At 50.9% G+C, this 226,172-nt stretch carries 228 protein-coding genes, 4 tRNA genes and 10 pseudogenes (2 of these 242 only partly in view); 142 read left to right on the plus strand and 100 right to left on the minus strand.

The window, feature by feature from the left end:
• The 3 genes from pepN to zapC all read left to right on the plus strand — a co-directional run.
• Nucleotides 1-1,028: the end of an aminopeptidase N gene (gene pepN / locus ACFK9X_RS09530; RefSeq protein WP_023241234.1), read on the plus strand. 1,585 nt of this gene lie to the left of the window's left edge; the window shows 1,028 of its 2,613 coding nt (coding positions 1,586-2,613); its start codon lies off the left edge, out of view; its stop codon occupies nucleotides 1,026-1,028.
• Between the two features lie 207 nt (nucleotides 1,029-1,235).
• Nucleotides 1,236-2,246, plus strand: a complete 1,011-nt coding sequence (pyrD, locus tag ACFK9X_RS09535) for a quinone-dependent dihydroorotate dehydrogenase (protein ID WP_000291723.1) — start codon at nucleotides 1,236-1,238, stop codon at nucleotides 2,244-2,246.
• 165 nt (nucleotides 2,247-2,411) lie between these two features.
• Complete coding sequence (zapC, locus tag ACFK9X_RS09540) at nucleotides 2,412-2,954, plus strand: cell division protein ZapC (protein ID WP_151116260.1); 543 nt, start codon at nucleotides 2,412-2,414, stop codon at nucleotides 2,952-2,954.
• On the opposite strand, the gene ACFK9X_RS09545 is transcribed toward zapC, so the two are convergent.
• Nucleotides 2,951-4,060 carry a YcbX family protein gene (locus ACFK9X_RS09545; RefSeq protein ID WP_151116262.1) on the minus strand — a complete coding sequence of 370 codons (1,110 nt, stop codon included), beginning with the start codon at nucleotides 4,058-4,060 and terminating at the stop codon, nucleotides 2,951-2,953. The two genes, zapC and ACFK9X_RS09545, sit on opposite strands and share 4 nt — an antisense overlap.
• Before the next feature lie 98 nt (nucleotides 4,061-4,158).
• On the opposite strand from ACFK9X_RS09545, the gene rlmKL reads away from it, so the two are divergent.
• The 6 genes from rlmKL (at nucleotide 4,159) to rmf (ending at nucleotide 12,083) form a co-directional block, all read left to right on the plus strand.
• On the plus strand, nucleotides 4,159-6,267 hold the full coding sequence (rlmKL, locus tag ACFK9X_RS09550) for a bifunctional 23S rRNA (guanine(2069)-N(7))-methyltransferase RlmK/23S rRNA (guanine(2445)-N(2))-methyltransferase RlmL (RefSeq protein ID WP_001086481.1): 2,109 nt from the start codon (nucleotides 4,159-4,161) through the stop codon (nucleotides 6,265-6,267).
• Nucleotides 6,268-6,279: 12 nt separating this feature from the next.
• Complete coding sequence (locus tag ACFK9X_RS09555; protein ID WP_023241543.1) at nucleotides 6,280-8,187, plus strand: ABC transporter ATP-binding protein; 1,908 nt, start codon at nucleotides 6,280-6,282, stop codon at nucleotides 8,185-8,187.
• 14 nt (nucleotides 8,188-8,201) lie between these two features.
• Nucleotides 8,202-9,455: a membrane integrity-associated transporter subunit PqiA gene (gene pqiA / locus ACFK9X_RS09560; protein ID WP_000333152.1), complete on the plus strand. Its 1,254-nt coding sequence runs from the start codon at nucleotides 8,202-8,204 to the stop codon at nucleotides 9,453-9,455.
• 4 nt (nucleotides 9,456-9,459) lie between these two features.
• Nucleotides 9,460-11,100: an intermembrane transport protein PqiB gene (gene pqiB / locus ACFK9X_RS09565; protein WP_151116264.1), complete on the plus strand. Its 1,641-nt coding sequence runs from the start codon at nucleotides 9,460-9,462 to the stop codon at nucleotides 11,098-11,100.
• Complete coding sequence (gene pqiC / locus ACFK9X_RS09570; protein ID WP_000759136.1) at nucleotides 11,097-11,660, plus strand: membrane integrity-associated transporter subunit PqiC; 564 nt, start codon at nucleotides 11,097-11,099, stop codon at nucleotides 11,658-11,660. The genes pqiB and pqiC overlap by 4 nt, the downstream gene beginning before the upstream one ends.
• Before the next feature lie 255 nt (nucleotides 11,661-11,915).
• A complete protein-coding gene (gene rmf / locus ACFK9X_RS09575; protein ID WP_001537784.1) occupies nucleotides 11,916-12,083 on the plus strand; it encodes a ribosome modulation factor in 168 nt (55 codons plus the stop codon).
• Between the two features lie 99 nt (nucleotides 12,084-12,182).
• On the opposite strand, the gene fabA is transcribed toward rmf, so the two are convergent.
• On the minus strand, nucleotides 12,183-12,701 hold the full coding sequence (gene fabA, locus ACFK9X_RS09580) for a bifunctional 3-hydroxydecanoyl-ACP dehydratase/trans-2-decenoyl-ACP isomerase (protein ID WP_151116266.1): 519 nt from the start codon (nucleotides 12,699-12,701) through the stop codon (nucleotides 12,183-12,185).
• Between the two features lie 68 nt (nucleotides 12,702-12,769).
• A complete protein-coding gene (locus ACFK9X_RS09585; protein WP_000156448.1) occupies nucleotides 12,770-14,530 on the minus strand; it encodes a Lon protease family protein in 1,761 nt (586 codons plus the stop codon).
• A 185-nt stretch (nucleotides 14,531-14,715) separates the two neighbouring features.
• Here ACFK9X_RS09585 and matP point away from each other — a divergent pair, with 185 nt between their 5' ends.
• Entirely contained in the window at nucleotides 14,716-15,168 is a 453-nt protein-coding gene (gene matP / locus ACFK9X_RS09590) for a macrodomain Ter protein MatP (RefSeq protein WP_000877172.1), read from the plus strand.
• A gap of 71 nt (nucleotides 15,169-15,239) precedes the next feature.
• Here the strand turns inward: matP and ompA are convergent, their stop codons facing one another.
• A complete protein-coding gene (gene ompA / locus ACFK9X_RS09595; protein ID WP_001670727.1) occupies nucleotides 15,240-16,292 on the minus strand; it encodes a porin OmpA in 1,053 nt (350 codons plus the stop codon).
• Between the two features lie 357 nt (nucleotides 16,293-16,649).
• Complete coding sequence (gene sulA, locus ACFK9X_RS09600; protein ID WP_017465793.1) at nucleotides 16,650-17,159, minus strand: SOS-induced cell division inhibitor SulA; 510 nt, start codon at nucleotides 17,157-17,159, stop codon at nucleotides 16,650-16,652.
• Nucleotides 17,160-17,375: 216 nt separating this feature from the next.
• Between sulA and ACFK9X_RS09605 the strand changes: the two genes are divergently transcribed.
• Nucleotides 17,376-17,981 carry a TfoX/Sxy family DNA transformation protein gene (locus tag ACFK9X_RS09605; RefSeq protein WP_151116268.1) on the plus strand — a complete coding sequence of 202 codons (606 nt, stop codon included), beginning with the start codon at nucleotides 17,376-17,378 and terminating at the stop codon, nucleotides 17,979-17,981.
• Here ACFK9X_RS09605 and yccS read toward each other — a convergent pair.
• Both yccS and ACFK9X_RS09615 read right to left on the minus strand, forming a co-directional pair.
• Complete coding sequence (gene yccS, locus ACFK9X_RS09610) at nucleotides 17,968-20,121, minus strand: YccS family putative transporter (protein ID WP_079959530.1); 2,154 nt, start codon at nucleotides 20,119-20,121, stop codon at nucleotides 17,968-17,970. The genes ACFK9X_RS09605 and yccS overlap by 14 nt on opposite strands.
• An 18-nt stretch (nucleotides 20,122-20,139) precedes the next feature.
• Nucleotides 20,140-20,586: a YccF domain-containing protein gene (locus tag ACFK9X_RS09615; RefSeq protein WP_001261222.1), complete on the minus strand. Its 447-nt coding sequence runs from the start codon at nucleotides 20,584-20,586 to the stop codon at nucleotides 20,140-20,142.
• Nucleotides 20,587-20,709: 123 nt separating this feature from the next.
• Here ACFK9X_RS09615 and helD point away from each other — a divergent pair, with 123 nt between their 5' ends.
• Nucleotides 20,710-22,764: a DNA helicase IV gene (gene helD, locus ACFK9X_RS09620; RefSeq protein WP_151116270.1), complete on the plus strand. Its 2,055-nt coding sequence runs from the start codon at nucleotides 20,710-20,712 to the stop codon at nucleotides 22,762-22,764.
• 35 nt (nucleotides 22,765-22,799) lie between these two features.
• Here the strand turns inward: helD and mgsA are convergent, their stop codons facing one another.
• Entirely contained in the window at nucleotides 22,800-23,258 is a 459-nt protein-coding gene (gene mgsA / locus ACFK9X_RS09625) for a methylglyoxal synthase (protein WP_000424187.1), read from the minus strand.
• 94 nt (nucleotides 23,259-23,352) lie between these two features.
• A complete protein-coding gene (locus ACFK9X_RS09630) occupies nucleotides 23,353-24,015 on the minus strand; it encodes a DUF2057 family protein (protein ID WP_000847732.1) in 663 nt (220 codons plus the stop codon).
• A 173-nt stretch (nucleotides 24,016-24,188) separates the two neighbouring features.
• Here ACFK9X_RS09630 and ACFK9X_RS09635 point away from each other — a divergent pair, with 173 nt between their 5' ends.
• Complete coding sequence (locus ACFK9X_RS09635) at nucleotides 24,189-24,602, plus strand: CoA-binding protein (RefSeq protein WP_001537782.1); 414 nt, start codon at nucleotides 24,189-24,191, stop codon at nucleotides 24,600-24,602.
• Between the two features lie 44 nt (nucleotides 24,603-24,646).
• Here the strand turns inward: ACFK9X_RS09635 and hspQ are convergent, their stop codons facing one another.
• Entirely contained in the window at nucleotides 24,647-24,964 is a 318-nt protein-coding gene (gene hspQ / locus ACFK9X_RS09640) for a heat shock protein HspQ (protein ID WP_000561983.1), read from the minus strand.
• 57 nt (nucleotides 24,965-25,021) lie between these two features.
• Nucleotides 25,022-26,233, minus strand: coding sequence for a 23S rRNA (cytosine(1962)-C(5))-methyltransferase RlmI (rlmI, locus tag ACFK9X_RS09645; protein WP_151116272.1), 1,212 nt, complete (start codon nucleotides 26,231-26,233; stop codon nucleotides 25,022-25,024).
• A gap of 214 nt (nucleotides 26,234-26,447) precedes the next feature.
• On the opposite strand from rlmI, the gene ACFK9X_RS09650 reads away from it, so the two are divergent.
• From ACFK9X_RS09650 to yccX, 3 genes are read left to right on the plus strand one after another with little or no spacing between them, the layout of a single operon-like run.
• Entirely contained in the window at nucleotides 26,448-26,996 is a 549-nt protein-coding gene (locus tag ACFK9X_RS09650) for a YbhB/YbcL family Raf kinase inhibitor-like protein (protein WP_000859416.1), read from the plus strand.
• Between the two features lie 25 nt (nucleotides 26,997-27,021).
• Nucleotides 27,022-27,801 (plus strand): helix-turn-helix transcriptional regulator, encoded by a 780-nt coding sequence (locus ACFK9X_RS09655; protein WP_151116274.1) that lies wholly within the window; start codon nucleotides 27,022-27,024, stop codon nucleotides 27,799-27,801.
• A 48-nt stretch (nucleotides 27,802-27,849) separates the two neighbouring features.
• Entirely contained in the window at nucleotides 27,850-28,131 is a 282-nt protein-coding gene (gene yccX / locus ACFK9X_RS09660; RefSeq protein ID WP_000072884.1) for an acylphosphatase, read from the plus strand.
• Here the strand turns inward: yccX and tusE are convergent.
• Both tusE and yccA read right to left on the minus strand, forming a co-directional pair.
• The gene (gene tusE, locus ACFK9X_RS09665) at nucleotides 28,128-28,457 is read right to left on the minus strand and encodes a sulfurtransferase TusE (protein WP_000904446.1); all 330 of its coding nucleotides are present in this window, start codon (nucleotides 28,455-28,457) and stop codon (nucleotides 28,128-28,130) included. The two genes, yccX and tusE, sit on opposite strands and share 4 nt — an antisense overlap.
• Before the next feature lie 86 nt (nucleotides 28,458-28,543).
• Nucleotides 28,544-29,203, minus strand: a complete 660-nt coding sequence (yccA, locus tag ACFK9X_RS09670) for an FtsH protease modulator YccA (protein ID WP_000374046.1) — start codon at nucleotides 29,201-29,203, stop codon at nucleotides 28,544-28,546.
• Nucleotides 29,204-29,597: 394 nt separating this feature from the next.
• On the opposite strand from yccA, the gene ACFK9X_RS09675 reads away from it, so the two are divergent.
• Nucleotides 29,598-29,685, plus strand: a tRNA-Ser gene (locus ACFK9X_RS09675).
• 138 nt (nucleotides 29,686-29,823) lie between these two features.
• Here the strand turns inward: ACFK9X_RS09675 and pipA are convergent.
• Nucleotides 29,824-30,504 (minus strand): type III secretion system effector protease PipA, encoded by a 681-nt coding sequence (gene pipA, locus ACFK9X_RS09680; RefSeq protein ID WP_024152562.1) that lies wholly within the window; start codon nucleotides 30,502-30,504, stop codon nucleotides 29,824-29,826.
• 221 nt (nucleotides 30,505-30,725) lie between these two features.
• Nucleotides 30,726-31,600, minus strand: a pseudogene (gene pipB / locus ACFK9X_RS09685) (SPI-2 type III secretion system effector PipB).
• A gap of 217 nt (nucleotides 31,601-31,817) precedes the next feature.
• Here pipB and ACFK9X_RS09690 point away from each other — a divergent pair.
• On the plus strand, nucleotides 31,818-32,138 hold the full coding sequence (locus ACFK9X_RS09690) for a hypothetical protein (protein WP_151117923.1): 321 nt from the start codon (nucleotides 31,818-31,820) through the stop codon (nucleotides 32,136-32,138).
• Between the two features lie 9 nt (nucleotides 32,139-32,147).
• Here ACFK9X_RS09690 and sigE read toward each other — a convergent pair whose 3' ends face one another.
• Together sigE and sopB are read right to left on the minus strand one after the other, a co-directional pair.
• Nucleotides 32,148-32,489 (minus strand): type III secretion system chaperone SigE, encoded by a 342-nt coding sequence (sigE, locus tag ACFK9X_RS09695; RefSeq protein ID WP_000444720.1) that lies wholly within the window; start codon nucleotides 32,487-32,489, stop codon nucleotides 32,148-32,150.
• A 16-nt stretch (nucleotides 32,490-32,505) separates the two neighbouring features.
• Nucleotides 32,506-34,191 carry an SPI-1 type III secretion system effector inositol phosphate phosphatase SopB gene (gene sopB / locus ACFK9X_RS09700; RefSeq protein ID WP_151117926.1) on the minus strand — a complete coding sequence of 562 codons (1,686 nt, stop codon included), beginning with the start codon at nucleotides 34,189-34,191 and terminating at the stop codon, nucleotides 32,506-32,508.
• Nucleotides 34,192-34,522: 331 nt separating this feature from the next.
• Here sopB and ACFK9X_RS09705 point away from each other — a divergent pair, with 331 nt between their 5' ends.
• Nucleotides 34,523-34,693: a YlcI/YnfO family protein gene (locus ACFK9X_RS09705; protein ID WP_001111006.1), complete on the plus strand. Its 171-nt coding sequence runs from the start codon at nucleotides 34,523-34,525 to the stop codon at nucleotides 34,691-34,693.
• Here the strand turns inward: ACFK9X_RS09705 and ACFK9X_RS09710 are convergent, their stop codons facing one another.
• The 4 genes from ACFK9X_RS09710 to hprR all read right to left on the minus strand — a co-directional run bounded on the left by ACFK9X_RS09710 (nucleotide 34,694) and on the right by hprR (nucleotide 38,592).
• Nucleotides 34,694-34,804, minus strand: a complete 111-nt coding sequence (locus ACFK9X_RS09710) for a hypothetical protein (RefSeq protein ID WP_000174813.1) — start codon at nucleotides 34,802-34,804, stop codon at nucleotides 34,694-34,696. It abuts the gene before it with no gap.
• A 108-nt stretch (nucleotides 34,805-34,912) separates the two neighbouring features.
• A complete protein-coding gene (locus ACFK9X_RS09715) occupies nucleotides 34,913-36,382 on the minus strand; it encodes a C69 family dipeptidase (RefSeq protein ID WP_151116276.1) in 1,470 nt (489 codons plus the stop codon).
• A gap of 172 nt (nucleotides 36,383-36,554) precedes the next feature.
• Nucleotides 36,555-37,919 carry a heavy metal sensor histidine kinase gene (locus tag ACFK9X_RS09720; RefSeq protein ID WP_151116277.1) on the minus strand — a complete coding sequence of 455 codons (1,365 nt, stop codon included), beginning with the start codon at nucleotides 37,917-37,919 and terminating at the stop codon, nucleotides 36,555-36,557.
• Nucleotides 37,912-38,592: a response regulator transcription factor HprR gene (gene hprR / locus ACFK9X_RS09725; RefSeq protein ID WP_000698207.1), complete on the minus strand. Its 681-nt coding sequence runs from the start codon at nucleotides 38,590-38,592 to the stop codon at nucleotides 37,912-37,914. Before hprR ends, ACFK9X_RS09720 begins: the two co-directional genes overlap by 8 nt.
• Before the next feature lie 135 nt (nucleotides 38,593-38,727).
• Between hprR and hiuH the strand changes: the two genes are divergently transcribed.
• Complete coding sequence (hiuH, locus tag ACFK9X_RS09730) at nucleotides 38,728-39,138, plus strand: hydroxyisourate hydrolase (protein ID WP_151116279.1); 411 nt, start codon at nucleotides 38,728-38,730, stop codon at nucleotides 39,136-39,138.
• Between the two features lie 332 nt (nucleotides 39,139-39,470).
• On the opposite strand, the gene ACFK9X_RS09735 is transcribed toward hiuH, so the two are convergent.
• The 3 genes from ACFK9X_RS09735 to hpaR form a co-directional block, all read right to left on the minus strand.
• On the minus strand, nucleotides 39,471-39,983 hold the full coding sequence (locus ACFK9X_RS09735) for a 4-hydroxyphenylacetate 3-monooxygenase reductase subunit (protein WP_151116281.1): 513 nt from the start codon (nucleotides 39,981-39,983) through the stop codon (nucleotides 39,471-39,473).
• A gap of 17 nt (nucleotides 39,984-40,000) precedes the next feature.
• Entirely contained in the window at nucleotides 40,001-41,563 is a 1,563-nt protein-coding gene (gene hpaB / locus ACFK9X_RS09740) for a 4-hydroxyphenylacetate 3-monooxygenase, oxygenase component (RefSeq protein WP_151116283.1), read from the minus strand.
• A gap of 217 nt (nucleotides 41,564-41,780) precedes the next feature.
• The gene (gene hpaR / locus ACFK9X_RS09745; RefSeq protein WP_000543922.1) at nucleotides 41,781-42,221 is read right to left on the minus strand and encodes a homoprotocatechuate degradation operon regulator HpaR; all 441 of its coding nucleotides are present in this window, start codon (nucleotides 42,219-42,221) and stop codon (nucleotides 41,781-41,783) included.
• Nucleotides 42,222-42,496: 275 nt separating this feature from the next.
• Between hpaR and hpaG the strand changes: the two genes are divergently transcribed.
• The 9 genes from hpaG (at nucleotide 42,497) to ACFK9X_RS09790 (ending at nucleotide 51,549) form a co-directional block, all read left to right on the plus strand.
• A complete protein-coding gene (hpaG, locus tag ACFK9X_RS09750; protein ID WP_000679210.1) occupies nucleotides 42,497-43,786 on the plus strand; it encodes a 4-hydroxyphenylacetate degradation bifunctional isomerase/decarboxylase in 1,290 nt (429 codons plus the stop codon).
• Nucleotides 43,783-45,249 (plus strand): 5-carboxymethyl-2-hydroxymuconate semialdehyde dehydrogenase, encoded by a 1,467-nt coding sequence (gene hpaE, locus ACFK9X_RS09755; RefSeq protein ID WP_151116285.1) that lies wholly within the window; start codon nucleotides 43,783-43,785, stop codon nucleotides 45,247-45,249. Before hpaG ends, hpaE begins: the two co-directional genes overlap by 4 nt.
• A gap of 1 nt (nucleotide 45,250) precedes the next feature.
• Nucleotides 45,251-46,102, plus strand: coding sequence for a 3,4-dihydroxyphenylacetate 2,3-dioxygenase (gene hpaD / locus ACFK9X_RS09760; protein WP_000516978.1), 852 nt, complete (start codon nucleotides 45,251-45,253; stop codon nucleotides 46,100-46,102).
• A 9-nt stretch (nucleotides 46,103-46,111) separates the two neighbouring features.
• Nucleotides 46,112-46,492, plus strand: a complete 381-nt coding sequence (locus tag ACFK9X_RS09765; RefSeq protein ID WP_001119857.1) for a 5-carboxymethyl-2-hydroxymuconate Delta-isomerase — start codon at nucleotides 46,112-46,114, stop codon at nucleotides 46,490-46,492.
• 143 nt (nucleotides 46,493-46,635) lie between these two features.
• Entirely contained in the window at nucleotides 46,636-47,439 is an 804-nt protein-coding gene (gene hpaH / locus ACFK9X_RS09770; protein WP_000884795.1) for a 2-oxo-hept-4-ene-1,7-dioate hydratase, read from the plus strand.
• Between the two features lie 10 nt (nucleotides 47,440-47,449).
• Nucleotides 47,450-48,241 carry a 4-hydroxy-2-oxoheptanedioate aldolase gene (hpaI, locus tag ACFK9X_RS09775; protein ID WP_151116287.1) on the plus strand — a complete coding sequence of 264 codons (792 nt, stop codon included), beginning with the start codon at nucleotides 47,450-47,452 and terminating at the stop codon, nucleotides 48,239-48,241.
• A 73-nt stretch (nucleotides 48,242-48,314) separates the two neighbouring features.
• Nucleotides 48,315-49,691, plus strand: coding sequence for a 4-hydroxyphenylacetate permease (gene hpaX / locus ACFK9X_RS09780; protein ID WP_151116289.1), 1,377 nt, complete (start codon nucleotides 48,315-48,317; stop codon nucleotides 49,689-49,691).
• Between the two features lie 9 nt (nucleotides 49,692-49,700).
• The gene (gene hpaA, locus ACFK9X_RS09785) at nucleotides 49,701-50,597 is read left to right on the plus strand and encodes a 4-hydroxyphenylacetate catabolism regulatory protein HpaA (protein WP_000336602.1); all 897 of its coding nucleotides are present in this window, start codon (nucleotides 49,701-49,703) and stop codon (nucleotides 50,595-50,597) included.
• 13 nt (nucleotides 50,598-50,610) lie between these two features.
• Nucleotides 50,611-51,549 (plus strand): MBL fold metallo-hydrolase, encoded by a 939-nt coding sequence (locus tag ACFK9X_RS09790; RefSeq protein ID WP_023209874.1) that lies wholly within the window; start codon nucleotides 50,611-50,613, stop codon nucleotides 51,547-51,549.
• A gap of 407 nt (nucleotides 51,550-51,956) precedes the next feature.
• On the opposite strand, the gene ACFK9X_RS09795 is transcribed toward ACFK9X_RS09790, so the two are convergent.
• The 3 genes from ACFK9X_RS09795 to cbpA form a co-directional block, all read right to left on the minus strand.
• Nucleotides 51,957-52,319, minus strand: coding sequence for an anti-adapter protein IraM (locus ACFK9X_RS09795; RefSeq protein WP_001537781.1), 363 nt, complete (start codon nucleotides 52,317-52,319; stop codon nucleotides 51,957-51,959).
• A gap of 653 nt (nucleotides 52,320-52,972) precedes the next feature.
• Complete coding sequence (cbpM, locus tag ACFK9X_RS09800; protein ID WP_001284251.1) at nucleotides 52,973-53,278, minus strand: chaperone modulator CbpM; 306 nt, start codon at nucleotides 53,276-53,278, stop codon at nucleotides 52,973-52,975.
• A complete protein-coding gene (gene cbpA, locus ACFK9X_RS09805) occupies nucleotides 53,278-54,198 on the minus strand; it encodes a curved DNA-binding protein (RefSeq protein ID WP_000420603.1) in 921 nt (306 codons plus the stop codon). Before cbpA ends, cbpM begins: the two co-directional genes overlap by 1 nt.
• A gap of 235 nt (nucleotides 54,199-54,433) precedes the next feature.
• On the opposite strand from cbpA, the gene ACFK9X_RS09810 reads away from it, so the two are divergent.
• The 5 genes from ACFK9X_RS09810 to agp all read left to right on the plus strand — a co-directional run bounded on the left by ACFK9X_RS09810 (nucleotide 54,434) and on the right by agp (nucleotide 59,221).
• The gene (locus ACFK9X_RS09810; protein WP_001118902.1) at nucleotides 54,434-54,796 is read left to right on the plus strand and encodes a copper resistance protein; all 363 of its coding nucleotides are present in this window, start codon (nucleotides 54,434-54,436) and stop codon (nucleotides 54,794-54,796) included.
• 48 nt (nucleotides 54,797-54,844) lie between these two features.
• A complete protein-coding gene (locus ACFK9X_RS09815; protein ID WP_151116291.1) occupies nucleotides 54,845-56,731 on the plus strand; it encodes a protein-disulfide reductase DsbD in 1,887 nt (628 codons plus the stop codon).
• On the plus strand, nucleotides 56,728-57,351 hold the full coding sequence (locus tag ACFK9X_RS09820; RefSeq protein ID WP_151116294.1) for a DsbA family protein: 624 nt from the start codon (nucleotides 56,728-56,730) through the stop codon (nucleotides 57,349-57,351). Before ACFK9X_RS09815 ends, ACFK9X_RS09820 begins: the two co-directional genes overlap by 4 nt.
• A complete protein-coding gene (locus ACFK9X_RS09825; protein ID WP_000907528.1) occupies nucleotides 57,341-57,847 on the plus strand; it encodes a protein disulfide oxidoreductase in 507 nt (168 codons plus the stop codon). The genes ACFK9X_RS09820 and ACFK9X_RS09825 overlap by 11 nt, the downstream gene beginning before the upstream one ends.
• Nucleotides 57,848-57,979: 132 nt before the next feature.
• A complete protein-coding gene (agp, locus tag ACFK9X_RS09830; RefSeq protein WP_080193320.1) occupies nucleotides 57,980-59,221 on the plus strand; it encodes a bifunctional glucose-1-phosphatase/inositol phosphatase in 1,242 nt (413 codons plus the stop codon).
• Between the two features lie 33 nt (nucleotides 59,222-59,254).
• On the opposite strand, the gene ACFK9X_RS09835 is transcribed toward agp, so the two are convergent.
• On the minus strand, nucleotides 59,255-59,482 hold the full coding sequence (locus ACFK9X_RS09835; protein WP_001143125.1) for a YccJ family protein: 228 nt from the start codon (nucleotides 59,480-59,482) through the stop codon (nucleotides 59,255-59,257).
• 20 nt (nucleotides 59,483-59,502) lie between these two features.
• The gene (gene wrbA / locus ACFK9X_RS09840; protein WP_001062898.1) at nucleotides 59,503-60,099 is read right to left on the minus strand and encodes an NAD(P)H:quinone oxidoreductase; all 597 of its coding nucleotides are present in this window, start codon (nucleotides 60,097-60,099) and stop codon (nucleotides 59,503-59,505) included.
• A gap of 384 nt (nucleotides 60,100-60,483) precedes the next feature.
• Between wrbA and ACFK9X_RS09845 the strand changes: the two genes are divergently transcribed.
• Both ACFK9X_RS09845 and rutR read left to right on the plus strand, forming a co-directional pair.
• The gene (locus ACFK9X_RS09845) at nucleotides 60,484-60,651 is read left to right on the plus strand and encodes a general stress protein (RefSeq protein ID WP_001273663.1); all 168 of its coding nucleotides are present in this window, start codon (nucleotides 60,484-60,486) and stop codon (nucleotides 60,649-60,651) included.
• Nucleotides 60,652-60,787: 136 nt separating this feature from the next.
• Nucleotides 60,788-61,423 (plus strand): HTH-type transcriptional regulator RutR, encoded by a 636-nt coding sequence (rutR, locus tag ACFK9X_RS09850; protein WP_151116295.1) that lies wholly within the window; start codon nucleotides 60,788-60,790, stop codon nucleotides 61,421-61,423.
• On the opposite strand, the gene ACFK9X_RS09855 is transcribed toward rutR, so the two are convergent.
• Nucleotides 61,420-61,815: a lysozyme inhibitor LprI family protein gene (locus tag ACFK9X_RS09855; RefSeq protein ID WP_023253944.1), complete on the minus strand. Its 396-nt coding sequence runs from the start codon at nucleotides 61,813-61,815 to the stop codon at nucleotides 61,420-61,422. The two genes, rutR and ACFK9X_RS09855, sit on opposite strands and share 4 nt — an antisense overlap.
• Nucleotides 61,816-61,873: 58 nt before the next feature.
• A complete protein-coding gene (gene putA / locus ACFK9X_RS09860; RefSeq protein ID WP_151116297.1) occupies nucleotides 61,874-65,836 on the minus strand; it encodes a trifunctional transcriptional regulator/proline dehydrogenase/L-glutamate gamma-semialdehyde dehydrogenase in 3,963 nt (1,320 codons plus the stop codon).
• A 421-nt stretch (nucleotides 65,837-66,257) separates the two neighbouring features.
• Here putA and putP point away from each other — a divergent pair, with 421 nt between their 5' ends.
• A complete protein-coding gene (gene putP, locus ACFK9X_RS09865) occupies nucleotides 66,258-67,766 on the plus strand; it encodes a sodium/proline symporter PutP (RefSeq protein WP_151116299.1) in 1,509 nt (502 codons plus the stop codon).
• Nucleotides 67,767-68,658: 892 nt separating this feature from the next.
• Nucleotides 68,659-69,447 (plus strand): phosphate starvation-inducible protein PhoH, encoded by a 789-nt coding sequence (gene phoH / locus ACFK9X_RS09870; protein ID WP_191964520.1) that lies wholly within the window; start codon nucleotides 68,659-68,661, stop codon nucleotides 69,445-69,447.
• Between the two features lie 105 nt (nucleotides 69,448-69,552).
• Here phoH and ACFK9X_RS09875 read toward each other — a convergent pair whose 3' ends face one another.
• The 3 genes from ACFK9X_RS09875 to ACFK9X_RS09885 all read right to left on the minus strand — a co-directional run bounded on the left by ACFK9X_RS09875 (nucleotide 69,553) and on the right by ACFK9X_RS09885 (nucleotide 73,233).
• A complete protein-coding gene (locus ACFK9X_RS09875; RefSeq protein WP_000433673.1) occupies nucleotides 69,553-70,434 on the minus strand; it encodes a MurR/RpiR family transcriptional regulator in 882 nt (293 codons plus the stop codon).
• A 285-nt stretch (nucleotides 70,435-70,719) separates the two neighbouring features.
• Nucleotides 70,720-72,216, minus strand: coding sequence for a sodium:solute symporter (locus ACFK9X_RS09880; protein ID WP_151116302.1), 1,497 nt, complete (start codon nucleotides 72,214-72,216; stop codon nucleotides 70,720-70,722).
• A 336-nt stretch (nucleotides 72,217-72,552) separates the two neighbouring features.
• Nucleotides 72,553-73,233, minus strand: a complete 681-nt coding sequence (locus tag ACFK9X_RS09885; RefSeq protein WP_151116303.1) for an N-acetylmannosamine-6-phosphate 2-epimerase — start codon at nucleotides 73,231-73,233, stop codon at nucleotides 72,553-72,555.
• 505 nt (nucleotides 73,234-73,738) lie between these two features.
• On the opposite strand from ACFK9X_RS09885, the gene ACFK9X_RS09890 reads away from it, so the two are divergent.
• The 4 genes from ACFK9X_RS09890 (at nucleotide 73,739) to ACFK9X_RS09905 (ending at nucleotide 78,311) form a co-directional block, all read left to right on the plus strand.
• Nucleotides 73,739-74,893, plus strand: coding sequence for an N-acetylneuraminate epimerase (locus ACFK9X_RS09890; RefSeq protein WP_000525759.1), 1,155 nt, complete (start codon nucleotides 73,739-73,741; stop codon nucleotides 74,891-74,893).
• 45 nt (nucleotides 74,894-74,938) lie between these two features.
• Nucleotides 74,939-75,631, plus strand: a complete 693-nt coding sequence (locus tag ACFK9X_RS09895) for an oligogalacturonate-specific porin KdgM family protein (protein WP_151116304.1) — start codon at nucleotides 74,939-74,941, stop codon at nucleotides 75,629-75,631.
• Between the two features lie 282 nt (nucleotides 75,632-75,913).
• Nucleotides 75,914-77,194 (plus strand): MFS transporter, encoded by a 1,281-nt coding sequence (locus ACFK9X_RS09900; RefSeq protein ID WP_151116305.1) that lies wholly within the window; start codon nucleotides 75,914-75,916, stop codon nucleotides 77,192-77,194.
• 10 nt (nucleotides 77,195-77,204) lie between these two features.
• A complete protein-coding gene (locus ACFK9X_RS09905) occupies nucleotides 77,205-78,311 on the plus strand; it encodes a Gfo/Idh/MocA family protein (protein WP_000988589.1) in 1,107 nt (368 codons plus the stop codon).
• Nucleotides 78,312-78,531: 220 nt separating this feature from the next.
• On the opposite strand, the gene tnpA (ACFK9X_RS09910) is transcribed toward ACFK9X_RS09905, so the two are convergent.
• Both tnpA (ACFK9X_RS09910) and ACFK9X_RS09915 read right to left on the minus strand, forming a co-directional pair.
• Entirely contained in the window at nucleotides 78,532-78,990 is a 459-nt protein-coding gene (gene tnpA / locus ACFK9X_RS09910) for an IS200/IS605-like element IS200F family transposase (RefSeq protein WP_000502121.1), read from the minus strand.
• Nucleotides 78,991-79,173: 183 nt separating this feature from the next.
• Nucleotides 79,174-79,261 (minus strand) — tRNA-Ser (locus ACFK9X_RS09915).
• Nucleotides 79,262-79,496: 235 nt separating this feature from the next.
• Here ACFK9X_RS09915 and ghrA point away from each other — a divergent pair.
• From ghrA to ACFK9X_RS09935, 4 genes are all read left to right on the plus strand, one after another.
• Nucleotides 79,497-80,435 (plus strand): glyoxylate/hydroxypyruvate reductase GhrA, encoded by a 939-nt coding sequence (gene ghrA, locus ACFK9X_RS09920; protein ID WP_000402552.1) that lies wholly within the window; start codon nucleotides 79,497-79,499, stop codon nucleotides 80,433-80,435.
• Nucleotides 80,436-80,519: 84 nt separating this feature from the next.
• Nucleotides 80,520-81,257: a phosphatase gene (locus ACFK9X_RS09925; RefSeq protein WP_064013155.1), complete on the plus strand. Its 738-nt coding sequence runs from the start codon at nucleotides 80,520-80,522 to the stop codon at nucleotides 81,255-81,257.
• A 23-nt stretch (nucleotides 81,258-81,280) separates the two neighbouring features.
• Entirely contained in the window at nucleotides 81,281-81,835 is a 555-nt protein-coding gene (locus ACFK9X_RS09930; protein ID WP_001001883.1) for a molecular chaperone, read from the plus strand.
• A 100-nt stretch (nucleotides 81,836-81,935) separates the two neighbouring features.
• A complete protein-coding gene (locus ACFK9X_RS09935) occupies nucleotides 81,936-82,418 on the plus strand; it encodes a DUF1097 domain-containing protein (protein WP_001546652.1) in 483 nt (160 codons plus the stop codon).
• Between the two features lie 38 nt (nucleotides 82,419-82,456).
• On the opposite strand, the gene csgG is transcribed toward ACFK9X_RS09935, so the two are convergent.
• The 4 genes from csgG to csgD are packed head-to-tail and all read right to left on the minus strand — an operon-like array spanning nucleotide 82,457 to nucleotide 84,810.
• Complete coding sequence (gene csgG, locus ACFK9X_RS09940) at nucleotides 82,457-83,290, minus strand: curli production assembly/transport protein CsgG (protein WP_001137620.1); 834 nt, start codon at nucleotides 83,288-83,290, stop codon at nucleotides 82,457-82,459.
• A gap of 26 nt (nucleotides 83,291-83,316) precedes the next feature.
• On the minus strand, nucleotides 83,317-83,733 hold the full coding sequence (gene csgF, locus ACFK9X_RS09945) for a curli production assembly/transport protein CsgF (RefSeq protein ID WP_001264073.1): 417 nt from the start codon (nucleotides 83,731-83,733) through the stop codon (nucleotides 83,317-83,319).
• A 26-nt stretch (nucleotides 83,734-83,759) separates the two neighbouring features.
• A complete protein-coding gene (gene csgE, locus ACFK9X_RS09950; RefSeq protein ID WP_000833307.1) occupies nucleotides 83,760-84,155 on the minus strand; it encodes a curli production assembly/transport protein CsgE in 396 nt (131 codons plus the stop codon).
• A gap of 4 nt (nucleotides 84,156-84,159) precedes the next feature.
• Nucleotides 84,160-84,810 (minus strand): biofilm master transcriptional regulator CsgD, encoded by a 651-nt coding sequence (csgD, locus tag ACFK9X_RS09955; protein ID WP_000481520.1) that lies wholly within the window; start codon nucleotides 84,808-84,810, stop codon nucleotides 84,160-84,162.
• Nucleotides 84,811-85,565: 755 nt separating this feature from the next.
• Here csgD and csgB point away from each other — a divergent pair.
• The 6 genes from csgB (at nucleotide 85,566) to ACFK9X_RS09985 (ending at nucleotide 89,405) form a co-directional block, all read left to right on the plus strand.
• Nucleotides 85,566-86,021 carry a curli minor subunit CsgB gene (csgB, locus tag ACFK9X_RS09960; RefSeq protein WP_000791655.1) on the plus strand — a complete coding sequence of 152 codons (456 nt, stop codon included), beginning with the start codon at nucleotides 85,566-85,568 and terminating at the stop codon, nucleotides 86,019-86,021.
• 41 nt (nucleotides 86,022-86,062) lie between these two features.
• On the plus strand, nucleotides 86,063-86,518 hold the full coding sequence (csgA, locus tag ACFK9X_RS09965) for a curli major subunit CsgA (RefSeq protein WP_000771416.1): 456 nt from the start codon (nucleotides 86,063-86,065) through the stop codon (nucleotides 86,516-86,518).
• A gap of 61 nt (nucleotides 86,519-86,579) precedes the next feature.
• Nucleotides 86,580-86,906 carry a curli assembly chaperone CsgC gene (gene csgC / locus ACFK9X_RS09970; RefSeq protein ID WP_000557256.1) on the plus strand — a complete coding sequence of 109 codons (327 nt, stop codon included), beginning with the start codon at nucleotides 86,580-86,582 and terminating at the stop codon, nucleotides 86,904-86,906.
• Nucleotides 86,907-87,036: 130 nt separating this feature from the next.
• The gene (locus tag ACFK9X_RS09975; RefSeq protein WP_000111254.1) at nucleotides 87,037-87,357 is read left to right on the plus strand and encodes a type 1 fimbrial protein; all 321 of its coding nucleotides are present in this window, start codon (nucleotides 87,037-87,039) and stop codon (nucleotides 87,355-87,357) included.
• Between the two features lie 88 nt (nucleotides 87,358-87,445).
• Complete coding sequence (gene ymdB / locus ACFK9X_RS09980) at nucleotides 87,446-87,982, plus strand: O-acetyl-ADP-ribose deacetylase (RefSeq protein WP_151116306.1); 537 nt, start codon at nucleotides 87,446-87,448, stop codon at nucleotides 87,980-87,982.
• On the plus strand, nucleotides 87,918-89,405 hold the full coding sequence (locus ACFK9X_RS09985; RefSeq protein WP_151116307.1) for a phospholipase D family protein: 1,488 nt from the start codon (nucleotides 87,918-87,920) through the stop codon (nucleotides 89,403-89,405). Before ymdB ends, ACFK9X_RS09985 begins: the two co-directional genes overlap by 65 nt.
• 16 nt (nucleotides 89,406-89,421) lie before the next feature.
• Here the strand turns inward: ACFK9X_RS09985 and mdoC are convergent, their stop codons facing one another.
• The gene (gene mdoC, locus ACFK9X_RS09990; RefSeq protein ID WP_000100055.1) at nucleotides 89,422-90,576 is read right to left on the minus strand and encodes a glucans biosynthesis protein MdoC; all 1,155 of its coding nucleotides are present in this window, start codon (nucleotides 90,574-90,576) and stop codon (nucleotides 89,422-89,424) included.
• 271 nt (nucleotides 90,577-90,847) lie between these two features.
• Here mdoC and mdoG point away from each other — a divergent pair, with 271 nt between their 5' ends.
• The 3 genes from mdoG to ACFK9X_RS10005 all read left to right on the plus strand — a co-directional run bounded on the left by mdoG (nucleotide 90,848) and on the right by ACFK9X_RS10005 (nucleotide 95,220).
• Entirely contained in the window at nucleotides 90,848-92,383 is a 1,536-nt protein-coding gene (mdoG, locus tag ACFK9X_RS09995) for a glucans biosynthesis protein MdoG (protein WP_151117928.1), read from the plus strand.
• Nucleotides 92,376-94,919, plus strand: a complete 2,544-nt coding sequence (mdoH, locus tag ACFK9X_RS10000) for a glucans biosynthesis glucosyltransferase MdoH (protein ID WP_151116308.1) — start codon at nucleotides 92,376-92,378, stop codon at nucleotides 94,917-94,919. Before mdoG ends, mdoH begins: the two co-directional genes overlap by 8 nt.
• Nucleotides 94,920-94,992: 73 nt before the next feature.
• Nucleotides 94,993-95,220 carry a YceK/YidQ family lipoprotein gene (locus ACFK9X_RS10005; protein WP_001217832.1) on the plus strand — a complete coding sequence of 76 codons (228 nt, stop codon included), beginning with the start codon at nucleotides 94,993-94,995 and terminating at the stop codon, nucleotides 95,218-95,220.
• Here ACFK9X_RS10005 and ACFK9X_RS10010 read toward each other — a convergent pair whose 3' ends face one another.
• From ACFK9X_RS10010 to ACFK9X_RS10020, 3 genes and pseudogenes are all read right to left on the minus strand, one after another.
• Nucleotides 95,221-95,595, minus strand: coding sequence for a MysB family protein (locus tag ACFK9X_RS10010; protein ID WP_000180050.1), 375 nt, complete (start codon nucleotides 95,593-95,595; stop codon nucleotides 95,221-95,223).
• Between the two features lie 81 nt (nucleotides 95,596-95,676).
• Nucleotides 95,677-96,891, minus strand: a pseudogene (gene mdtG, locus ACFK9X_RS10015) (multidrug efflux MFS transporter MdtG).
• A 154-nt stretch (nucleotides 96,892-97,045) separates the two neighbouring features.
• Nucleotides 97,046-97,966: a Kdo(2)-lipid IV(A) acyltransferase gene (locus tag ACFK9X_RS10020; RefSeq protein WP_000163973.1), complete on the minus strand. Its 921-nt coding sequence runs from the start codon at nucleotides 97,964-97,966 to the stop codon at nucleotides 97,046-97,048.
• Between the two features lie 219 nt (nucleotides 97,967-98,185).
• Here ACFK9X_RS10020 and ACFK9X_RS10025 point away from each other — a divergent pair, with 219 nt between their 5' ends.
• Nucleotides 98,186-99,238, plus strand: a complete 1,053-nt coding sequence (locus ACFK9X_RS10025) for a rhodanese-related sulfurtransferase (RefSeq protein WP_001144637.1) — start codon at nucleotides 98,186-98,188, stop codon at nucleotides 99,236-99,238.
• A 51-nt stretch (nucleotides 99,239-99,289) separates the two neighbouring features.
• Here the strand turns inward: ACFK9X_RS10025 and ACFK9X_RS10030 are convergent, their stop codons facing one another.
• From ACFK9X_RS10030 to mdtH, 10 genes are all read right to left on the minus strand, one after another.
• The gene (locus tag ACFK9X_RS10030; RefSeq protein ID WP_000739886.1) at nucleotides 99,290-99,865 is read right to left on the minus strand and encodes a YceI family protein; all 576 of its coding nucleotides are present in this window, start codon (nucleotides 99,863-99,865) and stop codon (nucleotides 99,290-99,292) included.
• On the minus strand, nucleotides 99,862-100,434 hold the full coding sequence (locus tag ACFK9X_RS10035) for a cytochrome b (protein WP_001159796.1): 573 nt from the start codon (nucleotides 100,432-100,434) through the stop codon (nucleotides 99,862-99,864). The genes ACFK9X_RS10030 and ACFK9X_RS10035 overlap by 4 nt, the downstream gene beginning before the upstream one ends.
• A gap of 262 nt (nucleotides 100,435-100,696) precedes the next feature.
• The gene (locus ACFK9X_RS10040) at nucleotides 100,697-100,810 is read right to left on the minus strand and encodes a YceO family protein (RefSeq protein WP_001253282.1); all 114 of its coding nucleotides are present in this window, start codon (nucleotides 100,808-100,810) and stop codon (nucleotides 100,697-100,699) included.
• Between the two features lie 40 nt (nucleotides 100,811-100,850).
• On the minus strand, nucleotides 100,851-101,969 hold the full coding sequence (solA, locus tag ACFK9X_RS10045; RefSeq protein ID WP_151116309.1) for an N-methyl-L-tryptophan oxidase: 1,119 nt from the start codon (nucleotides 101,967-101,969) through the stop codon (nucleotides 100,851-100,853).
• 112 nt (nucleotides 101,970-102,081) lie between these two features.
• Nucleotides 102,082-102,336 carry a biofilm formation regulator BssS gene (bssS, locus tag ACFK9X_RS10050; protein ID WP_000414441.1) on the minus strand — a complete coding sequence of 85 codons (255 nt, stop codon included), beginning with the start codon at nucleotides 102,334-102,336 and terminating at the stop codon, nucleotides 102,082-102,084.
• 289 nt (nucleotides 102,337-102,625) lie between these two features.
• Nucleotides 102,626-102,871, minus strand: coding sequence for a DNA damage-inducible protein I (dinI, locus tag ACFK9X_RS10055; protein WP_001217763.1), 246 nt, complete (start codon nucleotides 102,869-102,871; stop codon nucleotides 102,626-102,628).
• A 73-nt stretch (nucleotides 102,872-102,944) separates the two neighbouring features.
• The gene (gene pyrC / locus ACFK9X_RS10060) at nucleotides 102,945-103,991 is read right to left on the minus strand and encodes a dihydroorotase (protein ID WP_000126580.1); all 1,047 of its coding nucleotides are present in this window, start codon (nucleotides 103,989-103,991) and stop codon (nucleotides 102,945-102,947) included.
• A gap of 103 nt (nucleotides 103,992-104,094) precedes the next feature.
• Nucleotides 104,095-104,655, minus strand: a complete 561-nt coding sequence (locus tag ACFK9X_RS10065) for a lipoprotein (RefSeq protein ID WP_151116310.1) — start codon at nucleotides 104,653-104,655, stop codon at nucleotides 104,095-104,097.
• 124 nt (nucleotides 104,656-104,779) lie between these two features.
• On the minus strand, nucleotides 104,780-105,427 hold the full coding sequence (gene grxB / locus ACFK9X_RS10070; protein WP_000780893.1) for a glutaredoxin 2: 648 nt from the start codon (nucleotides 105,425-105,427) through the stop codon (nucleotides 104,780-104,782).
• Between the two features lie 63 nt (nucleotides 105,428-105,490).
• The gene (gene mdtH, locus ACFK9X_RS10075; protein ID WP_000092174.1) at nucleotides 105,491-106,699 is read right to left on the minus strand and encodes a multidrug efflux MFS transporter MdtH; all 1,209 of its coding nucleotides are present in this window, start codon (nucleotides 106,697-106,699) and stop codon (nucleotides 105,491-105,493) included.
• Nucleotides 106,700-106,935: 236 nt separating this feature from the next.
• Here mdtH and rimJ point away from each other — a divergent pair, with 236 nt between their 5' ends.
• From rimJ to murJ, 4 genes are all read left to right on the plus strand, one after another.
• Nucleotides 106,936-107,520, plus strand: a complete 585-nt coding sequence (rimJ, locus tag ACFK9X_RS10080; protein WP_000468204.1) for a ribosomal protein S5-alanine N-acetyltransferase — start codon at nucleotides 106,936-106,938, stop codon at nucleotides 107,518-107,520.
• A 35-nt stretch (nucleotides 107,521-107,555) separates the two neighbouring features.
• Nucleotides 107,556-108,203 (plus strand): YceH family protein, encoded by a 648-nt coding sequence (locus tag ACFK9X_RS10085; protein WP_000873047.1) that lies wholly within the window; start codon nucleotides 107,556-107,558, stop codon nucleotides 108,201-108,203.
• A gap of 1 nt (nucleotide 108,204) precedes the next feature.
• Nucleotides 108,205-109,128, plus strand: coding sequence for a Gfo/Idh/MocA family protein (locus ACFK9X_RS10090; protein WP_151116312.1), 924 nt, complete (start codon nucleotides 108,205-108,207; stop codon nucleotides 109,126-109,128).
• A gap of 303 nt (nucleotides 109,129-109,431) precedes the next feature.
• Nucleotides 109,432-110,967: a murein biosynthesis integral membrane protein MurJ gene (gene murJ / locus ACFK9X_RS10095; protein ID WP_001537775.1), complete on the plus strand. Its 1,536-nt coding sequence runs from the start codon at nucleotides 109,432-109,434 to the stop codon at nucleotides 110,965-110,967.
• A gap of 81 nt (nucleotides 110,968-111,048) precedes the next feature.
• On the opposite strand, the gene flgN is transcribed toward murJ, so the two are convergent.
• From flgN to flgA, 3 genes are all read right to left on the minus strand, one after another.
• Nucleotides 111,049-111,471 (minus strand): flagella biosynthesis chaperone FlgN, encoded by a 423-nt coding sequence (flgN, locus tag ACFK9X_RS10100; protein ID WP_000197547.1) that lies wholly within the window; start codon nucleotides 111,469-111,471, stop codon nucleotides 111,049-111,051.
• Between the two features lie 4 nt (nucleotides 111,472-111,475).
• A complete protein-coding gene (gene flgM / locus ACFK9X_RS10105; RefSeq protein WP_000020893.1) occupies nucleotides 111,476-111,769 on the minus strand; it encodes a flagellar biosynthesis anti-sigma factor FlgM in 294 nt (97 codons plus the stop codon).
• A gap of 91 nt (nucleotides 111,770-111,860) precedes the next feature.
• Entirely contained in the window at nucleotides 111,861-112,520 is a 660-nt protein-coding gene (gene flgA / locus ACFK9X_RS10110; protein WP_001194086.1) for a flagellar basal body P-ring formation chaperone FlgA, read from the minus strand.
• Between the two features lie 156 nt (nucleotides 112,521-112,676).
• On the opposite strand from flgA, the gene flgB reads away from it, so the two are divergent.
• The 11 genes from flgB (at nucleotide 112,677) to flgL (ending at nucleotide 122,527) form a co-directional block, all read left to right on the plus strand.
• The gene (gene flgB / locus ACFK9X_RS10115) at nucleotides 112,677-113,093 is read left to right on the plus strand and encodes a flagellar basal body rod protein FlgB (protein ID WP_151116314.1); all 417 of its coding nucleotides are present in this window, start codon (nucleotides 112,677-112,679) and stop codon (nucleotides 113,091-113,093) included.
• A gap of 3 nt (nucleotides 113,094-113,096) precedes the next feature.
• The gene (flgC, locus tag ACFK9X_RS10120) at nucleotides 113,097-113,501 is read left to right on the plus strand and encodes a flagellar basal body rod protein FlgC (protein ID WP_001196448.1); all 405 of its coding nucleotides are present in this window, start codon (nucleotides 113,097-113,099) and stop codon (nucleotides 113,499-113,501) included.
• Between the two features lie 11 nt (nucleotides 113,502-113,512).
• On the plus strand, nucleotides 113,513-114,211 hold the full coding sequence (gene flgD / locus ACFK9X_RS10125) for a flagellar hook assembly protein FlgD (protein ID WP_151116316.1): 699 nt from the start codon (nucleotides 113,513-113,515) through the stop codon (nucleotides 114,209-114,211).
• 26 nt (nucleotides 114,212-114,237) lie between these two features.
• The gene (gene flgE / locus ACFK9X_RS10130) at nucleotides 114,238-115,449 is read left to right on the plus strand and encodes a flagellar hook protein FlgE (RefSeq protein ID WP_000010567.1); all 1,212 of its coding nucleotides are present in this window, start codon (nucleotides 114,238-114,240) and stop codon (nucleotides 115,447-115,449) included.
• 20 nt (nucleotides 115,450-115,469) lie between these two features.
• A complete protein-coding gene (locus tag ACFK9X_RS10135; RefSeq protein WP_000349278.1) occupies nucleotides 115,470-116,225 on the plus strand; it encodes a flagellar basal body rod protein FlgF in 756 nt (251 codons plus the stop codon).
• Between the two features lie 13 nt (nucleotides 116,226-116,238).
• Complete coding sequence (flgG, locus tag ACFK9X_RS10140) at nucleotides 116,239-117,021, plus strand: flagellar basal-body rod protein FlgG (protein WP_000625851.1); 783 nt, start codon at nucleotides 116,239-116,241, stop codon at nucleotides 117,019-117,021.
• A 54-nt stretch (nucleotides 117,022-117,075) separates the two neighbouring features.
• Nucleotides 117,076-117,774 carry a flagellar basal body L-ring protein FlgH gene (gene flgH / locus ACFK9X_RS10145; protein ID WP_001174897.1) on the plus strand — a complete coding sequence of 233 codons (699 nt, stop codon included), beginning with the start codon at nucleotides 117,076-117,078 and terminating at the stop codon, nucleotides 117,772-117,774.
• A gap of 11 nt (nucleotides 117,775-117,785) precedes the next feature.
• Nucleotides 117,786-118,883, plus strand: coding sequence for a flagellar basal body P-ring protein FlgI (locus tag ACFK9X_RS10150; protein ID WP_151116318.1), 1,098 nt, complete (start codon nucleotides 117,786-117,788; stop codon nucleotides 118,881-118,883).
• Nucleotides 118,883-119,833 carry a flagellar assembly peptidoglycan hydrolase FlgJ gene (gene flgJ / locus ACFK9X_RS10155; RefSeq protein WP_000578685.1) on the plus strand — a complete coding sequence of 317 codons (951 nt, stop codon included), beginning with the start codon at nucleotides 118,883-118,885 and terminating at the stop codon, nucleotides 119,831-119,833. Before ACFK9X_RS10150 ends, flgJ begins: the two co-directional genes overlap by 1 nt.
• A 64-nt stretch (nucleotides 119,834-119,897) precedes the next feature.
• Nucleotides 119,898-121,559 (plus strand): flagellar hook-associated protein FlgK, encoded by a 1,662-nt coding sequence (gene flgK / locus ACFK9X_RS10160; RefSeq protein ID WP_000096425.1) that lies wholly within the window; start codon nucleotides 119,898-119,900, stop codon nucleotides 121,557-121,559.
• Between the two features lie 14 nt (nucleotides 121,560-121,573).
• The gene (gene flgL, locus ACFK9X_RS10165) at nucleotides 121,574-122,527 is read left to right on the plus strand and encodes a flagellar hook-associated protein FlgL (RefSeq protein ID WP_001223032.1); all 954 of its coding nucleotides are present in this window, start codon (nucleotides 121,574-121,576) and stop codon (nucleotides 122,525-122,527) included.
• 256 nt (nucleotides 122,528-122,783) lie between these two features.
• On the opposite strand, the gene rne is transcribed toward flgL, so the two are convergent.
• Nucleotides 122,784-125,987 (minus strand): ribonuclease E, encoded by a 3,204-nt coding sequence (rne, locus tag ACFK9X_RS10170; RefSeq protein ID WP_151116320.1) that lies wholly within the window; start codon nucleotides 125,985-125,987, stop codon nucleotides 122,784-122,786.
• 573 nt (nucleotides 125,988-126,560) lie between these two features.
• Between rne and rluC the strand changes: the two genes are divergently transcribed.
• The 3 genes from rluC to ACFK9X_RS10185 all read left to right on the plus strand — a co-directional run bounded on the left by rluC (nucleotide 126,561) and on the right by ACFK9X_RS10185 (nucleotide 128,846).
• Nucleotides 126,561-127,520: a 23S rRNA pseudouridine(955/2504/2580) synthase RluC gene (rluC, locus tag ACFK9X_RS10175; protein WP_151116322.1), complete on the plus strand. Its 960-nt coding sequence runs from the start codon at nucleotides 126,561-126,563 to the stop codon at nucleotides 127,518-127,520.
• A gap of 155 nt (nucleotides 127,521-127,675) precedes the next feature.
• Complete coding sequence (locus ACFK9X_RS10180) at nucleotides 127,676-128,419, plus strand: DUF3053 domain-containing protein (protein WP_151117930.1); 744 nt, start codon at nucleotides 127,676-127,678, stop codon at nucleotides 128,417-128,419.
• 202 nt (nucleotides 128,420-128,621) lie between these two features.
• Entirely contained in the window at nucleotides 128,622-128,846 is a 225-nt protein-coding gene (locus tag ACFK9X_RS10185) for a hypothetical protein (protein ID WP_000528428.1), read from the plus strand.
• Nucleotides 128,847-128,917: 71 nt separating this feature from the next.
• Here ACFK9X_RS10185 and ACFK9X_RS10190 read toward each other — a convergent pair whose 3' ends face one another.
• A complete protein-coding gene (locus tag ACFK9X_RS10190) occupies nucleotides 128,918-129,502 on the minus strand; it encodes a nucleoside triphosphate pyrophosphatase (RefSeq protein ID WP_001137607.1) in 585 nt (194 codons plus the stop codon).
• 197 nt (nucleotides 129,503-129,699) lie between these two features.
• Between ACFK9X_RS10190 and yceD the strand changes: the two genes are divergently transcribed.
• The 14 genes from yceD to ptsG all read left to right on the plus strand — a co-directional run bounded on the left by yceD (nucleotide 129,700) and on the right by ptsG (nucleotide 142,229).
• Nucleotides 129,700-130,221: a 23S rRNA accumulation protein YceD gene (gene yceD / locus ACFK9X_RS10195; protein ID WP_001174492.1), complete on the plus strand. Its 522-nt coding sequence runs from the start codon at nucleotides 129,700-129,702 to the stop codon at nucleotides 130,219-130,221.
• A 51-nt stretch (nucleotides 130,222-130,272) separates the two neighbouring features.
• Nucleotides 130,273-130,446 carry a 50S ribosomal protein L32 gene (gene rpmF, locus ACFK9X_RS10200; protein WP_000290727.1) on the plus strand — a complete coding sequence of 58 codons (174 nt, stop codon included), beginning with the start codon at nucleotides 130,273-130,275 and terminating at the stop codon, nucleotides 130,444-130,446.
• Nucleotides 130,447-130,579: 133 nt separating this feature from the next.
• The gene (gene plsX, locus ACFK9X_RS10205) at nucleotides 130,580-131,659 is read left to right on the plus strand and encodes a phosphate acyltransferase PlsX (RefSeq protein ID WP_001518286.1); all 1,080 of its coding nucleotides are present in this window, start codon (nucleotides 130,580-130,582) and stop codon (nucleotides 131,657-131,659) included.
• Nucleotides 131,660-131,738: 79 nt separating this feature from the next.
• Nucleotides 131,739-132,692 (plus strand): beta-ketoacyl-ACP synthase III, encoded by a 954-nt coding sequence (fabH, locus tag ACFK9X_RS10210; protein WP_000288148.1) that lies wholly within the window; start codon nucleotides 131,739-131,741, stop codon nucleotides 132,690-132,692.
• A gap of 15 nt (nucleotides 132,693-132,707) precedes the next feature.
• Nucleotides 132,708-133,637, plus strand: coding sequence for an ACP S-malonyltransferase (gene fabD / locus ACFK9X_RS10215; RefSeq protein WP_151116324.1), 930 nt, complete (start codon nucleotides 132,708-132,710; stop codon nucleotides 133,635-133,637).
• Between the two features lie 12 nt (nucleotides 133,638-133,649).
• Complete coding sequence (gene fabG, locus ACFK9X_RS10220) at nucleotides 133,650-134,384, plus strand: 3-oxoacyl-ACP reductase FabG (protein ID WP_000007236.1); 735 nt, start codon at nucleotides 133,650-133,652, stop codon at nucleotides 134,382-134,384.
• A gap of 155 nt (nucleotides 134,385-134,539) precedes the next feature.
• Nucleotides 134,540-134,776, plus strand: a complete 237-nt coding sequence (gene acpP, locus ACFK9X_RS10225) for an acyl carrier protein (RefSeq protein WP_000103754.1) — start codon at nucleotides 134,540-134,542, stop codon at nucleotides 134,774-134,776.
• Nucleotides 134,777-134,861: 85 nt separating this feature from the next.
• Nucleotides 134,862-136,103 carry a beta-ketoacyl-ACP synthase II gene (gene fabF, locus ACFK9X_RS10230; RefSeq protein WP_151116326.1) on the plus strand — a complete coding sequence of 414 codons (1,242 nt, stop codon included), beginning with the start codon at nucleotides 134,862-134,864 and terminating at the stop codon, nucleotides 136,101-136,103.
• A 123-nt stretch (nucleotides 136,104-136,226) separates the two neighbouring features.
• A complete protein-coding gene (pabC, locus tag ACFK9X_RS10235) occupies nucleotides 136,227-137,036 on the plus strand; it encodes an aminodeoxychorismate lyase (RefSeq protein ID WP_000478653.1) in 810 nt (269 codons plus the stop codon).
• A gap of 2 nt (nucleotides 137,037-137,038) precedes the next feature.
• Nucleotides 137,039-138,061: a cell division protein YceG gene (gene yceG / locus ACFK9X_RS10240; RefSeq protein WP_151116328.1), complete on the plus strand. Its 1,023-nt coding sequence runs from the start codon at nucleotides 137,039-137,041 to the stop codon at nucleotides 138,059-138,061.
• On the plus strand, nucleotides 138,051-138,692 hold the full coding sequence (tmk, locus tag ACFK9X_RS10245; RefSeq protein ID WP_000535396.1) for a dTMP kinase: 642 nt from the start codon (nucleotides 138,051-138,053) through the stop codon (nucleotides 138,690-138,692). Before yceG ends, tmk begins: the two co-directional genes overlap by 11 nt.
• Entirely contained in the window at nucleotides 138,689-139,693 is a 1,005-nt protein-coding gene (holB, locus tag ACFK9X_RS10250) for a DNA polymerase III subunit delta' (protein WP_151116330.1), read from the plus strand. Before tmk ends, holB begins: the two co-directional genes overlap by 4 nt.
• A gap of 10 nt (nucleotides 139,694-139,703) precedes the next feature.
• Complete coding sequence (locus ACFK9X_RS10255; protein ID WP_000480274.1) at nucleotides 139,704-140,501, plus strand: metal-dependent hydrolase; 798 nt, start codon at nucleotides 139,704-139,706, stop codon at nucleotides 140,499-140,501.
• 294 nt (nucleotides 140,502-140,795) lie between these two features.
• Nucleotides 140,796-142,229 (plus strand): PTS glucose transporter subunit IIBC, encoded by a 1,434-nt coding sequence (gene ptsG, locus ACFK9X_RS10260; protein WP_000475705.1) that lies wholly within the window; start codon nucleotides 140,796-140,798, stop codon nucleotides 142,227-142,229.
• A gap of 84 nt (nucleotides 142,230-142,313) precedes the next feature.
• On the opposite strand, the gene fhuE is transcribed toward ptsG, so the two are convergent.
• Entirely contained in the window at nucleotides 142,314-144,488 is a 2,175-nt protein-coding gene (gene fhuE / locus ACFK9X_RS10265; RefSeq protein WP_151116332.1) for a ferric-rhodotorulic acid/ferric-coprogen receptor FhuE, read from the minus strand.
• Between the two features lie 341 nt (nucleotides 144,489-144,829).
• Here fhuE and hinT point away from each other — a divergent pair, with 341 nt between their 5' ends.
• The 8 genes from hinT to ACFK9X_RS10305 all read left to right on the plus strand — a co-directional run bounded on the left by hinT (nucleotide 144,830) and on the right by ACFK9X_RS10305 (nucleotide 150,902).
• Nucleotides 144,830-145,189, plus strand: a complete 360-nt coding sequence (gene hinT, locus ACFK9X_RS10270) for a purine nucleoside phosphoramidase (RefSeq protein ID WP_001532068.1) — start codon at nucleotides 144,830-144,832, stop codon at nucleotides 145,187-145,189.
• Between the two features lie 2 nt (nucleotides 145,190-145,191).
• A complete protein-coding gene (locus ACFK9X_RS10275) occupies nucleotides 145,192-145,566 on the plus strand; it encodes a YcfL family protein (protein WP_000589563.1) in 375 nt (124 codons plus the stop codon).
• 13 nt (nucleotides 145,567-145,579) lie between these two features.
• Nucleotides 145,580-146,218, plus strand: a complete 639-nt coding sequence (gene lpoB, locus ACFK9X_RS10280; protein ID WP_000164359.1) for a penicillin-binding protein activator LpoB — start codon at nucleotides 145,580-145,582, stop codon at nucleotides 146,216-146,218.
• Nucleotides 146,199-147,023 (plus strand): thiamine kinase, encoded by an 825-nt coding sequence (thiK, locus tag ACFK9X_RS10285; RefSeq protein WP_151116334.1) that lies wholly within the window; start codon nucleotides 146,199-146,201, stop codon nucleotides 147,021-147,023. Before lpoB ends, thiK begins: the two co-directional genes overlap by 20 nt.
• A gap of 10 nt (nucleotides 147,024-147,033) precedes the next feature.
• The gene (nagZ, locus tag ACFK9X_RS10290) at nucleotides 147,034-148,059 is read left to right on the plus strand and encodes a beta-N-acetylhexosaminidase (protein WP_151116336.1); all 1,026 of its coding nucleotides are present in this window, start codon (nucleotides 147,034-147,036) and stop codon (nucleotides 148,057-148,059) included.
• Nucleotides 148,060-148,083: 24 nt separating this feature from the next.
• Nucleotides 148,084-148,626: an alpha/beta hydrolase YcfP gene (ycfP, locus tag ACFK9X_RS10295; protein WP_000587943.1), complete on the plus strand. Its 543-nt coding sequence runs from the start codon at nucleotides 148,084-148,086 to the stop codon at nucleotides 148,624-148,626.
• 253 nt (nucleotides 148,627-148,879) lie between these two features.
• Nucleotides 148,880-150,184 (plus strand): NADH-quinone dehydrogenase, encoded by a 1,305-nt coding sequence (gene ndh / locus ACFK9X_RS10300; protein WP_000211053.1) that lies wholly within the window; start codon nucleotides 148,880-148,882, stop codon nucleotides 150,182-150,184.
• A gap of 178 nt (nucleotides 150,185-150,362) precedes the next feature.
• Nucleotides 150,363-150,902: a glycine zipper 2TM domain-containing protein gene (locus tag ACFK9X_RS10305; protein ID WP_001043449.1), complete on the plus strand. Its 540-nt coding sequence runs from the start codon at nucleotides 150,363-150,365 to the stop codon at nucleotides 150,900-150,902.
• Between the two features lie 74 nt (nucleotides 150,903-150,976).
• Here ACFK9X_RS10305 and comR read toward each other — a convergent pair whose 3' ends face one another.
• A complete protein-coding gene (comR, locus tag ACFK9X_RS10310; protein WP_000205983.1) occupies nucleotides 150,977-151,612 on the minus strand; it encodes a TetR family copper-responsive transcriptional repressor ComR in 636 nt (211 codons plus the stop codon).
• 241 nt (nucleotides 151,613-151,853) lie between these two features.
• On the opposite strand from comR, the gene bhsA reads away from it, so the two are divergent.
• On the plus strand, nucleotides 151,854-152,111 hold the full coding sequence (bhsA, locus tag ACFK9X_RS10315) for a multiple stress resistance protein BhsA (RefSeq protein ID WP_151116338.1): 258 nt from the start codon (nucleotides 151,854-151,856) through the stop codon (nucleotides 152,109-152,111).
• Between the two features lie 96 nt (nucleotides 152,112-152,207).
• Here the strand turns inward: bhsA and ACFK9X_RS10320 are convergent, their stop codons facing one another.
• Together ACFK9X_RS10320 and mfd are read right to left on the minus strand one after the other, a co-directional pair.
• Nucleotides 152,208-153,173, minus strand: a complete 966-nt coding sequence (locus ACFK9X_RS10320; protein ID WP_151116340.1) for a L,D-transpeptidase family protein — start codon at nucleotides 153,171-153,173, stop codon at nucleotides 152,208-152,210.
• A gap of 147 nt (nucleotides 153,174-153,320) precedes the next feature.
• On the minus strand, nucleotides 153,321-156,767 hold the full coding sequence (gene mfd, locus ACFK9X_RS10325; protein WP_151116342.1) for a transcription-repair coupling factor: 3,447 nt from the start codon (nucleotides 156,765-156,767) through the stop codon (nucleotides 153,321-153,323).
• Nucleotides 156,768-157,104: 337 nt separating this feature from the next.
• On the opposite strand from mfd, the gene lolC reads away from it, so the two are divergent.
• From lolC to cobB, 5 genes are read left to right on the plus strand one after another with little or no spacing between them, the layout of a single operon-like run.
• On the plus strand, nucleotides 157,105-158,304 hold the full coding sequence (lolC, locus tag ACFK9X_RS10330) for a lipoprotein-releasing ABC transporter permease subunit LolC (protein WP_191964521.1): 1,200 nt from the start codon (nucleotides 157,105-157,107) through the stop codon (nucleotides 158,302-158,304).
• Nucleotides 158,297-158,998 (plus strand): lipoprotein-releasing ABC transporter ATP-binding protein LolD, encoded by a 702-nt coding sequence (gene lolD, locus ACFK9X_RS10335; RefSeq protein WP_001033714.1) that lies wholly within the window; start codon nucleotides 158,297-158,299, stop codon nucleotides 158,996-158,998. The genes lolC and lolD overlap by 8 nt, the downstream gene beginning before the upstream one ends.
• Nucleotides 158,998-160,242 carry a lipoprotein-releasing ABC transporter permease subunit LolE gene (gene lolE / locus ACFK9X_RS10340; RefSeq protein ID WP_000168092.1) on the plus strand — a complete coding sequence of 415 codons (1,245 nt, stop codon included), beginning with the start codon at nucleotides 158,998-159,000 and terminating at the stop codon, nucleotides 160,240-160,242. The genes lolD and lolE overlap by 1 nt, the downstream gene beginning before the upstream one ends.
• 28 nt (nucleotides 160,243-160,270) lie before the next feature.
• Complete coding sequence (gene nagK, locus ACFK9X_RS10345; protein WP_151116346.1) at nucleotides 160,271-161,182, plus strand: N-acetylglucosamine kinase; 912 nt, start codon at nucleotides 160,271-160,273, stop codon at nucleotides 161,180-161,182.
• 18 nt (nucleotides 161,183-161,200) lie between these two features.
• Nucleotides 161,201-162,022: a Sir2 family NAD+-dependent deacetylase gene (gene cobB / locus ACFK9X_RS10350; RefSeq protein WP_001191856.1), complete on the plus strand. Its 822-nt coding sequence runs from the start codon at nucleotides 161,201-161,203 to the stop codon at nucleotides 162,020-162,022.
• Between the two features lie 81 nt (nucleotides 162,023-162,103).
• On the opposite strand, the gene potD is transcribed toward cobB, so the two are convergent.
• The 5 genes from potD to potA form a co-directional block, all read right to left on the minus strand.
• Nucleotides 162,104-163,150 (minus strand): spermidine/putrescine ABC transporter substrate-binding protein PotD, encoded by a 1,047-nt coding sequence (gene potD, locus ACFK9X_RS10355; protein ID WP_000759329.1) that lies wholly within the window; start codon nucleotides 163,148-163,150, stop codon nucleotides 162,104-162,106.
• A gap of 24 nt (nucleotides 163,151-163,174) precedes the next feature.
• Nucleotides 163,175-163,954, minus strand: coding sequence for a spermidine/putrescine ABC transporter permease PotC (gene potC / locus ACFK9X_RS10360; RefSeq protein WP_000580299.1), 780 nt, complete (start codon nucleotides 163,952-163,954; stop codon nucleotides 163,175-163,177).
• 315 nt (nucleotides 163,955-164,269) lie between these two features.
• Complete coding sequence (sifA, locus tag ACFK9X_RS10365; protein WP_151116348.1) at nucleotides 164,270-165,280, minus strand: SPI-2 type III secretion system effector SifA; 1,011 nt, start codon at nucleotides 165,278-165,280, stop codon at nucleotides 164,270-164,272.
• A 328-nt stretch (nucleotides 165,281-165,608) separates the two neighbouring features.
• Nucleotides 165,609-166,472: a spermidine/putrescine ABC transporter permease PotB gene (gene potB, locus ACFK9X_RS10370; protein WP_151116350.1), complete on the minus strand. Its 864-nt coding sequence runs from the start codon at nucleotides 166,470-166,472 to the stop codon at nucleotides 165,609-165,611.
• Nucleotides 166,456-167,592, minus strand: a complete 1,137-nt coding sequence (potA, locus tag ACFK9X_RS10375) for a spermidine/putrescine ABC transporter ATP-binding protein PotA (protein WP_151116352.1) — start codon at nucleotides 167,590-167,592, stop codon at nucleotides 166,456-166,458. Before potA ends, potB begins: the two co-directional genes overlap by 17 nt.
• Before the next feature lie 250 nt (nucleotides 167,593-167,842).
• Between potA and pepT the strand changes: the two genes are divergently transcribed.
• Nucleotides 167,843-169,072, plus strand: coding sequence for a peptidase T (gene pepT, locus ACFK9X_RS10380; protein ID WP_151116354.1), 1,230 nt, complete (start codon nucleotides 167,843-167,845; stop codon nucleotides 169,070-169,072).
• 3 nt (nucleotides 169,073-169,075) lie between these two features.
• Nucleotides 169,076-170,410: pseudogene (locus ACFK9X_RS10385) on the plus strand (hypothetical protein).
• Nucleotides 170,411-170,449: 39 nt separating this feature from the next.
• Here the strand turns inward: ACFK9X_RS10385 and roxA are convergent.
• The 9 genes from roxA to rluE all read right to left on the minus strand — a co-directional run bounded on the left by roxA (nucleotide 170,450) and on the right by rluE (nucleotide 178,639).
• On the minus strand, nucleotides 170,450-171,571 hold the full coding sequence (gene roxA / locus ACFK9X_RS10390) for a [50S ribosomal protein L16]-arginine 3-hydroxylase (RefSeq protein ID WP_079928059.1): 1,122 nt from the start codon (nucleotides 171,569-171,571) through the stop codon (nucleotides 170,450-170,452).
• Between the two features lie 80 nt (nucleotides 171,572-171,651).
• On the minus strand, nucleotides 171,652-173,115 hold the full coding sequence (gene phoQ / locus ACFK9X_RS10395; RefSeq protein ID WP_001031687.1) for a two-component system sensor histidine kinase PhoQ: 1,464 nt from the start codon (nucleotides 173,113-173,115) through the stop codon (nucleotides 171,652-171,654).
• Nucleotides 173,115-173,786: a two-component system response regulator PhoP gene (gene phoP / locus ACFK9X_RS10400; RefSeq protein WP_001537766.1), complete on the minus strand. Its 672-nt coding sequence runs from the start codon at nucleotides 173,784-173,786 to the stop codon at nucleotides 173,115-173,117. The genes phoQ and phoP overlap by 1 nt, the downstream gene beginning before the upstream one ends.
• Nucleotides 173,787-173,912: 126 nt before the next feature.
• Nucleotides 173,913-175,283, minus strand: coding sequence for an adenylosuccinate lyase (gene purB, locus ACFK9X_RS10405; protein ID WP_000423763.1), 1,371 nt, complete (start codon nucleotides 175,281-175,283; stop codon nucleotides 173,913-173,915).
• A 3-nt stretch (nucleotides 175,284-175,286) separates the two neighbouring features.
• Nucleotides 175,287-175,928, minus strand: a complete 642-nt coding sequence (gene hflD / locus ACFK9X_RS10410) for a high frequency lysogenization protein HflD (protein WP_151116356.1) — start codon at nucleotides 175,926-175,928, stop codon at nucleotides 175,287-175,289.
• A gap of 86 nt (nucleotides 175,929-176,014) precedes the next feature.
• Complete coding sequence (gene mnmA, locus ACFK9X_RS10415) at nucleotides 176,015-177,121, minus strand: tRNA 2-thiouridine(34) synthase MnmA (protein ID WP_151116358.1); 1,107 nt, start codon at nucleotides 177,119-177,121, stop codon at nucleotides 176,015-176,017.
• A 53-nt stretch (nucleotides 177,122-177,174) separates the two neighbouring features.
• Nucleotides 177,175-177,636, minus strand: coding sequence for an NUDIX hydrolase (locus ACFK9X_RS10420; protein ID WP_000476064.1), 462 nt, complete (start codon nucleotides 177,634-177,636; stop codon nucleotides 177,175-177,177).
• Between the two features lie 11 nt (nucleotides 177,637-177,647).
• A complete protein-coding gene (locus ACFK9X_RS10425; protein ID WP_000825956.1) occupies nucleotides 177,648-177,977 on the minus strand; it encodes a lysozyme inhibitor LprI family protein in 330 nt (109 codons plus the stop codon).
• A complete protein-coding gene (rluE, locus tag ACFK9X_RS10430; protein ID WP_065313824.1) occupies nucleotides 177,974-178,639 on the minus strand; it encodes a 23S rRNA pseudouridine(2457) synthase RluE in 666 nt (221 codons plus the stop codon). The genes ACFK9X_RS10425 and rluE overlap by 4 nt, the downstream gene beginning before the upstream one ends.
• A 171-nt stretch (nucleotides 178,640-178,810) precedes the next feature.
• Between rluE and icd the strand changes: the two genes are divergently transcribed.
• The 3 genes from icd to sopF all read left to right on the plus strand — a co-directional run bounded on the left by icd (nucleotide 178,811) and on the right by sopF (nucleotide 182,357).
• A complete protein-coding gene (gene icd / locus ACFK9X_RS10435) occupies nucleotides 178,811-180,061 on the plus strand; it encodes an NADP-dependent isocitrate dehydrogenase (protein ID WP_000444509.1) in 1,251 nt (416 codons plus the stop codon).
• Between the two features lie 195 nt (nucleotides 180,062-180,256).
• Nucleotides 180,257-180,715, plus strand: a complete 459-nt coding sequence (gene tnpA, locus ACFK9X_RS10440) for an IS200/IS605-like element IS200F family transposase (RefSeq protein ID WP_080243505.1) — start codon at nucleotides 180,257-180,259, stop codon at nucleotides 180,713-180,715.
• Between the two features lie 517 nt (nucleotides 180,716-181,232).
• On the plus strand, nucleotides 181,233-182,357 hold the full coding sequence (gene sopF, locus ACFK9X_RS10445; RefSeq protein ID WP_000917269.1) for a type III secretion system effector SopF: 1,125 nt from the start codon (nucleotides 181,233-181,235) through the stop codon (nucleotides 182,355-182,357).
• 456 nt (nucleotides 182,358-182,813) lie between these two features.
• On the opposite strand, the gene ACFK9X_RS10450 is transcribed toward sopF, so the two are convergent.
• From ACFK9X_RS10450 to pagD, 6 genes are all read right to left on the minus strand, one after another.
• Nucleotides 182,814-183,020 (minus strand): hypothetical protein, encoded by a 207-nt coding sequence (locus ACFK9X_RS10450; RefSeq protein WP_000787625.1) that lies wholly within the window; start codon nucleotides 183,018-183,020, stop codon nucleotides 182,814-182,816.
• Nucleotides 183,021-183,341: 321 nt separating this feature from the next.
• The gene (locus ACFK9X_RS10455; RefSeq protein ID WP_151116360.1) at nucleotides 183,342-184,130 is read right to left on the minus strand and encodes a lipoprotein EnvF; all 789 of its coding nucleotides are present in this window, start codon (nucleotides 184,128-184,130) and stop codon (nucleotides 183,342-183,344) included.
• 489 nt (nucleotides 184,131-184,619) lie between these two features.
• Nucleotides 184,620-184,859, minus strand: a complete 240-nt coding sequence (gene msgA, locus ACFK9X_RS10460) for a virulence protein MsgA (protein WP_000497451.1) — start codon at nucleotides 184,857-184,859, stop codon at nucleotides 184,620-184,622.
• Nucleotides 184,860-185,049: 190 nt separating this feature from the next.
• A complete protein-coding gene (locus ACFK9X_RS10465) occupies nucleotides 185,050-185,571 on the minus strand; it encodes a ricin-type beta-trefoil lectin domain protein (RefSeq protein ID WP_151116362.1) in 522 nt (173 codons plus the stop codon).
• 413 nt (nucleotides 185,572-185,984) lie between these two features.
• A complete protein-coding gene (cspF, locus tag ACFK9X_RS10470) occupies nucleotides 185,985-186,197 on the minus strand; it encodes a cold shock-like protein CspF (protein WP_001537306.1) in 213 nt (70 codons plus the stop codon).
• A 131-nt stretch (nucleotides 186,198-186,328) separates the two neighbouring features.
• Entirely contained in the window at nucleotides 186,329-186,592 is a 264-nt protein-coding gene (pagD, locus tag ACFK9X_RS10475; protein WP_001535993.1) for a virulence protein PagD, read from the minus strand.
• Nucleotides 186,593-187,402: 810 nt separating this feature from the next.
• Here pagD and pagC point away from each other — a divergent pair.
• Nucleotides 187,403-187,960 carry a virulence membrane protein PagC gene (gene pagC / locus ACFK9X_RS10480; protein WP_000789471.1) on the plus strand — a complete coding sequence of 186 codons (558 nt, stop codon included), beginning with the start codon at nucleotides 187,403-187,405 and terminating at the stop codon, nucleotides 187,958-187,960.
• A gap of 390 nt (nucleotides 187,961-188,350) precedes the next feature.
• Nucleotides 188,351-188,427 (plus strand) — tRNA-Arg (locus ACFK9X_RS10485).
• Nucleotides 188,428-189,181: 754 nt separating this feature from the next.
• Here the strand turns inward: ACFK9X_RS10485 and ACFK9X_RS10490 are convergent.
• Nucleotides 189,182-189,526, minus strand: coding sequence for a c-type lysozyme inhibitor (locus tag ACFK9X_RS10490; RefSeq protein ID WP_000977725.1), 345 nt, complete (start codon nucleotides 189,524-189,526; stop codon nucleotides 189,182-189,184).
• Nucleotides 189,527-189,903: 377 nt separating this feature from the next.
• Here ACFK9X_RS10490 and ACFK9X_RS10495 point away from each other — a divergent pair, with 377 nt between their 5' ends.
• From ACFK9X_RS10495 to ACFK9X_RS10510, 4 genes are all read left to right on the plus strand, one after another.
• Entirely contained in the window at nucleotides 189,904-190,029 is a 126-nt protein-coding gene (locus ACFK9X_RS10495) for a lipoprotein (protein WP_000758947.1), read from the plus strand.
• 199 nt (nucleotides 190,030-190,228) lie between these two features.
• On the plus strand, nucleotides 190,229-190,501 hold the full coding sequence (locus ACFK9X_RS10500) for a hypothetical protein (protein ID WP_000927827.1): 273 nt from the start codon (nucleotides 190,229-190,231) through the stop codon (nucleotides 190,499-190,501).
• 152 nt (nucleotides 190,502-190,653) lie between these two features.
• Entirely contained in the window at nucleotides 190,654-191,121 is a 468-nt protein-coding gene (locus tag ACFK9X_RS10505; protein WP_001218120.1) for an Hsp20 family protein, read from the plus strand.
• A gap of 338 nt (nucleotides 191,122-191,459) precedes the next feature.
• Nucleotides 191,460-192,503 carry an exo-alpha-sialidase gene (locus ACFK9X_RS10510; protein ID WP_151116365.1) on the plus strand — a complete coding sequence of 348 codons (1,044 nt, stop codon included), beginning with the start codon at nucleotides 191,460-191,462 and terminating at the stop codon, nucleotides 192,501-192,503.
• An 82-nt stretch (nucleotides 192,504-192,585) separates the two neighbouring features.
• Here the strand turns inward: ACFK9X_RS10510 and ACFK9X_RS10515 are convergent.
• A pseudogene (locus ACFK9X_RS10515) lies at nucleotides 192,586-193,116 on the minus strand (cytochrome b).
• Nucleotides 193,117-193,264: 148 nt separating this feature from the next.
• Nucleotides 193,265-193,579, minus strand: a complete 315-nt coding sequence (locus ACFK9X_RS10520; RefSeq protein WP_151116367.1) for a TRL-like family protein — start codon at nucleotides 193,577-193,579, stop codon at nucleotides 193,265-193,267.
• A gap of 681 nt (nucleotides 193,580-194,260) precedes the next feature.
• On the opposite strand from ACFK9X_RS10520, the gene ACFK9X_RS10525 reads away from it, so the two are divergent.
• The 5 genes from ACFK9X_RS10525 to ACFK9X_RS10545 are packed head-to-tail and all read left to right on the plus strand — an operon-like array spanning nucleotide 194,261 to nucleotide 199,046.
• Nucleotides 194,261-195,895: an ABC transporter substrate-binding protein gene (locus ACFK9X_RS10525; protein ID WP_151117934.1), complete on the plus strand. Its 1,635-nt coding sequence runs from the start codon at nucleotides 194,261-194,263 to the stop codon at nucleotides 195,893-195,895.
• Complete coding sequence (locus tag ACFK9X_RS10530) at nucleotides 195,895-196,869, plus strand: ABC transporter permease (RefSeq protein WP_151117932.1); 975 nt, start codon at nucleotides 195,895-195,897, stop codon at nucleotides 196,867-196,869. The genes ACFK9X_RS10525 and ACFK9X_RS10530 overlap by 1 nt, the downstream gene beginning before the upstream one ends.
• The gene (locus tag ACFK9X_RS10535; protein ID WP_000966637.1) at nucleotides 196,859-197,671 is read left to right on the plus strand and encodes an ABC transporter permease; all 813 of its coding nucleotides are present in this window, start codon (nucleotides 196,859-196,861) and stop codon (nucleotides 197,669-197,671) included. Before ACFK9X_RS10530 ends, ACFK9X_RS10535 begins: the two co-directional genes overlap by 11 nt.
• Nucleotides 197,665-198,462: an ATP-binding cassette domain-containing protein gene (locus ACFK9X_RS10540; RefSeq protein ID WP_023232963.1), complete on the plus strand. Its 798-nt coding sequence runs from the start codon at nucleotides 197,665-197,667 to the stop codon at nucleotides 198,460-198,462. Before ACFK9X_RS10535 ends, ACFK9X_RS10540 begins: the two co-directional genes overlap by 7 nt.
• A complete protein-coding gene (locus ACFK9X_RS10545; RefSeq protein ID WP_000947460.1) occupies nucleotides 198,456-199,046 on the plus strand; it encodes an ATP-binding cassette domain-containing protein in 591 nt (196 codons plus the stop codon). The genes ACFK9X_RS10540 and ACFK9X_RS10545 overlap by 7 nt, the downstream gene beginning before the upstream one ends.
• An 81-nt stretch (nucleotides 199,047-199,127) precedes the next feature.
• On the opposite strand, the gene ACFK9X_RS10550 is transcribed toward ACFK9X_RS10545, so the two are convergent.
• Nucleotides 199,128-200,261, minus strand: coding sequence for a mechanosensitive ion channel family protein (locus ACFK9X_RS10550; RefSeq protein WP_000456065.1), 1,134 nt, complete (start codon nucleotides 200,259-200,261; stop codon nucleotides 199,128-199,130).
• 193 nt (nucleotides 200,262-200,454) lie between these two features.
• Between ACFK9X_RS10550 and ACFK9X_RS10555 the strand changes: the two genes are divergently transcribed.
• The 6 genes from ACFK9X_RS10555 to ACFK9X_RS10580 all read left to right on the plus strand — a co-directional run bounded on the left by ACFK9X_RS10555 (nucleotide 200,455) and on the right by ACFK9X_RS10580 (nucleotide 204,177).
• Nucleotides 200,455-200,781, plus strand: a complete 327-nt coding sequence (locus ACFK9X_RS10555) for a four-helix bundle copper-binding protein (protein ID WP_001183699.1) — start codon at nucleotides 200,455-200,457, stop codon at nucleotides 200,779-200,781.
• Nucleotides 200,782-200,789: 8 nt separating this feature from the next.
• Nucleotides 200,790-200,866: transfer RNA gene (locus ACFK9X_RS10560), tRNA-Arg, on the plus strand.
• Between the two features lie 111 nt (nucleotides 200,867-200,977).
• The gene (gene zinT, locus ACFK9X_RS10565) at nucleotides 200,978-201,625 is read left to right on the plus strand and encodes a metal-binding protein ZinT (RefSeq protein ID WP_001537483.1); all 648 of its coding nucleotides are present in this window, start codon (nucleotides 200,978-200,980) and stop codon (nucleotides 201,623-201,625) included.
• Between the two features lie 108 nt (nucleotides 201,626-201,733).
• Nucleotides 201,734-202,522 (plus strand): cryptic aminoglycoside nucleotidyltransferase ANT(3'')/ANT(9), encoded by a 789-nt coding sequence (gene aadA, locus ACFK9X_RS10570; RefSeq protein ID WP_151116369.1) that lies wholly within the window; start codon nucleotides 201,734-201,736, stop codon nucleotides 202,520-202,522.
• A 144-nt stretch (nucleotides 202,523-202,666) separates the two neighbouring features.
• The gene (locus tag ACFK9X_RS10575) at nucleotides 202,667-203,260 is read left to right on the plus strand and encodes a helix-turn-helix transcriptional regulator (protein WP_151117936.1); all 594 of its coding nucleotides are present in this window, start codon (nucleotides 202,667-202,669) and stop codon (nucleotides 203,258-203,260) included.
• Between the two features lie 68 nt (nucleotides 203,261-203,328).
• Nucleotides 203,329-204,177 (plus strand): MerR family transcriptional regulator, encoded by an 849-nt coding sequence (locus tag ACFK9X_RS10580; RefSeq protein ID WP_000190263.1) that lies wholly within the window; start codon nucleotides 203,329-203,331, stop codon nucleotides 204,175-204,177.
• A 254-nt stretch (nucleotides 204,178-204,431) separates the two neighbouring features.
• On the opposite strand, the gene ACFK9X_RS10585 is transcribed toward ACFK9X_RS10580, so the two are convergent.
• Together ACFK9X_RS10585 and ACFK9X_RS10590 are read right to left on the minus strand one after the other, a co-directional pair.
• Nucleotides 204,432-204,680, minus strand: coding sequence for a biofilm/acid-resistance regulator YmgB/AriR (locus ACFK9X_RS10585; protein WP_000208086.1), 249 nt, complete (start codon nucleotides 204,678-204,680; stop codon nucleotides 204,432-204,434).
• A 78-nt stretch (nucleotides 204,681-204,758) separates the two neighbouring features.
• Nucleotides 204,759-204,883: pseudogene (locus ACFK9X_RS10590) on the minus strand (hypothetical protein); the annotation flags it as partial.
• Between the two features lie 111 nt (nucleotides 204,884-204,994).
• Here ACFK9X_RS10590 and ACFK9X_RS10595 point away from each other — a divergent pair.
• From ACFK9X_RS10595 to ACFK9X_RS10620, 6 genes are all read left to right on the plus strand, one after another.
• Nucleotides 204,995-205,540 carry a chorismate mutase gene (locus ACFK9X_RS10595; protein ID WP_023260149.1) on the plus strand — a complete coding sequence of 182 codons (546 nt, stop codon included), beginning with the start codon at nucleotides 204,995-204,997 and terminating at the stop codon, nucleotides 205,538-205,540.
• A 197-nt stretch (nucleotides 205,541-205,737) separates the two neighbouring features.
• The gene (gene leuE / locus ACFK9X_RS10600) at nucleotides 205,738-206,376 is read left to right on the plus strand and encodes a leucine efflux protein LeuE (protein ID WP_151116371.1); all 639 of its coding nucleotides are present in this window, start codon (nucleotides 205,738-205,740) and stop codon (nucleotides 206,374-206,376) included.
• 172 nt (nucleotides 206,377-206,548) lie between these two features.
• Nucleotides 206,549-206,911 (plus strand): DUF1971 domain-containing protein YeaR, encoded by a 363-nt coding sequence (gene yeaR, locus ACFK9X_RS10605; RefSeq protein WP_001248993.1) that lies wholly within the window; start codon nucleotides 206,549-206,551, stop codon nucleotides 206,909-206,911.
• Nucleotides 206,912-206,913: 2 nt separating this feature from the next.
• On the plus strand, nucleotides 206,914-207,096 hold the full coding sequence (locus ACFK9X_RS10610; protein ID WP_000513733.1) for a DUF1869 domain-containing protein: 183 nt from the start codon (nucleotides 206,914-206,916) through the stop codon (nucleotides 207,094-207,096).
• A 229-nt stretch (nucleotides 207,097-207,325) separates the two neighbouring features.
• Nucleotides 207,326-207,967: a membrane protein gene (locus tag ACFK9X_RS10615; protein ID WP_020438048.1), complete on the plus strand. Its 642-nt coding sequence runs from the start codon at nucleotides 207,326-207,328 to the stop codon at nucleotides 207,965-207,967.
• Between the two features lie 313 nt (nucleotides 207,968-208,280).
• Complete coding sequence (locus tag ACFK9X_RS10620; RefSeq protein WP_151116373.1) at nucleotides 208,281-208,529, plus strand: GlsB/YeaQ/YmgE family stress response membrane protein; 249 nt, start codon at nucleotides 208,281-208,283, stop codon at nucleotides 208,527-208,529.
• Between the two features lie 138 nt (nucleotides 208,530-208,667).
• Here the strand turns inward: ACFK9X_RS10620 and ACFK9X_RS10625 are convergent, their stop codons facing one another.
• Nucleotides 208,668-208,766 (minus strand): YoaK family small membrane protein, encoded by a 99-nt coding sequence (locus tag ACFK9X_RS10625; RefSeq protein ID WP_001589065.1) that lies wholly within the window; start codon nucleotides 208,764-208,766, stop codon nucleotides 208,668-208,670.
• 195 nt (nucleotides 208,767-208,961) lie between these two features.
• Between ACFK9X_RS10625 and ACFK9X_RS10630 the strand changes: the two genes are divergently transcribed.
• Entirely contained in the window at nucleotides 208,962-209,213 is a 252-nt protein-coding gene (locus tag ACFK9X_RS10630; protein WP_000673491.1) for a DUF333 domain-containing protein, read from the plus strand.
• A 68-nt stretch (nucleotides 209,214-209,281) separates the two neighbouring features.
• Complete coding sequence (locus ACFK9X_RS10635; protein ID WP_000487129.1) at nucleotides 209,282-209,593, plus strand: hypothetical protein; 312 nt, start codon at nucleotides 209,282-209,284, stop codon at nucleotides 209,591-209,593.
• On the opposite strand, the gene ACFK9X_RS10640 is transcribed toward ACFK9X_RS10635, so the two are convergent.
• The gene (locus ACFK9X_RS10640) at nucleotides 209,579-209,926 is read right to left on the minus strand and encodes a DUF488 domain-containing protein (protein WP_001222530.1); all 348 of its coding nucleotides are present in this window, start codon (nucleotides 209,924-209,926) and stop codon (nucleotides 209,579-209,581) included. The two genes, ACFK9X_RS10635 and ACFK9X_RS10640, sit on opposite strands and share 15 nt — an antisense overlap.
• Before the next feature lie 118 nt (nucleotides 209,927-210,044).
• A pseudogene (locus ACFK9X_RS10645) lies at nucleotides 210,045-211,229 on the minus strand (CynX/NimT family MFS transporter).
• A gap of 100 nt (nucleotides 211,230-211,329) precedes the next feature.
• Here ACFK9X_RS10645 and ACFK9X_RS10650 point away from each other — a divergent pair.
• On the plus strand, nucleotides 211,330-212,124 hold the full coding sequence (locus tag ACFK9X_RS10650; RefSeq protein WP_151116375.1) for a helix-turn-helix transcriptional regulator: 795 nt from the start codon (nucleotides 211,330-211,332) through the stop codon (nucleotides 212,122-212,124).
• Here the strand turns inward: ACFK9X_RS10650 and ACFK9X_RS10655 are convergent.
• Nucleotides 212,104-212,550 (minus strand): DUF441 domain-containing protein, encoded by a 447-nt coding sequence (locus ACFK9X_RS10655; RefSeq protein WP_151116377.1) that lies wholly within the window; start codon nucleotides 212,548-212,550, stop codon nucleotides 212,104-212,106. The genes ACFK9X_RS10650 and ACFK9X_RS10655 overlap by 21 nt on opposite strands.
• 205 nt (nucleotides 212,551-212,755) lie before the next feature.
• On the opposite strand from ACFK9X_RS10655, the gene yoaI reads away from it, so the two are divergent.
• A complete protein-coding gene (gene yoaI, locus ACFK9X_RS10660; protein WP_000272238.1) occupies nucleotides 212,756-212,857 on the plus strand; it encodes a small membrane protein YoaI in 102 nt (33 codons plus the stop codon).
• Here yoaI and ACFK9X_RS10665 read toward each other — a convergent pair.
• Complete coding sequence (locus ACFK9X_RS10665) at nucleotides 212,854-213,372, minus strand: YbaK/prolyl-tRNA synthetase associated domain-containing protein (RefSeq protein ID WP_010989016.1); 519 nt, start codon at nucleotides 213,370-213,372, stop codon at nucleotides 212,854-212,856. The two genes, yoaI and ACFK9X_RS10665, sit on opposite strands and share 4 nt — an antisense overlap.
• Nucleotides 213,373-213,421: 49 nt before the next feature.
• A pseudogene (gene dgcJ, locus ACFK9X_RS10670) lies at nucleotides 213,422-214,915 on the minus strand (diguanylate cyclase DgcJ).
• A 290-nt stretch (nucleotides 214,916-215,205) separates the two neighbouring features.
• On the opposite strand from dgcJ, the gene ACFK9X_RS10675 reads away from it, so the two are divergent.
• A complete protein-coding gene (locus tag ACFK9X_RS10675; RefSeq protein ID WP_001805136.1) occupies nucleotides 215,206-215,403 on the plus strand; it encodes a hypothetical protein in 198 nt (65 codons plus the stop codon).
• A 149-nt stretch (nucleotides 215,404-215,552) separates the two neighbouring features.
• Here the strand turns inward: ACFK9X_RS10675 and ACFK9X_RS10680 are convergent, their stop codons facing one another.
• Both ACFK9X_RS10680 and yeaG read right to left on the minus strand, forming a co-directional pair.
• Entirely contained in the window at nucleotides 215,553-216,839 is a 1,287-nt protein-coding gene (locus ACFK9X_RS10680) for a YeaH/YhbH family protein (RefSeq protein WP_151116379.1), read from the minus strand.
• 122 nt (nucleotides 216,840-216,961) lie between these two features.
• The gene (yeaG, locus tag ACFK9X_RS10685; RefSeq protein ID WP_151116381.1) at nucleotides 216,962-218,896 is read right to left on the minus strand and encodes a protein kinase YeaG; all 1,935 of its coding nucleotides are present in this window, start codon (nucleotides 218,894-218,896) and stop codon (nucleotides 216,962-216,964) included.
• Nucleotides 218,897-219,321: 425 nt separating this feature from the next.
• Here yeaG and ACFK9X_RS10690 point away from each other — a divergent pair.
• The 3 genes and pseudogenes from ACFK9X_RS10690 to ACFK9X_RS10700 form a co-directional block, all read left to right on the plus strand.
• A pseudogene (locus ACFK9X_RS10690) lies at nucleotides 219,322-219,387 on the plus strand (hypothetical protein); the annotation flags it as partial.
• Nucleotides 219,381-219,611: pseudogene (locus ACFK9X_RS10695) on the plus strand (anaerobic sulfatase maturase); the annotation flags it as partial. The pseudogenes ACFK9X_RS10690 and ACFK9X_RS10695, both read left to right, overlap by 7 nt.
• A gap of 96 nt (nucleotides 219,612-219,707) precedes the next feature.
• On the plus strand, nucleotides 219,708-220,565 hold the full coding sequence (locus tag ACFK9X_RS10700) for an aldo/keto reductase (protein ID WP_151116383.1): 858 nt from the start codon (nucleotides 219,708-219,710) through the stop codon (nucleotides 220,563-220,565).
• A gap of 98 nt (nucleotides 220,566-220,663) precedes the next feature.
• On the opposite strand, the gene ACFK9X_RS10705 is transcribed toward ACFK9X_RS10700, so the two are convergent.
• Together ACFK9X_RS10705 and gapA are read right to left on the minus strand one after the other, a co-directional pair.
• Entirely contained in the window at nucleotides 220,664-221,548 is an 885-nt protein-coding gene (locus ACFK9X_RS10705) for a D-hexose-6-phosphate mutarotase (RefSeq protein WP_000608652.1), read from the minus strand.
• A 334-nt stretch (nucleotides 221,549-221,882) separates the two neighbouring features.
• Entirely contained in the window at nucleotides 221,883-222,878 is a 996-nt protein-coding gene (gapA, locus tag ACFK9X_RS10710; protein WP_151116385.1) for a glyceraldehyde-3-phosphate dehydrogenase, read from the minus strand.
• A gap of 341 nt (nucleotides 222,879-223,219) precedes the next feature.
• Between gapA and msrB the strand changes: the two genes are divergently transcribed.
• Together msrB and ACFK9X_RS10720 are read left to right on the plus strand one after the other, a co-directional pair.
• A complete protein-coding gene (gene msrB / locus ACFK9X_RS10715; protein ID WP_001519539.1) occupies nucleotides 223,220-223,633 on the plus strand; it encodes a peptide-methionine (R)-S-oxide reductase MsrB in 414 nt (137 codons plus the stop codon).
• 41 nt (nucleotides 223,634-223,674) lie between these two features.
• On the plus strand, nucleotides 223,675-223,953 hold the full coding sequence (locus ACFK9X_RS10720; RefSeq protein ID WP_001046864.1) for a YeaC family protein: 279 nt from the start codon (nucleotides 223,675-223,677) through the stop codon (nucleotides 223,951-223,953).
• Between the two features lie 175 nt (nucleotides 223,954-224,128).
• Here the strand turns inward: ACFK9X_RS10720 and ACFK9X_RS10725 are convergent.
• Nucleotides 224,129-224,550, minus strand: a pseudogene (locus ACFK9X_RS10725) (glycosyl hydrolase family 18 protein); the annotation flags it as partial.
• A gap of 295 nt (nucleotides 224,551-224,845) precedes the next feature.
• Here ACFK9X_RS10725 and ACFK9X_RS10730 point away from each other — a divergent pair.
• Both ACFK9X_RS10730 and ACFK9X_RS10735 read left to right on the plus strand, forming a co-directional pair.
• The gene (locus tag ACFK9X_RS10730) at nucleotides 224,846-225,922 is read left to right on the plus strand and encodes a zinc-binding dehydrogenase (protein WP_151116387.1); all 1,077 of its coding nucleotides are present in this window, start codon (nucleotides 224,846-224,848) and stop codon (nucleotides 225,920-225,922) included.
• A gap of 26 nt (nucleotides 225,923-225,948) precedes the next feature.
• A protein-coding gene (locus ACFK9X_RS10735) for an MFS transporter (protein WP_000435326.1) crosses the window boundary here: on the plus strand, nucleotides 225,949-226,172 show its 5' portion. Its footprint extends 1,156 nt past the window's final position; only the first 224 of its 1,380 coding nucleotides appear in the window; its start codon is at nucleotides 225,949-225,951; its stop codon lies off the right edge, out of view.

Below are 226,172 nucleotides of genomic sequence, written 5' to 3' on the forward strand. Positions count from 1 at the left end.
TTCCGGCCTTGCTGTGCGAGTTTTCAGCGCCGGTGAAACTGGAATATAAATGGAGCGATCAGCAGTTGACGTTCCTGATGCGCCATGCGCGCAATGATTTCTCCCGTTGGGATGCGGCGCAAAGTCTGCTGGCCACATACATTAAACTGAATGTGGCGCGTCATCAGCAGGGGCAACCGCTATCGCTTCCGGTGCATGTCGCTGATGCGTTCCGCGCAGTACTGTTGGATGAGAAAATCGATCCGGCGTTGGCCGCAGAAATTTTAACGCTGCCTTCGGCCAATGAAATTGCGGAGCTGTTTGAGGTCATTGACCCGATCGCCATTGCGCAAGTTCGTGAAGCGCTAACGCGTACGCTGGCGGCAGAACTGGCGGATGAGTTCTTAGCTATCTATAACGCCAATCATCTGGATGAGTATCGTGTTGATCACGGCGATATCGGTAAGCGCACGCTGCGCAATGCTTGCCTGCGCTTCCTGGCGTTTGGCGAGACGGAGCTGGCTAATACGCTGGTCAGCAAACAGTATCGCGACGCCAATAATATGACCGATGCGCTGGCGGCCCTGTCTGCTGCGGTGGCGGCGCAGTTGCCGTGCCGCGATACGCTGATGCAGGAGTATGACGATAAGTGGCATCAGGACGGCCTGGTGATGGATAAATGGTTTATCCTGCAATCCACAAGCCCGGCGGAAAATGTACTGGAAACCGTACGCGGCCTGCTCAAACACCGTTCTTTCAGTATGAGCAACCCGAACCGCATCCGTTCATTAATTGGCGCGTTTGCTGGCAGCAACCCGGCGGCGTTCCATGCGCAAGACGGTAGCGGATACCAGTTCCTGGTCGAGATGCTGACCGATCTGAATAGCCGTAACCCGCAGGTAGCATCTCGCCTCATTGAACCGCTGATTCGTCTGAAACGTTATGATGATAAGCGTCAGGAGAAAATGCGCGCGGCGCTGGAGCAGTTAAAAGGACTGGAGAATCTTTCCGGCGATCTGTACGAGAAGATAACTAAAGCGTTAGCCTGACAGTATCCGTTATAAAGAGGTAAGACATGCCCGGTAAGCGTTAGCGCTGCCGGGTATTTTTTTGCCGGACGATGACGCTCGTTGGCGAAACGTGAAGTGAGAATGAAGGAAAACGATTGCTATTTATTGCCGTAGGTCAATTCCCTTTTGCTTTGTTATCGCCCATAATACGCCCCCGGTTTGCACACCGGGAATCCAGGAGAGTTCATGTACTATCCCTTCGTTCGTAAAGCCCTTTTCCAGCTCGATCCAGAGCGCGCTCATGAATTTACATTTCAACAATTACGCCGCATTACAGGTACGCCGCTGGAAGCGCTGGTACGCCAGAAAGTACCGACAAAGCCGGTTACCTGCATGGGACTTACCTTTAAAAATCCACTGGGGCTGGCTGCCGGTCTGGATAAAGACGGGGAGTGCATCGACGCGTTAGGCGCGATGGGGTTTGGCTCCCTGGAAATCGGCACCGTGACGCCGCGCCCACAGCCGGGTAACGATAAGCCGCGTCTTTTTCGTCTGGTGGATGCTGAAGGTCTGATCAATCGGATGGGCTTTAATAATCTGGGCGTCGATAACCTGGTCGAGAATGTTAAAAAAGCCCATTTTGATGGTATTCTGGGAATTAACATCGGTAAAAATAAAGATACGCCTGTCGAAAATGGCAAAGATGACTACCTGATTTGTATGGAAAAAGTCTATGCTTATGCGGGTTATATCGCCATTAATATTTCTTCGCCGAATACGCCAGGGCTACGTACGCTCCAGTATGGCGATGCGCTGGACGATCTGTTAACTGCCATTAAAAATAAGCAAAACGATCTTCAGGCGATCCACCATAAATATGTGCCGGTGGCAGTAAAGATCGCGCCGGATCTTTGTGAAGAGGAATTGATCCAGGTTGCCGATAGCCTGCTTCGTCATAATATTGATGGGGTGATTGCGACAAATACCACCCTCGATCGTTCTCTGGTACAAGGAATGAAAAATTGCCAGCAAACGGGGGGATTAAGTGGCCGGCCATTACAATTAAAAAGCACAGAAATTATTCGCCGTTTATCCCAGGAGTTAAAAGGACAATTGCCTATTATCGGCGTCGGCGGCATTGACTCAGTTATCGCCGCGCGCGAGAAGATAGCGGCAGGAGCTACGCTGGTACAAATTTATTCCGGCTTTATTTTTAAAGGCCCGCCATTGATTAAAGAAATCGTAACGCACATCTAAACTTTACCCTTTATCAGACAACCAGGGCTTTATTTCCGGCGCTGGTTGTTTTATATTTCTCCACTGTTGCTTATTTAGACATTTTAGGCTTTTATTATTGGGGTAATAAACGAAGCGGCAAAAGGACAATGCTGTTACGAGTTGCTTAAAAGCGGGAGAGAGGTAATGCGAATTAAACCTGACGATAACTGGCGCTGGTATTATGATGAAGAACACGATCGTATGATGCTCGATCTCGCCAATGGTATGCTTTTTCGCTCGCGCTTCTCTCGTAAAATGCTTACGCCGGACGCGTTTTGCCCGACCGGTTTTTGTGTGGATGACGCTGCGCTCTATTTTTCCTTTGAAGAAAAATGCCGGGATTTCGAATTAACCAAAGAGCAACGCGCGGAGCTGGTGTTGAATGCGCTGGTGGCGATTCTCTATCTCAAACCGCAGATGCCAAAAAGCTGGCATTTTGTAGCGCATGGCGAAATGTGGACCCCAGGAACGGGTGATGCCGCAAGCGTCTGGTTAAGCGATACGGCGGAACAGGTTAATTTGCTGGTCGTTGAGCCGGGAGAAAATGCCGCGCTGTGTCTGCTGGCACAGCCAGGCGTGGTGATAGCAGGCCGAACCATGCAGCTTGGCGATGCGATTAAAATTATGAACGACAGGCTGAAACCGCAGGTTCACTGTCACAGTTTCAGCCTTGAACAAGCGGTTTAATTTTCCAGTCGTAACGCGGTCTTAGGCACGCAGCTACAGCTCAGAATCGTACCATCGTCACCCATAGCCGATTTTTTCAGCGGACTTACTTCGCCTTCCAGCAAACGTATCCGGCAGCAACCACAGATACCAGCCCGGCAAGAATACGGAATACGAATTCTCTGATTCTCCAACTGTTCCAGTAGTACCTGTTGATTATTCCCGCAGAAGGTTTGCCCCTGCCAGTCGATGGTTACACTCGCGTCCGGGTGTTTCTCTGGCGTAACGCTGTCGTCGACCGTTGTGGCGCCATAAGCTTTTGCCGGCGCTGTCGCCAGAATCTCCACTTCATCGCCGACGCGAACGACGCCGCTATTGCGGGCAATCAAATTCTGACCGAAATCCACATCGCCATTGTCCTGGGCGGTACGAAAAGCTTGCAGTGTCGCCAGCGGTTCGCCGGAAGGATGTTTTTGCCCCTTTTCAGGGCTGACGGTCGTAAAAATACAGCGGCTACAGGGCTTCACGACGTCAAAAATCACATCGCCAATGCGAAGCACTTTCCAGCTATCTTCCTCCCAGGCCGCTACGCCGGAAACCACTAAGTTTGGGCGAAATTGTTCCATTTGTACGCCTGCCGGACAACGCTGTTGCAGATCGCGCAGCGAGGCTTCGTTGGTCAATAAATACGGGTAGCCATCGGCAAATCCCAGCGGCACCGCGTTATGTCGTTTGACCCGGCGTGTCAACTGCGGCCCAACCCAGCGCAACTGGACATCGCGGGAGAAAAAGCCGCTCAACCATTGATTAATCGCCGTCGGGGCGATGCGAGCGGTAAAATGGTTTCCCCAGACCTCGGTCGGCGCATCCTGCGGGGTGAAATCCGTAAAGCGAACCAGCGCGCTACTGCCGTCTGGCGCGGTCAAATGGAGGCCGTCGTGTAAGGGAGAAGGGGTAAAACGTACCATTTGTGGAAACTGGCGGGCGGTAATAAATGTGCCGTCAGGCTCGGTCACCATGAAGATGCGATCAAAAGCCAGGCCGCTGATATCTGCCAGCGCATGAGTCAGGCCAATGCCGCGCATGGATTTGACCGGATGAATAAAGAGCCGTGATAACGTCGCCACCGTACAGTCCCTCAAATGAAAATAAGCCTTCAACTTTATGACATGGGCGTGAGATTAGCTATAATGCGCAACAATTTTCTTAGCGTAAAAGTGACAATATGAATTCTCTGTTTGCCAGTACGGCCCGCGGGCTGGAAGAGCTGTTAAAAACTGAACTGGAAAAACTGGGCGCCGTAGGGTGTCAGGTTGTTCAGGGTGGGGTCCATTTTCAGGGCGACACGCGGCTTATTTACCAGAGCCTGATGTGGAGCCGCCTGGCCTCGCGTATTATCCTGCCGATGGGTGAGTGCAAGGTCTACAGCGATCTCGATCTTTACCTCGGCGTTCAGGCGATAAACTGGACAGAGATTTTTAATCCTGGCGCGACGTTTGCGGTGCATTTCAGCGGCCTGAACGACACCATCCGTAATAGTCAGTATGGCGCGATGAAAGTTAAAGACGCGATTGTCGATGCGTTTACGCGGAAAAATCTTCCGCGTCCAAATGTGGACCGCGAATCGCCGGACCTCCGTATTAACGTCTGGCTGAATAAAGAAACTGCCAGCATTGCGCTGGATCTCAGTGGTGATGGCCTGCACCTGCGCGGTTATCGCGATCGCACCGGGCTGGCGCCAATTAAAGAGACGCTGGCGGCAGCGATTGTTATGCGTTCCGGCTGGCAGCCAGGTACGCCGCTGCTCGACCCTATGTGTGGTTCGGGGACACTGTTGATTGAGGCCGCGATGTGGGCGACCGATCGCGCGCCGGGCCTGCACCGTGGTCACTGGGGATTTAGCGGCTGGGCGCAGCATGACGAGGCTATCTGGCAGGAAGTGAAAGCCGAAGCGCAGACCCGGGCGCGTAAGGGGCTGGCGGAGTATTCCTCTCATTTCTACGGTTCCGACAGCGATGCGCGCGTCATTGAGCGGGCGCGCAGCAACGCCCGTCGCGCCGGTATCGGGGAGCTTATCACCTTTGAAGTGAAAGATGTGGCGCAACTGAGTAATCCATTGCCGAAAGGCCCGTATGGTACGGTGATCAGTAACCCGCCTTACGGCGAACGTCTGGACAGCGAACCGGCGCTGATTGCGTTGCACAGCCTGTTGGGTCGTACCATGAAAAATCAGTTTGGCGGCTGGAACCTGTCGCTGTTCAGCGCTTCGCCCGATTTGCTGGGCAGCCTGCAATTACGTGCCGACAAACAGTTTAAAGCCAAGAATGGCCCGCTGGACTGCGTGCAGAAAAACTATCATATTGCGGAAACCACGGCGGACAGTAAGCCGGCGACGGTGGCGGAAGATTACGCTAATCGCCTGCGTAAAAATCTTAAAAAGCTGGAGAAATGGGCTCGCCAGGAAGGGATTGAATGCTATCGCTTGTATGATGCCGACCTGCCGGAATATAACGTGGCGGTAGACCGTTACGGCGACTGGGCGGTGATTCAGGAATATGCGCCGCCGAAAACGGTGGATGCGCAAAAAGCGCGGCAGCGCCTGTTCGATATTATTGCGGCAACCTTGTCAGTGCTCGGTATTCCGCCGAATAAACTGGTGTTAAAAACCCGTGAACGGCAAAAAGGAAAAAACCAGTATCAGAAAATGAGCGAGAAGGGCGAGTTCCTTGAGGTCAGCGAATATAATGCGCGCTTATGGGTAAATCTGACGGATTATCTCGACACCGGTCTGTTCCTCGATCACCGTATTGCCCGCAGAATGCTGGGAGAAATGAGCAAAGGCAAAGATTTCCTGAATCTCTTTTCTTATACCGGCAGCGCCAGCGTACATGCGGGTCTGGGCGGCGCGCGCAGCACCACAACGGTGGATATGTCCCGCACCTATCTGGAGTGGGCCGAACGTAATTTGCGTCTGAACGGACTGAGCGGCCGCGCGCATCGCCTGATTCAGGCCGACTGCCTGGGCTGGCTGCGCGAGGCGAATGAACAGTTCGATTTGATCTTTATCGATCCGCCGACGTTCTCTAACTCAAAACGTATGGAAGAGTCGTTTGATGTTCAGCGCGATCATGTCGCGTTAATGAAAGATTTAAAACGTCTGCTGCGTAAAGGCGGCACCATCATGTTCTCAAATAATAAGCGCGGATTCCGTATGGATCTGGAAGGGCTGGCGGAACTGGGGCTTACCGCACAAGAAATTACGCAAAAAACGCTCTCCCCGGATTTTGCCCGTAACCGTCAGATTCATAACTGCTGGCTGATCCGCGCCGCCTGAAAGGAAAAGTAAATGTCATTAATCAGTATGCATGGCGCATGGCTGTCGTTCAGCGACGCGCCGCTTCTCGATAACGCAGAGTTGCATATCGAAGATAACGAACGCGTCTGTCTGGTGGGGCGTAACGGCGCCGGGAAATCCACCTTGATGAAGATCCTCAACCGCGAACAGGGTCTGGACGATGGGCGTATTATTTATGAGCAGGATCTGATCGTCGCGCGTCTGCAACAGGACCCGCCCCGTAATATTGCGGGCAGCGTCTATGACTTTGTCGCCGAAGGTATCGAAGAACAAGCGGAATACCTCAAGCGCTATCATGAGATTTCCCGTCTGGTGATGACCGATCCCAGCGAGAAAAACCTCAATGAAATGGCGCGCGTACAGGAACAGCTCGATCATCATAATCTGTGGCAGCTGGAAAACCGTATTAATGAAGTGCTGGCGCAGCTTGGACTCGATCCTAACGCCGCGCTGTCGTCGCTCTCCGGCGGCTGGCTGCGTAAAGCCGCGCTGGGTCGGGCGCTGGTCAGCAATCCGCGCGTATTGTTACTGGATGAACCGACTAACCATCTGGATATCGAAACTATCGACTGGTTGGAAGGGTTTCTGAAAACCTTTAACGGAACGATTATTTTTATCTCTCACGATCGTTCGTTTATTCGCAATATGGCGACCCGCATTGTCGATCTCGATCGTGGCAAACTGGTCACCTATCCGGGAAATTACGATCAATACCTGCTGGAGAAAGAAGAAGCGCTGCGCGTAGAAGAGTTACAAAACGCGGAATTTGATCGCAAACTGGCGCAGGAAGAAGTCTGGATTCGCCAGGGGATCAAGGCGCGCCGCACCCGTAATGAAGGGCGCGTGCGGGCGTTAAAAGCGATGCGTCGTGAACGCAGCGAGCGCCGGGAAGTGATGGGCACGGCGAAGATGCAGGTCGAAGAGGCGACGCGCTCCGGTAAAATCGTTTTTGAGATGGAAAACGTCGATTACCAGGTAGAAGGAAAACAACTGGTAAAAGATTTCTCCGCTCAGGTACAGCGCGGTGACAAGATTGCGTTAATTGGCCCGAACGGCTGCGGTAAAACCACGCTACTGAAACTGATGCTGGGACAGCTTCAGGCTGACAGCGGGCGCATCCACGTAGGAACGAAGCTGGAAGTCGCCTACTTCGATCAGCATCGCGCCGAACTGGACCCGGAAAAAACCGTGATGGATAACCTGGCGGAAGGCAAGCAGGAGGTGATGGTAAACGGTAAGCCGCGCCATGTACTGGGCTATTTGCAGGACTTCCTGTTTCACCCCAAACGGGCGATGACGCCCGTCCGCGCGCTTTCCGGCGGCGAACGTAACCGTCTGCTGCTGGCGCGACTGTTCCTCAAGCCGAGCAATCTTTTAATTCTCGATGAACCAACGAACGATCTTGACGTCGAAACGCTGGAACTATTAGAAGAATTAATTGATGGCTATCAGGGCACGGTACTACTGGTCAGCCACGATCGGCAATTTGTCGATAATACCGTGACGGAATGCTGGATTTTCGAGGGCGGCGGCAAAATCGGACGTTATATCGGCGGCTACCATGATGCGCGTGCGCAGCAAGAGCAGCATCTGGCGACGAAACAGCCGATGGCGAAAAAAAATGAGGAAGTTATTGCCCCTAAAGCAGAAATTGTAAAACGTGGCAGTAGCAAACTAAGCTATAAACTGCAGCGCGAGCTGGAGCAGTTACCCGGTCAGCTTGAAGACCTGGAAGCGAAGCTGGAAGCGCTACAGGCGCAGGTTGCGGATGCGGCCTTTTTTAGCCAACCCCATGAGCAAACGCAAAAAATTCTGGCCGATTTAAGTCAGGCGGAGCAAGAACTTGAGCAAGCCTTCGAACGTTGGGAGTATCTTGAAGGCCTGAAAAACGGGGCATAACGAAAGGAGCGCCTATGTGTGAACATCACCATGCTGCGAAGCACATATTGTGCCCGCAATGTGACATGCTGGTGGCTTTACCCCGCCTCTCGCATGGGCAAAAAGCAGCATGTCCACGATGCGGCGCAACGTTAACGACCGAGTGGGACGCGCCCCGGCAGCGTCCTACCGCCTATGCGTTAGCGGCACTATTTATGTTGCTGCTTTCTAACCTTTTTCCCTTCGTGAATATGAATGTCGCGGGCGTCACCAGCGAAGTCACGCTTCTGGAAATCCCCGGCGTCATGTTTTCTGAAGATTACGCCAGCCTCGGCACGTTCTTTTTATTATTTGTCCAACTGGTGCCGGCATTTTGCCTGGTGACTATTCTATTACTTGTCAACCGCGCCAGTCTGCCGTTGTCGGTAAAAAAAACGCTGGCAAGGATCTTTTTCCTCCTCAAATCGTGGGGAATGGCGGAAATATTTCTCGCCGGGGTGTTGGTCAGTTTTGTTAAGCTGATGGCCTACGGCGATATCGGCATCGGCAGCAGCTTTATTCCCTGGTGCTTATTTTGTCTCGTTCAACTGCGGGCGTTCCAGTGTGTCGATCGCCGCTGGCTGTGGGATGATATCGCCCCGCAGCCTGCACTGGCGCAGCCGTTAACGCCGGGGATTACCGGTATCCGGCAGTCTTTGCGTTCTTGCGCCTGCTGTACGGCGATCCTGCCTGCGGAGAGTCTCGTCTGTCCGCGTTGCCATACGAAAGGCTATGTCCGGCGTAAAAACAGTTTGCAGTGGACGCTGGCGTTATTATTTACCTCGATCATGCTTTATCTGCCCGCCAATATTTTGCCGATTATGATTACCGACTTACTGGGCTCGAAAATGCCGTCGACCATTCTGGCTGGCGTGATTTTGCTGTGGAGCGAGGGGTCTTATCCGGTGGCGGCGGTTATCTTTCTCGCCAGTATTATGGTGCCGACGCTAAAAATGATCGCTATTGCCTGGCTTTGTTGGGATGCGAAAGGCCACGGTAAGCGCGACAGTGAACGGATGCATTTTATTTATGAAGTAGTGGAGTTTGTGGGGCGCTGGTCAATGATTGATGTCTTTGTCATTGCCGTACTCTCTGCGCTGGTGCGTATGGGAGGGTTAATGAATATTTATCCTGCGATGGGTGCGTTGATGTTTGCTTTAGTCGTCATAATGACAATGTTTTCTGCGATGACCTTTGATCCGCGTCTGTCGTGGGATCGTGAATACGAACCAGGCCATGAGGAGTCCTGATAGCATGGAACCTAAAAAAGGGGAAGCCAAAGTACAAAAGGTGAAAAATTGGTCGCCTGTCTGGATATTCCCGATTGTTACTGCGCTTATTGGAGCCTGGATTCTGTTTTATCACTACAGCCACCAGGGACCGGAAGTTACCTTAATTACCACCAATGCGGAAGGCATTGAAGGCGGAAAAACGACGATCAAAAGTCGCAGCGTGGATGTCGGCGTGGTTGAAAGCGCGACGCTGACTGACGATCTGACCCATGTACAAATCAAGGCGCGGCTTCATTCCGGTATGGAAAAGTTGCTGCATAAAGACTCGGTATTTTGGGTCGTAAAACCGCAGGTAGGGCGTGAAGGCATCAGCGGGCTTGGGACGTTGTTATCAGGCGCGTATATTGAACTACAACCAGGAAGTAAGGGCAGCCAGCCGGAAAGCTATCAGCTTCTTGACTCACCGCCGTTGGCGCCGCCCGATGCCAAAGGTATTCGTGTGATTCTGGGCAGCAAAAAGGCCGGTCAGCTCAGTCCTGGCGATCCCGTTCTGTTCCGGGGTTATCGGGTAGGATCCGTTGAAACCAGCTCTTTCGATCCGCAAAAACGGACAATGAGTTATCAGTTGTTCATTAAGGCGCCAAACGATCGATTGGTCACCAGTAATGTCCGATTCTGGAAAGATAGCGGTATCGCTGTGGATCTGACATCGGCGGGAATGCGCGTGGAAATGGGATCGTTGACGACGTTGTTTGGCGGCGGCGTGAGTTTTGATGTGCCGGAAGGACTTGAGCAGGGGCAACCCGTCGCCGAAAAAACGGCGTTTAATCTCTACGACGATCAAAAAAGTATTCAGGATTCGCTGTACACCGATCATATCGATTACCTGATGTTCTTTAAAGATTCGGTGCGCGGATTACAACCTGGCGCGCCGCTGGAGTTTCGCGGTATTCGTCTGGGGACGGTAAGCAAAGTGCCTTTCTTTGCGTCTAATATGCGTCAGGTGTTTAACGACGATTACCGTATTCCTGTGCTGGTGCGCATTGAACCGGAGCGTCTGAAAGCGCAACTGGGAGAAAATGCGGATGTTGGCGCGCATTTGACGGAACTGCTTAAGCGCGGTTTACGCGCTTCGCTTAAAACCGGTAACCTGGTGACCGGGGCGCTGTATGTCGATCTGGACTTTTATCCTAAGGAGCCGCCGATTACCGGGCTACGCGAATTTGATGGTTATGAAATTATTCCCACCGTCAGCAGCGGCCTGGCGCAAATTCAACAGCGACTGGTGGAAACGTTGGATAAGATCAACAACCTGCCGCTGAATCCGATGATTGAACAAGCGACCAATACGCTGTCTGAAAGCCAGCGTACTATGCGTCGGCTGCAAACCACGCTGGATAATATGAACAAGATTACCTCCAGTCAGTCGATGCAGCAGCTTCCGGCGGATATGCAAACGACGTTACGCGAACTTAACCGCAGTATGCAAGGCTTCCAGCCTGGATCGGCGGCGTATAACAAAATGGTGGCGGATATGCAGCGTCTCGATCAGGTGCTTCGTGAGTTACAACCGGTGTTGAAAACTCTGAACGAGAAGAGCAACGCGCTGGTATTTGAAGCGAAGGATAAAAAAGATCCTGAGCCTAAGAGGGCGAAACAATGAAAAAATGGCTAGTCGTGATAATGGCGTTCTGGCTGGCGTCATGTAGCTCCGGCGGAGAGAATAAAAGCTATTATCAGCTCCCGATAGCGCAAAGCGGTGTGCAAAGCACCGCAAGCCAGGGCAACCGTCTCTTATGGGTAGAGCAGGTTTCCGTACCTGACTATCTGGCAGGTAACGGCGTGGTGTATCAAACCAGTGATGTCCAGTATGTGATTGCCAATAACAATCTGTGGGCCAGCCCGCTGGATCAGCAATTGCGTAACACGCTGGTGGCGAATCTTAGCGCCCGGCTTCCTGGCTGGGTCGTCGCTTCCCAGCCGTTGGGAACCACCCAGGATACGTTGAACGTTACCGTAACCGGATTCCATGGACGTTACGATGGTAAGGTTATCGTCAGCGGGGAGTGGTTATTAAACCACAACGGACAACTGATTAAGCGGCCTTTCCATATCGAAGCCAGCCAGCAGAAAGATGGCTATGATGAGATGGTCAAAGTACTGGCAAGCGCATGGAGTCAGGAAGCAGCCGCTATCGCAGATGAGATAAAGCGCCTTCCCTGAGATAAAAGTAATGTAAATTTAACCGCTTCAGGTCGTGCGCCTGAGGCGGTTTTTTTATTTTTGACGCCGGAAAAATAGTTGTTATGGCTCACATTTTTTGTACAAATGATTTACCGTATAGCTCACAAATATGACATTGGTGTGAATTTTGCGCATTGACGGGCGATCCATTTAGAGGTATTCGTGTAGGGTGATTGCACATTTTGTAATCACTGTTTTCTTTTCCACCAGATACAAATATGAGGGAAACGAGGCATGAAGAGACAAAAACGAGATCGCCTGGAACGGGCACATCAACGTGGATATCAGGCCGGCATCGCCGGACGATCAAAAGAAATGTGTCCCTATCAGACGCTGAATCAACGGTCATACTGGTTGGGAGGTTGGCGACAAGCCATGGAGGACAGGGCGGTAATGGCCTGATTCTGTCTCTTTAGAAAAAGAAACCTCCGCACTGCGGAGGTTTCGCCTTTATTGGTTTTGCAAGCATGATACCGATAGCGCGGAATATCAATTCAACACTTAGAACGCGAAAGTATCCTGGAACAAACCGACTTTCAAATCGTGTGCGGTATAGATCAGACGACCATCCACCAGAACCTCACCGTCCGCCAGACCCATGATCAGGCGACGGTTTACGATACGTTTGAAATGAATGCGATAGGTGACTTTCCTGGCTGTCGGCAGAACCTGGCCGGTAAATTTCACTTCGCCCACGCCCAGAGCGCGGCCTTTGCCTTCGCCGCCCAACCAGCCCAGGTAGAATCCCACCAATTGCCACATAGCATCCAGACCCAGACAACCGGGCATCACCGGATCGCCGATAAAGTGGCATCCGAAGAACCATAGATCCGGATTGATATCCAGCTCGGCTTCGACATAGCCTTTGTCGAAATTGCCGCCCGTTTCGGTCATCTTAACGACGCGGTCCATCATCAGCATGTTCGGTGCAGGGAGTTGCGGCCCTTTAGCGCCAAACAGTTCACCACGACCAGAGGCAAGAAGGTCTTCTTTTGTATAGGATTCGCGTTTATCTACCATGTTTTATGTAAACCTTATTTTATTGAAGCACGCAGGATAGCTAACACGTGTACGCTGAACAAGTCCGATCAGTTCGGAATAAAAGCGTTCAGCCAACGTAATGGCCACGGGAAACGATGACGGCCTTCCTGTTGCGTCGCCTGCGCGATACGCTCCTGGATAGTCTGCATCAACGTCGTTTGACCTTCGCCATCCCACACCAGATTTAACAGTAGCGGTAAGGCGTCGGTCACGTCGTCTACCGCCCAGATAGTGAACTTCTCTTCTTTAACCGCTTGCAGCAGTTCAGATTTAAGACTGAGATGGCGGACATTGGCGGCAGGGATAATCACGCCCTGTTTACCGTTTAATTCCCGCTGCTCGCAGATGGCGAAGAAACCTTCAATTTTTTCGTTTAGCCCGCCCACCGGTTGTGCGCGACCAAACTGATCGACCGAGCCGGTAATCGCAATATTTTGATTCACTGGCACATTGGCCAGCGCGCTGATGAGCGCACATAATTCCGCCATTGAGGCGCTATCGCCATCCACTTCGCTGTAGGACTGCTCAAAGGTTAACGAGGCAGAGAAGGGAATTTGTTGCTCCAGCTGCAACTCCGACATCAGGAAGGCCTGCATAATCATCATTCCCTTAGCGTGGATATTCCCGCCAAGTTCGGCCTTGCGCTCAATATCGTTAAATTCGCCATCGCCAATATGCACAACACAGCTAATTCGCGACGGTTCGCCAAAGGCGCGCGGATGTCCGGGAAACTCAATGACGGAAAGCGCATTGATTTGTCCAACACGTTCGCCTTCGGTTTCAATCAGGATCTGCTCTTGCAGAATCTCATCCTGCATCCGCTCCGCCAGAAAGCCTTCTCGCCATTCGCGTCGGGCAAGCATCAGGCTGAGCGCTTCTGCGCCGCAGGTATCGCCTTCGCATAAAGGCGACGCCTCCTTAAACTGGCGGGCTATCCACAGTGGGCAAAGAGGCAGCGTATCCTGTTCGCCGGTATAGCGCACAGCCTCGCGTATCAGAACGGGCCAGGCGTCCGGAGCCGGAGGGGGCAAATTATCGCGTAAAGCGATACGCGTCACCCATTGACACCACAGGGTCATAGCTTCTGCGTCCGCTATCTGTAAATTGTCTTCAAATTCACTGTAGATAGCCTGTTCCGCGAGCTCCGGTTCCATCTCCTGAAAATCAGCCAGTGATTCACGTTCGCCAACCAGAATCACCTTCAGTTTGAGCGGCATTGATGGCACGGAGACCGGTAATGGACGCGACTCGTCAAAGGCCACCCAGTCAAAACGCTCGCGGCTAACGATGGCTTTCAGACGCATCCACAGTAACGGCTGCGCCAGAAGGGTTCGTAAGGAAATAATCAGCACGCCGCCGTTCGCCTGATGAACCAGTCCCGGCTGCAGGATAATGTCGCCGTTATACTGCCGCAGGCAACCAAAGAGCTGTTCGGCTTCGACCCAGTCCGCGCTGACGACTTGTGTGACGGTGGCAAAGTTGTCTTGCGCATTCTGCGCGGCGCGGTAATGAACAGTATGCCCGGAAACGTCATAATGTCCGCCGGTTAATTGTCCGGCATCGGTTTGCAGAGCGCGGACGGCATCTGAAAGTAAAGTGAGATACTCTTGCTCTTCAGGCGCTTTAGTCAGCATAAAAGAGGATGATGCCCACGGCTGTATAAGTTGCTCAAGCGCAAATTGCAGTCGTGGCTGAGTATCACTGAGTAAGGTGTCGTTTTCGTCAGTCGCGTGTGGCTGTGCAAATATCTCCTGATAGCTTTCGCTATCCGGAACCAGATCACGCCATGCAAGTTTCGTAATGGTCAAAGTTGAGGTTTTTTAGTCTGTTGTAAAAGGGGGGATTATAGCCTAACCCGTCACGCTGCACACGCGGAAAGCGAATGCAAAGTAATATGAAGACGTGTAACCATTCACAGGTTCGAGATTCTTTTCTTCAGATGGCTAAAAAACTGATATTCTGATAACAGTTACACGGTAACATTGGGATCACAATGAAATATCAACAACTTGAAAATCTTGAAAGCGGTTGGAAATGGAAATATCTGGTGAAAAAGCACCGCGAAGGGGAGCTGATCACCCGCTACGTGGAAGCCAGTGCTGCCCAGGAAGCCGTCAATTTGTTGTTGGCCCTCGAAAATGAACCGGTGCGGGTAAATGTCTGGATAGACAGGCATATGAATCCTGCCTTGCTTAATCGGATGAAACAAACCATTCGGGCAAGACGCAAACGACACTTCAATGCGGAACATCAGCATACGCGCAAAAAATCTATCGATTTAGAGTTTATGGTCTGGCAGCGTCTGGCGGGCCTTGCGCAGCGACGCGGTAAAACATTATCCGAAACGATAGTGCAACTGATAGAAGACGCGGAGCATAAAGAGAAATATGCCACGCAAATGACCACGTTAAAGCAGGATTTACAGGCGTTATTAGGCAAGAAGTAACGCTGAAAGGCGTTGTCACCCAGACCAGAGCAAAAAACCCCGCGACGCGGGGTTTTTTATCAGACGGAAACTTAAGCCTGCGGCTGAGTTACCACGTCTTTAACGCCTTTAACTTCGATCTCTACGCGACGATCCGGAGCCAGGCAATCGATCAGGGCAGCGCGAGGTTTCACGTTGTCACAGGTGTTGCCGGTAACCGGGTTAGATTCGCCCATACCACGTGCGGAGATTTTGTCAGACGGAATACCTTTGGAGATCAGGTAATCAACAACAGACTGAGCACGTTTCTCGGACAGACCCTGGTTGTAAGCGTCAGAACCGATACGGTCAGTGAAGCCCAGAACGACAACGGAACCGTCTTTCGGATCCAGGTTGCTCAGCTGGCTGTACAGCTGATCCAGAGCCTGCTGGCCTTCCGGCTTCAGGGTAGATTTGTTGAAGTTGAACAGTACGTCAGACTTCAGAGTGAAGTGCTTGGTCTGTACTTCCGGAGCCGGTGCCGGTGCCGGAGCTACTACCGGAGCAGCTTCTTGCTGGCCGAAACGGTAGGAAACACCTACGCTCAGCAGGCCGTTGTCCGGACGGGTGCCGATGGTGTTGGCATCACCGATGTTGTTAGTCCACTGGTATTCCAGACGGGTTGCGATTTCAGGGGTGATAGCATACTCGATACCGCCCGCGAATACCGGGGAAACGCCGGTGTCGTGGTCTTTAGTAGACGGGCCGCCAGGGACGTTAGACTTGGTGTCTGCACGCCATACCATACCACCCAGACGGGTATAAACGTCCAGATCGTCAGTGATTGGATAACCCAGTTTAGCGGTCAACTGAACGCCCTGAGCTTTATAAGCGCCATTGATGTTGTCGCCTTTGTACGGCATACGGCCTAACCAGTCGTAGCCCATTTCAAAGCCAACGTACGGGTTAACCTGGTAACCACCAAAAGCACCTGCGCCCAGTTGGTTTTCATGAGTCGGGCCATCATTGTTAATGAAGCCGGTGTCATGGTACTGAGACCAGCCCAGTTTAGCACCAGCGTACCAGGTGTTATCTTTCGGAGCGGCCTGCGCTACGGTAGCGAAACCAGCCAGTGCCACTGCAATCGCGATAGCTGTCTTTTTCATTTTTTGCGCCTCGTTATCATCCAAAATACGCCATGAATATCTCCAACGAGATAACACGGTTAAATCCTTCACCGGGGGATCTGCTCAATAGTTACTCTACCGATATCTACGGCTTATGCTGAGCACCCCTGGCGATGTAAAGTCTACAACGTAGTTGGAAACTTACAAGTGTGAACTCCGTCAGACATGTGAAAAAAACATGACGGATATACACATCATTTAACAGTTTCAGATGATAAATCGTACAGCAAAAATTGCGGAAACCGCTTCTGGCAAGCGTTCTCGCAAAAAAAACGTTAGCACTCAAAGGAGATACGTTCGCGTAAAAAAAAAGTCCAGGATAAATCCTAATTTTACTTAATGATACAAATTAGAGTGAATTTTTAGCCCGGAATGCTGTCTCCTGGGTAAAGCATGCGCACGTACAGGGCGCATGATAAACCCTACCGCATTACCTACCTTCGCTGCTTCAACCAGGCTGGAATGTTCTTCTTCTGTCAGTTCTTCAGTCATCCAACCAATTACCACGCTGTAATTTCCTGTACGCAAAGCGCGGATCATCGACTCCAGCGTATGACGAGGCGCAAGCTGGCTAATTTGCATCACTTTCGTTAATGGCAAACCTGAAGACTGTACCCATTCACGGCTGAGCTTTTGCTGCGGCGTGAGCCAGAGTTGCCAGCGTGATTGTTGGCCTAACTGACGGAGTAGAGGCAAAAGCAGGAGTTGCGCCATCATGGGCTGGTCTTCGTGGTAGACAACTTCACTGACCAGTCCTGCCGCGGCATTTTCCGTAGCGGTGCGCGCAGCGTTGTGGGTAGTGGTAGGAAATGACGAAGAACGATTTGCATAACCTGAAGTGTACATAATCAATCCAGCCCTGTGAGTTACTGTATATTCATACAGTACCCCTGTAGCGATGAAAGATCAACTCTATTTTCGGAAACTGTCTCGCAATTTTTATTCTTAGTGGCGTCAAAAATAAAAATCATCTTGCTCGCGGAGTATAAGTTGCCTATTTTCGTCATTAACGGATCCGTTACTGCAAATCATTCTTTTACTTTATGATTTAAAAGGAATTTTATGAGAGCACTCTCTTATGACAGGATCTATAAATCGCAAGAATATTTGGCCTCTCTGGGGACGATCCAATATCGATCCTTATTCGGTAGCTATAGTCTGACCGTGGAGGATACCGTCTTTGCGATGGTGGATAATGGCGAGCTTTATCTCCGCGCCTGTGAAGAAAGCGTACCCTACTGTGTGAAGCATCCTCCCGCCTGGCTCATGTTCATGAAATGTGGACGTCCCGTTATGCTCAACTATTACCGGGTGGATGAAAGCCTGTGGCGCGATCAGCAGCAGCTGGTCCGTTTATCGAAGTATTCTCTCGACGCGGCAATGAAGGAAAAACACAGCCGTATTTTACAGCACAGACTCAAAGATCTTCCCAATATGACCTTCCATCTGGAAACATTGCTCAATGAGTCAGGGATAAAGGACGAAAATATGTTACGCATACTGGGCGCGAAAATGTGCTGGCTAAGGTTGCGACAAAGCAATCCCTTGCTGACGGTGAAAGTTTTGTATGCCCTGGAAGGCGCAATTGTCGGCGTACATGAAGCGGCGCTCCCGGCGAGTCGTCGCCAGGAGCTTGCCGACTGGGCTCATTCGCTTACGGCTGGGTAATTAATGTAGAAGTCGGCGGTGAAATTTGCCGTTGCAAGCGTCCAATCTCGGGCAGTAAGGCAATGAGCAAACCAATTTGTTGAACAACCAGAGGTTCTTTGCTGTCCGGACGTGTTTCCAGCGACTGAACTCGCTGCTTTAAACCCTCCAGCGCCTGGTGTACGCGCTGTTCGTCTTCAGGTTGATGATGAAGCGCATCATCAACGTAGCAGACCGCGTCATCCAGAAGCCCCAACACGTCCGGATTACTGAGCTTTTCGCGGTGCGCGCCGAGGGCGGAGATATAGCTGGTAAAAGTGTGATTGAGGCAAAGCAGCCTGAACGCCGCCTCCCGGGTTTCAGCCGTGACGTCGGGTTCGCTCGACATATTAGAAACCACGGATGCCAGTTCTGCATCGCGGTTGTGCGCGTCGCGTCTGGCAATGCGATAGGCCAGGCGGTTATCCCGTCCCTGGTGATATTGCTCAAGGATCGCGTCAAGGTAGCGGCAATTAGCATCGGTGGCGCGCTGGAGTACCCGGGGAAGGTTGCGAAAGCGCCAGTCTGGCCAAATAAAGCTGACCGCAGCCCAGGCGATAGCGCAGCCAATTAACGTGTCGACGACGCGCGGTAATGCTACCTCGAAGCCTTCGCCCAGGAGGTTAAAGCAGAGTAATACCAGCAGGGTGATGAACATCGTCGCATGGGCATACTGCACATTACGGAATGCGAAGAAAAGCACGCCGGTAATCACCAGCAGAACTAACTGTCCTTCAAGCGAAGGAACAAACCATAAAATCGGCAGGCCGATAGCAACGCCTACCAACGTGCCGATAATCCTGAGCGCAAGGCGATGGCGGGTCGCGTTATAGTTAGGCTGGCAAACAAACAGGCTGGTGAGCAATATCCAGTACCCGTGGCGCATCCCGGTAATTTGGATGAGAGCATAACCGATGCACAATACCAGCGACATGCGTATCGCATGGCGAAAGAGAGCGGACTCCGGGGTAAAATTACGGCTCAGACGCAGCCAGATGTCGCTAAACCCGTGCAGGCTATCATCAGCCAACTGGTTTTCTGACTCATTGCGCGGCATTGCCTGGGCCTGCTCCGACTCGATCGTCGCCAGTTGCGCATCAATAGCGCGTAGGTTGGTTAATAAGAATCCAAGCGTATTCAGCAGCTCTAAAGAAGCGCCGCTGGCGCGCATACGTTCAAGCGCGGCGTCAATGTGGGTAAAGACGCGTTCAAAGCGCGGATCATGCTGGTACGGCGTACGCAGTAAGATACAGCGCGCCAACTGCGTACAGGCCTGCGCCTGCATCGACATCAGACGCTGAAAGCGGAACATAACGTCGCTATGGCGAAAATAATCGCGCAGCGTCTGGTATTGAATATGCGAAGAACTGGCGCGTTCATGAATATCTTGCGCCACAAAATAGTAATGGAGGGTGCGGCGCGTACCGCGTTGACCGCGATCGCCGCGCAGGCGAGTCAATAACGACACTTTCGTTTGGTTCAGCGTCGCCATTAACTGCCCGTTCGCTAACGCTAAATCATAGAGCGGCGCCTGGCTTTCATCTTCAATATCAGGATCAAACAGACGTGATTTCAGTTCCAGATAGTGCGCCAACTGTTCGTAACTGCGTGCCAGATTATCCTGCAACGGACGGATCGGAAATAGCAGATGCCCGGTTAGCGTCAGTAGGTTATACCATACTGCGCCTGCCAGCAGGAGCAGTGGTTGCTGATACCAGTGATCGTATAAAGAAGCGCCCAGCATCGTATAAATCGCAATGAGTAACGCGCCGAACGCGATGGTGGCATAGCGTTGCCCTAGTCCTCCCAACAGAATAAATCCGCTGGTGGATAACGTTAAGCCCAACGCAAATAGCCACGGCCAGGGAAAGAGCAGCTCAACAGAAGCAGACGCGATAAAAAAGCAAATTAAGGTAATGATTAAATTACGCAGGCGTCCGGCAAGGCGGTCGTCGAGATCGGTTAGCGCCGCGGCAACCATACCGAGCGTGAGCGGGATGGTCAGTTTGACGTCGCCCAGCCACCAGGGCAGGGCGGTGGTGCCGCACAGAGCGATAAAAATGCGGATGTAATACAGCCAGGTACTGTTCCAGGTATAACGGCGAATCAACGGACTTAACATAAAGGCTATTTGTCCCGATCATTCAAAACGGCGGCGCGCGTTAGCTTCTCGCGCGGCGCGAGCGGTTTCTACAGAGACGACGCGGCGACCGACAGGCCAAAGCGCAATCGCGGCAATTTTAAAGTTCGCAATACCGACAGGTATCCCGATGATAGTGACACACTGCGCGATACCGGAGGCAATGTGCATCAGGCATAGCCACCAGCCGAAAAAAAGTAACCAGAAAATATTCAGCAAGGTACCGCCAGTATTCATTAATACGCTTTTTGCTGCCGGATTAAGTTCGTCAACGTGAATGGCTTCATTACCGTAAGGGAACAGGGACAGTTTGGTTATCTCCCAGCAGGAGCGGGTCAACGGCAGGGTAAAAATAAGCACAATACTGACCAGCGTCGCCAGCAGCCAGGCCAGCGTAGTGGCAAAGCCGCCCAGTACAAAGTTTAAAATATTCAGAACGGTACGCATAAACCCTCAGTTCATTCCGGTTTTCTATCACTGCGGGCAATTGTAACGTTTTTTTAGACTGGAGCACGTTTTCTCTGGCGGTTACACTGATAAGCACATCTTTACGTCTGGATTCGCTGAGTCATGGAACTGAAAGCAACTTCTCTTGGAAAACGTCTGGCGCAACACCCGTATGATCGTGCCGTGATCCTCAACGCTGGGGTGAAAGTGTCTGGCGACAGGCATGAATATCTTATTCCATTCAATCAGTTATTGGCGATTCACTGTAAGCGTGGGCTGGTATGGGGCGAGCTGGAGTTTGTCCTCCCCGAGGATAAAGTCGTGCGTTTGCACGGTACCGAGTGGTCGGAAACCCAGCAATTCCATCGCTATCTGGACGCGCACTGGCGTCGCTGGAGCCAGGAGATGAGTGATGTTGCCGCGCAGGCATTACAGGAGCAATGGGCGCGTATTAGTGAGCGAACGGGCGAAAACCAATGGCTTACCCGTGAACGCGTTCGGGGGCTGGAACACGAAATTCGCCAGACGTTTGCCGCCTTGCCGCTGCCGGTCTCACGTCTGGAGGAGTTTGCTCACTGTCGCGAGATATGGCGTAAGTGTCTGGCCTGGTTACAGGATAGCGAGGGAAGTCGGCAGCAGCATAATCAGGCGTATGCTGATGCCATGCTGGAAGCGCATGCCGACTTTTTTACGCAGATAGAATCTTCTCCGCTTAATCCTTCCCAGGCCAGGGCGGTGGTTAACGGCGAATCATCGTTACTGGTACTGGCGGGCGCGGGAAGCGGTAAGACCTCGGTGCTGGTGGCGCGCGCGGGTTGGCTGTTGGCGCGCGGACAAGCAGATGCGGGGCAAATTCTTTTACTGGCGTTTGGTCGCAAGGCGGCAGAGGAGATGGATGAGCGTATCCGCGAGCGCTTACATACGGAAGAGATTACTGCCCGTACGTTCCATTCGCTGGCGCTGTATATTATTCAGCAAGGCAGTAAAAAAGCGCCGGTTGTCAGTAAGCTGGAAAGTGACGCCACCGCGCGGCATCAGCTATTTCTGCGCACCTGGCGTCAGCAGTGTAGCGAGAAAAAAGCGCAGGCCAAAGGCTGGCGTCAGTGGCTGGAAGAGGAGATGCAGTGGGCGGTGCCGGAAGGTAATTTCTGGGACGATGAGACATTGCAGCGGCGTCTGGCCCCTCGCCTGGATCGTTGGGTCAGTTTGATGCGTATGCACGGCGGCGCGCAGGCAGAAATGATCGCTGGCGCGCCAGAGGAGTGCCGCGAGCTGTTTGGCAAACGCATTAAGTTGATGGCGCCGCTGCTGAAGGCCTGGAAAAGCGCATTGAAAGCGGAAAATGCCGTTGATTTCTCCGGGCTGATCCATCAGGCAATGGTGATCCTCGAAAAAGGGCGTTTTATTAGCCCGTGGAAGCATATTCTGGTCGATGAATTTCAGGATATTTCCCCGCAACGGGCGGCGCTGTTAGAGGCGCTACGCAAGCAGAATAGCCAGACTACGCTGTTTGCCGTTGGCGATGACTGGCAGGCGATTTACCGTTTTAGCGGGGCGCAGCTCTCCTTAACGACGGCGTTTCATCAGACGTTCGGCGAGGGCGAGCATTGCCACCTGGACACCACGTACCGTTTTAACAGTCGGATTGGCGATATTGCCAATCGCTTTATACAGCAGAATCCGCACCAGCTTAAAAAACCGTTAAATAGTCTGACCCCAGGCGATAAAAAAGCGGTGACGTTATTGGATGAAAGCCAGTTGGACGCGTTACTGGATAAATTATCCGGCTATGCGAAGGAGGATGAACGTATCCTGGTGCTGGCGCGCTATCACCATCTGAAACCCGCGAGTCTACAAAAAGCGGCGACTCGCTGGCCGAAGTTACAGATAGACTTCATGACTATCCATGCCAGCAAAGGCCAACAGGCCGATTACGTGATTCTTGTCGGATTGCAGGAGGGTAACGACGGTTTCCCCGCCCCGGCGCGAGAATCCATTATGGAAAGTGCGCTTCTTCCTCAGGTTGAGGATTTTCCGGACGCTGAAGAGCGGCGTTTGTTATATGTGGCGTTGACGCGCGCGCGTGCGCGGGTCTGGCTGCTTTTCAATAAAGATAATCCCTCGCGCTTTGTGGAGGCGCTTAAACAGCTGGATGTGCCAGTGGCGAGGAAGCCCTAAAGCGCGGGCGGTACAGCATCCCGCCCGCGTAGCGGTTATTTCAGGCGCTCGGCCAGATAACGCGCATAATCCGGAATAAGAATATCTACAGCGTCATTAAAATGCGGGGACTGGATGATAAAGTCCGCCGTTGAGACGTTAGTGGCGACAGGGATATTCCATACGGTGGCCAGACGCAGTAGCGCTTTGACATCGGGGTCGTGCGGTACCGCGTTAAGCGGGTCCCAGAAGAAAATCAACACGTCGATTTTCCCTTCTGAAATGAGTGCGCCAACCTGCTGGTCGCCGCCCATCGGGCCGCTCAGCATCGCATTAACGTCCATACCGGTTGCGCGCTGGATCAGATTCCCCGTCGTGCCGGTTGCATAAAGAACGTGTTTTTCCAGCAACGGCTGATGGCGTTCCACCCAGTTCATTAACATCTGTTTGCAGTGGTCGTGAGCAACCAACGCGATATGTTTGCGCGTCGGCAAGGTGCGAGTCGTCAGTTCCATAATTCGATTCCGTAGTTAACCTGTCTACAGATTACTGGAAGCGCTTGATGCTGCAAGAGAAAGAGAAAAAAATTGCGCGCTGGGACAACTCATATCAAGAGGGCGGCTGTTTTTCCGCCCATTGCAGAAAATGATGGCGTGTCTGCGGGTCGGCCAGTCGGAACCAATATTTCAGCCGCTGTTCTGTCAGAGTTTGTGATTGCGGCGGTACGGTATCAAGCTCTGAGACGTCGGAAAGTAATGTGCTGTCGTCTGCCATCATCGTGGCGAACTGAGGAAGCGAGGCGCGTTTCGCCGATTTATTATAACGCTCGGTCTCTATTTCATAATCGACCACTTTAGCCGTAGAAGTAATGGCCAGAATATCGAGTTTTACCGGAATGGGCATGGCGTCGCCGTCCAAAAGCGCCAGACGCGGCGCCGCGTTAAAATGCGAGGCTTCGCGCTCGTTTTCCAGCCGCGGGAGCTGGAAATTGACCTGACTTATCAGTTGGGTATCGAAACTTATCACCAGCGGCGGAGAAATATAAAGCCGCTCTTCATTACCGGGCAGGCGGATGGTTTTTTCCACCCGGAAAACGAGTTGATGCGGCCCGTTTTCCAGTTCAATGCTCTCTGCGCCGCGTAATAAAGAGCTGGACACCTTTTTGCCGTCCAGCACCAGCAGATCAACCTCATTAGACAAACGGAGCGTTGTGGCAAAAACAGTCACCGGCAAACAGAGAGCAAGGAAGGTGGTTAGCGCGCCGGTTTTCATAAGGTTCTCCTGTCCAAAGGCCGTCTGGCTAATAATGTATCGAAATTTTTCTTAGATCATGTTTACTAACATATAGACATATTTTGGCGTTTTGCTCTCATACATCGGTATGGGATGAATGGTTGCTATGTCAGGTTTGTCGTACACTTTGCAAAACAGCCAGGAGAAAGATGATGAAAGAGACCGATATTGCTGATGTTTTGACGTCCACTCGCACTATCGCGCTGGTAGGTGCGAGCGATAAACCCGATCGTCCAAGTTATCGGGTAATGAAATACCTGCTTGAACAGGGCTACCATGTGATTCCGGTTGCGCCAAAAGTCGCGGGTAAGACATTGCTGGGGCAACAGGGGTATGCCACGCTGGCGGACATTCCCGAAAAAGTCGATATGGTGGATGTTTTTCGCAACTCTGAAGCTGCATGGGGCGTCGCGCAGGAAGCTATCGCCATCGGCGCAAAAACGCTATGGCTACAGCTTGGCGTGATCAACGAACAGGCGGCGGTGCTGGCGCGGGATGCAGGCATGACCGTGGTGATGGATCGCTGCCCGGCGATTGAGATCCCTCGCCTGGGGCTGGCGAAATAAAAGTTTAAATGGCCGGATATCGCTTTCCGGCCTTTTAAATACAATCAGTTACGTAGTCGCGGCGCCTGAAGCTGCTTGCGAATGGTACGCGCCAGTTCATCCATCGATGGCTGTTCTGGATGCTCGTCCCGCATTTCGCTTCGCAACTGGGCCTCGGCCAGATAAGTATGCACTGGCTGACCATCATCATCTTCCATTACCACGTGGTACCACGGAGCGGCGCGAAGTTCGTCGTTAACCGCCAGTTCATCAGGCGACGGCTCATCAAGCGAATATTCCGGGTCGATATCGACGACCACTCCGAGGTAACCTAACAGGGAATGGCGGACCTGTTGGCCGATACCGAATTTGCTGGCTATCATAGTCACCTCCCGGGAAATAGATACCCTTTATATGAGGATACTATTCCACTTTTCAAGTTACATGACGCGACAGGCAAACCCTTTCAGATACAGCCCTTCCGGGTAGGTGGCGATCACCGGGTGATCGGCGGCCTGACGGAACTGCTCTATAAATTGTACATCACGACCGGCATCTATTGCGGCATCGGCAATGATTTTCTGAAATAAATCGCTGGTCATCAGTCCGGAGCAAGAGAATGTCAGCAGTATGCCGCCCGGATTGAGCAGTTGAATCGCTAACATGTTAATGTCTTTATAGCCCCGGCAGGCGCCCATTAACTGGCTTTTATTTTCAACGAATTTGGGCGGGTCCATGATGATGACGTCGAATTTTTCGCCGTGTTCACGGTAAGCGCGCAGCAACTTAAACACGTCGTCGCGCACGAATTCGGCTTTGCTCAAGTCCAGTTGGTTCAGTTCAACGTTTTGCCTGGCGATATCCAGCGCATCCTGTGAGGTATCCACGCTGACAACCTGGCGACAACCGCCCATTAACGCCGACACGGCAAAACCGCCGGTATAAGAGAAGCAGTTCAGTACCCGCTGATTTTCCACGTAGCGGCGCGTCGCCAGACGACTGTCGCGCTGATCAAGATAATAACCGGTTTTGTGGCCGCCCTGGATATCGACCAGCAATTTCATACCGTGTTCTTCAATTGGCAAAAGCGCAGGCGGCAGTTCGCCAGTGACCGGACCTTGCGTCAGCGCCATCCCTTCTTTTTTCCGCACGGCGACGTCGCTGCGATCGTAAATAGCGCAATCCGGATAGCATGTTTGCAGCGCGCTAATTAATGCGGCGCGTTGATATTCGGCCCCGGCGCTGAGCAGTTGCAGCACCAAAAAATGACCAAAACGATCGATAGTGACGCCAGGCAGGCCATCGGACTCACCGGCGATCAGACGATAGCTATCCAGGCCGTCTTTTTTCGCCAGCCAGTCGCGCCACTGCTGCGCCTGGCGCAGGCGGCGGGTGAAAAACGCAATATCAATGGATTCTGCTTTATCAAATGTCCAGACGCGCGCGCGGATCTGGGAGGCTGGTGACCAGGCGCCGCGTGCTAACCACTTTCCCTGATGGTCGACGATATCGATAGTTTCACCGAGGTTGGCTTTGCCTTCCAGACGGGATACGGCGCCGGAAAAGACCCATGGGTGGCGGCGGAGTAAAGATTTTTCTCGCCCTTTGCTGAGGACTAAACGGGGATATTGCGGAAATGTAGATTTAGTCATGCGGAGTAACCTCTCACAAACAGTGACGCGGGCCGGATGATAGTTCCAGCCTGGGACCGTGAAAACGAAATGGCGCGTAGGGTAGCACAGATGAGAGGGGCAATCACCAGCGTATGGCGGTGAGCGTTTCTGCACAAAATAGAATCGTAAAGGCACAGTTTCTTCAGCGGACGCTTTTTATAGTGTTATTTCTTTACATGAAGAAGGAAATACAATGAAAACAGTCTTCTCTTTGACCGCAGCCGCAATGATGGCATTGAGTGGCGGCGTATCTGCCGCGTCGGCGTTTAGCCTCAGTAGCGCGGATATTCCGGCGGATTTTCGTTTAACGCAACAGCACGTCTTTAAAGGATTTGGTTGTAGCGGAGAAAATATTTCGCCGCAGCTGAGCTGGCGCAATCCGCCTGCCGGAACCAAAAGCTACGCTATTACCGTCTTCGATCCTGATGCGCCCACCGGAAGCGGCTGGTGGCACTGGACGATGGTGAATATTCCTGCGCAGATTCACGACCTGCCCACGGGGGCTGATAAAAAAACGTTACCCGCCGGAGTGGTGCAGGGACGTAATGATTTCGGTTATGCTGGCTTTGGCGGCGCCTGTCCGCCGCCGGGCGATAAGCCTCATCGCTATCAGTTTACTGTGTGGGCGCTGAATACGGCAACACTGCCGCTCGACAGTGAGTCAAGTGGCGCGTTGGTAGGGTTTATGCTTAACGCGCATGTGATTGCGAAAGCAAAATTCACGGCCACATACGGAAGATAAAACAGAGGACGGCACGGTGCAGGAGATGCATATTCGACATCAGGATCTTACGACGGCAGAGGTGCGTTCCAGTCATCTGCACCGTTTGCATCGTGTTACGCTTTTTTCCGCCGCTATCTGCCATATTACGCAGGGCAGTAAAGCCATCATTCAGGATGATAGCCGCCTTGTCGCCGGGCCGGGCGAGTTGATTATTATTCCGGTGAACACGCCGCTGGAGATTATTAATCAGCCTGCGCAGAACGGTTTTCGCTCCGACCTGTTGTTACTTTCACCGGAGATTATTGCTCGCTTTAAAACGATGTACGTTCAGGATTATCCACCGGCAAACCTGACATCGCTGTGTACCCCGATGAGCCGTAGCCTGACATTTATGTGGGAGAACGTGTTGGATGCTGTGCGCCAGGGCTTACCTGCCGTGCTACAGGAACATCAGGCGATGGGGTTACTGTTAGCGCTTTTGCATGATGGCGCGGCGGGACCGCTGCTTATTGAACGGCGTTACACCCTCACGGAGCAGGTGCGGCAACTGATTATGCTCTCACCTGCTAAGCTATGGACAGCCCAGGAGATAGCCCGCCGTCTTGCTATGGGAACATCGACGCTGCGTCGGCGTTTGCAGCGCGAATCGCAGAGTTATCGGCAAATTATTGAAGAGGTACGCATGTCCTGCGCGCTTTCTCAACTGCAATCGACGACGCTGCCGATCGGCGAAATAGCGCTACGGTGCGGCTACCTGTCGGGGTCGCGATTTACGGCCAGATTCCGCCAACATTATGGGTGTCTGCCTAGTCAGGTACGTTAAGTATGTCCTGTATGCGTCTTCACCGTTGATTATGAAAGGAGAACCATCATGTCGAACGTCTGCATTATCGCCTGGGTTTATGGTCGCGTTCAGGGCGTCGGATTTCGTTATACCACGCAGCATGAGGCGCAGCGACTGGGGTTAACCGGCTATGCGAAGAATATGGATGACGGAAGCGTAGAAGTGGTGGCCTGTGGCGACGCGGCGCAGGTGGAAAAGCTCATCAAGTGGCTGAAAGAAGGCGGACCGCGCTCTGCTCGTGTGGACAAAATCCTCACTGAACCGCACAGCCCTCGCGAGACGTTAACAGGCTTTAGTATTCGGTATTAAATACATTTTACCGGCTTGGGCAGACCGGCGATTTTGGTCGCTTGCTTTGCCGGGCCTTTCGGGAACAGACGATACAGATAGCGGCTATTGCCTTTTTCTTCGCCGAACTTATTCGCCATCGCTTTTACCAGCATTCGGATGGCGGGAGAGGTATTAAACTCCAGGTAAAATTCGCGCACGAAGCGCACGACTTCCCAGTGTTCCGCAGAGAGCTCAATGCCTTCATTGGCGGCGATAGCGACTGCCAACGCTTCACTCCACTGCGTCGTCTCTTTCAGATAGCCTTCGCTATCAGTACTGATTTCTTTACCTTCAAAGATCAACATAACGTTTCACTGCGTAATCAACACGGACGGCAGTGTAGCAAAAAATAAAGCCCTGCATAAGCAGGGCTGGAAGAGGGGAATGTCGATTAGTCGCGGCTGGCGAAGCCCAGAATGCTGAGCAGGCTGACAAAGATGTTGTACAGCGAAACGTACAGGCTGACGGTCGCACGAATATAGTTGGTTTCACCGCCGTGAATGATGTTACTGGTTTCATACAGGATAGCGCCCGAGGAAATCAGGATAAACACCGCGCTAATCGCCAGGTGCAATGCAGGCAGTTGCAGGAAAATATTCGCCACCATACCAATCAGCACGACAACGATCCCGGCCATTAACATACCGCCCAGGAAAGACATATCCTTACGGGTGGTCAAAACGTAAGCGGAGCAGCAGAAAAATACTAACGCGGTACCACCCAGCGCCAGGCCAATCACATCGCCCATGCCTGCTGACAGATAGGCGTTAAGAATCGGGCCCAGGATATACCCGAGGAAGCCGGTAAACGCAAAAGCAGACAGGATACCGACCGGCTTATTGGCGGTTTTATAGGTCAGGAACATCAGCCCATACATACCGACCAGCGTCAGAATCAGGCCGGGGGAGGGCAGCATCAGTACCGTACTGGCTGTCGCGGTAATTGCGGAGAAAGCCAGCGTCAGGCTCAACAGAAAATAGGTGTTGCGCAGTACTTTGTGCGTACTCAGTAGCGAGCTACGATCACGCGATGATGTAATGATACGATCCATTAGTCACTCTCTTATGACAGATGTAATTAATAAAGGAGAATAATAAAAACAGTCACTGTCACCCAGTGGTTTTACCCATCTTTACGCATTCGTTTACGTTTAGTTTCCTTTAGAGATTTCAGGTGATTACCGTCGTTAAAACGGTCTGCTCATGCCTGGCGCTACGCCATAAAACAGGCGGCAGCGCCAACCACGCGTTACCGATAAAAAAATCGCTAATCACAGCGGTGAAACAGTGGAGGCGATCAATACGTATTCAGCCAGTTTTGTGTTGAAGAAATGGTCAATGTGCCGCTATTTCAGGCAATTAACGAAATTTTGCCTGTTTTTCACGCAAACGAACACATTCGGTCTTTACATGACGCACCGGGATGTTTATAGTGCGCCTCATTCCGGAAGTGTGGCCGAGCGGTTGAAGGCACCGGTCTTGAAAACCGGCGACCCGAAAGGGTTCCAGAGTTCGAATCTCTGCGCTTCCGCCAGATTAAACAAGGGGTTACCGAAAGGTAGCCCCTTTGTTTTTTTAGGCGCTATAGAATATAGTTAGAAAATACTGTTAGAATATTTCCCGAAAAAACGGACTACGCGAGTCTTTAGTTTCTTTTCGTTTCCCGATGTGTCTATTTATTGAAGATGTAGGCCATTCTGGGAGGTGAAGGATGCCCCATCTCTTTCAGAATAATGTTGGTATATTCGACAACAGGGCCTCTTGGATGATTTTCTTCTTTATCCTGAAGATGGGTCAGTGCATGTACAACTTCATGAATAAATGAACGTTTTGTGTCAAAAAGTTGTGGTCCTTCGTTACTTTCATAATGTTCGGTATATGAATCATCAGAATCGTCCAGATTGAGACAAATAACTTTCCTGCCTTCTGAAAGTTTGAAGTGTTCCTGAGCCACGGTAGTTTCAAAGGCTTCGCCTGCCCCCAGTAGCCAGCGCTGCTCCACATCATGTAGTTCTTTTTCATATGCGTAATTCATCAGTCTGCGGAATGTTTCGCTTTGGGTATACGCATTTTGAAGTACGGAGGATAGTTCATCGTAGCATTCGTCATAAGTGTCGTCATCAATTTCTGTATCAGGGTCTATTCCACCCGCGCCTGAGATAAGGTACTCCACCACACACTCTGGCTCCAGACGGAATTCACTGTTTATGGCAAGGCTGTCATGAGCAAGGCGTAGCCGTGAGGGGTTTGGTGCATGTTCGGGAATATCGGGGAAAACAGGTGTATCTGCGGTATTTAATCCATATGTGGATACTCCGCTTTGAGGTATTAATCTGTAGGTGACCGGAAGCATAACTTCTTATTTCCTGACTACAATTATGAATTATTTAAATTAAACAATAATAGTGTTTTTAGTTAATGTGCCACATACAGATAACGCTATGATTCAGACAAAGCCAACAAGTAATACGCTGAAAATGTTATTTATAATGAAACTTAGGGGCGGGGTTTATTTAATAAAACAAGGGGGCCTCTGTTTGAATACTTCTTGTTTATAAAATCCCTTTATCTCGACTAAAATATCGGATGGGGGAAAAGAGTTCTATCATTGTAATCCGGGAGTGGAGTAGGGGTATGTTGACTACCTGTCAGATCGGCTCCTGTTAATGCTTTCGCTAAAGTTAGAGCTATCTTATCTAATTTCGCACCATTTAGTTTGGTGTCAGTTAAGTCTGAGCCGAATAGAATTGCAGCGGTTAAGTTTACACCGGACATGTTAGCGCAAGTCAGGTCTGCGTGAGTCAGGTTTGCTTTAGTCATGTTTGAACCCATTAGATTTACAGCGTGTAGATTTGCACAACACAAATTTGCACCGACTAAATTTACATTAGATAGATTTGTTTCACGGAAATCTGCATCAGAAGCATCTATGTCTGACAAATCTTCCCCTGGAAATCTTTATGAGCCAGGTTTACTCCGCGCAGGTTCAGAAAACCATCCTCGGTTATAAGTGAATCAGGCTGTTGTATATTATGTTTACTCATCAGTTTTAACATTCGACATACATTCCAAAATCTCTCACTATCAACTTTATCCGTTATAGTTTTTCCATTTTTGTTCACTTCAATAATGACCATGGGATCCGTATTTTCGGATGCTGCTCCACATGACAGACATATAGTACACCCGTTGACATCCTCCAGAAATATTTTATTACCATCGAAGAAAGCATTTTTATTTACATATAATAATGATGTGGTCAGTTTTCCAATTACCTCCCGAAAGCATCTTTCATTGCTTCTTCTTACTCCACCACAGGTAAAAAAATTGACAAACCATTCCAGTATACCGCGTGGTGAAGTTGCACTTTTCATTGCTTCTTTCGTACCGGTACCGGCCGCATGCAAATATCTTAATATATTTTCTGGGGACGCGTTAGTTATTGGCATTTTGATTCCTTCTTATGGAAGTGAGCCGACTCCTTATAGGTGTGAGTCAAGTCACATTTATACAAGGAATAATAAAAAAAGATATAAGGTGATTTTTGTATTTAGAGCTTTGGTTGAGTATGAGTAGGTGTCTGGCATCTGACAAGAGGCGATGATATCTGCCATAACGGTGAAGCAGAAGTAATATCACCCGTGAATAATAAGATTATCCTTGCTATTGACTTCCTTCATTTCCAGCATAGCTTACGCTTCATCATCATTGAATAAACAATTAAGTTTGTTGAGCGAAAATTTACTTAAAGAAAAAATAATAAGCACTAATATTTTTTGCAGTATTTCAACTTATACCAGAATAAATGCGCGTAGATGGCGTAAAAACCTGATGAGCAGGAATACTTACACACTAAAAATACTCCCGCAAACAGAGCAAAATGAGAGAGATGAACGTTTGCCCCTTACATTTCCACCAAAGATTCTGGTCTTGTCTCTTGTAAAGGGCATACGTATTGCGTTTTATCTCATTAAGAAAGTATGTTGACGTATTAAATTATGCATAATGCTCTTTCAATTGTTTCACGTTTGAAATGAATAATTCAAAACCAGTGAGCGCCTCTTCTTCGGTACTGGTTTGCGGCAAGCGATAAAGCGCCACTAAAGCAGTATTGTCTGCGTCAGCGCCGATAGTGACGGCGCTGGCATAGTTAAGACGTAAAAAATGCTGCAAAGTCAGGATGTCGTCAGGCAATGGCATAAAGGGACAGCACATTTCCAGTGTATGATCGGATTCATTAAAATAAACCTGTATCCCATCATCAATGATAAGCAGTGGCTCATCTTCTGGTGCATCCAGGCCTAACGCGGCATATAAACGATTTAATAGACTTTCCATATAGTTACCTCAAGACTCAAGATGTGATTAATGAAGAAATGCCTTTTACTGACTGCCAAATATTTTCATCCCCAACTCGTTTTTGATAGGAAAGATTGAGCACCTCTGGCGATAAATTTTTCATTACTTTGTTTCCCGCCCCGCCCGTATTTTGTTTCTGAATCTCCAGGTTACCGCTATTCAGTAATACTTTTTGGAAAATTTTCTGTCCACCGCTATCCGGAAGACTACCAGGCGCACTTAACATATGGGTCTGATGTAAGGAAATGATCTCTCGCTTGATTTCTGAATCCATCATCCCTGTACGATCTTTGCCGCTTTTACAATTCCAGGCGGGTACCGCGTCAATTTCATGGGCTAACATGGCAAGGCGTTGTGCGAGTTTATAGGGTTCGCCGCCATCTTTATGATGTTGGTTATTTTTCCATATATCCTTAATCTGGCGCGCTAATGTATTGACGACCTCATAATTATCCGGGTATTGCGCCAGCCATTCGCCAACCCAGCCACCTGGTCTGGCTTCAGGGCGTAAATCATTGCCTAATAACTGATGTAGCGCCTCGGCATTATAGCTATCCGATGCCTTAAGGCCAAAGCCGAGCTTGAGCGCCAGCTCATTAACACCCACATTAAATGCGGCGACGTCCGGTTTTATTTTTACCGTCTGTAGATCGCCATCTTTATTGCGGATTTTTAAATGAATCATTTTTCCCGGCTGGGTCAACGATTGCCATGCGCGCATTTGGTCCTCGACCATCGTTCCCTCTTTGCCGAAAATATTCGACGCGGTGAGTAACCCGACGGATACCAGTTTCAGGCTTACCGCCTCGCCCGCGAAGGCTTTGTTAAGCAACTCAGGTTTACTAAAAAGTGCCGCAGTTAATACTTCTTTGGCTTTGTTTTCAGCGCCGACGTGACGCAGAAGCGGATCTTTTTCATGATAGGGGGAAAGCACGCCATGACGTATCCCGCAAAAAAGCGTTTTATCTTTACCGTCCTCATGCACACTCACCGTGGACATCCACAAATTATTGGCGTGATGAATATTCTTGGTATCCCAACTGCATACGCCCTTTCCCTCATAAGCACTGGGAAAGATATCTTTTGCGCCGATTTTCATCTCTGCTGCAGGGAGCTGCGTGTTGGTATAGTGATGCCCGTTATGCGTGAGTGTATTTTTTATGGTTTGCCAGGGCTGGTTATTAAGCTGCTTGACCTGAGCATCTCTAAACGCTACTGCCGCAAAGCGATGAGCTTCTTTTGCAGGTAAGCCATCCTGCTGCTGAGTGCGTGCTGCAATAAGTTCGATAAGATTTTTCTTCAATGCTTTTGCCGCGGCTTCTTCTTGTTTTGTTGCTGGCCGGTCCGCTTTAACTTTGGCTAACTCCATTTGGTTTGCCATTGACGTTAGAACCGGGTCTTGTTTACCCAGAACGGTTGCCGCGATGGTAAGAAGATCGCGCTGTAAGTTATAGAGGTTATGCAGCGAGTGGTTAGACGTCTTCTGATGCTGTAGATAATTCCCCCATGTCGCGCCGGGTTCTCGCAGGACAATAATTTCCGGGCGAGCGTCGGGCGCTTTAGCCGGCGCTTTGCCCTGGCCTGAGAGAATCTGCATTCCGTTGTATAAGGTTTTTTGTAGGCTTTTAAAAGCCTCCTGGGTTTTTAGTGAAGCTGAGTGATAGAAGCTCTGTATTTGCATAGCGTTTTTAATATTCCTGAATAGGGGAGTGGGAACATTCAACAGGGTTAACAACCCTTTAAAAGGATGTGACTTTTATGCACCAGGAACTTTAAAAAAATGTCCTTTTTAATGAGGAAACGCTTCTGATCAGGCGGGGAGGTATCCTGACGTCCATACGTAGTGGCGATCATGGGGGAGATCGGTACATCAAATGTTCATAAAATCTACAAACTTCACAATTTATGGCACAACTTTTATTGAAAACCCACCTTCTTGACTCAGATCAAATTCACCGATTTACTCCTGCGTAAAGTAATGGCGTTACATCAAATGTTATACAGGTGTGTGTATGCCAGCAAAGCCCCGGACAAGTAAGACCGTGACGAAGAATATTCGTTTTTCCTATTCCATGCTTGAACAGATAGAATTCGCGTTGAAATCTGAAAAGACGCGGAATTTTTCAGCATGGGTAAAAGAGGCCTGTCGGGAAAAGTTATGTAACACGGGACATAAGCTGTAGTTATCGTCTTATGTAAGAGGGGGCGGCCATTTTGAAAAGAACAACGTGCTTATATACCTCCTGGGTTTTTGCCGCTTTTGTCTCTCTGCTGATATTTGCCTGGAGTGTCATAAACTATCCTCTCTATGAATCCATAATAATTATTGTCTTTTATATCTGGCTAATTCTGGTACCGCTTTATCTTATTGTGTATGAGTGGCTAATAGATTGTCATTAAATTTATGGTTGCGTACTTGAAAAGTGATATTTCATATCTGTACGGTAAGTCATTGTCGTAATAATATTATTGGTCAGGCGACGGGCGAGCGTCTGCGCATTTTGCATCGTTTTATCTTCAAAATTTTGCAGTAAGCGTTGCGCTTCTTTCGGATGCGACGCATATAATCTCAGATAGCTCTGCTCCATCTTATACTGCTGCTTAGCTGTTTGCTGTTCAAATGTTTTCCAGGCGTGTTGCACATCTGGCGCAAACGCATTGTAGTCCTGCATAACCAGCGTTTGCAGCGTGCGGAATGTCCAGTAGGTAGAGTCGTTGCTCGCCCGATCGGTTCCTTTATCATCTCCGGGTTGATAATGACGCATCCCCTGATAATAGGGGAGATAGACGCTAAGAGATGGCATTCCATAGGCGATGTATTCTACGTTGCCGATAGCCTGCGGTAATTTCGGTCTGACCTGTAAAATATGTGACTCCTGGGTACGAAAAACGGATATAGGTCGCCATGGTTCTTGTGGATTATGACTGGCATAAGGGTCGTGCGACGTTCCCTGATAGTGATTTTGTAACGCGTTTTTTACTGCCGCCACGCTAATTTTTGTTATTGGCGTTAAAAAAACAGGAAATGTTTCCCCTTCGCTAACGGCCGTATCCAGATGCGGATTAAACTGGTGTTGTAGCGTCCAGACGCGCGGATAATTATAGGTGGTATCGTTTTTGTTATCCTGCGAATAGGCTTGATGGAAGTCGAATTCGCCGCGGGCCGGATCATATAATCCCTGCTTTTTCGCAAAGCTTACTAACGTTGGTGACGCCATATAATTCGCGTTATCATTCGGATCGTAATGGCGTAAACGTCCCTGATTGGCGGAAACGAAATAGCTATCTGCCGGAAGTCGTACTGCCAGCCATTGATGACCGCTTCCCGTCTCCAGATACCATATCTCTTTGCTATCAATAAACGCGACGCCGAAACCTTCGCCCGCGCCTTTTTGTTCAATAATGTCGCCCAGTAATTTGGCGCCCTGACGCGCCGATTGCGCCACTGGCAGGATCACGGACTCAATGGCGTCTTCCGTGATTCCCGTTTTTGTCACGTAAGGATCGGCAGCCAGCGCCGCTCTGCCGTTGTAAATGGTTTCCGTTGCGCTCATTCCGACGCCCGCCGAATTGAAACCGGCTTCACCCATGGCGTTATCGTTAGTATCAAAGTCATGAATCGCCGTATAGCGCATCGCTGTCTCCGGAAGCGGCCAGCTAAAATTGTTCCGATGTGCTTTATACTCGCCTTGTTGATGAAACGCGACGGGATGAATAACCTTATGCTTGGCGTTATTTGCCGAGCCATCCTCGTTGCGTGCGATAATAAAGGAGCCGTCAGCCGAAGCCTGATTGCCTACCAAAAGGGTAGTACAGGCGATGACTTTACCCATACCCAGCAGCGTAACGGCGAATGCAAGATACTTTTTCATAAAGGTTCCCACTGAATAACGCGTTATGGGATGAATTGACCCTGGATTGAAAACCGAGAAAGTGATCGAGCCAGCAATATTCTTTTCCGGCATCCTTTATTTTCTCTTTATTGAGGTTGTATTGATAACCACAGCCCTGTGGCAGGGAAGGGGAACAGAACCTGTCCTGACCTTAGCTATCACCACTATCAGGCAGACGAACCGAAAAGATATTATGTTCATCGGCATAGCGGTAAGATGCCGAGCCACCGTGTAATAGAGCAATCGCGTTAACTAACGATAACCCCAGGCCGAAACCGGCAGTGTGGCGGGCATTATCTCCTCGCCAAAAACGCCGGAAAAGCTTATCCGCATCGGCGGGGTGGCTGCCTGGATTAGCGACCCGAATTTCTGCAACGTTATCATCATAAGCGCTTTCAATACGTATCACGGCGTTTTCATCAGAATAACGGATGGCATTCGTCAGCAGGTTTGAGAGCACTCTTTGTAATAATATTTCGTCAGCCCATACCGTTCCCTGACATTGATTTATAAAACAGATGCGCTTCTCCTCGGCAAGGAGGCTAAGATAATCCAGCATATTTTCAACCAACGCATTGAGCGAAACAGGCTGTTTTTTTACCGCTATATTCTGGTGCTCCGCGCGTGCCAGAAAGAGAATATTTTCTGTCAGTCGCGACAGTCCCTCCAGCTCTTCAATATTATCGACAAGGGCTTGTTGATACTCTTCGGCGCTGCGTTCCTGACTCAGCATCACCTGATTCTTCCCCAGTAAAATATTAACCGGCGTGCGCAGCTCATGCGCCAGATCGTCGGCAAATTGGTTCAGGCGTTCAAAATCGTCGGAAAGCTTCTGGCGCATGGTATTTAGCGCTTGTCCAAGCGGCCTGAGCTCAACGGGTAACGCCTGTTCCGCCAACGGCTGGCGAAGTGTGCCGCTATCTGTCGCCGCGGTGAGTCGGCTGAGCGACGTAATGGCCCGCAGCCCGTTTCTGATGACTAATGGACTGAGCGCCGAACAGACGAGGATCGCGATAAGGCTCATCAGCAAACTGTTGCGGCGATATTGCGCCAGCATTTGCCGCCTTTCCGTCGCCAGCTTGGCAATAGTAAGGGTCAGCGGGTCATCGCCGCTTCTGGCGTTTACTCGTACCGCGGTCAGTTCCGTGCCTTGTACCGCCTGGCGAAATAAGGTTTCGCGGGTGATGTTTTTAGCCAGCGGAATCTCGTTAAAGCGTTGGTCGGGGATGCCGCTATGATTAATCGCAACATTGTGGCCTGTTGCTGAATGGATCAATAAGATGTCCTGCTTCGTATCCACCATCCGATTGAAATAGAGCGGCAGATTTTCCGGCCTGGCGCCATCCAGTAACAGTTGCTGCATTTGCGCCGCCCGATTTATTAGCGTCATATCATCCCGATACGTTAATTCTTTGCTCAGCGCGTTATAGAGCGTCCAGCTAATGCCGGTACAGGCGAGGATAAGGATGGCGATAAAAGAAATTGTCAGGCGCAGCGTCATTGATAACTTAACCATTCTGCGACGTTTCCGCCTGTAATCGATAACCCATCCCCCGGACGGTCATAATGAGCTTCTTTTCAAATGGATCGTCTACTTTGGCGCGCAGCCGACGAATCGCGACATCAACGGTGTTGGTTTCACTATCAAAGTTAATTCCCCAAACCTCGCTGGCGATCGCGGTTCGGGGCACGATTTCTCCTGCCCGGGACGCCAGTAACCAGAGGAGCAGGAATTCTTTGCGGGTCAGGGAAATCGGTTTGCCATTTCGTGACACCGATTGCTTTGTGGCATCCATGTCCAGACCATTGATCGTCAGTCGGGTAAAGACCGGGACATGCTGTCTGAGTTGAGCTCTCACCCGGGCCAGCAGTTCGGCGAAGGAAAAAGGCTTAACAAGGTAATCATTAGCGCCCGCCTCAAGACCTTTGACGCGATCCTCAACCGAGTCGCGCGCCGTCAGGCAAATAACAGGGGACTGATGCGCAGTGCGTAACGCGCGTAAAACCTGCCATCCATCAAGCCCCGGCAGCATAATATCAAGAATAATCAATGAATAATGTTCCTGAAGGGCGAGGTGTAATCCGTCTCGTCCATCACAGGCATAATCAACCACATAGCCTGCCTCCGTGAGTCCCTGACGTACCCACTCAATGGTTTTCTGGTTATCTTCAATCAATAAAATCTTCATCAACGCAGTATGCCATAGGCTTGGTAGCGAATCCGTAAATCTCCAACAAGATGACATAATTGTCATGTCCGTGTAAGGTTAATCCTGGACGCGCCAGATATATTTTCCTGCATCAATACCGTAAAGGAGTGAAGCATGAAACGATATATACTGGCTACCGCGATAGCATCTCTTGTTGCAGCCCCGGCAATGGCGCTGGCCGCTGGCAACAATATTCTCAGCGTACATATTCTCGATCAGCAAACAGGCAAACCAGCGCCCGGCGTGGAGGTGGTACTGGAGCAGAAAAAGGATAACGGATGGACGCAATTAAACACCGGGCATACCGACCAGGATGGACGTATTAAAGCACTGTGGCCCGAAAAAGCTGCCGCGCCGGGGGATTATCGCGTTATTTTTAAAACCGGCCAGTATTTTGAAAGTAAAAAACTGGACACGTTTTTCCCGGAGATTCCCGTCGAGTTTCATATCAGCAAAACGAATGAGTACTATCATGTGCCGCTGTTATTAAGTCAGTATGGTTATTCAACCTATCGCGGGAGCTAATTTAGAGCCTATCCCATTAGGGCTATTTTGCTTGCCATTTTGGTCCTGGGCAGTGCTCGCCAAAACGCGTTAGCGTTTTGAACGCCGCTTGCGGCGGCCCGAAGGGCGAGCGTAGCGAGTCAAACCTCACGTACAACGTGTACGCTCCGGTTTTTGCGCGCTGTCCGTGTCCAAACAGGCAGCGCCAATAACGCCTGGTGGGACAGGCTCTTAGATTTTATTAATCGCCGCGATTTATGGCGAGCAGACATCGCGGCGGGAATAAAAATCTTCAGCGTATCGACTCTCCTCCCACAAGCGGTGGTTATCCCGCTTGTGGGCATGAGTGACGGTTAAACAGGCGCTTCCATCTCAAGTCTGACCGGATGAAAACGGCGTTTGAAATAAATCAGGCCATGCCCATCCTGGCTAAGGATAATATTTTTGATCGCCACCAGATACACCAGATGCGTGCCAATGGTTTGTACCTCGCTGATCTCGCCTTCAAGACCGGCCAGCGCGCCGTTAAGTACCGGCTGGCCCAGCGGCCCGTTTTGCCAACATGGCTGGTGAAAACGCTCCTCCATCGCCATCCCCGTCATACCGGCAAAGTGGCGCGCCATCAGCTCCTGCTCATGGTTAAGTACATTAATGCACAGCCTGCCGTTACCCTGAAAAACGGGGTTCATGGCGCTATTGGCATTAATACATACCATTACGGAGGGCGGCGTATCGGTGACGGAGCAGACCGCTGTTGCGGTGATACCGCAGCGTCCGGCGTGACCCGCAGTGGTTACGATGTTGACCGCTGCCGCCAGACTTGCCATCGCATCGCGAAAACACAGACGTTGTTCATCTACTTGCATGAGAACCTCCTGCCGCGTTATTTCAGCAGCTTATCCAGTTGATTGATGTCGTCGTTATTGTGCAAATGCGAAACCGTCCAGCCATTCTGATCGTATTCGGAGAGGCAGCGATCGACCATTGCCATCATCTTATCCATATTGCCGGAGCTCTGGGCCTGACGCAGGCACTGCAGACGAATTTCATCCTGGCTGCCCGAGTAGTTAATCTCGTACAGCTCATGGCGACCGCCAAACTCGCTGCCGATGGCATCCCACATCAATTTAAGAATTTTGATACGTTCAACATGGTCCATTCCGTTAGAGCCGCGTACGTATTTCGCCAGGTACTGGTCGATTTGCGGATTATTCAAATCGCGGGCGCTGGAAGGCAGGTAAATCAGGCCGCTGGTAACGTTACGTTCAATAATATTTTTAATTTTCGCGTAGGCCATTGGGGCCATCACACGGTAGGTTTGCAGCGCGGCGTGGTCCGGTAGCCAGGCGCCGTTTACCCACGGGGTTGCTTCAGAACACATAGAATCGCTCAATGCCCAGAACATATTGCGCCACGCCACGACTTCTCCGAGATCGGCCTGCACGCCCCGGAACTCTACGGTACCCGTACATTCGAGCGATTTTTTCAGCAGCGCGGTAATGAAATCAAGTTTAACCGCCAGACGAACACAGGCTTGCAGTGGATACATACGGGCAAAGCCGCCTTCCATCGTCCAGCGACGGCAACGATCGAAATCACGGTAAATCAACACGTTTTCCCACGGGATCAACACCTTGTCCATCACCAGAATGGCATCGTTTTCATCAAAGCGGCTGGAGAGTGGATAATCAAACGGCGAGCCCGTCGCGCCCGCGACCATTTCATACGAGGCGCGCGAAATAAGTTTTACGCCTTCGGCATCCATTGGCGCGACAAACATCAGAGCAAAATCCGGGTTTTCGCCCATCACCTGGGCTGAGCCGAAACCAATCATGTTGTAGTGAGTCAGGGCGGAGTTAGTGGCGACGACTTTCGCCCCGCTGACAATAATCCCGGCGTCCGTCTCTTTCTCCAGCTTGATATAGACGTCTTTCACTTCGTCGGCAGGTTTGTGGCGGTCAATGGGCGGGTTGACGATTGCATGGTTAAAGTACAGGCCGGTCTCCTGAATACGGGTGTACCAGTTGCGGGCGTTCTGCTCAAACTGGCCGTAGAAGGCTGGGTTAGCGCCCAGAGCGCAACCAAAGGCGGCTTTGTAATCCGGTGTGCGTCCCATCCAGCCGTAACTCAGGCGTGACCACTCGGCGATAGCATCACGCTGTTGGCGCAGATCGTCTGCGCTTTTCGCCACGCGGAAAAATTTATGCGTATAACCGCCGCTGCCGGTATCAGTATTCCAGCACAGGGTATCTTGCATCGACGGTTTATGTAATGCGTCATACAGTTGTGCGACAGAGGCTGCGGCATTGCGGAATGCCGGATGTGTCGTAACATCTTTAACGCGTTCACCGTAAATATAAATTTCTCGCCCGTCCTGCAGGCTTTTTAAATACTCTTCGCTCGTTAACGGACGCTTGTTATCAGTACGAAAATCTTCAGGTTTCATTGCGGCTTCTTCCTCGTTAATCGGAATGTTTTGTTAATAATATGTTTCTTATTTGTTGTTTAATTGAATAGGCAGAAGCGTAAACTGTGAAGAGACTTTCAGGACAACGGCGGGTACTTTTCAGATGAACGTCGAAGAAGAAGAGTAAAATGCGATCGCCGTCAACGTTGTAAGCGGGAGGGGATTCCCGTGTCGGCGGCGTGGGAAGGAAAGAATACTATGCTTCCGCTTCGCTATCAGGATGCTGGCGTCCCAGAGCAATAAGATCGTCCAGCAGCAGCATCAATTGCTGTGTTTTTTCGGGCGTGAAATCGGCCTCAATTTTTCGATAAGCCTCTTCTACCTGGCTCCGGGCACGGGCGTACAACGTTTGTCCCTGCTCCGTCAACATGACATATAACTTACGCTGATCGTTAACCGGCTTGAGTCGCAACACCAGTCCGTCTCGCTCCATACGCGTCAATATTCCGGTCAGACTTGGACGCAAAATGCAGGTACGAAAGGCCAGCTCGTGAAAATCCATAGAGGGGCTATCGGCCAGGATTCGCACAATGCGCCATTGCTGGTCGGTCAGATTGTGGCTTTTAACGATGGGGCGGAAATAGGTCATTGCCGCTTCGCGCGCCTGAAGCAATGCAATGGTTAATGAATCATGCATAAGCGTTTCTCTTTTGCAGAATTATTAATACCTGAATAATTCGTGTTTACCGATGTGAGCTATGACATCTGTTTTATGTCCAAAGTTTAACAGAAACAAGGGGTTTTATTTAACTCTTTGATATGTATGTATTTAATAATAAATTTGTGAAAATATTGTTAATCACATCACAAATACTTTACTTCAGCTTGCTAAATGTACAGCGAAAGCATAAATCTAATCATTAATATATTAATGAAATCACAGCCCGTTAAATCGGCCTGAGGAGTTTATGTATGAAGGGTACTGTTTTCGCCGTTGCGTTAAACCATCGCAGCCAGCTTGATGCCTGGCAAGAGGCTTTCTCTCAGCCTCCCTATAATGCGCCGCCTAAAACCGCAGTGTGGTTCATCAAGCCGCGTAATACGGTGATTCGTCACGGCGAACCCATTCCTTATCCGCAGGGAGAAAAGGTACTGAGCGGCGCGACAGTGGCGCTCATTGTGGGGAAAACCGCCAGCCGGATACGCCCTGAAGCGGCGGCGGACTATATCGCCGGGTATGCGCTGGCTAACGAGGTCAGCCTGCCGGAAGAGAGCTTTTATCGCCCGGCGATTAAAGCGAAATGTCGCGATGGCTTTTGCCCGCTGGGTGAAATGGCACCGCTGAGTGATGTGGATAACCTCACCATTATCACTGAAATCAACGGACGAGAAGCGGACCACTGGAATACTGCCGATTTACAGCGTAGCGCCGCACAACTGCTTAGCGCGTTAAGTGAGTTCGCTACGCTTAACCCTGGCGATGCGATCTTACTCGGTACGCCGCAGAATCGCGTTGCGCTGCGTCCCGGCGATCGGGTGCGTATTCTGGCGAAAGGTTTACCCGCGCTGGAAAATCCGGTTGTCGCAGAAGATGAATTCGCCCGCCACCAGACGTTTACGTGGCCGCTGTCAGCGACGGGAACGTTATTTGCGCTGGGGTTGAACTACGCCGATCACGCCAGCGAGCTGGCATTTACGCCGCCGAAAGAGCCGCTGGTATTTATCAAAGCGCCAAACACCTTTACCGAACATCACCAAACGTCGGTGCGCCCGAACAACGTCGAATATATGCACTATGAAGCCGAACTGGTCGTGGTGATTGGCAAAACGGCGCGTAAGGTGAGCGAAGCCGAAGCCATGGAGTATGTGGCCGGTTACACCGTCTGTAACGACTACGCGATCCGCGACTATCTGGAAAACTACTACCGTCCGAATCTGCGGGTAAAAAGCCGCGACGGCCTGACGCCGATAGGCCCGTGGATTGTGGATAAAGAGGCGGTTTCTGATCCGCACAACCTGACGTTACGCACCTTTGTCAACGGTGAGCTGCGCCAGGAAGGGACGACCGCCGATCTGATCTTCAGCATCCCGTTCCTGATTTCTTATCTGAGCGAATTTATGACGTTGCAACCGGGCGACATGATTGCCACCGGTACGCCGAAAGGACTGTCCGATGTGGTGCCGGGGGATGAAGTTGTCGTGGAAGTAGAAGGCGTGGGTCGCCTGGTTAACCGAATCGTCAGTGAGGAGAGTGCAAAATGAAGAAAATAAATCATTGGATTAACGGCAAAAACGTTGCAGGTAACGACTACTTCCAGACCACTAACCCGGCGACCGGTGACGTGCTGGCGGAAGTGGCCTCCGGCGGTGAAGCAGAAGTGAACCAGGCTGTCGCGGCGGCCAAAGAGGCGTTCCCGAAGTGGGCCAACCTGCCGATGAAAGAGCGCGCGCGCCTGATGCGTCGTCTGGGCGACCTGATTGACCAGCATGTGCCGGAAATCGCGGCGATGGAAACCGCTGACACCGGCCTGCCTATTCACCAGACTAAAAACGTGCTGATCCCGCGCGCCTCGCATAACTTCGAATTCTTCGCCGAAGTGTGCCAGCAGATGAACGGCAAGACCTATCCTGTTGACGATAAAATGCTCAATTATACACTGGTGCAGCCCGTCGGCGTCTGCGCGCTGGTGTCGCCGTGGAACGTGCCGTTTATGACCGCGACCTGGAAAGTCGCGCCGTGCCTGGCGCTGGGCAACACCGCGGTGCTCAAAATGTCCGAGCTGTCGCCGCTGACTGCCGACAGGCTGGGCGAGCTGGCGCTGGAGGCAGTAATTCCGGCAGGCGTGCTGAACGTGGTGCAGGGCTATGGCGCGACGGCGGGCGATGCGCTGGTACGCCACCATGACGTGCGTGCGGTGTCGTTTACCGGCGGTACCGCCACCGGTCGCAATATCATGAAAAATGCCGGGCTGAAAAAATACTCGATGGAGCTGGGCGGCAAATCGCCGGTGCTGATTTTTGAAGACGCCGACATTGAGCGCGCGCTGGACGCCGCGCTGTTCACCATCTTCTCGATCAACGGCGAACGCTGCACCGCCGGGTCGCGCATCTTTATCCAGCAGAGCATTTACCCTGAGTTCGTGAAGCGCTTTGCCGAACGCGCGAATCGCCTGCGTGTCGGCGATCCGACCGACCCGAACACCCAGGTCGGCGCGCTGATTAGCCAACAGCACTGGGAAAAAGTCTCCGGTTATATTCGCCTCGGCATTGAAGAGGGCGCAACGCTGCTGGCGGGCGGTGCGGAAAAACCCACTGACCTGCCTGCGCATCTGAAAGGCGGTAACTTCCTGCGCCCAACCGTGCTGGCCGATGTCGACAACCGTATGCGCGTCGCGCAGGAAGAGATCTTTGGGCCAGTCGCCTGTCTGCTGCCATTCAAAGACGAAGCGGAAGGGTTACGTTTGGCGAACGACGTGGAATACGGTCTGGCCTCTTATATCTGGACCCAGGACGTGAGCAAAGTGTTGCGCCTGGCGCGTGGGATTGAAGCCGGCATGGTCTTCGTCAACACCCAGAACGTCCGCGACCTGCGTCAGCCGTTCGGTGGCGTGAAAGCCTCCGGTACCGGGCGCGAAGGCGGCGAATATAGCTTCGAAGTGTTTGCGGAAATGAAAAACGTCTGCATCTCAATGGGCGACCATCCTATCCCAAAATGGGGAGTTTGATATGGGCAAGTTAGCGTTAGCAGCAAAAATTACCCACGTGCCGTCGATGTATCTTTCTGAACTGCCAGGAAAAAATCACGGTTGTCGTCAGGCAGCCATTGATGGGCATATTGAAATTGGCAAGCGTTGCCGCGAAATGGGCGTTGACACCATTATCGTATTCGACACCCACTGGCTGGTGAATAGCGCTTACCACATTAATTGTGCCGACCATTTCCAGGGCGTCTATACCAGCAACGAATTGCCGCACTTTATTCGCGACATGACCTATGACTATGACGGTAATCCGGAACTCGGCCATCTGATCGCCGACGAGGCGGTCAAACTGGGCGTGCGCGCTAAAGCGCATAACATCCCGAGCCTGAAGCTGGAGTATGGCACGCTGGTGCCGATGCGCTACATGAACAGCGACAAGCACTTCAAAGTGGTCTCCATCTCGGCGTTCTGCACTGTGCATGATTTTGCCGACAGTCGCAGACTGGGCGAAGCCATTCTCAAGGCGATTGAGAAATATGACGGTACCGTAGCGGTATTCGCCAGTGGTTCTCTGTCGCACCGTTTTATTGACGACCAACGGGCGGAAGAGGGGATGAACAGCTACACCCGCGAGTTCGATCATCAAATGGACGAGCGCGTGGTCAAGCTGTGGCGCGAAGGCAAATTCAAGGAGTTTTGCACCATGTTGCCGGAGTACGCCGACTACTGCTACGGCGAAGGCAACATGCACGACACGGTCATGCTGCTGGGAATGCTGGGTTGGGACAAATACGACGGCAAGGTGGAGTTCATCACCGACCTGTTCGCCAGCTCCGGTACCGGCCAGGTAAACGCTGTTTTCCCGCTGCCTGCGTAAGGGGTGTTTATGCCGCACTTTATTGCTGAATGTACTGAAAATATTCGCGAGCAGGCTGATTTACCCAGCTTGTTCAGCAAGGTAAACGAGGCGCTGGCCGCCAGCGGGATTTTCCCCATCGGCGGTATCCGCAGTCGCGCCCACTGGCTGGATACCTGGCAGATGGCTGACGGTAAGCATGATTACGCGTTTGTGCATATGACGCTGAAAATCGGCGCCGGGCGCAGCCTGGAGAGCCGTCAGGAAGTCGGCGAAATGCTGTTTGGGCTGATTAAAGCCCACTTCGCCGACCTGATGGAGAACCGCTATCTGGCGCTGTCGTTTGAGATTGCCGAGTTACATCCAACGCTCAATTACAAACAAAACAACGTACACGCGTTATTTAAATAGCACACTCTTTCGCCCGGTGGCGCTGCGCTTACCGGGCCTACAAAAAAACGATGCACGAAGCAATACCGAACCGTAGGCCGGGTAAGACGCACCCGCGTCGCCACCCGGCGCAGCAGCACCGAATGACGTAACAGGAAGCAACTATGCTCGATAAACAGACCCATACCCTGATCGCTCAGCGACTTAATCAGGCTGAAAAACAGCGTGAACAGATTCGCGCAGTGTCGCTGGATTATCCCAACATCACTATTGAAGATGCATATGCCGTACAGCGTGAATGGGTCAATATCAAGATCGCCGAAGGGCGCACGCTCAAAGGCCACAAAATCGGCCTGACCTCAAAAGCGATGCAGGCCAGCTCGCAAATCAGCGAACCGGATTACGGCGCGCTGCTTGACGATATGTTCTTCCATGACGGCGGCGATATCCCCACCGACCGTTTTATCGTCCCGCGTATTGAAGTGGAGCTGGCGTTTGTGCTGGCGAAACCGCTGCGCGGCCCTCACTGCACGCTGTTCGACGTCTACAACGCCACGGATTATGTGATTCCGGCGCTGGAACTGATTGACGCCCGCAGCCACAACATCGACCCGGAAACCCAGCGCCCGCGCAAAGTGTTCGACACCATTTCCGACAACGCCGCCAACGCCGGGGTGATCCTCGGTGGTCGTCCCATCAAACCAGACGAGCTGGATCTGCGCTGGATTTCCGCGCTGCTCTATCGCAACGGCGTGATCGAAGAAACCGGCGTCGCCGCAGGCGTGCTGAATCATCCGGCCAACGGCGTGGCGTGGCTGGCGAACAAGCTTGCCCCCTACGATGTCCAGCTTGAAGCCGGGCAGATCATCCTCGGCGGCTCGTTCACCCGCCCGGTGCCGGCGCGCAAGGGCGACACCTTCCATGTCGATTACGGCAACATGGGCGCGATCAGTTGCCGGTTTGTGTAAGGAAAAAACGATGAAAAATGCTTTCAAAGACGCGTTAAAAGCGGGGCGTCCGCAAATCGGTTTGTGGCTGGGGCTTGCCAACAGTTACAGCGCTGAACTGTTAGCGGGCGCCGGCTTCGACTGGCTACTGATCGACGGTGAACACGCGCCAAACAACGTGCAGACGGTGTTGACCCAGTTGCAGGCGATTGCGCCTTATCCCAGCCAGCCGGTGGTGCGTCCGTCATGGAACGATCCGGTACAGATTAAGCAACTGCTCGACGTCGGCGCGCAAACGCTGCTGATACCGATGGTGCAGAATGCCGATGAAGCGCGAAACGCCGTGGCGGCTACGCGTTATCCGCCTGCTGGTATTCGCGGCGTGGGCAGCGCGTTGGCGCGGGCATCGCGCTGGAACCGCATTCCGGACTATCTCCACCAGGCCAACGACGCCATGTGCGTACTGGTGCAGATTGAAACGCGTGAGGCGATGAGCAATCTGGCGTCAATTCTCGAGGTGGATGGCATTGACGGCGTGTTTATCGGCCCGGCGGACCTCAGCGCCGATATGGGCTTTGCCGGCAATCCGCAGCACCCGGAAGTGCAGGCGGCGATTGAGAACGCCATCGTGCAGATACGCGCGGCGGGGAAAGCGCCGGGGATTCTGATGACCAATGAAGCACTGGCGAAACGTTATCTGGAACTGGGGGCGCTATTTGTCGCCGTCGGCGTTGACACCACGCTGCTGGCGCGCGGAGCGGAGGCGCTGGCGGCGCGCTTTGGCGCAGAAAAAAAACTGTCCGGTGCGTCCGGCGTCTATTAAGCCTGGCCCGGTAAGCGTAGCGCTACCGGGCAACCGTAGTACCCTACAAAAATTCCCATCAGAGGAAAAAAAAATGAGCGACACATCATCTGCACTTCCGGAAAGCCCCGAGTCTGTCCGTTCGCACAACGCGCTCAGCACGGGTCAACAAACCGTCATAAATAAACTGTTCCGCCGACTGATCGTATTTTTATTCGTGTTGTTTATCTTCTCGTTTTTAGACCGTATCAACATTGGTTTTGCCGGGTTGACGATGGGGCAGGATCTGGGGTTAAGCGCCACCATGTTTGGTCTTGCCACGACGCTGTTTTACGCCACCTACGTCATTTTCGGCATTCCCAGCAACGTGATGTTGAGCATCGTCGGCGCCCGCCGCTGGATTGCGACCATTATGGTGCTATGGGGCATTGCATCTACCGCCACGATGTTCGCGGTGGGACCGAAAAGCCTGTATGTGCTGCGAATGCTGGTGGGCATTACCGAAGCGGGCTTTTTGCCAGGAATATTGCTCTATTTAACCTACTGGTTCCCGGCATTTTTCCGCGCCCGCGCCAATGCATTATTTATGATTGCCATGCCGGCCACTACCGCGTTGGGGTCGATTGTCTCCGGCTATATTTTATCGCTGGACGGCATATTCAATCTGCATGGATGGCAGTGGTTATTCCTGCTGGAGGGATTTCCGTCAGTTTTGTTAGGCATTATGGTCTGGTTTTACCTGGATGATACCCCGGCAAAAGCCAAATGGCTGACGGCAGAGGATAAAAAATGTTTGCAGGAGATGATGGATAATGACCGCCTGACGCTGGTTCAGCCGGAGGGGGCCATCAGCCATAACGCCATGCAGCAGCGTAATCTGTGGCGCGAAGTATTCACGCCAATTGTACTGATGTATACGCTGGCCTATTTTTGCCTTACCAATACGCTTAGCGCCATTAGTATCTGGACGCCGCAAATCCTGAAAAGTTTTAATGAAGGCAGCAGCAATATCACCATCGGCCTGCTGGCGGCGATCCCGCAGATTTGTACTATTCTGGGCATGATTTACTGGAGCCGCCATTCGGACAAGCATCAGGAGCGTAAACATCACACGGCGTTGCCGTTCCTGTTTGCCGCCGCGGGCTGGCTGCTGGCGTCGGCGACCGACCATAACCTGATCCAGCTCCTGGGGATCGTGATGGCATCCACGGGTTCCTTTAGCGCGATGGCGATCTTCTGGACCACGCCGGATCAGTCGATCAGTTTACGCGCCAGGGCGATAGGCATTGCGGTCATCAATGCCACCGGCAATATTGGCTCCGCACTTAGCCCGTTTATGATTGGCTGGCTAAAAGATATCACCGGTAGCTTCAATAGCGGACTCTGGTTTGTCGCTTCTCTGTTAGTCGTCGGCGCCGCCATTATCTGGCTCATTCCCATGAAAGCATCGCGTCCGCGCGCCACCCCTTGAGGAGAAACTATGTGCCAACGTGCGATCGCCAATATTGATATCAGCAAAGAGTATGACGAAAGCATGGGCAGTAACGATGTGCATTATCAGTCGTTTGCCCGTATGGCGGATTTCTTTGGTCGTGATATGCAGGCGCATCGCCACGACCAGTTTTTTCAAATGCACTTTCTTGATACCGGGCAGATTGAGCTACAGCTCGACGATCATCGCTATTCGGTGCAGGCGCCGCTATTTGTGCTTACGCCGCCCTCGGTGCCGCATGCTTTTATTACCGAATCGGATAGCGATGGTCATGTTCTGACGGTACGCGAAGAGCTGGTTTGGCCGCTGCTGGAAGTACTTTATCCCGGCACCAGAGAGGCCTTCGGCCTGCCGGGAATCTGTCTGTCGCTGGCGGATAAACCCAACGAGCTGGCGGCGCTCAAACATTACTGGCAGCTAATTGAGCGGGAGTCCACGGAACAACTGGCTGGCTGCGAACATACCCTGGTGCTACTGGCGCAGGCGGTATTTACCTTGCTGTTGCGTAATGCGAAGCTGGACGATCACGCCGCAACCGGGATGCGCGGTGAACTGAAACTTTTTCAGCGCTTTACCCTGTTAATTGACAACCACTTCCATCAGCACTGGACGGTGCCCGATTATGCCTGCGAGCTGCATATTACCGAATCTCGTTTGACCGATATTTGCCGACGTTTTGCTAATCGCCCGCCTAAACGCCTGATTTTTGATCGGCAATTACGCGAGGCGAAACGACTGCTGCTTTTTTCCGACAATGCTGTCAACGAGATCGCCTGGCAATTAGGTTTTAAAGATCCGGCTTATTTCGCCCGTTTCTTTAATCGCCTTGCTGGCTGTTCTCCTTCGCAGTTTCGCCAACGTGAAGTTCCCTCTTTTCTCAACTAAGAAGAGTAAAAACATGATGAAAAAAAGCGTCGCTATGCTGGCGGTGTGTATGCTGGCGCAAAGCCACCTTGCCATTGCTGCCGGTGCTCCTGCGCCTCAAGAGATCAACATTGTTTTACTGGGCACCAAAGGCGGGCCTTCTTTGCTCAATACAGCCAGACTACCGCAAGCGACGGCGCTTACTATCGGCGATAAAATATGGCTGATAGATGCCGGCTACGGCGCCAGTCTGCAACTGGTGAAAAATGGCATTCCACTGCGCAACATCAATACTATTTTGCTTACCCATCTGCACAGCGACCACATACTGGATTATCCTTCCTTGCTGATGAATGCCTGGGCAAGTGGTCTGCAAGACCATACCATACAGGTTTATGGCCCGCCGGGAACCCAGGCGATGACGAAGGCTAGCTGGAAGGTCTTTGACAGGGATATCACGCTACGCATGGAAGAAGAGGGGAAACCCGATCCGCGCAACCTGGTTAAGGCGACCGATATTGGCCAGGGCGTCATCTATAAAGATGAACTGGTCACAATAAGCGCGCTGAAAGTGCCTCATTCCCCTTTCCCGGACGGTGAAGCGTTTGCTTACCGTTTTGATACCCAGGGTAAGCGAATCGTCTTCTCTGGCGATACGTCTTGGTTTCCGCCGCTTGCAACGTTTGCCCAGGGGGCGGATATCCTGGTACATGAGGCGGTACATGTCCCCTCGGTAGCAAAACTGGCTAATAGTATTGGCAACGGAAAAACGCTGGCTGAAGCGATTGCGTCGCATCACACCACGATTGAAGATGTCGGTAAGATTGCTCGCGAGGCCCACGTGAAAAAACTGGTGTTAAGTCATCTGGTGCCTGCGACGGTTGCGGATGACGTCTGGCAACAGGAAGCCATGAAAAATTACCCGGGCCCTGTCATTGTCGGTCATGACAATATGACGATAAGCGTACCGTAAGTATCAGGGCAGGGGTAAACCCACGGGCTGACATGATGTCAGCCCGTTATGCTTTTGGCGATCAGCATGACGCGCAGAGCTTTTGTCTAAAACATTATTTTTTCTAAACACTACTTGCTGATTTTTATGCACAATAAAGGTAAGATGATTGCTCTGGTGAAATATTACTAAATAAGAATGTCACGGATGGAATTTATACAGTGTTAAAAGCAATGCGTTTCTTTGTCTGCCGGCCATCAGTAATATCCTCTGTACCGGCTCCTCGTTGCCAAAGTGAAGGTTAGATTAAACGAATCAAAAAATATCCGAACTGTACAATTTTTATATCAAACATATTTAACTGCAAAATACTGCAAACGTGCGCGAATACACTTAATCAGTAGTATGGCTAATGCATACTTTATTTCCTAAACTTTCTTATTATCTATTTGAATATTTCTGGTTAAACCAAATGGACAAACGGATACCAGACACTCGAAAGGATAACTGCAGGCTTCTGGTTTAGGATTGCAGTTACCAGGACAGTGGCTATTTTCTTTAAGCGATTTCCATAGAACAGGATTAAACCTGGTAACGTTGTAAACAGTAACGGGATAAAGTTTATCGTTTATTAAGACCCCCTTATTAAAGGGGATGATAATGCTACCTGGAGGCATGTAAACATCTGCCTGATACCATAAGGTCAATCTAAGATTTTTTAGGCTATGTATGCATGAGAACGACACTCCGGTAGAGGGACTTATAACTGTATCAACGACCTTCCATTCCATTACAGAAACCTTTTAAGTGAAATAGTCAATGGTGTAAATTACATTTTCCGCAAGCCTATTCAGGATAGATGAAAATCTGAGAAACATAACTCGTTGAAAACGATCGTTTTTTATTGACCACTCTATTTATATTGATTTTTTAATAAGTTATTTATTTTATGCTCTTATTTTGTTTACATTCTATTACATTTTTGTATTTTAGGCGTGGTGTAAATATTGGGCGGTAGTGGATGTTATAACGCTCAATTATTAAACTGTAAGTGACTGTTGTATTTCTTATTTATAAATACCGCAACCTGTAAGCGCAGCGGTACATTTTACCCGGCATTGACAGGGAGAAGGTACGTATCAACCAGAGAGTACAAAACAGTGAAAGAATATATTCTTCAGGCAATAAATGATCGCTAACGTGTAAAAATAACCGACGTATCTAAAAAATGTGAACGTGTGGCTGGTCTTTATTTAAACGATGATCTTCGCAATGGCGCATTAATGGCTGACATTGGCGGTTCGTTGATCGGGTTGTGCGCGGTGAAAGGCTATATTTCTTCCGTTGGGGGAAGTATGTCAGAGGCATTCTGGTATTATACCGGGTGCATGTAAATCCGGGGTGGGCAGAAAGCCCACCCTCGGTTTATTGCCTTTATCGTGGATTAGGGATGCGAGATAAAGCGAGAAAGGCGTTGCAGCAGTAACCGGTTTTCTTCGCGCAGACGTGAATTCTCTTCCAGCAGCGTTAACGCGACCGCGATCCCAGGCCAGTCGAGCGCCAGCTCCTCGCGTAAGCGTAGCGCGCGTTGTACCACGCTCGCTGCGCGATCGTCGAATTGCCAGTCGGCGTTATCGTCTTCGTAAGGCTCAATTACGCCAAGTCCGACGATTTCGTTTAGCTCCTCTTCCGTCACGCCGGTGTGCAAACAAAATTCGGTGATGGTAAAGGTGACAGTGATGTTAGCCATTATGCTTTCCCCCATTGCTGGCGTGGGTCAAAGGACGACTGCGCGTCCGCCAGTTGTTGCCACAGGGCAGCTGTTTTCTCGTCAGGTTTCGGCGGCATAACGATTTTGATGATGGCATAGAGATCGCCAGTGTGCTTTTTACTGGCTAATCCTTTTCCTTTGATACGCAGCCGCTGACCTGCCTGGCTGCCGGGGGGAATGGTCAGCAAAATACGCTCTTTAAGCGTTGGCACAGACACCTTAGCGCCGAGCGCCGCCTCCCATGGGGCAAGCGGAAGGACGACTTCCAGATCCTGATTGACAATATCAAAGAGCGGATGCGGGGCAATATGGATAACGAGCCATAAATCGCCATTAGGTCCGCCGTTTTCCCCCGGCGTGCCCTGGCCTTTCAGTCTGATTCGTTGCCCGTTGCTGACGCCAGCCGGGATTTTCACATTCAATGTTTTGGGAATTTCCCGCTCCACCAGGCCGAACGCGTTATAAACGGGGACGGAATAGCTAATCGTACGCTGGTGCTCTTCCAGCGTTTCTTCCAGGAATACCGCCACTTCAATTTCGATATCATGACCGCGTGCGGCGTGGCGGTGGTGCGAATGGCGACCGTGCTGACCAAAAATAGACGAGAAAATATCATCAAAATCTTCGGCGTTATACGGCTGGCCTTCGTGTTGCTGGAACTGGCGATTAAATTGTGGATCGTTACGGTGTTGCCATAACTGGTCATACTCGGCGCGCCGTTGCTCATCACTCAGCACTTCCCATGCTTCAGCAACCTCTTTGAAACGGGCTTCGGCATCGGGTTCTTTGCTGACATCTGGATGGTACTTGCGGGCCAGTCGGCGATAGGCGGTCTTAATCGTCTTGAGATCGTCCGTCGGTTTCACGCCCATAATGGCGTAATAATCCTTAAGTTCCATAGCATCATCTCGCTAAATCAATACATACAGAAGGGACCCCAAAAAGGTTTCTCCACTAAGTGTAGGGTAAACCTGAAAAGTGCGTATGAAAACACCAATTATATCATTAGTAAGAATAAATTACGTTGTTCGACTATCAGAAGGTTGCGCAGCGCGCCGACATAACTTTACAGGGGAAAGGTTGCCAAAACCGCGCCAGTGGCTAAGATAACTCGCGTTAAACAGTGAGGGCGCAATGGCGAAACAACAACGGATGGGCTGGTGGTTTCTTTGCCTTGCATGTGTCGTGGTAATGGTTTGTACCGCGCAACGCATGGCGGGCCTGCACGCCTTGCAGATGCAGGCGACGGCCTCTGCTGCGGTGGTCAGCGCTCCCTCCTCGACAGATGACGGCTCGCCGGTCACCCCCTGCGAATTAAGCGCCAAGTCGCTGCTGGCGGCGCCTCCGGTACTCTTTGAAGGCGCTATCCTTGCGCTTTGTCTACTGCTTTCCTTACTGGCGCCTGTCCGGGTCATGCGCCTGCCTTTTTCGCCTCCACGGGCTATTTCGCCGCCCACATTACGGGTACATCTACGATTTTGTGTCTTCCGTGAATGACAGACCGGTTATTGCTAACGGTTAATTACTCATTCACGGAGAAAAAATATGATGATTTTGTTCAGGCAGATACTGTTCTGCCTGTTATGGCTTTGGCTGCCCGTCTCCTGGGCGGCGGAAAGCGGCTGGCTGCGTTCGCCCGATAACGACCATGCCAGCATACGGCTACGTGCCGATACGTCCGCTAACGGTGAGACCCGGCTGTTGCTGGATGTCAAACTGGAAAACGGCTGGAAAACCTACTGGCGCGCGCCGGGGGAAGGGGGCGTGGCGCCCTCTATCGCCTGGAAAGGCGACATGCCTGAGGTAAGCTGGTTCTGGCCAACCCCCTCGCGCTTTGATGTGGCGAATATCACCACCCAGGGATATCACGACGAGGTGACCTTTCCGATGATCGTGCGCGGTACGCCGCCCGCGACCTTGAGCGGTGTGTTGACGTTATCAACCTGCAGCAATGTTTGTCTGTTGACCGATTACCCCTTTTCCGTGACGCCCACTGTGCAGAATGCCGATTTTGCCCATGACTATGCGCGGGCGATGGGTAAAGTTCCGCTCCGCAGTGGACTGACGGACTCGCTTGAGGTCGGCTATCGCCCGGGAGAACTGGTGGTCACTGCTACGCGAGCGGCGGGCTGGTCATCGCCCGGGCTCTATCTTGACACCATAGATGACGTCGATTTTGCGAAGCCTCGCCTGCGCGTAGAGGGCGACAGGTTACAGGCGACGGTGCCGGTGACGGACAGTTGGGGCGAAAAGGCGCCCGATTTGCGCAACAAATCGCTGACCCTCGTGTTAGCCGATGGCGCTATCGCCCAGGAGAGCACGCAAACCATTGGCGCTGCGCCAGCGCAAACGCCGGACAATGCGGCGCTACCTTTCTGGCAAGTTGTAATGATGGCGCTGATCGGCGGACTGATTCTTAATTTAATGCCCTGCGTACTGCCGGTTCTGGGCATGAAACTTGGCTCTATTTTATTGGTAGAGGAAAAAAGCCGCTCTCACATCAGGCGACAATTTTTGGCTTCGGTCGCCGGTATCATTGCGTCATTTATGGCGCTGGCGGCGTTTATGACCCTCCTTCGCCTGTCAAACCATGCGCTGGCTTGGGGAGTCCAGTTCCAGAATGTATGGTTTATTGGTTTTATGGCGCTGGTGATGTTGTTGTTTAGCGCCAGCCTGTTCGGGCTTTTTGAGTTCAGGCTTCCCTCATCTATGACCACGAAACTGGCCACTTACGGCGGTAACGGTATGTCGGGACATTTCTGGCAGGGGGCATTCGCCACGCTGCTGGCGACGCCTTGTAGCGCGCCGTTTCTGGGCACGGCGGTCGCGGTGGCGCTCACGGCGTCGTTGCCGACGCTGTGGGGGCTGTTCCTTGCGCTAGGCCTGGGGATGAGCGCGCCGTGGCTACTGGTCGCGATACGACCAGGGCTTGCGCTACGTTTACCGCGCCCCGGGCGTTGGATGAATGTCCTGCGTAGGATCCTCGGTCTGATGATGCTGGGGTCGGCTATCTGGCTGGCGACGTTACTCCTGCCGCATTTCGGCTTCACTGCGTCAAAGAGCGCGCAAGACACGGTTCAGTGGCAACCGTTGAGTGAACAGGCAATCCAGTCGGCGCTGGCGCAGCATAAGCGGGTATTTGTCGATGTCACTGCGGACTGGTGTATTACCTGTAAAGTGAATAAATACAACGTCCTGCAAAAAGAGGATGTGCAGGCCGCCTTGCAACAACCGGATGTTGTGGCGCTGCGGGGAGACTGGACGCTGCCGTCCGATGCCATTACAGATTTTCTGAAAACGCGTGGCCAGGTCGCCGTGCCGTTTAATCAGGTATATGGCCCCGGCTTGCCGGAAGGGGAGGCACTGCCCACTTTGCTGACCCGCGATGCGGTATTACAAACGTTGAAAAAAGCGAAAGGAATAACCCAATGAAATACACGATTGTTTTACTGCTGGCGCTGTTTTCAACGCTGAGCATCGCGCAAGAAACCGCTCCTTTTACGCCCGATCAGGAAAAGCAGATTGAAAATCTGATCCATGCGGCGTTGTTTAACGATCCTGCCAGCCCGCGGATAGGCGCTAAACACCCTAAGCTGACGCTGGTGAACTTTACGGATTACAACTGCCCGTACTGCAAACAGCTCGATCCGATGCTGGAAAAGATTGTGCAGAAATATCCTGACGTTGCGGTCATTATTAAACCGCTGCCATTTAAAGGAGAGAGTTCCATACTGGCGGCGCGTATTGCGCTGACCACCTGGCGCGAGCATCCGCAACAGTTCCTCGCGCTACATGAAAAACTCATGCAAAAGCGCGGTTACCATACGGATGACAGTATTAAACAGGCCCAGCAGAAAGCAGGGGCTACGCCAGTGACTCTGGATGAAAAAAGCATGGAAACGATACGCACTAATTTGCAGTTGGCAAGGCTGGTCGGCGTGCATGGAACGCCAGCGACGATCATTGGCGACGAGCTGATTCCGGGCGCGGTGCCCTGGGATACGCTGGAAGCGGTGGTGAAAGAAAAACTGGCGGCTGCCAATGGCGGGTAAACTGCGGCGTTGGCTGCGTGAAGCCGCGGTTTTTCTGGCGCTCCTCATCGCGATAATGGTGGTCATGGACGTCTGGCGCGCGCCGCAGGCGCCTCCGGCGTTTGCCGCGACACCATTACGTACGCTGACGGGAGAGTCGACAACTCTGGCGACATTGAGCGAAGAACGCCCCGTACTGCTCTATTTTTGGGCCAGCTGGTGCGGGGTATGCCGCTTTACTACGCCTGCGGTCGCTCGCCTGGCGGCGGAAGGGGAAAACGTCATGACCGTTGCGCTCCGCTCCGGCGATGACGCTGAGGTTGCCCGCTGGCTGGCGCGCAAGGGCGTTGACTTCCCGGTCATCAATGATGCTAACGGCGCCTTATCCGCTGGATGGGAAATCAGCGTGACGCCAACGCTGGTGGTGGTTTCACAAGGTCGGGTTGTGTTCACCACCAGCGGCTGGACCAGCTATTGGGGCATGAAGCTTCGGCTGTGGTGGGCAAAAACGTTCTGAATATGCGCCGGGGTTTCCCGGCGCTAACGCGTTTACTGTAAGAAAAACCCCCGTTTTGCGAAATCGTTCCCGGAAAAATGATCCATTTCTGTCACACTCAGAACGATTTGATAACAACAAGAGGTCATAGGGATGAAAAAATCATTACTCGCTGTTGCTGTGGCAGGGGCTGTTTTGTTGTCATCCGCCGTACAGGCGCAGACAACGCCGGAGGGTTATCAATTACAACAGGTGCTGATGATGAGCCGCCATAATCTGCGGGCGCCGCTGGCGAATAATGGCAGCGTACTGGCGCAGTCGACGCCGAACGCCTGGCCGGCGTGGGACGTTCCTGGCGGGCAACTGACGACGAAAGGCGGCGTGCTGGAAGTCTATATGGGACACTACACACGTGAATGGCTGGTCGCGCAGGGGCTGATACCGTCGGGAGAATGTCCGGCGCCCGACACGGTATATGCCTATGCGAATAGTTTGCAGCGCACCGTCGCCACCGCGCAATTTTTCATTACCGGCGCTTTCCCCGGCTGTGATATTCCTGTTCATCATCAGGAAAAAATGGGCACTATGGACCCTACCTTCAATCCGGTAATTACCGATGATTCCGCCGCGTTCCGGCAACAGGCCGTACAGGCGATGGAAAAGGCGCGTAGTCAGCTACATCTTGATGAGAGTTATAAACTGCTTGAGCAGATAACGCATTATCAGGACTCGCCGTCCTGCAAAGAGAAGCATCAGTGTTCGCTAATCGACGCGAAAGATACCTTCAGCGCGAACTATCAGCAAGAGCCTGGCGTGCAGGGGCCGCTTAAAGTAGGGAACTCGCTGGTGGATGCGTTTACCCTGCAATATTACGAAGGGTTTCCGATGGATCAGGTCGCCTGGGGCGGGATCCACACCGATCGGCAGTGGAAGGTGCTGTCAAAACTGAAAAACGGCTATCAGGACAGCCTGTTTACCTCACCCACGGTGGCGCGCAATGTCGCTGCGCCGCTGGTGAAGTATATCGATAAGGTGCTGGTTGCCGAGCGCGTTAGCGCGCCGAAGGTTACCGTGCTGGTGGGGCATGATTCCAATATCGCGTCGCTGCTGACGGCGCTGGATTTTAAACCCTATCAGCTCCATGACCAGTATGAGAGAACGCCGATTGGTGGTCAGCTTGTCTTCCAACGCTGGCATGACGGTAACGCTAACCGGGATTTGATGAAAATCGAGTATGTCTACCAGAGCGCCCGGCAGTTACGTAATGCGGAAGCGTTAACGCTCAAATCGCCTGCGCAAAGGGTAACGCTGGAACTGAAAGGATGTCCGGTGGATGCGAACGGCTTCTGTCCGCTGGATAAGTTTGATAACGTCATGAACACTGCCGCAAAATAGCCGTATGCCCCCGCGCAGGCGGGGGCGTTTGTGTTATACGTTCTTACGTTCGATGATTTGTTCGCCCCAGAAGAGCGAGTCTTTGTCCGTTTTCTCAAAGGCTTTGATCAGCACCTCATCGCTACCTTCTTCCCATATTTTTTCTGCCAGTTTCTCGTCATAGTGAGCGACTTCAAAAATGGCTTCGGCAATTTCCGGCGACGTATTACGCAGGCTTGCCCATTCGCCGACGCGGTGCGCTTTTGCTTCTTGAGTTGGCATTCGAATCCTCCTGTTGAAGATTAGCCGTTGAGTTTGACTGCCAGACCGGCGACGTATTCCCCCTGATAGCGAGCGATAGAGAGTTCCTCCTGGCTTGGTTGACGTGAACCGTCGCCTCCGGCGATAGTCGTTGCGCCGTAAGGCGTGCCGCCGCGAACCTGGGAGACGTCAAACAGTTCCTGTGCGGCATAGCCTATCGGGACGATCACCATCCCATGATGGGCAAGAGTAGTCCAGGTCGAGGTGATGGTCTGCTCCTGGCCGCCGCCCGTTCCGGTAGAACTGAACACGCTGCCGAGCTTGCCGTATAGCGCGCCGGATGCCCACAGTCCGCCGGTTTGGTCCAGGAAGGTACGCATCTGGCCTGACATATTGCCAAACCGGGTTGGCGTACCAAAAATAATGGCATCGTAATCCGCCAGCTCCTGTGGGGTGGCAACCGGTGCGTTTTGCGTTTTACCGCCAGCTTTTGCGAAGATTTCAGGCGGCATTGTTTCTGGCACACGCTTTATAATGACCTCTGCGCCGTCGACTTTCTTTGCCCCTTCCGCCACCGCGTGCGCCATGGTTTCAATGTGTCCGTACATGGAATAATAGAGCACCAGAATCTTTGCCATTTGTACTACTCCTCAGATTAATCAGGTGTGTAGCGATTCGCTACGTCTATTTAAAGATATGCTCTCCTGTGAAGAGTGCAAATTTCAGCGCCATTTCTTTGATTTATAACAATAATTAATTTGGCGATCTTTGTTGCAAAATGATACATTTTTAAGCGCTTTGATTTTCCCAAATATAAGAATAACTTATTTATTTCTTATGGTTATTATTCTGCGTATTCGGCTTCCAATGTTGCAGAATATTTCGGTAAGCGGCCTACCACGACGTTTTTCACTATGCTTAATGTTACGCGGCGTTACTGATGATATCGTTCATACGCTGCGCGAGGAGATACTCCTCATTACCTATGCAATATGATGTCTAATCTATGACGGAGGTCAGTAATGGCAAACCATCGTGGCGGTTCCGGTAATTTTGCGGAAGACCGCGAAAGAGCATCAGAAGCAGGTCGTAAAGGTGGTCAGCACAGCGGGGGCAATTTTAAGAATGACCCGCAGCGTGCATCCGAAGCAGGCAAAAAAGGGGGCAAAAGCAGTAACCGTAATAGCTAGCCTGCGTCACAACAGCAAGACGCTGAGCGTTTCGCGCTAAAAAGCGTCATGCGCCACCGCCGCCGGATTTCCGGCGGTTTTTTTGTTTATAAGCCGGATTTGGTATGCTTGCGTTCTGACGAAAAGGAGAGGGCGCATGTCGCAACGCACAGAGAAAAAAATCGGGAAACGCTCGCAGGCCACCGGTGCAAAACGGCAGCTTATCTTAACCGCCGCGCTTGCTGTTTTTTCCCAGTATGGCATTCATGGCGCGCGTCTTGAGCAGGTCGCCGAGCGGGCAGGCGTCTCCAAAACCAATCTGCTTTATTATCCCTCGAAAGAGGCGCTGTATGTCGCGGTAATGCGACAGATCCTGGATGTCTGGCTGGCGCCGCTCAAGGCGTTTCGCGCAGAATTTTCCCCTCTGGAGGCCATCAAAGAGTATATCCGTCTCAAGCTGGAGGTTTCGCGTGATTATCCGCAGGCGTCGCGGCTCTTCTGCATGGAGATGCTGGCGGGCGCGCCGCTCTTAATGGAGGAACTGACCGGCGATCTAAAAGCGTTGATAGATGAAAAATCCGCGCTGATTGCCGGATGGGTGCACAGCGGGAAACTGGCGCCCGTCTCCCCGCACCATTTGATCTTCATGATTTGGGCCGCCACGCAACATTACGCCGATTTTGCCCCTCAGGTTGAGGCGGTAACCGGCGCGACGCTTCGCGATGAAGCCTTTTTTAACCAAACGGTCGAAAGCGTCCAGCGCATTATTATTGAAGGGATTCGCGTGCGTTAACCGGCTGGCGGCAGTGGGCAGCTCAAATCACCCTCTTCACATTGCAGCAGCGAGGCTAAAAACGCTTCGCGTTCGTTCGTTTTATCGGTCAGGCACTGGCTGGCGATCATAGGTTGCACGCTGCCGCCCTCCGTACCTGAGCGAATCAGAGCGCAATCGGCGTCCCGCAGTGCAATCCATGCCACCTGCGCTTTTTGCAACAGCTCGCGCTGCGGCGGTTGCGCACGCTTAATCGCGCTTTGATAGGTTTCGTTCAGCTTTTTATCTGCCGCCTGGTATTGCGCGGCGGCGCAGCGATTCATTTCCAGCTGCGTACTGGCGCTGGCACACTCATCGGCCAACACCTGACTGCTGAACAACAACGCCGCGCAGGTAAGGAAAATTCGTTTCATACGGTCCTCTGACGCGAGTAAAAAGGCTCCATTGACGGAGCCTTAATTAACCACAGTATTAGCCAATTGTCATCAGGCTGGCATTACCGCCAGCAGCGGCAGTGTTTACGCTCAGCGAACGTTCAATATAGAGCCGTTCCAGCAGTATATTGCTTTCGCCGCGGGCGAACCCCTGTACCGACACTATCGCGCCTTCGCGGGCGGCGACGGCTTCGCAAACGGTTCGCAGCTTGTCGGAGTCGCCGTGGAAAATCACTGCGTCAAACGGCTGCGCCATCAGCGTTTCCGCTTTCGCAAACTGGACACGCGCCGCAACGGCGGCGGGGAGACGTTTCGCCAGATCGCGGTGGAAGGCGTCGTCTGACCATAGCGCCTGACTGCCGACGGCGAGAACGGCGGCAAGCTGCGTCAACGCGTCCTGTTCGTCATCAGCCAGGCATAATACCCGTTCACGCGGCAACAGCGTCCAGGTATTGCGCTCGCCGGTCGGTCCCGGTAGCAGGCGCTGCGTGCCGGCCTGCGCCAGATCGGCGAATTGTCGGCAGAGCGTCTGTAGCGCCGGGCGATCCGCCGCCCATTGCGTCAGGGCGGTCAACGGCGCGAGTAGCGTGGTTTTAAGCTGCGCATCTACCGGGTAACGCGCATCCTGACGAGTCAGCGTCGTATTGAGCGCATTGGGCGGGCGGTGTGCCAGCAGGCGGTAGAGATAGAGCGGCCCTCCCGCTTTTGGCCCGGTACCGGACAGTCCTTCGCCGCCAAACGGCTGGACGCCGACGACCGCGCCCACCATATTACGGTTAACGTACAGGTTGCCGACGTGGGCGGAACCGGTGACTTGCGCAATGGTTTCATCAATACGGGTATGTACGCCCAGCGTTAGCCCGTAGCCGGAAGCGTTAATCTGTTCGATAAGCTCCGCCAGTTGGTTACGGTTATAACGCACGACGTGCAGCACAGGCCCGAAGACCTCTTTTTCCAGTTCTGCGAAGTTTTCCAGCTCAATAAGCGTGGGCATTACAAACGTACCGGTTTGCCATTCCTGCGCATCATCGCTGTTTTCACGCGCGGCCTGGAAAACCGGGCGGCCTTTGGCGCGCATTGTCTGGATATGACGTTCAATGTTGGCTTTGGCCTCGCTATCGATCACCGGCCCGATATCGGTCGTCAGACGGCCTGGATTCCCCATCCGACACTCCGCCATCGCGCCGCGTAACATTTTCAGCGTATGTTCGGCGATATCGTCCTGCAAACACAGCACGCGGAGCGCGGAACAGCGTTGTCCGGCGCTGTCGAAAGCGGAAGCCAGCACATCCACGACTACCTGCTCGGTGAGCGCGGAAGAGTCGACAATCATAGCGTTCATACCGCCGGTTTCCGCAATCAACGGAATAGGGCGGCCCTGGGCGTCAAGACGTGTGGCAATGTTGCGCTGCAACAACGTCGCGACCTCCGTGGAACCGGTAAACATCACGCCGCGTACACGCGCATCGGCGGTAAGCTGGGCGCCGACGGTTTCTCCCCGTCCCGGCAACAGTTGCACGACGCCCGGCGGTACGCCCGCTTCCAGCAAAATGGCAATGCCCTGGGCGGCAATCAGCGATGTCTGCTCTGCCGGTTTCGCCAGAACGCTGTTACCTGCCGCCAGCGCGGCGGCGATTTGGCCGGTGAAAATGGCCAGCGGGAAGTTCCACGGACTGATGCAGACTACCGGCCCTAACGGGCGATGCGTTTCGTTATCGAAATCGTCACGCACTTGGCCGGCATAATAATAGAGGAAGTCTACCGCTTCGCGCACTTCGGCAATGGCGTTGCTGAACGTTTTCCCCGCTTCACGTACCAACAGGCCAATCAACTGCTGCATTTGGTCTTCCATTAATACCGCCGCCCGCTGCAAAATGGCGGCGCGTTCTTGCGGCGGCGTCGCAAACCAAACCGGTGCCTGATTGACCGCGTTTTGCAATGCCTGTTCAACTTCGCTTTCTGTCGCTTCGCGTCCCCAGCCGACAATATCTTTCGGTTCCGCTGGGTTGATAACCGGCGTCATCTCACCGTCGGCCACCGGTTGTTCCAGCACAGGTTTGGCCTGCCATTTCTGCATGGCGTTGCTTAACAGGGCAGAAGAAAGCGAGGCGAGGCGATGTTCATTCGCTAAATCAAGTCCGGCGGAGTTTATCCGACCTTCGCCGTACAGATCGCGCGGCAGCGGCATTTTCGGATGCGGTATGCCAGCCTGACCTTCCTGCTGCGCCAGTTTTTCCACGGCCTCGACCGGGTCGGCCACCAGTTCATCGAGCGGTAGGGTGGCATCGGCGATGCGGTTGACAAAAGAGGTGTTGGCGCCGTTTTCCAGCAGGCGTCGTACCAGATAGGCCAGCAGGGTTTCGTGTGTTCCCACCGGCGCGTAAATACGGCAGGGACGGTTAAGTTTTCCGTCCGCTACTTTACCGGTGACCTGTTCATACAGCGGTTCGCCCATGCCGTGCAGGCACTGGAATTCGTACTGACCCGGATAGTAATTTTGCCCGGCCAGATGATAAATCGCCGCCAGTGTGTGAGCGTTATGGGTCGCGAACTGCGGGTAGATCAGATTAGGAACGGCGAGCAGTTTTTTCGCGCAGGCCAGATAAGAGACATCGGTATACACTTTGCGGGTATAAACCGGATAGCCCTCCAGCCCTTCCATTTGCGCGCGTTTGATTTCGCTATCCCAGTAGGCGCCTTTCACCAGACGAATCATCAGCCGACGGCGGCTACGGGAGGCCAGATCGACTAAATAATCAATGACCAGCGGGCAGCGTTTCTGGTAAGCCTGGATCACAAAGCCAATGCCGTTCCAGCCCGCCAGTTCGGGTTCGAAGCAGAGTTTTTCCAGCAGATCGAGCGAGATCTCCAGACGATCCGCCTCTTCGGCGTCGATATTGAGACCAATGTCGTACTGGCGCGCCAGCAGCGTTAGGGATTTCAGGCGCGGATAAAGCTCCTCCATTACCCGATCGTATTGCGCGCGACTATAGCGTGGATGCAGGGCGGACAGTTTAATCGAGATGCCTGGCCCTTCGTAAATACCGCGACCGTTAGACGCTTTGCCGATGGCATGAATCGCTTGCTGGTAAGAGACCATATAGGCCTGCGCATCGGCGGCGGTTAATGCGGCTTCGCCCAGCATATCGTAAGAATAGCGGAACCCTTTCTCTTCCAGTTTTCGGGCATTCGCCAGCGCCTGAGCAATGGTTTCACCAGTCACGAACTGCTCGCCCATTAAACGCATCGCCATGTCGACGCCTTTGCGGATTAACGGTTCGCCGCTCTTGCCGATAATGCGGTTCAGCGAGCGCGATAGATTGGCTTCGTTATGCGTTGAGACCAGTCGGCCGGTAAAGAGCAGCCCCCAGGTGGCGGCGTTTACAAACAGCGACGGGCTACGGCCAATATGCGACTGCCAGTTGCCATTACTGATTTTGTCGCGAATTAACGCATCGCGCGTAGCTTTGTCGGGAATACGCAGCAGCGCTTCCGCCAGACACATCAGCGCAACGCCTTCTTGCGAAGAGAGGGAAAACTCCTGCAACAGGCCTTGCACCATACCCGCGCGACCGCTGGCGGATTTTTGATTGCGCAATTTCTCCGCCAGTTGATGCGCAAGTTTATGCGCCTGCTCAGCGACAGGCGGCGACAGGCGCGCCTGTTCCATTAGCATTGACACCGCATCGGTTTCCGGGCGGCGCCAGGCGGCGGTGATGGCGGCGCGAGAGACGGATTGGGGAAGAATCTGTTCGGCAAACTCCAGAAAGGGCTGATGCGGCTCATCCTGCGGCGCGACCGGCTCCTCGCTTTCATTTGCCGCGCCGGCAAACAGCGCAGGTAGCTCCGGTAGCGTATCGCTATTTTCCAGCTTGTCCAGATAGCTAAAGATTGCCTGTTTTATTAACCAGTGCGGCGTGCGATCGATACGCGACGCGGCCATTTTGATCCGTTCGCGCGTGGCGTCGTCCAGCTTAACCCCCATCGTGGTGGTTCCCATACCCTCTACTCCTGTTATTCGCTCTATCTGCTAACCAATAGTTAGCGGAAAATATCCACTATGTTGCAACTTTGTGCAACCGCGTTAAATGTGACCTGCGTTGCAAGCTTAAAAATGAATAAATTGTTAAAAAAAGAAAGAGAGAGTCTGACGGGGAAAACCATCTGGATTTATTTTCTCTGCGGTAGTTAACACTTTTAAAAGGTGCAACCGCAAAAAATGTGAGAGAGTGCAACCTGGAGAAAAATAGTATCCCTCTGCAATCAAATTTGATGTAAATGGTGTGTTAAATCGATTGTGAATAACCACCGCTTCCGGCAGGATACGGTCGCCCTGGTAAACATAACACCCTTGCCACGTTCCGGCAGGGTACAAAACGGCACGCTACGGTAGTGCCAATAAATAAATTTGGAGAACCTTGATGGCTATTAGCACACCGATGTTGGTGACATTCTGTGTCTATATTTTTGGCATGATATTGATTGGGTTTATCGTCTGGCGCTCAACCAAAAACTTTGATGACTATATTCTTGGCGGTCGCAGTCTGGGGCCGTTTGTTACGGCTTTATCAGCCGGCGCGTCGGATATGAGCGGCTGGCTGTTAATGGGGTTGCCTGGCTCTATCTTTCTGTCGGGGATCTCTGAAAGCTGGATCGCCATTGGCCTGACGTTAGGCGCATGGATTAACTGGAAGCTGGTGGCCGGGCGCCTGCGCGTGCATACCGAATTTAACAATAACGCGCTCACGCTGCCGGACTATTTTACCGGTCGGTTTGAGGATAAGAGTCGAGTTCTGCGTATTATTTCCGCGCTAGTCATTCTGCTGTTTTTCACTATCTATTGCGCGTCAGGTATTGTCGCTGGGGCACGACTGTTCGAAAGCACCTTCGGTATGAGCTATGAAACCGCACTGTGGGCGGGGGCCGCGGCAACCATTATTTATACTTTTATCGGCGGGTTTCTTGCCGTTAGCTGGACGGATACCGTTCAGGCCAGCCTGATGATTTTTGCGTTAATCCTGACGCCGGTGATGGTTATTGTCGGCGTAGGCGGTTTTAGCGAGTCGCTGGAGGTGATCAAGCAAAAGAGCATCGAGAATGTCGACATGCTCAAGGGGCTGAATTTTGTCGCTATTATTTCTCTGATGGGCTGGGGACTGGGTTACTTCGGTCAGCCGCATATCCTGGCGCGCTTTATGGCGGCGGACTCCCATCACAGCATTGTTCATGCGCGTCGTATCAGTATGACCTGGATGATTCTGTGTCTGGCGGGCGCGGTGGCGGTGGGCTTCTTTGGCATTGCGTACTTTAACAACAACCCCGCGCTGGCCGGGGCGGTGAACCAAAACTCAGAACGCGTATTTATTGAACTGGCGCAGATCCTGTTTAACCCGTGGATTGCCGGTATTTTGCTGTCTGCTATCCTGGCGGCGGTGATGTCGACGTTGAGCTGTCAGTTGCTGGTATGCTCCAGCGCGATTACAGAAGATTTATATAAGGCTTTTCTGCGTAAAAGCGCCAGCCAGCAAGAGCTGGTATGGGTAGGGCGAGTGATGGTGCTGGTGGTAGCGCTGATCGCCATTGCGCTGGCGGCGAATCCCGATAACCGTGTGCTGGGGCTGGTGAGCTACGCCTGGGCTGGATTCGGCGCGGCATTTGGACCTGTTGTCCTGTTTTCTGTGATGTGGTCGCGTATGACACGTAACGGCGCGCTGGCGGGAATGATTATTGGCGCGGTGACGGTTATCGTCTGGAAACAATATGGCTGGCTGGATCTGTATGAGATTATCCCTGGCTTCATTTTCGGCAGCCTGGGGATCGTAATCTTTAGCCTGCTTGGCAAAGCGCCGACAGCAGCGATGCAGGAACGCTTTGCAAAAGCGGACGCGCATTATCATTCCGCGCCGCCGTCGAAGCTACAGGCGGAATAACCGACATGTCCGATAGCATTATCGCCATCGGACATATTTTACCAGGCGGCGTTATACGCCTGCCTGGTCCTCTGATAAGTCCCGGACCGATTGACTGAAGATGTTCAGGTAAATGAGGACGCTCTCTCAAACTATTTTTAGCCCTTGAGCGCCGTTAACGCGGCCGTAATACGTCTCGAGTAATCACTAACTGGCCATATATGAAATCGCCTGTTAATGGTACCAATAGCCTTGACGCAATAGAGTAATGACAAAAATTAAAACGAGTCAGCGTTACCGGCGTAAGTATGCCGCACAAAATTTTGCATAAATAATGCCGTTTTAGCGATGGGAGAGAGGACACGTTAATTACTCCGTTTTAACCTTTTATATGTTGAATATTCAATGGGTTATTGGTGGTTTCACCATTAATACCCATAGTAGCTAATGATTATCTTTTTTAGTCTCCTGCCAATGAAATAATTGTGTAATCTTTCTGTAAGAGACTGACAATGACGCAATAATGTTTGGTTAATGTTTGGTGAATATATTGTTGCATTATTGATGTTTTGTGTTGTACTTAGTAGTAATAGCGGTAGTTCCCCGGCAGTGATGGTCACTCACTATGGAGATCGCGAATGGTAATGTCCGCACCAGGACACATTGTTTACAGTAGTTACAACACCCTGTACGGACATTCTCTCTCCGGTGGTGGTCTTGTCACCTTAAAAGCTCTCATCATTTCCCTTACTGTCCATACCCATGACGTCATATGTGGTGCGCGTAGCCGTGTGTGGCGTCGTTTCAAAAAGCAAGCTAAGGCTTACAAGGAAGCCAACCCTCAGATGTGTGTGCGCATAATCGCGTTCAAGAGAACGCGGGTGATGTATACCTACAACTCAAGGTGCTATCCATGGGAAGACAAAAAGCAGTGATCAAAGCTCGTCGTGAAGCAAAGCGTGTGTTGAGACGAGATTCGCGTAGTCATAAGCAACGTGAAGAAGAATCGGTCACGTCACTGGTACAGATGGGCGGAGTAGAAGCCATTGGCATGGCGCTCGATAGTCGCGATACCTCTCCTGTTAAGGCGCGAAATGAAGCACAGGCGCATTATCTTAACGCTATCGACAGTAAACAGCTTATTTTTGCGACCGGCGAAGCCGGCTGCGGAAAAACATGGATCAGTGCGGCAAAGGCGGCAGAAGCATTGATTCATAAGGACGTCGAGAGGATCATTGTGACGCGTCCGGTATTGCAGGCTGATGAAGATCTTGGTTTTTTGCCCGGTGATATCGCTGAAAAATTCGCGCCTTATTTTCGTCCCGTCTACGATGTCCTGTTTAAACTGTTGGGCGCGTCCTTTATGCAATATTGTTTGCGCCCGGAAATCGGTAAGGTAGAAATTGCCCCGTTCGCCTATATGCGTGGGCGTACTTTTGAAAATGCGGTCGTGATCCTCGACGAGGCGCAAAATGTGACTGCGGCGCAAATGAAAATGTTTTTGACGCGATTAGGCGAAAATGTCACGGTCATTGTCAATGGCGATATTACGCAATGCGACCTGCCGCGCGGCGTGCGTTCCGGATTGAGCGATGCGTTGGAACGCTTTGAAGAAGATGAAATGGTAGGGATTGTGCATTTCAACAAAGACGACTGCGTGCGCTCGGCGCTTTGTCAGCGAACGCTTCACGCATACAGCTAATATAGCATTGACTTTCAGAGCCCGGGAGACCGGGCTTTGTTGTCTATAAAGCGTCCAGCAGACTCATGAACAAAAAAGGAAAATGACGCCTGTACGTGAAGGGAATTATTTTGTCATGTCCAGGGCATTCATTGTCCGTAATTTGCTTTCTCGGGCCTGTTCCGGCGAGGACTGTACAAGAAGGGTATAGAGCAGGTCAAAGACGAAAAGCTGCGCGGCTTTCGTACCGATCGAGTCACCTTGCAACATTCCTTGCCGATTACCATTGATCAGGCAAAAATCGGCCTCTTCACATAATGGAGAACCCAGATTATGGGTAATGGCGACTGTGGTGGCGCCAGCCTGTCGGGCCAATCGGAGTGAATGCACTGTTTCTGGCGATGTGCCCGAGTGACTGACACCCATCGCGACATCGCCTGCTTTTAATAGCGTAGCCTGCATGTACATAAAATGGTTATTGCTTACCGCATCGCCCCGTAAACCAATACGCATTAGCTTGTGTTTCATATCCAGCGCCGTGATCCCCGATGAGCCCACACCAAAGATATAAACTGAGTGACAGTGACGTAGGGCGTCCACGACACCGAGAACCTGTTGCATATCAAGCAGATTTAGCGTTTCAGATAATACATTACTAATGGTGTTCTGCAATTTTAAACCAATGGCGTGGGCATCGTCGGATTCGCTAACTTCGGCATCCAGTAGAGGACTACTGTCATCAGACTCGGTAGTGGCAAGTTCAATGGCCAGGTCCATTTTAAAATCCTGAAAACCTTTATAGCCCAGGGTGCGACAAAAGCGAATAACCGTGGCTTCTCCGGCCTGTGTGTCGCGCGACAAATCGGCAATAGATGACTGTGTCACCTGTCTGGGGAAGGCTAAAATATATTGCGCAATACGCTGGGAGGCACGTGTCAGGCTTTTTTGCATAGCACCCAGAGTGTCAAGGATTTTTCCGGGTTTAAGACGTGGGGGTTGAGGCTCCATATAGTTCCTGCTCTTGAGGGCTGATTGCGGCACAAAGCCTGCAATATCGAACAGAGCAGAGCCTATCAAGTCTGCGGCATGAAAAAAAGCGCGATGTAAGTAAAGGAGGAGGAATATTTACATCGCGTTGCCAACTTATGACAGAACATCACTGGAGAGTAATCTGTTTGCTCTTACGGTGTTTATAGCGCGCCATCTGTCGGATGGTTTATATCTGGCCCGGTATTGTCGCCCCGGGCGTTGGCGTCACCGTGTGCTGTGTCGGTATAGCGTGGTATCATGAAATCATAATGTCACCTTTGGTTCAGGTTTTTCATCCAGCGTCAATGGCGGTGCCGGGGCAAATAACGGGGCGAAAATAACGCCGCTGATCACCACGCTTAGCGAGCCAATGACCCCATAAAAGAAGAAGTTAAGGTCAGTGGCATAGCGTGCGCCCAGCACGGTAATGACGCTGATAATAATTCCTAAAACCGCACTCCCGGCATTTGCTCGTTTAAAGAAAATGCCCAGCATGAACAGACCGGTCATTGGCCCTCCCATCAGACCTATCAGACTATTAAATGCATCCCAGATTTCTGATTCATCGGCCATGACCAGCCATACCGAGGCCGCGCTACTTATCAGGCCCGCGACCAGAATAACTAACTTAGCTATTTTCATACGGTTTTCTGGCGTTCTTTTTTTATGACTCAAACGCTGATAGATATCGGAATTAAAACAACTGGAAATGCTGTTTAAGCTGCTGGAGATGCTGGACTGCGCGGCAGCGAAAATAGCGGCGATTATCAACCCTGCAATGCCGACTGGCATTTCGGTGACCACGAATAAGGGCAAAATGCCGCCAGTGTTGAATCCCGCCGGTAATAATTGTGGATGTTGCTGATAGTAGACAAACAATGCCGAGCCGATAGCAAAAAAGAAAACAAGGATCACAGCAACCAGTTTGGCATTTGTAAGTAATGTTTTCTTCGTTTCCTCTATGGAGTCAGTCACGATATAGCGTTGGACCACATCCTGACTGGCAGTAAATTGCTGAATATTGGCAAACAGAAAACCAATCATCAATACAGGTACTGTGCTTTCCGTCCAGCTCCAGTGGAACTGCGTAGCCGGAAAGAATTTATCCGCCTGCTGCGTCACCGTAAAAATTTCACCAATGCCGCCCTGGACTTTGAGACATATCACTATAAAAATCAGTATCGCGCTGCCAGAAAGTAAGAGGCCTTGAATAACATCAGTCCATATTACTCCTTCAATTCCACCCATCCAAGTATAAATGATACACATCACGCTAATCAACAGTACCAAAATCACCGGGTCTATAGCGATGAAGGGGCGCAAGGCCAGCACGGTGAGGAAAGTGATAATGGCGATACGTCCGATATGAAACAACATAAATGACATGCTGGCGAATAGACGGCAGCGCACATCGAACCGTGCTTCGAGATATTCATAGGCTGATGTGACTTTCAATTTCCGAAAAAACGGAATATAGAAATAAAAAACCAGCGGTAAAATTGCGATAGCCAGATACTGACCAATGATAAACGTCCAGTCGGAAGTAAACGCTTTGGCAGGAATTGACATAAATGTAATTGAGCTTAACGTAGTAGCAAATACACTGACCCCAGCCGCCCAACCAGGAACCCGGCCACCACCGCGAAAATAATCGTCTGCTGTTTTTTGCCGTCTTGAAAAATAGACACCGACTAACATCATGGCCAGGAGGTAGCCAAATAATACAAGATAATTAACGATGCCGAAAGAATGTGTAATCATAGTTCTTTCCTGCTTATGGTTTTGAGTAGAGTTGCGGTCATCGTCTGTGTATTTTTATCTTCCCATCATTCAGACGATACGATATTCAGATCAAGTAATAGTTTTTGTTAATCTCAATGACGGTAATCATGAGATGTAAAAGGCAGAGCATTTATGCTCCACCAATGGTGATGCCCAGACGTATGTCCTGCCGGATACCTGAAATAGCAGATATCCGATATTGCGTTCAAACAGGCTTCAGGCCTGGGGATCGTATTTGCCGATAGCATTATTAACGTCGGATTATTATCTGAGACATAAATATCAATAGTAAGCGTGTTCATTTTCTTTTCCTGTTCAGCGTTTTACTGCGTGACTGAACCACTGACAGATATGCTCGATACGGGTGATAGCGGAACCAACGGTAACTGCCCAGGCACCATGCTCAATAGCATTGGCCGCCAGTGCAGGCGTGTTATAGCGCCCCTCGGCAATAACACGACAACCTGCATGGCTCAGTTGTGTCACCATTGCCAAATCTGGCTCAACCGGCGTGATGGGGCCGGTATAGCCAGACAGTGTTGTACCAATGAATTCGATTCCTTTCTGATGGCAACTTATGCCTTCATTCACGGTTGAACAGTCTGCCATCGCCAGTAATCCATGCAGGCGAATACGTGTCAGTAAACTATCAATATCAACCGGGCGAGAGCGGAATGAGGCATCAAAAGCGATAATATCGGCACCTGCCTGCGCCAGGGCGTCAACATCCTGTAAATAGGGAGTGATACGGACTGGCGACCCTGTAAGGTCACGTTTAATTATCCCAATAATAGGAACAGAAAGATGGGGACGAACAGCCCGCAGATTCTCAATGCCTTCAATGCGCACAGTGACCGCACCCGCCGAAGCCGCTGCCTGTGCCATTGCAGCCACAATTTCAGGTTTATCCATAGGGCTGCCTGGTACCGGTTGGCATGAGACAATCAGCCCACCGTTTTCGTGTACACTTTGTTCCAGCCTGGCTAATAGTGACATCCAGTTCCGCCTTATATATTTTGAAGTTTTGCTCCGTTTTATGTTATGTTGTGGAGTGTTGCTGCATCAAGCAAAAAGATAGAAAAATGTGAACACAGTCATAAGGTATGTTTGTTATTCAATTACTGCGCCAGCGGATTTGAGGCTATAACCTGAAGCTACAAGACAAATACAATTCACTCTGACGGCAGCATGCTGTATTTTATTAACTGCTTCCGGCATAAAGATAAAATGCTCAGAAGGAGCTTATACGCCACGGGATAGCCAGTATGAAATGCATCACATAATTCTTGTTGTATTTATTCGAATGCTATCACTAATGAGTTTGACCATAACAGGTCACCCATAATCACTTCTAACATCACCATGGTGTGCTTTTACCTCGCACATGATAACCCCATGTAATTATTTTTAGCGCTTGGTCACATTTTGTCATTATCATTGTTGAAATTGTGCACCATAAGATCACTAATGATGAAGCTTTACTCCAATTGTATTTCTTCGCATGGGGATGCAGATGAAAAATTTTAAGAAAATGATGACGCTAATGGCGCTATGTTTATCAGTCGCTATCACCACATCAGGATATGCAACGACGCTTCCTGATATACCAGAACCACTGAAAAATGGTACTGGCGCTATTGATAATAATGGCGTGATTTATGTCGGCTTAGGTACCGCAGGGACATCCTGGTATAAAATTGATCTTAAAAAGCAACATAAAGACTGGGAGCGTATAAAGTCGTTTCCTGGTGGAGCTCGTGAGCAATCCGTGTCGGTATTTTTAAATGATGAGCTTTATGTTTTTGGTGGCGTAGGGAAAAAAAACAGTGAATCACCGTTGCAGGTTTATAGCGATGTGTACAAATACTCACCGGTGAAAAATACATGGCAAAAAGTTGACACTATATCTCCAGTTGGATTAACAGGGCATACGGGAGTAAAATTAAATGAAACGATGGTACTTATTACCGGAGGGGTTAATGAGCATATCTTTGATAAGTATTTTATTGATATAGCGGCTGCGGATGAAAGTGAAAAAAATAAAGTCATCTATAATTATTTTAATAAACCTGCCAAAGATTATTTTTTTAATAAAATCGTATTTATCTACAATGCTAAAGAGAACACATGGAAGAATGCCGGTGAGCTGCCAGACGCGGGGACGGCAGGATCGTCATCGGTAATGGAAAATAATTTCCTGATGCTGATTAATGGTGAGCTCAAACCGGGTTTACGTACCGATGTGATTTACCGCGCCATGTGGGATAACGACAAGCTAACATGGTTGAAGAACAGCCAGTTACCGCCATCGCCTGGAGAACAACAGCAAGAAGGGTTGGCCGGAGCATTTTCGGGCTATAGTCACGGTGTCCTGCTTGTCGGTGGTGGCGCGAATTTTCCGGGAGCAAAACAAAATTATACCAATGGAAAGTTTTATTCCCACGAAGGAATAAATAAAAAATGGCGAGATGAAGTCTATGGTTTGGTTAATGGCCATTGGCAATATATGGGTAAAATGAAACAACCTCTCGGCTATGGTGTATCAGTAAGTTATGGTGATGAAGTTTTCCTTATTGGTGGTGAAAATGCTAAAGGGAAACCTGTTTCGTCTGTAACCTCCTTTACCATGCGTGATGGTAATTTATTAATAAAATAATTTTTTAAATACAAAAATAAAGTTAATTGATGAGCGGAGTATTTTATGAAAATCAACAAATATCTTCTGGGTATGGTTTCGTTTATAGCATTTTCATCATATCTACAAGCGGCAACCCTTGATTATCGGCATGAATATGCTGATAGAACCAGAATTAATAAAGACCGTATTGCTATAATTGAAAAGCTTCCTAACGGCATTGGTTTTTATGTCGATGCCAGCGTTAAATCGGGAGTAGTAGATGGTGAGCAGGATAAGCATTTAAGCGATCTCGTCGCAAACGCTATAGAACTGGGCGTAAGTTATAATTATAAAGTTACGGACAATTTTGTTTTGCAGCCTGGATTTATATTTGAAAGCGGTCCAGACACTTCAATTTATAAGCCTTATTTAAGGGGGCAATATAATTTTGATTCTGGTGTTTATATGGCTGGTCGTTACCGTTATGACTATGCAAGGAAGACAGCTAACTATAGTGATGATGAGAAAACGAATAGATTTGATACTTATATAGGTTATGTTTTTGATGAGTTGAAATTAGAATATAACTTTACTTGGATGGATAGCGATCAAATTAAATTTGATAACAAAAAAACAAACTATGAACATAATGTGGCTTTAGCCTGGAAACTGAATAAGTCATTTACACCATACGTTGAGGTCGGAAATGTAGCGGTGAGAAATAATACCGATGAGAGACAGACCCGTTATCGCGTTGGATTACAATACCACTTTTGAGAAAGGTTAAAGAGTTACTGTACTAATCTTTGCTTAGTATTCATATCGATAATCTTATAGCCCGTAGCTACGTTACAGAACGTTAGACTTTGTCTTGAGTATTCACGTCCTTAACGTAGCTACGAATAAGGATGATAAACAATGAATATACGTCTTACATAGCTACGATCTCAGGCGGTTGTCGGAAAGTGCCGGTTGATTGTGTCTTATTCGGCAATTGATATGACTTAAAAATTAATTCCGTAAGCATTTCAGACGGTAACAGCAAATAAGGGTTTTATTGTGATAGCAAAATTCTTCCCGTGGTATAGCGAGATAACACGTCCACAAAAAAATGTTTTATTTTCAGCATGGCTGGGTTACGTTTTTGACGGCTTCGACTTTATGCTGATTTTCTACATTATGTATCTGATCAAGGCTGACTTAGGATTGACAGATATGGAGGGCGCATTCCTTGCCACAGCGGCCTTTATTGGGCGACCATTTGGCGGGGCGCTATTTGGTCTGCTGGCAGACAAATTTGGCCGTAAGCCGTTGATGATGTGGTCGATAGTTGCCTATTCTGTAGGTACAGGGTTAAGTGGCCTGGCTTCCGGTGTAATTATGCTGACGCTTAGTCGCTTCATTGTCGGTATGGGGATGGCGGGGGAGTATGCTTGCGCTTCTACTTATGCCGTGGAAAGTTGGCCAAAGCATTTAAAATCTAAAGCGAGCGCATTTCTGGTTTCAGGTTTCGGTATTGGTAACATCATAGCAGCCTATTTTATGCCGTCATTTGCCGAAGCGTATGGTTGGCGTGCTGCTTTTTTTGTCGGTTTGCTACCCGTTCTTTTAGTAATCTACATCCGGGCCAGGGCTCCTGAATCTAAAGAGTGGGAAGAAGCTAAACTCAGTGGTCCCGGAAAGCATTCACAAAGTGCCTGGTCAGTTTTCTCTTTGTCAATGAAAGGGCTATTTAATCGAGCTCAATTTCCACTGACATTATGTGTATTTATTGTTCTGTTCTCTATTTTCGGCGCAAACTGGCCGATCTTTGGTCTACTGCCTACATATTTGGCGGGAGAGGGCTTTGATACGGGTGTGGTCTCTAATTTAATGACGGCGGCGGCATTCGGCACTGTATTGGGAAATATCGTTTGGGGTCTGTGCGCAGATAGAATTGGTTTGAAGAAAACGTTCAGCATTGGTCTTCTCATGTCCTTTTTATTCATTTTCCCGTTATTCAGAATTCCGCAAGATAATTATTTACTGCTGGGCGCATGTTTATTCGGTTTAATGGCGACTAACGTAGGTGTTGGCGGGTTGGTTCCCAAATTTCTCTACGACTACTTTCCTCTTGAGGTTCGTGGTTTGGGTACCGGGCTGATTTATAATCTTGCTGCGACATCAGGCACATTCAATTCAATGGCGGCGACCTGGCTTGGAATAACAATGGGGCTAGGCGCTGCGCTAACGTTCATTGTTGCTTTCTGGACCGCAACAATTCTACTCATTATTGGCCTATCCATTCCGGATAGACTAAAAGCACGTCGTGAAAGTTTTCAATCAACAAAAGAATTTTAATAGAGGATAAATGATGACGAAATACGGTGTTGTAGGTACAGGTTATTTTGGCGCTGAACTGGCGCGATTTATGTCTAAGGTTGAAGGGGCGAAAATCACTGCGATTTACGATCCGGTAAATGCGGCTCCGATAGCGAAAGAGTTGAACTGTGTCGCCACTGCAACGATGGAGGCGCTTTGTACCCATCCTGATGTGGATTGCGTAATTATTGCTTCACCAAATTACTTACATAAAGCGCCGGTCATTGCGGCGGCTAAAGCGGGTAAACACGTGTTTTGTGAAAAACCTATCGCCTTAAATTACCAGGATTGTAAGGATATGGTTGATGCCTGCAAAGAAGCTGGTGTTACCTTTATGGCGGGTCACGTTATGAACTTTTTTCACGGGGTTCGCCACGCTAAAGCGCTCATCAAAGCCGGTGAAATCGGTGAAGTTACACAAGTTCACACTAAACGTAATGGTTTTGAAGACGTGCAGGATGAGATCTCATGGAAGAAGATTCGCGCAAAGTCAGGTGGGCATCTGTACCATCACATTCACGAGCTAGATTGTACACTGTTCATCATGGATGAAACCCCATCCCTGGTTTCAATGGCGGCGGGGAATGTTGCGCACAAAGGTGAAAAATTTGGTGATGAAGATGATGTTGTCCTGATCACCCTTGAGTTTGAAAGCGGTCGTTTCGCGACACTTCAGTGGGGATCATCGTTCCACTACCCTGAGCACTATGTATTAATTGAGGGCACGACAGGTGCAATTCTCATTGATATGCAAAACACGGCTGGTTATCTAATAAAAGCGGGCAAAAAAACACACTTCCTTGTGCATGAAAGCCAGGCGGAGGATGATGATCGTCGCAACGGTAACATATCCAGCGAGATGGATGGCGCAATCGCTTATGGTAAACCCGGTAAACGTACGCCGATGTGGCTCTCATCAATTATGAAACTGGAGATGCAGTACTTGCATGATGTGATAAACGGTCTGGAGCCAGGCGAGGAGTTTGCTAAATTGCTAACGGGAGAAGCGGCGACAAATGCCATTGCTACCGCTGATGCTGCGACGCTTTCCTCAAACGAGGGGCGCAAAGTAAAACTCACTGAAATTCTTGGCTAAAATGGGAAGCCGGATGGTGGTGTTATTACCCGGTGGCGCTGTGCTTATGTAGACTGGATAAGGCGCCCGTGAACTGTGCCGCCATCCGGCAATGGACGGGGGCTTAATGCGAATAAATATCCTCCGGCATAGCCGGAGGTTTTTCAGATGCGCCTGTAAGGCTCTCTTACCAGCCGCGCCCTAACAGGCGCATACGATCTGACATTTGCATCAAACTTCGTTACTTACGGCCCGTAAACGGGCTGCCCGGATAAGGGATCGATAATTGCTCACCCATTTTATCCTCTTCAAGCTGGTGCTTTATGTATTCCCGTATCTTCGCCGTGTTCTTACCCACCGTATCGACATAGTACCCTCTGCACCAGAACTCCCTGTTCCTGTATTTGAATTTTAGATCCCCAAACTGCTCGTAAAGCATCAGACTACTTTTACCCTTCAGATATCCCATGAAGCTCGACACACTCATCTTCGGCGGGATCTCCAGAAGCATGTGAATATGATCTGCACAACATTCCGCTTCCAGGATTCGTACGTTTTTCCATTCACACAATTTTCTTAATATGCTGCCTACTGCCCTACGCTTCTCTCCATAGAACGCTTGTCTTCGGTATTTGGGCGCGAAAACTATGTGATATTTACAGTTCCATCGGGTGTGCGCTAAGCTCTTTTCGTCCCCCATTGGGACCCCCTTTTGATTTCTTGTTGAACTTTTGCAGTTGCCAGACCGCAAGATGTTTTAACAAATCAAAAGGGGTTTTAATAACTGGCTTAAAGCTGAAAGCTTTCCGGAACCCCCAGCCTAGCTGGGGGTTTTCCATAGACAAAAAAAGCCCGTACATTCGTACGAGCTCTTTCTTAAATATGGCGGTGAGAGGGGGATTCGAACCCCCGATACGTTGCCGTATACACACTTTCCAGGCGTGCTCCTTCAGCCACTCGGACACCTCACCAAATTGTCGCTCCAACATTACTGGAACGGGCGCTAATGTAGGGAAATATCTTTTCTACGTCAATCAACTTTTTTAAAAAAAAGCGCGTTTATACAAACTTCCACCAATCTGTGGTTTTAATAAGCGAAAACTGCTTTTTTTGCCCGCGCCGGGAAATTTGCTATGCTGCACATCCCGTTGAAAACGCTGATAACAGGCGCAATCACATTCCGCACAATACTGCTCAGGAGATAACATGGAGATAATTTTTTATCACCCGACATTTAACGCCGCCTGGTGGGTAAATGCGCTGGAGAAGGCTCTCCCACATGCGCGCGTTCGTGAATGGAAGGTCGGTGATAACAACCCCGCAGACTATGCGCTTGTATGGCAGCCCCCGGTTGAAATGCTGGCCGGAAGACGCTTAAAAGCCGTCTTTGCGCTGGGCGCGGGGGTGGATGCAATTCTGAGTAAATTAAATGCGCATCCGGAAATGCTGGACGCCTCCATTCCTCTGTTCCGTCTGGAAGATACCGGAATGGGCCTGCAAATGCAGGAGTATGCCGTCAGCCAGGTCTTACACTGGTTCCGTCGTTTCGATGATTATCAGGCGCTGAAAAATCAGGCGCTATGGAAACCGTTGCCGGAATATACCCGCGAAGAATTTAGCGTCGGTATCATGGGCGCAGGGGTGCTGGGCGCAAAAGTGGCAGAAAGTCTACAGGCGTGGGGGTTCCCGTTACGTTGCTGGAGTCGTAGCCGCAAATCCTGGCCTGGCGTGGAAAGTTATGTGGGGCGTGAAGAGCTGCGCGCTTTCCTGAACCAGACGCGGGTGCTGATTAATCTGCTGCCGAATACGGCCCAAACGGTAGGAATTATTAATAGCGAATTGTTGGATCAATTGCCGGATGGCGCTTACGTGCTGAACCTCGCGCGCGGCGTGCATGTTCAGGAGGCGGATCTGCTGGCTGCACTTGATAGCGGTAAGCTAAAAGGCGCGATGTTGGATGTCTTTAGCCAGGAACCGTTACCGCAGGAAAGTCCATTATGGCGCCATCCGCGAGTCGCCATGACGCCGCACATTGCGGCAGTCACCCGTCCGGCGGAAGCCATCGATTATATTAGCCGCACCATTACCCAGCTGGAGAAGGGAGAGCCGGTGACGGGGCAGGTGGATCGGGCGAGAGGATATTGATATCAACCCGGCGCGGGCCGGGTTTCGCTAAAAAACGCTGGCGATACCTGCTATCCTTGTCGGAAATGACTACAGGAGAGAGCAATGTATCCCGTTGACCTGCATATGCATACCGTCGCCAGCACTCATGCCTACAGTACTCTGAGCGATTATATCGCGGAAGCCAAACGCAAAGGCATTAAACTTTTTGCGATTACCGATCATGGTCCGGACATGGAAGATGCGCCGCATCACTGGCATTTTATTAACATGCGCATCTGGCCGCGTCTGGTTGACGGCGTGGGGATACTGCGTGGCATTGAGGCGAATATCAAGAACATTAACGGTGAAATTGATTGTTCCGGAAAGATGTTCGACTCGCTGGATCTGATTATCGCAGGCTTCCATGAGCCCGTTTTTGCGCCACATAATAAAGAAACCAATACCCAGGCGATGATCGCGACCATCGCCAGCGGCAAGGTGCATATAATTAGTCACCCCGGAAATCCAAAGTATCCAGTGGAGGTTAAAGCCATCGCGCAGGCGGCGGCGAAACACCATGTAGCGCTGGAAATCAACAACTCTTCTTTTCTGCATTCGCGTAAAGGAAGCGAAGATAATTGCCGCGCGGTCGCTGCCGCCGTACGCGATGCGGGAGGCTGGGTAGCGTTAGGCTCTGATTCCCATACGGCCTTTACGCTTGGCGATTTCACCGAATGCCGGAAAATTCTGGATGCGGTGAATTTTCCGGAAGATCGAATCCTGAACGTCTCGCCGCAGCGCTTACTGGCCTTTCTCGAATCACGCGGTATGGCGCCTGTACCGGAATTTGCCGAACTTTAATCGTTATTTATGGGAAGATATCAATGAATGAGTTTTCAATCCTGTGCCGTGTGCTGGGATCGTTGTTTTACCGCCAACCGCAAGATCCTTTACTGGTTCCGCTGTTTACGTTAATCCGTGAAGGTAAACTGGCGGCAAACTGGCCGCTGGAGCAGGATGACATGCTGGCGCGTTTACAGAAAAGCTGCGATATCACGCAGATTTCCACTGATTACAATGCGTTATTTGTTGGGGAAGAGTGCGCGGTAGCGCCATACCGCAGTGCGTGGGTCGAAGGCGCGGAAGAGTCTGAGGTGCGCGCTTTTTTAACGTCGCGAGGGATGCCGCTGGCCGATACGCCTGCCGATCACATTGGCACTTTATTGCTCGCGGCCTCCTGGCTGGAAGATCAGTCTGCCGAAGATGAAAGTGAAGCGCTGGAAACCTTATTTGCCGATTATCTGCTTCCCTGGTGCAATACCTTCCTCGGTAAAGTTGAAGCCCATGCCGTTACGCCATTCTGGCGCACTCTGGCGCCGCTAACGCGTGATGCGATAGGGGCCATGTGGGATGAACTTCAGGAAGAAGATGAAGAATAATGTGATGTAAATCACCCTTAACTGCAACTGGTTTTACATCATTGCATAAAATGTGTGCGTGATCTCATTAATGCGCCGCTTTTCTGTTATGATGCGCGCCATGAACATACTTCTTTCTATTGCTATCACGACGGGCATCCTTTCTGGAATATGGGGATGGGTGGCCGTCTCCCTGGGGTTACTAAGCTGGGCCGGTTTTTTAGGTTGTACGGCTTATTTCGCCTGTCCGCAGGGCGGCTTTAAGGGATTGTTAATTTCCGCCTGTACGCTGTTAAGCGGTATGGTGTGGGCGCTGGTCATTATTCACGGTAGCGCGTTGGCGCCGCATCTGGAAATTGTCAGTTACGTGTTGACGGGGATCGTGGCATTCCTGATGTGTATCCAGGCAAAGCAGCTATTGCTTTCTTTTGTTCCGGGAACATTTATCGGCGCCTGCGCGACATTTGCAGGGCAGGGTGACTGGCGGTTGGTATTACCGTCGCTGGCGCTGGGGCTAATCTTTGGCTATGCCATGAAAAATAGTGGGCTATGGCTGGCATCACGCCGCGAGCAACATTCAGCGAATACGGCGGTCACAAAATAAAAAAGCGTGGGGTTCTTCCCCACGCTTTGTCGTATTCATCAGGATTCTGGCGGTACTGACAGCTCACGGTATTTCACCAGAATATCATTTTGCCTGTCCGCTTTATTCTGCAAATCCCACAGTCCGCGATCGATACCATCATTAATGAGGAAGATAACGCCGGTTTCAATGGCTGACATCAGACACAGCATCACCGGTTCGTTCGAGGTATAGCCGATTTCGCCTTCCAGTAAGCGCTGGTAATCAATAAAACGGAACACGCCTGCCTGTACTTCATAGGAAAGGATCGTTTTACTGGTGTTCACCGAAGAAAGGATCTCGCCCGTACTGACGTTAACCACGCGCAGGTTGACAGCAATCTGATCCAGCTGATACTGCGTATCGGCGCCAATACCGAAATATCTTGCGCCGACCCCGCCGGATTTGACGTTACTTTCATAACCAATAATAGAACCTTCCACCATAATATTTGCCGCCGTCAGCGACTGAAGCGGGATACGGTTATTCATCGCCACGGTGCCGTTTTCCTGGGCTGCGCGAATAATTTTCCGTTCATTCAAAAGATTCTGTAAGCCTTGTCGTTCCAGCGGGATAAACCAGCGCGAATCTTTCAGCGCAGTGACCAACATAGCGGTGGCGCTCTGCGGCACAGCCGTAGAAAAGTTACTTGCCGGGTAAGGTTTAAATTGGCCCGTTTCATCCTGAATGTTATATACCGAAACAAAGATCTTACCGGTGGGAGCAGGTAAGTGCGTCAAATCTTTGTAACTTTGTGCGCGGGGCATTAATGTCGGTTTCGCAGCTTGTTTCGGCGGGGCAGTTAAGCATCCGCTCAACAATAAAACGGCAACCAAAATAAGTAAGCGCGGCATGATTTATATCCTTTAGTGACTGTAGCTTAAAAATCGGTTGACTGAGTTTGTAAACCTGACACTTCGATGGTCGAGGTTCTTCCCGTTTTTCTGTCCGTGACGTTGAGCTGGAGCTGTCCGTCGCGATTAGCGATATCGATAATAAAATCGTTGGTCACCATACGTCCTGGTTTCCCGGTATTAATATTGGTCAACAAGCCGCCCAGAATTTGCGATTGAATAGCCTGCGTAAAGTTATCCAACGCTGAGGGGGTTTCGATACCAAAATCGTTATCATAAGCGGGGTCTTTATATGAATTTTGCGCCTGGGCGCTATTCAATAAAAAGGAACCGTTATTGGGGTTTCCACCAAAGTTAGGATTACGGAACTGGAACGTCATATTTCCAGCCCAGGTTAAGGGCGAAAAAAGCATGAGCAGCACTACTGCATGTTTAACACGCATGACAGCCTCCGGATAAAAATCATGTTTTAGAATTCATCACGCGCTAAATCACTCGTACTTAATAGCGTTTGATCTATTTGTCGGCGATTTAATGCTTCCTCTGTTTGCGCTAATGCGAAGACGACGGTTTTCTCGAAGTCTCTTTTCATTGGAAATAAAAAGGTCTGGAAAATAACGTCCTGATTTACCGTTATGGTGATCCAGCTTCCCCAACGCGCACTGGGTCTTTCATTAATGGTCAGATTGCCGGTGTATTCGCTTTCCCATTTGTCGCTGAATGCACGATAGAATTCATGTCCTATCGAAGAGACGGTATGGTCGGTTAACAATCCGGGAACCTCGACTTCAACTTCATTGGCATGCAGGTTTCCGGTAGCGAACAGTAACTCTGCTGCTACAATCCAGGTCAGATAGCGTTTCATGGCCTTACCGCCTGAGATTATCGTTTGCCCATGAAACTGCCTGGGTGCGATTTTTGACAGCTATCTTTTTGAAAAGATTATAAAGATGTGTCTTAACCGTATTCTCGCTGATAAATAGCGACCTCGCGATTTCATTATTAGAGGCACCAATACGTAACTTATTGAGGATCTCTTTTTCGCGATGAGTGAGTAATGCGGACTCGGTGCTGTTGTAGCGGTAATTTCCTGAGTGCGTAATCAGGTAACTGGCTAATTTTTGTGAAAAATAGCATTCGCCACGCAGAATACCCTGTAATCCGCTGACCACGTGTTCCTGGTCTTCAGTGGCGTAAAACACGCCGTTAATATGAGGCCAGTTTTCAATTTCACGGTAGGGATAATCGTCAGGGGTATTTAACAATAATGTTTTTATATTATTGTTTTGGCGGCTTAAATTATCCTGCCAATAGTGGATAAGCTTCTTATCCGCTTCCATCATATCCATTAAAACAATGCAACTGGCTGAGATATCTTCCAGAGAACGTTGAATATTATGCAGTTTTCCGGTTATGGCCAGCGATTGCTTTAAATGTTGCAATAATGCCGTAGCTTGCAGAGATGGCTTTGTGATCAACAATAGTGTGTGACCATGACTACTATGGACTTCATTAAACATGATGAAACTCCACTTTTTTTAATCGCACATCTGACAGCTGCCCCCATAAAATAAAGGCACCAGAAGTACTGACAGATGTTGCACTGCTGTGGGTTGAAATAGCCCATTATCCAGAAAGAGAAAAATATTTACGAAAATACTTTTAACTGTTTTCAATCTAGCCATTACAAATCTTAAAGCAAGTGTTAAACTTGTAACAAGATGTAAAAATATGTATTAAAATGTTTTTTTTGGGTTTTTTTGAAGTTTAGATTTGATAGTAAAGTTGTACATTTCGCTGTTATTGCATAGATTTAAAAAATCATACAAATTATAATAATTCATTGATTTTTAATCATTTTAATTATTATATGTTATGTTTTGATTTTATTTTTTCTTAAAATTTGAGACGTGGCATTAACCTGGACAGCACAAAGACAAAAAAAAACGAAGTGTGTCACGTCTTGTGCGTATTGCCCCCCATGGGAAGCATAAGAACATCCCCATGGCGGCATAACACACACCAACACTTCATTTTTTGGGTTCGCGATACACTCTCTTCTGTGGCCAAAAATCAATTATAAAAAATCACATGGCTATCGTTTTATTAGTACTTTGGTATGAGCTTAAATAACAAAATACCACGCGTGGGTGAGTTATTAAAAATGTTTCCACGGACATACTCTTCATCGTAACGACGCGTTAACAAAAAACGCATGTCGCTAACAAGGTAATAGATAATTTTCGCTATGTACGACCAGGTCCAGGGTGACAGCATGAAAAACAAATTGTTATTTATGATGTTGACAATACTGGGTGCGCCTGGGATTGCAACCGCGACAAATTATGATCTGGCTCGTTCAGAGTATAATTTTGCGGTAAATGAATTAAGCAAGTCTTCATTTAATCAGGCGGCCATTATTGGTCAAGTCGGCACGGATAATAGTGCCAGAGTACGCCAGGAAGGATCAAAACTATTGTCCGTTATTTCACAAGAAGGAGGAAATAATCGGGCGAAAGTCGACCAGGCAGGGAATTATAACTTTGCGTATATTGAGCAAACGGGCAATGCCAACGATGCCAGTATATCGCAAAGCGCTTACGGTAATAGTGCGGCTATTATCCAGAAAGGTTCTGGAAATAAGGCCAATATTACCCAGTACGGTACGCAGAAAACAGCAGTTGTAGTGCAGAAACAGTCGCATATGGCTATTCGCGTCACCCAACGCTAATACCGTTACGACTTTTAAATCAATCCGATGGGGGTTTTACCATGAAACTTTTAAAAGTGGCAGCATTCGCAGCAATCGTAGTTTCTGGCAGTGCTCTGGCTGGCGTCGTTCCACAATGGGGCGGCGGCGGTAATCATAACGGCGGCGGCAATAGTTCCGGCCCGGATTCCACGTTGAGCATTTATCAGTACGGTTCCGCTAACGCTGCGCTTGCTCTGCAAAGCGATGCCCGTAAATCTGAAACGACCATTACCCAGAGCGGTTATGGTAACGGCGCCGATGTAGGCCAGGGTGCGGATAACAGTACTATTGAACTGACTCAGAATGGTTTCAGAAACAATGCCACCATCGACCAGTGGAACGCTAAAAACTCCGATATTACTGTCGGTCAATACGGCGGTAATAACGCCGCGCTGGTTAATCAGACCGCATCTGATTCCAGCGTAATGGTGCGTCAGGTTGGTTTTGGCAACAACGCCACGGCTAACCAGTATTAATTTAGCGTCTGCGCTAATAAAAAAACAGGGCATAAGCCCTGTTTTTTTTCGGGAGGAAATTATGCATACTTTATTGCTCCTTGCCGCACTTTCAAATCAGATTACGTTTACCACGACTCAGCAAGGCGATATTTACACGGTGATCCCTCAGGTCACATTAAACGAACCCTGCGTCTGTCAGGTGCAAATTCTCTCTGTGCGCGACGGCGTCGGGGGACAAAGCCATACACAGCAAAAACAAACGCTATCTTTACCTGCTAATCAACCGATTGAGTTGTCTCGTCTTAGTGTAAATATATCTTCAGAGGACTCGGTTAAAATTATTGTTACTGTTTCGGACGGACAATCACTGCATTTATCACAACAATGGCCGCCTTCTGCACAGTAGTTTTTGATGGTGGCGGAAATGGATTGGCTGACCTGGGTATAAAGAGGCGATAAAAGCGTCTCATCGTCTCGGCATGTCGCTATAAGGTAACGCCGAACCCTCGAGGATGACTAATCATTGAGGAGTTAACATGTCCGTAATCAAGAAAAATATCCCTGCCATAGGCCTGTGTATCTGCGCTTTTTTTATCCATTCTGCGGTAGGGCAACAAACGGTACAGGGCGGCGTTATCCATTTTCGCGGCGCGATTGTTGAGCCACTGTGCGATATTTCTACTCACGCCGAAAATATTGATTTAACCTGCCTGCGCGAAGGTAAAAAGCAAATGCACCGGATTGACCTTCGGCAGGCATCTGGATTACCGCAGGATATTCAGTCCATTGCGACGGTACGGCTGCATTATCTCGATGCGCAAAAAAGCCTGGCGGTGATGAATATTGAGTACCGTTAACGGCGGTGTCATAGATATAAAAAGAGCGACTCTGTTGAAAGCCCTGCTGTACACTTTGCAGATAAGGTGAGACAAAGGGGGGGGGGTTATGACATCACGTCTTCAGGTCATACAGGGTGATATCACTCAACTTAGCGTCGATGCGATTGTGAATGCCGCTAACGCATCATTAATGGGCGGCGGCGTAGACGGCGCGATTCATCGCGCGGCGGGGCCGGCATTGCTGGACGCCTGTAAACTCATCCGCCAGCAACAGGGCGAATGTCAGACGGGACATGCGGTTATCACGCCTGCTGGCAAGCTTTCGGCAAAGGCGGTTATTCACACAGTGGGGCCCGTCTGGCGAGGCGGCGAACACCAGGAAGCTGAGCTACTCGAAGAGCCATACCGGAATTGTTTGCTGCTTGCCGAGGCGAATCACTTTCGTTCCATCGCTTTTCCGGCAATCAGTACCGGCGTTTATGGCTATCCACGCGCCCAGGCCGCTGAAGTCGCCGTCAGGACGGTTTCAGATTTTATTACCCGTTACGCTCTGCCTGAACAGGTATACTTTGTCTGTTATGATGAAGAAACTGCCCGGCTTTACGCAAGATTACTTACTCAGCAAGGCGACGACCCTGCCTGATAAAACACGCCTGGAGCGTTCCGTTGAACCGCTATGCGCGCGCCATCCCGGAGAGTGCGGCATTCTCGCGTTGGATAACAGTCTGGACGCTTTTGCCGCCCGCTACCGCCTGACCGAAATGACGGCGCGGACGCTGGATGTGCAGTATTATATTTGGGAAGACGATATGTCCGGGCGGCTGCTCTTTTCGGTTCTGCTGTCGGCGGCGAAGCGCGGCGTTCATGTTCGTCTGCTGCTGGATGATAACAATACGCCTGGTCTGGATGATACGTTGCGCTTGCTGGATAGTCATCCTAATATCGAAGTTCGTCTGTTTAATCCTTTCTCTTTTCGTACGCTACGCGCGCTGGGATATTTGACGGATTTTGCGCGGCTGAATCGGCGGATGCACAATAAAAGTTACACTGCCGACGGCGTAGTGACGCTGGTCGGTGGGCGCAACATCGGCGATGCCTATTTCGGCGCTGGAGAGGAGCCGCTATTTTCCGATCTGGACGTGATGGCCATTGGCCCGGTGGTCAATGATGTCGCCAATGATTTTGAACGTTACTGGCGCTGTAGTTCAGTGTCGACATTGCAGCAAGTATTATCCCTTTCTGAGCAGGAACTGACGCAGCGTATCGAACTTCCCGAATCCTGGTATAACGATGAGATCACCCGCCGTTATCTGCATAAGCTGGAAACCAGCCAGTTTATGGCGGATCTCGATCGCGGAACGTTGCCGCTGATTTGGGCAAAAACACGCTTGCTTAGCGATGACCCTTCTAAAGGCGAGGGGAAGGCGCAGCGCCATTCGCTTCTTCCGCAGCGATTATTTGACGTGATGGGGTCGCCGACGGAGCGTATCGACATTATTTCCGCTTACTTTGTCCCTACGCGCGCAGGCGTGGCGCAGTTGCTTAATCTGGTCAGGAAAGGCGTGAAGATCGCCATCTTAACTAACTCTCTGGCGGCCAACGATGTGGCGGTCGTTCACGCAGGGTACGCGCGCTGGCGCAAGAAATTACTGCGCTATGGCGTGGAGCTCTACGAACTGAAACCGACCCGCGAACATGAAACCGCCGTACATGATCGCGGACTCACCGGGAACTCAGGTTCCAGCTTACATGCTAAAACGTTCAGTATTGATGGTAGTAAGGTGTTTATCGGGTCGCTTAATTTTGATCCCCGTTCAACGCTTTTAAATACCGAAATGGGCTTTGTCATTGAAAGTGAAACGCTGGCGACGCTTATCCATAAGCGTTTTACACAGAGCCAACGCGATGCGGCCTGGCAACTGCGGCTGGATCGCTGGGGACGAATTAACTGGATCGATCGTCAGCAAGAAGAGGAAAAGGTGTTAAAGAAAGAACCCGCTACGCGTTTCTGGCAACGAGTTCTGGTACGGTTGGCGGCAATTTTACCTGTTGAATGGCTGCTTTGAACCCGCGCGCGGAAAACTACCCGATCGTGGCGCGACTTTCTCGTTTTACCGGCGGTTTACCTGAAAAGAGAAATTTCAGGAGCGGGATGCGTAAATGAATTTCATACAGAATTAACGCAATACCCATAACAAATATCAGCCCGCACAAGAACCCGATCAGGTTGGAGGAGATATGCGGCGTAATATACGCGCCAAAGAAAAGCGTTAAGGGATGATGCACCAGATAGATAAACAGCGAAGCATTCACGAAATAGGTGACACGCGCGGACTGAAAGTTTAACAAGCGATGCCCCAGTGAAAATACCACGTTCACCATCCATAGCCCCATTACCATCGTAATCACGGATTCGGTTTCGTACATCCAGGCGTCGCCGCTCCCATAACGTTGATTCAGCAGATACGCGATAAAAGCAACGGCAGCGCCTAAAGTGCATCCGCGTGAGGGCGTGGTGAAGCGCGCTTTCAGATCGGGGTGAATGAAGGCCAACGCGCCGAGAATAAAAAACGGCACATAAAATAGCGTTTGCATCACAATAAAATTGAACATGCCGTCACTGAGGATTGCCGGATATACGATGAATATAATGCGCCTGATAGCAGCGTAAGCCACCCCCAGCAGGAAAAAAATAAGCGAAAGTTTGGCCAGCGAAATAGCGGCGGGACGAGGCTTGCTTGTTTCCTGCCTTTTTTGGAACCAGGTAAAAATCCCGATGCTGACGGTGGTTAATATCACCAGCACCAGTAAAAACCACAGATGTGAAATGAGTTCCCACGCTAACGTATTATATTTTTCATAGGCAGAGAGTGTAGGCCAGTTCTCTGTTTTCTCTTTGACATATTGCAACAGGATAAATTGCGGCAAGGTAAGCAAAGGGATTGCGGTAAGCATGGGAATACCCACACGTTCTACCCGTACTTTCCACCAGTGTTTTAATGGATAACGTAAAAATAACATGTACGAAAAATAACCAGAAATAACAAAAAACACCTGCATACGAAAAGCGTGGATAAAATCGTTAAACAGGGTTAGCCACCACGATGGCGCGGCGCTATTGACATGCCAACTGTGAGTGGAATAGATCAACGAGATATGAAAGGGAATCCCTAACAACATCAGCCATGCGCGGATAGAGTCAAGAAAATATTCACGCGGCGCGGGTACAGAGCTCATATAAGGTCACGTATTCTCAGATTTTTCACCTTATCCATAAGGCGAATTATAGTTACATTCGGTAGCAACCCTACACCAACTCCGACAACCTGTCTCCAGGATAAGCACGCAAAGTGAAAACAGGCGCGGGAGGTGCTTAATCCATGAGCCAGCGCGCTGAACAAAGCCTGGATTCAGTTGTCGTAATGCCTGATTATCCATTAAAATGGATCGGATCGATATAAGCACACAAAGGGGGAAGTGCTTACTTATTATGAAACATAAACGACAAATGATGAAAATGCGTTGGTTGGGCGCAGCTATTATGTTAACGCTCTACGCATCATCGAGCTGGGCGTTCAGTATTGATGACGTGGCAAAACAAGCTCAATCTTTAGCCGGGAAAGGCTATGAGGCGCCTAAAAGCAACTTGCCCTCCGTTTTCCGCGACATGAAATATGCGGATTATCAGCAGATCCAGTTTAACAGCGATAAAGCCTACTGGAACAACTTAAAGACCCCTTTTAAGCTCGAATTTTACCATCAGGGGATGTACTTCGATACGCCGGTCAAGATTAACGAAGTGACGGCGACGACGGTCAAAAGAATCAAATACAGCCCGGATTACTTCAATTTTGGCAATGTTCAGCACGATAAAGACACGGTAAAAGATTTAGGCTTCGCCGGGTTCAAAGTTCTGTACCCCATCAACAGTAAAGATAAGAACGACGAAATCGTCAGTATGCTTGGCGCCAGCTATTTCCGCGTTATCGGCGCAGGCCAGGTATATGGCTTATCTGCGCGCGGCCTGGCGATTGATACCGCCTTACCATCTGGTGAAGAGTTTCCCCGCTTTCGCGAGTTCTGGATTGAGCGTCCAAAACCCACCGATAAGCGTTTGACCGTCTATGCATTACTGGATTCTCCGCGCGCGACCGGCGCTTACCGTTTTGTGATCATTCCTGGCCGCGATACCGTGGTGGACGTGCAGTCAAAAGTCTATCTGCGCGATAAAGTGGGCAAGCTGGGCGTTGCGCCATTAACCAGTATGTTCCTGTTTGGGCCAAACCAGCCGTCGCCGACGACCAACTATCGTCCGGAACTGCATGACTCGAACGGCTTATCCATTCATGCGGGTAATGGCGAGTGGATTTGGCGTCCGCTGAACAATCCAAAACACCTCGCTGTGAGCAGCTATGCAATGGAAAACCCTCAGGGATTCGGCCTGTTGCAGCGTGGTCGCGAGTTCTCGCGCTTTGAAGATTTAGACGATCGCTACGACCTGCGTCCAAGCGCCTGGATTACCCCGAAAGGCGACTGGGGCAAAGGTAAGGTTGAACTGGTTGAAATTCCGACCAATGATGAAACCAACGATAACATCGTCGCTTACTGGACTCCGGATCAACTGCCGGAACCGGGTAAAGAGATGAACTTCAAGTACACTCTGATCTTCAGCCGCGATGAAGATAAACTTCATGCGCCGGATAATGCCTGGGTGCTGCAAACACGCCGCTCAACGGGCGACGTTAAACAGTCGAATCTGATTCGCCAGCCCGACGGCACTATTGCCTTTGTGGTGGATTTCGTTGGCGCCGACATGAAAAAACTGCCGCCGGATACGCCTGTCGCTGCGCAAACCAGCATTGGCGATAACGGTGAAATCGTTGACAGTAATGTACGCTATAACCCAGTCACTAAAGGCTGGCGTTTAATGCTGCGCGTGAAAGTCAAAGACGCGAAGAAAACCACGGAAATGCGTGCCGCATTGGTGAATGCCGATCAGACGCTAAGTGAAACCTGGAGCTACCAGTTACCTGCCAATGAATAAAACAACTGAGTATATTGACGCACTGCTGCTTTCTGAACGTGAGAAAGCGGCATTGCCGAAAACTGACATCCGCGCCGTGCATCAGGCGCTGGATGCCGAGCATCGGACTTACTCGCGAGAAGACGATTCACCGCAGGGTTCCGTAAAAGCCCGCCTTGAACACGCCTGGCCGGATTCATTGGCGAAGGGGCAGTTAATTAAAGATGATGAAGGGCGCGATCAGTTGCAGGCTATGCCAAAAGCGACGCGCTCTTCGATGTTTCCCGATCCCTGGCGAACCAACCCGGTTGGCCGTTTCTGGGATCGTCTGCGTGGGCGGGATGTAACGCCGCGCTATGTTTCTCGTCTGACAAAAGAAGAGCAGGCGAGCGAGCAAAAATGGCGTACCGTCGGCACTATACGCCGCTATATTTTGTTAATTTTGACTCTGGCGCAAACCGTCGTCGCGACCTGGTATATGAAGACCATTCTGCCTTATCAGGGATGGGCGCTCATCAATCCTATGGATATGGTGGGGCAGGATATTTGGGTCTCTTTTATGCAGCTCCTGCCCTACATGCTGCAAACCGGTATCCTGATTCTGTTTGCCGTGCTGTTCTGCTGGGTGTCAGCCGGATTCTGGACGGCGCTGATGGGCTTCCTGCAACTGCTTATCGGGCGCGATAAGTACAGCATCTCCGCGTCTACGGTTGGCGATGAGCCCCTCAATCCGGAACACCGGACGGCGCTGATCATGCCTATCTGTAATGAAGACGTTAGCCGCGTTTTCGCCGGTCTGCGCGCGACCTGGGAGTCCGTTAAAGCCACAGGCAACGCCGCGCATTTCGACGTCTATATCCTTAGCGACAGTTATAACCCGGATATCTGTGTGGCGGAGCAAAAGGCGTGGATGGAGCTTATCGCGGAAGTGCAGGGCGAAGGCCAAATTTTTTACCGTCGCCGCCGCCGCCGTATGAAACGCAAAAGCGGCAATATTGACGATTTTTGCCGCCGCTGGGGCAATCAGTACAGCTATATGGTGGTGCTGGATGCGGACTCAGTGATGAGCGGCGAGTGTCTGAGCGGCTTGGTGCGCCTGATGGAAGCGAATCCAAACGCCGGGATTATCCAGTCTTCGCCGAAAGCGTCGGGGATGGATACTCTGTATGCCCGCTGCCAACAGTTCGCGACCCGCGTCTATGGGCCGCTGTTTACCGCCGGGCTGCACTTCTGGCAGTTGGGGGAGTCGCACTACTGGGGGCACAATGCCATTATCCGCGTGAAGCCGTTTATCGAGCACTGCGCTCTGGCGCCGCTGCCGGGAGAAGGTTCGTTCGCCGGATCGATTCTTTCCCACGACTTTGTGGAGGCGGCGCTAATGCGTCGGGCAGGGTGGGGCGTCTGGATTGCCTACGATCTCCCCGGCTCCTATGAAGAGCTGCCGCCAAACCTGCTGGATGAGCTTAAACGCGACCGCCGCTGGTGTCACGGCAACCTGATGAACTTTCGTCTGTTCCTGGTGAAAGGAATGCACCCGGTGCATCGCGCCGTGTTCCTGACGGGGGTAATGTCATATCTGTCCGCGCCGTTATGGTTTATGTTCCTCGCGCTTTCTACCGCGCTGCAGGTCGTTCATGCGTTAACAGAGCCGCAATATTTCCTTCAGCCGCGCCAGCTTTTTCCGGTCTGGCCGCAGTGGCGTCCGGAACTGGCAATCGCGCTGTTTGCGTCAACGATGGTGCTGCTGTTCCTGCCGAAGCTGCTCAGTATTATGCTGATCTGGTGTAAAGGCACCAAAGAGTATGGTGGTTTCTGGCGCGTTACGCTGTCGCTGTTGCTGGAAGTGCTGTTCTCCGTGTTGCTGGCGCCGGTGCGTATGCTGTTTCATACCGTGTTTGTGGTCAGCGCGTTCCTCGGCTGGGAAGTGGTCTGGAACTCACCGCAACGCGACGATGATTCTACGCCGTGGGGAGAAGCCTTTATGCGTCACGGCTCTCAACTGCTGCTGGGGCTGGTCTGGGCGGTGGGTATGGCGTGGCTGGATTTACGCTTTCTGTTCTGGCTGGCGCCGATTGTCTTTTCGCTGATTCTGTCGCCATTTGTTTCGGTGATCTCCAGTCGTTCAACGGTAGGATTACGCACCAAACGCTGGAAGCTGTTCCTGATCCCGGAAGAGTATTCGCCGCCTCAGGTGTTGGTCGATACCGATAAATATCTGGAGATGAATCGCCACCGTATTCTGGACGATGGCTTTATGCATGCGGTATTTAACCCGTCGCTTAATGCGCTGGCGACCGCGATGGCCACCGCGCGTCACCGCGCCAGTAAGGTGCTGGAAATAGCCCGCGATCGTCATGTGGAGCAGGCGCTAAACGAAACGCCGGAGAAACTGAACCGCGATCGGCGTCTGGTTTTGCTCAGCGATCCGGTGACGATGGCGCGTTTACACTATCGGGTCTGGAATGCGCCAGAGAGATACTCTTCCTGGGTAAACCATTATCAGTCTCTCGTCCTGAATCCGCAGGCGTTGCAGGGACGAGCATCGTCAGCGGGATAAGGTCTTCAGGTCTGGAGTGAGGTGAAAAATACCGGCGTGATGCCGGTATTTTTATAGTGAAATGAGGTATCAGGTGCGTATATTCGCGGTGAGTATAATGGTAATTACCCTGAGCGGCTGCGGCAGTATTATCAGCAGAACGATCCCCGGACAAGGACACGGTAACCAGTATTACCCTGGCGTGCAGTGGGATATGCGTGATTCCGCATGGCGCTATATCACTATCCTCGATCTGCCCTTCTCACTGATCTTCGATACACTGCTACTGCCGCTCGATATTCACCACGGGCCTTATGAGTAATTAACGCTCATCCCATTCGTCTGCCGCAGTACGGCCTTCCTCGGTATCAAGCGGGGGTTCAAGCTGGAATTCCCCTTCATCCCATTCATGCAAAGTATTCTCTTCCTGCCATTCCTGGCGGATCTCTATCTCATCATAATCGCCGTCAAACACGCTCTGCGCGGCTTCACCACTCAGCATCGGCAGACATTCGCCATCTTCACCTTCATCGGCGAAAAATTCGACCTGCCACATGATGTCCCCATCCTGCAGTACATATTTCTGAACGTTGAACTGCTGCACATTCGCTTCATCTTGTTCGAGGCCTGGATGGTCAGCCAGAAATTCTTCCCGGGCTGCATCGATAGCTTCTTCCAGCGTGGCATACATGGTCATCAGTGTCTCCCTTTGATTTGACGAGGTATTTAGGGAAAGAATAGCTGATTCTGTGATATTGCAAGTATGAAAGCGCAAAAATCATTCTATTGCCAGTCTGCGCTGTCGTAAGCTGTTCCATGAATAGATAGCATTGAACAACACCACGCCTGCCGTGACGCAGAATACGGCGCGGAAGCCATAGCTCGCGGAAATTGCGGCGCCCATGAGAGGGCCGGTGACGTTGCCGATATCGCGGAAAGATTGGTTGTAACTGAATATGCGCCCGGCTATCTGGTTGGTAGAGTTGTAAACCAGCAGAGTTTGAACGGCTGGCAGCAGCGCGCCATCCGCCGCGCCAAGCAGAAACCGCAATAGAGCGAGCTGCCACGGCGTTTGCACAAAAGACATTGGAATCAGCAGCAGTACGGAAATAATCAGCGCGACGATAAGGATCTTTTCCGGGCCAATTCTGTCGCCAAGCTTGCCGAGCCGGGGGGCGCTAAGTAATGCCGCCACGCCGGGAACGGACGCTATCATCCCGCTAATGAACGCAATATTACTGACATTTCCCGCGAGTTCGCGCACATAGAGCGTCAGGATGGGCGCAATAGACCCCGTCGCCACCTGAATAATCAGCGTGGTGACAAACAGGCTTAACACCAGGCGGGGATTTTTTAACTAGGCGACCACTTCCCGAACGTGAAGCATCTCTTTTTTGCTCACCGGCAGGAAATTCTCGCGAATAAAAAAGAAGGTGAGCAGAAAACAGATAAACAAAACGCTGGCGGTAATAAAAAAGACTGGGCGAAGGCCGTAATGGTCGGCGAGCAGACCGCCCGCAAGTGGGCCAAGCAGAGCGCCGCTGACGCCGCCAGTAGAGAGCGTCCCTAACGCCCAGCCGCTTTTATGGCGCGGCACCTGAGTGGCGATGAGCGCATTGGCGTTGGGAATAAATCCGCCCAACAGGCCTAATAACGCGCGGAGGATCAGAAATTGCCAGATATTTTGCGCCATGCCCATTAACAGCATCACAATGGCCATGCCGAGAGCGGAACGCAACAGCATGATCTTACGCCCTTTACGATCCGCCAGGCCGCCCCAAAAAGGGGAAGCGATAGCTGAAAAGAGGAACGTAATACTAAAGACCAGCCCGGACCACATGTTGAGCGCGCTATGGCCTGTTACGCCGAGTTGCTCAACGTAAAGAGGAAGAAAAGGCATGACCAGGCTGAATGCCGCGCTGGTTAAAAAACAGCCCAGCCAGGTAACGGTTAGATTGCGTTTCCAGTTTATGGGGACATCAGAGGGTGACATAGCGTTCCACAGTATGATGCGCGGTTTGCGCTATCATCAATTTAATTATGAGCGTACTAATTATAATTATGCGCCGACCTTACCAGCCTCGCAATGTGGGGAGCTTTTAAAGCTAAAAGAGGGGAAAAATTGCAGCCTGACGGCTGCAATCCTGTCAATAGCGCGACGGTACGCCTTCAGGGCGAGTTTTAAAGCGGCGATGCAGCCACATATACTGCTCTGGCGCCATCATAATGCACTGCTCAACAATTTTATTCATCCACGCGGCAGTCGCTTCTGCGCTCTCCAGCGGAGGCGAATATTCCGCAGGAAGAATGATCAGTTCGTAGCCTTTCCCATCGGGTTTACGGCGAGGCACGAAGGGGATAATACAGGCTTTAGACATGCGCGCGAGCATCCAGGTACCGGAGGTCGTGGCAGCCTGGTCGACGGCAAATAATGGTACAAAAACGCTGGCGCGCGGACCATAATCGTGATCCGGCGCATACCAGATCAATTCGCCGCTTTTCAATGCCTTAACCATGCCTTTCAGATCTTTGCGATCCAACATTGATTTATTGGAGCGTAAGCGTCCCCAGGTCTGTAACCAGTCGAGCAACGGATTATCATTCGGGCGATAAACTCCGATACCCGGGTTATGCATACCAAACATGCGGGCGCCAAACTCAAGGGTAAGAAAATGTATTCCTACCAGAATGAACCCCAGCCCCTGCGCCTTAACTTCACGGATATGCTCCAGACCGCTCGCTTCCATCCAGCGGTTCACTCGCCGATCGGGCCAGAACCAGGCCATGCCGGTTTCCATCACGCCCATACCGACGGATTCAAAGTTTTTGACCACCATGGTGTGGCGTTCCTGCGCGCTCATTTCCGGAAAGCATAATTCAAGGTTGCGATAGGCGATTTTTGCGCGGCGTTTCATTACGCGTCGCGCCAGGTGGCCCAATGCGCAACCCAATTTATAGATGACCGGGTAGGGGAGTTGCACGACCAACCAAAGCGCGCCTATACCCAACCAGGTTAACCAATAGCGCGGGTGCAGTAAGGCCACGGAGAACTTAGGCAACTTCGTCATTTCTATCCTGTCTTTCAACGAACAATTCCCCGTATTCTCGCATCTTTTTGCGTTGAGCAAAAATATGTAGCAGGAGAGTGGCGATTAAATCGACAATTGTTGTTAATTATTTAGTGTAAAGCAGGAAATGTAGCGCAAAATGTGTGGATGTAAATTGGCGAGACTTGCCTTATCATGCCTGCCCACTTTATTTTTTGCTGATTGCAGGATACGTACACCATGCCAGTGTTACACAACCGCATCTCTAATGACGAGCTGAAAGCCAAAATGCTGGCGGAAAGCGAGCCGCGTACGACAATTTCTTTTTATAAATATTTCACAATCGCCTCGCCGCAACAGACGCGGGACGCGTTGTATCAGGTGTTTACGGCGTTGGACGTTTTTGGTCGCGTTTACCTGGCGCATGAGGGCATCAATGCGCAAATCAGCGTGCCGCAAAGCAAGGTCGAGACCTTTCGTCAACAGCTTTATACGTTCGATCCCGCGCTGGACGGGCTGCGTTTAAATATCGCGCTGGAGGATGACGGAAAGTCATTTTGGGTGCTGCGTATGAAAGTTCGCGACCGTATCGTTGCTGACGGTATTGACGATCCGACTTTTGACGCCAGTAATGTCGGCGATTATCTGAAGGCGGCAGATGTGAATGCGATGCTGGACGATCCTGACGCGGTCTTTATTGATATGCGCAACCACTATGAGTATGAAGTCGGCCATTTCGAAAATGCTCTGGAAATCCCGGCGGATACGTTTCGTGAACAGTTGCCAAAAGCGGTTGAAATGCTGCGGGAACATGCAGATAAAAAGATAGTGATGTACTGTACCGGCGGTATTCGTTGTGAGAAAGCCAGCGCCTGGATGAAACACAACGGTTTCAATAAAGTCTGGCATATTGAGGGTGGCATCATTGAGTACGCCCGTCGCGCGCGCGAGCAGGGGCTTCCCGTTCGCTTTATCGGCAAAAACTTTGTATTTGATGAGCGAATGGGCGAACGAATCTCGGATGAGGTTATCGCGCATTGCCATCAGTGCGGCGCGCCCTGCGATAGCCATACCAACTGCAAAAATGACGGTTGCCATCTGCTGTTTATCCAGTGTCCGCAGTGCGCCAGTAAATTTAACGGCTGCTGTAGTGAACAATGCTGTGAAGAGTTGGCCTTGCCGGAGGAAGAACAGCGCCGACGTCGCGCGGGTCGTGAGAACGGCAACAAAATTTTTAATAAATCGCGTGGTCGGCTTAATAGCAAACTGAGCATTCCCGATCCAGCTGAGTAATATTTTTCCGGATAGCGGCGTAAAGGCCGCTATCCGGCATTTCGCCAGGCGTTACTTCTGCTGAACGCCTTCTACTGAGATGATAAGCTCAACCTCTTGTGAGGCCGGGCCGAGATCGGTAGTTATATTGAAATCCTTCAGCTTAATTTTTCCTTCGGCCTCAAAGCCCGCGCGCTTACCGCCCCACGGATCGTCGCCCTGGCCCATCAACTTCGCTTCCAGCGTCACCGGTTTAGTCACGCCATTGAGCGTCAGATTGCCGGTAATATCCAGTTCATCGCCCTCTTTTTTCACGCTGGTAGAGGTGAAGGTTGCCTGAGGGAATTTCGCAACATTAAGAAATTCCGCGCTACGCAGGTGTTTGTCACGTTCGGCATGGTTAGTGTCGACGCTATTGGTGTTAATGGTCACGTTCACTTTGTCTGCCGACGGATTTTTTTCGTCAAAAGTGAACGTGCCGTCGAAATCTTTAAAGGTGCCGTATAGCCAGCTGTAGCCCAGATGCTGAATGCGGAAATTGACGAACGCATGTTGGCCTTCTTTATCAATTTTATACTCCGCCGCCACGGCGGAACCGGTCGTGAATAACAAGGATGCGAGGGTGAATCCCAGCAGGTTTTTTTTCATTTTTGAGCTCCATAGTCAGATGACGACATTCCTGTCATACGTTTCAGAGTGTCGTCTTTATCGATGAAATGGTGTTTTAGCGCCATAACCCCATGCGAGAGCGAGATAATGACCAGCGACCAGGCAAACCACAGATGCAGTGTTCCGGCGATGTCAGCCTGCGCGCCCGCGTCCGTAAGCGTGGCCGGAATCTCAAACCAGCCAAAGACGCTAATCGGTTTACCGTCGGCGGTGGAAATCAGGTAGCCGCTAATGATTATCGCAAAGAGCAGGAGATAAAGGAGGAGATGACCTGCGGCGGCGCCAATGCGCGTTAAACGGGAATAGCTGGTCAACGCAACGGGCGGCGGCGAATAAAGCCGCCAGATAATACGCACGATCAGCGCCATCATCAGTAACATGCCAATACTTTTATGTAATTCCGGCGCCTGGTGATACCAGCCGTCGTAATAACTGAGCGTGACCATCCATAAACCCAACGCAAACATGCCATAGACCACCAGGGCGGTCAGCCAGTGGAGCGCGGCGGAAACTACGCCATAACGTTGTGGAGTATTTTTAAATTGCATAAACACACCAATGAATATTTCACGAGAGAATGAAAATGGCGTGGAAAAGCGCCGAATGCAACTTATAAATAAGAATTTGAATGATATTTATTTTTATTTCAATAATTTTGATGTTGTTTGCGGTTCAGCTTCAGAAGTTTCGAGATATTTCCCCCTGATAACCGCACAACGGCAGGAGTTGGCATTATTGCCGTGCTTCAACATTATGAAATAAAAAGTGAGGAACTTTCAGGAAGTGTCAGTTAACGTCAATGAAAAGCAATCAGAAGAAAAGGAGATAAACAATATCCATCACCGCCAGCAGCGACCAAAGAATAACGTAAAGCATGAAATGTTCGCGAATATTATTCATCAGAAAATGAAAGAGACGACGCATAGCTTACCTTAATAAACAGCCCCTTTACGGGGCCGACAAATTATTGGCTAAAACGGGACAGCCGGAACGGCGTCAGATCAAAGGAGGGCGTTTTTCCCAACGCAAAATCTGCAGCGATTTCTCCTAACACCGGGGCGAATTTAAAACCATGTCCGCTGAGTCCAGTGATGACAAGCGTATTCTCATGGCCAGGCAGCGTATCGATAATAAAATCCTCGTCCGGCGAATTATCATAGGTACATGCTGCCCCATGTAAACAACCGCCGATACCCGGCAGTACGTTACGCAGGAAAGGAAATGCTTCCGCGCCATCGCTGGCAACGGCGGCAAAGGGCTTGCGCTCTTCCTGAGCCTGTATTCGCTGTCCGCCATTGTGTTTGCCGATTTTTAACTCGTCGTTCTCCGCCGGGAAACCGTAATAGTGATCGCCGTTGGGCATTTCGCCGGTAAAGGCCGGAAAGCGGTTTTTAGTGCTGTAACGTCCATCCGCCTTAAACCAGGCAAAAACTTTACGTACGGGCTGAACGGGCAGCTCCGGTACCAGCGCTTTGACCCAGGTGCCCGCGCTAATCAGCGCCTTGCTGGCGTGGTAGCAGCCTTCACTCGTCTCTATCGTCACACCGTTATCATCATGGTGAATATGGCTTACCGGGCTGTTAAATAGCTGTGCGCAGCCTGCCTCTCGGGCCAGACGAAGCCATGTGGTAATGGCTAATTCGCTGCGCAGGAAACCGGAGTCAGCTTCAAACAGCCCGATATAATTATCGGGCACGCGAATTTCCGGCCAGCGCGTCATGAGGGCCGTCGCGTCCAGGCGCTCGACGTTCAATTGCCACTGTTGCGCGCTTCGTGCGACGTTGGCTAAGAAAGCGGAATCGGCCGGGCCGAGGTTGACGACGCCGGAGCGGACAAAAATAGGCTTTTCATTGTGTGTGGAGAGTTCATCCCAAAGCGTCTGGGCGCGAAGCACCAGCGGGACATATTTTTCGCCTTCACCATAAGCGTGGCGGATAAGACGGGTATCGCCGTGGTGGCTGCCCTGTTGATGAGGCGGTATATGCGCATCGGTCATCAGGACCTTTAGCCCGGCGCGGGTGGCGTAATAACCAGCGGCGGCGCCAACCGAACCGCTGCCGATAATAATAAGGTCGTATTTCATCAGCTTCTCTCTGCTATCGCGATGATTTCAGGGTAAATAACTGCGCTGAGATATACAAGCCAGAAATAAGTGAGGCACCTTACGGTGCCTGAGAGAGGGGGAGCGCGTCACGCTAATGGCGACGATACTCGTTTTCCTGGTAATCGCCTGATTCTATTTTGGCGATGCCGGCTTCTAATATTGAAATAAATTGCCTGGCTACATCTGTCGTTAACCAGAGCGTTTGACCAACTTCAGTCCCTTCCGGTTCCGGACGATTTGGGGTCTGGTAGTGTAAACGCAGCATCAGCGCATCATAGCTATCGACGGTGCTGATGTCCCATCCTACAAGCGGATGGGTCTGAATGACTTCATTATTCTTTTCCATCATGCCCCCCTGGTACGTGTTATAAGACAACGGTTCTCGAGGTTCAATGCGTGTTTTTCTTCTGAAGCAACTTCAGTATACCAATTAATAAGGCTATTCACTGTGTTTTTAAAGAGACCGGAGGATAAATTTCTCTTTTTAAGAATTATATGAACAATAAAGCGGCAGTTCATTCATATTTTTTTAGGATGTTGTGCAATTATTTTGAGGGTCAGGTGAAATATTCATCAGTTGCGCAAATAAAAAAGCCGGGGCGACCCGGCAAACATACATCACTGCATATCATTTTTTATTCATTGATGAACCAGTCATCAGCGCTCTCCCAGGTCTCCTGGAGAATCTCGCTAATGCGTTCTTTGTCCTCTTTTGATGCGCCAATGACGGACAAGTTGTTGGCGGTAGCGTAACGCACGGTGACGTTACCCAAATTCTCCGGAAAATGATGGCTAATACGGCGGGAGAGTTCGCCCGCCAGCGCATCAATCGCACCGGCAGGCAGAGGTGACGTTTTGGCTATAGTGACTTCAATACGCATAATGGCCCCCTGTTGAATATACTGGATATATATACAGTTAAATCCAGTATATAGCAACAGGTAAGCGCATTTTTTATTTTTTTACTGACCAGCGTACTGTTTCACCCGCTAAAAAAGGCACCAGAGAATCATCAGCCAGCGCGATATTTCCCGGTATCTGTTGTTCATCGCGAACCAGTTCCACCCACCCCGTATTCATCGGCAGGCCATAGAATTGCGGGCCATTCAGTGAACAGAACGCTTCAAAGTGCGCCAGCGCGTTCATTTCCTCAAACACGGCGGCATAACTGCCAAGGGCGGAGGGGGCGTTGAAACAACCGGCGCAGCCGCAACTGGTCTCTTTACGATGACGTGAATGCGGCGCTGAATCCGTCCCCAGGAAGGCGCGCGTAAAACCACTGGCAACCAGTTCGCGTAACGCCTGCTGGTGAATATTGCGTTTCAGAATCGGCAGACAGTACAGGTGAGGACGAATGCCGCCGACCAGCATATCATTACGGTTAAACATTAAATGTTGAGGCGTAATGGTAGCCGCCAGGTAGTCGTTGCCGTCACGTACATACTGCGCGGCATCTTTGGTCGTGATGTGCTCAAAGACCACTTTAAGCGCGGTCAGACGCTGGCGTAGCGGTTCCATTACGGTGTCGATAAAACGCGCTTCACGATCGAATATATCAACATCCGCATGGGTCACCTCCCCGTGGACCAGCAATGGTATTCCGAGTTTTTCCATCCGCTCCAGTACCGGCATGATAGCGTCGACTGACGTTACGCCATGACTGGAGTTAGTGGTGGCATTGGCCGGGTAAAGCTTAGCCGCAGTAAATACGCCTTCATGGAAACCACGCTCCAGTTCATCGGCATCGAGCGAATCCGTTAAATAGCAGGTCATTAACGGCGTGAAATCATGCCCGGCGGGCACCGCATCGAGAATACGCTGGCGGTAGGCGATCGCTGCATCAACGGTCGTGATGGGGGACGCCAGGTTCGGCATCACGATAGCGCGACCATAAATTTCGCTGGTATAGGGTACGACCGTTTTTAACATGTCGCCATCGCGAAGGTGAACGTGCCAGTCGTCCGGGCGGCGGATCTTTAAAACCTGGGATGGTGCAGTCATTAATAAGCTCCGGCTGAGGAATAGTCTTTTTGCCGGAAACAAAGGATAAGCGGAAACGTTTTCGTTTGCACGTAAAAAAAAGGCGCGAGCGCGCCCTCCGAAATCAATTGGTGAAAGGAATAACGATTTCACTAGGTTTAACTTCAATGCCTTTCGCGAGTTTCTTTGCTAACGCTTCGCCTTTACTGCTGTCCTCACGCAACACGTAAGCGGGCCGCTGGTTAAAGTAGCTACGTAAAGACTGATTTAAATAAGGCAGGAGCGTTTGTAGCACCGATTGCATTTTCTCCGGCGTCACGGTGGCGTCTACTACTTCCATCTCCTGAAGATAGATGGCGCCTTTTTCTTTATCAAAGACCGGCAGGGCTTTTAGCTTGAGTTTCATCGTCGCTTTTTGACTGCCAAACAGGGAATTCATATCCAGCCTGGCATCGCCAGTAAGGGTGACTTTATTAGGTTCTTCCCGACCAATCTGGCTGACAAGGTTAGTCAATACGATATGCGCGTCGGCAATGCCGGGCAGACCAATATCTTTTGAGAAATTATTCCGTTTTTCAAGCGCTTGATTGATTTCTTGTTCGCTAATGGTGTATTGCGTAAGTTGATTACAACCCACTAACAGGCCGCTAACTACCAGCGCAGCGGCAAAAAAAAACTTTTTCATGGCGTTCCTTAGCATGTTGCCTGTGCCCTAATCTTGACACAAAGCAGCATGTCGCGCCAGCGGACATGGTGCCACTAGAAAAAGCTGAAAAAGGCGGCAAGAAAGGGTTGCCGCCTGGCGGGAGTTAGATAGCCATTGAGGAGAGTAAATTAATTTGCGTCTGCTTTGCCATATTATCGCGATAGTCCGCGACTTTTGTCGGCCAGTGGATACCGGCGACCAGCGTCAGATTACGCAGAAGCGGAAACAGATGAATATCATCTTCCGATAATTCGCCGTTAACGGCGTTAGGCTGTACGATGAGTTTATCCAGCAAACGTAAATCATCGCCGATCTTTTTAATCAGTCCTGCAGAGTGCGCAAGATGGTTGTCAAAACTGCCAGATGAGGCTTCTTTTTTGCGGATAAAATACTGGCGCGCCGCAGGGGTAGAAAATTCATCGAAAGCGGATTTTGCAAATCGCGGCAGCAATAGCTGATTAACGTAACCGTTAACTTTGCGCAACCACTCTTCAATGGCTGGATTGCGTTTCCCGGTTAACAGCGGTTTGCCGTCGAGGTTGTCGACATAATGTACAATATCCATACTTTCAGGAAGGTAGCGACTATCATCTTTTTGCAGGATGGGTACCATCTTTTGACCAATCATCCGGGTGGGCGTCGCCTCGTCGTCATTTTGTAACACGTTAAGTTCAACGGGGATGTTCTTCAGGCCGAAAATCATGCGGGCTTTAACGCAGAAAGGGCAATGATCGTAAATATAAAGCTTCACGTTTCTCCTCCATTTGACTGTCGGTATCTGACCAGTATGGAGGAGATAGCGACAGGTATCAAATCAGGCGCCGGGTTCCAGCATCCGGCGCGGCGTGCGTTTATGACTAAATTGCCAGCCTAAAGCCAAAAAGGTGATGAAACCGATAATACCGAGCATCATCCACGGTAGTTCAGGCTGCGCAAGCGCTTTACCCATATCAAACAACCAGCCGCCGCCGATATAACCAATCGCGCCGCCAATGGCTAATCCCAGACGGCTAAAGCCCATATAGCTTCCCCGCGCCCTCGCGTCCGCGAGCGACGCGCTGAGCGTTTCGCGCGCCGGTTCGGCGATAACCGAGCCGATGTAGAAAGCGCAAATAAGCGTAAAAAGCTGCTGTAAATTGCCCACCATCCCGATGGGGATCATGCTCAGCGACATGACGAGCAAACCGGCCATCAGCCGATGCTCCAGCCGAAAACGCTTTTCGCTCCAGCGGGCAATCGGGTAGAGCAACGTCAGCGAGAGACACGCCTCAATAGCGTACATCCATTTCACGGCAGCAGGCGAACCGGCGATATCGTTTACCATAATCGGCAGCATTAACATGACCTGTACCGCCAGCATATAGTAGCCCGCCAGCGTCAGCACGTAGGTGACAAACCTTTTATCGCTCATGACGCGGCGCATTCCTTCACGCACCGGCGTTCTGACCGTTGATAGCTTCCAGGCCGGAAGCAGCCATGCATTGAAAAGGGCGCATAATATGAACAAAATAGCGCCCGTCGCGCAGACCAGGCGAAAATCGTATTGTAGCAACCAGCTTCCCAGCAGCGCGCCAATCACCGCGCCCGCGCTGTCCTGCATCATCAACAGAGAGAAGAAGCGGCCCCGTTGCTCCGGACGAATTAATTTGACCACCAGCGCTGAACGCGGCGGGTCGAAAAGCGTACCGCCGAGACCGGAAAGAAAGCAGGAAAACCACAAGAGCCAGGGCTCATGCGCGATACCCATGGTGGCAAAGCCTGCGGCGCGCATCAGCATACCGGTGACAATCATCGGTTTCGCGCCAAAGCGATCGGCGATGGCGCCGCCAAAAATGCCCAGACCTTGTTGAATAAACTGACGCAGGCCGAGCGCGATCCCTACCATTACGGCAGCCCACCCCATTTGATCGACAAAACGAATAGAGATGAGCGGGAAGACGACGAAAAAACCCAGCACCACTAACATGTTATCGATGAGAAGAAAATATTTACCCAGGTTCCTCGCCTGCGAGACGCGCGACATTTCCCCTCCCGGGAAATAAAAGATGAGCGTCTTCTATTCTGCGGCGGCGTTTCGTTTTTTCCTACCGTTAGCGGGACAATATTTTTTTATCAAAAGTCCTTTTTAATCGAGAGTTTTCATCAAAATGTGGCAGCAATTCAAAAAATGACGATTTGCGCTTTTCACAGAGCCTGGTTGCGCAGGTATAGTAATGTTACTGGCGTGCTGAAGACGTTACAGGAAGGAGTAGGTATAGAATGTTTGGCTATCGTAGTAACGTGCCAAAAGTGCGCTTAACCACCGATCGTCTGGTGGTACGTTTAGTGCATGAGCGTGATGCCTGGCGTCTGGCCGATTATTACGCGGAAAATCGTCATTTTTTAAAACCCTGGGAACCGGTCCGTGATGAAAGTCATTGTTATCCTTCAGGATGGCAGGCGCGTCTGGGAATGATCGGTGAATTTCACAAACAGGGCTCCGCCTTCTATTTCGCGCTACTTGATCCGGAAGAAAAAGAAATTATCGGCGTGGCGAATTTTTCCAATGTGGTGCGCGGTTCTTTTCATGCCTGTTATCTGGGCTATTCCATTGCGCAGAAGTGGCAGGGGCAAGGGCTGATGTTTGAAGCCTTAACCGCTGCGATTCGCTATATGCAGCGCACTCAGCATATCCACCGTATCATGGCGAACTATATGCCGCACAACAAACGTAGCGGCGCGTTGCTGGCGCGGCTTGGCTTTGAAAAAGAAGGCTATGCGAAAGATTACCTGTTGATTGATGGACAATGGCGCGACCATGTCCTGACGGCGTTAACCACGCCGTTATGGACGCCGGGGCGTTGAGCGGCTTACGGAATGAGAGGCAAAGGGAGAAAACGATGAAATATGAATTAACCGCCACTGAAGCGCGAGTGATTGGCTGTCTGCTGGAAAAGCAGGTGACAACGCCGGAACAGTATCCGCTTTCCGTCAACGGGGTGGTGACAGCCTGTAATCAGAAAACCAACCGTGAACCGGTGATGAACCTGACGGAACAAGAGGTGCAGGAACAGCTCGATAACCTGGTGAAACGCCACTTTTTGCGTACGGTCAGCGGGTTTGGCAATCGCGTCACCAAATATGAACAGCGCTTCTGTAATTCCGAATTTGGCGATCTGAAACTTAGCGCGGCGGAAGTGGCGCTTGTCACTACGCTGCTGCTGCGCGGCGCGCAAACGCCCGGCGAGTTGCGTAGCCGGGCGTCGCGGATGCATGAATTCAGCGATATGGCGGAAGTTGAATCCACGCTGGAACGGCTTGCCAGTCGTGAGGACGGCCCGTATGTCGTCCGTCTGGCGCGTGAACCGGGTAAGCGCGAAAGCCGTTATATGCACCTTTTTTGCGGCGACGTCGATGAACTGTCTCTCCAGACGTCTGCGCCGGAAAGTGCGTCGGGCGATCTTCAGTCGCGCGTCGAAGCGCTGGAAAGCGAAGTGGCGGAGTTAAAGCAGCGGCTGGATTCTTTGTTAGCTCACCTGGGGGAGTAATGTGAGAACATTACGGATTGGCATTGTCGGATTAGGCGGTATTGCGCAGAAGGCCTGGCTGCCGGTATTAACCAACACCGCCGGATGGACGTTACAGGGCGCCTGGTCTCCTTCGCGGGATAAAGCCTTACGTATCTGCGAAAGCTGGCGCATACCGTATGTGGATTCGCTGGCGAATTTAGCGTCCGGCTGCGATGCGGTCTTCGTCCACTCCAGTACCGCAAGCCATTATGCCGTGGTCAGCGAACTTCTCAATGCCGGCGTCCATGTCTGCGTGGATAAACCGCTGGCGGAAAATCTACGTGATGCCGAACGGCTGGTGGCGCTGGCGGCGCAAAAAAAATTGACGCTGATGGTTGGCTTTAATCGCCGTTTCGCGCCGCTGTACCGCGAACTGAAGACGCGCCTCGGCACTGCGGCGTCACTGCGTATGGATAAACATCGTACCGATAGCGTCGGGCCGCACGACTTACGTTTTACTTTGCTCGATGACTATCTGCATGTCGTGGATACCGCACTGTGGCTGGCGGGCGGCGAGGCGCGCCTTGCCAGCAGCACGTTGCTCACCAGCGAGTCCGGCGAAATGTGCTATGCGGAACATCATTTTTCCGCCGACAAACTACAAATTACCACCAGTATGCACCGGCGCGCCGGAAGTCAGCGTGAATCGGTCCAGGCTGTCACCGACGGCGGGCTGTATGACGTGACGGATATGCGTGAATGGCGCGAAGAGCGCGGGCAGGGTATTTTCATCAAACCCATTCCGGGTTGGCAAACGACGCTTGAACAGCGTGGTTTTGTCGGATGCGCGCGACATTTCATTGACTGCGTACAAAATCAGACGGTTCCGGAAACGGCGGGGGAGCAGGCGATTTTGGCCCAGCGCGTCGTGGAGGCGCTGTGGCGGGACGCCATCAGCGAATAACCCTCTGTAACATCTGGCGGTAGTAATTCATCGTAATCCAGGTACTATACCCTCAATAATTCGAGTTGCAGAAAAGCTAACGCACATGCAGCTCGAAGTATGGCGGGTATATATGCCCACTCTACATAATACCTCTTTTCACAGTGAATAATGGCAAACCGTGGGGAGTCTGTAAGGCCTGATAAGACGTTTTAACGTCGCCGTCAGGCGCGGTGATACAGCCGGATACGGCAGAAGTTGCGTTATCCGGTCGATGGATCAGCCATGCAGGAGTTTTACGCCAGGGTCTGGAATACAAAAGAAATGAATTTATTGAAATCGCTGGCTGCCGTCAGCTCGATGACTATGTTTTCACGCGTGTTGGGCTTTGCCCGTGATGCGATTGTCGCCAGAATTTTTGGCGCAGGGATGGCGACCGACGCCTTTTTTGTGGCGTTTAAACTCCCCAATCTACTACGCCGGATCTTTGCCGAAGGCGCTTTTTCTCAGGCCTTTGTGCCTATCCTGGCGGAATATAAGAGCAAGCAGGGTGAAGAAGCGACGCGGATCTTTGTCGCTTACGTTTCCGGCCTGTTGACGCTGGCATTGGCCGTCGTGACGGTGGCCGGTATGCTGGCCGCCCCGTGGGTGATTATGGTAACCGCGCCGGGTTTTGCCGATACTGCGGATAAATTCGCGCTGACGACGCAACTGCTGCGGATTACGTTTCCCTATATTCTGCTGATCTCGCTGGCCTCACTGGTTGGCGCCATTCTCAACACCTGGAATCGCTTCTCTATTCCCGCTTTTGCGCCGACATTTCTTAATATCAGCATGATCGGTTTTGCATTATTCGCCGCGCCATACTTTAATCCGCCGGTGCTGGCGTTAGCCTGGGCAGTCACCGTCGGCGGCGTGCTGCAACTGGTGTATCAACTTCCGTATTTGAAAAAGATCGGTATGCTGGTGCTGCCGCGCATTAACTTTCGCGACACCGGGGCGATGCGGGTGGTCAAACAGATGGGGCCGGCGATTTTGGGCGTTTCCGTCAGTCAGATCTCCCTTATCATCAATACCATTTTCGCCTCGTTTCTGGCCTCTGGCTCGGTTTCATGGATGTACTATGCCGATCGGTTGATGGAGTTCCCGTCCGGCGTGCTGGGCGTGGCGTTGGGGACCATCCTGTTGCCGTCATTGTCGAAAAGCTTTGCCAGCGGCAATCATGATGAGTACTGCCGCCTGATGGACTGGGGGCTGCGTTTGTGCTTTTTACTGGCGTTGCCGAGCGCGGTAGCGTTAGGCATTCTGGCGAAGCCGCTGACGGTCTCGCTGTTTCAGTACGGTAAATTCACCGCCTTTGATGCGGCAATGACGCAGCGGGCGTTAATCGCCTATTCGGTGGGGCTGATTGGCTTGATCGTCGTAAAAGTGCTGGCTCCGGGCTTCTATTCTCGCCAGGATATTAAAACGCCGGTGAAAATCGCCATCGTGACGTTAATCATGACGCAGTTAATGAACCTGGCGTTTATTGGACCGCTGAAACACGCCGGGCTGTCGCTCTCTATTGGTCTGGCGGCATGTCTCAATGCGTCGCTGCTGTACTGGCAACTGCGCAAACAGAATATCTTTACGCCACAACCGGGCTGGATGTGGTTCCTGATGCGTCTGATCATTTCCGTACTGGTGATGGCTGCCGTATTGTTCGGCGTGTTGCATATTATGCCGGAGTGGTCGCAAGGGTCGATGTTATGGCGTTTGCTACGTTTGATGGCGGTAGTGATTGCGGGTATCGCGGCCTATTTCGCCGCGCTTGCCGTGTTGGGCTTTAAAGTGAAAGAGTTTGTTCGCCGGACGGCGTAAATTCAGTGCCTGATAGCGCTGTGCTATCAGGCCTACAAGGCATTCAGGCCGGAAAGGCGCAACGTCGCCATCCGGCAATGATTAGATAGAAATTTTTTTACCGCCGCGGTGAGAGACGGAAGTCTGACCGTCAGCCCCGTACAAGGTCGGCTCCTGGTGAGGTTTCAGCACCTCCAGCGCCTGTTGATTACGCTCGATTTGCCCTTCCAGCAGCCAGCCGTTGTGCTGGTTGAGGTCGCGAAGATGCTGCGTTTTTTCGGTAATCGCCTGCCAGCGCTCTGCAATGTCATCGTTTGCGCTACGCTGCGCATTCTGCTCCAGACGGCGCTGTTGTTCCAGATAATCCAGCGTCGCCAGCAACGAGCTTTTTTCTTCTGTAATACGCTGTAGCTGGCTGCCGTTAATCTGGCCTACGGAAAGCTGTTGTTGCTCGGCGTCCATCACCGTCTTCAGGTCATTCAGGACGGTGGTCATCTGGTCAAGTATTTCTGACAAACGAGTCATACGCTTATTTACTCTGTAAGTAGCTCTGCGCCTCGCGAATGAGCGAGTCTGCTATTTTTCCCGTATCCATTTTTAACTCACCGTTACGGATAGCCGTTTTTAATGCTTCGACGCGTTCCATATTAATGTCGCTGACGCCTGGCTGCATGAGCTTCGCTTGCGCGTCGCTTAACGTTACGCTGGCGCTCGTCGCGGCGGACGTTTTTTCCTGACGCGTTTTTTGTACCGGCGTGTCGCTGGTTTCGCGCGTCTGGACAGTGCTAACGGGTTTCAAAGGTGAGGTACGGTCAATGCTCATTTATTTATCCTCATCGAGGGTTACGTTGTAGCGGCCAGCTACCATCATGGTTGAATATCTCATCGGCAGCCGCGACAAAATCTTTACACAATTATAGGTTAATAAGAATATTCCCATCAGAATCGACGGTTCCACTCACGATTTGACCCGATGTCATGCGCACGCGCGCATTTTGCGCGACGGCGGCATTATTCATCGCCTGACCTTCCGCATTGACGCTAAACCCCTCGCCATTGGCGATGACCTGTACTCGTTGCCCCGCTTTGACGCGCCAGGCCTGACGTATCATCGTAAGCTGTACCGGCTGCCCGGGAGCGAGATCGCGCAAACTGACGGCATCCTGAATCTGACGGATATCCAGTACCGTCCGCGGCGGTAACTGATCCAGCCTGCCACGTTTTAGCGTGACGTTGGCCGGCGTCAATTTTCCGCCGCGCGCGACGGGCGCGGCAACGGCGACATAATTGCCGGTCGCTTGCACATTCACCTGCAAATAACGTTTTTCATTGGCGCAGCGCGCCACCACATTGACGTTGCCCCACAGCTTCGCGCTGCCCGTCATGCTGAAGGCTGGCTGCTCGCAGCTCGGTAGCAGATTGGGCGATGAACGGAGCGTGACAACCACCTCGTCGCTGAAGCCAGCCAGACGCTGGGAAAACCACGTGGTCAGCTGGGCGTTGATGTCCTGCGCCATTGTCAGGGGGCTGAACAGCAAAGCCGCCACGGCGAATCCTCGTTTTAACGTTTGCATGGTACTTCCCCCTGGTTGATGTCATGACAGGATTCTACCCGTGTGAAGCAAGCATCAACGCAATAAATAGCGACGCATTTTGCGTTTATTCCGGCGATAACGCGCGCGTGAAGGCATTTAAGCTGTCGGCTGAATTTTGCCATTTGCGGAGGAGATATGCTCGACAGGCTCGATGCCGCCTTACGATTTCAGCAGGAAGCGCTAAATCTGCGCGCGCAACGTCAGGAAATATTAGCGGCGAATATCGCCAATGCCGATACGCCGGGGTATCAGGCGCGCGATATTGATTTTGCCAGTGAGTTAAAAAAGGTGATGGTGCGTGGACGGGAAGAAACCGGCGGCGTCGCGTTAACGTTGACTTCCTCTCACCATATTCCCGCCCAGGCGGTCTCTTCTCCCGTAGTGGATCTGCTTTACCGCGTACCCGATCAGCCTTCTTTGGATGGTAACACCGTAGATATGGACAGGGAACGTACGCAGTTTGCGGATAACAGTCTCAAATATCAGATGGGGCTTACCGTTCTGGGTAGCCAACTCAAAGGCATGATGAATGTGCTACAGGGAGGAAACTAATTAGTGGCGCTGTTAAACATTTTTGATATTGCCGGATCGGCGCTTGCCGCGCAGTCCAAGCGGTTGAACGTTGCGGCCAGTAACCTGGCGAATGCGGATAGCGTCACCGGCCCGGACGGACAGCCTTATCGCGCCAAACAGGTGGTTTTTCAGGTGGACGCCGCGCCGGGTCAAGCCACTGGCGGGGTAAAGGTCGCCAGCGTGATTGAAAGTCAGGCACCGGAAAAGCTGGTTTATGAGCCAGGCAATCCGCTGGCGGACGCTAATGGTTACGTCAAAATGCCCAACGTCGATGTGGTCGGCGAAATGGTCAACACGATGTCAGCCTCGCGCAGCTATCAGGCAAATATCGAAGTCCTGAATACCGTAAAAAGCATGATGCTTAAAACGCTGACATTAGGCCAGTAAAGGAGGCGCGTATGTCTATTACCGTAAATATGAATGACCCGACCAACACGGGCGTCAAAACGACGACCGGCAGCGGGTCGATGACCGGAAGCAACGCTGCCGATCTGCAAAGCAGTTTCCTGACCTTACTGGTCGCGCAATTGAAGAACCAGGACCCGACTAACCCATTACAAAATAATGAGTTAACGACACAGTTGGCGCAAATCAGTACCGTGAGCGGCATTGAAAAACTGAATACGACGCTGGGGGCTATTTCCGGGCAAATCGATAATAGTCAGTCCCTACAGGCGACCACGCTGATTGGACATGGCGTTATGGTGCCTGGCACCACAATTCTGGCGGGTAAAGGCGCGGAAGAAGGGGCCGTGACGTCCACGACGCCGTTTGGCGTGGAATTGCAACAGCCTGCGGACAAAGTGACGGCAACCATTACCGATAAAGATGGCCGGGTGGTACGGACGCTGGAGATCGGTGAGTTGCGAGCCGGGGTACACACCTTTACCTGGGATGGTAAGCAAACGGACGGAACAACGGTACCGAATGGTTCTTACAACATTGCGATTACCGCCAGCAATGGCGGGACGCAACTGGTGGCGCAGCCGCTGCAATTCGCTCTGGTACAGGGCGTGACGAAGGGCAGTAACGGCAACCTGTTGGATCTGGGGACCTACGGCACCACCACACTCGACGAAGTTCGGCAAATAATCTAAGCCCTTACACTTATCAGGAGTCAGTCATGTCTTTTTCTCAAGCGGTTAGCGGCCTGAACGCTGCGGCCACCAACCTTGATGTTATCGGTAATAACATCGCCAACTCCGCCACCTATGGCTTTAAGTCCGGTACGGCATCATTTGCCGATATGTTCGCCGGTTCCAAAGTGGGGCTGGGCGTAAAAGTGGCGGGGATTACCCAGGATTTTACCGACGGTACGACAACGAACACCGGGCGCGGGCTGGATGTCGCGATTAGCCAGAACGGTTTTTTCCGCCTGGTAGACAGCAACGGTTCCGTGTTCTATAGCCGCAACGGCCAGTTCAAACTGGACGAGAACCGTAACCTGGTCAATATGCAGGGGATGCAGTTGACCGGCTATCCGGCCACCGGTACGCCGCCGACCATTCAGCAGGGGGCGAATCCTGCGCCGATCACCATTCCGAACACGCTGATGGCGGCGAAATCGACCACCACCGCGTCAATGCAGATCAACCTGAACTCAACGGACCCTGTACCGTCTAAAACGCCCTTTAGCGTGAGTGATGCGGATTCGTATAACAAAAAAGGCACCGTCACCGTTTATGACAGCCAGGGTAATGCCCATGACATGAACGTCTATTTTGTGAAAACCAAAGATAATGAATGGGCTGTGTACACCCATGACAGCAGCGATCCTGCAGCCACTGCGCCAACAACGGCGTCCACTACGCTGAAATTCAATGAAAACGGGATTCTGGAGTCTGGCGGTACGGTGAACATCACCACCGGTACGATTAATGGCGCGACAGCGGCCACCTTCTCCCTCAGCTTCCTTAACTCCATGCAGCAGAACACCGGGGCTAATAACATCGTCGCCACCAATCAAAACGGCTATAAGCCGGGCGACCTGGTGAGCTACCAGATTAACAACGACGGCACCGTGGTTGGCAACTACTCCAACGAGCAGGAGCAGGTGCTGGGGCAGATTGTGCTGGCTAACTTCGCCAACAACGAAGGTCTGGCATCCCAGGGCGATAACGTCTGGGCGGCGACGCAGGCTTCCGGGGTTGCGCTGCTGGGGACTGCCGGTTCCGGCAACTTCGGTAAGCTGACGAACGGCGCGCTGGAAGCCTCTAACGTGGATTTGAGTAAAGAGCTGGTGAATATGATCGTCGCGCAGCGTAACTACCAGTCGAATGCGCAGACCATCAAAACTCAGGACCAGATCCTCAATACGCTGGTTAACCTGCGCTAAGCGCCTGACGGGATAGCTTAATGGATCACGCAATTTATACCGCTATGGGGGCGGCCAGCCAGACGCTTAACCAGCAGGCGGTAACGGCCAGCAACCTGGCTAATGCCTCAACGCCGGGCTTTCGCGCGCAGCTTAACGCGCTACGCGCGGTGCCCGTTGATGGCCTCTCTTTAGCAACGCGCACGCTGGTTACGGCGTCGACGCCCGGGGCGGATATGACCCCGGGTCAGTTGGACTACACCTCCCGTCCGCTGGATGTCGCGTTACAGCAGGACGGCTGGCTGGTAGTGCAAGCGGCGGATGGCGCTGAAGGATATACCCGTAACGGGAATATCCAGGTGGGTCCGACCGGGCAGTTAACCATTCAGGGACATCCGGTTATCGGCGAAGGCGGCCCGATTACCGTTCCTGAAGGGTCGGAAATCACCATTGCGGCAGACGGCACGATCTCCGCGCTCAATCCCGGCGACCCGCCAAACACGGTGGCGCCCGTTGGGCGACTGAAGCTGGTCAAAGCGGAAGGCAATGAGGTGCAGCGGAGCGATGACGGTTTATTCCGCCTTACCGCCGAGGCACAGGCTGAACGCGGGGCGGTACTGGCCGCCGACCCGTCAATTCGCATTATGTCGGGCGTGCTGGAGGGCAGTAACGTCAAGCCGGTTGAAGCCATGACCGACATGATCGCCAACGCACGTCGTTTTGAAATGCAGATGAAGGTTATCACCAGCGTAGATGAGAACGAAGGGCGAGCTAACCAACTGCTGTCGATGAGTTAATACAGGACATTTTATGATCAGTTCATTATGGATCGCCAAAACCGGTCTGGACGCGCAGCAAACCAATATGGATGTGATTGCCAATAACCTGGCAAACGTCAGCACCAATGGTTTTAAGCGTCAGCGCGCGGTATTTGAAGATCTGTTGTATCAGACCATCCGCCAGCCGGGCGCGCAGTCGTCCGAGCAGACGACGCTGCCTTCAGGGCTGCAAATCGGTACCGGCGTGCGTCCGGTCGCCACGGAGCGTCTGCACAGTCAGGGGAACCTGTCGCAGACCAACAACAGTAAAGATGTGGCGATTAAAGGGCAGGGCTTTTTCCAGGTCATGCTGCCGGACGGTACGTCTGCCTATACCCGCGACGGCTCTTTCCAGGTGGATCAGAATGGTCAACTGGTGACGGCGGGCGGTTTTCAGGTGCAGCCGGCAATCACCATTCCGGCCAACGCGTTAAGCATCACGATTGGCCGCGACGGCGTGGTCAGCGTGACCCAGCAGGGGCAGGCCGCGCCGGTTCAGGTCGGGCAGCTTAACCTGACCACCTTTATGAACGACACCGGGCTGGAAAGCATTGGCGAGAACCTCTATATCGAAACGCAATCGTCCGGCGCGCCGAACGAAAGCACGCCGGGGCTCAACGGCGCGGGGTTGTTGTATCAAGGGTATGTCGAAACGTCGAACGTTAACGTGGCGGAAGAGCTGGTGAACATGATTCAGGTTCAACGCGCCTATGAAATTAACAGTAAAGCAGTATCGACGACCGATCAGATGCTGCAGAAACTGACGCAACTCTAAGGGGCCGCCGGTGGGGGATACGCCACCGGCTCCCTGATTTTGAAGATGAAGGTAATGCAAAAATACGCGCTTCACGCTTACCCAGTTATGGCCCTGATGGTCGCGACGCTGACAGGATGCGCCTGGATACCCGCTAAACCGCTTGTGCAGGGGGCGACCACGGCGCAGCCGATACCTGGCCCGGTACCGGTGGCGAATGGCTCCATATTTCAGTCTGCGCAGCCGATTAATTATGGCTATCAGCCGCTTTTTGAAGATCGTCGACCGCGTAATATCGGCGATACGCTCACGATTGTGTTACAGGAAAACGTCAGCGCCAGTAAAAGCTCGTCGGCAAATGCCAGTCGCGACGGCAAAACCAGTTTTGGTTTTGATACGGTACCGCGTTATCTGCAGGGATTATTCGGTAATTCCCGCGCGGATATGGAGGCCTCCGGCGGCAACTCTTTTAACGGCAAAGGCGGCGCGAATGCCAGCAATACCTTTAGCGGCACGCTGACCGTGACCGTCGATCAGGTTCTGGCCAATGGCAATTTACACGTCGTGGGGGAAAAACAGATCGCGATTAATCAGGGAACGGAATTCATCCGCTTCTCCGGCGTGGTAAATCCACGCACCATCAGCGGCAGCAACTCTGTTCCCTCGACACAGGTGGCGGATGCGCGGATTGAATATGTCGGGAACGGCTATATTAACGAAGCGCAAAATATGGGCTGGCTGCAACGTTTCTTCCTTAATTTGTCGCCGATGTAAGCGAGGTGTATGTGTTTAAAGCTCTTGCAGGAATCGTTCTGGCACTGGTTGCCACTCTGGCGCACGCCGAGCGTATCCGGGATCTGACCAGTGTCCAGGGAGTACGGGAAAACTCGCTGATCGGCTACGGGCTGGTGGTCGGGCTGGACGGTACGGGCGACCAGACGACCCAGACGCCATTTACCACCCAGACGCTGAATAACATGCTGTCACAACTGGGGATTACGGTCCCCACCGGCACCAACATGCAGTTGAAAAACGTGGCGGCGGTGATGGTGACGGCGTCGTATCCGCCTTTTGCGCGACAGGGACAAACGATCGATGTCGTCGTTTCCTCAATGGGGAACGCTAAAAGTCTGCGTGGCGGGACGTTATTAATGACGCCGTTAAAAGGGGTGGACAGCCAGGTGTATGCTCTGGCGCAGGGCAATATTCTGGTCGGCGGCTCGGGCGCTTCCGCAGGCGGCAGTAGCGTGCAGGTTAACCAGCTTAATGGCGGGCGCATCACTAATGGCGCGATTATCGAACGCGAGTTGCCGACTCAGTTCGGCGCTGGCAACACCATTAATCTGCAATTGAACGACGAAGATTTTACGATGGCGCAGCAAATTACCGACGCCATCAACCGCGCCCGCGGTTACGGCAGCGCCACTGCGCTTGATGCGCGAACGGTACAGGTGCGCGTGCCCAGCGGCAACAGCTCGCAGGTGCGTTTTCTGGCGGACATTCAAAATATGGAAGTCAACGTGACGCCGCAGGATGCAAAAGTCGTGATCAACTCGCGTACCGGTTCGCTGGTCATGAATCGGGAAGTCACGCTGGATAGCTGCGCTGTGGCGCAGGGCAATTTGTCAGTGACAGTCAATCGCCAGCTCAACGTCAACCAGCCGAATACGCCATTTGGCGGCGGGCAGACCGTGGTGACGCCACAGACTCAGATAGATTTGCGTCAGAGCGGCGGATCGCTACAGAGCGTGCGTTCCAGCGCCAATCTGAACAGCGTAGTGCGCGCGCTGAATGCGCTTGGCGCGACGCCGATGGACCTGATGTCGATTTTGCAGTCCATGCAGAGCGCGGGCTGTCTACGCGCCAAACTGGAAATCATCTGATGATCGGAGACGGTAAATTGCTGGCCAGCGCGGCCTGGGATGCGCAATCTCTGAACGAACTGAAAGCGAAAGCGGGCCAGGACCCGGCGGCGAATATCCGTCCTGTGGCCCGTCAGGTGGAAGGGATGTTTGTGCAGATGATGCTGAAAAGTATGCGCGAGGCTTTACCCAAAGATGGTTTATTCAGCAGCGATCAGACGCGTCTGTATACCAGCATGTATGACCAACAGATCGCCCAGCAGATGACCGCCGGTAAGGGATTGGGGCTGGCGGATATGATGGTTAAACAGATGACGGGCGGGCAGACGATGCCTGCGGATGATGCGCCGCAAGTACCGCTTAAATTCTCCCTGGAGACGGTAAACAGTTATCAAAATCAGGCGCTGACCCAACTGGTGCGCAAAGCCATACCGAAAACGCCGGACAGCAGCGATGCGCCGCTCTCCGGCGACAGTAAAGACTTTCTGGCCCGGCTTTCGCTCCCGGCGAGGCTGGCCAGCGAACAAAGCGGGGTGCCGCATCATCTGATTCTGGCGCAGGCGGCGCTGGAGTCCGGCTGGGGGCAACGGCAAATCCTGCGGGAGAATGGCGAACCCAGCTATAACGTATTTGGCGTGAAAGCGACCGCCAGTTGGAAAGGGCCGGTGACGGAAATCACCACCACTGAATACGAGAATGGCGAAGCGAAAAAAGTGAAAGCGAAATTCCGCGTCTATAGCTCGTATCTGGAGGCATTATCGGATTATGTCGCGCTGTTAACGCGTAACCCACGCTACGCTGCCGTGACCACTGCCGCCACGGCAGAGCAGGGCGCAGTGGCTCTGCAAAACGCCGGATACGCCACTGACCCGAATTACGCGCGTAAATTGACCAGCATGATTCAGCAGTTGAAAGCGATGAGTGAAAAGGTCAGCAAAACCTACAGCGCGAATCTCGACAATCTCTTTTAAATTGCTCAAGTCCACGTAGTCGCTGCCGATAACAACGAGTATTGAAGGATTAAAAGGAACCATCATGTCCAGCTTGATTAATCACGCCATGAGCGGACTTAACGCCGCGCAGGCCGCGTTAAATACGGTCAGTAATAACATCAACAATTATAACGTTGCGGGTTATACCCGGCAGACAACTATTCTGGCGCAGGCAAACAGTACGTTAGGGGCTGGCGGCTGGATAGGTAATGGCGTTTACGTTTCAGGCGTACAGCGCGAATATGATGCGTTTATCACTAATCAGCTACGCGGCGCGCAAAACCAGAGCAGCGGCTTGACCACGCGCTATGAACAGATGTCGAAAATCGACAACCTGCTGGCCGATAAATCCAGCTCACTGTCTGGTTCGTTGCAGAGTTTTTTTACCAGCCTGCAAACGTTAGTCAGTAATGCGGAAGATCCTGCGGCGCGTCAGGCGCTGATTGGTAAAGCGGAAGGGCTGGTAAACCAGTTCAAAACCACCGATCAGTATCTGCGCGATCAGGATAAACAGGTCAATATCGCGATTGGCTCCAGCGTGGCGCAAATCAACAATTACGCGAAGCAGATAGCTAACCTGAACGATCAAATCTCCCGTATGACGGGCGTAGGCGCGGGCGCATCGCCGAACGACCTGCTCGATCAGCGTGATCAGTTGGTCAGCGAGCTTAACAAGATCGTTGGCGTCGAGGTGAGTGTACAGGACGGCGGCACCTATAACCTGACGATGGCCAATGGCTATACGCTGGTGCAGGGGTCGACGGCGCGTCAGTTGGCGGCGGTTCCCTCCAGCGCCGACCCGACGCGAACGACTGTCGCTTATGTCGATGAGGCCGCCGGTAACATCGAAATTCCGGAAAAGTTGCTGAACACCGGTTCGCTCGGCGGGCTACTGACGTTCCGTTCTCAGGATCTGGATCAGACTCGTAATACGCTGGGCCAGTTGGCGTTGGCGTTTGCCGATGCGTTTAACGCGCAGCATACCAAAGGTTATGACGCCGACGGCAATAAAGGGAAAGACTTCTTTAGCATTGGCTCGCCGGTGGTATATAGCAACAGTAATAATGCCGATAAAACGGTATCGCTAACCGCTAAGGTGGTCGACAGCACGAAGGTTCAGGCAACGGATTATAAGATTGTTTTTGACGGTACAGACTGGCAGGTTACTCGCACTGCGGATAACACCACCTTCACGGCGACAAAAGATGCTGACGGAAAACTGGAGATTGACGGTCTGAAAGTGACGGTAGGGACCGGCGCACAGAAAAACGACAGTTTTCTTCTCAAGCCGGTCAGCAATGCTATCGTCGACATGAACGTTAAAGTGACGAATGAAGCCGAGATTGCGATGGCGTCTGAGTCAAAACTCGATCCTGACGTGGATACCGGCGACAGCGATAACCGCAATGGTCAGGCATTGCTGGACTTACAAAACAGCAATGTAGTGGGCGGCAACAAAACTTTTAACGATGCTTACGCCACGTTGGTCAGCGATGTGGGTAACAAAACGTCAACGCTGAAAACCAGCAGCACCACGCAGGCGAATGTGGTTAAACAGCTTTATAAACAGCAACAGTCGGTTTCCGGCGTTAACCTCGACGAAGAGTACGGCAATTTGCAGCGTTATCAGCAGTATTATCTGGCGAATGCGCAAGTATTGCAGACCGCGAATGCGCTGTTTGATGCGTTATTGAATATTCGCTAAAGGAGAAGGATGACATGCGTATCAGTACCCAGATGATGTACGAACAAAATATGAGCGGCATCACTAATTCTCAGGCCGAATGGATGAAGCTGGGCGAGCAGATGTCTACCGGTAAGCGCGTTACCAACCCATCTGACGATCCGATCGCCGCGTCGCAGGCGGTAGTACTCTCTCAGGCGCAGGCGCAGAATAGCCAGTATGCCCTGGCGCGTACGTTTGCCACCCAAAAAGTGTCGCTGGAAGAAAGCGTACTCAGTCAGGTGACGACGGCGATTCAAACCGCGCAGGAAAAAATCGTCTATGCCGGAAACGGCACGTTAAGCGACGATGACCGCGCGTCGCTGGCGACGGATTTACAGGGGATCCGCGATCAGCTGATGAACCTGGCAAACAGCACTGACGGCAATGGTCGCTATATCTTTGCCGGGTATAAAACGGAAGCGGCGCCATTCGACCAGGCGACAGGTGGTTATCATGGCGGCGAGAAAAGTGTTACCCAGCAGGTGGATTCCGCACGCACGATGGTAATTGGCCATACGGGAGCGCAAATTTTTAATAGCATCACCAGCAATGCGGTGCCGGAACCGGATGGCTCGGACTCCGAAAAGAATCTGTTTGTCATGCTCGATACGGCAATTGCCGCGCTCAAGACCCCGGTGGAAGGCAATGACGTGGAAAAAGAAAAAGCCGCTGCCGCCATTGATAAAACCAATCGCGGCTTAAAAAATTCGCTTAATAACGTCCTGACCGTTCGTGCGGAACTGGGAACGCAACTGAGCGAACTCAGTACGCTGGATTCACTGGGAAGCGACCGTGCGCTGGGACAGAAGTTGCAGATGAGCAACCTGGTAGATGTGGACTGGAACTCGGTCATTTCTTCCTACGTCATGCAACAGGCGGCATTACAGGCGTCCTATAAAACGTTTACCGACATGCAGGGAATGTCGCTTTTCCAGTTGAACCGGTAACACCTCTTTTTGAAACATATCACGAAACTGGATATGTTTTGTCTGCCCGCGCCATCCACCCCGGCGCGGGCATTTTTTTAGTCGTCATTGAGTTAGTGGTCATATTGTCGCGCCCGTAGCGACGCCATCCGTACGTATTATCCCGCCCGATCTCATAAACGCCTGGAGTGACTAAAAGACGCCATGGGGTGAGGCATCGCCCTGTAAGGGGCATAAAAAAGCCGACCTGGCGGTCGGCTTTGTATCAGCATTTACATCATTCTACCGGCTGTGGGCGTGTCGCCGGGGCGCTGGCGTGACGTGTGGCGCTGTGTCCGCCTGCTGCGCCTTTACCTTCAAAGTGGAAGGAAGGGCGCTGCCAGTCGCTATGGTGCGGGGTTTCCGGCACATATTCCGGCGCTGGCGCACGCGTCATCGGCGCGCTGGCGTGGTTATGATCGTCAACGCAGACAACGTCCTGCGGTTTTTCCACCACCTGGGCCGGTGCGATAACGGTTTCTTCTGCCGTGTGCTCCACAACAGCCGCTTCCGCTTTTGTCTCTTCTTCTGGCTCGACAACGACAACATCAGCTACGTTTTCAGCCACCGTAATGGACGCGTCGGCGGTTTCTGCTACCGGTTCGGCGTCAGCAATAACCTCTTGCGCTTCCGGCGTATCGCTTTCGGCAATCAGTTGCGGCTGTTCATCAACCGGCGCGGCAATGACTTCCGGATGCGTTGTCTCGACTTCGACGACTTCCGACGTCTGTGGTTCGGCGACGGTCTGCGGCTCAACGGCAACGTTTTCTACTGCCTGTACCGACGCTTGTGGTTCGAGCGCTACGGTCGCAGCGATAACCTGCTGTTCAGCGACAACCGATTGTGGCAGCGCCAGATCTGCTTCACGCTGCTCTTCAACAACCTGCGTTTCCTGAGGACGGACAATCGGGTAGCGGATCCAGACTTTACCGGACGCCATTTCCGGCGACGCGCAGGCGACGGTTAACGGCATCGGCGATTGTGTCGGGTAGCGCTCGTCACGATAGCGACGGCGACGCTGACCGCTTACGCGCAGGTGGCGCGGAGAACGGCGGGAGCGACGCGGCATACCGGTATTATCGCGAGGTTCTACGCTATCATCCTGCTCCGGCGCGATATCGGCGACGACAGGTAAATCAACTTTCGCCAGCTCGGTACGCGGCGCTGGAACGGGCTGTTCAACGTTTTCAACCGGGCGTGGTTCGTCGACGACGACCGGCGTGTCAACCGTTTCAACCATTGCGCTGTTGGTAAAGCGGACTTTCTGATTAAGCTGACGCTGCTTGCGGCGCGGCTGAACCTGCTGAACGCGTTCTTCCTGCTCGGTCTCCTGGACAGGCTGTTCTTCGCGGTTAAGCGCTTTTACTTCCTGCTGCGCCTGGCGCTTGTCATCATTGCGGCGGCGGCTGCGTTCGCGACGCGGCGTCTGTTGCTGCTCATCGCCGGTTTTCACTTTTTCCGCCGTTTCCTGCTGGCGGGTATCGCGCGCTTCCGCATTTTGCTGCTGCGCCTGGCGACGGTTACGACGATTATCGTCGCGGCTCTCGCCGCCGTCACGTCCGGCACGGTTATCACGGGTGTCGCGGCGTTCGTTACGATCGCGACGGTTGTTCTGCCGTGGCTTGCGACGATCCTGCTGACGCTCCGCTTTTTCTTCCGCTTTCGGCGCGGCTGTTTCGACGGCTTTCGTTTCTTCACCACTGAACAGTTGTTTCAGCGCGTTAAGGAAGCGGCTAAACAGACCCGGCTGGGCAGGCTGCGCGGCGGCAACATTATCCTTTTTCGCCGTGGCGACGCTAACCGCCGGTTCGACAGGCGTCGGCGCCGGAGGCACATCTGGCATAGCGAATGTCGCCAGCGCAGGCTGTTCCGGGCGTTTACGCTCGGCGTACTCTTCTTCAGAAGGCAGCGCCATCGCTTCTTCGTGCAGTTTCGGCAGCATGTAGCTCAGGGTCGGCGTTTCTTCCCCTTTGCGTACGCGCAGCACGGAATAGTGCGGCGTTTCCATCTGATCGTTCGGGACGATGACACAGCGGACGCCATCCTGACGCGTCTCAATAGCGTTCACTGCCGTCCGTTTTTCGTTAAGCAGATAAGAGGCGATCGGCACCGGAACAATGGCATGGACTTCCTGCGTATTCTCTTTCAGCGCTTCTTCTTCAATCAGGCGCAGAATGGACAGCGACAGAGATTCGTTATCGCGCACGGTGCCGGTACCGCTACAGCGCGGACACACGTGATGGCTGGATTCGCCCAGCGACGGGCTCAGGCGCTGACGAGACATTTCGAGCAGGCCGAAGCGGGAAATATGGCTAATCTGAATACGCGCCCGGTCCTGACGTACCGCTTCACGCAGACGGTTTTCTACCGCGCGCTGGTGACGTACCGGCGTCATATCGATAAAGTCGATAACGATCAGGCCGCCCAGGTCGCGCAGACGCAACTGACGGGCAATCTCATCGGCCGCTTCGAGATTGGTGTTGAACGCGGTTTCTTCGATATCGCCGCCGCGAGTCGCGCGGGCGGAGTTGATATCGATGGCGGTTAACGCTTCGGTACTGTCAATGACGATGGAGCCGCCGGAGGGCAGGCGCACTTCACGCTGGAACGCTGACTCGATCTGCGATTCGATCTGGTAATGGCTGAACAACGGGATTTCACCGGTGTACAGCTTAATTTTGCTGCTAAAATCCGGGCGGCCCAACGCGGCGATATGCTGACGCGCCATTTCCATCACTTTTGGATTGTCGATCAGGATTTCACCGATATCCTGACGCAGATAGTCGCGAAACGCGCGTACGATGACGTTGCTTTCCTGATGGATCAGGAACGGCGCGGGACGGCTTTCAGCGGCTTTCTGAATGGCCTCCCAGTGTTTCAGGCGGAAGCTTAAATCCCACTGCAACGCTTCGGCGGATTTACCCACGCCCGCGGTACGCACGATAAGCCCCATCCCTTCAGGAAGTTCCAGGCTGGCCAACGCTTCTTTTAACTCGGTACGATCGTCGCCTTCAATGCGACGGGAAATACCACCCGCGCGCGGGTTATTCGGCATCAGTACCAGGTAGCTGCCCGCCAGACTGATAAAGGTGGTTAACGCCGCGCCTTTGTTGCCGCGCTCTTCTTTATCGATTTGAACAATGACTTCCTGGCCTTCGCGTAACACGTCTTTAATGTTCGGGCGACCATGAGCGCTGTAGTTAGCGGGGAAATATTCGCGGGCAATTTCTTTTAACGGGAGGAAACCGTGGCGTTCTGCGCCGTAATCAACAAAAGCCGCTTCCAGGCTCGGTTCAATACGGGTAATTTTGCCTTTATAGATGTTCGCTTTTTTCTGCTCGTGTCCGGGGCTTTCTATATCCAGATCGTACAGACGCTGCCCATCTACAAGGGCGACGCGCAACTCTTCCTGCTGAGTCGCGTTGATTAACATTCTTTTCATCGTAACTTACTCATTATTCTTACGTTGACGACTAAGCTGCGGGCATGGTGACGCCTTACCGGGCATGAACCGATGGCCTCGTGACTATTTCGCGTCGCCAACCTCACGGTTATCGTCAGCTCAAAGAGGCGCAGAGTGTCGGTTGCCTGTATTTCATACGGAAACACAGCGCAATTATCAGGGAAGCAGCCTGGGCATTACTCTCCAGAGAAGATCCTATCTACCGGTAAGGACTGCAACCCGCAGCCCGCTAACTGTCTGAAAAATCAATACGTCTTACGCCATTGCTGCGTTGATGATCGGTCAGACAAAATGGGTTATTCCGCTAAACTTTTTGTTTTAACAAGTTTCGGTGCGGAAACCGCATCATTATTCCACTGCTAACCTTGTTATAGCAAGATGACTTTTACCATTTATCACCCGCTTACTCACAGTTTTTTCACCAGCGCGAGCCAATCGCTTTAATAACCAGCAAAACCGCAGTGAAAAATGTTCATCCACTGGCGTAGACGTCTCTATAAGCATAGAAAAATGTGTGGCGCGAATCTCACAGGCTATTTAGAATCGCCCCCCATGAAAACAGAAACGCCATCCGTAAAAATTGTTGCTATCGCCGCTGACGAAGCGGGGCAACGCATTGATAACTTTTTGCGCACCCAACTGAAAGGGGTACCAAAAAGTATGATTTATCGCATCTTGCGTAAAGGCGAGGTGCGGGTGAACAAAAAACGCATTAAACCGGAATACAAACTGGAAGCGGGTGATAAAGTCCGCATTCCGCCGGTTCGCGTTGCTGAACGCGAAGAAGAGGCCGTGTCGCCGCATTTGCAAAAAGTGGCGGCGTTGGCGGACGTCATTTTGTATGAAGACGACCATATTCTGGTGCTGAATAAGCCTTCCGGCACCGCCGTACACGGCGGGAGCGGGTTAAGTTTTGGCGTCATCGAAGGGCTGCGGGCGTTGCGTCCGGAAGCGCGATTCCTGGAACTGGTGCATCGTCTTGACCGCGATACCTCCGGCGTGCTGTTGGTGGCGAAAAAACGCTCCGCGCTGCGTTCGCTGCATGAGCAACTGCGCGAAAAGGGAATGCAGAAAGATTATCTGGCGCTGGTGCGCGGCCAGTGGCAATCGCACGTTAAAACCGTACAGGCGCCATTATTAAAGAACATTCTGCAAAGTGGCGAACGCATTGTTCGCGTGAGCCAGGAAGGCAAACCGTCAGAAACGCGCTTCAAGGTGGAAGAGCGCTATGCCTTCGCCACGCTGGTGCGCTGTAGCCCGGTCACGGGCCGTACGCATCAGATTCGCGTACATACCCAATATGCCGGTCACCCTATTGCGTTCGACGATCGCTACGGCGACCGTGAGTTTGATCAACAGCTTACCGAAGCGGGAACCGGTCTTAAACGTCTCTTTCTGCACGCCGCGGCGCTGAAGTTCACGCATCCGGGAACGGGCGAAGTCATGCGCATTGAAGCGCCAATGGATAACGCCCTGAAGCGCTGTCTGCAGGTGCTGCGTAACACAAAATAGTTCCTCTTTCGGGCAGGTTATCTGCCCGAATCTCACTTTTCTCATAATATTTTTGTTTTGCTGTATCCGACGCATTTTTACCGTTGTGCACTGTTTATTCTTGCGATCCGGATTTCGGCGTGTTTAAGGACGAACAGATGGCCAATACTAGCTGGATGCGCTCATTTACTCAGCGTTGGGGAAAATACTTTATCGTGCCGTTCGTTATCGCGATGTTGGCCGGTTGCGAAGGGAAGGGCGATAGTTCACGACGGGCTTTCGTTGAGTATTTGAATACGCAAATCATTACGTCTCCCGTGGTGGGCGTCTGTGAGTTGACGCCAGCCCAACGTCAGGCTTTTGGTCATTACGCCGATGACTACGATGTACTATTAACTGCCTACGGGCAAATCTTTGCTGTGGTGTATGAGACCGGCCAGGAGGATAAGATCACCGGTGTTATCCAGTCTGAGCGTGATAATCTGGTTTTCCTGAACGAGCTACGTGTGGCTCGTGACGTAAACAATCGATTTATCCTTCGGTTGAAAAATGTGAGTAGTGAAAACAGAAAAAAATATTCTGCTTTAAAGCTCCCCTCTGATGTGAAGCCTGTCTTTGACGCTGCGTGGAATAAAACCGTAACACCGCTGGATGAGACGATGACTCGCTATTATTTTCTGCGCGGAAAGCGGCTCGACCAACTGGTCGCAATGGGCGAGTTTCTGCAAAAACAGGGAAATAAAGTCCGCTTTGAAACGAATGGAAAAGCGGTTTTTGCCGACCTGGCAGCAAAAGAACACTTTCAGGATCAACAAGTTAATTTTTTCATTACGCAGAATGATATAAACCATCTTACGCAGCAGATGGTTGAATTTATAAATAGTCAACAAGATGCGGCTGATGCTGGCGGCGTTAATTAAAGGAATGTGTCGTGAGGTGAAGCAATGTTAGGGGGGCGTAAACTCATCGCGAGATGGAATTTAACGAGTCGCAAGGGGAAGGTTTCAGGACAGTAAACGTCCTGAGAGTTGCTCGCGAGAATAAGTTCGTAAGCCGCTTTTGACGCCGTAGAGCGCGTCAGGCGAGTATTGAGAACATGTGTTTTTACAAAACTGAACTGAGATGGGGAATTCATTAACGCGCACGTATACCGCTGTTGATACCCTATGGGATAAAACGCACCGTACATCGGTTCGTAATGCCAATGCTTTTTTTCTGGTCGGTGAATGGATTGACCAGGAAACGGGCCCGCACGAAGAGAGTGAAGATCGGCAGGCGCTAAATTGTTCACAACAAGCGCTTTCCAGTTGGTTAGAACTGGAAGCGGTCGAAACTGCTCCCCAATAAACGGGAGATAACTACCAACACGTGCAGAAACGGCTTTTAGGGGTATTTGAAAAGCCTACAGAGTAGGCCGTTTACTGCTGTAGCGGGTTGAAGCCCTCCCGTCGCAGCATCTGGCACAGGGCAATAAGCGGCAAGCCGATCAGCGTGTTCGGATCGCGGCCCTCTAAGCGCTCAAATAATGCAATGCCTAAACCTTCGCTTTTAAAACTTCCCGCGCAGTGCAGCGGATGCTCTTTACGGACATAGTCGTCTATTTCCGCTTCGCTTAAATGGCGAAAATGAACGTCAAAAGGCTCCACTTCGGTTTGTAATTGCCCGGAGGCGGAGTTATACAGTGCCAGTCCGGTATAAAACGTCACAATATTTCCGCTGGCTTTGGCTAATTGCTGACGCGCTTTTTCTTCCGTCAGCGGTTTGCCGGTGATTTCGCCGTCCAGAACACAAATTTGGTCGGAGCCAATAATCAAATGATTCGGGAAACGCGCGGCGAGCGATTGCGCCTTCGCCTGCGCCAGCCGCAGCACCAACTGACGCGGCGCTTCGCCCGGCATGGGGGTTTCATCAACATCCGGCGCGGCGCATTCGAAAGGAATCGTCAGCTTTTCCAGCAGCGCGCGACGCCAGGGAGAGGTAGACGCAAGGATGAGACGGGGCATATTTTTTCCCTCAGATATAGCGTAATGATGAGAGCCATCTTAAACTATGCTCTTCGGTCTTCAAGCCTGTCATACTGACTCGTCTTGAGCGAAAATAAGTCTGTAACCCGCAATGTGTGCGAATTATTGGCAAAAGGCAACCGTAGGCTGCCTTTTTCTTTGACTATATGACGTTACGAAGTTAATATGCGCGCCCTATGCAAAAGGTAAAATTACCCCTGACTCTTGATCCGGTTCGTACCGCTCAAAAACGCCTTGATTACCAGGGTATCTATACCCCCGATCAGGTTGAGCGCGTTGCCGAATCTGTAGTCAGTGTGGACAGTGATGTGGAATGCTCCATGTCGTTCGCTATCGATAACCAGCGTCTCGCCGTTTTAACCGGCGATGCGGTCGTTACGGTGTCGCTCGAATGCCAGCGTTGCGGGAAACCGTTTACCCATCAGGTTCACACAACGTATTGTTTTAGCCCTGTCCGTTCCGACGAGCAGGCTGAAGCACTGCCGGAAGCGTATGAGCCGATTGAGGTAAACGAATTCGGCGAAATCGATCTGCTGGCGACGGTTGAAGATGAAATCATCCTCGCCTTGCCGGTAGTTCCGGTGCATGATTCTGAACACTGTGAAGTGTCCGAGGCGGACATGGTCTTTGGCGAACTGCCTGATGAAGCGCAAAAGCCAAACCCATTTGCCGTATTAGCCAGCTTAAAGCGTAAGTAATAGGTCTTCCCCGCGGACGCAGGGATAAACCGTAATTGAGGAGTAAGGTCCATGGCCGTACAACAGAATAAACCAACCCGTTCCAAACGTGGCATGCGTCGTTCCCATGACGCTCTGACCGCAGTCACCAGCCTGTCTGTAGACAAAACTTCTGGTGAAAAACACCTGCGTCACCACATCACTGCCGACGGTTACTACCGCGGCCGTAAGGTCATCGCTAAGTAATCGCGCGATACTCGATGCCTTTTGCATCACAGGCGTGCCTGTGGTGTAAAAGCCGAAGAGTACAAGCGTGATAAAGCTTAGTGAGGATTTCTCCGCGTAAGCGGAGAACACCGAACCAGGCAGCGACGATACCTTGACACGTCTAACCCTGGCGTTAGATGTCATGGGGGGCGATTTTGGTCCTTCCGTGACGGTGCCTGCAGCATTGCAGGCACTGAACGCTAATTCGCAGCTCACTCTTCTTTTAGTCGGGAATCCCGATATTATCACGCCATTACTTGCCAAAGCTGACTTTGAACAACGTTCGCGTCTGCAGATTATCCCTGCACAGTCAGTTATTGCCAGTGATGCCCGGCCTTCGCAGGCGATCCGCGCCAGTCGCGGGACATCCATGCGTGTGGCCCTGGAGCTTGTGAAAGAAGGCCGAGCCGAAGCTTGCGTTAGCGCCGGTAATACCGGGGCGCTGATGGGGCTGGCGAAATTATTGCTCAAGCCTCTTGAGGGGATTGAGCGTCCGGCGTTGGTGACGGTATTACCGCACCAGCAAAAGGGCAAAACGGTAGTGCTTGATTTGGGGGCCAACGTCGACTGTGACAGTACCATGCTGGTGCAGTTTGCCGTGATGGGCGCCGTTTTGGCGGAAGAGGTCGTCGGGATCAAAAATCCCCGCGTGGCGCTACTCAATATCGGGGAAGAAGAAACCAAAGGCCTCGACAGTATTCGCGAAGCCTCTTTAATGTTAAAAACAGTCCCAACCATCAATTACATCGGCTACCTTGAGGCGAATGAGTTACTGACGGGAAAAACCGATGTATTGGTGTGTGACGGCTTTACAGGCAATGTCACACTTAAAACGATGGAGGGGGTTGTCAGAATGTTCCTTTCACTGCTGAAATCACAGGGTGAGGGGAAAAAACGGTCGTGGTGGCTGCTGTTATTAAAACGTTGGTTACAAAAAAGCCTGACGAGGCGATTCAGTCACCTCAACCCCGACCAGTATAATGGCGCCTGTCTGTTAGGATTGCGCGGCACGGTGATAAAAAGTCATGGTGCGGCCAATCAGCGAGCATTTGCAGTCGCGATTGAACAGGCAGTGCAGGCGGTGCAGCGACAAGTTCCTCAGCGAATTGCCGCTCGCCTGGAATCTGTATACCCAGCCGGATTTGAACCGCTGGACGATGGCAAAGGCGTAAACCTGCGGGCGCACAGATAATATCGCTGTCTCCCCGGCGCCGCCAGCGTGCCAGACGTTTACAGGTAACGGTATATAACCGAAAAGTGACTGAGCGTACATGTATACGAAGATTATTGGTACTGGCAGCTATCTGCCCGAACAAGTGCGGACTAACGCCGATCTGGAAAAAATGGTTGAGACCTCTGACGAGTGGATTGTCACTCGTACAGGTATTCGTGAACGCCATATCGCCGCGCCGAATGAAACTGTCGCGACGATGGGCTTTACCGCTGCGAATCGCGCGATTGAGATGGCGGGGATCGATAAAGACCAAATTGGCTTGATTGTGGTGGCTACCACATCAGCAACGCATGCATTTCCAAGCGCGGCATGTCAGATTCAAAGTATGCTCGGTATTAAAGGCTGCCCGGCGTTTGATGTCGCGGCAGCGTGCGCAGGTTTCACCTACGCGTTAAGCATCGCCGACCAGTACGTTAAATCCGGCGCGGTTAAACACGCGCTGGTGGTCGGTTCCGATGTATTAGCCCGCACTTGCGATCCTGGCGATCGCGGTACGATCATTATTTTCGGCGATGGCGCAGGCGCGGCCGTACTGAGCGCTTCTGAAGAACCGGGTATTATCTCCACTCATCTTCATGCCGATGGCCGTTACGGTGAATTACTGACCCTGCCGAATGCCGATCGCGTAAATCCGGATAACCCGATTTACCTGACGATGGCGGGCAATGAAGTCTTTAAAGTGGCGGTCACTGAACTGGCGCATATTGTCGATGAGACGCTGGCGGCTAATAACCTGGATCGCTCAGAACTCGATTGGCTGGTGCCGCATCAGGCTAACCTGCGTATCATTAGCGCGACAGCGAAAAAACTCGGCATGTCGATGGACAATGTCGTCGTCACGCTGGACAGGCACGGCAATACCTCCGCGGCTTCTGTGCCGTGCGCGCTGGATGAAGCCGTGCGTGACGGGCGAATTAAAGCCGGTCAGCTGGTATTGCTTGAAGCCTTCGGGGGTGGATTCACCTGGGGCTCCGCGCTGATTCGTTTCTAGTATAAGGATTTAAACATGACGCAATTTGCATTTGTGTTCCCCGGTCAGGGTTCTCAGAGCGTTGGGATGTTGGCCGAGATGGCGGCAAATTACCCTATCGTAGAAGAAACGTTTGCTGAAGCTTCTGCGGCTCTGGGATATGATCTGTGGGCGCTCACCCAGCAAGGTCCAGTGGAAGAACTGAATAAAACCTGGCAGACGCAGCCGGCGTTATTAACCGCTTCCGTCGCGCTTTGGCGCGTTTGGCAGCAGCAGGGCGGTAAAATGCCTGCGTTAATGGTAGGTCACAGCCTGGGCGAATATTCCGCGCTGGTTTGCGCTGGCGTCATCAACTTTGCTGATGCCGTTCGTCTGGTGGAAATGCGCGGTAAATTCATGCAGGAAGCGGTTCCGGAAGGTACTGGCGGCATGTCTGCGATCATCGGGCTGGATGATGCCTCTATTGCTAAAGCCTGTGAAGAATCTGCCGAAGGGCAGGTTGTTTCGCCGGTTAACTTTAACTCGCCGGGACAGGTGGTTATCGCCGGGCATAAAGAGGCGGTAGAACGCGCGGGCGCAGCCTGTAAAGCCGCTGGCGCGAAACGCGCGCTGCCGCTGCCGGTGAGCGTACCGTCGCACTGCGCGCTGATGAAACCAGCGGCAGATAAGCTGGCGGTTGAATTAGCCAAAATTACCTTTAACGCGCCAACGGTGCCGGTAGTGAACAACGTTGACGTGAAATGTGAAACCGATGCCGCCGCTATCCGCGATGCGCTGGTTCGCCAGTTGTACAATCCGGTACAGTGGACGAAGAGCGTGGAATTTATCGCGGCGCAGGGCGTTGAACATCTTTATGAAGTGGGTCCAGGTAAAGTCCTCACTGGTCTGACGAAACGTATTGTCGACACCCTGACAGCGTCGGCGCTGAACGAGCCGGCGGCGCTGTCTGCGGCACTTACGCAATAAAAGAGGAAAACCATGAGCTTTGAAGGAAAGATTGCGCTGGTGACTGGTGCAAGCCGTGGCATAGGCCGCGCAATTGCAGAGACTCTCGTTGCCCGCGGCGCGAAAGTTATCGGGACTGCGACCAGTGAAAATGGTGCGAAGAACATTAGCGACTATTTAGGTGCTAACGGGAAAGGTTTGATGTTGAATGTGACCGATCCTGCATCTATTGAATCTGTTCTGGAAAATATTCGCGCAGAATTTGGTGAAGTGGATATCCTGGTTAATAATGCCGGTATCACTCGTGATAATCTGTTGATGCGAATGAAAGATGATGAGTGGAACGATATTATCGAAACCAACTTATCATCCGTTTTCCGCCTGTCAAAAGCGGTAATGCGCGCTATGATGAAAAAGCGTTGTGGTCGCATTATCACTATTGGTTCTGTGGTTGGTACCATGGGAAATGCAGGTCAGGCAAACTACGCTGCGGCGAAAGCGGGCCTGATCGGTTTCAGTAAATCACTGGCGCGTGAAGTTGCGTCCCGTGGTATTACTGTCAATGTTGTGGCTCCGGGTTTTATTGAAACGGACATGACGCGTGCGCTGTCTGACGATCAGCGTGCGGGTATCCTGGCGCAGGTGCCTGCGGGTCGCCTCGGCGGCGCTCAGGAAATCGCCAGTGCGGTTGCATTTTTAGCCTCTGACGAAGCGAGTTACATCACTGGTGAGACTCTGCACGTCAACGGCGGAATGTACATGGTTTAATCACGATTGAAAAATATTTGCGTTATTAGGGCGAAAGGCCGCAAAATAACGTAAAATCGTGGTAAGACCTGCCGGGATTTAGTTGCAAATTTTTCAACATTTTATACACTACGAAAACCATCGCGAAAGCGAGTTTTGATAGGAAATTTAAGAGTATGAGCACTATCGAAGAACGCGTTAAGAAAATTATCGGCGAACAGCTGGGCGTTAAGCAGGAAGAAGTAACCAACAATGCTTCTTTCGTTGAAGACCTGGGCGCAGATTCTCTTGACACCGTTGAGCTGGTAATGGCTCTGGAAGAAGAGTTTGATACTGAGATTCCGGACGAAGAAGCTGAGAAAATCACCACCGTTCAGGCTGCCATTGATTACATCAACGGCCACCAGGCGTAAGTGAACATCTCCAGGCGGTCGTTCGACCGCCTGAGTTTTATCTTTTTGTCCCACTAGAATCATTTTCCCTCCCTGGAGGACAACCGTGTCTAAGCGTCGTGTAGTTGTGACCGGACTGGGCATGTTGTCTCCTGTCGGCAATACCGTAGAGTCTACCTGGAAAGCTCTCCTTGCCGGTCAGAGTGGCATCAGCCTGATCGACCATTTCGATACTAGCGCCTATGCAACGAAATTTGCTGGCTTAGTAAAGGATTTTAACTGTGATGATATTATCTCGCGCAAAGAACAGCGCAAGATGGATGCCTTCATTCAATATGGAATTGTCGCTGGCGTACAGGCCATGCAGGATTCTGGCCTTGAAGTGACGGAAGAGAACGCAAGCCGTATTGGCGCCGCTATCGGCTCCGGTATCGGTGGTCTCGGTCTGATCGAAGAAAACCACAGTTCGCTGGTAAAAGGCGGACCGCGTAAGATTAGCCCGTTCTTTGTCCCGTCGACGATTGTTAACATGGTAGCAGGCCATCTGACTATCATGTATGGCCTGCGTGGGCCAAGCATCTCTATTGCGACTGCCTGTACTTCAGGCGTGCATAACATCGGCCATGCCGCGCGTATCATCGCCTATGGCGATGCGGACGCGATGGTGGCAGGTGGCGCAGAAAAAGCCAGTACGCCGCTGGGCGTAGGCGGTTTTGGCGCAGCGCGCGCGCTGTCGACCCGCAACGATAACCCACAGGCGGCGAGCCGTCCGTGGGATAAAGAACGCGATGGTTTTGTACTGGGCGACGGCGCCGGTATGTTGGTGCTTGAAGAGTACGAACATGCAAAAGCGCGTGGTGCGAAAATCTATGCTGAAATCGTCGGCTTTGGTATGAGCAGCGATGCTTACCATATGACGTCGCCGCCGGAAAATGGCGCAGGCGCTGCGCTGGCGATGGTTAACGCGTTGCGTGATGCCGCGATTGAGCCTGCTCAGATTGGCTACGTCAACGCGCACGGCACGTCGACGCTTGCCGGCGACAAAGCTGAGACGCAGGCGGTTAAGTCAGTCTTTGGCGATGCCGCAAGCCGAGTGATGGTGAGCTCGACCAAATCGATGACCGGCCATCTGTTGGGCGCCGCAGGCGCAGTAGAGTCTATTTTCTCTATTCTGGCGCTACGCGATCAGGCCATTCCGCCAACCATTAATCTGGATAACCCGGATGAAGGTTGCGATCTGGACTTCGTGCCGCATGAAGCGCGCCAGGTCAGCGATCTGGAGTACGCTCTGTGTAACTCCTTTGGTTTTGGCGGAACTAACGGTTCCTTGATCTTTAAAAAGATCTAAGTTAAGCCAGAGACAGACATTAATAAAAAGGTCCGCTTGTCGGGCCTTTTTTATCAGGCATATCACCTCTTGTTCTGCGTTATTCATCCTGCCACACTAGCAGGCGACGGATAAGGAGCCACTATGTTTTTAATTAATGGCCATGCGCAGGATCAACTTGCTGTAAGCGACCGGGCGACGCAGTTCGGCGATGGCAGTTTTACGACCGCACGTATTGTTGATGGCAACATTTGCCATCTGGAAGCGCATCTTCAGCGCTTGCAGGTTGCCTGTGAAAAATTACGGATCGCTTTTAGCCATTGGGCGACCCTTCGGCAAGAGATGACAATGTTGGCCACAGGGCATGATTCAGGCGTGTTGAAAGTGATCATTAGCCGTGGCAGCGGCGGCCGGGGATACAGCGCCATGAATTGTCAGGCAGCTACCCGAATCCTCTCCGTTTCTGCTTATCCCGCTTATTATTCTCAGTGGCGTAAGCAAGGCATCACTCTTACCCTTAGTCCCATACCGCTTGGGCGCAATCCTTATCTTGCCGGATTAAAACATCTGAACCGCCTCGAACAGGTGTTGATTCGCTCTCATCTTGAGCAGACGGACGCCGATGAGGCGCTGGTTCTTGACAGCGAGGGATGGGTTACGGAATGCTGTGCGGCTAATTTGTTCTGGCGTACAGGCGACATTGTTTTTACGCCGCGTCTGGATCAGGCTGGGGTGAACGGCATTATGCGACAATTTTGTTTACGCCAACTGGCGCAATCTCCTTTCCAGGTTCTTGAAGTACAGGCGAGAGAGGAGGCAGTCAGGCAGGCGGATGAGATTATCATTTGCAACGCGCTAATGCCGATTATTCCCATACGCGCCTATCACGGGACGTCGTATTCTTCGCGAACACTGTTTCAATTTTTAGCCCCATTTTGTGAGCATCCGAATTAGTTATGAAAAAATTGTCAGGCGTTTTCCTTCTGCTGTTGGTTGTGCTGGGTATTGCCGCGGGCGTGGGGATGTGGAAAGTTCGCCATCTGGCGAACAGCACGTTACTTATTAAAAACGAGACTATTTTTACGCTCAAGGCGGGAACGGGGCGGCTGGCGTTTGGCGACCAGCTTTATGATGAAAAAATCATTAATCGCCCCCGGGTATTTCAGTGGCTGCTGCGCGTGGAGCCTGAGTTATCGCACTTTAAAGCGGGAACTTACCGTTTTACGCCCGGGATGACCGTACGGGAGATGCTTGAGTTGCTGGAGAGCGGCAAAGAAGCGCAATTCCCGTTGCGGTTTGTGGAAGGGATGCGCCTTAGCGATTACCTGAAACAGCTACGAGAGGCGCCGTATATTCGCCATACATTGCCGGATGATGACTACGCCACTGTCGCTCAGGCATTAAAGCTTGCGCACCCGGAATGGGTAGAAGGGTGGTTCTGGCCTGATACCTGGATGTATACCGCCAACACCAGCGATGTCGCTATTCTCAAGCGAGCGCATCAAAAGATGGTGAAAGCTGTCGATACTGTCTGGAAAGGTCGGGCCGAGGGGCTGCCTTATAAAGATCAGAACCAACTGGTGACAATGGCCTCGATTATTGAAAAAGAGACGGCTGTCGCCAGCGAACGCGATCAGGTGGCCTCAGTCTTTATTAATCGCCTGAGAATCGGTATGCGCCTTCAGACCGATCCCACCGTGATTTACGGGATGGGGACGAGTTATAATGGTAACTTGTCGCGTGCGGATCTGGAAAAGCCGACGGCTTATAACACGTATACCATAACCGGGCTGCCGCCAGGACCGATTGCATCGCCCAGCGAAGCGTCATTGCAGGCGGCGGCGCATCCGGCGAAAACGCCGTATCTCTATTTTGTGGCCGACGGTAAAGGCGGTCACACATTTAACACCAATCTTGCCAGCCATAATCGGTCAGTGCAGGAGTACCTGAAAGTGCTTAAGGAAAAAAATGGGCAGTAATTATATCGTCATCGAGGGCCTGGAAGGCGCCGGAAAAACCACTGCGCGCGACGTGGTGGTGGAGACCCTTGAGCAACTGGGTATTCGTAACATGATTTTTACCCGTGAGCCGGGCGGTACGCAGCTTGCCGAAAAACTACGAAGTCTGGTGCTGGATATTCGATCGGTAGGCGACGAAGTGATTACCGATAAAGCGGAAGTGCTGATGTTTTATGCCGCTCGCGTACAGCTCGTCGAAACGGTAATCAAGCCCGCGCTGGCGCAAGGCATATGGGTGATCGGCGATCGCCACGATCTCTCGACCCAGGCGTATCAGGGGGGAGGGCGCGGCATTGATCAAACCATGCTGGCGACACTACGCGATGCCGTGCTGGGCGATTTTCGCCCTGACCTGACGCTGTATCTGGATGTCACGCCGGAAGTCGGGCTAAAACGCGCCAGAGCGCGCGGCGATTTGGATCGCATTGAGCAGGAATCTTTTGATTTCTTTAACCGGACTCGCGCGCGCTATCTGGAACTGGCGGCGCAAGACTCGCGTATCCGCACCATTGACGCGACCCAGCCGCTGGATGCCGTCATGCGCGACATTCGCGCCACGGTGACGAAGTGGGTGCAGGAGCAAGCGGCATGAAATGGTATCCATGGTTACGGCCCGCCTATGAAAAACTGGTAGAAAGTTACCAGGCGGGACGTGGGCACCATGCGCTACTGATTCAGGCCTTACCTGGCATGGGCGACGAGGCGCTGTGCTATGCGCTGAGCCGTTATCTGTTATGCCAGCAGCCTGAGGGCCACAAAAGCTGTGGGCATTGCCGTGGCTGTCAGCTTATGCAGGCTGGCACGCATCCGGACTATTACACGCTGACGCCGGATAAAGGCAAAAGCAGCCTCGGCGTAGATGCGGTACGCGAGGTCAGCGAGAAATTGTACGAGCACTCCCGTCTGGGCGGCGCGAAGGTGGTGTGGATTGCGGATGCGGCGCTATTAACCGACGCCGCCGCCAATGCGTTGCTCAAAACGCTGGAAGAGCCGCCGGAGCAAACCTGGTTTTTCCTTGCCAGCCCGGAGCCTGCTCGTCTGTTGGCGACATTACGCAGCCGCTGCCGGCTGCATCATCTGGCGCCGCCGTCCGAATCGTATGCGATGTCATGGCTGTCGCGAGAAGTGACGGCGTCACAAGAAGAATTGCTCACGGCGCTACGTCTGAATGCGGGGTCGCCCGGCGCCGCGCTGGCGCTGTTGCAGTCTGAACGCTGGGCGCAGCGTGAGGCGCTGTGTCAGGCGTTAATGGACAGTTTGCATACGGGCGACTGGTATGCGGTATTAACGGCGCTCAATCATGAGCAAGCCCCGGCGCGCCTGCACTGGCTGGCGACGCTGCTGGTAGACGCGCTGAAACGTCAGCACGGCGCGTCGTACCTGACAAACGTTGATGCGGACGCGGTTGTTGCCGCGCTGGCGGGGCCGCTATCCCCGGCGCGTATTCAGGCAATCCTGAACGATGTTTGCCATTGTCGTGATCAATTACTTCATGTGACCGGATTAAACCGCGAACTGGTATTAACCGGTCTCATTCTCCGCATCGAGCATTACCTGCAACCAGGCACCTTGTTGCCTGTTCCTCATCTTTGAGAGAGACATTATGTTTTTAGTCGACTCACACTGCCATCTTGATGGTCTGGATTATCAATCTTTGCATAAGGACGTGGACGATGTGCTGGCGAAAGCCGCCGCGCGCGATGTGAAGTTCTGTTTAGCGGTGGCGACGACGCTGCCGGGGTATCGCCATATGCGCGAGCTGGTGGGCAAGCGCGATAATGTGGTCTTTTCCTGCGGCGTGCATCCGTTAAATCAGGATGAAGTATATGACGTAGAAGAACTGCGCCTCCTTGCTGCAGAAGACGATGTGGTGGCGATGGGCGAGACCGGGCTTGATTACTTTTACACGCCTGAGACCAAAATCCGCCAGCAGGCGTCTTTTATTCATCATATCCAGATTGGCCGCGAATTGCATAAACCGGTGATTGTCCATACTCGCGACGCGCGTGCCGATACGCTGGCTATCCTGCGCGAAGAAAAAGTGACGGATTGCGGCGGCGTACTACACTGTTTTACAGAAGACAGAGAAACGGCCGGCAAATTGCTGGATCTGGGGTTTTATATCTCTTTTTCCGGCATCGTAACGTTCCGTAACGCTGAACAGTTGCGTGATGCGGCGCGCTATGTGCCGCTGGATCGGTTATTAGTCGAGACCGATTCTCCTTATCTGGCGCCGGTGCCGCATCGCGGTAAAGAGAACCAGCCTGCGATGGTACGCGACGTCGCAGAATATATGGCGGTATTGAAAGGGGTTGCCGTTGAAGAACTGGCGCAGATCACCACCGATAACTTTGCTCGCCTGTTCCATATTGACGCGTCTCGCCTGTCATCAATCCGTTAAACGAGTTTTTTTAAAGCTCGTAATTAATAAGCAAAGCGCGTAAAGTTCACCGCCACAAAAGGGGCGGTGAACGAGCTTATGGAAACATTCGGAAACTCATTTTGGCAGAATGTGATACTTTTTAGGCTATCTGGCGCTGAAACGTGATAGCCGTCAAACAAAATCAGACGTATTTATTTTACTCTGTGTAATAAATAAAAGGGCACTTAGATGTCCTGTCCACGGCGGGGTTCTCCCCCCTCGCCAATGCGTGAGAACGTAGAAAAGCACAAATACTCAGGAGCACTCTCAATTATGTTTAAGAATGCATTTGCTAACCTGCAAAAGGTCGGTAAATCGCTGATGCTGCCGGTATCCGTACTCCCTATCGCAGGTATCCTGCTGGGTGTCGGTTCCGCTAACTTCAGCTGGCTGCCAGCCGTTGTATCGCACGTTATGGCAGAAGCGGGCGGATCTGTTTTTGCCAATATGCCGCTGATTTTCGCTATCGGCGTGGCGTTGGGCTTCACCAACAACGACGGCGTTTCGGCGCTGGCGGCGGTAGTAGCGTATGGCATCATGGTGAAAACCATGGCTGTGGTTGCGCCGCTGGTTCTGCATTTACCTGCTGAAGAGATCGCCGCTAAACACCTTGCTGATACGGGTGTTCTCGGGGGGATTATCTCCGGTGCGATCGCAGCGTATATGTTTAACCGCTTCTACCGTATCAAACTGCCTGAGTATCTGGGCTTCTTTGCGGGCAAACGCTTCGTGCCGATCATTTCGGGTCTGGCCGCTATTTTTACCGGTGTGGTGCTGTCTTTCGTATGGCCGCCAATCGGTACGGCTATCCAGGCGTTCTCGCAGTGGGCGGCTTATCAGAATCCGGTTGTCGCGTTTGGTATTTACGGTTTTATCGAGCGTTGCCTGGTGCCGTTTGGTCTGCATCATATCTGGAACGTTCCTTTCCAGATGCAGATCGGCGAATACACCAACGCAGCGGGTCAGGTATTCCACGGCGACATTCCGCGCTATATGGCGGGCGACCCGACGGCGGGTATGTTGTCTGGCGGCTTCCTGTTCAAAATGTACGGTCTGCCGGCTGCGGCCATTGCTATCTGGCACTCTGCTAAACCAGAAAACCGCGCAAAAGTGGGCGGTATCATGATTTCCGCCGCGCTGACCTCGTTTTTGACGGGTATTACCGAGCCTATCGAGTTCTCCTTCATGTTCGTGGCGCCGATCCTGTACATTATTCACGCGATTCTGGCAGGTCTGGCATTCCCGATCTGTATCCTGCTGGGGATGCGTGACGGTACGTCGTTCTCCCACGGTCTGATCGACTTTATCGTGCTGTCCGGTAACAGCAGCAAATTGTGGCTGTTCCCGATTGTTGGCGCCGGTTATGCGATTGTGTACTACACCGTGTTCCGCGTGCTGATCAAAGCGCTGGATCTAAAAACGCCGGGTCGTGAAGACACTACTGATGACGCAAAAGCGGGCGCGACCAGCGAAATGGCGCCGGCTTTGGTTGCGGCGTTTGGCGGTAAAGAGAACATCACTAACCTGGATGCCTGTATCACGCGTCTGCGCGTGAGCGTAGCCGATGTAGCGAAAGTGGATCAGGCTGGCCTGAAGAAACTGGGCGCGGCGGGCGTTGTCGTCGCGGGTTCCGGCGTTCAGGCTATTTTCGGTACGAAATCCGATAACCTGAAAACGGAAATGGATGAGTACATCCGTAACAGCTAAGCAGTAATGATGTTGGGGAGAATTAAGGCAGCCATTCGGCTGCCTTTTTTAATGGCGCTTTACATGCCGCTCTCCGACAGTCTGTCAGAACTGATAATTGGCGGTGAGGCTGACGTTACGCGGCGCGCCGTAAACAATGGAACCATCAATATTGGTGTCGTAGGTTTTATCAAACAGGTTGTTGATGTTTCCCTGTACGGAGAAATTTTTCGTCACCTGATAGCGGGTAAACAGATCGACCAGCGCATAGCTGCCCTGTTCGGCGCGGAAAGTGCCGTACGGCGTCGTGGTATCTTTGTAAACCCGATTCTGCCAGTTCACGCCGCCGCCGACCGTCAGCTCCGGTATCGCCGGCAGACGATAGCGGGTGAATAACTTCACGCTGGTGCGCGGGAGATTAGGGTTCACGGCGTTACCTTCATTGTCCTCGGCAACATACCGGGTAGCCCCGAAAGTCATCTGCCAGTTATCGGTAATTGCGCCGTTCACTTCAAATTCGACGCCTTTGCTCACCGTTCCGTCAGTAGACTTCCAGGCAAACTCCCCATTACTGCCAGGGATGGGAATAGTGGTTGCCTGAGCGACGTTATTCTGCTCAATGCGGAACACGGACAACGTGGTGGTGAGGCTACTGTTCATCCAGTCGGACTTCAGACCCGCTTCATAGTTATTACCGGTAATCGGAGCCAGATATTGACCCGCTTTGTCGCGTTTATTCTGCGGCTGAAAGATAGAGGTATAACTGGCATAAGCGGACCAGTTGTCGTTGATATCATAAATCAGCCCGGCATACGGCGTGGTATGGTTTTTCTCCATGCTGTAGGTCAGTGTATCAACACGCCAGTTGGTATAACGAGCGCCGAGAATCAGATGCAGCGGGTCGGCCAGCGAAATGCGCGTAGCGGCATACAGCGATTTCATATGCGTGGTATCGTCCTGCGCCAGATTTTGTGGCGCCCAGTGGGTTTGGGGGAAATTACCGTTAAAGGCGCTGAAGTTGCCAATGTCGTCCGGAAAGACGTTCGCCCAGGCGCTAAAATAGCGGTTATTCTGTTTACTATAACTGCCGCCAAACATCATATTGTGCTGACGGCCAAACAGCTCATAAGCGCCATCGGCAAAGAGATCTATGGCATCTACTTTGCGCTTGCCGCTGTTCCAGCCCGTACCGCCGACCACGGGGTAGCTTGCGCCATAAGGACTCACCAGCGTACCTGTCTCTTTATCGACTAACGCATCGATATACATCATTTTACTGTCGAATTTGACCTCAGTATGGGTCGCATTCAGGGTCGCCTGCCAGCTTTCGGCAAAACGCTGTTTAAGCGTGACGAAGAATTTATTTATCTCTTTGTTGTTATAAGCCCAGTCCGGGGCGGTACTACGCGCGCGGTCATAGCTATTTTTGCTGCCATCGGTGTTCCAGCGCGGCAGACCGCCCCAGGTTGGGCTGTTGACATCAATTTTTTGATATTCATAACCGGCTGAAAGGTTGGTGGTTGTACCCAGATCGGCATCGACAATTCCGGAAAAGAACGCTTTCTCACTGTTATAGCGGTCCAGCCAGGAATCATTATTCTGATAACCCGCCACGATGCGCCCACGGACATTGCCGTCCGCGGTGAGCGGACTTTGCAGATCCATGACGTAACGCTGCTTATTCCAGCTACCGTATTCTGTGGAAACGTTACCTTTGAACTCCCGACTGGTGGCGTGTTTACGGATCATATTAATTGAGGCCGAAGGATTACCGGTCCCGGTCATCAGCCCATTCGCGCCGCGAACCACCTCCACGCGCTCATACAGCGCGGTATCCGTTAGCGCATCGCCCAGATTCCAGCGGGACTCAAAATACGTTGGAATACCGTCAACCATATAGTTGTCAATTTCAAACCCGCGCGAGTAATAGCTGATGCGATCGGAGTCAGCCTGGCTTCCGCTGATCCCTAGCGTATTGGTCATCACTTCGCCCAGGGTTTGCAACTGCTGGTCTTCCATACGCTGCTGGCTGACAATACTGACCGACTGCGGGATATCGCGCTGAGTCATCGGCATTTTGGTGCCCGCTGCGGTCGTTTTCACGCTGTAATCCTGTTCTTCACGGTTTACGGCGTCAGTGGTCGTCTCGCCTTCGACAATAACGGTATCCTCAGCCGCGAAGGCGGCAGGCATAAATGCCATCGCCATACTCATAGCTAACAGCGACGGTGCGGCGGTGGACGGAAGGTGTTTGTCCCGGCGGTATTGAATGAAAGACATCTGAAAATCCTTGCTTGTTATTGGGGTAAGTTCAGGACGTATGACGTTGAACCTTTTCATTCTTTGCTAGTTAATGCGCATAAAAATGCAAATGAGAAATATACGCATTTGTATTAAATGTGTAAAACGGTATAACCAGGGAAACTAGAAATATTTTTTAAGCGTACAAAGGCGTCATGGCAGGGGGATATGGCGGTAAGTCCAGCATGTAGTCATTTTTCGCTTAATAAATCGTGGGTTAAAGTTGAAAGAGCGTCGGTAACTCGCTCATACTCTATACTCGCAGTATGGCTCGGCGTAGCATGTGCGCTGCAAGGGCTATTATGAAAAAGGAAAACGTCGTGGCAGAAGAAACTATATTCAGCAAAATTATTCGTCGTGAAATCCCTTCGGATATCGTTTATCAGGATGAGCTGGTCACCGCCTTTCGTGATATTTCACCGCAGGCGCCGACGCATATCTTGATTATTCCCAATATCCTGATCCCAACCGTCAATGACGTGACGGCGGAACATGAACAGGCGTTAGGTCGGATGATCACCGTGGCGGCGAAAATCGCTGAACAAGAAGGCATTGCCGAAGATGGGTATCGTTTAATCATGAATACCAACCGTCATGGGGGCCAGGAGGTTTATCATATCCATATGCACCTACTGGGCGGCCGCCCGCTAGGCCCGATGCTGGCGCATAAAGGCTTGTAAGTATGATCAAAGGATGCATCGCGGTTTCTCTGGGCTTGCTGCTGCTTACCGGCTGCCGGTCACACCCTGAAATTCCGGTAAGCGACGCGCAGTCGCTGGTGATGGAGTCCACGGTTCTGGCGGCGGGCGTCACCGCAGAGCCGCCTGAACTGACGGCGTCTGATATCCAGCCATCAGCCTCTTCCCGCGTCTATAACGAAAGGCAAGAGCCCATAACCGTTCATTATCGGTTTTACTGGTATGACGCGCGGGGGCTGGAGATGCATCCGCTGGAGGCGCCGCGTAGCGTAACCATACCCGCGCGTTCGTCGGTAACGCTATTTGGCAGCGCCAATTATCTGGGGGCGCATAAGGTCAGGCTTTATCTTTATTTGTGAGGAGTGAATTTTGATGACAAAAATGCATCGCTACGCCGCCATTGCTGCGCTGGCGATATTTCTCTCCGGGTGTATGGCGCAACGTCAACCTGCGCCAGTTGAAGAGGTAAAACCAGCGCCAGAACAACCCGCGCAGCCGCCGCAGCCTCCTGTTGTGCCGTCTGTGCCAACGATTCCACAGCAACCGGGGCCGATCGAACATGAAGATCAAACGGGCCAGCCAGCGCCTAAGGTGCGCCACTATGACTGGAACGGCGCGATGCAACCGCTGGTCAGCAAAATGTTGCAGGCTGATGGCGTGACGGCCGGAAGCGTATTGCTTGTTGACAGCGTGAATAACCGGACGAATGGGTCGTTAAATGCGAACGAGGCAACGGAAACGTTACGTAATGCGCTGGCGAACAACGGTAAATTTACGCTGGTGTCCGTACAGCAACTCTCGATGGCAAAACAGCAGTTAGGATTGTCTCCGCAGGATAGTCTGGGAACGCGCAGTAAAGCTATTGGCATTGCGCGCAATGTCGGGGCGCAATATGTACTTTACTCCAGCGCATCCGGTAACGTTAACGCGCCTGCATTACAGATGCAGTTAATGCTGGTGCAAACCGGCGAGATAATCTGGTCAGGTAAAGGTGCGGTCCAACAACAATAATCCCTTAACGCGCGACGAGATCCTGTCGCGCTATTTTCCCCAGTATCGTCCCGCCGTCGCCGCATCGCAGGGGCTAAGCGGCGGGAGCTGTATTATTGCCCACGATACTCACCGTGTCGTGCTGCGCCGTCATCACGACCCCGACGCTCCACCAGCCCATTTTTTACGTCATTACCGCGCCTTATCCCAATTGCCGGCCAGTCTTGCGCCGCGAGCGCTTTTTTATACTCCAGGCTGGATGGCGGTAGAATATCTGCATGGTGTGGTAAATTCCGCTCTGCCAGATGCCGACGAACTGGCGGCCTTACTGTATCATTTGCATCAACAGCCGCGTTTTGGCTGGCGTATCGCGCTATCGCCACTATTGGCGCAGTACTGGTCGTGTTGCGATCCGGCAAGGCGTACGCCGTTTTGGTTGCGGCGGCTCAAACAGTTGCAAAAAAACGGTGAACCTCGCCCGCTTCGGCTCGCGCCTTTGCATATGGATGTCCATGGCGACAATATAGTATTAACGTCCGCCGGGTTGAGACTGATTGACTGGGAGTATGCCGGCGACGGCGATATTGCGTTGGAGCTGGCGGCAGTATGGGTTGAGAATGAACGCCAGCACCGACACTTGGCAAACGCTTATGCCGCGCGCGCGCGAATCGACGCCCGGCAGCTTTGGCGACAGATACGATTATGGCACCCCTGGGTCATTATGCTAAAAGCAGGGTGGTTCGAATACCGCTGGCGACAAACCGACGAGCAACAATTTATCAGGCTGGCCGATGAAACCTGGCGCCAGCTACGTATGAAAGGATAAGGAGAGCAGTGTGGGCCCAGTAATGTTGAATGTCGAAGGATGTGAGCTGGATGCGGAGGAGCGCGAGATACTGGCGCATCCGCTGGTTGGCGGGCTTATTCTGTTCACGCGTAATTACCATGACCCGGAACAGCTGCGCGAATTAGTGCGCCAGATTCGGGCGGCATCGCGTAACCATCTGGTGGTGGCCGTCGATCAGGAAGGCGGGCGCGTACAGCGTTTCCGTGAAGGGTTTACCCGCCTGCCCGCGGCGCAATCTTTTTTTGCGCTGCATGGGCTGGAAGAGGGGGGGCGACTGGCGCAGGAGGCAGGGTGGCTGATGGCCAGCGAAATGATCGCGATGGATATTGATATCAGTTTTGCGCCAGTGCTGGACGTCGGGCATATCAGCGCGGCAATTGGCGAGCGTTCTTATCATGCCGATCCCGCAAAAGCGTTGGCAATGGCAACACGCTTTATTGACGGCATGCATGACGCCGGGATGAAAACGACCGGTAAGCATTTCCCCGGCCACGGCGCGGTCACGGCGGACTCCCACAAAGAGACGCCGTGCGATCCACGTCCTGAAACGGACATCCGTGGCAAAGATATGTCGGTGTTCCGCACGCTGATTAGCGAGAATAAACTGGATGCGATTATGCCTGCCCACGTGATCTACCGCGCTATCGATCCGCGTCCGGCAAGCGGTTCGCCGTACTGGCTGAAAACGGTGCTGCGTCAGGAGTTAGGCTTTGATGGCGTCATTTTCTCCGACGATCTGTCGATGGAGGGCGCGGCGATTATGGGCAGCTATGCTGAGCGCGCTCAGGCGTCGCTGGATGCGGGTTGCGATATGATTCTGGTCTGCAATAATCGTAAAGGCGCAGTCAGCGTGTTGGATAATCGGTCGCCGATCAAAGCAGAACGTGTTACACGTTTGTATCATAAAGGTTCATTTTCACGCCGGGAGCTCATGGACTCAGCACGCTGGAAAACAGCCAGCGCCCAGCTCAACCAGTTACATGAACGCTGGCAGGAAGAAAAAGCAGGTCATTAACTCGAGTTTTCGTGAGGGTGCCAGATGATTATTTATTTACACGGTTTTGATTCAAATAGTCCGGGCAACCATGAAAAAGTGTTGCAATTACAGTTTATCGACCCGGATGTTCGGCTGGTAAGCTACAGTACGCGGCATCCTAAGCACGATATGCAGCATCTGCTGAAAGAAGTGGACAAAATGTTGCAGTTGAATGTGGACGAGCGCCCTTTAATCTGTGGCGTGGGGCTGGGCGGTTACTGGGCGGAGCGGATTGGCTTTTTGTGCGATATCCGTCAGGTGGTTTTTAACCCGAACCTGTTCCCCTATGAAAACATGGAGGGGAAAATCGATCGCCCGGAAGAATATGCGGACATCGCTACAAAGTGCGTGACCAACTTTCGCGAAAAAAATCGCGATCGTTGTCTGGTGATCCTCTCGCGTCATGACGAAGCGCTGGACAGCCAACGCTCAGCGCAAGCGCTTCACCCGTTTTATGAAATTGTGTGGGATGAGGAACAGACTCACAAATTCAAAAATATTTCGCCGCATTTGCAACGTATCAAAGCGTTTAAAACGCTGGGGTAACGCCCCCGGCAATATGGCGTTATCAGTGACCGGATAACCAGCCTTGCGGCTGGTTTTTTTATGCTCAATTCTCGCAAACTGTCTATCTTTTCAGCATGAAAACTTGATGCACATCAATTTTGGTATGACCAATGCACCGTTCATGCTATTCTCATATCAGAAGCTTATTCTCATTAACGTAACTTGTTGTTAATTAAAGGCTATACTAATAACTTTTAATTAACAATTGGTTAATAAATTTAAGGGGGTCACGTTGACTACACCATTAAAAAAGATCGTGATTGTCGGCGGCGGCGCTGGCGGGCTGGAAATGGCGACGCAGTTAGGCCATAAACTGGGGCGCAAGAAAAAAGCGAAAATCACGCTGGTAGACAGAAATCACAGCCATCTGTGGAAACCATTGCTGCACGAAGTGGCGACTGGCTCTCTGGACGAAGGCGTGGATGCGCTGAGCTATCTGGCTCATGCGCGTAATCATGGTTTCCAGTTCCAGCTGGGGTCGGTGATGGATATCGATCGCGAAGCGAAGACCATCACCATTGCCGAGTTGCGTGATGAAAAGGGCGAACTGCTGGTGCCGGAGCGCAAAATCGCGTATGACACGCTGGTGATGGCGCTGGGCAGCACCTCTAATGATTTCAACACGCCGGGCGTGAAAGAGCACTGTATCTTCCTCGATAACCCGCATCAGGCGCGCCGTTTTCACCAGGAGATGCTGAATCTATTCCTCAAGTATTCGGCTAATCTGGGCGCGAACGGTAAGGTCAATATCGCCATCGTTGGCGGCGGTGCGACGGGGGTTGAGCTGTCGGCTGAACTGCATAATGCGGTAAAACAGCTGCATAGCTATGGTTATAAGGGGCTGACCAACGACGCGCTGAACGTGACGTTGGTTGAGGCTGGCGAGCGTATTCTGCCTGCGTTGCCGCCGCGTATCTCCAGCGCCGCGCATAATGAACTGACCAAACTGGGCGTTCGCGTGCTGACGCAAACTATGGTCACCAGCGCCGACGAAGGCGGTCTGCATACGAAAGAAGGTGAATATATTCAGGCCGATCTGATGGTGTGGGCGGCGGGTATCAAAGCGCCAGATTTTATGAAAGAAATTGGTGGTCTGGAAACGAACCGCATTAACCAACTGGTAGTGGAACCGACGCTGCAAACCACGCGCGATCCTGATATTTATGCGATTGGCGACTGCGCTTCCTGCGCACGTCCGGAGGGAGGTTTTGTGCCGCCTCGTGCTCAGGCGGCGCATCAGATGGCTACCTGCGCGATGAATAACATTCTGGCGCAGATGAATGGCAAACCGCTGAAAGCTTACCAGTATAAAGATCATGGATCGCTGGTCTCTCTGTCCAACTTCTCTACCGTGGGTAGTCTGATGGGGAACCTGACCCGCGGTTCAATGATGATTGAAGGACGTATCGCCCGCTTCGTGTATATCTCGCTATACCGTATGCACCAGATAGCGCTGCATGGATACTTTAAAACCGGCCTGATGATGCTGGTGGGCAGTATTAACCGCGTCATTCGTCCGCGTCTGAAACTGCATTAATTTCTCTGCGCCTCACCGGCTGCTCGCGCCGGTGAGCGCTTCTCCATCACTCGCTTCGGAGTTGTCCGAATCCTTCAGCTTTACCGCCTCATCCCGCATTTTTCATCCTCATTCCGATTGGCTTTGTTCGCATACTGGTTGCAAAATTGTTACCAATAGCAACGAAGGAGGAACTCCCGTGAATAAATCAATGTTGGCGGGTATAGGGATTGGCGTAGCGGCTGCGCTGGGTGTGGCGGCAGTGGCCAGTCTCAACGTATTTGATCGTGGTCCGCAATATGCGCAGGTGATATCGGCTAAACCGATTAAAGAGACGGTAAAAACGCCGCGTCAGGAGTGCCGTAATGTCACGGTCACGCATCGCAGACCGGTTCAGGACGAAAACCGTATTGCCGGCTCGGTGCTTGGCGCAGTAGCAGGCGGCGTGATTGGACATCAATTTGGCGGCGGTCGTGGTAAAGATGTGGCGACAGTCGTCGGGGCGCTGGGCGGCGGTTATGCTGGCAATCAAATCCAGGGATCAATGCAGGAAAGTGATACCTACACTACCACGCAGCAACGCTGTAAGACGGTGTATGACAAATCTGAAAAGATGCTTGGCTACGACGTGACCTACAAAATTGGCGATCAGCAGGGCAAAATCCGCATGGATAAAGACCCCGGAACGCAAATTCCTCTCGACGGCAATGGCCAACTGGTTCTGAATAACAAAGCATAAAAAAGCTGTACTCTGCAAGTTAGCCCCTCATTCGCTCAGGCTGAGGGGCTTTTTTTTATCCGATGACCCGTCGTTCAGGGCTTGAGCAGTTCAGGCCAGATGCGCAGAGTCGTATGCGTAATTTGCATCAGTTGTTCGAAGGTGGCTCCTTCACGGGCGCTGATCGACATTCCCTGTAAAATACAGTTTATATATTCCGCGAGCGCCTGCGGGTTACAGTGTGCCGGAATTTCACCGCGCTCCTGACGTTGGCGCAGAAACTGGATGAGCGTCTGTTCCTGCATGGCGTGGCGTGATTTTACCGTGCGGGCGATATCGCGCGAGGAGGCGGCAAGGGTGGCGGACGTATTAATCATAAAGCAGCCAGCCGGCGTGTCTGTACTGGTAAAGCAGGCGGCAATTTCTGTGAAGTAATCTTCCAGCGCCGATTCCACGCTTTTCTCTTCACAAAAGAGCTGGGCTTCGTGCTTTGAGGCAAAGCGAGTGATGTAGCGATCCAAGACAGCGCGAAATAATCCTTCTTTGTTAGTGAATTCCGCATAGAGAGTAGGCGCTTTCGCCCCGGTAGCCTCTACGAGATCGGCAAGCGAAGTTGCTTCATAGCCGTGCTGCCAGAAGAGAGTCATGGCCTTATCAAGCGCGGCTTCCCTGTCGAACACTTTTGGTCGGCCACGGCTTTTCTTCGCGCAACTCGTGGTATCCGTTGTCATGATGCCGTTGTACCTGTTTAAAGAGCGGTCTCTCTATTATAAAAACAAACCACTTCTGGCTCCAGAGTATTCATTAGAAAAATAAATCAATTCTATTCACATGAAAAATAACATCTTTATAAATTATATAACGATCATTATAAAAAGAGGTTGACGTGTGATGTAGATCACATCTATGATTAATTTATCGATCGTTAAGTTAATGCTTGCGACACCCATTCATCTGCTAAAGGTCATCACTATGAAAAACGTAAAAACCCTCATCGCTGCTGCCGTACTGAGTTCGCTCTCATTCGCCAGCTTCGCCGCCGTTGAAGTTCAGGTAACGCCAGAAGGTCAACAGAAGTTCGGCACCATTTCCGCGAATGGCGGCACGAATCTGGGCTCGCTGGAAGATCAGCTGGCGCAAAAAGCGCAGGAGATGGGGGCGAAGTCTTTCCGTATTACCTCTGTTACCGGCCCGAATACCCTTCACGGTACGGCGGTAATCTATAAGTAAGCATTAACCCTCATTAATGCCGCTGCGATTGCCACAATAAAAAAAGAAAGCCTCGCGATGCATCGCGAGGCTTTTTTGTCGGTCAGCTATTCACGCTTACAGCGACTGCGGTTTCGCCTCTGATTGACGGGTTACATCCACCGGCATTCCGGAACGCACTTCCATAACATGTTCCATCACCGCAGCATCGGTCTGCGGCGCGTCCTTAAAGGCCTGCATCGGGCCATTCAGCACAATCGGCAGCACCTGTGGATCGTCGCCTATATTTTTAGACAGCGGCTGATGAACTTCCACCAGTCGCACGCCGCCTGGCTCCACCGAGGCTTTAATCGGCGTATTGATTATATTCACTTTGGTTCCCGGCGTGACCTGACGGAACAATGTCTCTATATCACCGTCGCGCAGACGGATACAGCCGGAACTGACGCGCATACCAATGCCAAAATCGGCATTCGTGCCATGTAACAGATAGACGCCGCCGTAGGCCGCTAAACGAATCGCGTGATGCCCCATTGGGTTATCGGGACCGGCAGGCACCACGGCGGGGAGATCGATACCTTGCGCTTTATAACGGGCGCGAATATTGGCGGTCGGCGTCCAGGTTGGATTGGCGCGTTTATCCGAAATGGTCGTCACCATCGTTGGCGTCAGGGTATCGCCGCCCAGTTGGCCAATCCCGATAGGGTAGACCGTGACCGTATTTTTCCCCGGTTGATAATAGTAAAGCCGTAATTCCGCGAGGTTAATGACGATACCTTCACGTGGCGCGTCCGGTAGCAGCGTTTGCAGCGGAATCGTTAGCACGCTGCCTGCGCGTGGCACGTAAGGATCAATGCCGGGGTTGGCCTGTAACAGGGCTAAAAAGCCCACGTTATATTTTTTGGCGATCGCCTCCAGCGAGCCGCCGCCGTCTTCAACGACATGGAATTTATTTTCTCCCACCAGTCGACTGCCGGGGGGCGGAAGAGGCCACGTATTCGCCTGCGCGGGAAGGGCAAGCATAATGGTCGCGGTAAGCGCAAGCAACGCCCACCAGCGAGAGAGTCGCGTATTGTTGAACATTATAATAAACCCATGATTATTATGTGGTTATTTTTATAAAAGAGGAAATAAGAATTATGGCGGTTGGCTGTGTCTGGAACTGCAGGGAAGTGCAAAGAATTTGTAAAGATTAGGCCGGACGCAGAGTAATGACGCCCGGCCTGACGCTTATGCAATAGCGTTTTCTTCCAGTTGCTGCATAAACTGGCGTACCCAGTCTATACGCGTTTTACGTTCGCTTAAATCCTGAATAAACTTGAGGCGCGTCGGGCCATCCAGACGGAAATGCTGCGGCTGTTTTTGCAGCAACCCGATAAGCCAGGCGGGGTCAACGTGGTTTTTCTCGGCGAACTCAATCGTTCCGCCTTTCTCGTTACCCTCCAGTTTTCGGATGCCGAGCTTTTGCGCCTGTTGGCGCAGGCGTGCGATATCCAGCAGATTACGCGCCGGATCGGGCAGCAGGCCGAAGCGGTCGATCAATTCCACTTTGATCTCTTCCAGCTCGTTTTCGTTCTTCGCGCTGGCAATGCGTTTATAGAATGACAGCCGGGTATTAACATCCGGAATAAAATCATCTGGCAGTAACGACGGCATTCGCAGCTCGACTTCCGTTTGCTGACTGGTGAGATCTTCCAGCGAGGGTTCGCGGCCTGCTTTCAGCGCATCAACGGCGTTTTCCAGCAGTTCCATGTAGAGTGAGAAGCCAATGGTTTCCATTGAGCCGCTTTGCTCTTCGCCAAGCAGTTCGCCCGCGCCGCGGATCTCCAGATCGTGGGTCGCCAGCGCAAACCCGGCGCCTAAATCCTCCAGCGACGCAATCGCCTCCAGCCGTTTTTGCGCATCGGTGGTCATGGCCTTAGGATGTGGCGTCAACAGCCAGGCGTAGGCCTGGTGGTGCGAGCGCCCAACGCGGCCACGCAGCTGGTGCAACTGCGCGAGGCCGAAATGATCCGCGCGTTCAATGATGATCGTGTTAGCGGTGGGAATGTCGATCCCCGTTTCGATAATGGTAGTACACACCAGCACGTTAAAACGTTGATGGTGGAAATCATTCATGACCCGTTCCAGCTCACGTTCGCGCATCTGCCCGTGGCCTATAGCGATTCGCGCTTCCGGCACCAGTTCCGCCAGCCGCTCTGCGGCTTTCTGAATATTTTCGACGTCATTGTACAAATAGTAAACCTGACCTCCGCGCAGGATTTCACGCAGAATCGCTTCCCTTACTACCAGGCTATCATACTCGCGGACAAAGGTTTTTACCGCCAGACGACGGGCAGGGGGGGTGGCGATAATGGAGAGATCGCGCATACCGCTCATCGCCATATTCAGCGTCCGCGGGATCGGCGTCGCCGTGAGCGTCAGAATATCGACATCGGCGCGCATCGCCTTAATTCGCTCTTTGTGGCGCACGCCGAAACGGTGCTCTTCATCGACAATCAGCAGGCCGAGGTCGCGCAGCTTCACATCGCTTTGTAGCAGTTTATGCGTACCGATCAGAATATCGATCTTACCCTCGGCGGCTTCCGCCAGGATTTGCGTCTGCTCTTTGGCGCTGCGAAAGCGGGACAGCATCTCAATGCGTACCGGCCAGTTGGCGAAACGGTCGCGGAAGTTGTCATAGTGTTGCTGCGCCAGCAGCGTGGTCGGCACCAGTACCGCTACCTGTTTATGGTTTTCCACCGCCAGGAACGCGGCGCGCATCGCCACTTCGGTTTTGCCGAAGCCGACGTCGCCGCACACCAGCCTGTCCATCGCCAGCGGTTGGCACATATCGCTCAATACGGCGTTAATCGCCTGTGCCTGATCGGGCGTCGTTTCAAACGGGAAGCTGTCGCAGAATAACTGATACTGCTCACGATCATGCTTAAAGGCAAAACCCTCTTTTGCCACCCGTTGCGCATAAATATCCAACAGTTCCGCTGCGACATCGCGCACTTTTTCCGCCGCTTTCTGCCGGGCGCGCGACCAGGCGTCGCCGCCCAGTTTATGCAGCGGCGCACTTTCTTCCGCGCCGCCAGCATAGCGGCTAATCAGATGCAATGAGGAAACCGGCACATACAGTTTGGCGTCATTGGCGTAGGTGAGCATCAGATACTCACCCTTGATGCCGCCAGCCTCCAGAGTGGTCATGCCGGCATAGCGTCCGACGCCGTGCTCCAGATGCACTACCGGTTGACCGACGTGGAGCTCCGCCAGGTTACGAATCAACGTATCCGGGTTGATCGTACGACGGGAATCCAGGCGGCGACGCGCGACCCGTTCACCCAGGAGATCGCTTTCGCAAATCAGCGCCAGATTGCGTTGGGTGTCGATAAAACCATGTTCTGCGGCGCCAATCATCAGATAGCGTCCCGCATCCTGCGCCTCGTCCAGGCGTAATATCCGCTTCGGCGCGATTTTTATGCGGGCCAGGAGCTCTCCCAGCGCTTCGCGGCGTCCTTCGCTTTCCACAGAAAAAATCACCGGACCGCTGAAAGATTCGAGGAACTTACGCAGCGCGTCCAGCGGCGCTTTCTGCTGCGCCTGGATAGCCAAATCCGGTAATTTCTGGAAACCGAGATTGGTATTGGCGGCTTTTTCCGGCAGGTGGTCGGTTTTAAGCTGGAGGCGAGGCCAGCGTTTAAGCTCGGAAAAGAGCTCATCCACCCGTAGCCAGAGGGCTTCCGGCGGCAAAAGCGGGCGCATAGGATCGACGCCACGATTTTCAAAACGCGCCAGCGTATCGGCCTGAAAGCGTTCGGCGCTGGTTTCCAGCGAGCCGGTATTCACCACCAGAGTATTGGCGGGGAAATAGCTAAATAATGGCGGTAACGGTTCGCTGAAAAAGAGCGGCTGCCAGTATTCGATCCCGGCGGGCAGAGTGCCTTTGCTGACCTGCTGATAGATGTGCTCGGCGTCGCGTTTTACCTCAAAGGTATCGCGCCACTGGCTACGGAAAAGCTCAATAGCGGCTTTGTCGGTAGGAAATTCGTGCGCGGGCAACAAATTGATGGCCTCGACCTCCTCCAGCGTACGCTGGGTATCCGCGTCAAACAGACGCAGGCTGTCGATTTCATCATCAAAAAAGTCGAGGCGATAAGGCTGTTCGCTGCCCATCGGAAAGAGATCCAACAGCGCGCCGCGCGTCGCGTATTCGCCATGCTCCATCACCTGATCGACATGCCGATAACCGGCGCTGTCAAGCTGCGCGCGCAGAGCGTCGCGGGACAACCGCTGGCCTTTTTTCATCACCAGCGCATGACCATGCAGATAGCTATGCGGACAAACGCGCTGCATCAGGGTGTTTACCGGTACAATCAAGACGCCGCGCTGCATCGACGGCAACTGGTAGAGCGTGGACAGGCGCGAAGAGATAATTTCCTGATGCGGGGAGAAGCTGTCATACGGTAGCGTTTCCCAGTCCGCCAGGTTCATCACCATCTGATCGGTAAACTGGCGGATTTCATCATGCAATCGCAGAGCATTTTGCATGTCAGGCGCTATGAGTACCACCGGACCGGCATGGCGTTCGGCTATCTCCGCCACCAGCGTAGCGCAAGCGGCGCCGGTAAGTTCGCCCAACTGGCGCTGATCGCCCGCTTTTGTCGGCAGCGTGTAACGTTGTTTTTCAGGCATAACGGTTGTCAGTATCTCTTTTTGTTTTACGCCGCACTCTACGCGTCACCCTTCAGGCTGCTTCATGGTTGGCTGCGCGCCGGGACAGCATGAAGGACTCAGGTATTCAGGGGCATATGACTGATAAGCAATGTTCTTTATTATCCGCGATCGTTGTTTATTAGCAAATTGAATCCGCCGGATAACGCGCCGAACAGGTAAAGTATGAACATGTAAGTGACTTGATTTGTCGGCCTTTTTCAGAATAACGCTGACGAACTCTTACGGTTCAGACATTTACGCATTCCGCTTTCGCTTATATACTCGGGACTTTGCTAACAGCAACCAGACGGATTACATGTATCAACCTGTCGCTCTATTCATCGGCCTGCGTTACATGCGCGGGCGTGCAGCAGATCGCTTCGGTCGCTTCGTTTCCTGGCTTTCCACTATCGGCATTACCCTGGGGGTGATGGCGCTGGTCACGGTATTGTCGGTGATGAACGGTTTTGAGCGCGAACTGCAAAATAACATTCTTGGTTTGATGCCTCAGGCCATCCTCTCTGCTGAACATGGTTCTCTTAACCCGAATCAGATGCCGGAAAAAGCGGTGAATCTGCAAGGCGTTAACCGTATTGCGCCGCTGACGACGGGCGATGTCGTACTGCAAAGCGCGCGTAGCGTTGCGGTTGGCGTGATGTTGGGTATCGATCCGGCGCAAAAAGATCCGTTAATGCCGTATCTGGTCAATGTGAAGCAAAGCGAATTACAGCCGGGTAAGTATAATGTCATCCTCGGCGAGCAGCTCGCCGGACAGTTAGGGGTCAACCGTGGCGATCAGATTCGGCTAATGGTGCCATCTGCCAGCCAGTTTACGCCAATGGGACGCCTGCCCAGTCAGCGTCTGTTTACGGTGATTGGCACATTTGCCGCCAATAGCGAGGTCGATGGCTATGAAATGCTGGTCAATATTCAGGACGCGTCGCGTTTAATGCGCTATCCGGCAGGCAATATTACCGGCTGGCGTCTGTGGCTGGATGAACCGCTGCAAGTCGATACCCTCAGCCAACAGACGCTGCCGCAAGGCACGAAGTGGCAGGACTGGCGCGAACGCAAAGGCGAGTTGTTCCAGGCTGTGCGCATGGAAAAGAACATGATGGGATTGTTGCTGAGCCTCATCGTGGCGGTCGCGGCTTTTAACATTATTACTTCGTTGGGCCTGATGGTTATGGAGAAGCAGGGTGAAGTGGCGATTTTACAAACTCAAGGGCTGACGCCGCGACAAATTATGATGGTCTTTATGGTGCAGGGCGCCAGCGCCGGGATTATCGGCGCGCTGTTGGGCGCCGCGCTGGGCGCATTGCTTGCCAGCCAACTGAATAACCTGATGCCGATCATCGGCGCGTTTCTGGATGGCGCTGCGTTGCCCGTGGCGATAGAGCCGTTACAGGTGATCGTTATCGCGCTGGTGGCAATGGCCATCGCGCTGCTTTCTACGCTTTATCCTTCCTGGCGCGCTGCCGCCATTCAACCCGCTGAGGCTTTACGTTATGAATAAGATCCTGTTGCAATGCGACAACCTGTGCAAACGCTATCAGGAAGGCACCGTACAAACCGACGTGTTGCACGATGTCAGCTTCAGTATCGGCGAAGGCGAAATGATGGCGATCGTCGGCAGTTCCGGTTCGGGTAAAAGTACGTTGCTGCATCTGTTAGGCGGGCTGGATACGCCCACCTCCGGCGATGTGATTTTTAGCGGCCAGCCGATGAGCAAACTCTCTTCTGCGGCAAAAGCGGAATTACGTAACCAGAAACTGGGGTTTATCTATCAGTTTCATCATCTCCTGCCGGATTTTACGGCGCTGGAAAACGTGGCGATGCCATTATTGATTGGCAAAAAGAAACCGGCGGAGATTGACGCTCGGGCGCGAGAAATGCTGCACGCCGTAGGGCTGGAGCATCGCGCAACCCATCGACCTTCGGAACTTTCCGGCGGTGAGCGCCAGCGTGTCGCGATAGCGCGCGCGTTGGTGAATAACCCGCGTCTGGTACTGGCGGATGAGCCGACCGGTAATCTGGATGCGCGTAATGCCGACAGTATTTTTGAGCTTCTGGGCGAGTTAAATCGTCTGCAGGGAACCGCGTTTCTGGTGGTGACTCACGATTTGCAACTGGCGAAACGTATGAGCCGCCAGCTTGAGATGCGCGATGGCCGCCTGACGGCGGAACTGAGCCTGATGGGGGCTGAGTAATGGCGTCGCCTTTATCATTGTTAATTGGCTTGCGCTTCAGCCGTGGGCGGCGGCGCGGCGGTATGGTTTCGCTCATTTCCGTCATTTCTACCATCGGTATCGCGCTGGGCGTGGCGGTATTGATTGTCGGTTTAAGCGCGATGAACGGTTTCGAACGCGAGTTGAATAACCGTATTCTGGCGGTGGTTCCGCACGGGGAGATTGAAGCGGTCAATCAGCCGTGGACCAACTGGCGTGAAGCGCTGGCAAAAGTGCAGAAGGTGCCGGGCATTGCCGCCGCCGCGCCGTATATCAATTTTACCGGCCTGGTAGAGAGCGGGGCGAATTTGCGCGCCATTCAGGTTAAAGGCGTCGACCCTAAGCAAGAGCAGCAGCTTAGCGCGTTACCGTCATTTGTGCAAAATCACGCCTGGGATCATTTCAAAGCGGGCGAACAGCAGATCATTATCGGCAAAGGCGTCGCCGATGCGCTGAACGTGAAACAGGGCGACTGGGTGTCCATCATGATCCCCAATGCGAATGCCGACCATAAGCTGCTCCAGCCCAAACGCGTGCGTTTGCATGTCATCGGGATTCTGCAACTGAGCGGCCAGCTCGATCACAGCTTCGCCATGATCCCGCTTGAGGATGCGCAGCAGTATCTGGATATGGGGTCCAGCGTTTCCGGTATCGCGCTTAAAGTCCACGACGTGTTTAATGCGAACAAACTGGTGCGTGACGCGGGTGAAGTGACTAACAGCTATGTCTACATTAAGAGCTGGATCGGCACCTACGGCTATATGTATCGCGATATCCAGATGATTCGCGCCATTATGTATCTGGCGATGATTCTGGTGATCGGCGTGGCCTGTTTTAATATCGTTTCCACCTTAGTGATGGCGGTAAAAGACAAAAGCGGCGACATTGCGGTATTAAGAACGCTGGGGGCGAAAGATGGTTTGATTCGTGCCATTTTCGTCTGGTACGGGCTACTGGCGGGCTTGCTGGGCAGCTTGATTGGCGTGGCGATCGGCGTTGTCGTTTCGCTTCAGCTTACCGCCATTATTAATGGGATTGAAAAGGAGATCGGGCATCAGTTTTTGTCCGGCGATATCTATTTTATCGACTTCCTGCCATCCGAATTACATTGGCTGGACGTTGTTTACGTACTGGTCACGGCGTTGTTGTTAAGCTTACTGGCGAGCTGGTATCCGGCGCGGCGGGCGAGCAACATTGACCCTGCGCGAGTATTGAGCGGGCAGTAATCGCGGAATATAAAAACAAGGAGCGGTGATGTATTACGGGTTTGACATTGGCGGAACAAAGATTGCGTTAGGCGTATTTGACTCAACGCGGCGGCTGCAGTGGGAAAAACGGGTTCCCACGCCCCATACCAGCTATAGCGCCTTTTTAGACGCCGTATGCGAACTGGTCGAGGAAGCCGACCAGCGATTTGGCGTAAAAGGGTCGGTAGGGATTGGCATACCCGGTATGCCGGAAACCGAAGACGGCACGCTGTACGCCGCGAATGTCCCGGCAGCCAGCGGTAAGCCGTTGCGCGCCGATCTCAGCGCCCGACTGGATCGCGATGTGCGTCTGGACAATGACGCTAACTGTTTTGCCTTGTCCGAAGCCTGGGATGATGAATTCACGCAATATCCTTTGGTTATGGGGCTTATCCTCGGCACCGGCGTCGGCGGTGGCTTGGTGCTAAACGGGAAGCCGATTACCGGTCAGAGCTATATCACCGGCGAGTTTGGTCATATGCGTTTGCCGGTTGACGCGCTAACGTTGATGGGGTTTGATTTTCCTCTCCTCCGTTGTGGATGCGGTCAGATGGGCTGCATTGAGAATTATCTGTCCGGGCGCGGGTTTGCGTGGCTATATCAGCATTATTATGATCAATCGCTGCAGGCGCCGGAGATTATCGCGTTGTGGGAGCAGGGCGATGAGCAGGCGCACGCGCATGTTGAGCGCTATCTGGATTTACTGGCGGTTTGTCTGGGGAATATACTGACGATTGTCGATCCCGATTTATTGGTGATCGGCGGCGGACTATCGAACTTTACGGCAATAACAACGCAACTGGCGGAAAGACTGCCGCGCCATCTCCTCCCTGTTGCCCGCGCGCCGCGCATTGAGCGTGCGCGGCATGGGGATGCAGGTGGGATGCGCGGTGCTGCTTTTTTACATCTTACCGACTAATCAAAAAAAGAGGTTGTTATGCAGTCGCGTCGGTTTCATCGATTAAGCCGCTTTCGTAAAAATAAACGTCTGTTGCGTGAACGTCTGCGCCAGCGGATCTTTTTCAGAGACAGAGTGGTGCCGGAAATGATGGAAAACCCAAGAGTATTAGTCCTTACAGGTGCAGGAATTTCTGCAGAGTCTGGTATTCGTACGTTTCGCGCGGCGGATGGCCTTTGGGAAGAGCATCGGGTTGAAGACGTGGCAACGCCGGAAGGATTCGCCCGTAATCCGGGGCTGGTGCAGACATTTTATAATGCCCGCCGTCAGCAGCTTCAACAGCCGGAAATACAACCCAATGCGGCGCATCTGGCGTTAGCGAAGCTTGAAGAAGCGCTTGGCGATCGCTTTTTGCTGGTGACGCAAAACATCGACAATTTGCATGAACGCGCGGGCAATCGCAACATCATTCATATGCATGGCGAGCTGTTGAAGGTGCGCTGTTCGCAAAGCGGCCAGATTCTGGAATGGAACGGCGATGTGATGCCGGAAGATAAATGTCACTGCTGTCAGTTCCCGGCGCCGCTACGTCCGCACGTGGTGTGGTTTGGCGAGATGCCGCTTGGCATGGATGAAATTTATATGGCGCTGTCGATGGCGGATATTTTTATCGCCATTGGCACATCTGGTCATGTCTATCCGGCTGCGGGTTTTGTGCATGAAGCAAAACTGCACGGCGCACATACGGTGGAACTGAATCTTGAGCCAAGCCAGGTCGGCAGCGAGTTTGAAGAGAAGCACTACGGCCCGGCAAGCCAGGTTGTGCCGGAATTTGTTGATAAATTCCTGAAAGGGCTGTAGTGCTGTTTGCCCGGTAACGCCTTATCCGGCCTACATTTCACGTTACGTTCATCTGTAGGCCTGACAGGCGCTTTGGCTGAATTAGCGTCCTGCTTTTAGCTTCTGATAATACTCTTCATAAATGGCGCTGGCGTCGCCGACATCGTTTTGCCACTCGCCTTTGCTGATGGTTTGCGCATCCGGATAGAGCGACTTATCATTGGCGACCTCCGGGCTTAACAGCTTACGCGCCGCCAGATTGGGGGTAGGGTAGCCGATGGTTTCTGCCACCTCTTTCGCGACGTCAGGACGCAGCAGGAAGTTGATTAGCTTCAGCGCGCCCTCTTTATTTTTCGCGTTCGCCGGAATAGCCAGGCTGTCCATCCAGAAAATACCGCCTTCCTTCGGCCAGACGACCTCCAGCGGCGTGCCAGCCTGACGAGCAACGAAGGCCGAACCGTTCCACACCATCCCCAGGTTGACTTCCCCTTCCATATACGGATTCGCCGGATTATCGGAGTTGAAGGCCGCTACGTTCGGCATCAGTTTTTTCAACTCTTCATATGCCGCTTCGATCTCTTTCGGATCGGTAGTGTTACCGGAATAACCTAGCTTGCGCAGCGCCATCTGGAAGACTTCTCGCGCATCGTCGGTTAAAAGCAGGCTGTTTTTATATTCCGGTTTCCACAAGTCAGCCCAGCTGGTAATGGTTTTTGGATCGATAGCATCGCTGTTCACGCCAATCGCCGTTGCGCCCCAGATATACGGAACAGAATAATCGTTGTTGGGGTCAAACGGTTTGTTGAGCATTTCCGGATCGAGGTTGTGGAAATTGGTTAATTTCGACTTATCGATCTTCTGGATCATGCCTTCTTTGCGCATTTTGTCGACATAGTATGTAGAAGGAACAACCAGGTCATACGCGCCATCTTTATAGGTTTTGAGTTTGGCATACATGGTTTCGTTCGACTCGTAGGTCGAATAAATCACCTTAATGCCAGTCTCTTTAGTGAACTGTTCCAGCAGGCCCGGCGGCACATACTCAGTCCAGTTATAGAAATAGAGCGTGTCGTTGTCGGAGGCATGAGCGGCACTCATACCCAGCGCCAGGGCGCCCGCCGCGAGCAGGTGGCGTGACCATTTTTTCATTTAACGTCCCCTGAATTACGGGCCTTATCGGCCCTTGGTTTTATCACGAGCAATAAGCTGGCTGGCAATGACCATTACCAGAGACAGCACCAATAAAACGGTCGCCAGCGCGTTCACTTCTGGTGAAACGCCGACTTTTACCATGGAATAAATCTTTAAGGGTAAAATTTCATAGCCCGGCCCGGTGACAAACGACGAGACCACTACATCGTCCATCGACAACGTAAAGCTCAGCAACCAGCCCGCCGCCACCGCCGGCATCGCCAGCGGCAGAATGATTTTGCGTAAAATCGTTACCTCACTGGCCCCCAGGTCTTTTGCGGCTTCCAGCATTCTGACATCAAAGCCTTTCAGGCGCGAATAGACCGTGACGACCACAAACGGCAGGCTAAAGGTGATGTGCGAGAACAGCAACGACCAAAAGCCCAGTTGAATGCCGAGTAACATAAACAGCACCAGCAGGGAGATCGCCATCACGATATCCGGCGACATCATTACTACAAACAGCATCCCGCTGACGAATGGCTTCCCGCGAAAGCGGTAGCGATAAAGCGCCACCGCGGTTAACGAGCCAATCAACGTGGCGAAGGTCGCTGAAAAAATCGCCATCGTCAGTGAATGTTGAGCGGCCTGCAACAGACTGTCGTTATTGACCAGTAGTTCGTACCATTTAGTGGTAAAGCCCTGCCAGTTAATGCCGAACCGCGAACTGTTGAAGGAGTTCACGATCAGAATAATGATGGGAATATACAGATACGCATAGATGGCAGTCATGAAACCGCCACGGAGCAGCCGACCGATCATTCAAGTTCCACCTTCTTATTCAGAGGATGGGGTGCTTTTAGAGTATTGAAAATGATCAATTTTTTCTCTTCTCCAAAATCTCTCCAAAACGTCTCGCGGTTATCAGCAGCCAGGAAGAAGCAAGCTGCCGCTTGAAGCCGCGAATTTTACAACAAATTGCCAGACGAGCGGGAAAAAAAGGCCATTTAAATGACTATTCTCATCCGATCCGGTCATATGCGGCATTATTGTGCCTGGCAAGAGGTTACTCAGTAGGCAAACAGGAAGTACGTGAGTAAACCCTGAACGTGACGTCTGAGAAAGCGTCGTCTGATTTTATAAAAAACAACATAAACAGCCGCTTTGTTGTTCTGAGCGAACGTGTAGCGTGGTTAACTGTTCTTCCGCCATTTTTTGTATAGCCTGGGGGTCTATTCTAAAAATGGCGTGAAAAACCTGATCAGAGATGGCTTCGACTATCTCAGCTAACATACTTTGGCTGGTGCTGGGATCCGTTACGAGGAACGCCTGAAACGTCTTATCCGCTAGTAAAACCTCTTTTACCATTTTTTCAATAGGTATGTGGGTATGCGGTGGTGGTATTTCAAGCTGTTTTAATCCACACATCGCCATTGTTTCTAAAAATGCGTTTTGCTGAGTACTTTCGGATATATTCGCATGGTGTAAAATGCGCGTTGTCTTTTCAATCCCAGACTGAATTTTCGCTGCCAGGTAGGTTGCCTTTTCTTGCGCTTTCCACCCATCTAAATGTCCTTTTCTCAATTCAGTATATAAATACCCCTCTATGTTGTCTAATGGAACCGATAATATCGGCGCGCCAGCAGGATTGAGACATAATGTCGAAGGGAGGGGGTAGTCTACGATTTCGCTATATCTTCTCTTAATCATGGCCGTCATTTGTGGATGCGATTTTAAAATATCCGGGCGATCTTTCATTAAAAAATAAAGATTCCCCATGACTTCACAGCTAAAGGTATCGGTATTTTGAGTGATACGTAACAATTCGTTCTCTTCGTTTTGATCCATGATGCGAAGAATAATGGTGGCATCATTTTCATGAGGATTATGAACCTGAAATCTATCTCTTTGCGATGCGCAGGCTAACTCTTTCAACTCAAAAAAAATCTCTGTAAGCCGCTCTCGTGTGGGGGCGCGTTCGGCAAACAACATCTCATGTAGACAACGGTCCGCTTTTGCTTTGCCAGTAGAAAAAAAGAAGTCTTTAATTTTTTCCCATAAAACTTTCCACCATGCTTCTTTCGTATTCCTTGGGGAGTTGGTAAGGATTTCACTTTTTAAAAAAACACTCCCTATAGTAATCGGCATATTAATCTCACTTATACTGGAGTAAAAATGACTACATAATTGATTAAATCGACCCTTTTTATCTCAACTGCGGGCGCATCGGATGTAATATAATTTTTAAAAGAGACTGGCAATCAGTATAAAATCTGAGAGCTTCGCGTATAAACGAATTACTGTCTGTGATAGCGTCGCTACAGGTAAAAATAAAAGAAGGCCTACCGCGGATGATGTTGTAGGTTTGCAATACTGGCGGCAACTTCTTTCATGCGTTTTTTATGCCGAAGGCATGAAGTTTACCCTTGAATAAACTTCATGCCTGGATGCGTGTGGATTTGTTAGCGTTGCGCAATTAATCGCTTATATCACTCACCTTCTTATTCAATAAGCGGGAAGCCCGCCAGTAAATCAACAGCATGAGTCCCATCACAATGGTCAGCGTAATGCTGGTAGCCGCGCCAAACGGCCAATCGCGAATATTCAGGAACTGTACCTTAATGACGTTACCAATCAGCAGGTTTTTCGCGCCACCCATTAAATCGGAGACGTAGAACAGGCCCATTGCCGGTAGCATCACGAGCAGGCAACCGGCGACAATGCCCGGCATGGTTAATGGAATAATGATGCGGATGAACGTTTGCATTTTACTGGCGCCGAGATCGCGTGCGGCCTCCAGTAGTGGTTTGTCGAGCTTCTCAATGCTGGAGTAGAGCGGCATGACCATAAATGGCAGCAAAATGTAAACCAGGCCGATAATAACGGCGCTCGGGGTGAACATGATGCGAATCGGTGTATCAATCACGCCCAGCCACAGCAGGAATTCATTGAGATAACCTTTAGTGCTCAGGAGTATTTTCAGCCCATAGATGCGGATCAGTGAGTTGGTCCAGAAAGGAACAATCAGCAAAAACAGCAATAACGGACGTATCTTTTCCGGTAACTTCGCCAGAAACCAGGCAAAAGGATAGCCCAGCACCAGGCAGGAGAGGGTGGCGATCAGCGCCATATTCAGAGAGTGCAGGAGCACTTCAAAATAGAGCGGATCGAGCAGGCGCGCGTAGTTATCCAGCGTAAAGACCATCTTGACGAAACTGGCGTCGTCACGGGTCAGAAAGCTGGTGCCAATGATCATCAGGTTGGGCAGAAAAACAAATAACACAAGCCAACCGACGATAGTGACAATCACTACATTCTGGAATTTACTTGTGTTCTTCATCAGCCAGTACGACCTCCCAGCTTTCTACCCAACTAATGGCCATTTTTTGGTCAAGTGAATGGTCGAAGTCAGGATCGTCTTCGTTGAAGAATTCGCTGACCATCACCATTTTGCCATTTTCCAGTTCAACCACCGACTCCAGCGTCATACCTTTATAATTGCGCTCGCGCACGTAGCCGATAAGCCCTTCGATGTGGTTATCATCGTTGATCTCTTCGACGCGTAGATCTTCCGGTCGCAGCAGGACGTTCAGTTTTTGGCCTGGTTCGACAGCGAAATTGACGTATATATTGCACTCCCGACCTTCTACGCTGGCGCGGACGCGCTGTTCATCAAGCCGTTCAATGACGGTTGCGTCAAAGCGGTTAATTTCGCCGATAAAACCGGCGACAAACAGGTTTTTTGGCTCTTCATAGATTTCACGCGGCGTGCCGTCTTGCTCAATCACGCCATTACGCATTACCACGATACGATCGGACATGGTGAGCGCTTCTTCCTGATCGTGAGTGACAAAAACAAACGTGATACCGAGTTTACGCTGTAATGCTTTAAGCTCGTTCTGCATTTGTTTGCGCAATTTATAGTCCAGCGCGGAAAGCGATTCATCCAGTAATAACAGGCGAGGTTTATTCACCACCGCGCGAGCGATAGCCACACGCTGCTGCTGTCCGCCGGAAAGCTGGTGCGGTTTACGTTGTGCAAACTCTTCAAGCTGCACCATACGCAGCGCATCGGTCACGCGAGGCGCTATCTCGGCGGCTCGCGTTTTTTGCATTCGTAAGCCAAACGCGACATTTTCAAACACCGTCATATGCGGAAATAAAGCGTAGCTTTGAAATACGGTATTTACATAACGATTTTCGGCGGGAACGTGGGTGATATCCTGGTTATCCAACATGATATGCCCGGCATCAACGGTTTCCAGGCCGGCAATCAGGCGAAGAACGGTTGTTTTACCGCAGCCGGAAGGGCCAAGCAGCGTGAGGAATTCGCCATTGTTAATGGTCAAATCCAGCTGTGAAATGACCTCTTTGCCATCGAAACTTTTGCTAATTCCCGACAAAAGCACCAGCGGTGAAAGCGAACGCGGTTGATTATTCAATTTCTTACTCTGTCCCATGTAAACGCAACGGATGGCTGACCGCTGCGGGGTTTGTGGTTAACCACCTTAATCACTCTTAATGAGGGCGGTCATTCTACGGCAAACCACTGTGATCGCCAATCCTTGTTGCGAATTACTGACTTAGCTTTATAGTCAGAAAGCGTGTCAAAGTGAAATATTCTTGTTTGCAGGGATAAAAGTGACCTGACGCAATATTTGTCTTTTCTTGCTTATTAATAATGTTGTCACGAAAAGTGAGGGTGACTGCATGGATAAACTACTTGAGCGTTTTTTACACTACGTATCGCTGGATACCCAATCAAAGTCGGGTGTTCGGCAGGTTCCCAGCACTGAGGGGCAGTGGAAGTTACTACGTTTGCTCAAACAGCAGCTCGAAGAGATGGGGCTGGTTAACATTACATTAAGTGAAAAAGGGACGTTGATGGCGACGCTCCCGGCCAATGTTGAGGGGGATATTCCCGCCATTGGTTTTATCTCCCATGTGGATACCTCTCCGGATTTCAGCGGTAAAAACGTTAACCCGCAGATTGTCGAGAATTATCGCGGCGGCGATATAGCATTAGGGATTGGCGATGAGGTGTTGTCACCCGTGATGTTCCCGGTACTGCATCAATTACTGGGACAGACGCTGATTACTACCGATGGTAAGACATTGCTGGGCGCGGACGATAAAGCCGGCGTTGCGGAGATCATGACCGCGCTGGCGGTGCTGAAAGGTAATCCTATTCCCCACGGCGACATTAAAGTGGCGTTTACGCCTGACGAAGAGGTAGGGAAAGGCGCGAAGCACTTCGATGTTGAGGCCTTTGGTGCGCAGTGGGCATATACGGTCGACGGCGGCGGCGTGGGAGAACTGGAGTTTGAAAACTTCAATGCCGCCTCGGTGAATATCAAAATCGTCGGCAATAACGTGCATCCTGGTACGGCGAAAGGCGTCATGGTCAATGCGCTGTCGTTGGCGGCGAGGATTCACGCGGAAGTGCCGGCGGATGAAGCGCCTGAAACCACCGAAGGTTACGGAGGGTTTTATCATCTGGCCAGCATGAAAGGCACCGTTGACCGGGCCGAAATGCACTACATCATTCGCGATTTCGACCGTAAGCAGTTTGAAGCGCGTAAACGCAAAATGATGGAGATTGCCAAAAAAGTCGGTAAGGGGCTGCATCCGGACTGCTATATCGAACTGGTGATTGAAGACAGTTATTACAATATGCGCGAAAAAGTGGTTGAGCATCCGCATATTCTCGATATCGCCCAGCAGGCCATGCGTGACTGTCATATTACGCCGGAGATGAAACCAATTCGCGGCGGTACAGACGGGGCGCAACTGTCGTTTATGGGCCTGCCGTGTCCTAATCTCTTTACCGGCGGATATAACTATCATGGTAAACATGAGTTTGTGACGCTGGAGGGGATGGAAAAAGCGGTACAGGTGATTGTACGTATCGCGGAGCTGACGGCGAAGCGCGGCCAGTAGCGAATGTTACGCATTGTGGTGAAGCGTTTTATTATTTATGGCGGGATATTTTCCGCCATCAATTTTTCTGCCTGGAGCGCCGAATATACGCCTTCCTGGTCCCAGCGCCAGCAACAATCTGCAGCATGTTTTATGACCGGCGATGAAACCTGCATGACGTTTATTGATGATGCGGTGAGGCTGGCCTCGCGGCAATATGGCAAACGCTCAATACAGCTTGTTCGTAGCCTGCTATTATAAAGTGATATTTATCAATGGCTGGGTAAACCTGAATTAACGCCGCAAATGCTGCTGCGAGCGCGGGCAATAATGAAAACATTTCCGGCGGGCACTTATCCGGGCGATCGGGCCGATATGTTTGAACACCTGGCGGCCTTTTATGTTTACAGTGACGATCGCCATATAGAGTATTCATCTACAGAGCAGTGGCGATACGAGATTAAGGTTGATTACCGTCAGCGAATAGCCTGGCAAGAGCAGGCATTAACGTGGCGTCTTAAAGACAAAAAGGCATCGACGGAGGTATTGGTTTATACCTTAAACAGGATGCGCGACGCTTATTCTGATGCGCTGGAAGAGCGGGATGTCGAATGTGATAGTGCGCGTAAAGCCTATTATTTGGCGAAGATAGACGCAACGGAGCGGCAGTGGCTGAACGTTATTTTACGGGATAAAACCTGGGATAATCGTGAGCGCGTCGCCTCTTTTTTGCAGCAGAAAGCGGATATTGCTTATAATGCAGGGCATATTAGCGAGGCGATTAATGCGCTAAGTCAGGCGCTAAAAATTGAGCAAACGCTTTATGGTGCCGAATTCGGCGAAATGACGGTTGACAGCAATAATCTTGCTGGCTTTTATGCACAGGGCCATCATTATAAGGAAGCGAAAGATCTCTACCTTAAACTTATCGCGTATTACCAGAGCCGTTTAACGCCAATGGCGACGGTAATATCACGATTACGCTTTTATTTGCCCGAAAACATCGACCTGGACAGTACCTCCCCCTATCTCCCATTGCTGGAAGAATATAAACGTCGGCAGTCCGACGTATCCATGGTGTTGTATGGTATTTCGCTGCTTTATAAGAATAATCAACAGCTTGAACAAGCAAAAGACTTTGCGGAACGCGCCTTTGCGCTTGATGCCGTAGCTTATCCAGCAAAGATGCAGTATGAACGATTACAGCAACTGGCTAATATTGCCGAAGGTCTTGGAGATAACGTAGTGGCGCGGCGCTATCGGCAAATGTCATTTCGCCATCGAATGGCCCACTCGATTTATCCGGGCGATCCGCAATATAACGATTTCGCCAAACCTGGCGGCGATCGTTGTGGATAGTTTGCGTCAGCCCGGCGGTCGCCGGGCATTGCGATGTTCTTATCCTTCGAAGAACCAGTACCCGCTATTCACCAGCGCCGCCAGCATCGCGAGGAAGGACGGGTCTTCCAGCGCATCGCCGAAGTTTTCAGCGGTCAGTGCAATATGACTGGCGAGCGCCTCCAGAGCGGGGCGATGCGGAGAGTCTATTTTTTCGCCATTCGCATAGACCTCATCGCCGATACGCAATACGCGAAGCCCGCCGAGACGTACTAATACCTCGCCTTGCTTTAAGGCATCGTAAATTTCATCAGGCTGATACGGCGGCTCCGGCGGCGCAATATCCAGTTCGTGGCGTGACTGAGAGATAAACTCGCCAAGCCACTGTTGGAAATGCGCGGGTTGATTGATCAAATCGAGCATCATATTACGCAGTTTATCCATCTCCTGCGGCAGGATATCCGCCGGATGCTTGCGGGACGGCATATCCGGATCGCTGTAGTATGTATTGCCCAACTCCCGTTGTAGGACGTAATCGGCAAAACCGCTGATCAGCTCACGGCTATTGGGCGCGCGAAAACCGACCGAATAGTTCATGGCGTTTTCCAGCGCATAGCCTTCATGCGGGAATCCTGGCGGAATATACAGAATGTCGCCCGGCTCCAGCTCTTCATCAATAATGGCCTCGAACGGATCGACTTGCAACAGGTCGGGATGCGGGCAGTGCTGACGCATTTGCAGCTTTTCGCCCACGCGCCAGCGACGGCGACCGGTTCCCTGAATAATAAACACATCATACTGATCCAGATGCGGGCCAACGCCGCCGCCGGGAACGGAAAAGGAGATCATCAGATCGTCGATACGCCAGTCCGGCAGAGCGCGGAACGGGCGCATCAGCGCGGCGGTGGGTTCGTGCCAGTGGTTTACCGCCTGTACCAGCAGCGACCAATTGCTCTCACCCAGATGATCGTAGCTTTCGAAAGGGCCATGACTGACCTGCCATTTGCCATCCTGATGGCTAACGAGTCGGCTGTCTATTTCGCTTTCCATCGCCAGCCCCGCCAGCTCATCCGGCGAGAGCGGATCGATAAAGTTGCTAAACCCACGTTTTAAGACCACCGGGCGTTTTTGCCAGTGGCGTTCAAGAAAGTCGGGCCAGTTAAGAGTTAATTGGTATTCCATGTTAAGTATCCGCAGGCTGGTATCTGACACCGATTATAACGGATGCTTAACGAGATGCGTGGAAGAACGCGCAGAAATGTTTATTCCTCTTTCTGTGTGGGATGCTGTCGGCCAAAAACGACCTCCATACGGGCGCCGCCGAGCAGACTGTCGCTGGCAATGATCTGCCCGGCGTATTGTTCCGTAATCTCGCGCGCGACAGCCAGCCCCACGCCTTGTCCTGGTCGTAGGGTATCGGCGCGCTGACCGCGATCAAACACCAGGGAACGTTTGCTGTGGGGAATGCCTGGGCCGTCATCTTCGACGAAAATATGCAAATGATCGTCGGTCTGGCGAGCCGAAATCTCGACAAACTCCAGACAATATTTACAAGCGTTGTCCAGTACGTTGCCCATCACTTCGACAAAGTCGTTTTGCTCGCCGACAAAACTGATCTCTGGTGAAATATCCATACTGATATTCACCCCTTTACGCTGATAAACTTTATTTAGCGCGGAGATCAGGTTATCTAACAACGGCGCGACGGGATGCAGTTCGCGGCTTAACAATACGCCGCTACCGCGCATACTGGCGCGATGCAGATAATAGCCGATCTGCTGGGAAATCCGGCTGATCTGTTCCAGCATCACCGGTTCAGCTTTGCTGACGCTCATCTTTTCGTTGCGTAAAGAGCGTAACGTACTCTGCAAAACCGCGAGCGGCGTTTTTAAACTGTGCGTCAGGTCGGTCAGGGTCGTGCGGTATTTGTTATAACGTTCACGCTCGCTTTTGAGCAGTTGATTAAGGTTGCGCACAAGGCTGGTCAGCTCACGCGTCGTCTCCGGATTGAGCATTTCGCGGTGATGATCTTCAAGCTCGCGGACTTCCCGCGCCAGCGCCTCGATAGGGCGTAAGCTCCACCAGGCGGCGATCCACAGTAAAGGAATGACTAACAGTAAATTGGCGGCCAGCACGTATACGAACCAGCTCCACACCATATAGGAGCGTTTTAGTTCTATCGGAATGGTATCGACCACCACGATGGTTAACTGCGGCATCCGCGCCGTGGCAGGATAAATATTTACCGCTACCGAGTGGGTCATCTCGGCATCATCGTCATCTTCACGTACTTCTTTGAGTTTTTCCTGCGCGGAATGATCCTCGCTCAACAGCGTGCTGGTAGCGTCTACGTTGGTTTCAATTTCATGGAAGCCGTTCGTTTTTAACCATTCCGGTTGAATGCTTTTAATCAGCCAGGGGATGTTGCGCTGCGTCCATAATAATTTGCCCGTTTCATCGTAAATCAGCGTCATGGTCGGGCTTTGCATGTCCAGATTTTCAGGCAGCTCAACGCTGATTTTATTATTTTCCCATTTGGCGAGGGTATAAAACAGGTTGCTTTCGCCGCGCAGCAAACGAAAGGTGGTTTTATCAAAACTTACGCTATAGCCGACCAGCGCCACTATGCCATATGCCAAAGAAAGCACCAGCACGACGCCGGCTGTCGCCAGCAAAAAACGAACCCGCAGCGACAGCGGCAGAAAATGGCGAGCAAATTTATTCATTAGCGCAATTCAAAAAGATATCCTTGTCCGCGTACGGTGGTAATGACATCGTGCGGATACTGGGCCTGTATTTTTTTCCGCAGACGCCCCATGAGAACATCAATGGTATGACTTTCCCGCAGTTCCGCATCCGGATACAGTTGAAGCATCAGCGAATCCTTGCTGACCACTTTACCGTTGTTACGGATAAGCGTTTCCATAATGGTGTATTCGAACGCCGTGAGTTTGATGACCTCTTCATTGACGGATAATTCCCGACGTGAGAGATCCACCTGGAAAGGCGGGATGTTGATCACCTGGGAGGCCAGACCGCTATTACGGCGCATTAACGCCTGCATACGCGCCATTACCTCTTCGATGTGGAATGGCTTCGTCACGTAGTCATCGGCCCCTGAGCTGAGAACCTCGACTTTATCCTGCCAGCCTTCGCGCGCGGTTAACACCAGAACCGGCAGTGAAACATCACTGCTGCGCCAGCGGCGTATCAAGGAAAGGCCGTCTTCATCCGGCAGACCTAAATCGACAATAGCGATATCCGGAAGGTGTTCATTAAGGTAGTAATCAGCTTCCCTGGCATCTTCTGCGGCATCGACCTGGTGACCTGAATCCTGGAGCTGAACCTTCAGGTGGTGGCGTAATAATGCATTATCCTCTACAACCAGTACGCGCATCATCTCTTCTCCCTTGTGTTAACAATAAGAACAGTCTAGCGTTGATTATGGTGCTTTGGGGATAAACAGTTAATAAACCAGACAAATAGTCACCCTCTTTCTGAAGAAAAGAGGGTGAGGCAGGCATTATTTAAGTTCGTCGACCAGAGTCACAGCGCGGCCGATATAATTTGCCGGCGTCATGGCTTTAAGGCGCGTTTTTTCTGCTTCCGGCAGGGCCAGACTATCAATAAACTGTTTCATTCCTTCGGCATCAACACGCTTGCCACGGGTCAACTCTTTCAGTTTTTCATAGGGTTTTTCAATACCATAGCGGCGCATGACGGTCTGGATCGGTTCAGCTAATACTTCCCAGTTGTGATCCAGTTCGTCAAGCAGATGATCGCGGTTTACTTCCAGCTTGCTGACGCCCTTCAGGGTGGACTGATAAGCGATAAGCGCATAGCCGATGCCGACACCCAGGTTACGCAGGACGGTTGAGTCGGTCAGATCGCGCTGCCAGCGGGAAACCGGCAGTTTGTTTGCCAGATGGTGCAACACTGCGTTAGACAGACCGAGGTTGCCTTCTGAGTTTTCAAAGTCAATGGGGTTAACTTTATGCGGCATGGTAGAAGAACCGATCTCCCCGGCGATGGTTTTCTGTTTGAAATGGTTCAACGCAATATAGCCCCAGACATCGCGATCGAAATCGATCAGGATGGTGTTAAAGCGTGCGATACAGTCAAACAGTTCCGCAATATAATCATGCGGTTCAATCTGGGTGGTGTAAGGATTCCACTGGATGCCCAGCGAGGTGACGAACTCTTCGCTGAACTGATGCCAGTCAACTTCCGGATAGGCGGCGATATGCGCGTTATAGTTGCCTACGGCGCCGTTAATTTTACCGAGGATCTCCACCTGGTTGAGCTGGCGGAACTGACGCTCCATCCGATACGCCACGTTCGCCATCTCTTTACCCAGAGTGGAAGGCGTTGCCGGCTGGCCGTGGGTGCGGGAGAGCAGAGGAATGTCGCGATACTGCGTGGCGAGATCTTTAACCGCGTTAATCACCTGACGCCAGTAAGGCAGGATCACTTCATCGCGCGCGGTTTTGAGCATTAACGCGTGCGACAGGTTGTTAATGTCCTCAGAAGTGCAGGCAAAGTGGATAAATTCGGAAACGTCATGTAGCGCCGGGATCGCGGCGACTTTTTCTTTCAGGAAATACTCAACTGCCTTCACATCATGGTTAGTCGTACGCTCAATGGTTTTAATGCGCGCGGCATCTTCTTCATTGAAGTTTGCAACAAGCGTATCCAGGTAACCGTTTGCGTCGGCAGCAAAAGCAGGAACTTCCTTGATCGCTGCGTGCGCGGCTAATTTCTGCAGCCAACGTACTTCGACTTGTACACGAAATTTCAGCAAACCGTATTCGCTAAAAATTCCGCGCAGCGCGCTGACTTTATCGCCGTAGCGTCCATCGACAGGGGAAACGGCGGTCAGTGAGGATAATTCCATAGATCATAACTCCGGGGTTAAATGAGCAAGAATTTGTTTTGCCTGAGTCGTCAGGCGATGACGAGAAAACATAAGCTGTAGGCGACCACCGCCTACCTGATGCCAGAGCACGGCTGCACGGATGCCTGCCAGTAGCGAGGCGCGGACTTTGGCCTGCACCTGCGGACTTTGCAGAACGGCCGGGGAGCCCGTCACCTGAATGCGCGGGCCCAATGGGCTAATCACATCCACGTAGATGCCCGCCATGGCGCTCATTAACGTGTCTGACTGTAAATCAAAATGGTCAAGCTGGTGCTGCAGGCCGTTAATGCGATCGCCTAACGTATTCAACGCGCCTTTGGCGGATGACAGCTTGCGCTCCAGCACCATCAGGCTAAGCGTATAACGCGTCAGTTCGGCGTTAAGTCCTTGTCGGCTGCTGGCATTCAGCACGCCGAGCAGTGTTTCCAGACCAAGACGCAGGTTAGCTTCGCTGCCGCCGAACACGCCCAGAGTAGAACTGGGATTCATATCAATGACACTGTTGAGTGAAACGTGCAACGCGTCGGCATCACAGTGCCCCTGGTGCGCCAGTTGTTGTACCAGGCGTGCCGACTGGCAAATGCCAGACAGCGCGAGGGTGATGTCATAATAATTCTTTGCCACAATCACTGCTTCCTTGTATCAAATAAAATACACTTCATCTTTTAAGCCGCTTTGAGGCGACTTGAATGGTGTTGTGTATTGAATAATCAGACCGTCAGCGGCAGTCGCTGCTCGATAATGCCGCCGCCCAGGCAGACTTCGCCGCTGTAAAAGACAGCGGACTGGCCCGGCGTAACGGCGGCAACCGGCTCGTCAAAAATGACCTCGATACGATCGTCATTCAGCGCGTTAATCGTGCACGGAATATCGGTCTGGCGGTAGCGGGTTTTTACCGTACAGCGCAGGGTGCCGGTGAACGGTTCGCGATCGACCCAATGTAGCTGCTGGGCGATGAGGCCTACCGACATCAGGCGTGGGTGCTCATGCCCCTGGGCGACAATTAACACATTGTTTTCAACGTCTTTATCCACCACATACCAGGGGGCTTCGCTACCGTCTTTGGTGCCGCCGATTCCCAGCCCTTTACGCTGACCGAGCGTATGATACATCAGACCCTGATGCTCGCCGATTTCATCGCCGTCAACGGTAATGATTTTCCCCGGCTGCGCAGGCAGATAGCGCCCTAAAAAGTCGCGGAATTTGCGCTCGCCGATAAAGCAGATACCGGTAGAATCTTTTTTCTTTGCGGTTACCAGCCCCAGATCTTCGGCGATTTTACGCACCTGCGGTTTTTCCAGCTCGCCAACCGGGAACAGACTTTGCGCAATCTGCTCATGGCCAAGCGTATAGAGGAAGTAGCTCTGATCTTTGTTACCGTCGAGCCCGCGCAACAACCGGCTTTTGCCGTTTACATCCGCGCGGCGAACGTAGTGACCGGTGGCGATATAGTCGGCGCCTAAATCTTCTGCGGCAAATTCAAGGAAGGCTTTAAATTTGATCTCTTTATTGCACAGAATATCCGGGTTCGGCGTACGGCCCGCTTTGTACTCTTCAAGGAACAGTTCAAAGACGTTATCCCAATATTCTGCGGCAAAATTAACGGTATGCAGTTCAATGCCAAGCTTGTCGCACACGGCCTGCGCGTCAGCCAGATCGGCTGCCGCGGTACAGTATTCCTCACCATCGTCCTCTTCCCAGTTCTTCATGAACAGGCCTTCTACCTGATAACCCTGTTGTTGCAACAGCCAGGCGGAAACGGAGGAATCGACACCGCCGGACATGCCGACGATCACTTTTTTTGGGCTTTCTGACATTGGAATACTCGCGACATTGAACTTCAAGGCGGCGTATTCTATCACGCAGCCCTTTACTTGACACCCTCTGTAAACGGCCAGTTAAATTCGCCCACTATAGATAAGGGGTAACGTTGTCCCGTTTGATAACTGCGAATGCTTTCAGCCACCAGCGGAGAACGTAAATTCGGCGCGTTCAGAATCTCGTCGGCGCTCACCCAACGGCAGCAATCGATGTCATTGTCATGGGGGGCGGTCGCGCAAATATGATCAAGCTTGATAGCGAATAAAAAGCGCAGGAACGGGGTTTTATCCGGCGCAATCCACTGATGCATACGGATAAAATACTGTGGTTGCGCCGTGATGCCAGTCTCTTCCCACAGTTCTCGCGCGGCGGCCTGCGCCAGCGTTTCATCTGCCTCCAGGTGTCCGGCAGGTTGATTCCATAACGATTTACCGTTGATGGTCTCTTCCACCACCAGAAATTTATCTTCGGCATGTACGATGCAGGCAACGGTCACGTGCGGCTTGAACATAGGCATCCTTATTAAAGCGGTTTATCAATGTGGTCATAGATCGCGTCAAGCTGTTTCAGACGCTCGTTATAAGCTTTTGTCAGGCAGGTGACGTCGGCCTTGCACTGCTGACGCTGTTTAAGCCAGCTCTGCTGGGCGTCCTGCAGCGCGCCGCGACTGCCCATCGCGAACAACCCTTTCAGAAACTGATATTTGGTGTGCATTTCCACGTCTTTATCATTCAGCGTCAGGTGCGCGCAGATAGCCTTTTCATCCGCAGCCTGCGCTTTCTGGCAGTCGAAGCTGGCCGCATTAACGGATAACGGTGTTAATAAAGCAAAAGCTATGAGAAGCCGTTTCATCTGTCTTTCTCCTGTGCGATCTCGCGCCACTGTCCATTATCGAGGCCGTTGAGCGTGTAGTCGCCCATGCTGTAACGAATTAATCGTAGAGTGGGATGACCGACATGCGCTGTCATGCGTCTTACCTGGCGGTTGCGGCCTTCATATAAGGTGACTTTTAGCCAACTGGTGGGAATATTCTTCCGTTCGCGAATCGGCGGGGGGCGCGGCCACAGCCAGTCAGGCTCCGCGACAATCTCAATACCGGCGGGCAGGGTAGGGCCATCGTTGAGCGTGACGCCAGTACGAAGCGCCTGCAGCGCTGCATTATCCGGGATGCCTTCTACCTGAACATAGTAAATCTTGCCGGTGCGCTTGCCCGGTTGCGTGAGGCGCGCCTGCAGCGCGCCGTCATTAGTCAGCACCAAAAGCCCTTCGCTGTCGCGGTCCAGGCGGCCTGCGGCATAAACGCCTTGCACAGGAATAAAATCTTTTAACGTGCGGCGACCTGCTTCATCCGTGAACTGCGGCAACACATCGTAAGGTTTATTGAACAAAACCACGCGTTTTGGCTGGTTTTCTTTCCGTGATTTAGATGCTTGTCGTGAGCTGAATCGCTTAACGTAGTGATTTCTAAAAGAAGTTTTTTGCATGGTGTTTTCAGAACTTATTAATTGCCGCATTATAGCGCAATAATGAGTGTCTTTCATGGCGGCAAACAATAGGGTAGTATTGACATGCTCATTACAAAACATTAACAAAAAATTGCTCTAACGCAGTCGTGCAGCAGGACGCCATTGCACATGCAGCGCGATGACAGACGAGCAAACCAGAAGCGCTCGAAGGAGAGGTGAATGGAAAGCAAAGTAGTTGTTCCGGTGGAAGGTAAGAAGATCACCCTGCAAAACGGCAAACTCAACGTTCCTGAGAATCCGATTATCCCGTTTATTGAAGGCGATGGTATCGGTGTTGATGTCACTCCAGCCATGCTTAAAGTGGTCGATGCCGCCGTCGAGAAAGCCTATAAAGGCGAGCGTAAAATTTCCTGGATGGAAATTTACACCGGAGAAAAATCCACACAGGTTTACGGCCAGGATGTCTGGCTCCCCGCTGAAACCCTTGATTTGATTCGTGATTACCGCGTAGCGATTAAAGGTCCGTTGACCACGCCGGTTGGCGGCGGTATTCGCTCTCTGAACGTTGCCCTGCGTCAGGAGCTTGACCTGTACGTTTGTCTGCGTCCCGTTCGTTACTATCAGGGCACGCCAAGTCCGGTGAAACATCCGGAGCTGACCGATATGGTCATCTTCCGTGAAAACTCTGAAGACATCTACGCCGGAATTGAATGGAAAGCTGACTCTGCAGACGCTGAGAAAGTGATCAAGTTCCTGCGCGAAGAGATGGGCGTGAAGAAAATTCGCTTCCCGGAGCACTGCGGTATCGGTATCAAACCGTGTTCTGAAGAAGGCACTAAACGTCTGGTTCGCGCGGCGATTGAATACGCTATTACCAACGATCGCGATTCCGTCACGCTGGTACATAAAGGCAATATCATGAAGTTCACCGAAGGCGCGTTTAAAGACTGGGGCTACCAGTTGGCGCGCGACGAGTTCGGCGGTGAGCTTATTGACGGCGGTCCGTGGCTGAAAATTAAGAACCCGAACACGGGTAAAGAGATCGTGGTTAAAGACGTTATCGCCGATGCGTTCCTGCAACAAATCCTGTTGCGTCCGGCGGAATACGACGTTATCGCCTGTATGAACCTGAACGGTGACTATATTTCCGATGCCCTGGCGGCTCAGGTTGGCGGTATCGGTATTGCACCGGGTGCGAATATCGGCGACGAATGCGCGTTGTTTGAAGCGACTCACGGGACTGCGCCGAAATATGCGGGCCAGGATAAAGTCAACCCAGGCTCCATTATTCTGTCTGCGGAGATGATGCTGCGCCACATGCAGTGGTTCGAAGCCGCAGACCTGATTGTTAAAGGTATGGAAGGCGCGATTGCCGCGAAGACCGTGACCTATGACTTTGAACGCCTGATGGAAGGCGCTAAGCTGCTGAAATGTAGTGAGTTTGGTGACGCGATTATCGAAAACATGTAATCCAGTTTTTGGGTTAAACAAGAACGGGAGCCGAAGGGTTCCCGTTTTTATTGTCTATGGAAAACCCCCAGCTAGGCTGGGGGTTCCGGAAAGCTTTCAGCTTTAAGCCAGTTATTAAAACCCCTTTTGATTTGTTAAAACATCTTGCGGTCTGGCAACTGCAAAAGTTCAACAAGAAATCAAAAGGGGGTCCCAATGGGGGACGAAAAGAGCTTAGCGCACACCCGATGGAACTGTAAATATCACATAGTTTTCGCGCCCAAATACCGAAGACAAGCGTTCTATGGAGAGAAGCGTAGGGCAGTAGGCAGCATATTAAGAAAATTGTGTGAATGGAAAAACGTACGAATTCTGGAAGCAGAATGTTGTGCAGATCATATTCACATGCTTCTGGAGATCCCGCCGAAGATGAGTGTGTCGAGTTTCATGGGATATCTGAAGGGTAAAAGTAGTCTGATGCTTTACGAGCAGTTTGGGGATCTAAAATTCAAATACAGGAACAGGGAGTTCTGGTGCAGAGGGTACTATGTCGATACGGTGGGTAAGAACACGGTGAAGATACAGGACTACATAAAGCACCAGCTTGAAGAGGATAAAATGGGTGAGCAATTATCGATCCCTTATCCGGGCAGCCCGTTTACGGGCCGTAAGTAACGAAGTTTGATGCAAATGTCAGATCGTATGCGCCTGTTAGGGCGCGGCTGGTAAGAAAGCCTTACAGGCGCATCAGAAAAACCTCCGGCTATGCCGGAGGATATTTATTATTAGTATTCGAACGGTTATCAAAACTTTATCAAAAAAATTTATCAAAACTCCCTCAATTCAGACCGCAATAGTAGTTCATCCTTTACCCCGATCGTCATGATAACCTGAGACCCCCCTGAAAGCTGATAGTTACCGATTTTGATTGTAGTGGTTTTCTTAATAATGTGTGATTTGGCTATTTTTTGAAAGTGCCTTACCAGATTTATTGTTATTATCAGGATAATTTTTTAATAAAAAGTGATGGTTTATTGACTACAATAGTGGGTAGGTTAAGTATTTTATAAAATTATTTGCATGCTTTATTTGCTCTTCTACAAGGCTGCTAAGAAGTGTTGAAATATCAGCCTGATAAAGAATACGTCAGCGAAAGTGAATGCTATATTAGTCATAAAAATTCAGGAGACATATGCTCAAACCTATCTGCCATAGTGGAAGTATAAAGGTTCCGGAATATCTGGAAACAGATAAGGAAAAAAATGCCGGACGTACTCCACTGTCTTCAGACATTCAGCAAGTTAGAAATGTTGTTGAAGATGTTCCGCCATTTCCAGAAAGCAGAACGGCGAGAGGTTCTGTAAGCGCAGCGTACAGGCTTTCTTTTGACGAAGTGTTTTGCGGTCTCAGCAATGAAGAGCGTAAAAAGGTGTATGGTCGCCTTTTTGGAAAACAAGTACTTGCGCATATTCATTCCAGGTGTCAGCGCGACGCTGACATAATAAGAGAAAAAGCGCTCAGGCGGATAAGTCGTGAGTGTGGTACCGAAATAGATTGCACTCTCTTGCTAAATAAGATGGTGGATATTTTACAAAATGCCCGGCTGACAATAAATTTTAATGCGGCAAAAATTGACTTTGTCTCTCTCTTAAAAAATAAAGAATATCTGAACTCTTATGCATTAGGTTGCAGACCAGGAGATTTACCTGCTTATAATGTCGGACGTGATTCAGTTGAAACTAAAGCATTTGAACTGGAGAGGCTTGCAGATTCACCTTATGCCCCATATGGTCAGACAGGCGGTTTTTCCGTAGCATATACTCCCAACAGTAGAACTTTTAGCCCTACAAGCAGACCAATTTATGCTGCACTGGACTTTCTGAACGGTGAAAATGGAGGTGCCAGCGCCTATGGGAAATCATTTTTTGAATTAAATGATAATGTAAAAACAAATTGTACATTATCACCTTTTGATATCTACGGCCACAGATTTGGCCTGGATACGAGTAAATTATCTACATTTTGGCATATGGAGAACCTGATTGCATCCTGTCAAAATGATTTTTTTGGTTATAATTGCTTTAAGAGTTTGGTTAAAATGGCTAAGGGCGAAAAATTTTTAGCTCATTCTAATTATGGTAAAGGCTATGAAGGGAATTATATAGAGGCTCATATTCATGGTGATGTATGTTTATTCAGAGATATAAAACACGTTTATTTGTCTTTGCAAGAAAACTCTTACTCGAAAAGTCAACTATATGATTATGCAAAACAAATAAACCAGGCGCTTAATAGAGACTGCATAATATTATATTGACAAGCTTATTATCAGTCTCTTTAAAAGAGCTTTAAATGATCATGAGCGCATACTTCTTGAGGTAGGCAGTAACTGCTTTTATATTTATTATCTCAGGACCGTTCTGGCAGATACCTGTGTGGCACTTTAGTGTGGTCTGGCAAAATAGAGGAATATGGACCAGCAGAAGCGCCTGCTGGCTGCTTTTCACTTAAAATGCTGGACTTCACCGGTGCTTCAGATGAAGCGACCTTCACAGTCATCAAGTGGCCTGTATTACCACAGGAGTGATTTACTGGCTATCGATATTCCTGCTCATATCAATGACAGTATTTCGCTCTTTCCCGTACATTGCTCTCCCGACCAGCTCACGGTCCAGTACATGACAGTCCTTTTCCACTTCGCTACGCCTAATTTTTTTTAGTTGCTCTGTTTTATTGCGCTGAATTTGTACCTCAAAACAATAATTTTAAATACTTATTTGAATATTTTTTTTATGATTTTTTCACGAAATGAGTAAAAAACAAAATGAAGAATGATATAAATAATTAATGCAATAAAAAATGATATCACACCAATTGATGGTCCTGTTTTGTATACGAATAACATGCATAAAAATATAGCAAATAGATCAAGGGAAATATCCGCGATGAAATCAGTAATTATTTTGAAAAAATTCTTCATATTACCTCTTTAAAATATCTATTTTATTCATCATTTTTAGGTCGGGCAGTGCTCGAAATTCTCACGTACAACGTATACGCTCCGGTTTCTGCGCGCTGCCCGGCTTCACACTGGCTCCAACAAGTACGCCCGCTGGAATAGATTCCTGGCGTCACATAACTTCACCTGGTTATCCACAAAAGACTCAATAAATAAACATCTTGAGTACGAAAAATTACAGTGTCAGAGAATGAAATAGCGATTCGCTGTCTTCAAGCAGTGCCTTAGTACCTGGCACGCGCTCTTTCGCGCTATAATTTTTATCAATGTTTGTATCGCCTGCTATTTTTTAAATGTCTGCTGTATTTCGTTCATCTTTTCAGCTGCTTTTTTACGCTGACTTTCAATGTATTTTCTCGATTGTTCAACAAGTTGCTGTGCTTTTTCGGCTTCTTTTTTTGGGTCGAAAGGTTCTTTGATCTCATATCCGGCAATAGAACCATCCTTATTTAAGGTCATTACCGCACGTGCTGTATTTTTAGCAGTGATGGTAATGTCATAGACGAATTCGCCATTATGAGCTATCTCTGCTCGTACAACGATATCGCTATCTTCCGTAACGGAAATGATGCCACTGGCGTTAGCGCGTTTAATTGTTTCCTGAATACGCTCTGGTATAATGCTGAAATTGATCGAGTCGAATTTGAATAAAGCCTCTTTTAGTGCTTCTTGTTTTTGCTCCTCTGTTATAGTGCCAAAGATAGTTAAGTTGACAGGCGAAGGTCCCCCCCAGTAGCCGTTGTTAAATTTAAACATCTCTACTTTAGCAGGGGTGTTAACGCTTTGTCGAATGAATGAATACCCGCCCTTGAAGAAACGGACTTCAATAATCGCAAGATTGGCTCCACCTTTTGCGTTGATATTGGCAATAGCTTTTTGCATTTCGGCTTTGTCGTAAAAGAACATTGATTGCTGGTGCTCTTTTTGCTGGATTTTTTGCATGTATTTCTCTTGATTTTTTTCAGCTTCCGCCATGGCATCTTTATCGTTATCACAGGCGCTAATTAGAGTTGCCGCGATGAAGGTAATCGGAAGTAAGAGATTTTTATATGTAACATGTATTTTATTCATGTGAAGTATTTCCCTTTTTTATATAAAATAGATAGTCTTGACTGGTCGAGACTATCCTGGAAACATAGTAATAATGCGTGTGCATATCTGCAGTAAGTTTTAGTTATGCTGGTTTTATTTCGGATTTTTACCTGTTACTTTTTGTTCGTAAATAGGTATTTTACGTATTGATGATAAGTTTAGAACCTATCCCAGTAGGCGTAATCGTTAAAGCCAGTTTGGCGAATAAAAGAGTCTAATGGGATAGGCTCTTAATAAACAACAAAACCAAACGTACTTTCAGATTTCAGGCTGGAATGCGCACAGCTGATTGTTGATAAGGGCTACTCATACCGACAGGCCAGTGAAGCGATGAATGTCGGTTCCACATACCGGTCTGAGGTATCAACAACAACATGTTCTGAGTGGTAGCGTTTGCGTTATATCGTCACAGACAGCGCCTCAGGGCGCTGTTTTCGATCGGACATGTCGCTTTCGCAGGAGGGGACGTTATTCGGCGACCAGCCACATATCAGCCTCTTCAAACATCTCTTCCAGCATACGGTGCAGCCGTTCTTTCTCGGTTTTTGTACAGTCACTGTTTAATGCGTTCGCCTGCATTGGCTTAACTTTCACTTGCGCATCGGGAAAAAGTTGATGTACGCGTTTTGTGAGTTCATTGAGGATGATTTCGCGTGCGCCTGGCAAACCTTCAACATTTCGCTTGTCATAAACGAGTTCGACGAACATCGACATTTCCTTTTTACTGGTTGGATGACCAGTATTTAAGCTGGGTATATAACTGGCGTCAAGGTTTAGCCGCCGTTTTGTCATCCTGACGTTGCGGACGTAAAGTAAATTGACCGCACGTGGAAGTAAAGGTCGCTAACCTGTTGTCGTGTCATGAGGTTAGCGGCTATCTCTTCACAGCGGTGTCCTGCTACCTGATGGTAAATTCTAGGGCGCGACTAAAATCGCAATCGGCCAACACAACAGGGTCGCCTTTTCTGACAATAATGCTATTTGTGCCTAGGCATTTTCGGCTCTGTTTCCCCTTAATTTTGTTATCATCAGTGAGCCAGCGCTGGTTATCATTACCCGTGCATGAATAAAGAATGATTGGTGTGCCTTCTTTTGTACCTTGTCCTGCGGCATCCAGACATTTCTCACCCTGCGTGATTCTGTCTCGGTGAAATGAGAAAAGCTGAGATTGCACATGTTTACACTCCCGCAGCGTCAAACGATTCTGTTGATCTGAACCTGTATCAAAGCACAGACCATCAGTTGTCCGAATTTGTTCCGCGTCATTTATGTAATAACCACCGGAATTAATTTGGTTTTGTGTAATGACCGGGAACGACAAATTAATACTATAAGGTGCGGGTAAGCCGTTCGTCGTACATCCACATAAAATAGAGGAGAGGCAGAGAACCAGAGTGGTTTTTCCTGAAAGCAAAGTCATTCAATTATTACCCTAAAAATAAATAGCGTTACAACTATATTGGCGATTTATACCCACTGAATATGATGTAGCATTGAGCGGCAATAGAGATAATTCCGATAGAATCACATAAATACTTCGGTTAAATGCGCGCAGCCAGCCACTCCTGTGACGATGGGTATATAGCGTTAAATACTTTTGCAATATTAGATGCTATCACAGTGAAAAACGGCTGTACATTTCTTCACGTTAAACAAAGTGAGAAGGGGGGCACCCGATATATGATAAAAGAGGTCACAGGAGTCATTAGCAAAATAAATCTTTTAGATTTTCGCCACTGAAAACATTCTGCAGCCTTTCAGGCAAAGCCTCATAGCAGGCTGCGGAGGTAGACGTACTCGCTAAATTTTTCTGAAAAAATGCCGGGTGACGAATTATGAAAGATAAACGTTGGCGGCGGTAGGTCCGCGGAGGCCATTAATACGACAAAACTCAACGCGTATACCGGGGATAAGCGCTTCTGTTTCGTGTTGGCGACATGCTGAAATGTGGACCTGAACATCTTTGCGTCCATCGGAGGGGGTGATGAGACCTTTACCGCTCTTACAATCAAAGGTTTTGACAATTCCTGTCATTTTACGAGACAAACAAATTCCTTAATGGGGATAACGAGGCGCACTATACACGTCAGGAAAAATAATGCCAGCTATATTTGATGGCAATCAAGATTTCCGGATGGCTAAAAGTAGTCGTTCGGCACCATTGTAGATAAATAACATTATGTTCTGGAGAAAGTATTCCCTTTCCTGGCGTCATTGACTGGTGCGGACATCATGGGTTTTGTCGTCGGGCAGGACGGTGAACTAATCTGCCTGGCTTGCTTTTTATCAGTATTTGTAGGTGGTTGCGGGGTTTTACTACCAAAATCGTAGATAAAAATATCCCATGATGCCTGTTGTAAACCAGAACAATGGCCTGAACTGGCCAAAACATGGAATGAAAAAATAAGTAATGACCAAAGCATAAAAGCATGATGTTTCATAGCACCTCCTGTTATATAATGACTTGTGAAGTTCATCTCCTGAATTATGGAACGTCATTGACATTTTTTATTCAACGAAGAGTTAACCACTCTTAATAATAATGGGTTTTATAGCGAAATAGACTTTTTTATCGCGTATTCAATATTTGCGTTAGTTATTATTTTTTTTGGAATGTAAATTCTCTCTAAACACAGGTGATATTTATGTTGGAATTGTGGTGTTGATTCTATTCTTATAATATAACAAGAAATGTTGTAACTGATAGATATATTAAAAGATTAAATCGGAGCGGGAATAAAGCGTGCTAAGCATCATCGTGAATATGATTACAGCGCCTGCGATGGCATATAACCGTATTGCGGCTGGAGCGTCACGTGAGGACTGTGAAGCACAATGCGATATGTTCTGATTATATGGCGAGTTTGCTTAATGACATGTTTTTAGCCGAACGGTGTCAAGTTTCTTAATGTGGTTGTGAGATTTTCTCTTTAAATATCAAAATGTTGCATGGGTGATTTGTTGTTCTATAGTGGCTAAACACTTTATGGTTTCTGTTAAATATATATGCGTGAGAAAAATTAGCATTCAAATCTATAAAAGTTAGATGACATTGTAGAACCGGTTACCTAAATGAGCGATAGAGTGCTTCGGTAGTAAAAATATCTTTCAGGAAGTAAACACATCAGGAGCGATAGCGGTGAATTATTCGTGGTTTTGTCGATTCGGCATAGTGGCGATAACTGAATGCCGGATCGGTACTGCAGGTGTTTAAACACACCGTAAATAATAAGTAGTATTAAGGAGTTGTTATGAAAAATATTATTTTATCCACTTTAGTTATTACTACAAGCGTTTTGGTTGTAAATGTTGCACAGGCCGATACTAACGCCTTTTCCGTGGGGTATGCACAAAGTAAAGTTCAGGATTTCAAAAATATCCGAGGGGTAAATGTGAAATACCGTTATGAGGATGACTCTCCGGTAAGTTTTATTTCCTCGCTAAGTTACTTATATGGAGACAGACAGGCTTCCGGGTCTGTTGAGCCTGAAGGTATTCATTACCATGACAAGTTTGAGGTGAAGTACGGTTCTTTAATGGTTGGGCCAGCCTATCGATTGTCTGACAATTTTTCGTTATACGCGCTGGCGGGTGTCGGCACGGTAAAGGCGACATTTAAAGAACATTCCACTCAGGATGGCGATTCTTTTTCTAACAAAATTTCCTCAAGGAAAACGGGATTTGCCTGGGGCGCGGGTGTACAGATGAATCCGCTGGAGAATATCGTCGTCGATGTTGGGTATGAAGGAAGCAACATCTCCTCGACAAAAATAAACGGCTTCAACGTCGGGGTTGGATACCGTTTCTGAAAAGCATAAGCTATGCGGAAGGTTCGCCTTCCGCACCGCCAGTCACAAAACAGGGCTTCTTTACCAGTAACACGTACCTGCCTGTCTTTTCTCTCTTCGTCATAGTGACGCTGTACATAACATCTCACCAGCATAAGCACAGATAAGGGGTTGTGGTAAGCAATCAAGGTTGCTCAGGTAGGTGATAAGCAGGAAGGAAAATCTGGTGTAAATAACGCCAGATCTCACAAGATTCACTCTGAAAAATTTTCCTGGAATTAATCACAATGTCATCAAGATTTTGTGACCGCCTTCGCATATTGTACCTGCCGTTGAACGACTACTGAAAAGTAGCAAGGTATGTATTTTATCCAGGAGAGCACCTTTTTTGCGCCTGGCAGAAGTCCCCAGCCGCCACTAGCTCAGCTGGATAGAGCATCAACCTCCTAAGTTGATGGTGCGAGGTTCGAGGCCTCGGTGGCGGTCCAATGTGGTTATCGTATAATGTTATTACCTCAGTGTCAGGCTGATGATGTGGGTTCGACTCCCACTGACCACTTCAGTTTTGAATAAGTATTGTCTTGCAATCCTGTTACAGAATAATTTCATTTATTACGTGACAAGATAGTCATTTATAAAAAATGCACAAAAATGTTATTGTCTTTTATTACTTGTGAGTTGTAGATTTTTCTTATGCGGTGAATCCCCCTTTGCGGCGGGGCGTCCAGTCAAATAGTTAATGTTCCTCGCGAACCATATTGACTGTGGTATGGTTCACCGGGAGGCACCCGGCACCGCAATTTTTTATAAAATAAAATTCACACCCTATGGTTCAGAGCGGTGTCTTTTTACATCAGGTGGGCAAGCATAATGCAGGTTAACTTGAAAGATACGATCAATAGCAGAAACCAGTGATTTCGTTTATGGCCTGGGGATTTAACCGCGCCAGAGCGTATGCAAGACCCTGGCGCGGTTGGCCGGTGATCGTTCAATAGTGCGAATATGAATGGTTACCAGCCGCTGCGAATTCTACCTGGGTCACTTAATAAAGCAAAACATTTAAACGCTCAACAACGACAATTCAGACAGTTCGAACTTTTCTTTAAAAATAGGATTAACCATGCTTAAAAGTGGTTACTAATTAGCCATTATACTACGGTAGTGATTCACATATTCTTTAACGTTACGTTACAGGAAGGTTGAAGTGGAAATGCCTGATGAGCCTTCAGGCATTTCTTAAGGTTAGTTAGCTAAGGAACAGTTACTGAGAACAGGTTTATCATCACCTTCCACCAGTTCAGCCGTTTTGCCTTTGGTATAAAGTTTATAAGTATAATTTTTGTCTATGGCTTCGTAATTTGCTCCGGAGGCCATTTTCATTAACCGCATCGGGATCATCTCGTTTACCTGACTGATAATCGCATAGGCGTTTCCAGCCTCGGTGTTGACGTAAATCACCTCCATAACCTGGTTATCATTACAGGTGTATATAGATTTAGAAATCTCCTGCGAAGCTGCTATAGAGGTGGTACTGGCGCTAAGCGCAGCGAGAAAGAGGGTAAATGGGATCAATTTACGTTTCATCATTAGTATCCTTTGTGCATAAAATTGTCGTTAATTCCCTGAAGAGCGGGAGATAAAGCGGCATCAATACGATGAATGCTGTAGTATTCCTGTTTACTGACGAAAAGTGCGCCAGAAAAGCGTATTATAATTTATCCATCACTGACATATGTGATGAGTAGACAAATCTTAAAATCATAAACTATAGGCTGCAAATCATTATGGCGCGATGGAAAATGATTGTCACCACTGCTCAATACTATGGCATAAAAACCGAAGAAAACGGTACTGTTCACTGTCTCGTTTCATACGGTATCTGTCAGTGAAACTATTTCTTCAAATGATGGTCTTTTTATTATCGATCAGATAATGGCATCAACAGGGGTTATTCAGGAGTATATGTGAAAAAGTGGCTTATAGGAGGGATATTGATCGCAAGTTTTCTGACCGGTTGTCTGATGTGGCACAACATTGATAAATGGTTTAATAAAGATATCGAAGTTTTCTACGCCGGAGACGATAACTAAAACTCCTGTCAGTTGGCAACGGGTGTCATATCTTCAGGTATGGCGCCCGGAGCAGCCGGGCGCAAATTGTAGGTGTATAAATGTCATTTCATTAAAATTTTAGCGACAACATGGACAGTCACTACCGCGTGCTAGCGACCCTCTGAAGTCACAAGATGAATAAGCCAGTTTTTTGTTTCAGCGGTGACTGAAACATATTTTGCTCCTGGTGGGCTTACCGCCAGTTGCTGAAAAAGACAACGATGATGTAACTGTTGCAGAGACTGACGAATACGACGACCGTGAATTTTATTTTTGGCGACCATATTTCCTCCCAAAAGGCCGCCCGAAGGCGGCGCTGGGTTTGATAATGGAGAAGGGCGTTGGTCACTGCCATAACCAACCTGTATACATTAATGCAATTGATAATCATTATCAATTGTACTGGTGGAGAAAAATTGTAAAGATGAAGGGACAGCGGAAATGGCAATGAACGGGATGAGATTTTTCGTTAACCACTTAAATTCGTGACTAAAAAAAGGCTTTTATAGACTTGAAAATGTTTTTCCCGTCCCTATGTAGTCAGTGGACAAGCAATGCTTGCCTTGATGTTGAACTTTTGAATAGTGATTCAGGAGGTTAATGATGGCACTCAGAACCTTGTCAGCACTTCCCGTGTTTGCTGATTCTCTTTTCTCTGACCGTTTCAACCGTATTGATAGACTTTTCAGTCAATTAACAGGAGATACGCCAGTCACTGCGACGCCAGCTTACGATCTGCAAAAGCGCGATGCGAATAACTATCTGCTTACCGTGAGCGTTCCTGGCTGGAAAGAGGAAGAGCTTGAAATTGAAACGGTTGGCGGCAACCTGAATATTACGGGTAAACACACTGAAGAGACGGTAGAGGATCAGACGCACTGGATTTATCGTGGTATTCGTAAGGCGGATTTCCAGTTGAGTTTTTCTTTGCCTGAACATGCTAAGGTGAATAATGCGAAACTGGAACAGGGCCTCTTGTTGGTCGAGATTTACCAGGAGATCCCTGAAAGCGAGAAACCGAAAAAAATTGCCATAGAAAGCAAACCAAAGGCGATTGAACACAAATCATAATCGCGTTAATGGAGGCCCGTTTAGACGGGCCTTCATTGTCTGTCGCGAAAAGTATCCCGTCATGCTTGTAGGCACAGATCGCTAAATATTATAGCCCTGACCTCTATATTATCCCGTGCCACTGACCTCGTCGCCATTGGACGGCGGTAAGTTGGAATTATCTGCGAGGTCAGTCCAATTTTTGTCCACTCTCGACATTCTGCCTGTTATGGGCGCGATATCTGAACATAAATTCGTATAGCGGTTCATCGTTTTCACCGCGTTGATGCTATTTCTGCTAACACTACTTTCATACGTAAAAAAGCTGATGCTTTTTACCTTATTTAATCGAGGCAGGTATGAAATTAGCGCTCGTCAATCGGCAGGTCATTTTACCGGAAAGCGGAACCGAGTCCTTCCAGTGCCATGCCTCTACGCTTGTTCGCTTACCGTGCGGTACGCTCGTGGCCGCATGGTTCGCGGGGTTGCGCGAAGGAAGCGAAGATACAGCCATCTGGCTATCTCGCTATGAACATAATATCTGGACAACACCGCAGCGAGTGGCGGCACGCGAGGGGGAAGCGCACTGGAATCCGGTGTTATTTTACCCGTCGGATAAATTGTGGTTATTTTATAAACTAGGCAGCGACGTACACGTGTGGAAAACCTGGTTTATCACCTCCAGCGATCGAGGATTTACCTGGAGTACGCCAGCTCCGTTGGTCAACGATGATATTTTGCCGCGCGGTCCCGTGAAAAATAAACTCCTGCTGGCATCAAATGGCGCCTGGATTGCGCCAGGATCGATTGAAAGTCCTGAACGGTGGAGGGCATTTGTGGATCGATCCTCTGACGAAGGAAAACACTGGAGTATCTCTTTTGTTCCGCTGGAGCCTGATAACGCTATTTCCGGGACAAACGTAGCGTTGTGGGATGGTATAAAAAAGGGGGGGTTGTGGGAATGTTGTCTGGAAAACCTCCTGCGCTGGGATGGCGTTATTCAGCCTACGCTGTGGGAGTCTTCTCCAGGGCATATCCATATGTTGTTACGAAGCACACGCGGGGCAATTTTTCGCAGTGATTCAATCGACTATGGCGCTACCTGGTCTGTTGCCCGCGCGACATCTTTACCGAATAATAATAGTGGTATCGATCTGGTTAGTATGCAGGACGGTACGCTGATTCTTGCGTTAAATCCGGTCAACGGCAACTGGGGAAAGCGCTATCCGCTTTCACTGATTGCTTCCCAGGATAATGGCGAATCATGGCTGCCGCTACTGGACCTGGAAAGTGACCACGGTGAGTATTCTTATCCCGCTATTATTAGCGAGGGCGGCGTCGTACATATCACCTACACGTGGAACCGGAAAAATATCGTATATTGTCGATTACAAACGGTGTAAGGCGCTATCAGTCGAAACCGATAGCGCTGGAATAATAATGCCTTGCCCAGCGTGCTCTCTCACGCCAGGATGGCCGAAATAGTCATGATTTACCGGGTAACATCCTTGAAAATGTATCATCTTTTTGTATGTAATGGTGAAACAACGCCGCTGCTGCATGCATGGCAATCAGGAAATAGCCGATATTGGCCAGCATTTCATGAATACGCTTTATATCCGATTTTAGGGCGCTATCTGGCGTCAAAAATACCGGTACAGTAAAACCAAAAAAGCTCCAGCTTTTCCCGCCTGATGCCATCATCGCGACGCCCAGCAGCGGTAAGGCGAGAAAAGTGAGATAAAGCGCGATATGCATTAATTTAGCGGCTACGTGCTGCTAGTGAGGAGGGGGAGGCGTAATGACCGGATCCGGGTATTTGTGTTTAAGATATAACCGTAAAAACATCAGCGCCCAGACCAGAACGCCCATATCATAGTGCGTGTCTTTCATAAACAGGTAAACGCTGGAGCCTTTTGGCGCCCACCCCCGTAACTCAATAGCAGCATATGCGATGCCTGTCAGGAGCAGTGTTAACCAGTGAAGCGTTATTTGCAGTCTTGAGAAATGTGCCATTATTATTATCCTTTATTAACAACTGCTTGTAGAGTATGCGTAAAATCTTAACAGAACCTTAAAGCGGGGGCTGAGTCTCAAGGAACAGACAGAGATAGCGGCACGTAAAATGGGATAAAAAGCCGGCGGCATCGCCGGCTTACTGTTGTTATTGTCCTCTTACGACAACACAGGTTTTACCATAAAACGGATATGAACCTGTAGTTTCATAATCAACACTCGACACTAAAGAAATATCGCCCGCTTTTTTCGCTGAATCAATAGATGCGTCGCCGGTATTTACAATACCCAATACCGTTTGCGCACACGCTTTACCGGTTTTGGTTGCCGGGAGACTCGTGGCAGTAATTGGCCCTTTAACATCCGTATATAAGCCAATCCCTGTCGGTGATGGTCCTATAGCACACCCCGTTAAAAGAGAACCAATAAAGATAATTGAAAAAATGTGTTTTTTATTTGTCATGGGATTAGTCCATTATAAATTAATAGAAAACTTACCGTCCGAAAATGTCCGGACAGTCATTTAAAAAGTGGTGTATATTAAATATGCGATATTACTCTTTGCACCCTCCTGTTGATGTCGTACCTGACGGACAAATATCCGTTGAAGCCGGATATATTCCCCATGCCGTGTTTTTATAACTTGTGCATCCTGTCAGCAATGAGAACAGTACGGCTAAAAAAATCATCACGAGCCCTGGCGGCGTTAACATTTTTCGGTTGGACTCCATAGCATGTCATTTCATCGGGTTGCCATATGACTGGCGTTCTGCTGGTAAGTTTCATTAACGCCCGGTTCGTTTAATATTTGTTTAGGTTTAAAGCCAGGAGGCGCTAATTACGATACCTTCTTACGTTTCAGTACTGACTAATAATGTTGAGAAAATGAACAGCGTCGGGTGGGAAGACGCAATACAGAATAGAAAGGAAATAAGAGAATAAGATGGCGTTAATTAACCCGGTATTCCTGGCGTCATTTCCCTTGCGTTTTATCCCCGTCAAAAGCGGCCTTTAGCTCACGTTGGCGCTCCCGACGTTTGTGCGTATGATGTTTTTAAAAGATCGTCATACTTTCTGTTCTGCGTCAATTTTTTCATTACAAATGCTCGCCATAATGCCGTCCTCAGGAGGTCTCCCGACGTTTATGCTGCGCCGGGAGAAACAAAAACAACGCATAATCTGGGACAAATTGATGATTAAAGGCAAACTGGCGCTCGTGACGTGCGCGCTGACTCTGGTATTCACTTCGTCGCTTTTCGCCGCGTCGGACACGGCAGACGGTCGTACCCTGAAGCTGACCATTGGCCCTGAGCCAACGGAAGGCTTTGATCCTATGCTGGGCTGGAGCCACGGCAGCTACTTATTGCTTCATGCGCCGTTGCTTAAGCAAAACGCCGACATGAGTTGGGGTAATTTACTGACGGAAAAAGTGGATACCAGCCCCGACGGTAAAATCTGGACGCTAACCTTAAAGCCCGGGCTGAAATTCTCCGATGGCTCGCCATTAACTGCCGAAGATGTCGTTTTTACATACAATAAAGCGGCGAAGAGCGGCGGTAAAATTGACATGGGCAATTTTAGCCATGCGCGAGCGCTGGACGCACGCCGAATTGCGATGACGCTGAGCCATCCGCAGAGCACCTTTGTGAATGTACTCGGGTCGTTAGGGATTGTTCCGGCCAGCCGTTATGATGAAAAAACGTTCGCCCGCGAACCGATAGGCGCCGGTCCGTACCGACTGGTCAGCTTTCAGCCGGGTCAGCAACTGATCGTTGAAGCTAATCCCTGGTATGCGGGTAAAAAGAATGACTTTAACCGGCTGGTTTTTGTCTTTCTGGATGAAGATAATGCTTATGCCGCCGCGCGCAGCGGACAGTTGGGATTGGTGCGCATTGCCCCTTCTATGGCGGTGGCCCCGCAGCAGGATAATCTTAAACTCTGGGTACGCGATAGCGTTGAAAACCGGGGCATTGTCTTCCCGATGGTGCCAGCCGGTAAAAAGGATACTAACGGTTATCCTGTCGGCAACGATGTGACCGCTGATGTCGCTATCAGACGCGCAATTAACTATGCCATTAATCGTAAGCAACTGGCGGAACAGGTGATGGAAGGCCATGCGATACCCGCCTATAGCGCGGTGCAGGGATTGCCGTGGCAAAATCCTTCAGTGGTATTCAGCGATGGCGATATTGCAAAAGCGCGCGCCATCCTGGAAGAGGCTGGCTGGAAGATAAACCGTGCGGGCGTGCGTGAAAAAGCAGGTAAAGAAGCGCGTCTGACCTTATGGTATGCCAGTGGCGACAGCACCCGGCGGGATCTGGCCGAGGCGGTGCGCGCCATGTTGCAGCCTTTAGGCATTGTCGTCTCGTTGCAATCGGGAAGCTGGGAAACCGTAGAGCGCCATATGCACGCTAACCCTACGCTGTTTGGCTGGGGAAGTCTGGACCCGATGGAACTCTTCCATCACTACAGCGGGAAAGCCGCTGGTGTGGAATATTATAACCCGGGCTATTACAGCAACCTTGCGGTAGAAGCACATCTGAAACAGGCTATAGATGCGCCTGACTGGCAAAAGGCGATTCCTTTCTGGCAGCAGGTTGAGTGGGATGGAAAGCAGGGCGCGGGCGTCCAGGGCGATGCGGCATGGGCATGGCTGCTTAATATTCAGCATACCTATCTGGCCAACCCCTGTATTGATCTGGGAAAAGGCGCGCCAGAAATCCACGGTAGCTGGTCGGTGTTAAACAATCTTGATGACTGGACCTGGACCTGTCGGTGATGAAATTGTTCTTCAGTCATTTTTTGCGGCTGATTATTCTGTTGGTGCTGGTGGCTGCCGGCACCTTCATTTTGCTTAGCTTTTCGCCCGTTGATCCTATCCGTGCTTATATTGGCAACGATCTGCTCCATGTTCCGCCAGAACAATATGCGCGGATTGCGGCGCGCTGGGGGCTTGACCAGCCGCTGTGGGAGCGTTTCGGTCACTGGTTTTGGCGTCTGCTCCAGGGCGACATGGGGTATTCCATGCTGTTCAACATGCCTGTCGCCAGTGTGATCTGGGAACGTTTTGCGACGTCATTCGCGCTGCTGGCAGGCGCCTGGCTATTGTCTGGTGTGCTGGGCGTGACATTGGGTTTTCTGGCCGGACGTTTTCTCCACCGTTGGCCGGATAAGATGATTTGCCGTATCAGCTACTTATTGTCATCGTTGCCCACTTTCTGGATAGCCATGTTGTTGCTGGCGCTGTTTGCCGTCCGCTGGCCGGTATTACCTGTTTGTTGCGCCTGGGACCCCGGAAATAATGCAGGAACAGCTCTTTTATCGGAACGTTTACGCCATCTTGTGTTGCCGGTATGTGCGTTAAGTCTGTTGGGCATGGGGCAAATTGCGCTGCATACGCGAGAAAAAATAGCCCGTGTAATGAAGAGCGAATTTATTCGTTTTGTGCGCGCTCAGGGGGATAAAGGATGGTCGCTGTTACGTCACCAGGTGTTACGTCATGCGATTACCCCAGCACTCTGTTTACAGTTTGCTTCTCTGGGCGAACTGATGGGGGGAGCGTTACTGGCAGAAAAAGTCTTTGCGTATCCGGGGCTGGGACAGGCCACTATCGATGCCGGCCTGCGTGGCGATGTCCCGCTACTCATGGGGATCGTTTTATTCTGTACACTATTAGTGTTTGCCGGAAATACGATTTCAGCCTGGCTTGTGGTGGTGCTTAATCGATCGCTGGAGCGTCCCGATGCTCTATAATCCTGCCCCGACGTTGTTTCGTCTGATCCTCTCCGTTACCTGTCTGCTGTTTATTGCCGGATACGGTTATGCCACGTTGAGCCAGCCGCCAGAGGTTAATCTGCTTGCCCGGCATCTGTCGCCTGATATCCAGCACTGGTTTGGCACCGATAATCTGGGGCGCGATGTATGGCTTCGTTGCTTTCAGGGGGCCTTCACCAGTTTACAAATTGGCGTTGGCGCCGCGCTGTGCAGCGGCGTTATCGCGCTAGTGATGGCGGCAGTGGCGCGCATTCATCCCCGGCTGGACCTCCTGATGCGGCTGATAACCGATGCCATGCTCGCCATGCCGCATTTACTTTTGCTGATCCTTATCTGTTTTACGCTCGGCGGCGGTAAAAGCGGCGTCATTGCGGCCGTGGCGTTAACGCACTGGCCCCGTCTGGCGCTGATTCTGCGCGCCGACGCGGAGCGGGTAGCGCAGAGTGACTACCTGACATTGACCTATCGTCTGGGGCATGGACACCTTTATTGCTGGCGATATCACTATTTTCCGGCGCTATTGCCGCAATGGTTGACGGGAACGTTATTGATGTTTCCTCATGCGGTATTGCACAGCGCGGCGTTAAGTTTTCTGGGGTTTGGGCTGGCGCCGCATGAGCCTTCGCTGGGGCTGTTGCTGGCGGATGCGTTACGGTTTATTAGCCATGGAAACTGGTGGCTGGTGCTGTTTCCCGGCCTAATGTTATTCACGCTGGTGATGCTCTTCGATCAGTTTGCGCGCGCCATTCAGCGGCTGTGGCTAAGGAGTGACGTATGCTGAGTTTACAACAGGTTACGCTGGAAAGCGCGCGTTATCGCTGGTATGGCGCGAGACGCTGGTCGCCGTTATTACAGAATGTCTCTTTTGATATCGCGCCCGGCGAAATGGTGGCATTGGTTGGCGGCAGCGGGGAGGGCAAAAGTCTGCTGCTGCAATGCCTGCTCGATCTGCTGCCGGAAAATTTACGCTTTCGGGGGGAGATTACGCTTGATGGCAACCGGCTGGACAGACATACCATCAGGCAGCTTAGGGGCAATACGTTTAGCTACGTGCCGCAGGGGGTACAGGCGCTTAATCCTATGCTGAATATCAGAAAACATTTGAACAGAGCATGTCATCTGACCGGACGCGCCTGGGATGAGACGCAGATGGTACAGCTATTGCAGCAAAGCGATCTCGAACCGACAGTCCTGGAACGCTTTCCCCGCCAGCTCTCTGGCGGGATGGCTAAACGAATTCTGGCGTGCCACGCCTCGCTCAGCCAGGCTCGTTATATCCTCGCGGATGAGATCACCGCCTGGCTTGATACGGCACTGGCAAACCAGTTGCTTGAGCACTTGCGAGGTCTCTGCGAGCGGGGATGCGGCGTGCTGTGGGTGACTCATGACCTGCTGCTGGCGGCGCGGTATGCCGATCGCATTGTGGCGCTGCATCAGGGTTATATCACGGACAATATTCGCTGTGAACGATTACAGCCGGAAGAGATGAGTGAGCCGTTAAAACGGCAATGGCAGGCATTGCCTGAACTAAACCCGTTATTTATGCCGACCGGAGAGGGAATAGAATGCTGAGCTGCCGCGACCTCGTTATTCGTCAGGGCGGGAAAGTCTTATGGCAGAACCTGACGTTTACGATTTCTGCCGGTGAACGGGTAGGAATTCATGCGCCAAGCGGAACGGGGAAAACAACGTTGGGGCGCGTCCTGGCCGGATGGCAAAAGCCGACGGCGGGCGATGTTCTGCTGGACGGCAGCCCGTTACCTCTGCATCAGTATTGTCCGGTACAGCTTGTCCCCCAGCATCCTGAACTGACGTTTAATCCCTGGCGAAGCGCCGGAGACGCTGTACGTGATGCCTGGCAGCCTGACCCGGAAACGATGAGGCGTTTGCATGTGCAGCCCGAGTGGCTGACGCGTCGGCCAATGCAGCTCTCAGGCGGGGAGTTGGCGCGTATTGCGATACTGCGCGCGCTTGACCCACGAACGCGTTTTCTGATTGCCGACGAAATGACGGCGCAACTCGATCCGTCTATTCAAAAAGCGATATGGGTATACGTGCTTGAGGTGTGCCGCAGCCGTTCATTAGGGATGTTGGTGATTAGTCATCAGTCTGCGCTACTTGATCAAGTCTGTACCCGCCATTTACAGGTGGAATAGCCGCAAGTCGTTTCTCCGCATTGCCGTGTCGCCGTTAACGCACCGGGAACCCATGGGTTCCCGGTATTGTCGGCAGAGATTTTACTGCATGACGCGTTTATCTGCGTTTTTTGCATCAGCGGTATTACTGTAGTCCCTAGTCTCTTCAACCTGTACAGGGGCTCTAACGACCAGACTTGGCAGCGCCAGTTCGATATCATTCTCAATGAGTTTTTCAATAATACGGATATTTATCTCTTGCTGAATATCCATGTATTTATTGTAATCCGCGGTATTGACGATATGTACCACCTCATAGGTCAGCCGATCCTGACCAAAGGCCAGTAGATGGGCGCGGTCGAATTGTGTTTCGCCGACATCGGTAATAATCTTTTTCACCATATCGCCGATGAGGCGTAACTTTTCCGGCGGTGTCGCAGTGGCGACGCCAAAAGTAAACACGATACGACGCGTTTGCATCCGCTTATAGTTGTGTATGGTTTGCTGCAACAACTGCGCGTTCGCACAAACGATCTGTTCGCCGCTGAGGCTACGGATGCGAGTGGTTTTCAAACCGATATGTTCAATCGTACCGGCTACATCATTAAAGACGACGAAATCGCCGATCTCGAAGGGCTTATCGAAACCAATCGACAGCGAAGCGAAGACATCGCTCAGAACGGTTTGTACCGCCAGGGCAATAGCAATACCGCCCACGCCGAGGCTTGCTACCAGTGCGGTAATATCCACGCCGACGTTCGCCAGGATGGAGAGCAGCATCATAGACCAGACGAGCACGCGCAAAATCATACCAAGAATGACTAACGTCACCGGGTTTTTATTGGAGCCTGGGGCATACAGTAAATGACGCATCCATGACTGTACGCCCTGATCAAGCCAAATCGCCATTTGAATCGCAACCACTAAAAACCAGGCGTGAGAGAGGGTGGAGAATAACCGGTCGGGCAGGGCGACAAAGCGCAGGCTAAAGAGAAATGCGGCAAAAAAGATGAGCATCTTACTGGTCTTTTTCAGCATCTCGAAAACAATAGGCCGCAGCCGCCCATGAGCATCATCCTTTTTATCCGGGCGTTGTAGCGCTTTATAGACCACATTGAGTAGCCAGTTGATGAGCCAGTAAGTAATGAGGGTGACGAAAAAAACGACCGCCAGATTGATCCAGAACGTCGTTGACATCAGCATCGCAACGATATTTAGTCGTGCTAAATACTCCATTTTACCTCCGATGAAAAGCAGATGAACATTACAGTATAGACGTCACATCACGGAGGCCGATTTCCGGCTTTACTATTGCTGTTTTATTCAGCACTTTTGTTCAAAAAGTATGAAAAAGAGGGGTAGCCGTTTGGCTATCCCGGCGTTTCTGTGCAGACTTATCTACTCCTCTTAATAAAATAAGGAGTCATTTATGCAACAAGAACATCGTGAGTGTATTGAGCAGTGTTATGAATGCGCGGCGGCGTGTGATATCTGCGCCTCTTCTTGTCTGCGTGAAGATAACGTCGAAATGATGAAGCACTGTATCCAGTTAGATATGCAATGTGCGGCCATTTGTCGCCTGGCGGCACAATTTATGGCGTTGGAAAGCGAGTACTCACAAAAATTATGCCGCCTGTGCGCGGATATCTGCAAAGCCTGCGCCGAAGAGTGTGCAAGGCACGATCACGACCATTGCCAGAATTGCGCGCGGGCATGCAGCCAATGCGCAGACGCCTGCCTTAAAATGGCCGCGTAATTTTTCTTCCGCCATTAGCTCAACCGGATAGAGCATAGAGCTTCTACCTCTAAGGTTCGGGGTTCAATTCCTCGATGGCGGACCAGTTGATATCAAAAAAGGCCACCTGCGCGGTGGCCGCTGAGTTTCTGTTGAAATAAATGCAATGTTATAATATAACAATCTTCTTTCTAAGAAAGATGAGGGTAACGTTTTGGTGATTCATTTAAAAAAACTGACAATGCTTCTGGGAATGCTGTTGGTCAATAGTCCTGCCTTCGCGCATGGTCATCATGCTCATGGCGCGCCGATGACGGAGGTTGAGCAAAAAGCGGCAGCGGGCGTATTTGATGACGCTAATGTACGCGATCGCGCGCTCACCGACTGGGATGGTATGTGGCAATCCGTCTATCCTTATCTGGTCAGCGGCGAGCTGGACCCTGTCTTCAGACAAAAGGCGAAGAAAGACCCGGAGAAAACGTTTGAGGATATTAAAGCGTATTATCGCAAAGGATACGCGACGAATGTTGAGACTATCGGCATTGAAAATGGCGTTATAGAATTCCATCGCGACAATAACGTTGCATCCTGTAAATACAATTATGCCGGCTATAAAATTCTGACTTACGCATCGGGTAAAAAAGGGGTACGCTATCTGTTCGAATGTAAAGATGCGAATAGCAAAGCGCCTAAATATGTTCAGTTTAGCGATCATATCATTGCCCCGCGCAAATCGGCGCATTTCCATATCTTTATGGGAAATACCTCGCAGCAGGCATTGTTGCAAGAGATGGAAAACTGGCCTACCTATTATCCTTATCAGTTAAAGGCGAATGAGGTCGTTGACGAAATGCTACATCATTAAGTCTGATTGCAATGTTAAAAGCTCGCTATGAATAGCGGGCTTTTTTTCTGCCGTTATGCCATATTTCTGGCAATCAATATAAAAAATACCTGCGCCCCCGGAGCAACGATGACGCTGTCCATACCGCCCTCGATTCAATGCCAAACGGAAGCGGCGTGTCGCCTGATTACTCGTGTCACAGGCGATACGTTGCGTGCTATTCATTTATATGGTTCCGCTGTCGCGGGCGGTCTGAAGCCAAACAGCGACATTGATCTGCTGGTGACAATATGCCAGCCGCTGACGGAGGCCCAACGCGCAACGCTGATGCAGGAATTGCTGGCGCTTTCATCGCCGCCGGGGGCGTCAGCAGAAAAACGCGCTCTGGAGGTCACTGTCGTGCTTTATTCGCAGCTGGTTCCCTGGTGTTTTCCACCTTCCCGGGAAATGCAATTTGGCGAGTGGCTAAGAGAGGACATTTGTCAGGGGATTTATGAACCAGCGCAACAGGACTGGGACATTGTGTTATTGATAACCCAGATTCTGGAAACCAGTATACCGCTAAAGGGAGAACGCGCGGAACGGCTGTTCACGCCAGCCCCTGCGGCGCAGTTGCTGAAGGCCTTGCGTTATCCCCTCGACCTTTGGCAATCCACGGCAGATGTGCAGGGAGATGAGTATCATATCGTTTTAACCCTGGCGCGTATCTGGTACACCCTTTCTACCGGGAGATTTACCTCTAAGGATGCGGCGGCTGACTGGCTGTTACCTCAGTTGCCAGAAGAGTATGCTGCTACGTTGCGTGCGGCGCAGCGTGAATATTTAGGTCTGGAGCAACAGGACTGGCATATTTTGCTGCCTGCGGTCGTACGCTTTGTGGATTTTGCGAAAGCGCACATCCCCACGCAGTTCACATAAGATGCCCCAGGACGTCTGTCAGGTTGCGCAAACGGCGTTCCTCAACTACTACTTAATAGGTTCTCATCGCTGAAGTAAGCAGATGATCTTATGCGGGCCATCGAATGGATATTCCCACATGGCTCTCGTTTTGTTGAGGTGGATATGACTGGTTCCGCATCATCTGTTTTAAAGACAGATACAAGACTATTGAGCGAAAACCTGTTTCTTAATTATGGTCTGGAGTCCTTATTTAAGGACGTCGCAATAATAGCTGGCAACGTAAATTATATTATTTTTGATATCGACGATTACTACACCGTACAGCAGTATATTACTTCCACATTTAAAACGGTACTCATTGGAATTGTTACCCATAATGAATATAACTTTATTGATGAACATCATGCTATATATCGAATAAAGGTCGATGCCTCTATTGCTGAGTGGCGCGAATTACTGATTTTGGCCGCTGCTGGTCAATTTTTTTCCAGGTCAGAGAAAGTCAGATTAACGGCGAATGAAAGAAATGTTTTGGCGATGCTTGTTAAAGGAATGGATATCCGACAAATAAGCTGTGAGCTGAATGTACATTTAAAAACTATTTACTCAGTACGCTACCATGTTCTGACTAAATTAGGTTGTAGAACAGTTCTGGATTATCAAATACTGTCCGTTTCTAAAGCCTTTACGCACTGGCTTACAATAAATAATGTTGATAATGTAATTTTCCGTGTAAATAGTAAGGTCATTGCTTAATAATGATTTGCTTCTGATGGCGTTTAGGTTCACTATGCTTTCTTACATCATCATGAGGCCAGACAGGCATGGCTACTTTTAGTATTAGCGCAATGGCGGCGCAGTGTGGTGTCACAACAGCAAATATCAGGTCCTGGGAACGCTATGGCCTGCTTCAACCTACCAAAGATGAAGCTGGCAATCGCTTTTATTGCATAGAAGATGCTATCAGAATACAGCATATTATCGACGCGTTAAGCAAAGGCTTTTCATTAAAAGAGATTAAACCTGCCCTCTATGGTGAAGAAACGCATTGCCGCTCGGGATGGTTATTCTACCAGGAAGAGATTTTAGCGCAGTGTAGAAAATTCGAACCCGCCAAATTGCGAAAATTACTCTGGCGTTATGGTCGGGAAATTCCGCCGTGTATCGTCATTGAGTCAATACTGCGTCCTTTACGGCTGTGGTTGTCCGCAGGCGATGATGATGCACGCCGATTTGAAAAGGCATTACTGGATACTGCGATTATTGAATACGCCACGTTCCAGCTAAGTAGCGTACGAAAGGCGCCAGCAGGCACAATGCTTATTGCTGCGTTTTCGCTGAACGACCCCATTGAGCTATGGCTGGAAACGATTAAATATTGTAGTGAAGGTATGCGAGTTGAAGTCATCCCCTGGCAGGCGCCGATGCCCGATCTTTTATCAACGTCTTTCGAGCATATTGTTTTGTGGCATGATGAGACATTAACTCCCGCGCAGGAAAATCTTATTCAGGCTTTAAAAGAATCGGGTAAATTTAGTCTTCATGTGAAAAATGGCTCAGGCTTAACATTACTGCCAGCCGTATATCGGCAGCATGAGATGCCAGAAAGCATGCAGCATGTTGCACCGCAAATCCATGCAAACGGCTACGAAAAATCAGGCACCGCACGTTGAGGCATCTGCATTATTAACGAATAGGGGAGGAGTAACCCCCTCCCTTGTTTATACCCTTCATACTTCAAGTTGCTTATGTGTTGGCTACGGATTACTCGGACCATCCATGGGCCTCGCCCTGACGGGCCGTCGCACGCGACGTTCAAATCTGCTCCCGGCAGATTTGTCGTTCACCCCAGTCACATAGTTATCTATGCTCCTGGGGACTGACTCCCTTGCCGCCTTTAAGCAACTCGAATTATTTTGGGTATATATTAGATGTCGTCAGGTGTCTGAAACAAAACGGCTTCTAAGGCATTACGGTAAATATCAAGCTGCACTACGTCTTTTTCTGTTTCCAGTTTTTCAATAAGTTTGGCGATGATATCCTTATTTGAGACATGCTGCTGCGATTGCAATAGTTCGTAAGTAATTTCCTGAATAGCTCGCTGTTCACATAACATATGTGCAGAAAAAGGATTGCCAGTACTATTTTGTTCGTTGACTAGTGTAATGGTAGTCATATTTCACCATATTCGATGTAAATTGAAGCCGATCTCCCTGAGCGGGGGAGAGAAATTAGTGACCTATTAAAATTAGACCTATATCATAAAACCGTAATAAAAAATCATAAAAACGTGATGTGCATCACATTTGTGTGATTTGTTGTATATTTTATACACTTTAAGTGAAGGGAAGATTCCGTAGAATCAACGGCCTGTTCTTTTTATCACTCCAGTTTCAACGAATAAGCATTAATACCCATCTGTAATAATTACTTAATGTTATCTTAATAAAGGTAAGTTACTGTCAGGCCTCCATAAAAGGAGGTTGATTAATGATTCGTCATATCGCCATTTTTCTTTGTTCTTTATTGATGTGCAGCACCACTTTTGCCGATTCGGTAACGTCGGTATCGCTTGGCGCGCTCTTAACCGCGCTCAATGAACGCATGTTATTAATGAAAGATGTGGCTGCTTATAAAATGAAGCACCATCTGCCGATAGAGGATTTCACGCGTGAACAAAATGTTTTTGCCGAGGCTGAAGAAGAAGCGAAAAATAACGGTCTGGACCCGCATTCGATAACCCCTTTTATTCGTTCGCTAATGGATGCCAGTAAAGCGATACAGTACCGCTATTTAGCGCAGTGGCGAACCGGCTCAGAACCCTCCTTTCCGATACAAACCTTGTCGGTCACCCGGCAACGTATTCGACAACTTGATAATCAAATGTTGATCATTATCAGCCAGCGCTTGATGGTCGGCGCTTTCAGCCACGACGATATGGTGTGGCTGAGAGCGAAGTTTAATGCGCCGAATCTGAATGAGAGCGATATCAGTGATGTGTTGGCAGCCCTGTCTTTGGTGCGACGCGCGCGTTAATACCCCATGAGGAAACGTGGACCAATACCTGGTGATTGCCTGCGGGGGGCGCGATACAAGAACGTTTTTGGGTGATGGGGATATAAGTGTGGCGGAATAGCGGCCTGGAGAGACGTGGTTTCGCTTCCCATCTTCCGGTGCATTCGTTAGCATACTGTTTCGCAGCTAAGCGTAAATGTTTTCAGGAAGAGGTTAATGTGTTCGCGGAGTATGGTGTTCTGAATTATTGGACGTACCTGGTCGGGGCGATTTTTATCGTTCTGGTGCCGGGGCCGAATACGCTTTTTGTGCTTAAAAACAGCGTGGGACGCGGGGTTAAAGGAGGATATCTTGCCGCATGCGGCGTGTTTATCGGCGATGCGATATTAATGTTTCTGGCGTATGCGGGCGTGGCGACGCTGATCAAAACAACGCCGGTTCTGTTTAACATTGTTCGCTATCTCGGCGCGTTTTATCTGCTCTACCTTGGCGCAAAAATTCTTTACGCCACTCTGACCTCAAAAGGGCGTGCGGCGACGGAAACGGTGGTTCCTTTTGGCGCTATTTTTAAGCGTGCTTTAATTCTTAGCCTGACGAATCTTAAAGCCATACTTTTTTATGTTTCCTTTTTTGTGCAATTTATTGATGTTACTGCGCCGCATACTGGGGTGTCATTTTTTATTTTGGCCACCACCCTTGAAATCGTCAGTTTTTGCTATCTGAGCTTTTTAATTCTTTCTGGCGCTTTTGTAACCCACTATATTGGCACCAAAAAGAAACTGGCAAAAGTGGGCAATTCGTTGATTGGCCTTCTTTTCGTCGGATTTGCCGCCCGGCTGGCAACGCTCCAGTCTTAACCCCCTGGACCCGTCGTCAACGGCGGGTCATTGCTCTCCTTTCGGTTTTATGGCGTGGAAAACAGCAAAATAGTAACCAATAAATGGTATTTAAAATGCTGTTTTTGGAGCGTAACCTTTTTACGACAGCGATGAGATTATCGCTGAGTAACCTGCGGGAAGAGGGAAGCAAATGCGGCAAATTCCACAAAATCATATCCATACACGTTCCACGCCCTTCTGGAACAAAGAGACGGCGCCTGCCGGAATTTTCGAACGCCACCTTGATAAGGGAACGCGACCCGGCGTTTATCCTCGCCTCTCGGTGATGCAGGGGGCGGTCAAATATCTCGGATACGCTGATGAACATTGCTCTGAGCCGGAAGAGATCATGGTGATCAATGCCGGCGAGTTTGGCGTGTTTCCTCCGGAAAAGTGGCACAATATTGAGGTCATGACGGATGATACCTATTTTAACATCGACTTTTTTGTCGCGCCGGAAGTACTGATGGAAGGGGCGACCTCACGAAAAGTCATTCATGCCGGGAGAGAATAATAATGGGAAAAGCCACTTATACCGTCACGGTCACGAATAATAGCAACGGCGTCTCTGTGGACTATGAAACGGAAGCACCGATGACGTTGCTGGTACCTGAAGTTGCAGCAGAAGTTGTGAAGGATTTGGTCAATACCGTGCGTTCCTACGATACCGAAAACGAACACGACGTTTGCGGTTGGTAAGGATGTTGCAGTATCTATTTGATATAAAATGATTCTTTAAATGAGAAGCCGCATCGCGCGTCGCCAGCGTGATGCGGTTTTTGCGTATTGAAAAGCGCTGTTTATTTACATCAGACATGGGTTGAAAAGAAACATTAAGAAAACATTAAGAATATCGCATTGTTTGCTAATGAGAGCATATTCATAAAACTTATGATTGGGTATTAAAAACCAGAAGAGTCTTATAATCATGAAACTCGATACCCGATTAACTTCGTCAGCACTTACTCTTGCGCTTGCCGCTGTGGTCATCCCGTTTACGGCGGACTGGCAATTGCCTTTGCTTAACGGCGTGGTGGTCCGATGGATTGAAAACGGACAAGCGTTATGGTTACTGTTTGGGGCGCTATTTACCGCCTGGTATATACGGCCACTTTCCCGTCCCGAAGGGGCAAAGCAGTTTTGGCTATGGGCTGTTGTCTGGTGGGTGGTGCTATTGGGTAGAAGCACCAGTTGGGGGCGTGACTATTTCCCTGACGAGCCGCGTATGCTGTTCAGAACGATTTCAGTGCTATTAATTGCTGCGTTGGTATTGCCAGTCCTGTTTTCTGCCGGGCTACGTAAGGAGATTGTTCGTCGTCTGCGGGACGTTCCTCTGCCATTGTGGCTGTTTACCGTGACGGCATGTTCATATCTGATTTCCGACACTGTCGAGCATCATCGGTGGTTGTCGCCGATATTCCTGCATAACGCTCGCTACACAGATTTGATTGAAGAGCTTTATGAAGTGCCATTTATGATCGGTTTGTTTATGGTGACCGTGGGTTTTATGCAGCAGGACAAGCAGGATGAATGTACTGCGCTGGAGATGACCCCGTATCACGCAAAATAGCGCGGCTGAAAAAGACCATGAATTCGGCATGGGATAGATAGCGGTTAGCAAAAAAAGCCCGCACTCGGTGAGGCGGGCAAATAATACTGGAAGCAATGTGAGCAATGTCGTACCGAACAGGTGGGTTATAAACTCAACCACTCGGTATTGATAAAGATAATCGTTATCATTAATGATTGCAACCCTGATATTTATGCGCTTTTATCCACGACGCTAAAAGGTGATGGATATCACAAACTTCACTTTCCTGACGATGTGCTATTCTTTTTAACGGCAAATAAACCGCTAACGTTAAGACATAAGTGAGGAAAAAATGGGCATTCTTTCATGGATTATTTTTGGACTTATTGCGGGTATTTTGGCTAAGTGGATCATGCTAGGTAAAGATGGCGGCGGATTCTTTATGACGATCATTCTGGGGATCGTTGGTGCGGTAGTCGGAGGATGGATCAGTACGTTCTTTGGCTTTGGCAAAGTGGATGGTTTCAACTTCGGCAGCTTTGCAGTCGCGGTGATCGGCGCGATTGTCGTGCTGTTAATCTACAGAAAAATCAAAAGTTAAACGCAGAACTTTCAGAGATAATAAAGGCTACGACAGGTAGCCTTTATTATTCAAAATAAATTTACCACCAGCCCAGTTCGGTACCCGCCACCGCAATTAGCGCGATGCCCATCAACACCATCGTTGTTTTCCTCATGGTTATGCTCCCGGCGCGGCGTAACCGCCAATAAAAAACCATGCCAAAAATAATATTGCCGTAATGAAAATGACGACAGGGAAGAGGATACCCACTCTCATGCTATGACCTTCACTGTTCAGGGGGCGCCAGAATAGCAGGCTTTTCTCAGCGACAAAAGGTTGGTTGCTTTGTGACAGGGCGTGGCTATTGCTGACTTAACCCGGGATAAACACCCACTAAAGCGCTGACAGAAAGTATGGAAATAGCGTACCCGCCAGGTTATCCTAGACAAAATATCGCTTTAAGGAGTCGTTATGAAATTTACGTGGATTGCGTTGCCAGGCGTATTGCTGCTGAGCGCTTGTTCATCGTCGCAACCCAACGCCCCCAGGCCGCCGCGTATTGGGATGCCTAATCCGGCAGCCGTCTACTGTGAGCAACAGGGCGGTACGCTGATGCCGGTGCAGACCCCACAAGGCGTGCGTTCCGATTGCAAATTGCCCAATGGCGAAATCATTGATGAGTGGGCATTATGGCGCAGAGAGCACCCTGATACGAAAAAGTGACAACCTGCGGTCCGACGGGATATGATTAAGAACAATCTGATAATGAGTTTCATGCGGCGCAAGAAAATATGTTTCAGTTAAAGCCGGGCGCGTTGGCAATAGTTATTGGCGCTAAGACACCCGCCGGACGGCGGAATATTGGTAAATCGGTTGAGCTATTTTGCCTGTGCCAACCCGGAGATGAATTCATTAATCCGGTAAATGGACACGTCACCTTACTGCCGAAAGAAGCGCCTCGGGCGCTGTGGCTGGTTACGGGCGACGTAGCCTCCGCCGATGGTCAGCACGGTTTTGCCTGGGTGCGAGCAGAACATTTGATGCCGTTGTCCCCGGACAGACAACCAGGCCAGGCGGCGGCACGACAATCACAGCTCTCGTAGCCACTCTGCCAGCACAATGGCATGGTTCTGGCGAGTATCTTTAGCGGCGTATAGCAACGTTAGCGGCTGGTGTCGGGCAATATCCGCCAGCCGTTTGCCTTCGTGATGCTGTTGCGCAAGTTCTGCCCGGTATTGCTGCGCGAAGTGGTTAAAATCAATCAGTTCGCTATGAAAGGCTTTGCGCAATTCGGTGGAGGGCGTAATGGCCTTATTCCATTCATCATAGACCAGCGCCGATTTTTTAATGCCGCGTGGCCATAGCCTGTCAACCAATACCCGATAACCATCGTCTTTTTCCGCCGGGAAATAGACGCGCTTACACTGGATTCGCATTTTTCCCTCCTGTGATGGTGTCGCTTACGGTACTTTTGTCGGATAGCGGTAATGATTTTAATGGATCAGGCCTGATAAACGAAGCGTCATCAGGCATTCAAGTGGATATCAGGTTTATTTATGACGCTATCTCTCGATCGCGTCCGGCGTAGAGGCCGAAAATCGCCATGATGATAGCCAGAACCGTTACGCCCGATAGCGGCAGATACCAGCTACCGCTGGCATCATGAAGTTTTCCCATGACGGGCGGCCCACATGCCGCCAGTAAATACCCGACCGACTGCGCCATGCCGGAAAGCGCCGCCGCCTGATGCGCCGAACTGGCGCGCAGGCCGATAAACGTCAGGCCGAGGATCATCGTCGCGCCTGAACCGAAGCCGAACAGTAGCGTCCAGATGATCGCCTAGCCCGGCACAAACCAAAGCCCCGCCGCGCCCACTGCGCACAAGAGTGAGACCAGCGCGGCAATCCAGCGTTGATCGTTAAAGCGAGGCAAAATAAGCGGAATGGCTAACCCAGGCGCCGCGGTCGCCAGTTGCAGCAGGCCATGTAGCGATCCTGCCTGTGCTTCGCTGTAACCGTGGCTGATGAGTATTGTTGGTAACCAGCCGATGATCACATAATAAATCAGTGAGTTAAGTCCCAGAAACAATGTAACTTGCCAGGCTAAAGGCGAACGCCAGATACCGCGTTCATGTAATGCCCGGGAGCTACTCAGGTTAGCTGTGCGAGTAGTGCGCCACTGCGGCAACCAGATAAGAAACGCCAACAGCGGAAACAGCATCAGCATTAACAGCGCGCCGCGCCAGCCAAAACCGTGCAACGCCAGCGGAACCACCAGCGCAGACCCCAACGCGGCGGCGGCGCCCATCGTCAATGAGTACGCGCCCGTCAGCCTGGCGACATGTTGTGAAAAATCGCGCTTAATCAATCCTGGTAGCAGCACATTACCCAGCGCTATCCCGCACCCAATAATGGCAGTTCCGGCAAACAACAATGCAGCGGAGGGCAGGGAGCGGAGAGCAATACCCGCGCAAATCAGCAGCATTGCGGCAAACAGACTGCGTTCCATCCCAAACCGGCGGGCAATACCGGCCGCCAGCGGCGAAACCAGTGCAAACGCCAGAAGCGGCAAGGTTGTTAGCAGGCCCGTCTGGGCGGTGGAAAGACCGTAATCCGAACGGATTGTCTCCAGCAACGGCGCAGCGCCGGTAAATGTTACGCGCAGCGTAGTGGCTATCATCAAAATACCGGCAATCAGTAAAGCGCCCTGTTTGCCGCGTGGAGAAAGGGTTGTCGTCATCGTTTTCTCATCTCGTCAGGCGAGGCGATACCTTAACAGTTTTTACTGTTTGGATGAATCAAGCTAAAATGACAATTTATCGCTAAAATCGGACAATATAATGATTGGCCTGAGACTGGACGGTTACGATCCCGACCTTCACCACGATGCCGCTGTGGCCTTTTGTATTCGCGCCAGGGATGATGAACTGTTTAGCCCTCGCCATCAGCATCGCAAGGGACAGTTGATTCTCGCTCTGCACGGCGCGATCACCTGCGAGGTGGAAAATGCGATGTGGATGGTGCCGCCCCAGTATGCCGTCTGGCTCCCTGGCTCGCTGCCGCACAGTAATCATGTGACCGCAGGGGCGGAGCTGTGCTTTTTATTTATTGAACCTGCGGCGGTCGTCATGTCGGAGCGTTGCTGCACGCTGAAAATTTCGCCGTTATGCCGGGAGTTGATTTTGTCGCTGGCGCGCAGAACCGATCCCGAAAGAGCGCAAATGCCAACGCAGCGCCTTATTCAAGTGTTGTTTGATGAACTGCCGCAGCAGCCGCAGGAACAATTGCAATTACCGGTATCAGGGCATCCGAAAATTCGCCAAATGGTTGAGACAATGGCGCAGGAGCCCGCGCGATGGAATACGTTAGGGCAGTGGGCCAGCGTATTCGCGATGAGCGAGCGTAACCTTGCCCGGCTGGTCGTCAAAGAGACGGGACTAAGCTTTCGTCGCTGGCGTCATCAGTTGCAATTAATCCTGGCGCTACAAGCGCTGATCGCGGGACGTAATGTACAACAGACGGCGCAAATGCTGGGTTATGATTCCACCACGGCATTCATTACCATGTTTAAAAAAGGCCTGGGGCAGACCCCAGGCCAGTATCTGACGGGCGAGTTACTGCTTCCCCACAATTAAAGAGACCAGCCCCGCCGCAATCAGTGGGCCGACCGGCACGCCGCGAAACAGCGCGACGCCAAGTACCGTACCGACCAGCAGCCCGGCGACGAGCTGCGGTTGGTTTCCCATCAGCGTAATGCCGCGACCGCCCAGCCAGGAGACGAAAACGCCGACAGCAATCGCGACCAGCGATTTCCAGTTCACAAAAGAGTGGATCAATGTGGAGGACGGTAGGGTTCCGCTGGCGATGGGGGCCATCACGCCGATGGTCAGAATGATAATCCCGACGGTGAGCCCCTGTTTTTCAATCCAGGGAAAAAAGGTATTCAACGGGGTTACGCGGACAATAATCAGCACCAGAATTGAGACGGCGACAGTGGTGTTGTGGCTAATAAATCCCAGAGCTGCCAGTCCGAGCAGGATCAGCAGAGTGACATCAAACATTATGGTTTCCTTGCCAAAAAGTAAGCCTGACTACTTTACGCCCAAACGGGAAAGCGCACAGGCCTTTTTAACGATTGATGCGGATTTCAGGCAACTGCCTGAAAGACAATTTCTACGTGAAAAACGGCGTTGTCATTAAATTGCCATCAACGCCGCGTATTGCTAACAGGTGAACCGTCATTGTTGTCTTCCTGAGGATACAATTATGTACGATCCACCGTTTCTTGAAGCGCTGATGATAACAGCGTCGTTTTTCGCCATTTTTATCATTATTGTTGTGTCTGTATTGCTCCTTGAAGGGGACTAAGCCGTTGGCGATGACTGAAAGCGGCGGAAGACTGCCAGTTCTGGTCGGGCGATGCGCAGATAGTCCTGTGTATTCATAATGACTGATTTTTCCAGCAGGCCGGCATTAAAGGCAATTTCATCGAAACGCTCAAACAGGAGCGGATCGGCGACCAGTTTCAGATTAGGGTGAAAACTGAAAGGCGGGATCGCGCCAAAAACGCAGCCGGTCAGCATATCGACTTCCGCCGGGCTGGCAAGGGAAGCGCGTAAGCCGCCCAGATGTGAAGCAAGCTGAGAGAGGTCGGCTTGCTGATCGGCCGCCAGAATAGCAAGAACGTGCTGGTTGACGCCGTTGCCTTTGACTTTACAGACCAGCGCTTTTGCGCCCTGGCCCAGCGCAGTACCGCGTATTTCAGATACCGCTTCGCATTTCCCTACCGCTTCATGGTTCACCACACGATAGCGCGCGTTCTCCTGGGTTAATAAAGCCACTAAACGTTGGTGTGTAGCGACACCCTTCGCGACTTCAGTCATTTCGGCCATTTCTCACTCCTGGTGCAATATGAACATTTACTGCGAAGCACTATGATGAACGATGTTGTTTTTGTTGTTTGTTCAGATAGAGCTGCGCATCGGAAGCCTGGTAGGCATCATTAATCGTATCATTGGGCTGCATATTATAAATCCCGGCAGAAAAATGGACTGTCTTATCCGGTGCGATAATTTGCAGGTTACGAATAATACGCTCCGGCAGATGGATAGCCAAATCCGCCGCGTAATCAACAAGAATAATACAGAACTCATCGCCGCCGAGGCGAATGGCGTAATCGCTTTTACGAATCGATGTTTTAATCGCTTTCGCCAACAGGGTTATAATTCGGTCGCCTTCCTGGTGCCCCTGGGTATCGTTGATCAGTTTTAACCTATCGCAATCAATAGCGACAAATGTCACCGGCGTCCCGGCATTGACCAGGCGTTGCAGTCGCTGTTCCAGCTCCGGTGTTAATATTTTACGGTTGTAAAGCCCGGTCATGGCATCGCTAATATTTTCGCGTGTGACGTTGCGATAAAGCCGAAAGTGCATCCGTACCATATTAAGCAGGAGCGCCGTTGCCAGTAAGTAAAAGGCCAGCGCTTTCCAGGACGAGACAAGGAAATAGGTTAAATCAAGGGACAACGAAACGCGCAGTCCACCCGGGATATCATGGCTATAATTCACATATTGAAACAGATTATTTTTGCTTTGATTAATAATAATTTCTTTTCCGGAGTCCATATCCTTTAGTGTTACGTTAAGATAACGCCAAACCAGCGGACGGTCCTAGGTATAAAAAATATTTTTTAAATTATCCTGGTTAACATCCACCATCACGATACCTTTTAACGTTCCCGCCAGATAGACTGGCGTTAAAAAGCTCATGACGTTTTCCTGGGTAATATCATCCATGTAAATACTTGAAATAACCGTACGGCCGGTAAAAAGTTTATCTATATCTTTTCTGTTAATACCCATTGTGCCTTTTTGTAAAAAAGTCCAACGATGCATGGCGAAGCGCCGTGAGTTGATTAAATCATAGAAATAGACATAATGTTTATTTAAATCAACGTAATAACGGAATTTAAGCTCCAGTGTGCCCAGCCCATGACTGTGGTCGTCCTGCGAACGGTTGATGCTTACCGCCTGATCAAATGCAGGCAGTAAAAGGGCGTCATCAAGATTATCGGTACATTGTGTAGCGGCAGTTTGCAGAGTGCCATGTAGCGCCGGGTAATTATGCCGGGTCAGGTTGACACCGTGCGTACCGTTAATAGCCTCAAAGGCGTCGCAAAAAGCGCGGCGTTTTTCTGCGGTGACGGGGTCTCCCGGCGCTTCAAAAGTTCGCATCAAATGTGCGGCGATGCTTTGATTCTGGTACTTATCGTACAAAAACGACGAATCGGCTCTCTCCATGATATAACGCATATAGGCATTCATTGCCCTGTCGCTGGCAATAAGTTCGTAAATCAGGAAGGACGATGTCAAAACGATGACGCTTGCCGAGATAAAGTGCCTGAGCGCTTTATGATGCAAATTCATGATGAACTACAGCCCTGAAAGTCGGATGCGTTAGTTTACCATAGCGATGAGAATTCCTCTAATAGACTGTTTAAAAATAAAACGTGTTGATGTTATGGAATAAAAATCATTCTCGATTTAATAAATTCAATAATATATGGTGTTGATATTTTCAGTCGTGACTATTGTCGCAAAAAGTAAATTGTTAATTAACGGCATCGATTTAACACTAACGAAAATAAAATAGCCTTTATTACGTGAAAGGAGTGTGAAGTGGTAAGGATAATAATGTACTTCCGTTCGGAGGCACTATGAAACGATTTAAAGAAATGGCAACAATTTTTCTTTTTGCATTGCTGGCTGCGGGGTTCACGTCGTCTGCTATGGCAGCGTCGGGTAGTGATAGCCCGTGGGATTTTGATTTTTCGGGTCCATGGCTTTTTTGTAAGCTGCAAAAACCTGATTCTCTGCAATTACCGCCACCTTTTGGTGAGTATTGCTGGCATTAATAAATCCATAGTATTTCAGTGATAAGTCGGCGCATGTAAGGTTAATCCAGTCAGGAGATATACAGGTTTACGGCTATTGTAGTGGTAGTATGTATAATTGCCTTGTTAGTGATAAATCAGCCCGTGACTCATTACGGGCTGATTTATGGTTATGCGCTTTGATTGGCGCTCTGTTTCTGAAACAATTCGCGGAATACCGGATAAATATCCTCCTGATCGCGAATATGCTGCATGGCGAAGTTATCGAACGTCGCCTGCAGATGTTCATACTCGCGCCATAAGGTCTGGTGGGCGCGGCGGGTAATCTCAATATAGCTGTAATAGCGCACTACCGGCAGCAGCTTTTTCGCCAGAATCTCATGGCACAGCGGTGAGTCGTCGGCCCAGTTATCACCGTCTGACGCTTGTGCCGCATAGATGTTCCACTGACCGGGGTCGTAGCGCTCTTTAACCACTTCATCCATGAGTTTAAGCGCGCTGGAGACAATCGTCCCCCCGGTCTCTTGCGAATAAAAGAACTCATGTTCGTCCACTTCCTTCGCCTGGGTATGGTGGCGGATATAAACCACTTCTACGTTCTTATACGTTCGGCTCAAAAACAGATAGAGCAGAATGTAAAAACGCTTGGCCATATCTTTGGTTGCCTGGTCCATCGAACCCGAGACGTCCATCAGACAGAACATCACCGCCTGGCTGGAGGGCTCAGGCCGTTTTTCATAATTTTTATAGCGTAAATCAAAGGTGTCTATAAACGGCACTCGCTCGATTTTAGCCCGTAGTTCGGCAATCTCCCGACGTAACCGCTCCTCTTCAAGCAGTTGCGCTGGTTCGCTGTGGCTGATGGTCTCCAGTTCCGTTTCCAGGGCGTGCAGTTCGCGGCGTTTTCCTGCCGTCATTGCTGTACGGCGCGCCAGAGAGTTTTGTAGCGAACGTACCACGCTGATATTGGTCGGCACGCCGTTTGAGGTGAAACCGGCGCGGTGAGTTTTATACTCGTTAAGCTGGCGATGCTGGTTTTTTTTCAGATTAGGCAGTGCTAAATCTTCAAAGAGCAGATCCAGATACTCATCTTTTGAAATCTGAAAAACAAACTCATCCTGGCCTTCGCCGTCCTGGCTGGCCTGACCTTGACCGCTGCCGGAACCGCCGCCGCCACCGCCTTGCGGACGCTCAATGCGATCATTCTGGATAAAGTGATCGTTACCCGGATGGACGCGATGGCGCAGACCGCCGCGCCCCTGATGAAACATCGGTTCGCTAATATCATCGGTTGGAATAGAGACGGACTCTCCGCTGTCGACATCGGTCACTGAGCGTTTATTAATCGCTTCGGAAATTGACTGCTTAATTTGTGCTTTATAACGGCGCAAAAAGCGCTGGCGATTCACCGTGCTTTTATTTTTGCCGTTAAGACGTCGGTCTATGAACCAGGTCATATGCCCCCCGTACTGCCAACTGAGCGCCTGTTCTGTCAGTGCCGGATAGCGCTAACGCTTAGCCAGTCTACAGAACATTACTTTGTAGGCCCGGTAAGCGCAAGCGCCACCGGGCATTAACATCACGACGATTTACGCACGCGCAGGTACCACTCGCACAAAAAACGAACCTGCTTACGGGTATACCCTTTCTCCATCATCCGATCGACAAAGTCGTCATGCTTTTTCTGCTCGTCAGTCGACGTTTTGGCGTTAAAAGAAATGACCGGCAACAGCTCTTCAGTATTAGAGAACATTTTTTTCTCAATCACCGTGCGCAGCTTCTCGTAACTGGTCCAGTTTGGATTACGGCCGCTATTGTTGGCTCTGGCGCGCAGGACAAAGTTTACTATCTCATTACGGAAATCTTTCGGGTTACTGATACCCGCTGGCTTTTCAATTTTTTCCAGCTCGGCGTTCAGCGACTCGCGATCGAACAGTTGACCGGTATCCGGGTCGCGATACTCCTGATCCTGAATCCAGAAATCCGCATAAGTCACGTAACGATCAAAAATGTTCTGCCCGTACTCAGAATAAGATTCGAGATAGGCCGTCTGGATCTCCTTGCCGATAAATTCGGCGTATTTCGGGATCAGGTAGCCTTTCAGGAACTCCAGATAACGCTCAGCTTGCTCCTGCGGGAACTGTTCACGCTCGATTTGTTGTTCCAGAACGTAGAACAGATGTACCGGGTTTGCCGCCACTTCCACATGGTCGAAGTTGAATACGCGGGAGAGGATCTTAAAGGCGAATCGGGTGGAGAGACCGTTCATCCCTTCGTCCACGCCCGCATAGTCGCGATACTCCTGGTACGATTTAGCTTTAGGGTCGGTATCTTTCAGGCTTTCACCGTCATAAACGCGCATTTTCGAGTAAATACTGGAATTTTCCGGCTCTTTCAGGCGGGAAAGAATCGAGAAGCGCGAAAGCGTTTCCAACGTGCCCGGCGCGCAGGGCGCATGAGCCAGCTCGCTATGATTAAGCAGTTTCTCGTAGATTTTGATCTCTTCGGAGATTCGCAGGCAATAAGGCACCTTCACGATATAGACACGGTCGAGGAACGCTTCGTTATTTTTATTGTTACGGAAAGTCACCCATTCAGATTCGTTTGAGTGGGCAAGTATGATGCCATTAAAGGGCAGGGCGGAAATACCTTCCGTACCATTGTAGTTACCTTCCTGAGTTGCGGTCAGCAAGGGGTGCAGCACCTTAATAGGCGCTTTAAACATCTCGACGAACTCCATGATCCCCTGGTTAGCGCGGCACAGCGCGCCAGAGTAACCATACGCATCCGGATCGTTCTGGGCGTGATGTTCGAGTTTACGAATATCCACCTTGCCGACCAGCGCCGAAATATCCTGGTTGTTTTCATCGCCGGGTTCCGTTTTGGCGATGGCAATCTGCTCCAGAATGGAGGGCCAGACTTTCACCACGCGGAATTTAGTAATATCGCCGCCAAACTCATGCAGGCGTTTGGCCGCCCACGGGGACATAATCGTACCGAGATAGCGGCGCGGAATACCGTACTCTTTTTCCAGAATCTGCGCGTCTTCCTGCGGATTAAACAGGCATAATGGATGATCGTTGACCGGACTACGCTCGCCGTTGGCGCTTAAAACATAAATTGGCACGCGCTGCATTAGCGATTTCAGCCGTTCAGCGAGCGATGATTTGCCACCCCCCACAGGTCCCAGCAAATAGAGAATTTGCTTCTTCTCTTCCAGCCCTTGCGCCGCATGTTTCAGATAAGAGACAATCTGTTCAATCGCGTCTTCCATGCCGTAAAACTCTTCAAACGCAGGATAGCGAGCAATAACCCGGTTGGAGAAGAGTCGGGAAAGTCGGGGTTCCTGGGCAGTGTCGACCATATTAGGCTCGCCGATAGCCATTAATAGCCGCTCTGCCGCGTTGGCATAAGCACTGCGATCTTGCCGACAAATGGTAAGAAAATCCTGCAGTGTGAACTCTTCGTCCTTGGCAGCTTCGTAACGCTGGCGATAGTGATCGAATATATTCATGATATGCCATCCTTTCGTTTTTTCGCACATGTTAAGAGCCGTTCATATGAATAGTAGAGGCTCCCGGAAGAGGTAGACTGAACGCCGTCTCTGCTAAGGAAAAAAAGCAACTCTCATGCCATTTTATTGGTCAGAAGATCAACGTGTCCGGTGATACACCTTCTTAACATTAAGCGTAGATGGCATTTGCAAAACTTGCCTGTACGCGTCAGTGGATTTCGATGACATATCAATAACTCATCAGGTAGAAAAGGCTGGTGGATATCAGAAAAAGCGTTCCCGGTCACATAACGATCATCAGCCGATCATCTGAAAATAATCGGTGATGGTGATATTAAACGGTTACATTGTGTAAAATAGTTGGGCTTACAGGTATTGGCGGTTACACTTTTGCCGCAGAACATTTGAATAAGGAATTATGGATTGTGACCAAACTTAAACTTCTGGCTCTTGGCGTGTTTATTGCAACATCCGCCAGCGTCGCGCACGCTGCCAGAACTGTACGTGGCGCTTTGCCTGTCACGGCGGTTGTCCGAAACATCGAATTTGCATGGACGGCGGCGAACGGCAAAATTATCTCTGTAAAGGATATCTGGAGTTCTTTCAACATGTGACGCCCTATATGAATGTGATGCGTCAATTATTACTGAATCAGCGACCCGCCGCGCATATTACCCGCATCGTCGACATGATTGCGGATGACGTTCGTCAGTGACAAGAAAATCGCCCCCTTGCGCGGTATGATGCCGGACATTACCGTAGGGTCTAAGAGTCCTGTATTGTTTTACCGTCGAGTGACATTGAAAAGGAAATGAAATCAGTGAAAAACGTAACGTTTTGCGGGCAGGTGACGCTTCCTGCCATCGGACAGGGAACATGGTATATGGGCGAGCGCGCGGATCAACGTCAGCGCGAGGTTTCGGCGTTGCGCGCGGGGCTGGATTTGGGGTTACGCCTTATTGATACAGCGGAAATGTATGCCGACGGCGGGGCGGAAAAGGTCGTGGGCGAGGCGTTAGCAGGGCGACGCGATGAGGCGTTTCTGGTGTCAAAAGTGTACCCGTGGAACGCTGGCGGCCAGAAGATAGTTGCCGCCTGTGAGGAAAGCCTGCGTCGTCTGAAAACAGATTATCTCGATCTCTATCTATTGCACTGGGCCGGAAGCTTTTCATTCGAAGAGACCGTTGAAGGTATGGAGCGGCTAATCGCGCAGGGGAAAATTCGCCGTTGGGGAGTCTCTAATCTTGATTATGACGATATGCAGGCGCTGTGGCGCATCCCTGGGGGACAGCAATGCGCGACAAATCAGGTGCTTTATCATCTGGCGTCACGCGGTATTGAGTATGATTTATTGCCGTGGTGTCAACAACAGCGAATGCCAGTGATGGCCTACAGCCCGCTGGCGCAGGCTGGCCGATTACGTAGCGGTTTACTGAATCATCCGGTGGTGAATGAAATTGCGCAAGCGCATAACGCTACGGCGGCGCAAATCTTACTGACGTGGGTGATTGCGCATCCGGGCGTGATGGCGATCCCGAAAACCGGAAGTACAGAACACGTGAAGCAAAATGCGGCGGCGCTTGAGATTACCTTGTCAGCAAACGAACTTGCCTTACTGGACAACGCCTGGCCTGCGCCAAAAGGGAAAACCGCGTTGGATATGGTGTGACGCCGGATAAAATGTGTAAGCGCCGCCATCCGGCAGGTCATGCCTGATGGCGGCTGACGCCTTTCAGATCCTATAGCAACGCCGTTATCCATTCACTTTTAGCGTTTAGCGACGCAGATAGTCTGCGCCAGACGAGAGGGCTTTTCTTCTGTGGCTTGTTGCGGCGCAGTAGCGTAAACCGTTTCAACGCAGACAAACGTTTTATAGCCGTCATCCGGCATGTCGCCCATGCTAACGGACAACGCCGGGCCAGGGTTCCAGCCTACGACGTTAAGGTGATGGTGGTGGACCACATCAATCGTGCGGTTTAATGTCGCATCGTGGATCACGCTACATGCTTCAGGATTGAGGTAAACGCGATCGGTACGGTCCGGAAAGGTTTGTATACCGTCGGTCAGGACACCTTCTTTAGCGTCGTTAACTTTATCAATAAACCGATCGCCGAGTCCGCTGACCTTAACGTTGGCGATGTCGCCAACGTTAAAATAGCTGTGGAGCGCGGATGTGGTTGCAAACTCGCCATGCGCTTCCAGTTCAATTTCACAGGTTTTGCCCACTTTAAAACGTGCCAGCAGCGTGAAATCGTGCGGCCAGTATTTCCGGGTGGCCTCACTGCTTTGCAGCTCAAATGTCAGCATTACGCCATTATCATCTTCATTATGCGCTTTTAGCGCCCACGGTAGATTACGCGCAAAGCCGTGTGACGGCAGACCCTGTTGAGCCGCAGGTCCAAACCAGGGCCAGCAGATCGGTACACCGCCGCGTAGCGCCACGCCGGTTTTGAAAGGCGTATTATTACTGAGCCACAATACCTCTTCCTCGCCAATGGGTTTCCAGGAGAGAAGGTGCGCGCCCTGTAATGCAAAAGAGGCTTTAACCTGCGGATGGTCAACGACGATCAGATCCAGGTCATCAAGCTGACGACGGGAAAGGACAGGGGTAAGCTGTTCGATAACCGGGAGGGCAAAAATTTTATTAATCATTACGCAATCCTCTTAACCCTAAATAATTCGAGTTGCATGACAAGGCGCTTGTGCCTTGACCAGTGCTTGCGCTGGCCCGTAGAGGCGAGGCCGCAGGCCGAGTAACGCGGCAAGTGACGACAAATTCATCGGGAACGAATTTGAACAACCGTAGGTAACCTTCGGCCAGGGACATGGACATCCCTGATTCATCCCGATAAGTTCGACTTCCGTCAGTGATTCGGGTGAGAAAGCATAGCCAACACACCTGCAACTTGAAGTATGACGGGTATATCTTTAAGCAAAAAAAAAGAGCGACCTGAGTCGCTCTTACCAATGACTGTGTCATCTCAACTTATTTGGAGATGTGAGCAATCAGGTCCAGTACTTTGTTAGAGTAACCGGTTTCGTTGTCGTACCAGGAGACCAGTTTCACGAAGTTGTCGTTCAGCGCGATGCCTGCTTTAGCATCGAACACGGAGGTGCATACTTCGCCGTTGAAATCGGTAGATACAACGTCGTCTTCGGTGTAACCCAGAACGCCTTTCATTTCGCCTTCGGCAGCAGCTTTAACAGCAGCTTTGATCTGCTCGTAGGTAGCCGCTTTTTCCAGACGAACAGTCAGGTCAACAACGGATACGTTCGGAGTCGGAACGCGGAACGCCATACCGGTCAGTTTGCCATTCAGTTCAGGCAGTACTTTACCTACCGCTTTAGCAGCGCCAGTAGAGGACGGGATGATGTTCTGAGATGCACCGCGGCCGCCGCGCCAGTCTTTGTGAGACGGGCCGTCAACGGTTTTCTGGGTTGCGGTAGTCGCGTGAACAGTGGTCATCAGACCTTCGATGATGCCGAAGTTGTCGTTGATAACTTTAGCCAGCGGCGCCAGGCAGTTGGTGGTGCAGGAAGCGTTGGAAACGATGTCCTGGCCTTCGTATTTGTCAAAGTTAGCGCCTTTAACAAACATTGGGGTGTTGTCTTTAGACGGGCCCGTCAGAACCACTTTTTTCGCGCCAGCGGTGATGTGTTTACGCGCGGTTTCGTCAGTCAGGAAGATACCGGTAGCTTCAGCCACTACGTCAACACCAACTTCGTCCCATTTCAGGTTAGCCGGATCGCGTTCAGCGGTAACACGGATTTTTTTACTGTTAACGATCAGATGACCGTCTTTCACTTCAACAGTACCGTCGAAACGGCCGTGAGTGGAGTCATATTTCAGCATGTATGCCATGTACTCTGCGTCTAACAGGTCGTTGATTGCAACGATCTCGATGTCAGAACGTTTCTGAGCAGCACGGAAAACAATGCGACCGATACGGCCAAAACCGTTGATACCTACTTTGATAGTCATATATTCCACCAGCTATTTGTTAGTGAATAAAAGGTTGCCTGTAAAATTACAAAAACCTTACGCAGCGTCAAGCGGAATCGTGTCAATCATTGCGACAAATCAATCCTCTGCACAACCTTTGCGCGGCTGATTCGCCTCACTCTTCCTTTCGGCTTGAAACCACATGGGGGCGCCGCCCCGAATTTTAAAGGGCAACCGAGATAATAATGTGACATCAGTCACGATTCGTGAGCCGCCATTTCGCAATGATCAAGTTTAGAACAAAAGTTGGTACTGAGGTGTTAATGTTTTGTTAGAATCGGTCAGGCAATGTGAGCACGTTTAAAGTGAGATGTGAGCAAATGGCTAACCAACCTTCAGCAGAAGAACTCAAGAAAAAATTGTCCGAAATGCAATTCTACGTGACGCAGGATCGTGGCACAGAACCGCCATTTACCGGACGCCTGCTACATAATAAACGCGATGGGGTTTATCACTGCCTGGTCTGTGATACGCCGCTTTTTCACTCCCACACCAAATACGATTCAGGCTGCGGCTGGCCTAGCTTTTACCAGCCTGTCAGCGAAGAGGCGATTCGTTACATAGACGATTTTTCTCATGGAATGCAGCGTGTCGAAATTCGTTGCGGTAACTGCGATGCGCATCTCGGACACGTTTTCCCGGACGGGCCGCAGCCAACCGGTGAGCGCTATTGCGTTAACTCGGCCTCGCTGGCCTTTTCTGACGAGAAAAACGGCGATCAACTGAAAGGCTGAAAAAACGATTCAGCAAATTATTCCACAGGAGCGGACACATCATGAATCTTGATGAGATCATTAACAGCATGACGCCGGAAGTGTATCAACGTTTATCCACCGCCGTTGAGCTGGGTAAGTGGCCGGATGGCGTGGCGTTGACGCCGGAACAGAAAGAAAACAGCCTGCAACTGGTGATGCTATGGCAGGCGCGGCACAATACCGAAGCGCAACATATGACGATCGATACTCACGGTCAGATGGTGATGAAAAGCAAGCAGCAGCTCAAAGCGGATTTCGGTATTACGTCAAAGCCGATTGCGACATTGAAAATGCAGTAACGGCAGCCGGATAAGAGGTAGCCGCCATCCGGCGGTTTCATTGCCAATGCGTTGTGCTTACCGTGCCTGCTCATTGCTGCCAGGCACAGGCCCGCCATATTTTTACCCATTAACGCTTAATGTACATCGAGTCCGCCAACTGTTTCGCTAACTGATTATTGTCATCGGCGGCCTATTCCCAGAACTTGCGCCAGCCAGCCCGCGCTTTTTAATCTGGTCCGCGTTGATCGCCACCGAGCGCGGATTTTCATAAGGGAGGGCAAACAGCGCTTTCCCCCGGCAGACTTCACTGACAGCAGCAGGCCAGGCGTTTGAGTCATACGGATTGGCGTTGAAATACTGCGTGCCGTAGGCCATGTCGTAAGTCATCAAATTGATAAAGTCGAGCTACGGGGCTATAGCTTTCACGTCCAGCCAGCTTTTCGGACTTTCCGCATTCGCGCCGACGGCGAGGGTGACCCGTTTTTGGGGCCTATTAGCTGACGAAGCGCTTTTAAATGCGACGTTAAACGAATATTCCCAGTCAAGATCGATCCCATCGAGACCATATTTGTCGACAATCTTCTGCGCCGGTTTAATAAACACCGCGCGGGCTTCTTTAACGATCCTCTTCGACATCTAAAACAGAAACACGCCACAGAATGGAGTGACGAAAAAATAACCGCAGCAGATTAGCGTCTTCATCCATGGAAACCTGCGCAGGCGTTCACGCCGTCTTTCGCGATACGGCTTCCATCTTTTTGGTTTTATCGCCGTTTGTTTCGTTGAGTTTGTGATCTTGGTTGGTAAATACAGATCATTATCTGTGTTTTAAAGATTTATCATTGACCTTAAAGATTTTATGGTTAAGTATGATGAGCATTGATGCACACCAAACACAAAGGAAGATGCAATGAAAGCACTGGCGAGATTTGGCAAGGCCTTTGGCGGCTACAAAATGATTGATGTCCCGGAGCCGGTATGCGGTCCGGAAGACGTGATTATCGAAATCAAAGCGGCGGCGATCTGCGGCGCGGATATGAAGCACTATAACGTTGACAGCGGGTCCGACGAATTTAACTCCGTTCGCGGTCATGAATTCGCCGGACGTATCGCGCGGGTGGGCGAAAAAGTGAAAGACTGGAAAGTCGGCCAGCGCGTGGTTTCTGACAACAGCGGACACGTTTGCGGCGTTTGTCCTGCCTGTGAACAAGGCGATTATCTGTGTTGTACAGAAAAAGTGAATCTGGGTCTGGATAACAACACTTGGGGCGGTGGATTTTCCAAATACTGCCTGGTTCCGGGAGAAATCCTGAAAATCCATCGCCATGCCCTGTGGGAGATCCCGGAAGGCGTGGATTACGAGGAAGCCGCAGTACTGGACCCTATCTGCAACGCCTATAAATCTATCGCCCAGCAATCCAAATTTTTACCCGGCCAGGACGTGGTAGTCATCGGCACCGGTCCGTTAGGTCTGTTTTCGGTCCAAATGGCCCGCATTATGGGGGCGGTAAATATCGTGGTGGTTGGCCTGGATGAGGATGTTCCTGTCCGTTTCCCTGTGGCCAAAGAACTCGGCGCGACGGCGTTTGTTAACGGCTCCACGGAAGATGTCGTCGCACGCTGCCAGGAGATTTGCGGCAAAGACAACCTCGGTCTGGTGATCGAATGCTCCGGTGCCAACATTGCGCTTAAACAGGCCATCGACATGCTGCGGCCAAATGGTGAAGTGGTTCGCGTCGGTATGGGATTTAAGCCGCTCGATTTCTCCATTAACGACATTACTTCCTGGAACAAAAGCATCATTGGGCATATGGCCTATGACTCCACATCCTGGCGCAATGCGATTCGCCTGCTTGCCAGCGGCGCTATCAAAGTAAAACCAATGATCACCCATCGTATCGGTCTTTCTCAGTGGCGCGAAGGCTTTGACGCAATGGTCGATAAGACAGCCATTAAAGTGATCATGACCTACGACTTTGATGAATAACCCTTCTGCTAAAGGAACGTTATCGCATGGAACAGATAACAAAACCGCACTGCGGCGCCCGGCTGGATCGCCTGCCGGATTGCCGCTGGCATTCATCAATGTTTGCCGTCGTCGCCTTTGGTCTGCTTGTTTGCTGGAGTAATGCCGTCGGCGGATTAATTCTTGCCCAGCTCAAGGAGTTAGGCTGGACCGATAATTCCACGACAGCCACCTTCTCCGCCATTACCACGGCGGGGATGTTTCTCGGCGC

Origin of the sequence: Salmonella sp. WC3, from assembly GCF_042932255.1 — a bacterium.
Taxonomy (GTDB): Bacteria; Pseudomonadota; Gammaproteobacteria; order Enterobacterales; family Enterobacteriaceae; genus Salmonella; species Salmonella enterica.

Coding starts and splice junctions, on each gene's coding strand:
- pyrD (WP_000291723.1), top strand. CDS start 1,236: ATGTACTATCCCTTCGTTCGTAAAGCCCTTTTCCAGCTCGATCCAGAG.
- zapC (WP_151116260.1), top strand. CDS start 2,412: ATGCGAATTAAACCTGACGATAACTGGCGCTGGTATTATGATGAAGAA.
- rlmKL (WP_001086481.1), top strand. CDS start 4,159: ATGAATTCTCTGTTTGCCAGTACGGCCCGCGGGCTGGAAGAGCTGTTA.
- ACFK9X_RS09555 (WP_023241543.1), top strand. CDS start 6,280: ATGTCATTAATCAGTATGCATGGCGCATGGCTGTCGTTCAGCGACGCG.
- pqiA (WP_000333152.1), top strand. CDS start 8,202: ATGTGTGAACATCACCATGCTGCGAAGCACATATTGTGCCCGCAATGT.
- pqiB (WP_151116264.1), top strand. CDS start 9,460: ATGGAACCTAAAAAAGGGGAAGCCAAAGTACAAAAGGTGAAAAATTGG.
- pqiC (WP_000759136.1), top strand. CDS start 11,097: ATGAAAAAATGGCTAGTCGTGATAATGGCGTTCTGGCTGGCGTCATGT.
- rmf (WP_001537784.1), top strand. CDS start 11,916: ATGAAGAGACAAAAACGAGATCGCCTGGAACGGGCACATCAACGTGGA.
- fabA (WP_151116266.1), bottom strand. CDS start 12,701: ATGGTAGATAAACGCGAATCCTATACAAAAGAAGACCTTCTTGCCTCT.
- matP (WP_000877172.1), top strand. CDS start 14,716: ATGAAATATCAACAACTTGAAAATCTTGAAAGCGGTTGGAAATGGAAA.
- ompA (WP_001670727.1), bottom strand. CDS start 16,292: ATGAAAAAGACAGCTATCGCGATTGCAGTGGCACTGGCTGGTTTCGCT.
- sulA (WP_017465793.1), bottom strand. CDS start 17,159: ATGTACACTTCAGGTTATGCAAATCGTTCTTCGTCATTTCCTACCACT.
- ACFK9X_RS09605 (WP_151116268.1), top strand. CDS start 17,376: ATGAGAGCACTCTCTTATGACAGGATCTATAAATCGCAAGAATATTTG.
- yccS (WP_079959530.1), bottom strand. CDS start 20,121: ATGTTAAGTCCGTTGATTCGCCGTTATACCTGGAACAGTACCTGGCTG.
- ACFK9X_RS09615 (WP_001261222.1), bottom strand. CDS start 20,586: ATGCGTACCGTTCTGAATATTTTAAACTTTGTACTGGGCGGCTTTGCC.
- helD (WP_151116270.1), top strand. CDS start 20,710: ATGGAACTGAAAGCAACTTCTCTTGGAAAACGTCTGGCGCAACACCCG.
- mgsA (WP_000424187.1), bottom strand. CDS start 23,258: ATGGAACTGACGACTCGCACCTTGCCGACGCGCAAACATATCGCGTTG.
- ACFK9X_RS09630 (WP_000847732.1), bottom strand. CDS start 24,015: ATGAAAACCGGCGCGCTAACCACCTTCCTTGCTCTCTGTTTGCCGGTG.
- ACFK9X_RS09635 (WP_001537782.1), top strand. CDS start 24,189: ATGAAAGAGACCGATATTGCTGATGTTTTGACGTCCACTCGCACTATC.
- hspQ (WP_000561983.1), bottom strand. CDS start 24,964: ATGATAGCCAGCAAATTCGGTATCGGCCAACAGGTCCGCCATTCCCTG.
- rlmI (WP_151116272.1), bottom strand. CDS start 26,233: ATGACTAAATCTACATTTCCGCAATATCCCCGTTTAGTCCTCAGCAAA.
- ACFK9X_RS09650 (WP_000859416.1), top strand. CDS start 26,448: ATGAAAACAGTCTTCTCTTTGACCGCAGCCGCAATGATGGCATTGAGT.
- ACFK9X_RS09655 (WP_151116274.1), top strand. CDS start 27,022: ATGCATATTCGACATCAGGATCTTACGACGGCAGAGGTGCGTTCCAGT.
- yccX (WP_000072884.1), top strand. CDS start 27,850: ATGTCGAACGTCTGCATTATCGCCTGGGTTTATGGTCGCGTTCAGGGC.
- tusE (WP_000904446.1), bottom strand. CDS start 28,457: ATGTTGATCTTTGAAGGTAAAGAAATCAGTACTGATAGCGAAGGCTAT.
- yccA (WP_000374046.1), bottom strand. CDS start 29,203: ATGGATCGTATCATTACATCATCGCGTGATCGTAGCTCGCTACTGAGT.
- pipA (WP_024152562.1), bottom strand. CDS start 30,504: ATGCTTCCGGTCACCTACAGATTAATACCTCAAAGCGGAGTATCCACA.
- sigE (WP_000444720.1), bottom strand. CDS start 32,489: ATGGAAAGTCTATTAAATCGTTTATATGCCGCGTTAGGCCTGGATGCA.
- sopB (WP_151117926.1), bottom strand. CDS start 34,191: ATGCAAATACAGAGCTTCTATCACTCAGCTTCACTAAAAACCCAGGAG.
- ACFK9X_RS09705 (WP_001111006.1), top strand. CDS start 34,523: ATGCCAGCAAAGCCCCGGACAAGTAAGACCGTGACGAAGAATATTCGT.
- ACFK9X_RS09710 (WP_000174813.1), bottom strand. CDS start 34,804: ATGACACTCCAGGCAAATATCAGCAGAGAGACAAAAGCGGCAAAAACC.
- ACFK9X_RS09715 (WP_151116276.1), bottom strand. CDS start 36,382: ATGAAAAAGTATCTTGCATTCGCCGTTACGCTGCTGGGTATGGGTAAA.
- ACFK9X_RS09720 (WP_151116277.1), bottom strand. CDS start 37,919: ATGGTTAAGTTATCAATGACGCTGCGCCTGACAATTTCTTTTATCGCC.
- hprR (WP_000698207.1), bottom strand. CDS start 38,592: ATGAAGATTTTATTGATTGAAGATAACCAGAAAACCATTGAGTGGGTA.
- hiuH (WP_151116279.1), top strand. CDS start 38,728: ATGAAACGATATATACTGGCTACCGCGATAGCATCTCTTGTTGCAGCC.
- ACFK9X_RS09735 (WP_151116281.1), bottom strand. CDS start 39,983: ATGCAAGTAGATGAACAACGTCTGTGTTTTCGCGATGCGATGGCAAGT.
- hpaB (WP_151116283.1), bottom strand. CDS start 41,563: ATGAAACCTGAAGATTTTCGTACTGATAACAAGCGTCCGTTAACGAGC.
- hpaR (WP_000543922.1), bottom strand. CDS start 42,221: ATGCATGATTCATTAACCATTGCATTGCTTCAGGCGCGCGAAGCGGCA.
- hpaG (WP_000679210.1), top strand. CDS start 42,497: ATGAAGGGTACTGTTTTCGCCGTTGCGTTAAACCATCGCAGCCAGCTT.
- hpaE (WP_151116285.1), top strand. CDS start 43,783: ATGAAGAAAATAAATCATTGGATTAACGGCAAAAACGTTGCAGGTAAC.
- hpaD (WP_000516978.1), top strand. CDS start 45,251: ATGGGCAAGTTAGCGTTAGCAGCAAAAATTACCCACGTGCCGTCGATG.
- ACFK9X_RS09765 (WP_001119857.1), top strand. CDS start 46,112: ATGCCGCACTTTATTGCTGAATGTACTGAAAATATTCGCGAGCAGGCT.
- hpaH (WP_000884795.1), top strand. CDS start 46,636: ATGCTCGATAAACAGACCCATACCCTGATCGCTCAGCGACTTAATCAG.
- hpaI (WP_151116287.1), top strand. CDS start 47,450: ATGAAAAATGCTTTCAAAGACGCGTTAAAAGCGGGGCGTCCGCAAATC.
- hpaX (WP_151116289.1), top strand. CDS start 48,315: ATGAGCGACACATCATCTGCACTTCCGGAAAGCCCCGAGTCTGTCCGT.
- hpaA (WP_000336602.1), top strand. CDS start 49,701: ATGTGCCAACGTGCGATCGCCAATATTGATATCAGCAAAGAGTATGAC.
- ACFK9X_RS09790 (WP_023209874.1), top strand. CDS start 50,611: ATGATGAAAAAAAGCGTCGCTATGCTGGCGGTGTGTATGCTGGCGCAA.
- ACFK9X_RS09795 (WP_001537781.1), bottom strand. CDS start 52,319: ATGGAATGGAAGGTCGTTGATACAGTTATAAGTCCCTCTACCGGAGTG.
- cbpM (WP_001284251.1), bottom strand. CDS start 53,278: ATGGCTAACATCACTGTCACCTTTACCATCACCGAATTTTGTTTGCAC.
- cbpA (WP_000420603.1), bottom strand. CDS start 54,198: ATGGAACTTAAGGATTATTACGCCATTATGGGCGTGAAACCGACGGAC.
- ACFK9X_RS09810 (WP_001118902.1), top strand. CDS start 54,434: ATGGCGAAACAACAACGGATGGGCTGGTGGTTTCTTTGCCTTGCATGT.
- ACFK9X_RS09815 (WP_151116291.1), top strand. CDS start 54,845: ATGATGATTTTGTTCAGGCAGATACTGTTCTGCCTGTTATGGCTTTGG.
- ACFK9X_RS09820 (WP_151116294.1), top strand. CDS start 56,728: ATGAAATACACGATTGTTTTACTGCTGGCGCTGTTTTCAACGCTGAGC.
- ACFK9X_RS09825 (WP_000907528.1), top strand. CDS start 57,341: ATGGCGGGTAAACTGCGGCGTTGGCTGCGTGAAGCCGCGGTTTTTCTG.
- agp (WP_080193320.1), top strand. CDS start 57,980: ATGAAAAAATCATTACTCGCTGTTGCTGTGGCAGGGGCTGTTTTGTTG.
- ACFK9X_RS09835 (WP_001143125.1), bottom strand. CDS start 59,482: ATGCCAACTCAAGAAGCAAAAGCGCACCGCGTCGGCGAATGGGCAAGC.
- wrbA (WP_001062898.1), bottom strand. CDS start 60,099: ATGGCAAAGATTCTGGTGCTCTATTATTCCATGTACGGACACATTGAA.
- ACFK9X_RS09845 (WP_001273663.1), top strand. CDS start 60,484: ATGGCAAACCATCGTGGCGGTTCCGGTAATTTTGCGGAAGACCGCGAA.
- rutR (WP_151116295.1), top strand. CDS start 60,788: ATGTCGCAACGCACAGAGAAAAAAATCGGGAAACGCTCGCAGGCCACC.
- ACFK9X_RS09855 (WP_023253944.1), bottom strand. CDS start 61,815: ATGAAACGAATTTTCCTTACCTGCGCGGCGTTGTTGTTCAGCAGTCAG.
- putA (WP_151116297.1), bottom strand. CDS start 65,836: ATGGGAACCACCACGATGGGGGTTAAGCTGGACGACGCCACGCGCGAA.
- putP (WP_151116299.1), top strand. CDS start 66,258: ATGGCTATTAGCACACCGATGTTGGTGACATTCTGTGTCTATATTTTT.
- phoH (WP_191964520.1), top strand. CDS start 68,659: ATGGGAAGACAAAAAGCAGTGATCAAAGCTCGTCGTGAAGCAAAGCGT.
- ACFK9X_RS09875 (WP_000433673.1), bottom strand. CDS start 70,434: ATGGAGCCTCAACCCCCACGTCTTAAACCCGGAAAAATCCTTGACACT.
- ACFK9X_RS09880 (WP_151116302.1), bottom strand. CDS start 72,216: ATGATTACACATTCTTTCGGCATCGTTAATTATCTTGTATTATTTGGC.
- ACFK9X_RS09885 (WP_151116303.1), bottom strand. CDS start 73,233: ATGTCACTATTAGCCAGGCTGGAACAAAGTGTACACGAAAACGGTGGG.
- ACFK9X_RS09890 (WP_000525759.1), top strand. CDS start 73,739: ATGGGGATGCAGATGAAAAATTTTAAGAAAATGATGACGCTAATGGCG.
- ACFK9X_RS09895 (WP_151116304.1), top strand. CDS start 74,939: ATGAAAATCAACAAATATCTTCTGGGTATGGTTTCGTTTATAGCATTT.
- ACFK9X_RS09905 (WP_000988589.1), top strand. CDS start 77,205: ATGATGACGAAATACGGTGTTGTAGGTACAGGTTATTTTGGCGCTGAA.
- tnpA (WP_000502121.1), bottom strand. CDS start 78,990: ATGGGGGACGAAAAGAGCTTAGCGCACACCCGATGGAACTGTAAATAT.
- ghrA (WP_000402552.1), top strand. CDS start 79,497: ATGGAGATAATTTTTTATCACCCGACATTTAACGCCGCCTGGTGGGTA.
- ACFK9X_RS09925 (WP_064013155.1), top strand. CDS start 80,520: ATGTATCCCGTTGACCTGCATATGCATACCGTCGCCAGCACTCATGCC.
- ACFK9X_RS09930 (WP_001001883.1), top strand. CDS start 81,281: ATGAATGAGTTTTCAATCCTGTGCCGTGTGCTGGGATCGTTGTTTTAC.
- ACFK9X_RS09935 (WP_001546652.1), top strand. CDS start 81,936: ATGAACATACTTCTTTCTATTGCTATCACGACGGGCATCCTTTCTGGA.
- csgG (WP_001137620.1), bottom strand. CDS start 83,290: ATGCCGCGCTTACTTATTTTGGTTGCCGTTTTATTGTTGAGCGGATGC.
- csgF (WP_001264073.1), bottom strand. CDS start 83,733: ATGCGTGTTAAACATGCAGTAGTGCTGCTCATGCTTTTTTCGCCCTTA.
- csgE (WP_000833307.1), bottom strand. CDS start 84,155: ATGAAACGCTATCTGACCTGGATTGTAGCAGCAGAGTTACTGTTCGCT.
- csgD (WP_000481520.1), bottom strand. CDS start 84,810: ATGTTTAATGAAGTCCATAGTAGTCATGGTCACACACTATTGTTGATC.
- csgB (WP_000791655.1), top strand. CDS start 85,566: ATGAAAAACAAATTGTTATTTATGATGTTGACAATACTGGGTGCGCCT.
- csgA (WP_000771416.1), top strand. CDS start 86,063: ATGAAACTTTTAAAAGTGGCAGCATTCGCAGCAATCGTAGTTTCTGGC.
- csgC (WP_000557256.1), top strand. CDS start 86,580: ATGCATACTTTATTGCTCCTTGCCGCACTTTCAAATCAGATTACGTTT.
- ACFK9X_RS09975 (WP_000111254.1), top strand. CDS start 87,037: ATGTCCGTAATCAAGAAAAATATCCCTGCCATAGGCCTGTGTATCTGC.
- ymdB (WP_151116306.1), top strand. CDS start 87,446: ATGACATCACGTCTTCAGGTCATACAGGGTGATATCACTCAACTTAGC.
- ACFK9X_RS09985 (WP_151116307.1), top strand. CDS start 87,918: ATGATGAAGAAACTGCCCGGCTTTACGCAAGATTACTTACTCAGCAAG.
- mdoC (WP_000100055.1), bottom strand. CDS start 90,576: ATGAGCTCTGTACCCGCGCCGCGTGAATATTTTCTTGACTCTATCCGC.
- mdoG (WP_151117928.1), top strand. CDS start 90,848: ATGATGAAAATGCGTTGGTTGGGCGCAGCTATTATGTTAACGCTCTAC.
- mdoH (WP_151116308.1), top strand. CDS start 92,376: ATGAATAAAACAACTGAGTATATTGACGCACTGCTGCTTTCTGAACGT.
- ACFK9X_RS10010 (WP_000180050.1), bottom strand. CDS start 95,595: ATGACCATGTATGCCACGCTGGAAGAAGCTATCGATGCAGCCCGGGAA.
- ACFK9X_RS10020 (WP_000163973.1), bottom strand. CDS start 97,966: ATGACGAAGTTGCCTAAGTTCTCCGTGGCCTTACTGCACCCGCGCTAT.
- ACFK9X_RS10025 (WP_001144637.1), top strand. CDS start 98,186: ATGCCAGTGTTACACAACCGCATCTCTAATGACGAGCTGAAAGCCAAA.
- ACFK9X_RS10030 (WP_000739886.1), bottom strand. CDS start 99,865: ATGAAAAAAAACCTGCTGGGATTCACCCTCGCATCCTTGTTATTCACG.
- ACFK9X_RS10035 (WP_001159796.1), bottom strand. CDS start 100,434: ATGCAATTTAAAAATACTCCACAACGTTATGGCGTAGTTTCCGCCGCG.
- ACFK9X_RS10040 (WP_001253282.1), bottom strand. CDS start 100,810: ATGCGTCGTCTCTTTCATTTTCTGATGAATAATATTCGCGAACATTTC.
- solA (WP_151116309.1), bottom strand. CDS start 101,969: ATGAAATACGACCTTATTATTATCGGCAGCGGTTCGGTTGGCGCCGCC.
- bssS (WP_000414441.1), bottom strand. CDS start 102,336: ATGGAAAAGAATAATGAAGTCATTCAGACCCATCCGCTTGTAGGATGG.
- dinI (WP_001217763.1), bottom strand. CDS start 102,871: ATGCGTATTGAAGTCACTATAGCCAAAACGTCACCTCTGCCTGCCGGT.
- pyrC (WP_000126580.1), bottom strand. CDS start 103,991: ATGACTGCACCATCCCAGGTTTTAAAGATCCGCCGCCCGGACGACTGG.
- ACFK9X_RS10065 (WP_151116310.1), bottom strand. CDS start 104,655: ATGAAAAAGTTTTTTTTTGCCGCTGCGCTGGTAGTTAGCGGCCTGTTA.
- mdtH (WP_000092174.1), bottom strand. CDS start 106,699: ATGTCGCGCGTCTCGCAGGCGAGGAACCTGGGTAAATATTTTCTTCTC.
- rimJ (WP_000468204.1), top strand. CDS start 106,936: ATGTTTGGCTATCGTAGTAACGTGCCAAAAGTGCGCTTAACCACCGAT.
- ACFK9X_RS10085 (WP_000873047.1), top strand. CDS start 107,556: ATGAAATATGAATTAACCGCCACTGAAGCGCGAGTGATTGGCTGTCTG.
- murJ (WP_001537775.1), top strand. CDS start 109,432: ATGAATTTATTGAAATCGCTGGCTGCCGTCAGCTCGATGACTATGTTT.
- flgN (WP_000197547.1), bottom strand. CDS start 111,471: ATGACTCGTTTGTCAGAAATACTTGACCAGATGACCACCGTCCTGAAT.
- flgM (WP_000020893.1), bottom strand. CDS start 111,769: ATGAGCATTGACCGTACCTCACCTTTGAAACCCGTTAGCACTGTCCAG.
- flgA (WP_001194086.1), bottom strand. CDS start 112,520: ATGCAAACGTTAAAACGAGGATTCGCCGTGGCGGCTTTGCTGTTCAGC.
- flgB (WP_151116314.1), top strand. CDS start 112,677: ATGCTCGACAGGCTCGATGCCGCCTTACGATTTCAGCAGGAAGCGCTA.
- flgD (WP_151116316.1), top strand. CDS start 113,513: ATGTCTATTACCGTAAATATGAATGACCCGACCAACACGGGCGTCAAA.
- flgE (WP_000010567.1), top strand. CDS start 114,238: ATGTCTTTTTCTCAAGCGGTTAGCGGCCTGAACGCTGCGGCCACCAAC.
- ACFK9X_RS10135 (WP_000349278.1), top strand. CDS start 115,470: ATGGATCACGCAATTTATACCGCTATGGGGGCGGCCAGCCAGACGCTT.
- flgG (WP_000625851.1), top strand. CDS start 116,239: ATGATCAGTTCATTATGGATCGCCAAAACCGGTCTGGACGCGCAGCAA.
- flgH (WP_001174897.1), top strand. CDS start 117,076: ATGCAAAAATACGCGCTTCACGCTTACCCAGTTATGGCCCTGATGGTC.
- flgJ (WP_000578685.1), top strand. CDS start 118,883: ATGATCGGAGACGGTAAATTGCTGGCCAGCGCGGCCTGGGATGCGCAA.
- flgK (WP_000096425.1), top strand. CDS start 119,898: ATGTCCAGCTTGATTAATCACGCCATGAGCGGACTTAACGCCGCGCAG.
- flgL (WP_001223032.1), top strand. CDS start 121,574: ATGCGTATCAGTACCCAGATGATGTACGAACAAAATATGAGCGGCATC.
- rne (WP_151116320.1), bottom strand. CDS start 125,987: ATGAAAAGAATGTTAATCAACGCGACTCAGCAGGAAGAGTTGCGCGTC.
- rluC (WP_151116322.1), top strand. CDS start 126,561: ATGAAAACAGAAACGCCATCCGTAAAAATTGTTGCTATCGCCGCTGAC.
- ACFK9X_RS10180 (WP_151117930.1), top strand. CDS start 127,676: ATGCGCTCATTTACTCAGCGTTGGGGAAAATACTTTATCGTGCCGTTC.
- ACFK9X_RS10185 (WP_000528428.1), top strand. CDS start 128,622: ATGGGGAATTCATTAACGCGCACGTATACCGCTGTTGATACCCTATGG.
- ACFK9X_RS10190 (WP_001137607.1), bottom strand. CDS start 129,502: ATGCCCCGTCTCATCCTTGCGTCTACCTCTCCCTGGCGTCGCGCGCTG.
- yceD (WP_001174492.1), top strand. CDS start 129,700: ATGCAAAAGGTAAAATTACCCCTGACTCTTGATCCGGTTCGTACCGCT.
- rpmF (WP_000290727.1), top strand. CDS start 130,273: ATGGCCGTACAACAGAATAAACCAACCCGTTCCAAACGTGGCATGCGT.
- fabH (WP_000288148.1), top strand. CDS start 131,739: ATGTATACGAAGATTATTGGTACTGGCAGCTATCTGCCCGAACAAGTG.
- fabD (WP_151116324.1), top strand. CDS start 132,708: ATGACGCAATTTGCATTTGTGTTCCCCGGTCAGGGTTCTCAGAGCGTT.
- fabG (WP_000007236.1), top strand. CDS start 133,650: ATGAGCTTTGAAGGAAAGATTGCGCTGGTGACTGGTGCAAGCCGTGGC.
- acpP (WP_000103754.1), top strand. CDS start 134,540: ATGAGCACTATCGAAGAACGCGTTAAGAAAATTATCGGCGAACAGCTG.
- pabC (WP_000478653.1), top strand. CDS start 136,227: ATGTTTTTAATTAATGGCCATGCGCAGGATCAACTTGCTGTAAGCGAC.
- yceG (WP_151116328.1), top strand. CDS start 137,039: ATGAAAAAATTGTCAGGCGTTTTCCTTCTGCTGTTGGTTGTGCTGGGT.
- tmk (WP_000535396.1), top strand. CDS start 138,051: ATGGGCAGTAATTATATCGTCATCGAGGGCCTGGAAGGCGCCGGAAAA.
- holB (WP_151116330.1), top strand. CDS start 138,689: ATGAAATGGTATCCATGGTTACGGCCCGCCTATGAAAAACTGGTAGAA.
- ACFK9X_RS10255 (WP_000480274.1), top strand. CDS start 139,704: ATGTTTTTAGTCGACTCACACTGCCATCTTGATGGTCTGGATTATCAA.
- ptsG (WP_000475705.1), top strand. CDS start 140,796: ATGTTTAAGAATGCATTTGCTAACCTGCAAAAGGTCGGTAAATCGCTG.
- fhuE (WP_151116332.1), bottom strand. CDS start 144,488: ATGTCTTTCATTCAATACCGCCGGGACAAACACCTTCCGTCCACCGCC.
- ACFK9X_RS10275 (WP_000589563.1), top strand. CDS start 145,192: ATGATCAAAGGATGCATCGCGGTTTCTCTGGGCTTGCTGCTGCTTACC.
- lpoB (WP_000164359.1), top strand. CDS start 145,580: ATGACAAAAATGCATCGCTACGCCGCCATTGCTGCGCTGGCGATATTT.
- ycfP (WP_000587943.1), top strand. CDS start 148,084: ATGATTATTTATTTACACGGTTTTGATTCAAATAGTCCGGGCAACCAT.
- comR (WP_000205983.1), bottom strand. CDS start 151,612: ATGACAACGGATACCACGAGTTGCGCGAAGAAAAGCCGTGGCCGACCA.
- bhsA (WP_151116338.1), top strand. CDS start 151,854: ATGAAAAACGTAAAAACCCTCATCGCTGCTGCCGTACTGAGTTCGCTC.
- ACFK9X_RS10320 (WP_151116340.1), bottom strand. CDS start 153,173: ATGTTCAACAATACGCGACTCTCTCGCTGGTGGGCGTTGCTTGCGCTT.
- mfd (WP_151116342.1), bottom strand. CDS start 156,767: ATGCCTGAAAAACAACGTTACACGCTGCCGACAAAAGCGGGCGATCAG.
- lolC (WP_191964521.1), top strand. CDS start 157,105: ATGTATCAACCTGTCGCTCTATTCATCGGCCTGCGTTACATGCGCGGG.
- lolD (WP_001033714.1), top strand. CDS start 158,297: ATGAATAAGATCCTGTTGCAATGCGACAACCTGTGCAAACGCTATCAG.
- lolE (WP_000168092.1), top strand. CDS start 158,998: ATGGCGTCGCCTTTATCATTGTTAATTGGCTTGCGCTTCAGCCGTGGG.
- nagK (WP_151116346.1), top strand. CDS start 160,271: ATGTATTACGGGTTTGACATTGGCGGAACAAAGATTGCGTTAGGCGTA.
- cobB (WP_001191856.1), top strand. CDS start 161,201: ATGCAGTCGCGTCGGTTTCATCGATTAAGCCGCTTTCGTAAAAATAAA.
- potD (WP_000759329.1), bottom strand. CDS start 163,150: ATGAAAAAATGGTCACGCCACCTGCTCGCGGCGGGCGCCCTGGCGCTG.
- potC (WP_000580299.1), bottom strand. CDS start 163,954: ATGATCGGTCGGCTGCTCCGTGGCGGTTTCATGACTGCCATCTATGCG.
- sifA (WP_151116348.1), bottom strand. CDS start 165,280: ATGCCGATTACTATAGGGAGTGTTTTTTTAAAAAGTGAAATCCTTACC.
- potB (WP_151116350.1), bottom strand. CDS start 166,472: ATGAAGAACACAAGTAAATTCCAGAATGTAGTGATTGTCACTATCGTC.
- potA (WP_151116352.1), bottom strand. CDS start 167,592: ATGGGACAGAGTAAGAAATTGAATAATCAACCGCGTTCGCTTTCACCG.
- pepT (WP_151116354.1), top strand. CDS start 167,843: ATGGATAAACTACTTGAGCGTTTTTTACACTACGTATCGCTGGATACC.
- roxA (WP_079928059.1), bottom strand. CDS start 171,571: ATGGAATACCAATTAACTCTTAACTGGCCCGACTTTCTTGAACGCCAC.
- phoQ (WP_001031687.1), bottom strand. CDS start 173,115: ATGAATAAATTTGCTCGCCATTTTCTGCCGCTGTCGCTGCGGGTTCGT.
- phoP (WP_001537766.1), bottom strand. CDS start 173,786: ATGCGCGTACTGGTTGTAGAGGATAATGCATTATTACGCCACCACCTG.
- purB (WP_000423763.1), bottom strand. CDS start 175,283: ATGGAATTATCCTCACTGACCGCCGTTTCCCCTGTCGATGGACGCTAC.
- mnmA (WP_151116358.1), bottom strand. CDS start 177,121: ATGTCAGAAAGCCCAAAAAAAGTGATCGTCGGCATGTCCGGCGGTGTC.
- ACFK9X_RS10420 (WP_000476064.1), bottom strand. CDS start 177,636: ATGTTCAAGCCGCACGTGACCGTTGCCTGCATCGTACATGCCGAAGAT.
- ACFK9X_RS10425 (WP_000825956.1), bottom strand. CDS start 177,977: ATGAAACGGCTTCTCATAGCTTTTGCTTTATTAACACCGTTATCCGTT.
- rluE (WP_065313824.1), bottom strand. CDS start 178,639: ATGCGGCAATTAATAAGTTCTGAAAACACCATGCAAAAAACTTCTTTT.
- icd (WP_000444509.1), top strand. CDS start 178,811: ATGGAAAGCAAAGTAGTTGTTCCGGTGGAAGGTAAGAAGATCACCCTG.
- tnpA (WP_080243505.1), top strand. CDS start 180,257: ATGGGGGACGAAAAGAGCTTAGCGCACACCCGATGGAACTGTAAATAT.
- sopF (WP_000917269.1), top strand. CDS start 181,233: ATGCTCAAACCTATCTGCCATAGTGGAAGTATAAAGGTTCCGGAATAT.
- ACFK9X_RS10450 (WP_000787625.1), bottom strand. CDS start 183,020: ATGAAGAATTTTTTCAAAATAATTACTGATTTCATCGCGGATATTTCC.
- ACFK9X_RS10455 (WP_151116360.1), bottom strand. CDS start 184,130: ATGAATAAAATACATGTTACATATAAAAATCTCTTACTTCCGATTACC.
- msgA (WP_000497451.1), bottom strand. CDS start 184,859: ATGTTCGTCGAACTCGTTTATGACAAGCGAAATGTTGAAGGTTTGCCA.
- ACFK9X_RS10465 (WP_151116362.1), bottom strand. CDS start 185,571: ATGACTTTGCTTTCAGGAAAAACCACTCTGGTTCTCTGCCTCTCCTCT.
- pagD (WP_001535993.1), bottom strand. CDS start 186,592: ATGAAACATCATGCTTTTATGCTTTGGTCATTACTTATTTTTTCATTC.
- pagC (WP_000789471.1), top strand. CDS start 187,403: ATGAAAAATATTATTTTATCCACTTTAGTTATTACTACAAGCGTTTTG.
- ACFK9X_RS10490 (WP_000977725.1), bottom strand. CDS start 189,526: ATGATGAAACGTAAATTGATCCCATTTACCCTCTTTCTCGCTGCGCTT.
- ACFK9X_RS10505 (WP_001218120.1), top strand. CDS start 190,654: ATGGCACTCAGAACCTTGTCAGCACTTCCCGTGTTTGCTGATTCTCTT.
- ACFK9X_RS10510 (WP_151116365.1), top strand. CDS start 191,460: ATGAAATTAGCGCTCGTCAATCGGCAGGTCATTTTACCGGAAAGCGGA.
- ACFK9X_RS10520 (WP_151116367.1), bottom strand. CDS start 193,579: ATGACAAATAAAAAACACATTTTTTCAATTATCTTTATTGGTTCTCTT.
- ACFK9X_RS10525 (WP_151117934.1), top strand. CDS start 194,261: ATGCTGCGCCGGGAGAAACAAAAACAACGCATAATCTGGGACAAATTG.
- ACFK9X_RS10530 (WP_151117932.1), top strand. CDS start 195,895: ATGAAATTGTTCTTCAGTCATTTTTTGCGGCTGATTATTCTGTTGGTG.
- ACFK9X_RS10535 (WP_000966637.1), top strand. CDS start 196,859: ATGCTCTATAATCCTGCCCCGACGTTGTTTCGTCTGATCCTCTCCGTT.
- ACFK9X_RS10540 (WP_023232963.1), top strand. CDS start 197,665: ATGCTGAGTTTACAACAGGTTACGCTGGAAAGCGCGCGTTATCGCTGG.
- ACFK9X_RS10545 (WP_000947460.1), top strand. CDS start 198,456: ATGCTGAGCTGCCGCGACCTCGTTATTCGTCAGGGCGGGAAAGTCTTA.
- ACFK9X_RS10550 (WP_000456065.1), bottom strand. CDS start 200,261: ATGGAGTATTTAGCACGACTAAATATCGTTGCGATGCTGATGTCAACG.
- ACFK9X_RS10555 (WP_001183699.1), top strand. CDS start 200,455: ATGCAACAAGAACATCGTGAGTGTATTGAGCAGTGTTATGAATGCGCG.
- aadA (WP_151116369.1), top strand. CDS start 201,734: ATGACGCTGTCCATACCGCCCTCGATTCAATGCCAAACGGAAGCGGCG.
- ACFK9X_RS10575 (WP_151117936.1), top strand. CDS start 202,667: ATGACTGGTTCCGCATCATCTGTTTTAAAGACAGATACAAGACTATTG.
- ACFK9X_RS10580 (WP_000190263.1), top strand. CDS start 203,329: ATGGCTACTTTTAGTATTAGCGCAATGGCGGCGCAGTGTGGTGTCACA.
- ACFK9X_RS10585 (WP_000208086.1), bottom strand. CDS start 204,680: ATGACTACCATTACACTAGTCAACGAACAAAATAGTACTGGCAATCCT.
- ACFK9X_RS10595 (WP_023260149.1), top strand. CDS start 204,995: ATGATTCGTCATATCGCCATTTTTCTTTGTTCTTTATTGATGTGCAGC.
- yeaR (WP_001248993.1), top strand. CDS start 206,549: ATGCGGCAAATTCCACAAAATCATATCCATACACGTTCCACGCCCTTC.
- ACFK9X_RS10610 (WP_000513733.1), top strand. CDS start 206,914: ATGGGAAAAGCCACTTATACCGTCACGGTCACGAATAATAGCAACGGC.
- ACFK9X_RS10615 (WP_020438048.1), top strand. CDS start 207,326: ATGAAACTCGATACCCGATTAACTTCGTCAGCACTTACTCTTGCGCTT.
- ACFK9X_RS10620 (WP_151116373.1), top strand. CDS start 208,281: ATGGGCATTCTTTCATGGATTATTTTTGGACTTATTGCGGGTATTTTG.
- ACFK9X_RS10625 (WP_001589065.1), bottom strand. CDS start 208,766: ATGAGAGTGGGTATCCTCTTCCCTGTCGTCATTTTCATTACGGCAATA.
- ACFK9X_RS10630 (WP_000673491.1), top strand. CDS start 208,962: ATGAAATTTACGTGGATTGCGTTGCCAGGCGTATTGCTGCTGAGCGCT.
- ACFK9X_RS10635 (WP_000487129.1), top strand. CDS start 209,282: ATGTTTCAGTTAAAGCCGGGCGCGTTGGCAATAGTTATTGGCGCTAAG.
- ACFK9X_RS10640 (WP_001222530.1), bottom strand. CDS start 209,926: ATGCGAATCCAGTGTAAGCGCGTCTATTTCCCGGCGGAAAAAGACGAT.
- ACFK9X_RS10650 (WP_151116375.1), top strand. CDS start 211,330: ATGATTGGCCTGAGACTGGACGGTTACGATCCCGACCTTCACCACGAT.
- ACFK9X_RS10655 (WP_151116377.1), bottom strand. CDS start 212,550: ATGTTTGATGTCACTCTGCTGATCCTGCTCGGACTGGCAGCTCTGGGA.
- yoaI (WP_000272238.1), top strand. CDS start 212,756: ATGTACGATCCACCGTTTCTTGAAGCGCTGATGATAACAGCGTCGTTT.
- ACFK9X_RS10665 (WP_010989016.1), bottom strand. CDS start 213,372: ATGACTGAAGTCGCGAAGGGTGTCGCTACACACCAACGTTTAGTGGCT.
- ACFK9X_RS10675 (WP_001805136.1), top strand. CDS start 215,206: ATGAAACGATTTAAAGAAATGGCAACAATTTTTCTTTTTGCATTGCTG.
- ACFK9X_RS10680 (WP_151116379.1), bottom strand. CDS start 216,839: ATGACCTGGTTCATAGACCGACGTCTTAACGGCAAAAATAAAAGCACG.
- yeaG (WP_151116381.1), bottom strand. CDS start 218,896: ATGAATATATTCGATCACTATCGCCAGCGTTACGAAGCTGCCAAGGAC.
- ACFK9X_RS10700 (WP_151116383.1), top strand. CDS start 219,708: ATGAAATCAGTGAAAAACGTAACGTTTTGCGGGCAGGTGACGCTTCCT.
- ACFK9X_RS10705 (WP_000608652.1), bottom strand. CDS start 221,548: ATGATTAATAAAATTTTTGCCCTCCCGGTTATCGAACAGCTTACCCCT.
- gapA (WP_151116385.1), bottom strand. CDS start 222,878: ATGACTATCAAAGTAGGTATCAACGGTTTTGGCCGTATCGGTCGCATT.
- msrB (WP_001519539.1), top strand. CDS start 223,220: ATGGCTAACCAACCTTCAGCAGAAGAACTCAAGAAAAAATTGTCCGAA.
- ACFK9X_RS10720 (WP_001046864.1), top strand. CDS start 223,675: ATGAATCTTGATGAGATCATTAACAGCATGACGCCGGAAGTGTATCAA.
- ACFK9X_RS10730 (WP_151116387.1), top strand. CDS start 224,846: ATGAAAGCACTGGCGAGATTTGGCAAGGCCTTTGGCGGCTACAAAATG.